This window comes from Streptomyces sp. NPDC033845, from assembly GCF_055576225.1.
In genome coordinates, this window is record NZ_JBVIRI010000003.1 from 228869 (window position 1) to 399553 (window position 170685).

General features: G+C 73.0%; 154 protein-coding genes, 2 tRNA genes, 1 pseudogene and 1 riboswitch (1 of these 158 running past the window's edge). Of the genes and pseudogenes, 67 read left to right on the forward strand and 90 right to left on the reverse strand.

Annotation, left to right across the window (positions count from 1 at the left end; translation table 11 throughout):
• The 9 genes from repSA to ACZ50K_RS08100 form a co-directional block, all read right to left on the reverse strand.
• Positions 1 to 549 carry the 5' portion of a replication initiator protein RepSA gene (repSA, locus tag ACZ50K_RS08060; protein ID WP_468898993.1) on the reverse strand. 822 nt of this gene lie to the left of the window's left edge, so only the first 549 of its 1371 coding nucleotides appear in the window; the start codon lies at positions 547 to 549; the stop codon falls past the left edge of the window.
• Positions 546 to 725, reverse strand: coding sequence for a hypothetical protein (locus ACZ50K_RS08065; RefSeq protein ID WP_468898996.1), 180 nt, complete (start codon positions 723 to 725; stop codon positions 546 to 548). The genes repSA and ACZ50K_RS08065 overlap by 4 nt, the downstream gene beginning before the upstream one ends.
• An 88-nt stretch (positions 726 to 813) precedes the next feature.
• Positions 814 to 1371 (reverse strand): GGDEF domain-containing protein, encoded by a 558-nt coding sequence (locus ACZ50K_RS08070; RefSeq protein WP_468898998.1) that lies wholly within the window; start codon positions 1369 to 1371, stop codon positions 814 to 816.
• A 100-nt stretch (positions 1372 to 1471) separates the two neighbouring features.
• Positions 1472 to 1792 carry a hypothetical protein gene (locus tag ACZ50K_RS08075; RefSeq protein WP_468899000.1) on the reverse strand — a complete coding sequence of 107 codons (321 nt, stop codon included), beginning with the start codon at positions 1790 to 1792 and terminating at the stop codon, positions 1472 to 1474.
• Positions 1793 to 1815: 23 nt separating this feature from the next.
• Positions 1816 to 1974, reverse strand: a complete 159-nt coding sequence (locus ACZ50K_RS08080; protein ID WP_107084747.1) for a hypothetical protein — start codon at positions 1972 to 1974, stop codon at positions 1816 to 1818.
• 19 nt (positions 1975 to 1993) lie between these two features.
• Positions 1994 to 2185: a mobile element transfer protein gene (locus tag ACZ50K_RS08085; RefSeq protein WP_468899003.1), complete on the reverse strand. Its 192-nt coding sequence runs from the start codon at positions 2183 to 2185 to the stop codon at positions 1994 to 1996.
• 15 nt (positions 2186 to 2200) lie between these two features.
• Positions 2201 to 2869 (reverse strand): DUF2637 domain-containing protein, encoded by a 669-nt coding sequence (locus ACZ50K_RS08090; protein ID WP_468899005.1) that lies wholly within the window; start codon positions 2867 to 2869, stop codon positions 2201 to 2203.
• Between the two features lie 85 nt (positions 2870 to 2954).
• Entirely contained in the window at positions 2955 to 4307 is a 1353-nt protein-coding gene (locus ACZ50K_RS08095; protein WP_468899008.1) for an FtsK/SpoIIIE domain-containing protein, read from the reverse strand.
• Between the two features lie 5 nt (positions 4308 to 4312).
• Positions 4313 to 4660 carry an SCO3933 family regulatory protein gene (locus ACZ50K_RS08100; RefSeq protein ID WP_468899011.1) on the reverse strand — a complete coding sequence of 116 codons (348 nt, stop codon included), beginning with the start codon at positions 4658 to 4660 and terminating at the stop codon, positions 4313 to 4315.
• Positions 4661 to 4815: 155 nt separating this feature from the next.
• Here ACZ50K_RS08100 and ACZ50K_RS08105 point away from each other — a divergent pair, with 155 nt between their 5' ends.
• Both ACZ50K_RS08105 and ACZ50K_RS08110 read left to right on the forward strand, forming a co-directional pair.
• Complete coding sequence (locus tag ACZ50K_RS08105; RefSeq protein ID WP_468899014.1) at positions 4816 to 5547, forward strand: XRE family transcriptional regulator; 732 nt, start codon at positions 4816 to 4818, stop codon at positions 5545 to 5547.
• A gap of 31 nt (positions 5548 to 5578) precedes the next feature.
• On the forward strand, positions 5579 to 6049 hold the full coding sequence (locus ACZ50K_RS08110; protein ID WP_468899016.1) for an NUDIX hydrolase: 471 nt from the start codon (positions 5579 to 5581) through the stop codon (positions 6047 to 6049).
• On the opposite strand, the gene ACZ50K_RS08115 is transcribed toward ACZ50K_RS08110, so the two are convergent.
• A complete protein-coding gene (locus ACZ50K_RS08115; protein WP_468899018.1) occupies positions 6037 to 6600 on the reverse strand; it encodes an HDIG domain-containing metalloprotein in 564 nt (187 codons plus the stop codon). The genes ACZ50K_RS08110 and ACZ50K_RS08115 overlap by 13 nt on opposite strands.
• A gap of 53 nt (positions 6601 to 6653) precedes the next feature.
• On the opposite strand from ACZ50K_RS08115, the gene ACZ50K_RS08120 reads away from it, so the two are divergent.
• Positions 6654 to 7088 carry an NUDIX hydrolase gene (locus tag ACZ50K_RS08120; RefSeq protein WP_468899021.1) on the forward strand — a complete coding sequence of 145 codons (435 nt, stop codon included), beginning with the start codon at positions 6654 to 6656 and terminating at the stop codon, positions 7086 to 7088.
• Between the two features lie 589 nt (positions 7089 to 7677).
• Here ACZ50K_RS08120 and ACZ50K_RS08125 read toward each other — a convergent pair.
• The 4 genes from ACZ50K_RS08125 to ACZ50K_RS08140 form a co-directional block, all read right to left on the reverse strand.
• Positions 7678 to 8487: a hypothetical protein gene (locus tag ACZ50K_RS08125; RefSeq protein WP_468899024.1), complete on the reverse strand. Its 810-nt coding sequence runs from the start codon at positions 8485 to 8487 to the stop codon at positions 7678 to 7680.
• Positions 8477 to 9259, reverse strand: a complete 783-nt coding sequence (locus ACZ50K_RS08130; protein ID WP_468899026.1) for a hypothetical protein — start codon at positions 9257 to 9259, stop codon at positions 8477 to 8479. Before ACZ50K_RS08130 ends, ACZ50K_RS08125 begins: the two co-directional genes overlap by 11 nt.
• An 881-nt stretch (positions 9260 to 10140) precedes the next feature.
• The gene (locus ACZ50K_RS08135) at positions 10141 to 13767 is read right to left on the reverse strand and encodes a tetratricopeptide repeat protein (protein WP_468899029.1); all 3627 of its coding nucleotides are present in this window, start codon (positions 13765 to 13767) and stop codon (positions 10141 to 10143) included.
• Positions 13768 to 13943: 176 nt separating this feature from the next.
• Positions 13944 to 14420, reverse strand: a complete 477-nt coding sequence (locus tag ACZ50K_RS08140) for a hypothetical protein (RefSeq protein ID WP_468899032.1) — start codon at positions 14418 to 14420, stop codon at positions 13944 to 13946.
• A gap of 259 nt (positions 14421 to 14679) precedes the next feature.
• On the opposite strand from ACZ50K_RS08140, the gene ACZ50K_RS08145 reads away from it, so the two are divergent.
• Positions 14680 to 15735: an XdhC family protein gene (locus tag ACZ50K_RS08145; protein WP_468899035.1), complete on the forward strand. Its 1056-nt coding sequence runs from the start codon at positions 14680 to 14682 to the stop codon at positions 15733 to 15735.
• A gap of 704 nt (positions 15736 to 16439) precedes the next feature.
• Entirely contained in the window at positions 16440 to 16805 is a 366-nt protein-coding gene (locus ACZ50K_RS08150; RefSeq protein ID WP_468899037.1) for a DUF6479 family protein, read from the forward strand.
• 176 nt (positions 16806 to 16981) lie between these two features.
• Here the strand turns inward: ACZ50K_RS08150 and ACZ50K_RS08155 are convergent, their stop codons facing one another.
• On the reverse strand, positions 16982 to 17878 hold the full coding sequence (locus ACZ50K_RS08155) for an ATP-dependent DNA ligase (protein WP_468899040.1): 897 nt from the start codon (positions 17876 to 17878) through the stop codon (positions 16982 to 16984).
• Positions 17875 to 18792 (reverse strand): non-homologous end-joining DNA ligase, encoded by a 918-nt coding sequence (gene ligD / locus ACZ50K_RS08160; protein ID WP_468899042.1) that lies wholly within the window; start codon positions 18790 to 18792, stop codon positions 17875 to 17877. Before ligD ends, ACZ50K_RS08155 begins: the two co-directional genes overlap by 4 nt.
• Positions 18793 to 18823: 31 nt before the next feature.
• Here ligD and ku point away from each other — a divergent pair, with 31 nt between their 5' ends.
• Entirely contained in the window at positions 18824 to 20032 is a 1209-nt protein-coding gene (gene ku, locus ACZ50K_RS08165; protein ID WP_468899044.1) for a non-homologous end joining protein Ku, read from the forward strand.
• Positions 20033 to 20066: 34 nt separating this feature from the next.
• On the opposite strand, the gene ACZ50K_RS08170 is transcribed toward ku, so the two are convergent.
• Positions 20067 to 20942, reverse strand: coding sequence for a nuclease-related domain-containing protein (locus ACZ50K_RS08170; protein ID WP_468899046.1), 876 nt, complete (start codon positions 20940 to 20942; stop codon positions 20067 to 20069).
• 225 nt (positions 20943 to 21167) lie between these two features.
• On the opposite strand from ACZ50K_RS08170, the gene ACZ50K_RS08175 reads away from it, so the two are divergent.
• The 3 genes from ACZ50K_RS08175 to ACZ50K_RS08185 all read left to right on the forward strand — a co-directional run bounded on the left by ACZ50K_RS08175 (position 21168) and on the right by ACZ50K_RS08185 (position 24000).
• Complete coding sequence (locus ACZ50K_RS08175; RefSeq protein WP_468899048.1) at positions 21168 to 21821, forward strand: hypothetical protein; 654 nt, start codon at positions 21168 to 21170, stop codon at positions 21819 to 21821.
• A gap of 86 nt (positions 21822 to 21907) precedes the next feature.
• A complete protein-coding gene (locus ACZ50K_RS08180; RefSeq protein ID WP_468899050.1) occupies positions 21908 to 22657 on the forward strand; it encodes a hypothetical protein in 750 nt (249 codons plus the stop codon).
• Positions 22654 to 24000, forward strand: a complete 1347-nt coding sequence (locus ACZ50K_RS08185; protein WP_468899053.1) for a histidine kinase dimerization/phospho-acceptor domain-containing protein — start codon at positions 22654 to 22656, stop codon at positions 23998 to 24000. The genes ACZ50K_RS08180 and ACZ50K_RS08185 overlap by 4 nt, the downstream gene beginning before the upstream one ends.
• Here ACZ50K_RS08185 and ACZ50K_RS08190 read toward each other — a convergent pair.
• From ACZ50K_RS08190 to ACZ50K_RS08200, 3 genes are read right to left on the reverse strand one after another with little or no spacing between them, the layout of a single operon-like run.
• A complete protein-coding gene (locus ACZ50K_RS08190) occupies positions 23997 to 24269 on the reverse strand; it encodes a hypothetical protein (RefSeq protein WP_468899056.1) in 273 nt (90 codons plus the stop codon). The genes ACZ50K_RS08185 and ACZ50K_RS08190 overlap by 4 nt on opposite strands.
• A gap of 10 nt (positions 24270 to 24279) precedes the next feature.
• The gene (locus ACZ50K_RS08195; RefSeq protein WP_468899058.1) at positions 24280 to 25047 is read right to left on the reverse strand and encodes a TetR/AcrR family transcriptional regulator; all 768 of its coding nucleotides are present in this window, start codon (positions 25045 to 25047) and stop codon (positions 24280 to 24282) included.
• Between the two features lie 40 nt (positions 25048 to 25087).
• A complete protein-coding gene (locus ACZ50K_RS08200; RefSeq protein ID WP_468899061.1) occupies positions 25088 to 26017 on the reverse strand; it encodes an AurF N-oxygenase family protein in 930 nt (309 codons plus the stop codon).
• A 181-nt stretch (positions 26018 to 26198) separates the two neighbouring features.
• Here ACZ50K_RS08200 and ACZ50K_RS08205 point away from each other — a divergent pair, with 181 nt between their 5' ends.
• Positions 26199 to 27347 carry a ferritin-like domain-containing protein gene (locus tag ACZ50K_RS08205; protein ID WP_468899064.1) on the forward strand — a complete coding sequence of 383 codons (1149 nt, stop codon included), beginning with the start codon at positions 26199 to 26201 and terminating at the stop codon, positions 27345 to 27347.
• On the opposite strand, the gene ACZ50K_RS08210 is transcribed toward ACZ50K_RS08205, so the two are convergent.
• Positions 27322 to 28779 carry a penicillin-binding transpeptidase domain-containing protein gene (locus ACZ50K_RS08210; protein ID WP_468899066.1) on the reverse strand — a complete coding sequence of 486 codons (1458 nt, stop codon included), beginning with the start codon at positions 28777 to 28779 and terminating at the stop codon, positions 27322 to 27324. The two genes, ACZ50K_RS08205 and ACZ50K_RS08210, sit on opposite strands and share 26 nt — an antisense overlap.
• Positions 28776 to 30149: an FtsW/RodA/SpoVE family cell cycle protein gene (locus ACZ50K_RS08215; protein WP_468899883.1), complete on the reverse strand. Its 1374-nt coding sequence runs from the start codon at positions 30147 to 30149 to the stop codon at positions 28776 to 28778. Before ACZ50K_RS08215 ends, ACZ50K_RS08210 begins: the two co-directional genes overlap by 4 nt.
• 699 nt (positions 30150 to 30848) lie before the next feature.
• Between ACZ50K_RS08215 and ACZ50K_RS08220 the strand changes: the two are divergent.
• Positions 30849 to 31454 (forward strand): annotated as a pseudogene (locus ACZ50K_RS08220) (C40 family peptidase); the annotation flags it as partial.
• Positions 31455 to 31579: 125 nt separating this feature from the next.
• Here ACZ50K_RS08220 and ACZ50K_RS08225 read toward each other — a convergent pair.
• Genes ACZ50K_RS08225 through ACZ50K_RS08245 form a run of 5 tightly spaced genes read right to left on the reverse strand, consistent with a single transcriptional unit; the run spans position 31580 to position 37289 of the window.
• Positions 31580 to 32911 carry a styrene monooxygenase/indole monooxygenase family protein gene (locus tag ACZ50K_RS08225; protein ID WP_468899068.1) on the reverse strand — a complete coding sequence of 444 codons (1332 nt, stop codon included), beginning with the start codon at positions 32909 to 32911 and terminating at the stop codon, positions 31580 to 31582.
• Positions 32912 to 32922: 11 nt separating this feature from the next.
• On the reverse strand, positions 32923 to 33564 hold the full coding sequence (locus tag ACZ50K_RS08230; RefSeq protein ID WP_468899070.1) for a GTP-binding protein: 642 nt from the start codon (positions 33562 to 33564) through the stop codon (positions 32923 to 32925).
• On the reverse strand, positions 33545 to 33925 hold the full coding sequence (locus tag ACZ50K_RS08235) for a DUF742 domain-containing protein (protein ID WP_468899072.1): 381 nt from the start codon (positions 33923 to 33925) through the stop codon (positions 33545 to 33547). Before ACZ50K_RS08235 ends, ACZ50K_RS08230 begins: the two co-directional genes overlap by 20 nt.
• A complete protein-coding gene (locus tag ACZ50K_RS08240; protein ID WP_468899074.1) occupies positions 33922 to 34473 on the reverse strand; it encodes a roadblock/LC7 domain-containing protein in 552 nt (183 codons plus the stop codon). The genes ACZ50K_RS08235 and ACZ50K_RS08240 overlap by 4 nt, the downstream gene beginning before the upstream one ends.
• Complete coding sequence (locus tag ACZ50K_RS08245; protein WP_468899076.1) at positions 34470 to 37289, reverse strand: sensor histidine kinase; 2820 nt, start codon at positions 37287 to 37289, stop codon at positions 34470 to 34472. The genes ACZ50K_RS08240 and ACZ50K_RS08245 overlap by 4 nt, the downstream gene beginning before the upstream one ends.
• A gap of 411 nt (positions 37290 to 37700) precedes the next feature.
• Here ACZ50K_RS08245 and ACZ50K_RS08250 point away from each other — a divergent pair, with 411 nt between their 5' ends.
• Entirely contained in the window at positions 37701 to 38486 is a 786-nt protein-coding gene (locus tag ACZ50K_RS08250; RefSeq protein WP_468899079.1) for a hypothetical protein, read from the forward strand.
• A gap of 67 nt (positions 38487 to 38553) precedes the next feature.
• Here ACZ50K_RS08250 and ACZ50K_RS08255 read toward each other — a convergent pair whose 3' ends face one another.
• The 4 genes from ACZ50K_RS08255 to ACZ50K_RS08270 all read right to left on the reverse strand — a co-directional run bounded on the left by ACZ50K_RS08255 (position 38554) and on the right by ACZ50K_RS08270 (position 43878).
• On the reverse strand, positions 38554 to 38994 hold the full coding sequence (locus ACZ50K_RS08255) for a MarR family winged helix-turn-helix transcriptional regulator (RefSeq protein ID WP_468899081.1): 441 nt from the start codon (positions 38992 to 38994) through the stop codon (positions 38554 to 38556).
• A 127-nt stretch (positions 38995 to 39121) separates the two neighbouring features.
• Positions 39122 to 41551, reverse strand: coding sequence for an endopeptidase La (lon, locus tag ACZ50K_RS08260; protein ID WP_468899084.1), 2430 nt, complete (start codon positions 41549 to 41551; stop codon positions 39122 to 39124).
• A 99-nt stretch (positions 41552 to 41650) separates the two neighbouring features.
• Positions 41651 to 42511, reverse strand: a complete 861-nt coding sequence (locus ACZ50K_RS08265; protein WP_468899087.1) for a sulfurtransferase — start codon at positions 42509 to 42511, stop codon at positions 41651 to 41653.
• The gene (locus ACZ50K_RS08270) at positions 42508 to 43878 is read right to left on the reverse strand and encodes a glycosyltransferase family 39 protein (protein ID WP_468899089.1); all 1371 of its coding nucleotides are present in this window, start codon (positions 43876 to 43878) and stop codon (positions 42508 to 42510) included. Before ACZ50K_RS08270 ends, ACZ50K_RS08265 begins: the two co-directional genes overlap by 4 nt.
• A 158-nt stretch (positions 43879 to 44036) precedes the next feature.
• Between ACZ50K_RS08270 and ACZ50K_RS08275 the strand changes: the two genes are divergently transcribed.
• Positions 44037 to 44639: a hypothetical protein gene (locus tag ACZ50K_RS08275; protein ID WP_468899091.1), complete on the forward strand. Its 603-nt coding sequence runs from the start codon at positions 44037 to 44039 to the stop codon at positions 44637 to 44639.
• Here ACZ50K_RS08275 and ACZ50K_RS08280 read toward each other — a convergent pair.
• The gene (locus tag ACZ50K_RS08280; RefSeq protein WP_468899094.1) at positions 44625 to 45308 is read right to left on the reverse strand and encodes a TetR/AcrR family transcriptional regulator; all 684 of its coding nucleotides are present in this window, start codon (positions 45306 to 45308) and stop codon (positions 44625 to 44627) included. The genes ACZ50K_RS08275 and ACZ50K_RS08280 overlap by 15 nt on opposite strands.
• 259 nt (positions 45309 to 45567) lie before the next feature.
• Between ACZ50K_RS08280 and ACZ50K_RS08285 the strand changes: the two genes are divergently transcribed.
• From ACZ50K_RS08285 to ACZ50K_RS08310, 6 genes are all read left to right on the forward strand, one after another.
• Positions 45568 to 47352 carry a glycoside hydrolase family 3 protein gene (locus ACZ50K_RS08285; protein WP_468899096.1) on the forward strand — a complete coding sequence of 595 codons (1785 nt, stop codon included), beginning with the start codon at positions 45568 to 45570 and terminating at the stop codon, positions 47350 to 47352.
• Positions 47353 to 47453: 101 nt separating this feature from the next.
• Positions 47454 to 48602 (forward strand): 5'/3'-nucleotidase SurE, encoded by a 1149-nt coding sequence (gene surE, locus ACZ50K_RS08290; protein WP_468899099.1) that lies wholly within the window; start codon positions 47454 to 47456, stop codon positions 48600 to 48602.
• Between the two features lie 99 nt (positions 48603 to 48701).
• Positions 48702 to 49385, forward strand: a complete 684-nt coding sequence (locus ACZ50K_RS08295; RefSeq protein ID WP_468899102.1) for a spermidine synthase family protein — start codon at positions 48702 to 48704, stop codon at positions 49383 to 49385.
• 145 nt (positions 49386 to 49530) lie between these two features.
• On the forward strand, positions 49531 to 50283 hold the full coding sequence (locus ACZ50K_RS08300; RefSeq protein ID WP_468899105.1) for a response regulator transcription factor: 753 nt from the start codon (positions 49531 to 49533) through the stop codon (positions 50281 to 50283).
• Positions 50280 to 51347 carry a HAMP domain-containing sensor histidine kinase gene (locus ACZ50K_RS08305; protein WP_468899108.1) on the forward strand — a complete coding sequence of 356 codons (1068 nt, stop codon included), beginning with the start codon at positions 50280 to 50282 and terminating at the stop codon, positions 51345 to 51347. Before ACZ50K_RS08300 ends, ACZ50K_RS08305 begins: the two co-directional genes overlap by 4 nt.
• Before the next feature lie 280 nt (positions 51348 to 51627).
• Entirely contained in the window at positions 51628 to 55521 is a 3894-nt protein-coding gene (locus ACZ50K_RS08310; protein ID WP_468899111.1) for a multifunctional oxoglutarate decarboxylase/oxoglutarate dehydrogenase thiamine pyrophosphate-binding subunit/dihydrolipoyllysine-residue succinyltransferase subunit, read from the forward strand.
• A gap of 79 nt (positions 55522 to 55600) precedes the next feature.
• Here ACZ50K_RS08310 and ACZ50K_RS08315 read toward each other — a convergent pair whose 3' ends face one another.
• Positions 55601 to 56881 (reverse strand): HEXXH motif domain-containing protein, encoded by a 1281-nt coding sequence (locus tag ACZ50K_RS08315; RefSeq protein WP_468899114.1) that lies wholly within the window; start codon positions 56879 to 56881, stop codon positions 55601 to 55603.
• Positions 56882 to 57101: 220 nt separating this feature from the next.
• On the opposite strand from ACZ50K_RS08315, the gene ACZ50K_RS08320 reads away from it, so the two are divergent.
• Positions 57102 to 57293 (forward strand): DUF6104 family protein, encoded by a 192-nt coding sequence (locus tag ACZ50K_RS08320; protein ID WP_468899116.1) that lies wholly within the window; start codon positions 57102 to 57104, stop codon positions 57291 to 57293.
• 90 nt (positions 57294 to 57383) lie between these two features.
• Here ACZ50K_RS08320 and ACZ50K_RS08325 read toward each other — a convergent pair whose 3' ends face one another.
• Positions 57384 to 58595, reverse strand: a complete 1212-nt coding sequence (locus tag ACZ50K_RS08325) for an NAD(P)-dependent malic enzyme (RefSeq protein ID WP_468899119.1) — start codon at positions 58593 to 58595, stop codon at positions 57384 to 57386.
• 524 nt (positions 58596 to 59119) lie between these two features.
• Here ACZ50K_RS08325 and ACZ50K_RS08330 point away from each other — a divergent pair.
• The 3 genes from ACZ50K_RS08330 to ACZ50K_RS08340 are packed head-to-tail and all read left to right on the forward strand — an operon-like array spanning position 59120 to position 61831.
• Positions 59120 to 60088 (forward strand): ABC transporter substrate-binding protein, encoded by a 969-nt coding sequence (locus ACZ50K_RS08330; RefSeq protein WP_468899122.1) that lies wholly within the window; start codon positions 59120 to 59122, stop codon positions 60086 to 60088.
• Between the two features lie 40 nt (positions 60089 to 60128).
• Entirely contained in the window at positions 60129 to 61070 is a 942-nt protein-coding gene (locus tag ACZ50K_RS08335; RefSeq protein ID WP_468899125.1) for an amino acid ABC transporter permease, read from the forward strand.
• A complete protein-coding gene (locus ACZ50K_RS08340) occupies positions 61070 to 61831 on the forward strand; it encodes an amino acid ABC transporter ATP-binding protein (RefSeq protein ID WP_468899127.1) in 762 nt (253 codons plus the stop codon). Before ACZ50K_RS08335 ends, ACZ50K_RS08340 begins: the two co-directional genes overlap by 1 nt.
• A gap of 82 nt (positions 61832 to 61913) precedes the next feature.
• Here ACZ50K_RS08340 and ACZ50K_RS08345 read toward each other — a convergent pair whose 3' ends face one another.
• The gene (locus tag ACZ50K_RS08345) at positions 61914 to 62696 is read right to left on the reverse strand and encodes a class I SAM-dependent methyltransferase (protein ID WP_468899130.1); all 783 of its coding nucleotides are present in this window, start codon (positions 62694 to 62696) and stop codon (positions 61914 to 61916) included.
• A gap of 82 nt (positions 62697 to 62778) precedes the next feature.
• Here ACZ50K_RS08345 and ACZ50K_RS08350 point away from each other — a divergent pair, with 82 nt between their 5' ends.
• The gene (locus ACZ50K_RS08350) at positions 62779 to 63408 is read left to right on the forward strand and encodes a CGNR zinc finger domain-containing protein (protein WP_468899133.1); all 630 of its coding nucleotides are present in this window, start codon (positions 62779 to 62781) and stop codon (positions 63406 to 63408) included.
• Here the strand turns inward: ACZ50K_RS08350 and sodX are convergent.
• Entirely contained in the window at positions 63312 to 63734 is a 423-nt protein-coding gene (gene sodX, locus ACZ50K_RS08355) for a nickel-type superoxide dismutase maturation protease (protein WP_468899136.1), read from the reverse strand. The genes ACZ50K_RS08350 and sodX overlap by 97 nt on opposite strands.
• Positions 63735 to 63894: 160 nt before the next feature.
• Here sodX and sodN point away from each other — a divergent pair, with 160 nt between their 5' ends.
• The 4 genes from sodN (at position 63895) to ACZ50K_RS08375 (ending at position 66224) form a co-directional block, all read left to right on the forward strand.
• Positions 63895 to 64290 (forward strand): superoxide dismutase, Ni, encoded by a 396-nt coding sequence (sodN, locus tag ACZ50K_RS08360; protein WP_468899139.1) that lies wholly within the window; start codon positions 63895 to 63897, stop codon positions 64288 to 64290.
• Positions 64291 to 64388: 98 nt separating this feature from the next.
• Positions 64389 to 65354, forward strand: coding sequence for a zinc-binding dehydrogenase (locus tag ACZ50K_RS08365; RefSeq protein ID WP_468899142.1), 966 nt, complete (start codon positions 64389 to 64391; stop codon positions 65352 to 65354).
• Between the two features lie 97 nt (positions 65355 to 65451).
• On the forward strand, positions 65452 to 65661 hold the full coding sequence (locus ACZ50K_RS08370; RefSeq protein ID WP_468899145.1) for a helix-turn-helix domain-containing protein: 210 nt from the start codon (positions 65452 to 65454) through the stop codon (positions 65659 to 65661).
• Complete coding sequence (locus tag ACZ50K_RS08375) at positions 65661 to 66224, forward strand: Clp protease N-terminal domain-containing protein (protein WP_468899148.1); 564 nt, start codon at positions 65661 to 65663, stop codon at positions 66222 to 66224. The genes ACZ50K_RS08370 and ACZ50K_RS08375 overlap by 1 nt, the downstream gene beginning before the upstream one ends.
• 102 nt (positions 66225 to 66326) lie before the next feature.
• Here ACZ50K_RS08375 and ACZ50K_RS08380 read toward each other — a convergent pair whose 3' ends face one another.
• Both ACZ50K_RS08380 and ACZ50K_RS08385 read right to left on the reverse strand, forming a co-directional pair.
• The gene (locus ACZ50K_RS08380) at positions 66327 to 67355 is read right to left on the reverse strand and encodes a PadR family transcriptional regulator (RefSeq protein WP_468899151.1); all 1029 of its coding nucleotides are present in this window, start codon (positions 67353 to 67355) and stop codon (positions 66327 to 66329) included.
• A 1-nt stretch (position 67356) separates the two neighbouring features.
• Positions 67357 to 68304, reverse strand: a complete 948-nt coding sequence (locus ACZ50K_RS08385) for a DUF4097 family beta strand repeat-containing protein (protein ID WP_468899153.1) — start codon at positions 68302 to 68304, stop codon at positions 67357 to 67359.
• Positions 68305 to 68486: 182 nt separating this feature from the next.
• Between ACZ50K_RS08385 and ACZ50K_RS08390 the strand changes: the two genes are divergently transcribed.
• The gene (locus ACZ50K_RS08390; protein WP_468899155.1) at positions 68487 to 69317 is read left to right on the forward strand and encodes a hypothetical protein; all 831 of its coding nucleotides are present in this window, start codon (positions 68487 to 68489) and stop codon (positions 69315 to 69317) included.
• 58 nt (positions 69318 to 69375) lie between these two features.
• Here the strand turns inward: ACZ50K_RS08390 and ACZ50K_RS08395 are convergent, their stop codons facing one another.
• Entirely contained in the window at positions 69376 to 70311 is a 936-nt protein-coding gene (locus ACZ50K_RS08395) for a LysR family transcriptional regulator (RefSeq protein WP_468899158.1), read from the reverse strand.
• A gap of 209 nt (positions 70312 to 70520) precedes the next feature.
• Between ACZ50K_RS08395 and snpA the strand changes: the two genes are divergently transcribed.
• A complete protein-coding gene (gene snpA, locus ACZ50K_RS08400; RefSeq protein WP_468899161.1) occupies positions 70521 to 71174 on the forward strand; it encodes a snapalysin in 654 nt (217 codons plus the stop codon).
• Positions 71175 to 71236: 62 nt separating this feature from the next.
• On the opposite strand, the gene ACZ50K_RS08405 is transcribed toward snpA, so the two are convergent.
• The 4 genes from ACZ50K_RS08405 to ACZ50K_RS08420 form a co-directional block, all read right to left on the reverse strand.
• Positions 71237 to 71818 carry a dihydrofolate reductase family protein gene (locus ACZ50K_RS08405; RefSeq protein WP_468899164.1) on the reverse strand — a complete coding sequence of 194 codons (582 nt, stop codon included), beginning with the start codon at positions 71816 to 71818 and terminating at the stop codon, positions 71237 to 71239.
• Between the two features lie 155 nt (positions 71819 to 71973).
• On the reverse strand, positions 71974 to 72567 hold the full coding sequence (locus ACZ50K_RS08410; RefSeq protein ID WP_468899166.1) for a GNAT family N-acetyltransferase: 594 nt from the start codon (positions 72565 to 72567) through the stop codon (positions 71974 to 71976).
• Positions 72568 to 72684: 117 nt separating this feature from the next.
• Entirely contained in the window at positions 72685 to 73728 is a 1044-nt protein-coding gene (locus ACZ50K_RS08415; protein ID WP_468899169.1) for a family 2 encapsulin nanocompartment cargo protein polyprenyl transferase, read from the reverse strand.
• Between the two features lie 5 nt (positions 73729 to 73733).
• Positions 73734 to 75143, reverse strand: coding sequence for a family 2B encapsulin nanocompartment shell protein (locus ACZ50K_RS08420; protein WP_468899172.1), 1410 nt, complete (start codon positions 75141 to 75143; stop codon positions 73734 to 73736).
• Positions 75144 to 75358: 215 nt separating this feature from the next.
• On the opposite strand from ACZ50K_RS08420, the gene ACZ50K_RS08425 reads away from it, so the two are divergent.
• From ACZ50K_RS08425 to ACZ50K_RS08440, 4 genes are all read left to right on the forward strand, one after another.
• On the forward strand, positions 75359 to 75808 hold the full coding sequence (locus tag ACZ50K_RS08425; RefSeq protein WP_468899175.1) for an RrF2 family transcriptional regulator: 450 nt from the start codon (positions 75359 to 75361) through the stop codon (positions 75806 to 75808).
• A 156-nt stretch (positions 75809 to 75964) separates the two neighbouring features.
• Positions 75965 to 77170, forward strand: coding sequence for a globin domain-containing protein (locus ACZ50K_RS08430; protein ID WP_468899178.1), 1206 nt, complete (start codon positions 75965 to 75967; stop codon positions 77168 to 77170).
• A 111-nt stretch (positions 77171 to 77281) separates the two neighbouring features.
• Positions 77282 to 77872, forward strand: a complete 591-nt coding sequence (locus ACZ50K_RS08435) for an N-acetylmuramoyl-L-alanine amidase (RefSeq protein ID WP_468899179.1) — start codon at positions 77282 to 77284, stop codon at positions 77870 to 77872.
• Positions 77869 to 78831, forward strand: coding sequence for a 1-aminocyclopropane-1-carboxylate deaminase/D-cysteine desulfhydrase (locus ACZ50K_RS08440; protein WP_468899182.1), 963 nt, complete (start codon positions 77869 to 77871; stop codon positions 78829 to 78831). Before ACZ50K_RS08435 ends, ACZ50K_RS08440 begins: the two co-directional genes overlap by 4 nt.
• Positions 78832 to 78915: 84 nt before the next feature.
• Here ACZ50K_RS08440 and ACZ50K_RS08445 read toward each other — a convergent pair whose 3' ends face one another.
• Positions 78916 to 80514 carry a Na+/H+ antiporter gene (locus ACZ50K_RS08445; protein ID WP_468899184.1) on the reverse strand — a complete coding sequence of 533 codons (1599 nt, stop codon included), beginning with the start codon at positions 80512 to 80514 and terminating at the stop codon, positions 78916 to 78918.
• 56 nt (positions 80515 to 80570) lie between these two features.
• On the opposite strand from ACZ50K_RS08445, the gene ACZ50K_RS08450 reads away from it, so the two are divergent.
• The 3 genes from ACZ50K_RS08450 to ACZ50K_RS08460 all read left to right on the forward strand — a co-directional run bounded on the left by ACZ50K_RS08450 (position 80571) and on the right by ACZ50K_RS08460 (position 82413).
• Entirely contained in the window at positions 80571 to 80831 is a 261-nt protein-coding gene (locus ACZ50K_RS08450; RefSeq protein WP_468899187.1) for a UBP-type zinc finger domain-containing protein, read from the forward strand.
• Positions 80832 to 81058: 227 nt separating this feature from the next.
• Positions 81059 to 81472 carry an ATP-binding protein gene (locus tag ACZ50K_RS08455; RefSeq protein ID WP_468899190.1) on the forward strand — a complete coding sequence of 138 codons (414 nt, stop codon included), beginning with the start codon at positions 81059 to 81061 and terminating at the stop codon, positions 81470 to 81472.
• On the forward strand, positions 81469 to 82413 hold the full coding sequence (locus tag ACZ50K_RS08460; RefSeq protein WP_468899193.1) for an RNA polymerase sigma factor SigF: 945 nt from the start codon (positions 81469 to 81471) through the stop codon (positions 82411 to 82413). The genes ACZ50K_RS08455 and ACZ50K_RS08460 overlap by 4 nt, the downstream gene beginning before the upstream one ends.
• Before the next feature lie 13 nt (positions 82414 to 82426).
• Here ACZ50K_RS08460 and ACZ50K_RS08465 read toward each other — a convergent pair whose 3' ends face one another.
• Entirely contained in the window at positions 82427 to 82852 is a 426-nt protein-coding gene (locus ACZ50K_RS08465) for a hypothetical protein (RefSeq protein WP_468899196.1), read from the reverse strand.
• An 86-nt stretch (positions 82853 to 82938) separates the two neighbouring features.
• Here ACZ50K_RS08465 and ACZ50K_RS08470 point away from each other — a divergent pair, with 86 nt between their 5' ends.
• Both ACZ50K_RS08470 and ACZ50K_RS08475 read left to right on the forward strand, forming a co-directional pair.
• Entirely contained in the window at positions 82939 to 83907 is a 969-nt protein-coding gene (locus tag ACZ50K_RS08470; RefSeq protein ID WP_468899198.1) for a diacylglycerol/lipid kinase family protein, read from the forward strand.
• 319 nt (positions 83908 to 84226) lie between these two features.
• Positions 84227 to 84484 carry a WhiB family transcriptional regulator gene (locus ACZ50K_RS08475; protein WP_004937597.1) on the forward strand — a complete coding sequence of 86 codons (258 nt, stop codon included), beginning with the start codon at positions 84227 to 84229 and terminating at the stop codon, positions 84482 to 84484.
• 147 nt (positions 84485 to 84631) lie between these two features.
• Here the strand turns inward: ACZ50K_RS08475 and ACZ50K_RS08480 are convergent, their stop codons facing one another.
• Both ACZ50K_RS08480 and ACZ50K_RS08485 read right to left on the reverse strand, forming a co-directional pair.
• On the reverse strand, positions 84632 to 86101 hold the full coding sequence (locus ACZ50K_RS08480; RefSeq protein WP_468899886.1) for a sensor histidine kinase: 1470 nt from the start codon (positions 86099 to 86101) through the stop codon (positions 84632 to 84634).
• Between the two features lie 372 nt (positions 86102 to 86473).
• The gene (locus ACZ50K_RS08485) at positions 86474 to 87529 is read right to left on the reverse strand and encodes an SIS domain-containing protein (RefSeq protein ID WP_468899201.1); all 1056 of its coding nucleotides are present in this window, start codon (positions 87527 to 87529) and stop codon (positions 86474 to 86476) included.
• Between the two features lie 213 nt (positions 87530 to 87742).
• Between ACZ50K_RS08485 and nagB the strand changes: the two genes are divergently transcribed.
• Complete coding sequence (gene nagB / locus ACZ50K_RS08490) at positions 87743 to 88528, forward strand: glucosamine-6-phosphate deaminase (protein ID WP_468899204.1); 786 nt, start codon at positions 87743 to 87745, stop codon at positions 88526 to 88528.
• Between the two features lie 139 nt (positions 88529 to 88667).
• On the opposite strand, the gene ACZ50K_RS08495 is transcribed toward nagB, so the two are convergent.
• The 4 genes from ACZ50K_RS08495 to ACZ50K_RS08510 all read right to left on the reverse strand — a co-directional run bounded on the left by ACZ50K_RS08495 (position 88668) and on the right by ACZ50K_RS08510 (position 93459).
• Complete coding sequence (locus tag ACZ50K_RS08495; RefSeq protein ID WP_468899207.1) at positions 88668 to 90161, reverse strand: glycoside hydrolase family 3 protein; 1494 nt, start codon at positions 90159 to 90161, stop codon at positions 88668 to 88670.
• Positions 90162 to 90166: 5 nt separating this feature from the next.
• Positions 90167 to 91021 carry a carbohydrate ABC transporter permease gene (locus tag ACZ50K_RS08500; RefSeq protein WP_468899210.1) on the reverse strand — a complete coding sequence of 285 codons (855 nt, stop codon included), beginning with the start codon at positions 91019 to 91021 and terminating at the stop codon, positions 90167 to 90169.
• The gene (locus ACZ50K_RS08505) at positions 91018 to 92043 is read right to left on the reverse strand and encodes a carbohydrate ABC transporter permease (protein WP_468899213.1); all 1026 of its coding nucleotides are present in this window, start codon (positions 92041 to 92043) and stop codon (positions 91018 to 91020) included. Before ACZ50K_RS08505 ends, ACZ50K_RS08500 begins: the two co-directional genes overlap by 4 nt.
• A gap of 126 nt (positions 92044 to 92169) precedes the next feature.
• A complete protein-coding gene (locus ACZ50K_RS08510; RefSeq protein ID WP_468899216.1) occupies positions 92170 to 93459 on the reverse strand; it encodes an extracellular solute-binding protein in 1290 nt (429 codons plus the stop codon).
• 292 nt (positions 93460 to 93751) lie between these two features.
• On the opposite strand from ACZ50K_RS08510, the gene ACZ50K_RS08515 reads away from it, so the two are divergent.
• The 6 genes from ACZ50K_RS08515 to ACZ50K_RS08540 all read left to right on the forward strand — a co-directional run bounded on the left by ACZ50K_RS08515 (position 93752) and on the right by ACZ50K_RS08540 (position 101402).
• Positions 93752 to 94516 (forward strand): GntR family transcriptional regulator, encoded by a 765-nt coding sequence (locus ACZ50K_RS08515; protein WP_468899889.1) that lies wholly within the window; start codon positions 93752 to 93754, stop codon positions 94514 to 94516.
• A gap of 156 nt (positions 94517 to 94672) precedes the next feature.
• On the forward strand, positions 94673 to 96880 hold the full coding sequence (locus ACZ50K_RS08520; protein ID WP_468899219.1) for a carbon starvation CstA family protein: 2208 nt from the start codon (positions 94673 to 94675) through the stop codon (positions 96878 to 96880).
• Positions 96877 to 97071 carry a CstA-like transporter-associated (seleno)protein gene (locus ACZ50K_RS08525; RefSeq protein ID WP_468899222.1) on the forward strand — a complete coding sequence of 65 codons (195 nt, stop codon included), beginning with the start codon at positions 96877 to 96879 and terminating at the stop codon, positions 97069 to 97071. The genes ACZ50K_RS08520 and ACZ50K_RS08525 overlap by 4 nt, the downstream gene beginning before the upstream one ends.
• Positions 97072 to 97157: 86 nt before the next feature.
• Positions 97158 to 97673 carry a GNAT family N-acetyltransferase gene (locus tag ACZ50K_RS08530; protein WP_468899225.1) on the forward strand — a complete coding sequence of 172 codons (516 nt, stop codon included), beginning with the start codon at positions 97158 to 97160 and terminating at the stop codon, positions 97671 to 97673.
• A 51-nt stretch (positions 97674 to 97724) separates the two neighbouring features.
• A riboswitch (cobalamin riboswitch) is annotated at positions 97725 to 97845 on the forward strand.
• 147 nt (positions 97846 to 97992) lie between these two features.
• Positions 97993 to 100386 carry a ribonucleoside-diphosphate reductase subunit alpha gene (locus tag ACZ50K_RS08535; protein ID WP_468899228.1) on the forward strand — a complete coding sequence of 798 codons (2394 nt, stop codon included), beginning with the start codon at positions 97993 to 97995 and terminating at the stop codon, positions 100384 to 100386.
• Entirely contained in the window at positions 100386 to 101402 is a 1017-nt protein-coding gene (locus ACZ50K_RS08540; RefSeq protein WP_468899231.1) for a ribonucleotide-diphosphate reductase subunit beta, read from the forward strand. Before ACZ50K_RS08535 ends, ACZ50K_RS08540 begins: the two co-directional genes overlap by 1 nt.
• A gap of 69 nt (positions 101403 to 101471) precedes the next feature.
• Here the strand turns inward: ACZ50K_RS08540 and def are convergent, their stop codons facing one another.
• The 8 genes from def to ACZ50K_RS08580 form a co-directional block, all read right to left on the reverse strand.
• The gene (gene def / locus ACZ50K_RS08545; protein ID WP_468899233.1) at positions 101472 to 102128 is read right to left on the reverse strand and encodes a peptide deformylase; all 657 of its coding nucleotides are present in this window, start codon (positions 102126 to 102128) and stop codon (positions 101472 to 101474) included.
• Positions 102129 to 102185: 57 nt separating this feature from the next.
• Positions 102186 to 103181 carry a tetratricopeptide repeat protein gene (locus tag ACZ50K_RS08550; RefSeq protein WP_468899235.1) on the reverse strand — a complete coding sequence of 332 codons (996 nt, stop codon included), beginning with the start codon at positions 103179 to 103181 and terminating at the stop codon, positions 102186 to 102188.
• 137 nt (positions 103182 to 103318) lie between these two features.
• The gene (locus ACZ50K_RS08555) at positions 103319 to 104590 is read right to left on the reverse strand and encodes an HD-GYP domain-containing protein (protein ID WP_468899237.1); all 1272 of its coding nucleotides are present in this window, start codon (positions 104588 to 104590) and stop codon (positions 103319 to 103321) included.
• Positions 104587 to 106140: an HD-GYP domain-containing protein gene (locus ACZ50K_RS08560; RefSeq protein ID WP_468899240.1), complete on the reverse strand. Its 1554-nt coding sequence runs from the start codon at positions 106138 to 106140 to the stop codon at positions 104587 to 104589. Before ACZ50K_RS08560 ends, ACZ50K_RS08555 begins: the two co-directional genes overlap by 4 nt.
• 179 nt (positions 106141 to 106319) lie before the next feature.
• Positions 106320 to 106640 (reverse strand): mycothiol system anti-sigma-R factor, encoded by a 321-nt coding sequence (rsrA, locus tag ACZ50K_RS08565; protein ID WP_468899243.1) that lies wholly within the window; start codon positions 106638 to 106640, stop codon positions 106320 to 106322.
• Complete coding sequence (locus ACZ50K_RS08570; protein WP_190345011.1) at positions 106637 to 107281, reverse strand: sigma-70 family RNA polymerase sigma factor; 645 nt, start codon at positions 107279 to 107281, stop codon at positions 106637 to 106639. The genes rsrA and ACZ50K_RS08570 overlap by 4 nt, the downstream gene beginning before the upstream one ends.
• A gap of 306 nt (positions 107282 to 107587) precedes the next feature.
• Entirely contained in the window at positions 107588 to 108292 is a 705-nt protein-coding gene (locus ACZ50K_RS08575) for an alpha/beta hydrolase family protein (RefSeq protein WP_468899245.1), read from the reverse strand.
• Positions 108292 to 109110 carry an SOS response-associated peptidase gene (locus ACZ50K_RS08580; protein WP_468899247.1) on the reverse strand — a complete coding sequence of 273 codons (819 nt, stop codon included), beginning with the start codon at positions 109108 to 109110 and terminating at the stop codon, positions 108292 to 108294. Before ACZ50K_RS08580 ends, ACZ50K_RS08575 begins: the two co-directional genes overlap by 1 nt.
• 65 nt (positions 109111 to 109175) lie before the next feature.
• On the opposite strand from ACZ50K_RS08580, the gene ACZ50K_RS08585 reads away from it, so the two are divergent.
• From ACZ50K_RS08585 to ACZ50K_RS08600, 4 genes are all read left to right on the forward strand, one after another.
• On the forward strand, positions 109176 to 109895 hold the full coding sequence (locus tag ACZ50K_RS08585) for a M50 family metallopeptidase (protein WP_468899892.1): 720 nt from the start codon (positions 109176 to 109178) through the stop codon (positions 109893 to 109895).
• A gap of 54 nt (positions 109896 to 109949) precedes the next feature.
• Positions 109950 to 111293 carry a 3-phosphoshikimate 1-carboxyvinyltransferase gene (gene aroA, locus ACZ50K_RS08590; RefSeq protein ID WP_468899250.1) on the forward strand — a complete coding sequence of 448 codons (1344 nt, stop codon included), beginning with the start codon at positions 109950 to 109952 and terminating at the stop codon, positions 111291 to 111293.
• A 4-nt stretch (positions 111294 to 111297) separates the two neighbouring features.
• Positions 111298 to 112308, forward strand: a complete 1011-nt coding sequence (gene rsgA / locus ACZ50K_RS08595; RefSeq protein WP_468899253.1) for a ribosome small subunit-dependent GTPase A — start codon at positions 111298 to 111300, stop codon at positions 112306 to 112308.
• Positions 112309 to 112393: 85 nt separating this feature from the next.
• The gene (locus tag ACZ50K_RS08600) at positions 112394 to 112717 is read left to right on the forward strand and encodes a DMT family transporter (RefSeq protein ID WP_468899894.1); all 324 of its coding nucleotides are present in this window, start codon (positions 112394 to 112396) and stop codon (positions 112715 to 112717) included.
• A 51-nt stretch (positions 112718 to 112768) separates the two neighbouring features.
• Here the strand turns inward: ACZ50K_RS08600 and ACZ50K_RS08605 are convergent, their stop codons facing one another.
• A complete protein-coding gene (locus ACZ50K_RS08605; protein WP_468899256.1) occupies positions 112769 to 113278 on the reverse strand; it encodes a TetR/AcrR family transcriptional regulator in 510 nt (169 codons plus the stop codon).
• A gap of 99 nt (positions 113279 to 113377) precedes the next feature.
• Here ACZ50K_RS08605 and hisN point away from each other — a divergent pair, with 99 nt between their 5' ends.
• A complete protein-coding gene (gene hisN / locus ACZ50K_RS08610; RefSeq protein ID WP_468899258.1) occupies positions 113378 to 114187 on the forward strand; it encodes a histidinol-phosphatase in 810 nt (269 codons plus the stop codon).
• Positions 114188 to 114387: 200 nt separating this feature from the next.
• On the forward strand, positions 114388 to 114786 hold the full coding sequence (locus tag ACZ50K_RS08615) for a CBS domain-containing protein (RefSeq protein ID WP_468899897.1): 399 nt from the start codon (positions 114388 to 114390) through the stop codon (positions 114784 to 114786).
• A gap of 79 nt (positions 114787 to 114865) precedes the next feature.
• Here ACZ50K_RS08615 and ACZ50K_RS08620 read toward each other — a convergent pair whose 3' ends face one another.
• Complete coding sequence (locus tag ACZ50K_RS08620) at positions 114866 to 116386, reverse strand: catalase (protein ID WP_468899261.1); 1521 nt, start codon at positions 116384 to 116386, stop codon at positions 114866 to 114868.
• 90 nt (positions 116387 to 116476) lie between these two features.
• Here ACZ50K_RS08620 and ACZ50K_RS08625 point away from each other — a divergent pair, with 90 nt between their 5' ends.
• Positions 116477 to 116893, forward strand: a complete 417-nt coding sequence (locus ACZ50K_RS08625; RefSeq protein ID WP_468899264.1) for a Fur family transcriptional regulator — start codon at positions 116477 to 116479, stop codon at positions 116891 to 116893.
• A 156-nt stretch (positions 116894 to 117049) separates the two neighbouring features.
• Here the strand turns inward: ACZ50K_RS08625 and ACZ50K_RS08630 are convergent.
• The 4 genes from ACZ50K_RS08630 to ACZ50K_RS08645 form a co-directional block, all read right to left on the reverse strand.
• Positions 117050 to 117126: transfer RNA gene (locus tag ACZ50K_RS08630), tRNA-Met, on the reverse strand.
• Between the two features lie 46 nt (positions 117127 to 117172).
• Complete coding sequence (locus tag ACZ50K_RS08635; RefSeq protein ID WP_468899267.1) at positions 117173 to 119065, reverse strand: SEL1-like repeat protein; 1893 nt, start codon at positions 119063 to 119065, stop codon at positions 117173 to 117175.
• Between the two features lie 204 nt (positions 119066 to 119269).
• Positions 119270 to 119343 (reverse strand) — tRNA-Met (locus ACZ50K_RS08640).
• A 124-nt stretch (positions 119344 to 119467) separates the two neighbouring features.
• The gene (locus ACZ50K_RS08645) at positions 119468 to 122374 is read right to left on the reverse strand and encodes a UPF0182 family membrane protein (RefSeq protein ID WP_468899900.1); all 2907 of its coding nucleotides are present in this window, start codon (positions 122372 to 122374) and stop codon (positions 119468 to 119470) included.
• Positions 122375 to 122479: 105 nt separating this feature from the next.
• Here ACZ50K_RS08645 and ACZ50K_RS08650 point away from each other — a divergent pair, with 105 nt between their 5' ends.
• A complete protein-coding gene (locus ACZ50K_RS08650; RefSeq protein ID WP_468899269.1) occupies positions 122480 to 123046 on the forward strand; it encodes a PPA1309 family protein in 567 nt (188 codons plus the stop codon).
• Between the two features lie 37 nt (positions 123047 to 123083).
• On the opposite strand, the gene ACZ50K_RS08655 is transcribed toward ACZ50K_RS08650, so the two are convergent.
• The 4 genes from ACZ50K_RS08655 to ACZ50K_RS08670 form a co-directional block, all read right to left on the reverse strand.
• Positions 123084 to 124178: a YlbL family protein gene (locus ACZ50K_RS08655; RefSeq protein WP_468899271.1), complete on the reverse strand. Its 1095-nt coding sequence runs from the start codon at positions 124176 to 124178 to the stop codon at positions 123084 to 123086.
• An 86-nt stretch (positions 124179 to 124264) separates the two neighbouring features.
• Positions 124265 to 124471 carry a hypothetical protein gene (locus ACZ50K_RS08660; protein ID WP_468899273.1) on the reverse strand — a complete coding sequence of 69 codons (207 nt, stop codon included), beginning with the start codon at positions 124469 to 124471 and terminating at the stop codon, positions 124265 to 124267.
• A gap of 110 nt (positions 124472 to 124581) precedes the next feature.
• Positions 124582 to 125043, reverse strand: a complete 462-nt coding sequence (locus ACZ50K_RS08665) for a molybdenum cofactor biosynthesis protein MoaE (RefSeq protein ID WP_468899276.1) — start codon at positions 125041 to 125043, stop codon at positions 124582 to 124584.
• Positions 125044 to 125164: 121 nt separating this feature from the next.
• A complete protein-coding gene (locus ACZ50K_RS08670) occupies positions 125165 to 126262 on the reverse strand; it encodes an NAD-dependent epimerase/dehydratase family protein (RefSeq protein WP_468899903.1) in 1098 nt (365 codons plus the stop codon).
• Between the two features lie 268 nt (positions 126263 to 126530).
• Between ACZ50K_RS08670 and ACZ50K_RS08675 the strand changes: the two genes are divergently transcribed.
• A complete protein-coding gene (locus ACZ50K_RS08675; RefSeq protein WP_468899279.1) occupies positions 126531 to 127934 on the forward strand; it encodes a zinc-dependent metalloprotease in 1404 nt (467 codons plus the stop codon).
• A complete protein-coding gene (locus ACZ50K_RS08680; RefSeq protein ID WP_468899281.1) occupies positions 127931 to 128470 on the forward strand; it encodes an NUDIX hydrolase in 540 nt (179 codons plus the stop codon). The genes ACZ50K_RS08675 and ACZ50K_RS08680 overlap by 4 nt, the downstream gene beginning before the upstream one ends.
• A gap of 131 nt (positions 128471 to 128601) precedes the next feature.
• Here ACZ50K_RS08680 and ACZ50K_RS08685 read toward each other — a convergent pair whose 3' ends face one another.
• The 4 genes from ACZ50K_RS08685 to ACZ50K_RS08700 all read right to left on the reverse strand — a co-directional run bounded on the left by ACZ50K_RS08685 (position 128602) and on the right by ACZ50K_RS08700 (position 132297).
• Positions 128602 to 129333 (reverse strand): AIM24 family protein, encoded by a 732-nt coding sequence (locus ACZ50K_RS08685; RefSeq protein ID WP_468899283.1) that lies wholly within the window; start codon positions 129331 to 129333, stop codon positions 128602 to 128604.
• Positions 129334 to 129351: 18 nt separating this feature from the next.
• Positions 129352 to 130029, reverse strand: a complete 678-nt coding sequence (locus ACZ50K_RS08690) for an AIM24 family protein (RefSeq protein WP_468899286.1) — start codon at positions 130027 to 130029, stop codon at positions 129352 to 129354.
• Between the two features lie 7 nt (positions 130030 to 130036).
• On the reverse strand, positions 130037 to 131644 hold the full coding sequence (locus ACZ50K_RS08695; protein ID WP_468899289.1) for a TerD family protein: 1608 nt from the start codon (positions 131642 to 131644) through the stop codon (positions 130037 to 130039).
• Positions 131645 to 131757: 113 nt separating this feature from the next.
• Positions 131758 to 132297 carry a M48 metallopeptidase family protein gene (locus tag ACZ50K_RS08700; RefSeq protein ID WP_468899292.1) on the reverse strand — a complete coding sequence of 180 codons (540 nt, stop codon included), beginning with the start codon at positions 132295 to 132297 and terminating at the stop codon, positions 131758 to 131760.
• 150 nt (positions 132298 to 132447) lie between these two features.
• Here ACZ50K_RS08700 and ACZ50K_RS08705 point away from each other — a divergent pair, with 150 nt between their 5' ends.
• Positions 132448 to 133575, forward strand: coding sequence for a TOMM precursor leader peptide-binding protein (locus ACZ50K_RS08705; protein ID WP_468899906.1), 1128 nt, complete (start codon positions 132448 to 132450; stop codon positions 133573 to 133575).
• 41 nt (positions 133576 to 133616) lie between these two features.
• Entirely contained in the window at positions 133617 to 134945 is a 1329-nt protein-coding gene (locus ACZ50K_RS08710; RefSeq protein WP_468899295.1) for an ABC1 kinase family protein, read from the forward strand.
• A 15-nt stretch (positions 134946 to 134960) separates the two neighbouring features.
• Here ACZ50K_RS08710 and ACZ50K_RS08715 read toward each other — a convergent pair whose 3' ends face one another.
• The 5 genes from ACZ50K_RS08715 to ACZ50K_RS08735 all read right to left on the reverse strand — a co-directional run bounded on the left by ACZ50K_RS08715 (position 134961) and on the right by ACZ50K_RS08735 (position 138898).
• Positions 134961 to 135167: a hypothetical protein gene (locus tag ACZ50K_RS08715; protein ID WP_468899297.1), complete on the reverse strand. Its 207-nt coding sequence runs from the start codon at positions 135165 to 135167 to the stop codon at positions 134961 to 134963.
• A gap of 106 nt (positions 135168 to 135273) precedes the next feature.
• A complete protein-coding gene (locus ACZ50K_RS08720) occupies positions 135274 to 135612 on the reverse strand; it encodes a hypothetical protein (protein ID WP_468899300.1) in 339 nt (112 codons plus the stop codon).
• On the reverse strand, positions 135609 to 135986 hold the full coding sequence (locus ACZ50K_RS08725) for a WhiB family transcriptional regulator (RefSeq protein ID WP_468899302.1): 378 nt from the start codon (positions 135984 to 135986) through the stop codon (positions 135609 to 135611). Before ACZ50K_RS08725 ends, ACZ50K_RS08720 begins: the two co-directional genes overlap by 4 nt.
• Positions 135987 to 136173: 187 nt before the next feature.
• Positions 136174 to 136512, reverse strand: a complete 339-nt coding sequence (locus ACZ50K_RS08730; RefSeq protein ID WP_468899304.1) for a hypothetical protein — start codon at positions 136510 to 136512, stop codon at positions 136174 to 136176.
• 169 nt (positions 136513 to 136681) lie between these two features.
• Positions 136682 to 138898 carry an ATP-dependent DNA helicase UvrD2 gene (locus ACZ50K_RS08735; protein WP_468899908.1) on the reverse strand — a complete coding sequence of 739 codons (2217 nt, stop codon included), beginning with the start codon at positions 138896 to 138898 and terminating at the stop codon, positions 136682 to 136684.
• 65 nt (positions 138899 to 138963) lie between these two features.
• Between ACZ50K_RS08735 and ACZ50K_RS08740 the strand changes: the two genes are divergently transcribed.
• Positions 138964 to 139224 (forward strand): glutaredoxin family protein, encoded by a 261-nt coding sequence (locus ACZ50K_RS08740; RefSeq protein WP_468899306.1) that lies wholly within the window; start codon positions 138964 to 138966, stop codon positions 139222 to 139224.
• Positions 139225 to 139297: 73 nt separating this feature from the next.
• Here the strand turns inward: ACZ50K_RS08740 and nudC are convergent, their stop codons facing one another.
• From nudC to ACZ50K_RS08765, 5 genes are all read right to left on the reverse strand, one after another.
• Positions 139298 to 140239 carry an NAD(+) diphosphatase gene (nudC, locus tag ACZ50K_RS08745; protein WP_468899308.1) on the reverse strand — a complete coding sequence of 314 codons (942 nt, stop codon included), beginning with the start codon at positions 140237 to 140239 and terminating at the stop codon, positions 139298 to 139300.
• 69 nt (positions 140240 to 140308) lie between these two features.
• Positions 140309 to 141715: a dipeptidase gene (locus ACZ50K_RS08750; RefSeq protein WP_468899311.1), complete on the reverse strand. Its 1407-nt coding sequence runs from the start codon at positions 141713 to 141715 to the stop codon at positions 140309 to 140311.
• A 10-nt stretch (positions 141716 to 141725) separates the two neighbouring features.
• A complete protein-coding gene (locus ACZ50K_RS08755; protein ID WP_468899314.1) occupies positions 141726 to 145178 on the reverse strand; it encodes a UvrD-helicase domain-containing protein in 3453 nt (1150 codons plus the stop codon).
• A 105-nt stretch (positions 145179 to 145283) separates the two neighbouring features.
• Positions 145284 to 148610, reverse strand: coding sequence for an ATP-dependent helicase (locus ACZ50K_RS08760; protein WP_468899317.1), 3327 nt, complete (start codon positions 148608 to 148610; stop codon positions 145284 to 145286).
• Positions 148611 to 148802: 192 nt separating this feature from the next.
• Positions 148803 to 149144 (reverse strand): MGMT family protein, encoded by a 342-nt coding sequence (locus ACZ50K_RS08765; RefSeq protein ID WP_468899320.1) that lies wholly within the window; start codon positions 149142 to 149144, stop codon positions 148803 to 148805.
• Positions 149145 to 149290: 146 nt separating this feature from the next.
• Between ACZ50K_RS08765 and ACZ50K_RS08770 the strand changes: the two genes are divergently transcribed.
• The gene (locus ACZ50K_RS08770) at positions 149291 to 152083 is read left to right on the forward strand and encodes a lysylphosphatidylglycerol synthase transmembrane domain-containing protein (RefSeq protein WP_468899322.1); all 2793 of its coding nucleotides are present in this window, start codon (positions 149291 to 149293) and stop codon (positions 152081 to 152083) included.
• A gap of 12 nt (positions 152084 to 152095) precedes the next feature.
• Here ACZ50K_RS08770 and ACZ50K_RS08775 read toward each other — a convergent pair whose 3' ends face one another.
• Positions 152096 to 152845, reverse strand: a complete 750-nt coding sequence (locus ACZ50K_RS08775; protein WP_468899324.1) for a YwiC-like family protein — start codon at positions 152843 to 152845, stop codon at positions 152096 to 152098.
• A gap of 196 nt (positions 152846 to 153041) precedes the next feature.
• Between ACZ50K_RS08775 and ACZ50K_RS08780 the strand changes: the two genes are divergently transcribed.
• Genes ACZ50K_RS08780 through hemG form a run of 6 tightly spaced genes read left to right on the forward strand, consistent with a single transcriptional unit; the run spans position 153042 to position 162256 of the window.
• A complete protein-coding gene (locus tag ACZ50K_RS08780; protein ID WP_468899327.1) occupies positions 153042 to 156686 on the forward strand; it encodes a nitrate reductase subunit alpha in 3645 nt (1214 codons plus the stop codon).
• A gap of 5 nt (positions 156687 to 156691) precedes the next feature.
• A complete protein-coding gene (gene narH / locus ACZ50K_RS08785; RefSeq protein ID WP_468899329.1) occupies positions 156692 to 158215 on the forward strand; it encodes a nitrate reductase subunit beta in 1524 nt (507 codons plus the stop codon).
• A complete protein-coding gene (gene narJ / locus ACZ50K_RS08790; RefSeq protein WP_468899331.1) occupies positions 158212 to 158901 on the forward strand; it encodes a nitrate reductase molybdenum cofactor assembly chaperone in 690 nt (229 codons plus the stop codon). Before narH ends, narJ begins: the two co-directional genes overlap by 4 nt.
• On the forward strand, positions 158901 to 159626 hold the full coding sequence (gene narI / locus ACZ50K_RS08795) for a respiratory nitrate reductase subunit gamma (protein ID WP_468899334.1): 726 nt from the start codon (positions 158901 to 158903) through the stop codon (positions 159624 to 159626). The genes narJ and narI overlap by 1 nt, the downstream gene beginning before the upstream one ends.
• Entirely contained in the window at positions 159623 to 160849 is a 1227-nt protein-coding gene (locus ACZ50K_RS08800) for a TIGR04053 family radical SAM/SPASM domain-containing protein (RefSeq protein WP_468899336.1), read from the forward strand. The genes narI and ACZ50K_RS08800 overlap by 4 nt, the downstream gene beginning before the upstream one ends.
• A gap of 27 nt (positions 160850 to 160876) precedes the next feature.
• Positions 160877 to 162256, forward strand: coding sequence for a protoporphyrinogen oxidase (hemG, locus tag ACZ50K_RS08805; protein WP_468899338.1), 1380 nt, complete (start codon positions 160877 to 160879; stop codon positions 162254 to 162256).
• A 51-nt stretch (positions 162257 to 162307) separates the two neighbouring features.
• Here hemG and ACZ50K_RS08810 read toward each other — a convergent pair whose 3' ends face one another.
• Positions 162308 to 163009 carry a helix-turn-helix domain-containing protein gene (locus tag ACZ50K_RS08810; protein ID WP_468899341.1) on the reverse strand — a complete coding sequence of 234 codons (702 nt, stop codon included), beginning with the start codon at positions 163007 to 163009 and terminating at the stop codon, positions 162308 to 162310.
• A 94-nt stretch (positions 163010 to 163103) separates the two neighbouring features.
• Between ACZ50K_RS08810 and ACZ50K_RS08815 the strand changes: the two genes are divergently transcribed.
• Positions 163104 to 164669, forward strand: coding sequence for an alpha/beta hydrolase (locus ACZ50K_RS08815; protein WP_468899344.1), 1566 nt, complete (start codon positions 163104 to 163106; stop codon positions 164667 to 164669).
• A 78-nt stretch (positions 164670 to 164747) separates the two neighbouring features.
• Here the strand turns inward: ACZ50K_RS08815 and moeZ are convergent, their stop codons facing one another.
• The 5 genes from moeZ to ACZ50K_RS08840 form a co-directional block, all read right to left on the reverse strand.
• A complete protein-coding gene (gene moeZ / locus ACZ50K_RS08820) occupies positions 164748 to 165926 on the reverse strand; it encodes an adenylyltransferase/sulfurtransferase MoeZ (protein WP_468899346.1) in 1179 nt (392 codons plus the stop codon).
• A gap of 61 nt (positions 165927 to 165987) precedes the next feature.
• Positions 165988 to 166761, reverse strand: a complete 774-nt coding sequence (locus tag ACZ50K_RS08825; RefSeq protein WP_468899349.1) for a spherulation-specific family 4 protein — start codon at positions 166759 to 166761, stop codon at positions 165988 to 165990.
• Positions 166749 to 167753, reverse strand: coding sequence for an NAD-dependent epimerase/dehydratase (locus ACZ50K_RS08830; RefSeq protein WP_468899351.1), 1005 nt, complete (start codon positions 167751 to 167753; stop codon positions 166749 to 166751). The genes ACZ50K_RS08825 and ACZ50K_RS08830 overlap by 13 nt, the downstream gene beginning before the upstream one ends.
• A complete protein-coding gene (locus ACZ50K_RS08835; RefSeq protein WP_468899353.1) occupies positions 167750 to 169003 on the reverse strand; it encodes a hypothetical protein in 1254 nt (417 codons plus the stop codon). The genes ACZ50K_RS08830 and ACZ50K_RS08835 overlap by 4 nt, the downstream gene beginning before the upstream one ends.
• Entirely contained in the window at positions 169000 to 170520 is a 1521-nt protein-coding gene (locus ACZ50K_RS08840; protein WP_468899355.1) for a glycosyltransferase, read from the reverse strand. The genes ACZ50K_RS08835 and ACZ50K_RS08840 overlap by 4 nt, the downstream gene beginning before the upstream one ends.
• Positions 170521 to 170685 lie beyond the last annotated feature (165 nt).

A 170685-nucleotide genomic window follows, 5' to 3' on the forward strand; every position in this document is an offset into this window, starting at 1 on the left:
CTTGGCGAAGCGGTCCCACAGGGCGCCGGCCATGCTGTTGAAGAGGACGGCGGCTGCGTAGTCGTATGCGCCGGGGTCGAGGGCGGTGCCGAGTTCGTCGTCCTGCTCTTGGTGGTGCTTGCCGCAGCGGCACGGTCGGCCGGCGGGGCGATTGTGGACCTGCCCGAAGGAAGGCGCGGTGAGGGTGGCGAAGACACGAGGGTGTTCGCGGACGGCGGCAGGGATGTTGCGTGCGTCGTCTCCGGCGAGGCCGGCGCGGATGAGGTGGTAGGTGTCGCCGGAGTAGGTCCAGGCGCAGGCGGGGCAGCGGGAAGCGCGGCGGTTGCCGCAGGCGATCCGCAGCCGGGCGCCGGGTTCAGCCTCGGTGGAGTAGTGGTGAAGGGTCTCGCCGGTGGTCTTGTCCTTGGTGAGGCTCCAACCGGTGATGTGGATCGGGTCGGAGCAGCCACCCGTGCGGTGGACCTGGTCTTTCCAGCGGTGGTGGTCAGGGGCCGAGGCCACCCTCAGCAGGTCGCTGAGGGTGGCCGGGTCCTGGAGCAGGTGGGTCACGCGGTCACCGTCCGGCGGGCGAGGAGCCGGACACCGGTGCCGTGGCAGGTGGGGCAGTGGGCGGTGATGGTGCGGAGGTGGCCGGTGCGGTCGCGCCCTCCGAGGGTGACGGCGACGGAGGCGTGTCCGTCGCAGTTCGGGCAGATCTGGGGCGGCCGGGGGGTGGGGCGGGTCATGATGGTGGTCCTTTCGATTGCGGTCGGGAGGTGCCGGCTGTCCGGGCGGCGGCGATGCTTGGTGGCTTGTGCGCCGCCCGGTGGCCGGTCAGTGGGTGAGGTGGCGGGGGCTTCGGCGGCCGGTGGTGCCCTTGGCCGCGTACATGGCCGCGTCGGCGGCGGTGAGAGCGTCCCGGAGGGACGGCAGGGGCAGGTTCGCCAGGCGGCAGGAGCCGACCGAGACCGAGACCGGCAGTTCCTTGCTCTCGTACGTCACTGGGGTGTTGAGCGCGGCAGTGAGGTCGTCCAGGGCGCGGGAGTAGTCGGGGTGGCGGTGGACGGCGACGAACTCATCTCCGCCGAGCCGTCCGGCGATGCCGTGGCGGCCGCACCAGGCGGTGAGGCGGGCCGCGGTGGCGGCGAGGGCGGCGTCCCCGGCGGCGTGGCCGTGGGTGTCGTTCAGGTCCTTGAAGCGGTCGAGGTCCAGGAGCAGGACGACGGTGTCGTTGCGGCGGATGAAACGTTCCGCCTGCTCCGTCCATCCGGTGCGGGTGCGCAGGCCGGTGAGCGGGTCCCGGCGGGCGGCCGACAGGCGGCGGGTGAGGAACGCGGTGTGTGCGGCCCAGGCGGCGAGCGGCAGAGATACGGCGAGCGTCTGCGGGTCCACGGTTCTCCTTCGTGCGGTCGGTGAAGGGGGTGGTGGTGCGGCTCCGGTCGGCGGCGATGCTTGGCGGCTTGTGGCGCCGGCCGGGGCGAGGAGGCTCGGTTCAGCGGCCGAGTTCCTGGCGCAGGGCGCGGACCAGGAGCAGGACAACGACGCCGCTGACGGACAGGGCGACGGCGGTGACGGCGACGGCCAGGAGCAGGGAGACGGCGACGGAGGCCAGGGCGAGGACTCCGGCGATTCCGCCGGCGGCGAGGGCCAGCGCGGTCCCGGGCGACTGGGCGGCCAGGGCGGCGAAGGCGGAGCCCTTCGAGGCCGGGACCGGCGCAGCGGTGGGCAAGGTGGTCTGTTCGGCCGGGGCCGGGGCGGGGCGGATCGTGGCGTAGGCGTAGGCGTCGGGGGTGGGGTACTGGGGCTTGAACACGGCTGTTCTCCTTCCGGGTTGGGCTACTTGTTGATCGCGGTGTCGATGGCTGGGGCGAGGAAGCTGTCCGCCAGGAGGAAGCCGCCAAGGAGGATCACGGCGACGAGCCACCAGGGCGGGCGGATGAGCTTCACACCGAGGACTCCGACGGCGAGCAGGGCGAACCAGAGCGGGACGTCCATGGCGGTTCTCCTTCGGTGGTCAGCGGGTCGGGCGGCAGCGGTGCGAGGTGGCGGCGAGTTCGGCGGCGGAACGGCTGGTGTAGTCGGCGGACCAGTCGCACCGCGGTGCCGTGCAGGCGGCGGCGTGGGCCTCGCGGCCGTGGCGGTCGAGGTAGGTGCCGACCTCGACGGGGCCGAAGCGGCGGACGTCGCGGAAGCGGTAGCGGGCCATGGGGTGGGGTTCCTTTCAGGCGAGCTGGAGGGCGATGGCGTCGGCTATCGGGGCGGGGACTCCCAGGCGGGTGCGCAGGGTGTCGGGGTCGATCGGGCCGCCCGTGCGGTTCTGGTGGTCGGCCGCGATCTTGCGGGCGTAGGCGAGGAGCGCATCCGGGATGGCTGCCTCAATCGGTGGCGCGGGGAGGGCCGGAGCGGTAGGCGGCTCGGGTACCTCGGTCTCACTGACCGGGCCGGGAGCCGACGGTTCGGGCTCGGCCTTCAGGAGCACGGGCCCGATGTCGTCCACCGGATCCGCGGGTTCGGATCGGCTCGGGCTGTGGGCGAGGAGGGTTCCGCCGAGGAAGGCCAGGGCGGGCCATCCGGCTACGAGGATCCGCAGCCAGGCCGGGACAGCGTCCAGGTCCAGGAGGCCGGCGGTGGCGACGTTGGCGCCGAGGGAGGCGGCCAGGGCGACGGCGAACCAGGTCCACGCCGAACGGGTCGGTTCTCCGGCCTCGCGCAGGCTCCGGAGGCGGTGCCAGGAGGCGACGAGGAGCAGGTCCACGCTGATCGGGTAGGCCCAGGCTTTCCAGCCGTCCTGTCCGGCTGCTGCGGCCAGGTCGTGGAGGTGGGCGAAAGACAGGGCTCCGGCGATCACGGCTTGGACGAGGACGGCGTCCGGTCGGAGCTTGGCGGGCATGGCGGGGGTTCCTCTCCGGTTTCAGGCATGGGAGGGGTAGGGACGCGGCACGAGGCGGTCGCGCCGACCGGAGGTCAGGGAGAGGTCAGACAGGCTGCTTGGCCGGGGCGGGGATGGCAGCCGGGGCCGGGCGGTGCAGACGAAAGGCATCCAGGACCGGGATGTCCGGGGTCATGCCCTCGTGCTCGGCACAGGCAGCCGCAGCTTCGTCGAGGGAGACGAACGGGGACCGGATCCGGGCCCAGCCGCCGGTCACCAGGCCGATCACAGCCGTACCGGGCCGCTCGGCGGGAATGGCCGTGGCGGCGGTGACAGCACGAAGGCTGATGTCCCCCAGCGCCATCTTGGCGGACGCTTCGTCGTTGACGCGGTGGGAGACCCGACCGTTGAGCTGCGCGCGCAGGGCGGTGGCACCGGTGCCGAGTTCAGAGCCGAAGCGCTGGCCGCAGATTTCCAGGTAGATGGCGGCGGCCCGGCCGAGCTGGCCGAGACGCACCAGCTGGGTGACCAGGTGGTCCCGCCGTTTCTCGTCCGCCTTGCTGGCGATGAGGAACAGCTCGGCGACTTCGTCCACGATCAGTACGAGCGGTACCGGCCGGATGTCCTCCGGCAGGCCCCAGACGTCCGAGGTGATCGACTCCGGAGGAGTGTCCGAGTCCAGGTGTTGGGAGGCTCGGATCAGCTCGTAGCGGCCGGTCATCTCTTCGACCAGGGCGTCGAGCAGGGCGCCGGCATCCTCCGGGGTGTAGGCGAGGGCGGAGAGCCGCCGGGCGAAGGGGGCCAGCTCCACACCCCACTTGCAGTCGATTCCGACCAGCGCGACCCGCTGCGAGGCCAGACTCTTGATGAGCCCGCGCAGATAGACGGACTTCCCCGACTCGGTCGCACCGATGACCAGCTCGTGCGGGCTGGCCCGGAAGTCCCGCAGGTGAGCGGCACCGTCCTCCCGCATGGCGACGGGCACTCGGAGAAGTTCCGCCGGCAGCTCGCGCGGCATCTGCACCCTGCGCAGAACGTCGTACGCGATCAGCCGCACTTCCAGATAGCCGGGCCCCATGGCCTTGATGTGCACCCCGTGCATCCGCCAGGAGTGCCGCAGCCGCTCGGTCGCGGCGTCGAAGTCCAGGACCTCCTGGCCGGGCAGGATCTTCAACCGCAGCACCAGGCCGGGCCGGGTGAGCCTGACACCCCGCAGCTTGGGGACCGCGCGTTCGGGTGTCCGGTTCATCGCGGCCGCCATCCAGACCCGGGACCGGGAGGGGTGCTCGGTCAGCCCGCAGGCATCCATGACCGCCCGGTACGAGACCAGCAACCGAATGAGGGTGACGATCCACCCGAAGCCGAGCCAGTACCAGACGGGCCGCTTCCACTTCAGCCACCCCAGCAGGGCGGCGACCAGCACCAAGCCGATCAGCGCGGTGAGCGCCTCCCCGGACATCCGGGTCAGCCCTTGGCCGAGGCGGGGGCGATGGAGGTGACGGCAGCCGCGCGGAAGCTGATGCCGTGGCGCCGCTGACCGTTGAACTCGTTCTCCCAGGGCCGGGCCATCAGTCCGGTCAGGGCCACCGGCGTACCCATCACCAGCTCGCCGGAGACTCCCGGCTTGGGCACCGCCACGGCCAGGACCTCGGCCTCACCGTTCGCGGCGAACAGCACCTCCACCGTAACCATGGCGGCACCGGTCTCGGGGTCGGTCGCGATCTCTCCGGTCCGCCGGTCCTTCACCTTCGGCGCCGGGGGAACAGCCACCATGACCAGCGCGGACGACGTGTCGACGGGAATCTGACGCATCTTCTTGTCTCCTAGGCTCAGGCCGAGTTGTTGTTCTCGGCGACACCCAAAGAGAACCGCGAAGAGACATGGACGCATCACTACCCCCATGGACGTTTAGGGACGTCTGAGGTACCGTCAAAACGTCCCTAGGGTCCCACCGTGGAGGCTGAGCAATGGCGAACGAGCGGTTACGAGCATCGATCTCCGCAAAGGGTGAAACCATCCAATCCGTCGCCGAGCATGTCGGGGTGGATCCCAAGACCGTCGAGCGGTGGATCACCAAGGACCGAACGCCGCATCGCGGCCACCGCTGGGCAACCACGGCCCTTCTGGGTGTGGACGAGCTCTACCTGTGGCCCACGGTCACGCAACAGGCCGAAACGGCCAGCACCTCTGAGTTGATCACCTACTACCCGCACCGTGGCGCGGTCCCGGCCCACCTCTGGTCATCGCTGATCGACAACGCAACCAGCCACGTTGAGATCCTGGTCTACGCGGGCTTGTTCCTCTTCGACGGTCACCCTGACCTTGCCGACCAGCTCGCCGAGAAGGCAACGGCCGGAGCCCAGATCCGGATACTGCTGGGAGACCCCGACTCCGAGATGGTCAGGCAGCGGGGCGACGAAGAGGGCATCGGGGGCGACCTGGCGGCCCGAGCGCGAATCACCCGGCGCTACCTTCAACCCGCGCTCGCCACCCCTGGAGTCGAGCTTCGCTTGCACGACACGATCCTCTACAACTCGATCTACCGGTTCGACGACGACATCCTCGTGAACCCCCACGTCCTGGGTGCCCCTGCGGGCCAGAACCCGGTGCTGCACTTCAGGTACATCCCCGGTGCACGGACGTTCCGGCACTACATGAAGAGCTTCGACTACGCGTGGGAGCGGGGCCTCGCCGCCTGAGGTGCGACCGGGGGCGTGCGACGCTGGAACCATGGCCCGAATCGACTACTTCAATGATCCCGATGCCCCCGCAGCCAACAGCATCGTCCCGTCCGTCACGGTCGTGGCACGCAACGCGGAGGGCGCCGTCCTGCTCATCCACAAAACGGACAACGGGCTATGGGCGCTGCCTGGCGGAGGCGTAGACGTAGGCGAGTCCGCTGGGCAAGCCGCGGTCCGCGAGACTCTGGAAGAGACCGGCTTCGAGGTACGCGTCACCGGGCTGATCGGCCTGTACACGAACCCTCACCACGTCATGGCCTACGACGACGGCGAGGTCCGGCAGCAGTTCTCCATCTGCTTCTCGGCTGAGATCACCGGGGGCGCTGCGCGGACCAGCAGCGAAAGCCGCGAAGTCGCCTTCGTCGCCCCTGATCACCTCTCCGACCTGAACATCCACCCCTCCATGCGCATGCGCATCGAGCACGGCCTGGAGCAGCCAGCGGATCCCTACTTGGGCTGATCAGCCAGCCGGTCGAGTGTCCGCTGGACCGCGCCCCCGAGGTACGGGCGGGCGTTGGAGATCGCCGTGTGAACTTCGCTGCCAGGCTCGTAGCGGACGAGGATCTCGTCAATGCGGTCATCGAACTGGAGCGGTTGGCCGGCGGGGCCTGTGGTCATGTCGGAGAAGATCAGCGCATCGAGGAGCGGCGAATCCTCCCTCTCGTAGACCGCCAGTTCCGCGGTGAGGCCGCGCTGCTCGGCTTCGTACGTGGCACCCGAGTGGTGGGCCACCAGGCAGACCAGCCGGCGGGGCGCTCCGAGGGACTCCAGATGCCGAGCACCATCCAGCGGGTGGAACCCCGTCTGCCGCAGTTCGGGGGCGTAGCCGATATCGTGCAGCCACGCTGCCGCGACCAGGAGGTCCCGCTCGGGTTCAGGAACAGCCTTGATTGCCTCCTCTGCCCTGCCGGCAACGGCTTGCGTGTGCAGCCAGCGGTTACCGAGCGGGGGAAGCAGGGATTCGGCGAGGCTCGCTGCTCCTTGAGGCGTGTCCAGCGGTGATGGCGACATGAGAATCACCGTAGCTGAGCGGGGCGTTGGCTTCGACGTCCAGGAGGATCTGCATGGCAGAGCGTCCGCTTCATTCCGTGTCCGTTGCCGGAGTGGTGGTCCGGGATGACCGCCACGTTTTGGCGATCAGGCGTGCCGACAACGGCACGTGGGAGTTGCCAGGCGGCGTGCTTGAGCTGACGGAGACCCCGGAAGAAGGCGCGAAGCGCGAGGTCCTGGAGGAGACCGGCGTTCAGGTCCAGGTCGGCCCGCTGACCGGGGTCTACAAAAACATCACCATCGGGGTCGTGGCCCTGGTGTTCCGGTGCCGGCCTTCCGGGGGTACTGAGCAGACGTCCGACGAGACCACCGCGGTCCAGTGGCTCACGCCTACAGAGGTGTCCGAGCGAATGTCCGAGGTCTACGCGATCCGGCTCCTGGACGCCCTGGACGGGGCCGGGCCGCACGTCCGGAGCCATGACGGCCGCCAGCTCCTGCCGGTGCGGTGAGAGTTTCCCTACTTCATCAAGGCACCCGCCGCGCACAGCGCGGCGAGCGCGCCCGTCGCCCGGGCCTGCGCTCCTGTCTCCGCCCCGCTCCAGCCCGCCCGCCGGCCGCGCGCCAGACGGCACGGGTTGGATGATGGGATCCCAGCGGTGTGGTCAGCGCATCCGAGCCCGCGAAGCAAGCCCCTGCCCTCCAAGCACCCGAGCCGTGTGAAACCACGACGCCGCCGAGCACCAGTAGGCGTAGCCCTGACGCAGGCCCGAGCGGAAGGCGCCGAGCCACCAAGGCCTGAGCACGGGGCCAAGGTCCTCCATCACCAGCCGCTCAAAGACATGCCTCCGGCGGGGGCGCTCAGGCTCCGGGATGACCGGGGCTTGTCGGGCGGGTGCGGGCCGGTTTGTGGTGGGGGTGGGGAGCTGTCATCCCGTCTACCGTCGACCCAGGCAAGCCATAGCAGACCAGGCTTCTGGGGCCCAGGTCGTTCGTCCAGTGGGGCGCTCCACCTGGGCCCCAGAAGCCTGCCCCGCTATCACTCCGTGTGGGTCGACGGCAGACGGGATGACAGCGAGGCTGACCGTAAAGCTCCGCAGGTCACGCGGTCTGCAGAAGCGGAACCCCCAATTGCTCAGCGACAGCCTCTGCAGCGGAGTCATCCCTGAGATCAACCGTATGGGAGTACCGTTCGATAGCCTTCAAATGCCGCTCCACAGGTTCGGTTAGACCACCCTTCCCAAGGTCGTAGAGCGTAACAAACGAAGTCTCTCTGCTTGCCGCTTTTCCGACGTGTTCGATGCGAAACAGGAGATCGTGCACCGAGCGACCCACCGTCTTGGGCGCAGCGGAGAGTGAGACTTTATCCAGCAGCATGGTCCTACTGCCTTCGTATCGATAGTCGAACCCTAGATCGTAGGATTCTCCTCGAAGTTTTACACGATAATTCACATCACGCTCAATTTTATGATCCTTCGGAACGGAAAGCCTCCGAAATAGAAGATCGTTCGCGAGTTCATCGATAGTCACCGGGCTCGCAGCGGCCGAGTCTCCCACCAGCTCGGAAAATAGGTCATCGGCGATCACTGCGAGATCTGGGTTCGATACAGGGACATCGACAGATCCACGGAAATCGATTCGATAGTTCTGGCCGGCGCGCTTAGAGAGCCGCTGCACTTGCTCGACAAACGTCCCACTGCTCAGGTGGTAATCGACGTAATCGATCCAGGCGCGCATGGTTTGCGGACTACGCACAACGCCCTTCACTCGACGCCCATCGAATCCGCCGTTGACCTGGCCAAGAAAGCGAACCACGCCTCGCCCGTTACGCTCGACCACGACACCGATGTTCTGAGGCTCATCGCGAAATGGGTCGGGTACGTATTTAACGAGGAACCAGTTAGCTTGCACCGTCCGCCTCCTCCAAATCGAGAGTCCAGTCCGATACGCTCGTGTACTTTCCTCGGGTTTGCTCAATGAAAGAGCGGACACTTCTCTGCCGATACTCAATAAAAGCCACTACCGCATCTCGCAGTTCCACCGTGAGCAGATCGGCCGAATAGGCGGTCTGCACTACGCGACGAATCTCACGCCTGGTAACGGATCCGATACGCTCAAACCACTCGCTGAAATGCGACACGTCGACAACATGACTCGTCAGGAAATGTGAGTCGACAGGAAGATCACGGCAATCAGCTAGGAATCGCACCGCATCCTCGGCAGTCTTGGCTCGATTCATTAGCGATAGATCATGGTCAAATAGGCCTACAGCAACGCCAGGCAGGTGTCCGATATTTCCATCATGCCGATCAGTGTTGTATATCCACTGATCAAATGCGAGAATTCCGCACGCTTCCCACGACCTCTCCGCGCAAAATTTAGGAGGAATAATGGGAGGGGGTTTATCCCCACGGTCGCCGAATGCAAGCGAGGCGTAATTGTATTCGCCACCATAAACGCCGATTAGAGTTCCCGGAGCAACAGGAAGCCCAGCCGCGATACCCAGCGAACTAGATATAAAATCGTTCGCCACTCCAAATGGGCGATCTGCTGTATTTTTCCGAGCGTACGCATTGAGTCGGAGATGGCCAACGCCGCCAGAAGACGTATCGATGCGTGCTCCGTGGTGGGCAACGTCAAAGTAGCCGACGCCATACTTCCGCCCCTGCGCCCCAGGCGCCATCCATCCTCCCGCGTGCCCAAGAGTCTTCCCCCGCCGCGAGCGTAGCGACACCAAGGGGCGGGGGGCGTCCGTTTTCTGATCTTTGGGGCAGGAGGTTCTTGAAGATCGGGCAGAGCGACTATGTAGCTGCAGACATGAACGGCTCAGCCTGCCACTCCACGATGCCGGCAGGCGACCGTGTCCCGATTGCGTCCCTAGCGCCGCCATGCAGTCGACCATACGGCTTGGGTCCGACAGAGGCACCTCACGGACCGCTAACGAGTAGCAGTCGTCTAGGTGTCTCCAGACGGGCGTGGGAGGGGCTTGCCAAGTCTCCAGGAAGATCCTGAGGCCGAGGCCGGTAAGTGGCAAGCCGACCAGAGGGGCCTGTCCCGGCCCACCTAGTGCGGTTGCGACCTGCGCATCGTGGCGATCGCGCTTTGACCCTGTACAACTGCGGCCTGTCCGGGCAGCATCATGGTCGCGAGCGCCCAGATCGAAGCACTGCTCCCCCTCACCGCGGCTGTCTCGCGCAGGGAAGGCGGCTCTGAGCAGGCCGTAGATCAACTGAATAGGGCTCCCGCTGGCTGCGGCCTATACGTGGACGTGGAGCCCCATTGGCCGGGTTCGCAGTCGCTTGAGCAGCAGAGACCTGGGAGAAGCACGGGGCCTCCGGAGCCGTGTGCGCAGGTTCGAATCCTGCCGGGGGCACTTCGCAAGAAGTGCCCGAAGACCCCGCCATCAGCGAGTTCGCTGAGGACGGGGTCTTGGCGTATGTGCAGCCACGAGGGCGTCGCGGCCCGCGGCGCCTCACGCGTACCCGCGGCCCACGCGCCCGGGCCCGGCCTCCTGAGGCGCCGCCAGGACGGCGGGGCGAAGCCGATGCTCCGCCGCCGCCTCGGTCAGGAGGGGTGGGGGGTTTCGGTTATTCGGGTTTGGGTGGCGCCGCCTTTGCGGGCCCATTCGGCGGCTTGTTCGGCCAGGGCGGCGTAGGGGAAGGGGCCCATGGACTGGGGGGTGCCGGTGGCGGTGGTCCAGGTGAGGGTGAAGTGGCTTCGGGGGCCGGCGGTCGTGGTCCGTCGGGTGGGGGTGCGGGTTTCGTCGCGGCGGCGGTGGGCCTTGGCGGATTTGCGGATCCTGTTGCGGAGGCGGGCGGTCTGGCGGCGGGTGGCGAGGGTGTCGGGGTGGTCGGGGCCCAGGACGCGCAGGCGGTCGGTGAGGAGTTGTTCGGCTTCGGCCAGGGCGCCGGGCAGGTCGCCGTTCTTGCCGCGCCAGTGGACCACCTGGGCGCGGGTGGCGAGGGTGTCGGGGTGGTCGGGGCCGGAGACGCGGAGGCGGTCGGCGAGGAGGTCCTCGGCTGCTGTCACGGCGCCGGTCAGGTCGCCGTTCCGGCCGCGCCAGTTGGCCGCCTGCCAGCGGGCGGAGAGGGTGTCGGGGTGGTCGGGGCCGTAGAGGCGGAGACGGTCGGCGAGGAGTTGCCGGGCGGCGGTCAGGGCGCCCGCGAGATCGCCGGACTGGCCTCGCCAGTGGGCCAGTTGGCCTCGGGAGGCGAGGGTGTCCGGGTGGTCGGGGCCGAGGAACCGGAGGCGGTCGGCGAGGAGGTGGTCGGAGGAGGTCAGGGCGCCGGTCAGGTCGCCGTTCCGGCCGCGCCAGTTGGCCGCCTGCCAGCGGGCGGAGAGGGTGTCGGGGTGGTCGGGGCCGAAGACCCGGAGGCGGTCGGCGAGGAGGCGTTCGGCTGCCGCCAGGGCGGCCGTCCGGTCGCCCGTGTGTCCCAGGCGTTCGATGGTCTGGGCTCGGGCGGCGAGGGTGTCGGGGTGGTCGGGGCCCAGGGTCCGCAGACGGTCCCGGAGCAGGTCCTCGGCCTCCGCCAGGGCGTTCGCCCGGTCGTCGAACTGCCGCTTCAGGAAGGCGGCGTTCCTGCGGGCGGCGAAGGTGTCGGGATGGTCGGGGCCGGAGACCCGGAGCCGGTCGGTGAGGAGTTCCTCGGCGACCACCAGGGCGCGGGCCCAGTCGCCGGCCTGTTCCAGCCGTCCGACGACCTGGGCGCGGGTGGCCAGGGTGCCCGCGTGGTCGGGGCCGAGGACCCGCAGCCGGTCGGCGAGGAGTTCCTCGGCCGCCACCAGGGCTCCGACGCGGTCGCCGGTCTGGGCGCGCCGTTCGGCGACCTGGCCGCGGGCGGCGAGGGTGTCGAGGTGGTCGGGGCCCAGGACCCGCAGCCGTTCGGCGAGGAGTTGTTCGGCGACGGCCAGGGCGCCCGCCAGGTCGCCGGCCAGTCCGCGTCGTTCGGCGAGCTGGCCGCGGGCGGCGAAGGTGTCGGGGTGGTCGGGGCCCAGGACCCGCAGCCGGTCGGCGAGGAGGCGCTCGGCGGCCGCCAGGGCGCCCGTACGGTCGCCGGTCCTGCCGAGGCAGTAGGTGATCTGGACGAGGGTGGCGAGGGTGTCGGGGTGGTCGGGGCCGAGGACCCGGAGGCGGTCCTCGTACAGGTCCTCGGCGGCGGTCACGGCGCCCTCCCAGTCGCCGGAGTCCCCGCGCAGGTGGGCGATCTGGGCGCGGGTGGCGAAGGTGTCGGAGTGGTCGGGGCCCAGGACCCGGATCCGGTCGGCGAGGAGTTCCCCGGCAGCCGCCGAGGCGCCCTCCCAGTCGCCGGAGTCCGCGCGCAGCTGGGCGATGTAGCCGCGGGTGGCAAGGGTGTCGGGATGGTCGGGGCCCAGGGTCCGCAGGCGGTCGCGGAACAGGTTCTCGGCCGATGCCGAGGCGCGTTCCCAGTCTCCGGCGGCGGCGAGCAGCTGGGTGATGCGGAAGCGGACGGCGAGGGTTTCCGGGTGTTCCGGGCCGAGGACCCGGAGCCGGTCCTCGTGCAGGTCCTCGGCGGCCACCACGGCGCCCGCCCGGTCGCCGGCCGCCTCCCGCATCTGGGTGATCTGGGCGCGGGAGCCGAGGGTGTCGGGGTGGTCGGGGCCGAGGACCCGGAGCCGGTCCTCGTAGAGGTCCTCGGCGGCCACCACGGCGCCCTCCCGGTCGCCCGACTGTCCGCGCAGGTCGGCCTGGATGTGGCGGGCGGCGAGGGTGTCGGGGTGGTCGGCGCCGAGGTGCTTGCGGGCGGCCTTGCCCAGCTGGTTCCAGTAGGTGAGGCAGGAGAGGAGGAGTCCGGCCTTCCGGAGGCTCTTCGCGGCCTGGAACAGGGCGGGGTGGGCCCCGGCCGTCCACAGCCGGTCCCCGGCATGGGCGTGCAGGGCGTCCGCGTTCGCCCGCAGGGTCCCGCCGCTGGCCGGCGTGTCCATCTGCGGCCAGACCTCGCAGAGGGCCTGGCCGGCCGCCCGTACGGCGCGGACGGACTCGGCGGGGTCCAGTTCGTCGCGGGTGGCCCGCTGGATCAGGCCGTGGACGCGGACGACCCGGTCGGAGGCCTCGCGGTCGACGTCGACGAGGTTCAGCCGGTGCAGGCAGTAGAGGGCGTCGTGGGCGTCCTCCTCGCTCACCGGGCCGCCGTCCGCCGGCCGTACGTGCGCGGGGTCCTCCGGTGGCCCGACCCGCTGGGAGGTCAGGTACTCCAGGGCGGGGGCGCTGGTCAGGACGGCGGCGGGGATGCCGTTGGGGTCGAGCATGCCGGCCAGCCGCAGCATGGGGCGGGACAGGCCCGCGGGTGCCAGCTGGTCGGCGAGCTCGACGGACAGCGACCAGGTGGCGGCGACGGTCTTCCGCTGGTCGTCCGGCAGGGCCCCGTCCTCGGGGAGGACCTCGGCGAGGGTGCGGCGGCGGTCGGCCCAGCGCCGGCGGTAGGCGGCGCAGTCCAGGTCGCGGTCGATCAGATAGGCGGCGGCCTGGGCCAGGGCCAGCGGCAGGAAGCCGAGGTCCCGGGCGAGTCCGGAGATCTGCTCCGGATCGTCCCGCCGGCCGTGGGCGGCGAGCGTGGAGGTGAGGTAGGCGGTGGCCTCGCCGGGGGTGAAGAGGCCGACCTGTACGAGGCGTCCCCGGCGGGTCAGGGCGGCGTCCCGGCGGCGGGTGGTGATGACGACGCGGCCCGCCGGGCAGCGGGGCGGCCACAGTCCCTTCAGGTCGTTCGGGTCGGCGAGGTCGTCCAGGACGACCAGCCACGGCCGGCCGGTGGTCTCCAGCCAGGTCATGAACTGCTGGGCGGCCTGTTCGGGGTCGCTGCCGTCGGCGTCGGCCAGCCGGCTGCCGGCCCGCGCGTACATGGAGACGATCGAGTCCCGGTTGCTCGCGGTGACCCAGACCAGGAGGTCCAGCCGGCCGGAGCCGAAGCGGCGCCGGGCGTAGTGGGCGGCCAGCTGGGTCTTGCCCACTCCCCCGGTGCCGGACAGCACCCGGGGCTGCCGCAGTACGGCGGTCCCGGCCTCGTCCACGGCCGCTTCGAGGGCGTCCGCGACCTGGCGGTGCTGGAAGGAGTTGACCTGGCCGGGGATGACGCCGATCAGCTGGGGCCAGGACGGTTCGGTGCGCGGGGCGGCCTGGTGGATCACCCGGTCGGCGTGGACGACGGCCACGGAGCCGTGTTGGGCGATGGCCACCGCGGCGCCGAGCACCTGCGGTGCGCCGTGGACATACGGGGGCTCGGGGACGTGCGATGCGCCGTGGACGTACGGGGGCTCGGGGACGTGCTGTGCGCCGTGGACGTACGGGGGCTCGGGGACGTGCGGGGCGCCGGCGGCATGCGGGGCGCGCGGGGGGTTGGTGCCGGGTGCGGTCAGCCCTGGGCCGGACCCGGCCGGTGAGGGGTTCCCAGGTGCACGCCCCCGTTGATGACTCCGGCGGCAGCCGAGCCGCCGTCGGCCCGTACGGTCAGGTTCCCGCCGACGGCGAGACCGCGGTCGCCCGCCGTCGCGCCGCCGCCGCGGCCGGTCGAGTCGACCAGTGCGCGCAGCTCGGCGACGGCCTGTTCGCGTTCCGCGGCGGGCAGCTCGTCCAGCAGGTCCTGGAAGCGGGTGCGCCAGGACGACTCCTCGCCCGTCCGCACCCGCTCGGTGTCGTCCGCGGCGGCCGATTCGAGGGCGGCCGCCGTCCGGTCGAGGCGGGTGAGGGTCACCTCGGCGGTCCGGGCGTCGCCCCGGCCGAAGAGTCTGGCCACACCGCCGCTGAAGGCGGCCCACAGTTCCGTACCGGCCGCCTGCACCACCGCGCCGCCGCCCGCGGCGGCCAACGCCGTCAAGGTCTCGTCGAGCACTCCGGCCCCCTTCACCCACCCGAACCGGGCACTGTGCCAGGCACCTTACATCTCCCCCCACAGCGGGCGGAGTTACTCCTGGCAGATTCCCCTGCGGCCGGTTTGCGGCGGATCGTACGAGTGGGGGCGGGGGTTCCCGGGGGTTTCGGGGGTTGGTCGGGCCGGTGGTGGGGTGCCTAGGATTTTCGGAAGAGGCCGCTCGCGCCGGGGACCTGGCGCCATGGGGCTCCGGATGGTCTTGGGAGAGGTGACCGGGCAGATGCGTGAGCTGGCGGGAACGGCGCGGCGGTGGCTGGCGGAGGGGCGGAGCGGGTACCTGGCGCGGGCCGTCACCGAGCAGGGCTTCGGGCCCCGGGAACCGGCCGGGGCGCTGTTGGTGGATCCGCGCGGGGAATGCGTGGGCTCCCTCTACCAGGGGGTCTTCGATGCCGAGCTGGTCGCCGAGGCCGGTGCGGTGGCGGCCGGGGCGACGGCGCGGGTGTGCGAGGTGTCGGTCGGCTCGGCGGAGGCCGCGGGGACCCGGCTGACCTGCGGCGGACGGGCCGAGGTGCTGTTGCAGCCGCTGGCCTCGGTGCCGGCCGAGTGGTGGGAGCTGCTCGGCCAGGGGGCCGGGGTGGCCCTGGTGACCCGGCTGAACGAGGCGGCGGACCGGGCGGAGAGCGCCGTCGTACGGGCGGTGGACGCGCCGGCCACGGATGCGGAGCGGCGGGCCGCGGAACTGCTGGGGACGCACCGGGCCGGTCGGGACGCGCTGTACGGGCAGTCCGGGCTGGTGCTGGTCGAGGCGTTCCCGTCGGCGCCGCACCTGGTGATCTGCGGGGGCGGCGAGCTGGCGGGGATCATCGCCCGGCAGGCCCGGCTGCTCGGGTGGGAGGCCGTGGAGGTGGCGGAGGCCGCGGCGGCGGAGAAGGAGCTGGCCGAACACCGGGACGCGGCCTGTCTGGTGGTGCTGACCCATGAGCCGGAGTTCGATGTTCCGGTGCTGCGGTTCGCACTGGCGGAGGGTGTGCCGTACGTCGGGGCGCTCGGCTCCCGCAAGACCACGGCCCGGCGGCGGGAGGGGCTGCTCGCGGCGGGGGTCGGCGAGGCGGCGCTGGCGCGGGTGCACGGCCCGATCGGGCTGGACCTGGGAGCGCGTACGCCCGCGGAGACGGCCCTGGCGATCTGTGCGGAGATCCTCGGTGTGCTGGGCGGCCGCTCTGGGGGCGGCGGGGGCGGCCGGTCCGGTGCCGACGGCCGGGGCGCGGGCGGGGGCCGGGGCGCCGGTGGCGGCGCCGGTTCCATGCGGGACACGGACGGCCCGATCAACCCCTGAGACCCTCGGGGCCGCCCGGCGGGCCTCGCGGGCTTCGGTGCCGCCCGGCGGGCCTCGCGGGCTTCGGGGCCCGGCGGCCCCTGGAGGCGATGGGGCCCGGCGGGCCCTCGGGGCTTCGAGACCCGGCGGGCCCTGCGGGCTTCGGGGGCCTGGCGGCCCCGCAGGCTATGGGGCCCGGCGGCCCCTGAGGCCTTGGGGCCGGCGGCTTCTGCGGGGTTCTGGGCCGGCGACCCCTGCAGGCTTTGGAGCCCGGCGCCCCTACGGGCTTCGAGACCCGGCGGGCCCTGGAGGCCTTGGGCCCGGCGGCCCCCCTGCTGACTTCGGGGGCCGGCGGCCCCCTGCGGGCTTTGGGGCCCGGCGGGCCCTGGGGGCCATGGGCCCGGCGGCCCCTGGAGGCCTTGGGGCCCGGCGGCCTCTGCGGGCTTCGGGGCCGGCGGCCCCTGCTGACATCGGGGCCCTGCGGGCCCTGGGTGCATGGGGGCTCGGCAGGCCCAGGGGTTTGAGGGCCCGGCGGGCCCAGGGGCTTGGGGGCCCAGCGGGCCCTGCGGGCTTCGGAGCCCAGCGGGGCCTGGAGCCCGGCGGGCCCTTCCGGCCTTGGGGCCCGGCGGGCCCAGGGGGCCTTGGGGGCCCGGCGGACCCAAGGGGTTTGGGAAGATTTGGGGTGGTTTGTGCATGCCGAGGGTACTGGCGGGTACACCGGGGTTATGGACCCGATCGTGAGCGACATCGCCTGGTTCCTCATCGCCGGAATCGCCGTGGCCGGATTCCTGGTGGCCATGTTCTGGCTGGGCCGCAAGGTCCGGGACGAGGAGCCCTCTCCCCCGACAGCCGAAAGCCAGCCGCACCTGCCCGAGGGCGGGGCCGTCTACGAGGTCCGCGAGGAGCGGGACCACGTCACATTCCCCCAGAGCGGCCTGCGGCCGCACGAGATGCAGGGATACGGGAACTTCGGTTCCACCACCTCCAGCCATCCGGACGAGGTCCGGGAGCAGCGGGAATCCGGGCATCCCGGTGGCAGCTGGCGGAAGCCGCAGCCGCCGGCGACCGGCGGGACCGTCCGCCCGGTGTAGGGCGGGCGGGGCCGGACCGTCACCGGGGTACAGGTACTCGGGCAGGGGCCGGTACGGAAGCGCATCGGGGGCGCTCCGTACCGGCCCCTTTCTGCCGTCCGCACAGCCGAGCCGTCCGCACAGCCGAGCCGTCCGCACAGCCGAGGGGGCAGGCGGCGGGGGGCAGGCGGCTGGGGTCACGGGTCGGTGCGGAGGCGGAGGATCTCGGGGGGCGGGTGGCGGGTGCTGGTGTGGCGGACCTCCGCGGAGAGGGGCGGGTCGATCAGCCGGTAGGGGACCTCGCCGAGGCCGATGGCGGTGACGGTGCCGCCGGCGGCCCTGGTGGCGGGGGCCCGGGCGGCCAGGGCGGCCGCCACCTCGGTGCTCAGGGCGGGCGGGAGCGGGCTGGAGACCAGGGGGGCCTCGTCCTCGTCGCCGGGCAGCACCAGGACCAGGGCGACCGGGCGGCGGGCCGGGCCGGTCCAGCCGATCACGGCGGCGTCCAGGGTGTCGGTGTGCCGGAGCTTCTGCCAGGCGCGCCGGCCGGCCGGGTAGGGCTGGTCGAGCCGTTTGATGACCAGGCCCTCGATCCCGCTGGCGGGCAGGGTCTCGTACCAGGTGGCGGCCAGGTCGGGGTCGGTGGTCATGGGGACCGGCTGGAGCGGCGGGCCCAGCGGGAGCAGCAGGTCGACGAGGAGGGAGCGGCGGCGTTCGTAGGGGCGGCCGGTGAGGTCCAGTCCGGCGAGCGAGAGGACGTCGAAGGCGGCGTACGAGGCGGGCAGGGTGCGGGCGAGGAGGGCGGCGCGGGCGCCGGTCGCGGCGGCGGCCCGGCGCTGTACGAGGGCGAAGTCGGTGCGGCCGGCGTGCCAGATCACCACCTCCCCGTCGAGCACGGTGTCGGCCGGGAGCTGCCGGGCGGCGGCCGCGAGGTCGGGGAAGGCGGAGGTGACGATCCGGCCGGAGCGGGCCTGGAGCACCACCTCGGCGGGGGTGCGGCTGATGACCAGCCGGTGGCCGTCGAACTTGGGCTCGTAGGCGAGTCCGGGCCCGCGGGGCAGGGTCCGTACGGCGGTGGCGAGGGCGACCCGGATCATCTCGGGGGCCTGGTTTCCCGGCGACCGGTGCCGGGCAGGGGGCGGGCCCCGGCGGGATCGGTGAGCGGGGCGAACAGGTCGCCGTGGCGGGCCAGTCTCGGCGGGATGTGCTCGGCGAGGAAGACCAGCTGCTCGGGGCGGGCGCAGGCCTCCACCTCGGCCCAGGAGACCGGGGTGGAGACGGTCGGGCGGGTGCGGGCGCGCAGGGTGTAGGGGGCGGCGGTGGTCTTGGCGGCGGCGTTCTGGCTGTGGTCCACGAAGACCTTGCCGGGGCGCAGGGCCTTGGCCATCCGGTGCACGACCAGGGCGGGGAGTTCCGCTTCCGCCTCCTGGGCGAGCAGCTTGGCGTACGCCGAAACCTGTTCGGAGGGGGTGGGTTCCAGGGCGGCGGCCAGGTGCAGTCCCTTGGAGCCGGAGGTCTTGGCGTACGCCTGGAGGCCGTCGGCGGCCAGCCGGTCGCGGAGCCAGAGCGCGGCGGCGCAGCATTCGACGACGGTGGCGGGGGCGCCGGGGTCCAGGTCGAGGACCAGCCGGTCGGCGATCCCGGGGGTGTCGGCGGGCCACTGCGGGGTGTGCAGTTCCACGACCAGGTTGGCCGCCCAGATCAGGCTGGGGAGGTCGGCGAGGACCAGCTGCTCGGCCCGCTGGGCGGTGCTCCGGGGCACCCGGGCCCTCCTCACCCATTCGGGTGTGCCGGGCGGCGGGTTCTTGGTGAAGAACAGCTGGCCCTCCGGGCCGTCGGGATAACGGAGGAAGGACACCGGGCGGTCGTGGACATGGCTGAGCAGCGGGTCCGCGACCGTGGCGTAGTAGTGCAGCACCTCGCCCTTGGTGAAGCCGGTCTCCGGATAGAGGACCTTGTCGAGATTGGTGAGGGTCAGGCGACGCCCCTCCACCGATGTGATCGGCGTCATACGATGAGACTGCCACGAATAAGGAGGAACCGTGCGATCCATCTGGAACGGTGCGATCTCCTTCGGTTTGGTCAGCATTCCGATCAAACTGGTGAACGCCACCGAGAACCATTCGATCTCCTTCCGTCAGATCCATCTGGCGGACGGCGGCCGGGTCCGCTACCGGAAGGTGTGCGAGCTCGACGGGGAGGAGGTGGCGGCGGCCGACATCGGCAAGGGGTACGAGGAGGCCGACGGCACCATCCTGCCGATCACGGACGAGGACCTGGCGCAGTTGCCGCTGCCCACCGCGAAGACGATCGAGATCGTGTCCTTCGTGCCGGCCTCCGAGATCGATCCGCTGCAGATGGACGCCGCGTACTACCTGGCGGCGAACGGGGTGCCGGCCGCCAAGCCGTACACCCTGCTGCGGGAGGCGCTGAAACGGAGCGAGAAGGTGGCCATCGCCAAGTTCGCACTGCGCGGACGGGAGCGGCTCGGCATGCTGCGGGTGGTCGGCGAGGTGATCGCCATGCACGGGCTGCTGTGGCCGGACGAGATCCGGGCACCCGAAGGGGTCGCCCCGGAAACCAAGGTGACGGTGCGGGACGCCGAGCTCGATCTGGCGGACGCGCTGATGGCGACGCTGGGCGAGGTGGAGGTCGCCTCGCTGCACGACGACTACCGCGAGGCGGTCGAGTCGATGCTGGCGGCGAAGGCGGCGGCGGGCGCCGGGATCGAACCGGAACTGCCGGCCGACGGGGCGGCCGAGCCGAGCGGCCAGGTGATCGACCTGATGGCGGCGCTGGAGCGGAGCGTACGGGCGGCGAAGGAATCGCGCGGCGAGGCCGCCGGCGCCTCCGGCGCCGCTGGCACCTCTGCCGATGGCGGCTCCGGGGCGTCGGCCGAGGTGACGCCGATCGGGCGCAAGCGGGCCGCGCGCCGGGCGGACGCCGGTCAGGAGGATACGGAGCGGTCGGCGCCGGCCACCGCGCCGAAGGGCGCGGGGCGCGGGGCGGCGAAGGCGGCCGGTGCGGGCACCGGGGCCCGGAAGAGCACCGCCGGGGGCGGTGGCGGTGGCGCGAAGCGGGCGGCGGCGGGTGCGCCCAAGGCCGTGGGCGGCAAGAAGTCGACCGCGGCGGCGGCGAAGAAGACCACCGCCTCGGCCGCGGCGAAGAAGACCACCTCGAAGACGGCCGCGGCCAAGAAGACCACGGCCGCTCCGAAGAAGACCACCCCGCGCAAACGCACCTCGGCCTGACCGACCCGGCCCGGCCCGGCCCGCCCCGGCCGGGTCAGTGGTCCGGGGTCGTCCAGGTCCGGCGGTCGCGGGCGGTGGCGTAGAGGGCTTCGATGTCGGCCGGTTTCAGGACGCCGGCCTCCCGGGAGAGTTCCGGGGTGACCCCCGGGCGCAGGATGCGGACGTCGCGCAGGGTGGGGGCCACCTCTATCCGGGAGGCGTCCACCAGGGCCAGCGCGGGGACGACCTCGACCGCCGGGCCGCGGCCCGCGCGGCTGACCGCCAGGGCCCGCCCCGCGCGGGTGGCCGCCAGGGCGCGGCCGGCCCGGGCGGCCGCCCGGCGGGTCCAGCGCGGGTCGGAGCGGGGTTCGGCCCGGCCGACGGTGACCAGCAGGTCGCCGACCCGGGCGCACTGCCGGCGGCCGGGCACCGAGCGGACGCACAGCACCCCGGCCGGCCCGATCAGCAGGTGGTCGATGCGGCCGGCGCCCGGCAGCGGCACCGCGTGCAGCACCCGCCAGCCGGCCGTCTCCAGTTCGTCCAGTTCCTCGCCCATCCGCTGCTGGGCGAGGAGGTCCTGGCGGAGCCGGTGCCGGGCCCGGGCGCCGATCGTCCCCAGTCCGTGTTCGAACTCGCCGAGCAGGGCCTCGCCGGGCCGGTTGGGGGCGAGGTCCTCGTCCGGCGGGAGGGCCAGCCGGGCCAGGTCGGCCCGGGTGGGCACCGGCGGCGGGCCGACGGTGTAGGTGCCGGTCAGATAGGGCCGGAGCGCGTCCAGGACCTCTTCGCTCTGCTCCTCCGAGAGCACGCTGACCCGGCCGGTCTCCCGGTCGTACCAGGCCACGCTGCGCCCGTCGGGTGTGTTCACGTACAGCCGTCCGCGGCCGTTGCGTCCGGCCGGGCGGACCCTGAGTCCGCGTGCAGTCCTCGCCATCGGCGTCACCCCCGGCGTCCATGGGAGCAGCCGGGGGGCGGTCGCGGCAATCCCCCGGTGGGGGCCGGTCGGGGCGCGGGGTGCCGGGTCACCCGATCCGGCGGTCGTGTAACGACTCCGGCGGCACAGTGCCGGGCGGCTGTTACAGAGTCGGCGCTCTGCCGCAACGGCGGCCCTTTACGTTGTGCTGACAGAGCAGTCACCGCCGGAGAAGAAGGAATCGCCGTGAGCACCGCCCGTCGCCGTCCCCTCGTCCGCGCCGCCGCCGTCGCCGCCGTGTGTGCCGCCGGTGCGCTGGCCCTGCCGGCGGCGACCGCCGTCGCGGACACCGTGCCGGCCGGGGCCGCCCGGACGCTGGTGCAGAGCCTGACCCTGGCGGACGGGGTCTCCACCGCCCGTGTGTACCGGGTGGGTACGGGCGGCTACCAGGCCGAGGTGACCACCGGGGGCACCCGGGTGGCCGGGCTGAGCAGCCTGGACGGCACCACCGGCTACGGCGGTACGGACGCCCTGCGGCTCTCGCTGCGGCCGGACGGGCGGCTGTCCTCCTGGCTGCCGGCCACCATCCACCGGGCCGGCGACACCGGCGGGCACGGCCGCCCCGGCGAGCAGGCGGACCAGGACGGGGCCCCGGTGCGGAAGACCGCCCGGCGGACCGCCGCCGGCAGCACCGCCGACAGCACGGCCGAGACCACCGCCGAGACCGGTACGGGCACGGCTCCGCGGGCCTTCGGGCCGACCGAGGCGCTGCGGCTGGACACCCTGTCGGAGGGCCCCGGCGAGGGGATGCTGCTGCTCGCGGCGGGCGGCGGGATGGCCGCCGTCGGCGCCGCCGGGCTGGGCTTCGCGATGCTGCGCCGGGGCCGCACCGAGGCCTGATCGGCCAAAAGTACGAGGACTTTCGTCCGTATGTCCGCATAAGGTGGGACGGCAAGCGTCCCTGGTTGTGTGGAGGTCGGAGGTCCGTGAACCCGCCGCCCTCCCCTTCCCGGAACCGCCGCGGCCGCCGGTCGCGCGCCGCCGCCGGAGCCCTCGCGGCGGCCGGTGCACTGGTGCTGCTGAGCGGCTGCGGGGAGGCCACCGGCGGGCTGGAGAGCGCCGGGCCCACCCCCACCGCGAACGGCCCGGTGCACCTGTGGCCGGGGCGTGCGGGAGCGGTGGTGCCGCCGGCCGATCCGGGCGGGGCGCCGCCCGAGTACGTCAAGGGGCTGCCCCCGGTGGTGGGCCAGAACGTGCACTCGGTGGATCCGGTGGCGCTGGTGCAGGCCGAGCTGAGGTCGCACGGCAGCCAGGACGTGGGCCCGAACGGGATGCCGGCCGGGACCGCCGAGGCGATCCGGGCGTGCAAGCCGGGACAGGCCGGGGACGAGGGCGGTGCGGCCGGCGGATGCCCGGTGCTGCGGCCGTACTACCGGGACCTCACCGGCAACCGCCAGGACGAGCTGATCGTCGGCGTCGAGTTCCCGGGTCCCGAGCACCTGATGTCGGTACGGGTCTACACCGCCGACCCGGACGGCCGGCTGAACCGGATCATGGCCACCACCGAGCCGGTGATCAGCGTGGAGCTGGCCGGCCGTGACGTGATCCTGCGGATGCCGAGCGGCAACCCGGGCTACGAGCTGTCCACCGCCTGGTCCTGGGACGACCGGCAGCGGACGATGCTGCCGACCCGGGAGCAGATCACCCGGGTGCCGGCGCCGGAGGGCGGCCGGTGAGCCGCCGGAGCTTCCGTTCGCGCGCCCCCCGGCTGCCGGCCTGGACCGCGACGCTGACCTTCAAGTCGGCCTGCTTCATCGTGATCATGTGCTGTGCGCTGGCGGCGGTGCTGGGCGCGCTGGTGCACGTGGAGGTGACCCGGCAGACGGTGGCCACGGCCCGGGACAAGGCGCTGGTGAAGCTGACCGAGGCGGCCCGGCACTACGAGGCGGGCGAGGCGCTGCCGCCCGGTTCGGGGATCGATCCCGGCCAGCTGCCGGAGACGCTGCGGGAGCTGGCGCTGTCCGGGCAGCGCGGCACCCTGGTCGCCGACACCGAGGGCCGCCCCATGATGTGGGCGGCGGCCCCGGCGGACGGCCGGGTGCTGGCCACCGCCGTGGACTACACCCAGTCCGCGCGGACCATCGGCGGCCTGGACAACGCGATCATCGGCTCCTCGGTGCTGGCCATCGGCGGCACCCTGCTGGTCGGGGCGTTCGCGGTCACCCGGGTCACCCGCCGGCTGCACCAGACGGCGACGGTGGCCCGGCGGATCAGCCGGGGCGATCTGGACGCGCGCGTCGGGGATCCGCGGGTCGGGGACCCGGACCGGCACCAGGACGAGGTGGCGACGGTCGCGGGGGCCCTGGACACCATGGCGGCCTCGCTGCAGACGAAGCTGCTCAGCGAGCAGCGGTTCACCGCGGACGTGGCGCACGAGCTGCGCACCCCGCTGACCGGTCTGCAGGCGGCGTCCGAGCTGCTGCCGGAGAGCCGGCCGACGGAGCTGGTGCGGGAGCGGGTGCGGACGATGCGGCAGCTGACCGAGGACCTGCTGGAGATCTCCCGGCTGGATTCGGGCAGCGAGCGGGTGGAGTCGGAGCCGCAGCGGCTGGGGCCGCTGGCGGAGCGGGTGGTCCGGGCCTCCGGGACGGCCACCGAGGTGGTGGTGGTGAGCGATCTGGTGGTGGAGACGGACCGGCGGCGGCTGGAGCGGGTGCTGGGCAATCTGGTGGGGAACGCGCACCGGCACGGCCGGGCGCCGGTGGTCCTGACCGTGGACGGTCCGGTGGTGACCGTCCGGGACCACGGTTCCGGCTATCCGGACTACCTGGTGGCGCACGGCCCGCAGCGGTTCCGTACGGAGCCCCGGGCGGGCGCCAAGGGCACCGGGCTGGGGCTCACCATCGCGGCCGGGCAGGCGGCGGTGCTGGGCGCGGAGCTCCGCTTCGGCAACGCGGCCGACGGCGGCGCGGTCGCGGTGCTGCGGCTGCCCGACCCGGCGCCCGGAGACGGCCACGGCCACGGCGAAGGCCATGGCGCCGCGGACGGCGGACGGCCGGACGGGCCGGACGTCCCCTAGGGCTGTCGCGGGGACCTGGTCCAGGGCCAGCGGGGCTTCGGCTTCACCCCGGTGGGGTCGTACTCGTACTTCCAGCCGCGCTGGAGGTGCAGCCGCTTGGTGTAGCCGGAGGGGACCCGCTTGTAGAGCAGTACGGTCGGGGGGCCGCCGGCCGCGTCCGGGACCGGGATCTCGTACCACTTCGGCGGGTGGCCGGTGGGGCCGAGGAGGATCGGCAGGGTCCGGCCGTCCATCGGACCGCCCTCGAAGGGGGTGGGTTCGCTTCTCACTCCCCCAGTGTCACAGCAGGTGGGCGGCCTCGGAGACCACCGGGACCACCCGCCGGGCCAGGACCCCGACCGGGCCTTCGGCCGATTCCAGGGCGAGGGCGGCCCGGGCCGCCGCGGCGGTCTGCGGGTCGGTGGCGGCGGTGGCGGTGAGCAGGGCGATGAACTGGTCGAGCAGCCAGTCGCGGAGTTCCGAGACGGGGGGCTGCTTGCCCTCGTCGATCCAGATGAGGGAGGCGGCCTCGACGGCGGTGATCCAGGTGCGGACCATCATCCGCAGCCGGGGGCCGGGGTCGGGCACGGCCAGGTGCAGCAGGATCTGCTCGGCGGCGGTGCGGCGGATCCCGTCGACGGTGGCGGTGGTGCGGGAGGTCTCCACCACGCTGCCGCCCTGGAGGAGGGCGCTGAAGCCGGTGTCGTGGCCGTCCACGAAGGCCAGGTAGCGGTCCAGGGCGTGGCTCAGCCGCCGGGTGAGCGGGCCGGTCTGGGGTTCGGCGAAGCAGAGTGCCAGCTCCTCGGCGGCGGAGCGCAGGGCGGCCTCGTAGAGCTGCTGCTTGCCGCCGGGGAAGTAGCGGTAGACGAGCGGGCGGGAGACCCCGGCGGCCTCGGCGACGTCGTCCAGCGAGACCTCCTCGGGGGCGCGGTGCGCGAAGAGGGTCAGGGCGGCGTCGAGCAGTTCGGCGCGCCGCTGCTCGACGGTGAGCCGCCGGTACGCGCGGGGCACCGCCGGGGCGGCGGTGCCCGCCGGGGCGGCCGGGGCCGTGCGCGTGGTCCGGGTCATGTCCGCAGGGTATCCCCCCTACGGACGGGCGGACGGGCCCTCAGGCCAGCAGTCCGGAGCTCTTCCAGAGGCGGCGGCCGACCCCGCTGAGCACCCCGATGTCGTCGAGGAAGTCGGTGAGCCGCTTGGCGCCGGTCTGCATCACCTCGCGGCGGTGTCCGCTGGCCTTGACCTGGGCGACGGCCTCGCGGCGGTCCAGGCCCACGTTCTCGTAGACGGCCGGGTTGACGAAGGCGACGGAGAAGACCCGGGCGGCCTCCCCGCAGCTGACCTTGGTGAGTTCCCGCTCCCAGCGCGGGGCGGTGGCCATCTGGCGGCGGAGTTCCTCGCGGGCGTACCGGACGTGCCGGGCCTCCTCGATGACGTGGATCCGGGTGACCCCGCGGACCAGCGGCTGGATCCGCTCGTCCGGGAAGGTGAGCCGCTGCATCCAGTCCAGGATCTCCTCGCCGAGGAGGGTGCAGGCGAAGGATCCGGGGGTGGTGGAGATCGTCTTGAGGATCCGGGCCAGCTGGTGGTTCAGCCGGGTGACCGGGTACTCGGGCGAGCCGCTCTTGGTGATCATGCGGGCGAACATCATCGAGTGCCGGCATTCGTCGGCGATCTCGGTGAGGGCGTAGCGGACGTGGTTGCTGGTCAGCGACTTGTCGTAGATGTGACGGACCAGCAGCTGCATCAGGATGATCTCGAACCAGATGCCGAGGGAGGCGAGGGAGGCGGCCTCGTGGCGGGAGAGTTCGATGCGCTGCTCCTCGCCCATCCGCTTCCACAGCGGGGTGTCGTAGAGGGAGAGGAGTTCGGGCGGCCAGTAGTACTTGCCCTCGATGGGGGGTGCCTCCCAGTCGAGCTCCTTGTCCGGGTCGAAGGAGTGCTTGGCCGAGGATTCGAGGAGCCGCTCGGCGACCTGCTCGCGGTCCTTGAGCAGGCCGAGTGCGTCCCGGAGGGCGGTGCGGTCGGTCACGGTGGTCATGGCGTGGGGCACCTCGCGAGTGGGTTACCAGCGGTCACCCCTTATAAGACTGCCTGTCAGCAAGGTCGTCAATCCCTCGCGCACGACTTGTTGACCCGATGTCTACCAACGTGCTGCACTGCCAACAGACCCGTCCCGCACGGTGGATGAGCAGCACGGTGGATGAGAAGAGGGGCCGTCAGTGTCGACGAACGAGCTCTACACCACAGACCCGGGTGACACCGTCTGGCCGGTCCCGGCCTCCGGCGCCGCCCGCTTCAACTGGGAGTACGACGGCGGGCGGGACCGCCTGCTGGCCCTGTACCAGAAGGGCAAGGACAAGCAGTGGGACGGCAGCAAACGGATCGACTGGCACCTGGAGGTCGATCCGCGCGACCCGCTCGGCACCCCCGACGAGGTGCTGACCCTGCACGGCACCCGGCACTGGGCCAGGATGACCGAACGGGACAAGGGGGACCTGCGGCAGCACTACACCGCCTGGCAGTTCAGCCAGTTCCTGCACGGCGAGCAGGGTGCGATGGTGTGCGCGGCCCGGATCGTGGAGTCGGTGCCCGACCTCGACGCCAAGTTCTACTCCGCCACCCAGGCCATGGACGAGGCCCGGCACGCGGAGGTCTACTCGCGCTTCCTGCACGAGAAGGTCGGCATGCTGTACCCGATCAACGACAACCTGAAGGGGCTGCTCGGCGACACCCTCCGGGACTCCCGGTGGGACATGCCGTACCTGGGCATGCAGGTGCTGATCGAAGGGCTGGCGCTGGCCGCCTTCGGGATGATCCGCGACACCACGGACAAGCCGCTGCCCAAGCAGATCCTGACCTATGTGATGCAGGACGAGGCCCGGCACGTGGCCTTCGGGCGGATGGCGCTGCGGGACTACTACCGGCAGCTGTCCGACGCCGAACTGCGCGAGCGCGAGGAGTTCGTGATCGAGGGCTGCCATCTGATGCGGGACCGGCTGCGCGGGGTGGAGGTGCTGGAGAACTTCGGCATCCCCCGGCAGGAGGCCGCCGAGCTGACCGAGCGCTCGGAGTTCCTGCGGCTGTTCCGCAAGCTGCTGTTCAGCCGGATCGTGCCCTGCGTGAAGGACATCGGACTGTGGGGCGAGCGGCTCCAGAAGGCCTATCTGGACATGGGGGTGTTCGACCTCGGCGACTCCAGCCTGGACCTGCTGATGGCCCAGGACGAGGAGCTGGCGGACCGGCTGGACGCGGAGCGGTTCGCGGCCGAGGAGGCCGCCCGGGTCGCCGAGGTCGCGGCCGCCGTCGCGGCGGGCGCGGCCGGCCCGGGGCCCGGGGCCGGCGCTACGGACGCAGCGCCGCCTGCATGACCGCCCGGGCGATCGGGGCGGCCGCGCTGTTGCCGCTGATGTCGCGCCGGTCGGCGGCCGCGTCCTCCACCACCACCGCCACCGCCACCTCGGGCACCGGCGCCCGGTCGCTCCTGGCCCAGGCGATGAACCAGGCGTACGGGGTGCCCGCGTTCCCCACCCCGTGCTGGGCGGTGCCGGTCTTGCCGCCGACGGTGGCGCCGGGGATGGCCGCGTTGCGGCCGGTGCCGTCCTCCACCACGTCCACCATCAGCCGCTGCACCCGCTGGGCCGTGCCCGGGCTCATGGCCCGGCCCAGGATGGTGCGGGCGGTGCGGCGGACCGGGTCGCCGTCCGCCTGGGTGGCGGCCTCCACCAGATAGGGGGCCGGGAGCTCCCCGCCGTTGGCCACCGCCGCCGCCACCATCGCCATCTGGAGCGGGGTGGCCTTGGTGTTGAACTGCCCGATGGACGACAGGGCCAGCTGGTCCCGGCTCATGTCCGTGTCGAAGTCGGAGCGGGACACCCAGGAGGGCACCCGCAGACCCGCGTCGTTGAAGCCGAATCGTTCCGCCGCGGCCACCATCCGGTGCAGCCCCACCTGGACGCCGATCTTCGCCATCACCGTGTTGCAGGACCGGCGCACCGCCTCCGCCATCGAGGCGTCCTCGCAGCCCGTCGAGGCGTTCGGCAGCAGGGTGCGGGTGCCGGGCAGCGGATACGGGTCGGGGGTGCGGGTCGGGGCGTCCACATCGGTGACCACCCCGGCGTCCAGGGCGGCCGCCGCCGTCACGATCTTGAAGGTGGAGCCCGGCGGATAGGTCTCCCGCAGCGCCCGGTTCAGCATCGGCCGGGTGGGGTCGGCGTTCAGCCGGGCCCAGGCGGCGGCCACCTGGCCGCCGGTGCCGGACAGCACCCCCGGCTCGTAGGAGGGGCTGCTCACCAGGGCCAGGATCCGGCCGGTGGCCGGCTCCAGCGCGGCCACCGCGCCCCGTTTCCCGGCCAGCCCCCGGTAGGCGGCCTCCTGGAGCCGGGCCTTCACCGTGGTGGCCACGTTCCCGCCGGCCGGGCGGCCCCGGGACAGGTCGTACCAGAGCGGCAGCACGGACAGTCCGGAGTCGGTGCCGGCCAGGATCCCGTCCTCGGCCCGCTCCACGAAGCTGGTGCCGTAGGTCTGCGAGGAGAAGCCGGTGACCGGAGCGTAGAGCGGCCCGTTGGTGTACGTCCGCTCGTGGCGCAGCAGCTGGCGGCTGTCCCGGGTCCCGGTGACCGGCCGGCCGTCCACCAGGATGTTCCCGCGCGGCTGGGCGTACCGGGCGATCGCGGCCCGCTTGTTCGCCGGGTTGGCCGCCAGCGATCCGGCGTCCACCAGCTGCACCCGGGCGGCGTTGACCAGCAGGGCGACCAGCAGCAGCGCGCAGAAGTAGGCGCACCAGCGGATGTACCGGATCATCCGGCCTCCTCCCGGGTGTTCTCGGCGGCGGCCGGGCGGGGGCGGCGGGCGCAGTCGCTCAGCCGGACCAGCAGGGCCACGATGATCCAGTTGGTGACCACCGAGGAGCCGCCCTGGGCCAGGAAGGGCATGGCCATGCCGGTGAGCGGGATCAGACCGGTCACTCCCCCGGCGATCACGAACACCTGGAGGGCGATGATCGAGGCCAGGCCGGTGGCGAGCAGCCGACCGAAGGGGTCGCGGACCGCGAGGCCCGCCTCGAAACCCCGGGCGACCAGCAGTCCGTAGAGCAGCAGCAGGGCGACCAGGCCGGCCAGGCCCAGCTCCTCCCCCACCGTGGCCAGGATGAAGTCGGACTTGGCGGCGAAGCCGATCAGGAAGGACTGGCCCTCGCCGAGACCGGCGCCCAGCAACCCGCCCGCGCCGAACGCGAACAGGGACTGGGCGAGCTGGCCGGGGCCCTCGCCGCGCCGGATGGAGGCGAAGGGGTCGAGCCAGTCCTCGACCCGGCCGTGCACGTGCGGTTCGAAGGTGCCCACCAGACAGGCGCCGAGACCGGCCAGCAGCAGGCCCACGGCGATCCAGCCGATCCGGCCGGTGGCGGTGAACAGCATGATGACGAACAGCCCGAAGAAGAGCAGCGAGGTGCCGAGGTCGCGTTCCAGGACCAGCACCCCGACGCTGAGCAGCCAGATCGTGAGGATCGGGCCGAGCACCCGCATCGGGAGCATCCGCAGGAACCAGATCCGGCGCCCGGTGAGGGCCAGCGCGGTGCGGTTGGCGGCCAGATAGGCGGCGAAGAACACGGCGAGCAGGATCTTGGCGAACTCGCCCGGCTGGAAGGAGAATCCGGCCACCCGGATCCAGATGTGCGCCCCGTTGACCGGCGGGAACAGGACGGGGACCAGCATCAGGGCCAGGGCCGCGACCACCGAGAGATAGGCGTACCGCTGGAGGACCCGGTGGTCGCGCAGGCCCGCCAGCACCAGGATGAACAGGCCGATGCCCAGGGCCGACCAGATCAGCTGGGTGCCGGCGGCCGGATGGGCGGGGGTGGTGAGGTCCAGCCGCTGGATGAGGACCAGTCCGAGTCCGTTGAGCAGGACGGCGATGGGCAGCAGCACCGGGTCGGCGTACGGGGCGGCGAACCGGACGGCCAGGTGCGCGAGGAGGGCGGCGGCGGCCAGGCCCGCGGCGTAGCGGGAGGCCTCGGCGGGGACGTGGCCGACGGTGGTCAGGCCGACGTGGAGGTAGCCGAGGACGGAGAGGGCGACGGCCCCGGCGAGCAGGGCCAGCTCGATGCCGCTGCGTCTGGGGTGTACTCCGGGTGGCGGAGCGGGGTCCGAGGGGTCCGCCACCTTTGCCGTCAATGCGGTCATATGGGAAACGTAGCAAGCTCGCTGAGGTTATGTCCGACTATGTCATAGTGAGCCGAAGAGTCGTCAGAAGTCACCCCGAAGGAGTTCAGCGCGGCGAGGTCCCGCCTGCTCGCCCCCTGACGGGCCGGGCCGGCCCCGCGGGAGCGCATCCGTCCCGTGCGCCGGTGGGCCGGGCGGGTGAGGGGGGTGACACGGCCGACCCGGGTGGCGGATTCGTCATACCGGTCATGGCACGATCGCCGCCTCGGAGGTGACCCCATGTCATATCGGCTGCTGCGCGCCGTCTGCACCGCCGCGGTGCTCCTCGCCGCCCTGCCCGGCGGCACCGCCCCGGCCACCGCCGCCCCGGCGCCCGCGCCCGCCCCCGCTCCGGAACCCGCGCCGGCGCCGCCCGCGGCGGCCGTGCCCGCCGATGTCGGGCAGCTGCTGGTGCGGTTGCAGGGGCTGTACCAGCGGGCCGAGGAGGCGACCGAGGCGTACAACGCCACCGAGGTCGCGCTCAAGGCCCGGCAGGAGCAGGAGCGGAGGCTCAGCGGGGACCTGGGACGGGCCCGGGAGCTGCTCGGGCGGGAGCGGGCGGAGGCCGGGCGGCTGGCCCGGTCCCAGTACCAGGAGGCCTCGGGCGGACTCTCCCCGTACGCCCGGATGATGCTGTCCGGCGATCCGCAGCGGGCCCTGGAGCAGCAGCGGATGAACCGCCGGGAGGCGCTCCACCAGGCAGCCTTGGTGTCCCGGCTGGAGGGGGCCGAGAAGCGGGCCGGCACCCTGGCCGGGCAGGCCCGCAAGGCGCTGGACGGGCAGCGGGAGCTGGCCGCCCGGCAGAAGGCGGCCCAGGAGGAGGCCGGAAACCGGCTCAAGGAGGTCGAGCGGCTGCTGGCCTCGCTGACCGCCGAGCAGCTCACCCAGCTCTCGGTCCGCGAGCGGGCCGACGACGCCAAGGCCCAGCGGGACCTGGAGGACTCGGGCCGGCTGCCGGCCCGGACCGGGACCCCCACGGCGGCCGGCGGGACCGCCCTCGGCTACGCGGCGGCACAGCTCGGCAAACCGTACCTGTGGGGTGCGGAGGGACCCGGTTCCTTCGACTGCTCCGGGCTCACCTCGCAGGCCTGGGCCCATGCCGGCCGGTCCATCCCGCGCACCAGCCAGGAGCAGTGGGCCCGGCTGCCGAGGGTCCCGCTGGACCGGCTGCGCCCCGGTGACCTGGTGGTGTACTTCCCCAAGGCCACCCATGTGGCGATCTACGCCGGGGACGGCAAGGTCATCCAGGCGCCCCGGCCGGGGGCCCGGGTCAAGGTGTCCCCGATCGCCGCGAACCCGCTGCTCGGCGCGGTCCGCCCGGACCCGGCGGGGACCCCGCTGGACCCCTCGGACTACAGCCCGCCGCGGCTGTCGGAGGCGGCCGCGGCGGGGGACGACACCGGCTACGCGGCGGAGGAGGCCCCGGAGGCCGCCGCCGGGGAATCCGCGGGCGAATCCGCCGGTGCGTCCGCCGGTGCGGACTCCTCGGACGGCGGCAGCGAGGCGGCGACCTCCGCCAGATAGTCCGCCGCGTCCTCGGGGTCGTAGAAGTACCCGTCGAAGTCGGCCGGGTTGTCGAAGCCGTTGGCGAAACGGTCCGCCACCGGCTGGAGCCGCCCGGCCTCGCCGATCAGCCGGAGCACGTGCTCCGGCGGGGCGCCCAGCATGGCGTTGGTCCACTGGGTGACCGGCTTGCCGGTGGTGAACCAGAACTTGTCGAAGGTGGCCTTCATCCAGGCCTCGTCGAACGGCCGGTCCCCGTGCATCAGGATCGAGGACAGGTAGGAGGCGGCGCACTTGGCCGCCGAGTTGGAGCCCTGCCCGGTGATCGGGTCGTTGGCCACGACCACGTCCGCCACGCCCAGCACCAGCCCGCCGCCGGGCAGCCGGCCGATCGGGTTGCGGACCACCGGCGCGTACCGGCCGGACAGGGTGCCGCCCGCGTCCGTCAGCTCCACCCCGGCCGTCCGCGCGTGCTCCCAGGGGGTGAACTTCTCCATCAACTCCAGGGTCAGCGCCAGGTGCTCGGACGGGCTGGACACCCCGTTGAACACGTCCAGCGGGCCGCCCGGCACGCCCTCCCAGAACAGGATGTCGGCCCGACCGGACAGCGTCAGGGTCGGCATCACGAAGAGCTCCCCGACCCCGGGGACCAGATTGCAGCGGACCGCCTCGGTCTCCGGGTGCTCCGGGCGCGGGCCGAGCCCGTGCACATAGGACACGGCGAGAGCGCGCTGCGGTGCGTCGTAGGGGGAACGGGCCGCGTCCCGGCCGAACATGGACACCAGCTCGCCCTTGCCGGCGGCTATCAGCACCAGGTCGTAGACGGTGGAGAAGTAGTCCAGGTCGGAGACCGAGGCGCCGTGGATGACCAGCTGCCCGCCGCGCTGTGCGAAGGCGTCCAGCCAGCCGGCCATCTTCACCCGCTGGTCCACGGACTGGGCATGCCCCTTGAGGCGGCCCAGCCAGTCGACGGCCCGGGAGGTGTCGGGGGCGGCGACGGACACGCCGAGGCCCTCGATCCGGGGCGCCTGCCGCTCCCAGAAGCCGAGCTGGAGGTCCCGCTCGTGCTGGAGCGCGGTGTCGAACATGCACTGGGTGGACATGACCCGGCCGGCGCGGATCTCGTCCGCGGTCCGGTTGGACATCAGGGTGACCTCGTACCCCTTGGCCTGGAGTCCGAGTGCGAGCTGGAGGCCGGACTGTCCGGCCCCCACCACGAGTATCCTGCGCATGGTGTCCGTCCCTATTCCGGTGTGGTGTCGAGGGCGTGGCCGACGAGGGTCAGCAGCGATTCGACGACGGTGGCCCGGCTCCGCGCGTCCATGATCACGACGGGTATGCGGGGCGGCACGGTCAGCGCCTCGCGCACGTCGTCCTCCGTGTAGGAGTCGGAGCCCTCGAAGTGGTTGACGGCGACCGCGTACGGCAGGCCGCAGCTCTCGAAGTAGTCCAGGGCGGGGAAGCAGTCGCGCAGCCGGCGGGTGTCGGCCAGCACGATCCCGCCGATGGCCCCGCGCACCAGGTCGTCCCACATGAACCAGAAGCGCTTCTGGCCCGGGGTGCCGTAGACGTAGAGGACGAGGTCGTCGTCGAGGGTGATCCGGCCGAAGTCCATGGCCACCGTGGTGGTGTTCTTGTCCGGGGTGCCGGTCAGGTCGTCGGTGGCGGCGCCGGCCTGGGTCATCACCGCCTCGGTGCGCAGCGGGGTGATCTCGGAGACGGAGGAGACGAAGGTGGTCTTCCCGACCCCGAAGCCGCCGGCGACCAGCACCTTGACGGCGATGGGGGCGCGGGAGCGGTCGTACTGCCACGGCTGGACGCCGTCGTCCTCGGCCGTGGCCGGCGGGGTTTCGGCTGCTGTTCGGTCAAAGACGGCGGAGCCCACTGAGCACCCTTTCGAGCAGTGCGCGTTCGGGCCGGCCGGAGCCGTGTCCGGTGCCGTAGACGCGGATCCTTCCCTGGTCGGCGAGATCGCTGACCAGGACGCGGACCACGCCGAGCGGCAGCTTCAGCAGGGCCGCTATCTCGGCGATGGTGCGCATCCGGCGGCAGACCTCGACGATGGCGCGCATCTCGGGCATGCGGTCGCCGCTGCGCGGGGTCGGGTCCAGGGCGGCGACGAAGGTCTCCACGCGCAGGACCTGGGTGAAGCGGGTGCGGCCCCCGGTCAGGGAGTACGGGCGGACGCGCGCGGGGCGGCGGTCCGCCCCGCGTATCGGCAGGCGCGAGGGCGGGGCGGCGCTCACGTGAGGTTCTCCTGGGACTGGCGGAGCTCGCCGCGGACTTCGGGGGTGAGGACGTGCCCGGCCCGGCCGACGAAGAGCGCCATGTGGTAGGCGACGACGCTCATGTCGCAGTCGGGGGTGGCGTGCACGCCGAGGAGGGAGCCGTCGCTGATGGCCATCACGAAGACGGAGCCGTGCTCCATCGCCACCATGGTCTGCTTGACGGCCCCGCCCTCCATGAGTTCGGCGGCACCGGTGGTGAGGCTGCCGAGTCCGGAGACGATGGTGGCGAGGTCGGCGGAGGCGCCGCGGGGGCCCCTGGCGGCCTCCGGGCCGGCCCCGGGGCCGGCTTCCGGTCCGCCCGCTCCGGTGTCCGCTCCCGCCGCCGCTTCCGGCGCGGCCGCCGGGCGGTCGGTCGGGGGCTGCGGGTCGGAGGAGAGGAGCAGCAGGCCGTCGGAGGACACCACGGCGACGGAGACGATGCCGGGTACCTCCTCGACCAGGTCGGTCAGCAGCCACTGAAGGTTGCGGGCCTGGGTGCTCAGTCCGTACGTACTGGGCGCGGTCATGTGCGTGCCTCCTGTGCGGTGTCCCCCTGATCGTGGTGTCCCTCGGCGAGTTCGGCCGCGACGACACGGCGGCCGTCCCGGGCTCCCTGGTAGAACCCGCCGAGCCGGCGCCGGAGTTCGTCGGCGTCCACCCGCTTGTGCGCGGGGGCCGGCTCGGTCCGCCGGGCGGCCACCACCCGGGGGGTCCGCTTGGGCAGCCCCTTGACGGTGACGGCGGCCTGCGGGGCCTCGTCCGGGGTGGCCGTGTGCGGCTCCGGCGCGGGCGCCGGTGCCGGGGCGGGTGCCGTTTCGTGGGCTACTGCCGGTTCCGGGGCGACTGCCGGTTCGGGGGCGACTGCCGGTTCGGGGGCGGTCCCGGTGCGTGCTCCGGGGACGCCGGTCCCCTGCCGCGGCTCGGGCGCGAGCCGCGGATCGCGGGGGGCTGCGGTGAACACCTGGTCGGCGGGCGGCAGCCCGGCCCCGGCCGGCGGCTCGGGGGTGTACGGGGGTTCGGGGGCGTACGGCGCCCCGGGCGCGTGCTCCGGCGCGGGCTCGGCGGCGTACTCCGGCGCGGGCCCCGGATCGGGCTCCGCCGCGTACTCGGGCTCCGTCGCGTACTCCGGCTCGGGGGTGTGTTCCGGGGCGGCGGCGTGCCGGGGGCGGGGCGGGAGGGTGTTCTCGTTGGCCTCGGCCACCACTCCGGGGAGGTGCAGCGAGGGCGCTCCGGGCACCCCCAGGGTGTGCACGGGGGTGGTGGGCGGGGCGGTCGGCAGCAGGGCGGCCGGGATGACCACCAGCGCCTCGGTGCCGCCGTTGCGGGAGGCCCGCAGTTCCGCCTCGACTCCGTGCCGGGCGGCGAGCCGCCCCGCCACGTAGAGGCCGAGTCCCAGGCCGTGGTCCTCCTCCGGCTCGGCCTCGTACGCCTCGGGGTCGGACAGCCGCTGGTTGAGGACGGCGAGCCGGTCCGCGGTGATGCCGATGCCCTCGTCGACCACGGACAGCACGGCGTCGCCGGAGTCCAGCAGCCAGCCCGAGACCTTCACCTTGGCTTCCGGGGGCGAGAAGGTGGTGGCGTTCTCCAGGAGTTCGGCGATCACGTGCGAGACGTCGTCGGCCGCGTGGCCGGCCACCTGCGTGTAGGAGGGGAGGGCCTGGAGGTCGACCCGCTCGTAGCGTTCGATCTCCGAGACCGCGGCCCGCATCACGTCCACCAGCGGGACCGGTCCGGACTGGCCGTGGCCGTGTTCCTGCCCGGCGAGCACCAGCAGGTTCTCGTTGTGGCGGCGCATGACCGTGGCCAGGTGGTCCAGCTTGAAGAGGGTGGCCAGCCGGTCCGGGTCCTGCTCCCGGGATTCCAGTTCCTCGATGACCGCCAGCTGCCGCTCGACCAGGCCGAGGGTGCGCAGGGACAGCGACACCGAGGTCGTGATCATGATCCGGCGGTGTTCCTCCAGACCGGCCCGCAGCTGGGAGAGCTCCTCCTCCAGCTCGGCGCGGCCCGAGGTCAGCGCCTCGTTGCGGCCGATCAGCCGGCGCCGGTCGGCGTCCAGTCCGGCGATCCGGGTGTGCAGGGAGACGGTCATCCCGCGGACGTCGTTCAGCGAGCGGACGACCTCGGCGAACTCGTCGTTGCGGCCGGTGAAGCGGACCGGCTCCACCGAGCCCTCGGCGGTGGCCAGCCGGGCGGCGCCCCGGCGCAGTACGGACAGCGGGCGGGTCAGCGAGCGGGCGACGGCGGTCGAGACGCCGATGGTGAACAGGAAGAGCACGCCGAGCAGGGCGACCAGGGCCTCCAGGGCGGTCACGTCGTCGTCGCGGAGTCCGGCCAGGGCGGTGGCCCGTTCGGCGACCAGGGTGGCCTCCACCGAACGCATCCGGTCGACCCGGGCGGTCAGCGCGGCGCCGACGGCCTCCTGGTCGAGCCGGCGGTCGGCGGTGGACAGGCCGGGGCGGTCGGTGAGCCGACGGAGGTACTCCTCGGCGGACTTGACCTCCTGGCCGGTGACGGTGGCGGCGAGGGTCTCCCGTACGTCGGGGCGGGCGGTCCGCGCGAAGTCCTCCAGCGCGCCCTGCTCCCGGACCCGGGCCCGCTGCCCGGCGGCGGCGAGTTCCTCCTCGGCGGGCGAGGCCACCGAGGAGCGGGATCCCTGCGAGGAGCCGGAGTCGGAGTCCTCGTCGGACTGTTCGCCGCGGGGCACGGCCAGCGCGGCGAGCAGCAGTCCGCGGGCGGCCGAGGCCTGGTCCACGGCGAGGCCGAGGGGGGCCAGCGGCCGGGTGGTGGCGAGGGCGGCGGTGGCCCGCGGCGGGGTCTGCTCGGCCAGCCGGGTGCCCGGGGCGAGGAGTTCGGCGATGACCGCGGAGTAGGACTGGTGGGCGGCCAGCGCACCGCCCCTGCCGGTGAGGGCGGTGCCGCGGACGGACTCGATCCGGCCCACGGCGAGGGCGAGTTCCTCGTCGGTCTCGGTCTGGCCGGCGACCTCCTCGGTCTGCCGGTCCACCCGGGCGGTGCGCTCGGCCACGGCGGCCTTGTCGGCGGCGGGCCGGCCCTCGGCGACGTAACCGGTGACGGCGTCGCGTTCGTCGGCGAGGGCGTGCGCGAGGGTGAGGGTCTGCCGGATCCGTTCGGCCTGGGTGACCAGCCGCTGGGATTCGTTCAGGTCCGCCGTGGCGGAGAGGACGGCGGGGGCGCCGGCCGCGAGGACGGCAAGGCCCGTGACGGCGACGCCGATGACCAGCCTGCGGCGCACGCGTACCCGGCGTCCCGTGGGGAGGCCTGCGGTGGCGGGTCCGTCGGCGGTGGTGGCGGTGCCGTTCTTCCGAGACCGCTTCTTCTGCACCGGTGCTCGCAATCCTGTACGTGTGCTCGTGCTCGTCTACTCGTGTGGCCGAGGTAACGGCCGGTCAACAAGTAAACGCCCCCTGCTCCCTCGTACCGCTTCAGACCATTGCAGTGTGTTTGGGACAGAGCCGCACATCGCCCACCCGGCCACACGAACGAGTGAACATCACGGATGAGTTGGCGAACAACTCGGGTGTCGGCCGGGCAGTGGGCGGGCGTGGACACCCGGTTGATAGATCGACGGGGGCTTTGGCAGGATGCCCGCCCACATCTCCACGGACCGCTCGGTTCCGGCGGACCGTCATACCGGTTGCCGCACAGGGGATTTGGTCTGGACCAGTTGGCGGCCGGGGGGATTCCTCCCCGTCCAGACCGGTCTGGTTGCGGACATCCCGGGCAGAATGTCCCCATGCGCATCGACCTCAGCACCGCCCCCGGCAGCCCCGAACGCCCCAACGAGGACTGGGTGTCCGCCGCGATTCCGGCGGTCGGCGGGGGCGGGACGCTGGTGCTGCTGGACGGGGTGACCCCGCCGGCCGGCCCGGACGGCTGCCGGCACGGGGTGCCCTGGTTCACCGCCCGTCTGGGCGGCCGATTGACCGAACTGTCCGGATCGCGCCGGGACATGCGGCTGGACCTGGTGCTGGCCGAGGCAATCCGCCACACCGCTTCGGCCCACCGCGGGGAGTGTGACCTTTCTCACGTTCGCACTCCTCAGGCAACCGTCGTGCTGGTCCGCTGGGACGAGGAGTGGGTCGAGCACCTGGTGCTGTCCGATTCGGTGCTGCTGCTGGAGGCCCTCGACGGGGAGGTGACCGAGGTGCGGGACGACCGGCTGGACCGGGTGCCGCCGGAGGTGCTCGCCTCGCACGCGGCGACGGACGCGCTGCGCAACGCGTACGGGACGGAGCTCGCCTTCTTCACGGCGGCGGCGGACCCGGCCGCCGCCGGCCGGGCGGTGACCGGGCGCACCCCTCGGGACCGGGTGCGGGCGGTGGCGGCCCTCACGGACGGGGCGGGCCGCTGGACGGAGACCTTCCGGGAGGGCGGCTGGCCGGACTGCCTGGCGGTGCTGCGCAAGGAGGGCGCCGCCGCCCTGATCGCCCGCGTCCGCGCCCTCGAATCCGCACCCGACTCCCCGCACGCCCGCTCGAAGCGCCACGACGACGCGACGGCGGTGTACGCGGAACTGTGACGCCGGGGCGGGGCGGGGCGGCCGGGTGGGGCCCCGGAACGGCGTCCGGCCGGGGGCGCCCGGTGCGCTATTCCGCCCGGTCGTTCAACTGGTGCAGCAGCCGGGCCAGTTCCGCGACCTCGCCGCGGTCCCAGCCGGCGAGCTTGCGCATGTACTGCTCCCGGCGCGCCCCCCGCACCCGCAGGAAACGCTCCCGGCCCTCCGGGGTGATTCCGACCAGGAAGGCCCGGCCGTCCGCCGGGTCCGGCTCGCGGGCCACCAGCCCCAGGTCCTCCAGGGCCCGGAGCTGCCGGCTCATGGTGGCCTTGCCGACGCCGAAGTAGCCGGCCAGCTCGGTGGCCCGCTGCCGCCCGGCGTCCTCCAGCCGCACGAGCAGCCCGTACGCGGCCGGCTCCAGCTCGGGGTGCAGTTCGCGGGCCATCTCCCCCGAGGAGGCCCGGGCCCGCCGGAGGAAGACGGACAGCTCCCGCTCCAGCGCGAGGAACTCCTGGTCTTCGCTCCCGTGCACGGAAGGCTCCCTTCGGCGGTGTGTGGGGGAACAGTATTTCCCAGGCCGTTCCCGGCACGCCGGTCCGGGACCCGCGGTGGGCGGGTCCCGGACCTCCACGACCGCCCCGACGGCCGATGCGGGCAGGTCAGGCGGCCGCGCCGACCGCCACCCGGGCCTCCTCCAGGGCCAGCTCCAGCACCTGCCGCACATCCGTCACCGGGTGCACCTCCAGCCCCTCCAGCACCTCGGCCGGGACATCGTCCAGGTCCGCTTCGTTCCGCTTGGGAATGATCACGGTGGTGATCCCGGCCCGGTGCGCGGCCAGCAGCTTCTGCTTGACCCCGCCGATCGGCAGCACCCGGCCGGTCAGCGAGACCTCACCGGTCATCGCCACGTCCGTGCGGACCTGCCGACCGGACAGCAGCGAGGCCAGCGCGGTGGTCATGGTGATGCCCGCGCTCGGGCCGTCCTTGGGGACCGCGCCCGCCGGGAAGTGGATGTGCACGCCCCGGTCCTTCAGCCCGGTCACCGGGAGCTCCAGCTCCGCGCCGTGCGAGCGCAGGAAGCTCAGGGCGATCTGCGCGGACTCCTTCATCACCTCGCCCAGCTGGCCGGTGAGGGTCAGCCCGGCCGCCCCGGTCTCCGGGTCGGCCAGCGAGGCCTCCACGAACAGCACGTCCCCGCCGGCCCCGGTCACCGCCAGCCCGGTGGCCACACCGGGGACGGCGGTCCGCCGCTCGGCCGGGTCCTGGGCGGCCTCCGGCACGTGGTGCGGACGCCCGATCAGGGCCCGCAGGTCCTCCGCGCCGATCGCGAAGGGCAGTTCGCGTTCGCCCAGTTCGTGCTGGGAGGCCACCTTGCGGAGCAGCCGGGCCACGGCCCGCTCCAGGTTCCGGACCCCGGCCTCCCGGGTGTACTCCCCGGCCAGCCGGCGCAGCGCGTCCTCGCCGAGGGTGACCTCCTCGGCGGCCAGCCCGGCCCGCTCCAGCTGGCGGGGCAGCAGGTGGTCGCGGGCGATGACCACCTTCTCGTCCTCGGTGTAGCCGTCCAGCCGGACGATGTCCATCCGGTCGGCGAGCGCCTCCGGAATGGCCTCCAGCACATTGGCGGTGGCCAGGAAGACCACGTCGCTGAGGTCGAGTTCGACCTCCAGGTAGTGGTCGCGGAAGGTGTGGTTCTGGGCCGGGTCGAGGACCTCCAGCAGCGCGGCCGCCGGGTCGCCGCGGAAGTCGGAGCCGACCTTGTCGATCTCGTCGAGCAGCACCACCGGGTTCATCGACCCGGCCTCCTTGACGGCCCGGACGATCCGGCCGGGCAGCGCGCCGACATAGGTGCGGCGGTGGCCGCGGATCTCGGCCTCGTCCCGTACGCCGCCGAGGGCGACCCGCACGAACTTCCGTCCCATGGCGTGCGCCACGCTCTCGCCGAGGCTGGTCTTGCCGACCCCGGGCGGGCCCACCAGGGCCAGCACGGCACCGCCGCGCCGGCCGCCGACCACCCCGAGGCCGCGGTCCCCGCGCCGCTTGCGGACGGCCAGGTACTCGGTGATCCGGTCCTTCACATCGGACAGCCCGGCGTGTTCGGCGTCCAGCACGGCACGGGCGCCGCGGATGTCGTACGCGTCCTCGGTCCGCTCGTTCCAGGGGAGTTCCAGGACGGTGTCCAGCCAGGTCCGGATCCAGGAGCCCTCGGGGCTCTGGTCACTGGACCGCTCCAGCTTCTCGACCTCCTTGAGCGCGGCCTCCCGCACGCCCTCCGGAAGATCGGCGGCCTCCACCCGGCTCCGGTAGTCGTCGGCCTCCTCGCCCTCCCCGTCGCCGTTCAGCTCGCGCAGCTCCTTGCGCACGGCCTCCAGCTGGCGCCGCAGCAGGAACTCGCGCTGCTGCCTGTCCACGCCCTCCTGCACGTCCTTGGCGATGGACTCGGCCACGTCCTGCTCGGCGAGGTGCTCGCCCAGCCACTGCACGGCCAGCTTCAGCCGGGCCACCGGATCGGCGGTCTCCAGCAGTTCGACCTTCTGCTCCAGGGTGAGGAACGGCGAGTAGCCGGAGTTGTCGGCCAGCGCCGAGACCCCCTCGATCTGCTGCACCCGGTCGACGACCTGCCAGGCCCCGCGCTTCTTCAGCCAGCTGGTGGCGAGCGCCTTGTACTCCTTCACCAGCTCGGCGACGGCCCCCGGCAGCGGGTCGGGGGTGTGCTCCTCGACCGTCTCGCCCTCCACCCAGAGCGCGGCCCCGGGGCCGGTGGTCCCGGCCCCGATACGCACCCGGCCGCGGCCGCGGATGAGCGCGCCGGGGTCCCCGTCCGACAGCCGGCCGACCTGCTCGACGGTGCCGAGCACCCCGGTCCCGGCGTACTTCCCGTCCACCCGCGGCACCAACAGCACCCGCGGCTTCCCACCACCGGCCCCGACCGCGCCCCCGGCGGCCGAGCCCCCGACCGCCGCCTGCGCGGCCTCGACGGCGGCCCGCACCTCGGCGTCGGACAGGTCCAGCGGCACCACCATCCCGGGCAGCACGACCTCGTCATCGAGCGGCAGCACAGGCAGGGTGAGCGTTTCGGGCATCGAAGCCATGATCTTCCCTCCGGCAGTGAAGTTGAGCTATGCCGACTCAATGCTTCGGAGCCCACCGATGTTCCCCGCCCCCTGTTCGCCTCCGGCGAACGGGGAGGATCAGGGGGTCGGGTCGGTGGTCACCGGGAGGGGGGAGGGGCGGCCCCAGTCGCTCCAGGAGCCGTCGTAGACGGACAGGGCCGAGTGGCCCGCCAGTTCGGCGGCGAGGGCCAGCACGCAGGCCGTGACCCCGGAGCCGCAGCTGAAGTAGAGCCGTTCCGGGCGGTCCGCCAGGGCCGCGAACGCGGCCCGCAGTTCCGGGGCGGGCCGCATCCGGCCCGCCCCGGTCTGGAGCTCCCCGAAGGGGAGGTTGTGCGCGCCCGGCATGTGCCCGGACCGCAGTCCCGGCCGCGGTTCGGGCGCGGTGCCCGCGAACCGCCCCCGGGTCCGCGCGTCGAAGACGGCCGCGGCCGGGTCGCCGAGCGCGGCCAGCACCTCCGCGCTGCCGACCAGCAGCCCGGGCACCGGCCGCGCCGTGAACGTGCCGCGCGGACCGCCGTACCCGGCCGGCCGGTCCTCCACCGGCAGCCCGGCCGCCACCCAGCCCGGCAGTCCGCCGTCGAGGACCGCCACCCGGTCGAAGCCCATCGCGCGCAGCATCCACCACGCCCGGGCGCTGGAGTAGATCCCGGCGGCGTCGTAGACGACCACGGTGGCGGTGTCGTCCACGCCGAGGCCGCGCATCGCCTCGGTGAACCGGTCCGGCCCCGGCATGGTGTGCGGGACGGGCGCGGAGTGGTCGGACAGTTCGCCGTCCAGGTCGAAGGGCCGCGCCCCGGGGATCCGGGGCGCCCCGCCGCGCAGCTCCCCCACCGAGGCGTCGAACACCACCGTCCCCGGCTGACCGAGCAGTTCCGCGAGCCGGTCCGGACCGACCAGCGGGGTGGGGAGGGAGGGTGCGTCGGACTGGCGGGCCGTCATGGAGATCCTCCAGGTGTGGGAGAGGGCGGGCAGGTGCCCGGGCGGGCGTAGAGGGCGATGCGGGCGCCGCGCACCTCGGTGGTGGAGCAGAGGTCGAAGTGGGCGCCGAGGGTCTGCCGTTTGACGGCCTCGCGCGGATACGGGTCCCACGGCTGGTCCGCCGGGTCCATGAGGGCCAGTACCCGGGGGGAGTCCATCAGCCCGGCCAGGATGTCCGCCGGGGGCCGTTCGGTGCCCTGGAGGCTGCGGGAGGCGACCGGGTCGCGGTCCAGGGCCAGGTCGCGCAGGCCGCCGTAGACCTCCGGGGAGGCCAGCAGCCATTCGCGCCGCCGGGCGGGCATGAACAGCACCGCGTCACCGGGCCGGGCGGTGGCCCGTACCGCCTCGGCGACCGCCAGGACGTCGTCCTTGCGGCTCTCCGGGGTCCGCAGCCACAGCGACCACGGCACGGCGGCCGCCACCAGCACCGCGCCGAGCGGCAGCAGCGTACGGGGGCGGGCCGCGCCCGCGAGGAGGGCGAGTCCGGCCAGCGAGTAGAGCACGTACCGGTCCACGTACCAGGGGTTCGCCAGCGATACGGCCATCAGCAGTCCGGCCGGCAGCAGCGCGAGCGGCAGCGCGATCCGGACCAGTTCCCGGTCCGCGCCGCGCGAGAGCAGCAGGGAGAGCCCGGCCACCACCGCGTACGCCGCCCAGTCCGCGAGCTTGGGCCGCCCCAGCCAGCCGAGTTGCTGCCCGGCCTGCCCGGCGCCCAGCACGGCGAGCGGCAGCACCAGGACCACCACCGCGGCGGCGGCCCGCCGCCAGCCCGGCGAGCGGCGGCCGGCGAAGGCGTGGGCGAGCAGGGCCAGTACGGCGAACTCGTGCAGCCAGCAGGCCAGCAGCATCAGCAGCGCGTACGGCAGCCAGCGCTCGCGGAGCAGCAGATACGTGGCCCAGACGACGGCGGCGGCCACCAGGGCGTACGAGCGGCCCTCCTGCGCGTACATCTGGACCGGCGGGAGCAGCGCGTACAGCAGGCCCGCGCACAGCCCGGCCCGGCCGCCGGACAGCCGGCGGCCGATCACCGCGACTCCGGCGGCGGCGAGGGCGGTCGCGGCCACCGAGGGGAGCCGCAGCGCCCAGAGCGCCCAGGGGAGCGCGGGATCGGCAGCCGCGCCGGTGGTGGCCGTGCCGGTGCCGTCCCAGAGGGCGAAGAGGCCGTGCATGAGGAGGTAGTACAGGCCGTGGACGGCGTCCACCTCGCCGAGCAGACTCCACAGTTCGCCGAGCGGGCGGTGCGCGACCTGCCAGGTCACCGACTCGTCTCGCCACATGCTGCCCCGCCGGTCGAGCCCCCACAGCCCGAGCGCGACCGCCACCAGCACGGGCCCGCCCCACACCGGCACGGCACGCGGCCACGCCCGGGACCGGGCTCCGGGAGCGCCGGGGCGACTGCTGCTGATGGCTTCCTCCGGGTGCTTTCCGAACGGGGGCGGGGGCTCCATACTCTCGGTCGGCGGAGTCCTTGCGGGAGTGGGGGGGTGTGCGAGCGATGCGAATGCCATGGGCGGCGCGGGCGGTCCGGGCGGCACGGGCCCTGCGCGGGCACCCCGCGCCCTGCGACCCGGCCGGAGGGGTGCTGGTCGCAGGGGTGGTGGTCTGCGTGGCGCTGCTGGTCGGCTGTGCGCCGGACTCCCCGGACGCCGCCCCGGGCCCGGGCTCGCCGACCCCGTCGGCCGGCGCCCCGACCACCGGCCCGGGCACGGGCACGGGCACGGGCACCGGCACTCCCGCCGCCCCGTTGCCCACGAGGGCCGACGAGGATCTGCTGACGGTGACCCGCAGCGGCGGGTACGCCGGGCGTCGGAGCACCCTGGTGATCCGGGGCGACGGTTCCTGGACCCGACTGGACGGGAACGCCCGCGAGACCGCCGCCGGCCGGCTGGCCCCGGCCCGACTGGCCCGGCTGCGCGCCGCCCTGGTCGCGGCCGACTTCCCGCGGCTGCCGCGGGTGTCGATGGGCGAGGAGACCGTCCACGACGGCTTCGTCTACGCCTTCGTGCACGCGGGCCACGAGGTCGCGACCGCCACCGGCGCCGTCCCCCCGCGCCTGAACCCGGTCCTGGACCACCTACCGGAGTTCTGATACCGGAGCGGACCCCGCCGGCCCCGCCGGGTCGGCGTTCCCGGCCGCCGCGAGTTCGCGCAGCAGGCGGGACAGGTAGTCGCGGAGGCGGGCCGGCATGTCCAGGGCCGTCGGGTCCAGGGCCCACTGGATCTGGAGGCCGTCCATGACGGCGATCATCTCCCGGGCGACCCGCTCGCAGTCGGTGTCCGGCCGGAGCTCCCCGCGCTCGACGCCCGCCGCCAGCAGGGCGGCGGTCAGGGCGAGCACCCTGGCGTAGCGCTCCCGGAAGTAGATGTGGGCCGGGTGGCCCGGGGTGCCTGACTCGCCGACCAGCACGTTGAACATGCGGACGATGCCGGGCCGCCGCACGTTGTCCTCGGCGAGCTCGACCACCGTGGCGAAGTGCTCGGCCACCGACACCGCCGGTGCGGCGAACAGCCGCTCGATGTCGTGCCGCTCGCTGTGCGCGAGCACCGACAGCAGCAGGTCCTCCTTGCCGCGGAAGTGGTGGAGCAGTCCGCCCTGGGTGATGCCGCAGTCCTGGGCGATCCGCGCCAGGGAGGAGGACCGGAACCCCCACTGCCCGAAGTGCTCCACGGCGGCGTCGAGGATGGCCCGCCGCCGGGCGTCGCCCACCGCGTAGCCGCCCCGGGCGCCCCCGGCCGACCTCACCTGCTGTTTCGCCATGCGGATCAGCGTAGGGCGCGGCACCCCGGCGCCACCGACCTGTGACCCAGGTCACTTTTCCAATACCTAGTGGCCACTCGGGATTCCGCTTTAACGTGTCACCACTTCGCCGCGAGCACTGCGAGCACTGCGTACCCCCGCGAGCCCCGCGTACCCCGCGAGCCCGCCCGCCGCGCACCCCGAGCCCCCATCCCCGCGCTCGTACCGCCCTGCCCGCACGCCCCCCGAGCCCCTGAGCCCCTGAGCCCCCGGAGCCCCCATGCCCCCCGCCGCCGCCCCGAACGCCCCCGACTACCGCGACCCTTCGCTCCCGGTCGACCGGCGCGTCGAGGACCTCCTCGCCCGGATGACCCTGGAGGAGAAGGCCGGGCAGCTCTTCCACTCCATGCTGACCATGAACCCGGACGGCTCCCCCGTCACCGAGACCGACGGCTCCCTCCTCCCCTTCGCCACCCCGGAGCTGGTCGAGGGCCGGCTGATCTCCCACTTCAACCTGCTGGGCGGCCACGGCGCCCGCGAGACGGCCCGGTGGCAGAACGCGGTGCAGGAGATGGCGGCCGGCACCCGGCTCGGCATTCCGGTCACCCTGTCCACCGACCCCCGGCACGCCTTCACGGAGAACATCGGCGCCTCCTTCGGGTCCGGGCCGTTCTCCGCCTGGCCGGAGGCCCTCGGGCTGGCCGCGGTCGGGGACCCGGAGCTGGTCTTCCGGTTCGCCGACACGGTTCGCCGCGAATACCTGGCGGTGGGCTTCCGGGTCGCCCTGCACCCGCAGATCGACCTGGCCACCGAACCCCGCTGGTCCCGCCAGTCCGGCACCTTCGGCTCGGACGCCGCGCTGGCCTCCGAGCTCGTACGGGCCTATGTGCGCGGCCTCCAGGGCCCCGACCCCGAACCGGGTCCCCGCTCGGTGTCCGCGATGGTGAAGCACTTCCCCGGCGGCGGCCCGCAGAAGGACGGCGAGGACCCGCACTTCGCGCACGGCAAGGAGCAGGTCTATCCGGGCGGGATGCGGGAGCACCACCTGGAGCCGTTCAAGGCCGCCATCGCGGCCGGCTGCTCGCAGATGATGCCGTACTACGGGCAGCCGGTCGGCACCGACTGGGAGGAGGTCGGCTTCGGCTTCAACCGGGGCGTCCTGACCGGTCTGCTGCGCGAGGAGCTCGGCTTCGACGGGATCGTGTGCACCGACTGGGGCCTGCTCACCGATTCCACGATCTTCGGGCAGGTCCACGAGGCCCGCGCCTGGGGCCTGGAGCACCTGGACACCGCCGAGCGGACGGCCCGCGCGCTGGACGCGGGCGCCGACCAGTTCGGCGGGGAGCAGTGCCCCGAGGTGGTCGTGGAGCTGGTCCGGGCGGGCCGGATCGCCGAGGAGCGGGTGGACGCCTCGGTGCGGCGACTGCTGCGGGAGAAGTTCCGGCTCGGGTTGTTCGAGGACCCGTACGTGGATCCGGACCTGGCCGCCGAGACCGTCGGCCGGGCGGACTTCACGGCGCTGGGCGCGGCGGCGCAGCGGCGTTCGCTGACCGTCCTGACCAACGGGCGGGGCCTGCTGCCGCTGCCGGCCGCCCCGCGGCCCCGGGTGTACGCGGAGGGAGTGGATCCGGCCGTCCTGGCGGAGTACGCGGAGCCGGTCGGGGACCCGGCGTCCGCCGATCTGGCGGTACTGCGGCTGCGCACCCCGCACGAGCCGCGCGAGAACCTCTTCGAGTCCCTCTTCCACTCCGGCTCGCTGGCCTTCCCCGAGGAGGAGCTGGCGCCGGTGCTGCGGCTGCTGGACACGGTGCCGACGGTGGTCTGCGTCAACCTGGAGCGGCCCGCCGTCATCCCCGAGATCGCCGACCGGGCGGCCGCCCTGCTCGCCGACTACGGCGCCTCGGACGCGGCCCTGCTGGACGTGCTGTTCGGGCGGGCCGTGCCGGAGGGGCGGCTGCCGTTCGAGCTGCCGCGCTCGATGGCGGCGGTGGCCGCGTCCCGCCCGGACGTGCCCGACGACACCGCCGACCCCCTCTTCCCGCGCGGCCACGGCCTCGCCCTCTGACCCCTCCCGACCCCCGCCCCCTTCGGGGCGGACCGCTCGACCACCCGCTCACCCGCTTCCCCGCTCACCCCACCCGTCACCGCCGAAGGGACCGCTCTCCCATGCGCCGCAGCAGCATCCTCGGAAACCACGGAAGATCCACCGGAACCACCGGATCCGGCAGATCCGGCAGACGCACCGCGCTCGTCCTCGCCAGCGCCGCCGCCCTCCTCGCCGGGCTCGGCACCGCCACCGCCGCGCCCGGACCGTCCGGAGCCCCTCGGGCCGCCGAGGCCTCCCACACCCCGAAGGCCCCGCTCGCCAGCCTCCGGGTCCTCCTCACCAACGACGACGGCATGCAGGCCGCCAGGCCCGAGAACTCCGACGGCCTCGGCCTCTACGAACTCCGCCGCGCCATGTGCGCGGCCGGGGCCGATGTGGTCGTGATGGCCCCCTGGGGGGTGCAGAGCGGCCGGGGCACCGCCGTCTCCAACGGCGGCACCCTCACCGCCCAGCGCCGTACCGCGCTGCCGGCCGGGTACGGGGGCGACTGCGCCGGCGCCCCCGCGAAGGGCGCGGTGTACGGGGTCTGTCTGAACTCCTCGCCCTGCACCCCGGCCAGCCCCAGCGCCACCCCCGCCGACACGGTGAAGCTCGCCCTGCGCGGCGGGCTGGCGGCCAAGGCGGGCTGGACCGAGGGGCCGGACCTGGTCCTGACCGGTATCAACTCCGGCTGGAACGTGTCCGCCTCGGTCAACGACTCGGGCACCGTCGGCGCGGCCGTGGCCGCCATCGACTCCGGGGTGCCGGCCCTCGCCTTCAGCAGTTCCTCGGACCGTTCCCTCACCTCCTTCCCGCTGGTCAACTACCGTGCGCACGCCGAGTTCGGGGCCCGGCTGGTCGCCGGCCTGCGCGGCCGGGGCCTGCTCACCCCGGCCTTCGCCCTCAAGGTGGACTACCCGGACGTCAGCGAGGGGCAGCGGGCCCGGTCCGCGGTGTGGACCCGGGTCGGCGCGGGGGCCGTCGCCTTCCACGCGTACGAGCGGCAGGGCGCCGGGGACTCCTTCGCCATCGTGCTCGGGCTGTGCGCGGAGGAGCCGGGCTCGGAGTGCGCGGAGACCCGTCCGGACGCCGATTCCGTGTGGGTGCGCAAGGGGCACGTGACCATCGCCCCGATCACCTGGGACCGCACCTTCGGCGGCCAGCCCGGCGCACAGCGCGAGCTCCGGCGCGTCGAGCAGTACGTCCGGCAGTCCGCCCCGCGCCCCTGAGCAGCCCCCTCGCCCCGCGCGACCCGTCGCCCCCGGCGACCTGACAACTCCAGGCCCCCGCTCCGGAACACCCGGAGCGGGGGCTTCGTTGTGCATCGCATGACCGCTCCCGTCACCCTCGACCGCCGCCACGGCCCTTATGGGGAAGTCGTGTTGCGCCGCCGCGGGCAGCCCCCGGTGTTCGAGATCATCGCCAACGGCTGCTTCCTGATGGACACCTCCGACGGCCGTTCGGAGCGGCTGCTCGTGGACGCCGCCCGGGGTGCCCTCGGTCCGCGCCCGCCGGAAGGGGGCCGCCCCTCGGTGCTGATCGGCGGACTCGGGGTCGGCTTCTCGCTGGCGCACGCCGCCGCCGACCCCTTCTGGGGCGGGATCTCGGTGGTGGAGCGGGAGGAGGCCGTCATCGGGTGGCACCGGTCCGGGCCGCTGGACGCCGTCTCCGCGGCCGCTCTGGAGGACCCGCGGGTAACAATCCTGCACACCGATCTCGTGGAGCACTTGCACGCGTCACCGGACCGCTACGACGCCCTCTGTCTGGACATCGACAACGGCCCCGACTGGACCGTCACCGAGGACAACCGGGCGCTCTACTCGACCGCCGGACTGGCCCTCTGCCGGGCCCGGTTGGCCCCCGGCGGAGTGCTGGCCCTCTGGTCCGCGCAGCCCTCCGCGGCCTTTGAACAAGCATTGCGGAATGCCGGATTCAGCTCGGTACGGACGGAAGAGGTGCCCGTTGCCCGAGGTGTCCCGGACGTGGTCCATCTGGCACGGAACCCCACGTAGACCCTGCATGGCCGCAGCGGGGCGGCTCCTCTACGCTGCCCCAAGCCGACCGCGGACGACGACCACCGAAGACGAGCACGGAAGACGACCGCGCACGAAGACGCACGAAGACGGACGACCGGGAACGGGCGGGGACGAGGCCGGGATGACGGAACAGGTACACACCACCCACAGCAGTGCCGCGGCGACCCCGGCGACCCCCGGTGCCCAGCGCCGCGTGCTCGTGGTCGAGGACGACCAGACCATCGCCGAGGCCATCGCGGCCCGGCTGCGCGCCGAGGGGTTCCAGGTGCAGACGGCCGGCGACGGCCCGGCCGCCGTGGCCGCCGCCGAGGGCTGGCAGCCGGAGCTGCTGGTGCTCGACGTGATGCTGCCCGGCTTCGACGGCCTGGAGGTCTGCCGCCGGGTGCAGGCGCAGCGGCCGGTCCCGGTGCTGATGCTCACCGCCCGCGACGACGAGACCGACCTGCTGGTGGGCCTCGGGGTCGGCGCGGACGACTACATGACCAAGCCGTTCTCCATGCGGGAGCTGGCCGCCCGGGTGCACGTGCTGCTCCGCCGGGTGGAGCGGGCCACCATCGCCGCCACCGCCCCCCGGGGCTCCACCCTCCGGCTCGGCGACCTGGAGATCGACCACGCCCAGCGGCGGGTCCGGGTGCAGTCCGAGGACGTGCACCTCACCCCGACCGAGTTCGACCTGCTGGTCTGCCTGGCCGGCACCCCGCGCGCGGTGCTCTCCCGGGAGCAGCTGCTCGCCGAGGTGTGGGACTGGGCCGACGCCTCCGGGACCCGTACCGTGGACAGCCACATCAAGGCCCTGCGCCGGAAGATCGGCGCCGAGCGGATCCGTACGGTCCACGGCGTCGGGTACGCCCTGGAGACCCCGGCGGGCGCGTGACCGGGCCGGGCGGGCTGCGCCCCTTCTCCCCGTTCTCCATCAAGACCAAGCTGGGCACCCTGGTCGTGGTCTCGGTGTTCATCACCACCGGGCTGCTGATGGTGGCCCTGCGCACCAAGACCGAGGTCCGGTTCATCACCGTGTTCTCGGTGATCGCCTCCATGCTGATCACCCAGTTCGTGGCGCACAGCCTGACCGCCCCGCTGGACCAGATGACCACCGTGGCCCGGGCGATCTCCCAGGGGGACTACACCCGGCGGGTGCACGGGGCCGAGCGCCGGGACGAGCTGGGCGACCTGGCCGCGACCATCAACGTGATGGCGGACGACCTGGAGGCGGTGGACCGGCACCGCAAGGAGCTGGTCGCCAACGTCTCGCACGAGCTGCGCACCCCGATCGCCGCGCTGCGGGCGGTGCTGGAGAACGTGGTGGACGGGGTCTCGGCCGCCGACCCGGAGACCATGCGGACGGCGCTGAAGCAGACCGAGCGGCTGGGCCGGCTGGTGGAGACCCTGCTGGACCTCTCCCGGGTGGACAACGGGGTGGTCCCGCTGCTGGCCCGCCGCTTCGAGGTGTGGCCGTACCTGTCGGGCGTACTGAAGGAGGCCGGGCTGGCCGCCGGGCAGCGCGGGGCGCTCACCGGCTCGGGGAACCACACCCGCAAGGACGTGCACCTGCACCTGGACGTGTTCCCGCCCGAGCTGACCGCGCACGCGGACGCCGAGCGGCTCCACCAGGTGGTGGCCAACCTGATCGACAACGCCGTCAAGCACAGCCCCCAGCACGGCCGGGTGACGGTGCGCGCCCGGGCCGGGGAGGCCCCGGGGAGCCTGCGGCTGGAGGTGGTGGACGAGGGCCCGGGCATCCCGGAGTCGGAGCGCCACCGGGTCTTCGAGCGGTTCAACCGGGGCAGTGCCCGGGGCGGCGACGGGGGCACCGGTCTGGGGCTGGCCATCGCCCGCTGGGCGGTCGCACTGCACGGTGGCCATATCGGAGTGGCCGAATCCGCTCGGGGCTGCCGGATCCTCGTCACCCTTCCGGGCAGCGTCCGAGCTGCGGGTTGACGCGGCTCGACCCGGCTTGACGTAGGGTTCGAGACGGGAAGGAGATGATCTCGGCCACATGTGCCCGGGGTCCGTCAGGGGTGCGAAGCCAGGGGGCCGCAACCGCGGTCAGCCCTACCCGAACCACGCTTGTTTCCCGCCATTCCACCCCGTGAAACCCGCCGTTCGATGTGACCTGCACGACGGATCTCCCGCCCGGTCTGCATCTCGGGGCCGGGGAGGCGTAGCCTTTATTCCCGCTGTCCAAACCTTGTGAAGCGGAAGTAGGGCGGTTGCCGCCGTGTCGCCACAGTCCCCCAGTAACTCGACCACCACGACCGAAGCAGCAGAGGGCGGGAAGAACCCTGCCTCCGGCTTCGGCGCGAATGAGTGGCTCGTCGACGAGATCTACCAGCAGTACCTCCAGGACCCGAATTCGGTCGACCGGGCCTGGTGGGACTTCTTCGCCGACTACAAGCCGGGGGGCGCCGCCGCCCCGGTGAAGACGGAGCAGTCCACGACGACGGACGGCGCCCCCGCACAGGCCGCCGGCACCGCCGTCAGCAGCGCCCCCGCAGCGACCACGACCGCGACCCCGGCACCCGCCCCGGCCGCCGCCCCCGCCGCTGCCGCCACGGCCCCTCCCGCCGCGCCGACCGCCACGCCTGTGTCAGCTCCTGCCCCTGCTCCTGCCACCCCCTCTGGTGCCCCTGCTGTGACTGTCACCTCATCGACCCCGGCCGCCGCACCGGCCCAGGTCGCCCAGGTCCCCGCTCCCACCGCCGCCGCCCCGCAGGCCGCCGCGCCCTCCACCGAGGCCCCCGGCGGCCCCGAGCTGGTGACGCTCCGCGGACCGGCCGCCGCCGTGGCGAAGAACATGAACGCCTCCCTCGACGTCCCGACGGCCACCTCCGTCCGCGCCGTCCCGGTGAAGCTGCTGTTCGACAACCGCATCGTCATCAACAACCACCTCAAGCGCGCCCGGGGCGGGAAGATCTCCTTCACGCACCTGATCGGCTACGCGATGGTGCAGGCCATCAAGGCCATGCCGACGATGAACTACTCCTTCCAGGAGAAGGACGGCAAGCCCACCCTGGTCAAGCCGGAGCACGTCAACTTCGGCCTGGCCATCGACCTGGTGAAGCCCAACGGCGACCGCCAGCTCGTCGTCGCCGGCATCAAGAAGGCCGAGACCCTCAACTTCTTCGAGTTCTGGCAGGCCTACGAGGACATCGTCCGCCGCGCCCGGATCGGCAAGCTGACGATGGACGACTTCACCGGGGTGACGGTCTCCCTCACCAACCCCGGCGGCCTCGGCACCGTCCACTCCGTGCCCCGTCTGATGCCCGGGCAGTCGGTCATCATGGGCGTCGGCTCCATGGACTACCCCGCCGAGTTCCAGGGCACCTCCCAGGACACCCTGAACAAGCTGGGCATCTCCAAGGTCATGACCCTGACCTCGACCTACGACCACCGGGTCATCCAGGGCGCGGCTTCCGGCGAGTTCCTCCGGATCGTCGCCAACATGCTGCTCGGCGAGAGCGGCTTCTACGACGACGTCTTCGAGGCGCTCCGCATCCCGTACGAGCCGGTCCGCTGGCTCCGGGACATCGACGCCTCGCACGACGACGACGTCACCAAGGCCGCCCGCGTCTTCGAGCTGATCCACTCCTACCGGGTCCGCGGCCACGTCATGGCCGACACCGACCCGCTGGAGTACAAGCAGCGCAAGCACCCCGACCTCGACATCACCGAGCACGGGCTCACCCTGTGGGACCTGGAGCGCGAGTTCGCGGTCGGCGGGTTCTCCGGCAAGTCGATGATGAAGCTCCGCGACATCCTCGGCGTGCTCCGCGACTCCTACTGCCGCACCACCGGCGTCGAGTTCATGCACATCCAGGACCCCAAGCAGCGCAAGTGGATCCAGGACCGCATCGAGCGCCCGCACTCCAAGCCGGAGCGCGAGGAGCAGCTGCGGATCCTGCGCCGCCTCAACGCGGCGGAGGCCTTCGAGACCTTCCTGCAGACCAAGTACGTCGGCCAGAAGCGGTTCTCCCTGGAGGGCGGCGAGTCCGTCATCCCGCTGCTCGACGCGGTCATCGACTCCGCCGCCGAGGCCCGCCTCGAAGAGGTCGTCATCGGCATGGCCCACCGCGGCCGGCTGAACGTCCTGGCGAACATCGTCGGCAAGTCCTACGCGCAGATCTTCCGCGAGTTCGAGGGCAACCTCGACCCGAAGTCCATGCACGGCTCCGGCGACGTCAAGTACCACCTGGGCGCCGAGGGCACCTTCACCGGCCTGGACGGCGAGCAGATCAAGGTCTCGCTGGTCGCCAACCCCTCGCACCTGGAGGCGGTGGACCCGGTCCTGGAGGGTGTGGCCCGCGCCAAGCAGGACGTCATCAACAAGGGCGGCACCGACTTCACGGTCCTGCCGCTGGCCCTCCACGGGGACGCGGCCTTCGCCGGCCAGGGCGTGGTCGCCGAGACCCTGAACATGTCGCAGCTGCGCGGCTACCGCACCGGCGGCACCGTGCACGTGGTCATCAACAACCAGGTCGGCTTCACCGCCGCCCCGGAGTCCTCGCGTTCCTCCATGTACGCGACCGACGTGGCCCGCATGATCGAGGCGCCGATCTTCCACGTGAACGGCGACGACCCGGAGGCCGTGGTCCGCGTGGCGCGGCTGGCCTTCGAGTTCCGCCAGGCGTTCAACAAGGACGTGGTCATCGACCTCATCTGCTACCGCCGCCGCGGCCACAACGAGTCCGACAACCCGGCGTTCACGCAGCCGCTGATGTACGACCTGATCGACAAGAAGCGCTCGGTGCGCAAGCTGTACACCGAGTCCCTCATCGGTCGCGGTGACATCACCCTGGAAGAGGCCGAGCAGGCCCTCCAGGACTTCCAGGGCCAGCTGGAGAAGGTGTTCGCCGAGGTCCGCGAGGCGGCCGCGCAGCCGTCCGTGGGCGCGTCGATCCCGGTCACCCCGCAGCAGTTCCCGGTGGCCGTGGACACCGCCATCTCCTTCGAGGTGGTCAAGCGGATCGCCGAGTCCCAGGTCACCATCCCCGAGGGCGTCACCGTCCACCCGCGCCTGCTGCCCCAGCTGCAGCGCCGCGCGGCGATGATCGACGACGGCACCATCGACTGGGGCATGGGCGAGACCCTCGCCTTCGGCTCGCTGCTGATGGAGGGCACCCCGGTCCGGCTGTCCGGCCAGGACTCCCGCCGCGGCACCTTCGGCCAGCGGCACGCGGTGCTCATCGACCGGGAGACCGGCGAGGACTACACCCCGCTGCTGTACCTCTCCGAGGACCAGGCCCGCTACAACGTCTACGACTCGCTGCTCTCCGAGTACGCGGCCATGGGCTTCGAGTACGGCTACTCGCTGGCCCGCCCGGACGCGCTGGTGCTGTGGGAGGCGCAGTTCGGCGACTTCGTCAACGGCGCGCAGACCGTCGTCGACGAGTTCATCTCCTCGGCCGAGCAGAAGTGGGGCCAGACCTCCGGGGTCACCCTGCTGCTCCCGCACGGCTACGAGGGCCAGGGCCCGGACCACTCGTCCGCGCGTCCCGAGCGGTTCCTCCAGATGTGCGCGCAGGACAACATGACGGTCGCCATGCCGACCCTGCCGTCGAACTACTTCCACCTGCTGCGCTGGCAGGTCCACAACCCGCACCACAAGCCGCTGATCGTCTTCACCCCGAAGTCGATGCTGCGTCTGAAGGCCGCGGCCTCGAAGGCGGAGGAGTTCACCGAGGGCAGCTTCCGCCCGGTGATCGGCGACTCCACCGTGGACCCGAACGCGGTCCGCAAGGTCGTGTTCTGCGCGGGCAAGGTCTACTACGACCTGGAGGCCGAGCGGGAGAAGCGCGGCATCACCGACACCGCGATCATCCGGATCGAGCGGCTGTACCCGCTGCCGGGCGCGGAGCTCCAGGCGGAGATCGCCAAGTTCCCGAACGCGGCGAAGTACATCTGGGCGCAGGAGGAGCCGGCGAACCAGGGTGCCTGGCCGTTCATCGCGCTCAACCTGATCGACCACCTGGACCTGGCGGTCGGCGCGGACATCCCGGCGGGCGAGCGGCTGCGGCGGATCTCCCGTCCGCACGGCTCGTCCCCGGCGGTCGGCTCGGCCAAGCGGCACCAGGCGGAGCAGCAGCAGCTGATCTCCGAGGTCTTCGAGGCGTAACCGCCCGGAGCGCACGGCGGAAGGCCCGGCCCCTCTCGGGGGGCCGGGCCTTCCGGCGTTCCGCGGCCGTGCCGGGGGTTCAGCCCGGGGCGGCGGCGGCCAGCTGCGGGTGGGCGGCGCGCCAGGAGCGGCGCTCCCGGTCCACGGCGCGGCGGGCGGTGGCGTACTGGTCGCCGGGCGGCGGCAGCCCGTCCATGGCCCGCTCGGCGGCCGCCATGGCGTCGACGAACTCGGCGCCGGCCGGGGTCAGCCGCGGCTCCGCCCGGAGCACCGGCAGGACGGCCGCGACCTGGGCGCGGCAGCGGGCGTGCCCGGCCCAGGCGGCCCGGGCCCCGTAGAGGGCGGCCCGCTGCCAGTAGCCGGCCAGTGCCAGGCGCGCGTACACCCCGTGCAGCAGTCCCTCCAGGGGGCGCGGGTCGGGGCGCCAGGGGGCCCAGTAGCGCGGGGCGCGGTCGGCGGTGTGCAGGGGCAGCACGTCGGTGAGGGCGGCGAGCTTGCCGTGCTGGAGCTCGTGGACCAGGGTGGCGGCCAGTGCGGGCGGGGCCTGTCCCCGGACCAGTACGGACCCGGAGGCGGCGGGCCGGGTGGCTCCGGCGGACCGGGAGCCCCCGGCGAGCGGCACCACGGAGCGCAGCAGGCCGGCTATCTCGCCGGCGCGGGCGGTGTCGTAGCGCTCCAGGAGGGTGTGCGCCCCGGTCCACTGGATGTCCCAGCGCCGGTGCCCCCTGGGGGTGAGGCGCCGGGCCGGGCGGACGGTGCCGTCCTCGCCCTCGGGGCCCTCCCGGCCGGTGCCGCCGGGGGCCCGGTAGGGGTCGAGGTCGTCGAGGACGGTGCGGCCGCCGGGCAGCGGGTGCAGGGGCAGCACGGCCGGGTCGGCGGGGTCCCAGGACCGTTCGCCGAGCGTGTGCGGGCCCGGGCGGGCCGGGCGGAGCAGTCCGAGGGTGGGCAGGGCGATCCTGCCGTGCACGGGCTTCAGGGTGGCCTTGAAGGGGATGCCGGCGCGCAGGGCGGCGGCCGCGGCGACCGCCCCGAGGTGTCCGAGGTCGGCGGGCGGGTTCCGTTCCGGGTCCCTCAGCCGGCGCAGGGTCTCCTCGGCCCAGACCCCGGTGGCCGGGTAGAGGAGCACGTCGCGGACCGCTCCCGGCCGCTGTCGTCCGGCCTCCTCCAGCAGCTCGCCGTGGGCGCGGGGCTCGCCCGGGGGTGCCGCGTCGAGGATTGCGCGCAGCTGGGCCAGCCGGCGGGCCCAGCGGGCGTCCCCGACCAGCCGGGTGCCCTCCGGGGAGGGTTCGGTGGAGGCCAGGGCCCGCAGGGTGCGCGTGGGCACCTCGAACGGGGCCGGTCCCCCGTCGGTGGGCCTCATCCGGCCGCCTCGTGGCCGGCCGCGGCCTGTGCCGTGGTGGGGTGCCTCATCACCTGTTCCTCCCTGCGGGACGCTCCATCCCTGCCCTGCGGGGGGCCGTGACTAACGGCGGAAAGCGGTCAACTCCCTCTGCTCGTCCGCGATATGGCCGCCGGTTCCGCGGGGGGCCGGGGGCCGGACTATTCTGGCCGGGAACCACCGATGACCCATGGAGCCTGTTGTGTACTTCACCGATCGCGGCATCGAAGAGCTGGAGAAGCGGCGCGGCGAGGAGGAGGTCACCTTCGAGTGGCTCGCCGAGCAGCTCCGCACCTTCGTGGACCTGAACCCGGACTTCGAGGTTCCGGTCGAGCGGCTGGCCACCTGGCTGGCCCGGCTCGACGACGAGTACGACGAGTCCGACGACGAGTAGTCCGGACGCCCGGACCTGGTGCCGGGTACGCGGAAGGGGCCCGGCCGGAGTGATCCGGCCGGGCCCCTTCGCGGGTGCCCTCGGTGCGCGTTACGCGAGGCGCGCGACCCCGTCGGCCTTGGCCGCGGCGGCGACCGCCTCGGCGACGGCCACGGCGACCCGCTCGTCGAACGGCGAGGGGATCACGTAGTCGGCGGCGAGCTCGTCACCCACGACACCGGCGATGGCGTCGGCGGCGGCGATCTTCATGCCCTCGGTGATCCGGGTGGCCCGGACCTTCAGGGCGCCGGCGAAGATGCCGGGGAACGCGAGCACGTTGTTGATCTGGTTCGGGAAGTCCGAACGGCCGGTGGCCACGACCGCCGCGTACTTGTGCGCGACGTCGGGGTGGACCTCCGGGTTCGGGTTGGCCATGGCGAAGACGAACGCGTCCTTCGCCATCGAGGCCACGGCCTCCTCGGGGACCGTGCCGCCGGAGACGCCGATGAACACGTCGGCGCCGGCCAGGGCGGACTCCAGGGAGCCGGTGAGGCCGGTCTTGTTGGTGAGGCCCGCGATCTCCGCCTTGACGTCCGTCAGGTCGGTGCGGTCCGCGGAGACCACGCCCTTGCGGTCGGTGACGCAGACGTCGCCGATGCCCGCGTCCACCAGGATCTTGGCGATGGCGATGCCCGCGGCGCCCGCGCCGGAGATCACCGCGCGCAGGTCGGCCAGGGTCCGGCCGGTGAGCTTCGCGGCATTGCGCAGGGCGGCCAGCGACACGATGGCGGTGCCGTGCTGGTCGTCGTGGAAGATCGGGATGTCCAGCTGCTCCTGCAGCCGGCGCTCGATCTCGAAGCAGCGGGGGGCGGAGATGTCCTCCAGGTTGACCCCGCCGAAGGAGGGGGCCAGCCGGACCACGGTCTCGATGATCTCGTCCGTGTCCTTGGTGGCGAGCGCGATCGGAACCGCGTCCACGCCGCCGAACTGCTTGAAGAGGATGGCCTTGCCCTCCATCACGGGGAGCGAGGCCTCGGGCCCGATGTCACCGAGTCCGAGCACGGCCGTACCGTCGGTGACGACGGCGACCACGTTGGACTTCCAGGTGTACTCGTTCACGAGCTCGGGCTGCTCGGCGATGGCGCTGCACACCTTCGCGACGCCGGGCGTGTACGCGAGGGACAGGTCGTCCTTGTTGCGGACCGGCACGGTGGCCTGCACGGCCATCTTGCCGCCCCGGTGCAGTGCGAACACCGCGTCCGGGTTGTTGTCCGTCACGTCGGTCGCGCTGTCGCTGCGAGGATTGACGATCTCCGCTGCCACTTCTGTTGACCCCTTAAGTCTTTGATCATTGAGGGTTGGCCACTCCTGGTTAAGGGGTGGGCGGGCACCGCGTCCGAGCTCCGCTTCGGCGGTGGTGTGCCGCCTCCGCGGGGGGAGGTTCGTACGCGCGGGCGCGCCGCACGCGCGCCCTGGGCCCCGGATGAGGGGTGTAAGGATCTGTTTTACCCGAAGAACACTCGCCCAGACGAGTCGATTCCCACTGGATCTCAAACCTCTTGTCCAGATTTCGGCGAAAAGTCCAAGAGCCTCTGCCCAACGGTCGAGACGAGCCGTAGGAATCGCGGTGGGACAAGCCTTTCACCGCACATACTCCGGCGCGGACGTCCCTGTTCCGCACTGATGTTGGGCCGACCGGGTCGCCCGTTATCCGATTTTGACCTGACGAGCTGCCTGAATGCGTCAGTCCGAATGGCAAGATGCCGTAATCACACAAGGTCGCGACACTCGATGGTGCGTGCCACGACCGTCTCGGATGCTTTTCCACCTGCCGGAGGAACCAGCTCATGACCGCTAGCACCACCCGTCGTCGCACGACCGCCGCCCGGTCCCGGATCGCCGCGGTCGGCGCGATCGCGGCGGCCGGCGCCCTGATCCTCACCGGTTGTGGCGACCAGACCGACTCGGCGACCAAGAGCACCCCGTCGGGCAGCGCCGACGCCGCCAAGGCCCCGCTGTTCTCCAAGCTTCCGAAGAAGATCCAGGACGCCGGCGTGATCAAGGTGGGCACCGACGCCACCTACGCGCCGATGGAGTTCACCGAGGGCGGCAAGATCGTCGGCGTGGACCCGGACATCGCCGCGGCCATGGCCAAGCAGCTCGGCGTCGAGTTCAAGTTCGAGTCCGGCACCTTCGACACCCTCATCGGCAGCATGCAGACCGGCCGCAGCGACGTGGTCATGTCCTCCCTGACCGACACCAAGGCCCGCCAGGAGGGCCTCGACGACAAGGGCGCCAAGACCGGTGCGGGCGTCGACTTCGTCGACTACTTCTCCGCCTCGACCGGCATCCTGGTCAAGAAGGGCAACCCGGAGGGCATCAAGACCCTCGACGACCTCTGCGGCAAGACGGTCGCCGTGCAGCGCGGCACCACGTACGAGCAGTCCGCCAAGGACCAGGCCGCCAAGTGCAAGACGGACGGCAAGGGCGCCCTGAAGGTCGAGGCCTTCCCGACCGACGCCGAGGCCCAGACCCGGGTGAAGGCCGGCGGCGCCGTGGCCGACCTGAACGACTCCCCGGTCGCCGCGTACATCGCGAAGACCGCCGGCGGCGGCAACGACTTCGAGGCCATCGCCAACCCCACCGACGCCGGCCTCTTCGGCATCGCCGTGGACAAGAAGAACACCGAGCTGCGCGACGCCCTCAAGGCCGCCCTCGACGCGGTCATCAAGGACGGCACCTACAAGGCCGCCCTGGACAAGTGGAACGCCGGTTCCGGCGCCGTGACCGAGGCCAAGGTCAACGCCGGTCAGTGACCCTCCCCAGCACCTCTTGCAGCACTGAAGGGCAGTCACTGTGACTGACAAGCTCGACAAGGCCTCCGGGCCGGCGGACACCCCGCCGGCCGGGGCCGTCCCCCCCGAGATGATCCGCGCGATCCCGGTCCGCCACTACGGCCGGTGGATCAGCGCCGTCGTCGTCCTCGCGCTGGTCGCGGCCCTCGCGTACGCCTTCTCCCAGGGCAACGTCCGCTGGGCCACCGTGCCGGAGAAGCTGTTCGACCCGACCATCCTGCGCGGTCTGCGGAACACCATCTGGATCAGCGTCGCCTCCATGGCCCTCGGCCTGGTGCTCGGCGTGGTCTTCGCCGTGATGCGGCTCTCCAAGAACCCGGTGACCAGCACCATCGCCTGGTTCTACATCTGGTTCTTCCGGGGCACCCCGGTGTACGTCCAGCTCCTCGTCTGGTTCAACCTCGCCCTGATCTTCCCGGTCCTGAACCTCGGGTTCTACAAGGACGAGATGACCCAGGTGATGACCCCGTTCCTGGCCGCCCTGCTGGGCCTCGGCCTGAACGAGGGCGCGTACATGGCGGAGATCGTCCGGTCCGGCATCCAGTCGGTGGACGAGGGCCAGACCGAGGCCTCGCACGCGCTCGGCATGACCCAGACCAAGACCATGCGCCGGATCGTGCTGCCGCAGGCCATGCGGGTGATCGTGCCGCCCACCGGCAACGAGTTCATCAACATGCTGAAGACCTCCTCCCTGGTGGTCGCGGTCCAGTACTTCGACCTGCTGCGCGCGGCCCAGGACATCGCCGCCACCTCCTTCGCGGTGATGGAGATGCTGTTCGTCGCCTCCATCTGGTACCTGGCCCTGACCAGCGTCTTCTCGGTCGGCCAGTACTACCTGGAGCGGCACTACGCCCGCGGTTCGCTGCGGACCCTGCCGGAGACCCCGCTGCAGAAGATCAAGGCGAACATCACCCGCTTCTCGAACCGCAAGGCGGTGGCCTGATGACTGCCATGGTGAAGGCCGAGGCCGTCCACAAGTCCTACGGCGCGGCGCACATCCTCAAGGGCGTCGACCTCGAAGTGGCCCCGCGTGAGGTGTTCTGCCTGATCGGGCCCTCGGGTTCCGGCAAGTCGACCTTCCTCCGGTGCATCAACCACCTGGAGAAGGTCAACGGGGGACGGCTGTACGTCGACGGGGAACTCGTCGGCTACCGCCAGAAGGGCGACAAGCTCTACGAGCTGAAGGACAGCGAGGTCGCGGCCCAGCGCCGGGACATCGGCATGGTCTTCCAGCGGTTCAACCTGTTCCCGCACATGACGGCCATAGAGAACGTCATGGAAGCCCCCGTCATGGTCAAGGGCGAGTCCAAGGCGGTGGCGCGCGAGCGCGCCGTCCGGCTGCTCGACCGGGTCGGCCTCGGGGACAAGGGCGGCAACTACCCGTCCCAGCTCTCCGGCGGCCAGCAGCAGCGGGTGGCGATCGCCCGCGCCCTGGCCATGGAGCCCAAGCTGATGCTCTTCGACGAGCCCACCTCGGCGCTCGACCCGGAGCTGGTCGGCGACGTCCTGGACGTCATGCGGGACCTGGCCGAATCGGGCATGACCATGATCGTGGTCACCCACGAGATGGGCTTCGCCCGCGAGGTCGGCGACAACCTGGTCTTCATGGACGGCGGTGTGGTCGTCGAGTCGGGCCACCCCCGCGAGGTCCTGGGCAACCCCCAGCACGACCGCACGAAGGCCTTCCTGTCGAAGGTGCTCTAGCCGGTCGCCGCACAACGCGCCGAGGGGCGGTACGGGATTCCCGTACCGCCCCTCGGCGCGTTCCGGGCCGCCCGCCGGGCGGCTACCTCAGACCGAGGACCATGGCGTCCGACGGGGAGCGCCACACCGTACGGGCCTCCGCGAAGCCGGCCGCGCGGAGGGTGGCGGCGTGCCAGGCCTCGGGCGGGGTGTCGCCGTCGGCGTGCTCCCCGTAGATCTCGAACCGGCGGGCGGTGGGGGCGGCCAGCACCGGGTCCCGGCCGGCCTCGGCCCACCATTCGGCCCAGTCCAGGGCCCCCGCCTCGCGGGCGTCGGCCATCCGGGCGTGCCGCCTGGCGCGGTCGGCGGCGTTCAGAACCGGCGTCCCGGGGTCGGGCATGTGGTCGGCGTTCATGAACACGCCGCCGGGCCGGACCAGCGGGGCGAGCTGCCCGTAGAGCACGGCGAGCCGGTCGCTGTGCAGCCAGTGCAGGGCGGTGGCGGTGAGCACCGCGTCGTAGGCGGTGTGCGGCAGGGCCGCGGTCCAGTCGGGGTCCTTGAGGTCGGCGGTGACCAGGGTGACCCGGGGGTCGCCGGCGAAGTGCCCCTCGGCGATGGCCAGCAGGGCCGGGTCGAGATCGACTCCGGTACTGGTCGCTTCCGGGAACCGCTTGAGGAGCCTGTCCGTAATACTTCCCGTACCGCACGCCAGGTCCAGCACCCGGGGGGCGGTGCCGACCACGGCCTCGACCAGGTCCAGCATCACCCGGAACCGCTCCTCGCGGTCCGGCATGTACCACTCCTGCTGGCGGTCCCAGCTGTCCTGCCAGGCCTGCCAGTCCGTTCCCGTCCCCGCTCCCGCCCCGGTTCCCGTCTCCGCCGTCATTCGGACCCCCTCCAAAAGTAATACCCTCGAAGCATCAGCGACTGTTACCCGCCACCCTAGATCGCAGCCGTAAGGACTACAAGTGGAACTGGCCTCTTACTCGGACTATGCCGTGCGCCTGGTCAACACCGAGGAACCGGCCCGCGGCAAGGACTCGCTCACCTCGGTGGACGCGGTCCGCGGCCTCTTCGGCGCGAGCGTGCAGATGGCCCGCCGGGTCACCGACGCGGACGTGACCCGGTTCCGCAACGTCCGCGGCCGGCTCCGCTCCGTCTTCGAGGCCGCCGACTCCGGCGACCACGTGCTCGCCGTGGACCTGCTGAACTCCCTGCTGCTGGAGTTCCCGGTCAGCCCGCAGATCTCCGGCCACGAGACCCTCGGCGAGGACGGCGCCCCCAACTGGCACATGCACCTCGCCGACCACCCCTCGAACGCGACCGCGGGCTATGCCGCGATCGCCTCCATGGGCCTGGCCTACCACCTCACCTCGCACGGCCCCGACCGGCTCGGCGTCTGCCAGGCCTCGCCCTGCCGCAACGCCTACCTGGACACCTCCACCAACCGGTCCCGCCGCTACTGCTCGGACCGCTGCGCCACCCGCGCCAACGTGGCCGCCTACCGGGCCCGCAAACGGCTGGAGGCCAAGGAGTCCGCGAACAGCGGTCTGACCGAGCGCACCGCCCAGGAGAGCCTGGCCAGCGGCGAGTTCTGAGCCTTGCCGCGCGGCCGCAGCCGCAGCAGCCCGGTCGCCAGCACCAGTTCCTCCGGCACCGGCCCGAAGTCCGTGCTGTCCCCCGGCGGCACGGCGTAGGGGTTGTCGCCGAGCACCCACCAGCCGCCGGGCCGGCGTTCCGCCGCCCGCTTCACCACCAGCAGGTCCTGCTGGAACGGGTGCCGCAGCACCACGACCGCCCCGGGCCGCACCCTGGCCCCGTACCGGACCACCATCCGGTCCCCGTCCTCCAGCGTCGGCGCCATCGACGGCCCGCTCACCTCCGCCACCCCGAGCCGCCCGCGCGTCCGGCCGATCCCGTGCATCCGTGTCCCTCCTCGCCCTTCCATCCGTCCGTACATTCGCTCACGCGGTCCGCCACGAGCCTGGACTTTTGTCCCAAGCCTCCGGGGGCGACCGCGAAAACCGGTTTCCCACGGAGTAATCTCCCCTCTTGAGAAGACGATCACGAGGAGGACAGACCCCATGCTTTCCCGCTTCTTCGCCCCCAAGGTGAAGGTCTCCGCGCACTGCGATCTGCCGTGCGGCGTGTACGACCCGGCCCAGGCCCGCATCGAGGCCGAGTCGGTCAAGGGCGCCCAGGAGAAGTACCAGGCCAACACGGACGCCGACTTCCGCACCCGCGCCCTGATCATCAAGGAGCAGCGCGCCGAGGTCGCCAAGCACCACATCTCGGTGCTGTGGAGCGACTACTTCAAGGCGCCCCACTTCGAGAAGTACCCGGAGCTCCACAAGCTCATCAACGACACCCTGAAGGCCCTCTCGGCCGCCAAGGCGTCCACCGACCCGGCCACCGGCCAGGCCGCCCTGGACCTCATCGCCGAGGTCGACCGGATCTTCTGGGAGACCAAGAAGGCCTAGTCGCCACGACGACGTCCCCGAAGGGGCCCGCCCGCGATCCGCGGCCGGGCCCCTTCGGTATTACCGGGGAGTAATGGGCGGTGCTAACGTCCGGTGGCATGTTCGCTGCCTATGCTGCCCGAATCGACCGTGACCAGCCGCTGAACGGCCTTGAGCTGGGCGAACGCCCGGCTCCCGGGGTGCGCCCCGGCTGGGTGACCGTGAACGTCAGGGCCGCCTCGCTCAACCACCACGATCTGTGGTCGCTGCGCGGGGTGGGTCTGGCCGAGGACAAGCTCCCGATGATCCTCGGCTGCGATGCCGCCGGGACCGACCAGGACGGGAACGAGGTGGTCCTGCACTCCGTGATCGGTGCGACCGGACACGGGGTCGGGCCCGAGGAGCCCCGGTCCATCCTGACCGAGCGCTACCAGGGCACCTTCGCCGAGCAGGTGACCGTGCCCGCCTGGAACGTGCTGCCCAAGCCGGCCGGGCTGTCCTTCGAGGAGGCCGCCTGTCTGCCGACGGCCTGGCTGACGGCCTACCGGATGCTGTTCACCAACGCGGGGGTCCGGCCCGGGGATTCGGTGCTGGTGCAGGGGGCGGGCGGCGGGGTCGCCACCGCCGCCATCGTGCTGGGCAGGGCGGCCGGGCTGCGGATGTTCGCCACCAGCCGGGACGAGGCCAAGCGGCGCCGGGCGGTGGAGCTGGGCGCGGTGGAGGCGTACGAGCCGGGGGCGCGGCTGCCTCGGCGGGTGGACGCGGTGATCGAGACGGTGGGCGCGGCGACCTGGTCGCACTCGGTGAAGTCGCTGCGGCCCGGCGGCACCCTGGTGATCTCGGGGGCCACCAGCGGGGACCGGCCGGCGCATGCCGAGCTGACCCGGATCTTCTTCCTGGAGCTGAAGGTGGTGGGTTCCACGATGGGTTCGAAGGACGAGCTGGAGGACCTGCTGGCGTTCTGCGCGGCGACCGGGGTGCGGCCGGTGATCGACGAGGTGCTGCCGCTGGACCGGGCGCGGGAGGGGTTCGAGAAGCTGGCGGCGGGCGAGCTGTTCGGGAAGGTGGTGCTCACCACCGGCTGATGTCGACGAGGGCTGATGCCGACTAGGGCCGACGCCAACGAGGGTTAACGTCAACGAGGGTTGACGTCCGGGCTTCCGTCAACCTATGTTGACAGACATGACGGAAGCAACGGACCTCGCCGCGCGGGCCGGTGACCCGGACCCGCGCGTGGGACTGCGCGCCGTGGCGGCACTGCGCCGGCTGCTGGAGCGGCTGGAGGCGGTGCAGGTGCGCGCGGCCCGGGCGCGGGGCTGGTCCTGGCAGGAGATCGCGGCCGAACTGGGCGTCAGCCGGCAGGCCGTGCACAAGAAGCACGGGAGGCTCTGATGTTCGAACGGTTCACGAGCGGGGCCAGGGACGCCGTGACGGGCGCGGTCGGCCTGGCCCGGCAGGACCGGGCCGCCGCGGTCGGCGCACAGCACCTGCTGCTCGCCCTGCTGGACCAGGGGGTGCTCGATCCGCTGGGCGCCGACCGGGCCGCGGTCCGCGCGGGACTCGCCGAGGCGGACCGCCGGGGCGGGCTGTCCCGGGCGGACGAGGCGGCCCTGGCGGGATGGGGCATCGACCTCTCGGAGATCGTGGCCCGGGTGGAGGAACACCACGGCACCGGCGCCCTGGCCCCGGCCAGCCGGGCCCCGACGGCGTCGGGCCGGCGCGGACCGCTGGGTTCCCTGCGCTCCCGCGCCATGGCGGGCCACGTCCCGTTCGGCGCGGAGGCCAAGCGGGCCCTGACCCGGTCGCTACGGGTGGCCCAGGGCCGCGGGGACGGCGAGATCGGCGCGGCCCATCTGCTGCTGGCCCTGCTCGCCGCCCCCGGCCCGGTCGCCGACACCCTCGCCGCCCAGGGCGTCACGTACACCCGGGCGGAAACCCTGCTCACCGGCCCCTGACCGCCACCCGGCCGGGGCGGGAGCCCCCAGCGGGTCCGCGACCGGCCCGCCCGGCCCGGCCCGGGCCCCGCCGGACCGGCGGGGAACACCCGCCGGGCTCGGTCAGGAGCCGCCCCGGAGGGTCCCTTCCAGGTCGGCCACCGCGGCCGCCAGTCGCCGCTTGGCCTCGGCCAGTTGGGCGGCGGAGACGCCGTGGTCACGGGCGGCGTCGCGGATGTCGTCCCGGAAGCGGTCCAGCAGCCGGTCCAGGTCGCGGGACGGCTCCCCGGTCGGACCGAGGTCCGGCGCCCAGTCCGGCACCTGATCAGGCGTGGCCGAGCCGGTCGGTCCGGAGCCGGTCGGCACCGAGTCGGCAGCCCCCGGGCCGGCGGGACCCGTACCGGTGGGCCCGGCACCAGACGGCCCGGTACCGGTGGGCCCGGGCGGCCAGGCCTTCGCCGCCGGGTCGCCCTCGCCGCCCGGGGCGGGCTGGGCGCCGGACAGCCAGGTGCCCAGTTTGTCGGTGAAGTCCGACAGGCCGCGGACGCCGGAGCGGGCGAACTGCTCCTGGACCTGCCCGGCGATCCGCTGGATCTCCTCCCGGGCCTTGTCCTGCGCCTCCTTGGCCTGCCGGCGCGCCTGCTGGGCCTCCTCGCGGGCCCGGCGGCTCTCGTCCTTGGCCCGGCGGGCCTGTTCCTTCCATTCCTGGCGGGCCCGGCGCAGTTCCTCCTTGGCCGCGGCCCAGCCGTCCTCCGGGTCGGCGGCCGCACCCGCCGAGGCGGCGGCGCGCATCTCGCGCCGGAGGTCGCCGGCCGCGCCCCGGACGTCGTCCCGGATCTCGGCGGCCAGTTCGGAGACCGACTCGCGGATCTCCAGCTCCAGGTCGGCCAGTTCCCCGCCGCGTCCGGCGAGTTCGGCCCGGCCCGCGTCGGTGATCGAGTACACCTTCCGGCCGCCCTCGGTGGCGTGCGTGACCAGTCCCTCCGCCTCCAGCTTGGCCAGCCGCGGGTAGACGGTGCCGGCCGAGGGGGCGTACAGGCCCTGGAAGCGCTCCTCCAGCAGCCGGATGACCTCGTACCCGTGGCGGGGGGCCTCGTCCAGCAGCTTCAGGAGGTACAGCCGGAGGCGGCCGTGGGCGAAGACGGGCGGCATGTCAGAGCACCTTCTTGTCGAGCGGGAGGGGGGCGGCGGGCGCGGGCTCGGCCGCCGGGTCGGCCTCGGGGCGGCGCAGCAGGGCGATGGAGCCGGTGACGGTGGTGGCCCGGAGGTTGCCGGTGCCCTCGCCGAGGGTTCCGGCGATCCGCTTGGAGCCGATCCGGCCGGACACCCGGAGGTCCTCGAAGGCGTTGGACAGCCCGCCGCTGGTGGTGCTGGCCTCCACCCGGGCGTCGGCCGGGTGCGGCAGCTGGATCGCGACCTGGCCGGAGACCGAGTTCAGGCTGATGTCCACGGGCCGCCCGGGGACCGGGGAGGGCGCCAGGTCCAGCAGCATGTCCCCGCTGACGGACTCGGCCCGTACGCTGCCGGCCGCGCCGTCCACCAGGGTGAGTCCGCCGGACACCGACCGGAACCCGAACTCCCCGTCCACGGACTGGGCTTCGACGCTGCCGGTGACCGTCCGGGCCTGGACCTTGCCGGCCAGCCGCACGAGGGTGGCGTCGCCGGACACCCCGTGCAGCTCGGTGCCGCCGCGGATCCCGGAGACCACCGAGGCGGCGCCGACCGCCGCGATCTGCACCCTGGCCTCGGCGGGCAGGGTGAGGGTGACCACGGCGCTGCGCTCCCAGACCTTGCGGCCCGGGCCGGAACCGGTGCCCGTTCCGGCCGAGCGCCAGTTCTCCCAGGGCTTGGAGTCGAACCACTCCCGCAGCCCCTGGGAACCGTTCCAGGGCAGGTCCTCGTAGGACACGGTGAGGGTGTCGCCGTCCTGGACGATCCGCAGCGGCGGGCCGTCCACCGCGGAGACCTCCAGGCGGGCCGGGCCCTCGTCGGCGGCGACCACGTTGACCGTGCCGTCCAGGACGCGGACCCGCAGCCGGGTCACCGGGTGCTCGAAGGTGAGTTTCCGCGGTTCGGCGATGGACCAGGTCTGCTGAGCCATGGTGCTGATCCTCCTCATGGTGATGCCCGCGTGGTGATGTCCACTCGGCACGTCGGCACGATGACGCAACATATCGCGTCTTCCTCTCAACACGATATATCGCGGTCTGGCCAAGTCAAGCAGATGGGGTCGACCCTTTCCGCGATCTGCCGCTTTGGCCCGGTTTGGCTTAGCGTGTGGACATGCCGCTCTCCATGACCCCGACCGGCGGACTCCTGGTCTGCCGCGCCGCTCCGCTGGCCGTACGCGCTCCCGCGCACCTGCTGCGCGAGCGGATGCTGCTCGCCCCGGCCGGCGGATGGAGCGTGCTGGTCCCCGAGGGGAAGCCCTGGCCGCACGGCGAGGAGCCGGTGGACGAGGTGCTCGCCGGCTGGGCCTCGGCGGTGGCCGTCGGCACCAACTGGCCGGTGCTGGGCCTGTGGTGGGAGAACGGCCGGACCGGTTTCACCCTCGCGGCCGGATTCCGCCGGCCGGTGGCCTACGCCTGGGAGGACGACGGAACCCCCGACGGCGAGCCCGGCTCGATGCGGAGCCTGGCCGCCCGGCTCGGGCTGGACCCGGTGCTGGACCTGGAGGAACTGGAGCGGCTCACCCGGCCGGATCCGGTGGCCGACGGCCCGGCCCGGCTGCTCGCCCTGATCGCGCTGCTGGCCCGCGCCGGACTGGCGCTGCCCGCCGGGCTGGCCCCGGGCGAGCCCGCCGACCGGCTGCGCGAGGCCGCCCGGGTGGCGCCGGGGGCCGAGGCCGTGGAGTGGTCGGGCTGGCGGGACGCGGTCCGGGCCGAGCTCGACGCCGTCGAGGACGGCCCGGTCGGGCCGTGGATCCGCGGCCCGCGGGCCCGGCTGCTCGGCGGCGCCCAACTGGCGGCCGGAATCCCGCTGCTGGCCTGGGCGGCCCGCCGCCGCAGCCCCGCCTGGGCCGCCACCGCCGCCCTGCTCCTCACCCACGGAGCCCTGGGCCTGGCCTACGACCGCACCCGCGGCCGCCGCGGCCGGCGGCTCGGACCGCGCTGACGCCGGAGCCGGCCGTCCGGCCCGGCCCGCCCCGGCACCCGCGCCCGGGCGCGACCGCTCAGGCCGCGCCGAGGAGGGGGCTGCCGGTGCGGTGCAGCCAGGCCCGGTAGGGGGCGGTGCGCAGGGCGGCCTCGCGGTAGGCCGCGCGCAGGTCCTCGTACACCTCCGCGTGCGCCCCCGGCCGGCTGGCCAGCAACAGCCGGACCGCCAGCGGGTCCCCCTGGAGCGGCCGGATCGCCATGTCCTCGCGCGGTACCGAGGTGGGCTGGCAGGGGGCCACCGCCTCGCCGGAGACGATCAGCGAGGCGGCCGTGTGGTAGTCGGTGTGCAGGACGGGCGGGTCGAGGCCAGCCCCGGCGAGGACCCGGCGCAGGCCGTCCCACTCGCCGTCCACCGAGGGGTCCACGGTCCAGCGGTCGCCCGCCAGGTCCCGTAGGTCCACCACCGGCCGGCGGGCCGCCGGATGGTGCCGGGCCATGGACACGAACTGCGGTTCCCGCTCCACCAGCACCCGGGTCTGGAGCTCCTCCGGCACCCGCAGCGGACTGCCCTCCACCTCGTGCACGAAGGCCACGTCCAGCTGCCCGGCCGCCACCATCCGCAGCAGCGCGTTCGCCGAGACGTCCACCACCAGGGTGGTGTCGGTGTCCGGCAGCCGCCGGTGGAGCCGGCGCAGCCAGCCCGGCAGGGCCCGGCTGGCGGTGGAGCCAATCCGCAGCCGGCGGCCGTCCGACTGGGCCCGGGCCTCGGCGACCAGTGCGGCCATCCCGGCGAGCAGCGGCCGGGCCCGGCCCAGTACGGTCCGTCCGAAGGGGGTGGGCCGGCAACCGGTGCGCTCCCGGAGGAACAGCTCGCCGTCCAGGGCGCGTTCGATCCGGCGCAGCTGGGTGGTCAGCGAGGGCTGGCTCACGCCGAGCTGCCGGGCGGCCTTGTGCAGGCTGCCGGCGTCGGCGATGGCGCAGAGTGCGCGCAGGTGCCTGACCTCTAGCTCCATGACCCGAGGGTAGGGCGGGCCCGGTGGACCGCACCAGCCACTGACACCCCACCTATTCCCGCCATTTTCACGGGTGTTGACCTGTCGGCAATGTGCCGATAGCCCGGTGTTATCGGGCACTGACATCATCCGCCGGCCGCCTCGGCTCCTCCAGACTCCGGTACCGGAACGACCCACCCCCCGCACCGGATGAGGAGGAGCCCCCCACCATGCGCCTTACCCACAGCGCCCGCCGCTCCGTTCTGGCCACCACCCTCGGACTCGGACTGGCCGCCGCCCTCGGCGTCGCCGCCCCGGCCGCCGGCGCCGCCGCCGCGCCCACCGGGAGCACGTCGAGCTATGCCGCGTACGAACGCTCCCAGGAGAACGCGGCCGCGAACGCCGCCTTCTTCAAGGCCGTGCAGAAGTCGGTGGCCGAGCAGCGCAAGGCGAACCCCGGCGCCCTCGCGGTCACCGTCACCTACAACACCCGCAACGCGCCCAGCTTCCGCAGCCAGATAGCGGCCTCGACCCAGATCTGGAACAGCTCGGTGTCGAACGTCCGGCTCCAGGAGGTCTCCTCCGGCGGGAACTTCGCCTACTACGAGGGCAACGACTCCCGTGGCTCCTACGCGAGCACCGACGGGCACGGCCGGGGCTACATCTTCCTGGACTACCGGCAGAACCAGCAGTACAACTCCACCCGGGTGACCTCGCACGAGACCGGGCACGTGCTGGGCCTGCCGGACCGCTACTCGGGTCCGTGCAGCGAGCTGATGTCGGGCGGCGGCCCGGGCACCTCCTGCCAGAACGCCTACCCGAACGCGAACGAGCGGTCCCGGGTCAACCAGCTGTGGGCCAACGGGCTGGTCGCCGGCCGCTAGCGGCGCCGGACGGAGGAACGGCGGGTCGGCCCGGGGTCCGGGCCGGCCCGCCGTCGTCCGGTTCAGCGCTTGCGGAGGTAGGTGGACACCACCTGGCCGCCGCCGAAGGACGTGACCCCGACGAGCTCCAGCTCGCGGGCGCCGAACCCGGCCCGGGTCATCGGCATGCCGCTGCCGGCCACCACCGGGTAGGTCTTGACGATGAACTCGTCGATCTCCTCGATCAGCTGCCCGGCGAGGTCGGCGCCCCCGCACAGGTAGATGTCGAGCCCGTCCTCCGCCTTGAGCTCCCGCACCCGGGCGACCAGGTCCCCGGAGATCAGCTCCACCGCCGGGTCGGGCGAGACGGTCAGCGAGCGGCTGGCGACCAGCTGCCGGAGATGGGCGAACGGGCTGGTCACCCCCATCTTCAGGGCGAGGTCGTAGGAGGCCCGGCCCTGGACGATGGTGTCGAAGCGGCGGGCCGGGACGCCCTCCAGCCCGAGGTGCGCCCGGACCGGGGTGGGCAGCGCCTCCGGGTATTCGGCGGCAATCCAGGCGATGAACTCCGGGTCCACCAGCCGCTCGATGAACTCGGCCCGTCCGTCGGGCTCCCCGATGAACCCGTCGATGCTGGTGGCGATGTAGTACGTCAGCTTGCGCAAGCGGTCTCCCCGTCAGAGTGCAGCACTTCGAACCGAAGCACTGCACGCAAAGTACTACACGTGAAGTGGTTCGGGAAGGGCCCACCGGGGATCTCCCGTACCGGCCGCCGACCGGGCCGCCGGACCGGGCGTCCTACCGGCCCCCGACCTGCCGGTCAGCCGCGCGGCTTCCGCCACATCGGCCACATCAGCGGACCCTCCGGCAGCCGCACCGGCGGCCCGCTGAGCTCCCAGCCCAGCCGCTCGTAGAGCCGGATGCTGCGCTCGCTGCTCGCCTCCAGATAGGCCGGCACCCCGTCCCGGTCGCAGGCGGCCAGTACCGGGGCGATCAGCTCGGTACCCAGGCCCTCGCCCTGCCGGGCCGGGTCCACCGCGATCATCAGCAGGTACTCGTGCTCCTCGGCGGTGGGGTGCACCTCGCCGGTCAGCCGGCCGACCAGCTCGCACCGCTCGTTGTCCGGGTCCGCCGCCGCCCGCATCCGCGCCGGGACCTCGTCCTCGCCCTCCGGCTCGCCCGCCGGGATCCGCAGCCACAGGGCCGCGCAGGAGCCGTCGGCCGCGTAGTCGATCCGGCCCTCCTCCAGCGCCACGTCCACGAACACCCCGAGGAACCTGCCGTGCACCGCCGCCCGGTGCTCCGGGTCGGGGAACACCCAGCTGCTCACCGGGTCGTTCCGGAAGGTCAGGTCCAGCAGCTCCGCCACCGCGTCCCGGTCCGACAGTTCCGCCCGGCGTATGTCCAGCACCACTGGTCCCACCCTTCACTCACGTGTCAACAGCCGTAAGTGATCCTAGAGTTGGCCGGAACGCGCGAAAAGGCCTGTTCCGGCACCGTGGGGTGCCGGAACAGGCCTGATCGGCGGTCCCTAACGCGTCCGCCGGGTCACGAACTCCGCGAGGGCCAGCAGGCCGCCCGCCGCCGCGAGGTCCGGAACGGCCCGGGACAGCTGGTGCACCGCCCGGCCCATCCGGTCCGCGGCATGGGCCTGCGCCCAGTCCCGTCCTCCGGCCCGCTCCACCGCCTCGGCCGCGCGGTGCACGTCGTCCCCGGTCATGGGTCCGGCGTACAGCTCGGCCAGTTCCCGGCCCGCCTCGGTGCCCGAGGTGAGGGCGGCGACCACGGGCAGGGACTTCTTGCGGGCCAGCAGATCGGCCCCGGCGGGCTTGCCGGTGTGCTCCGGATCCCCCCAGATGCCGATCAGGTCGTCGATCAGCTGGAAGGCGAGCCCGGCCTCCCGGCCGAAGGCGTCCATCGCCTCGACCTCCTCCGGACCCGCCCCCGCGTACAGCGCGCCCAGCGAGCAGGAGCAGCCGAGCAGGGCACCGGTCTTGGCGGTCGCCATGGCCAGGCACTCGTCCAGGGAGACCCCGGTGCGCTGTTCGAAGGCGCAGTCCGCCTGCTGGCCGGCGCACAGTTCGATCACACAGGCCGAGAGCCGGGCAGCGGCCGGGGAGGAGGCCGGATGCGGGTCCTCGGCCAGCTGCCGCAGGGCGAGGGACATCATGGCGTCCCCGGTGATGATCGCGTCCGGGATCCCGAACACGGTCCAGGCGGTGGCTCTGCCGCGCCGGCGGACGTCCTCGTCGATCACGTCGTCGTGCAGCAGGGTGAAGTTGTGGGCCAGCTCCACCGCGACGGCGGCCCGCACCACCGCGTCCGTGACCGGCCCGCCCATGGCCTGGGCAGCGGCCAGCACCAGGGCGGGCCGGATGGCCTTCCCCGCGTGGCCCGAGGCCGGGGTGCCGTCCGCCTGTTCCCAGCCGAAGTGGTACATCGCCACCCGGCGCATGGGGCCGGGCAGTTGCTCCACCGCGCGGCGGAGCTCCGGGGTGACCGCCTCCCTCGTCTGTTCCAGCAGGGCGGCGGCCTCCTGGCCCTCGCCGGTCGCGGTCGCCGTGGTCGTGTTCATCCGGTTCAGCGCCAGCGCCCGATCTCGACGTTCTCCAGCACCCCGAGCGCGTCCGGCACCAGCACCGCGGCCGAGAAGTAGGCGGTGACCAGGTAGGAGATGATCGCCTGCTCGCTGATGCCCATGAAGCGGACCGACAGGCTCGGCTCGATCTCGTCCGGGATGCCGGGCTGGTGGAGGCCGATCACCCCCTGTTCGTCCTGGCCGGTGCGCATGCAGAGGATGGAGGTGGTGCGGGCGTCGCTGATCGGGATCTTGTTGGACGGGAAGATCGGGACCCCGCGCCAGGACGGCACCCGGCTGCCGCCGATCTCCACCGACTCCGGGTACAGCCCGCGCTTGTTGCACTCACGGCCGAAGGCGGCGATGGCCTTGGGGTGGGCGAGGAACAGCTTGGAGCCGCGCCGCATGCTGAGCAGCTGGTCCATGTCGTCCGGGGTGGGGGCCCCGTCGTGCGGCTGGATCCGCTGGTCGTAGTCGGCGTTGTGCAGCAGCCCGAACTCGCGGTTGTTGAGCATCTCGTGCTCCTGGCGCTCGCGCAGCGCCTCCACCGTGAGCCGCAGCTGCTGCTCGGTCTGGTTCATCGGCTGGTTGTAGAGGTCGGCGACCCGGGTGTGCACCCGGAGCACGGTCTGGGCGATGCTCAGTTCGTACTCGCGCGGCCGGGCGTCGTAGTCCACGAAGGTGCCGGGCAGCACGGCCTCGCCGACATGGCCGGCCGAGAGGTCGATCTCGGCCTCGCCGTACTTGTTGGTGCGCTGCTCGGGCAGGGTGCGGACGTGGTCCACATGGGCCCGGAGGGAGTCCACCCGGTCGGCGAGCAGCTGGAAGTCCTGGCGGGTGAGGACCAGGGCGGTGCCGGAGGTGGCGGCCCGGGCGGTGTACTCCCAGATGGCCTCCTCGTCGACCAGGCTGTCCTCGCCGAAGTAGGAGCCGTCGGCGACGGTGCGCAGCACGGCGTCGGAGCCGTAGGGGCCGGGGCCGATCTGCTCGACCCGGCCGTGGGCGACCAGGAAGACCTGGTCGGCACGGCTGCCGAAGGAGGTGAGCTCCTGGCCGGACTCGAAGTCGATCTGGCGGCAGCGCTGGGCCAGTTCGCCGAGCACCTCCAGGTCCTCGTAGTCGCGCAGCAGCGGCAGTTCACCGAGTTCGGCCGGGATGACCTGGACCTGGTCGCCGGTCTTGATGAACGTGACCCGGCCGTCGCCCACCGAGTAGCTGAGCCGGCGGTTGACCCGGTAGGTGCCGCCCTGCACCGACACCCACGGGAGCATCTTCAGCAGCCACCTGGAGGTGATCTCCTGCATCTGCGGCGCGGACTTGGTCGTGGTTGCCAAGTTCCGTGCGGCCGAGGTGCCGAGACTGCGCTGCGGCGAGGTCTGCGCCTCGGGTTCGGAACCTGCCTGGACCGACATGTGTCATTCCCCTTCGATCACTCCATGGATCTGCGAGCCGCAGCCTTGCAGGACTCCATGTGGTGGGACCATTACACAAAAGAGTGGGATTACTCCGTGTGGGTGTGGGCACTCTCTTCGGTCACCAGGACCCCGTGCGGCCCATCGGTTTCGGCCATCGGGGCACCCCGGCGGTTAACTTGCACACAAGATGCGTATTTACCTACCCTGATCCCATGCGGCTCACCCGATTCACGGACCTCGCCCTGCGCGTACTGATGCGCCTGGCCGTCGAGGAGACCGGCCACCCGACCACCCGGGAGGTGGCGGAGGCCATGCGGGTGCCGTACACGCACACCGCCAAGGTGGTCGCCCGACTTCAGCACCTGGGGCTGCTCGAGGCCCGTCGGGGCCGCGGCGGCGGGCTCGCGCTCACCGAAGCGGGCCGGGCCGCGCGGGTCGGCGGGGTGGTCCGCGAACTGGAGGGCACCGGCGACGTGGTGGACTGCGAGGGCACCACCCCCTGCCCGCTGAGCTCCGCCTGCTTGCTGCGCGGCGCGCTCCGGCGGGCCCAGGAGGCCTTCTACGCCGCACTGGACCCGGTCACCGTGAACGACCTGGTGGCGGCCCCGACGGGACCCCTGCTGCTGGGGATCTCGGGACGGGCCGAAAGCCCCGGCCGCTAGGGCCGGATGGCCGGTATTGCACGGCCGCCCGACCCTCCTAGGCTCACCACCGAGACCACTCGAACTGAATTCCGCACCCCCGGACCCGGGTCACCCGTACCGGACCGCACGCTTAAATACGCATCTCACACTCCCATTAGATCGCCGAGGATCCCGATGCTTTCCGAGAAGTCGACCGCGACCGTCCGAGCCACCCTGCCCGCCGTCGGCGCGGCCATCGGGGAGATCACCGAACTCTTCTACGAGAAGCTGTTCACCGCCCATCCGGAGCTGCTCCGCGACCTCTTCAACCGCGGCAACCAGGCGGCCGGACTCCAGAAGCAGGCCCTGGCCGGCTCCATCGCCGCCTTCGCCGGCCACCTCCTCGAACACCCCGGCACCCGCCCCGACGTGATGCTGGGGCGGATCGCCCACAAGCACGCCTCGCTCGGGGTCACCCGCGAGCAGTACCCGGTGGTGCACCGGCACCTGTTCGCCGCCATCGCCGAGGTCCTCGGCGAGGCCGTCACCCCCGAGGTCGCCGAGGCCTGGGACGAGGTCTACTGGCTGATGGCCAACGCCCTGATCGCCGTCGAGGAACGCCTCTACGCCGGGGCCCGGGTGGCGGCCGGGGACGTCTGGCGGGACTGGGAGGTGGCCGGGCGGATCGAGGAGACCGCCGATTGCGCCACCTTCCTGCTGGCCCCCGCCGACGGCGCCCCGGCCCCCGCCCACCTGCCCGGCCAGTACGTCTCCGTCCAGGTCGAACTGCCCGACGGCGCCCGGCAGATCCGCCAGTACAGCCTCTCCTCCGCCCCCGGCTCCACGCTCCGCTCCATCACCGTCAAGCGGGTCCACGGGCCGGCCGCCGGCGGCCCCGACGGGGAGGTGTCCAACCATCTGCACGCCCGGGTCCACCCCGGCCACCCCCTGCGGGTCTCCGCCCCGTACGGCGACCTGGTGCTGACCGCGACGGAACGCGACATTCCGCTGCTGCTGGCCTCCGCCGGGATCGGCTGCACCCCGATGCTGTCGATGCTGGCGCACCTGGCCGACACCGGCCACCGGGCCCCGGTCACCGTGGTGCACGCCGACCGCTCCCCCGCCGACCACCCGCTGCGCGCCGACCACCTGGCGCTGACCGGGAAGCTGCCGGAGGCCTCGGCGCACTTCTGGTACGAGGCGTCCGCCCGGCCGGGCGACCGCACCGGCCTGGTCGACCTGGACCCGCTCCCCGTGGCCCCGGGCACCCGCGCCTACCTCTGCGGACCGCTGCCGTTCATGCGCGCGGTCCGGGGCCAGCTGCTGGCCAAGGGGGTGCCGGCGGCGGACATCCACTACGAGGTCTTCGGCCCGGACCTGTGGCTGGCGAGCACGGAATGACCCCTGTGGTCACTGTCCGGAACCGTTCGCTCACCGTACGAACGCGCTAGCCGCGGAACGGCCGCCTCCGCTACACCCGACGAGTACGGGATCGCAAGGAAGGAGGCGGCCATGGCCGCACCCATGTCCGCGGAACGGTTCGTCCACGCACTACGGAACGAGGGGCTGACCATCGTCGAGGTCGGCGCCTGGCGCACGCACAACCGCAACCACAAGGGGCCCTGGGGCCCGGTCCACGGGGTGATGATCCACCACACCGCCTCCCGGGGCACGGCGGACACCGTGGCCTTCTGCCGCCACGGGGACGCGGACCTGCCCGGCCCGCTCTGCCACGCGGTGATCGCCAAGGACGGCCGGGTCCATCTGATCGGCCACGGCCGCGCCAACCACGCCGGGGCGGGCGACTCCGACGTACTGGCCGCGGTGATCGCCGAGAAGGCCCTCCCACCCGACAACCAGGCCGACACCGACGGCAACCGGCACTTCTACGGCTTCGAGTGCGTGAACCTGGGCGACGGCCTCGACCCCTGGCCCGCCGTCCAGCTCGACGCCATGGCCCGCGCCTCCGCCGCCGTCTGCCGGGCGCACGGCTGGACCGCCCGGTCCGTCATCGGCCACCGGGAATGGCGCCCCGGCAAGATCGACCCGAGAGGGTTCACCATGTCCTCCTTCCGCAACCGAGTGGCCGAACGCCTGAAGTGACGGCCCCGGGGGGCGAGGAGAATGACCCCGTGAACCAGCTCGCCCCCCTCGCCCCCAGGCCCCCCTCCCCGCTGGCCGAGGCCGAAGACGACCGCTTCCGCGCGCACGGCGTACGGCTGCTGCTCAAACGGGACGACCTGGTGCACCCGGAGCTCCCCGGGAACAAGTGGCGGAAGCTGGCGCCCAATCTGCGGGCCGCCGTGGCGGGCGGCCATCCCGCCCTGCTGACCTTCGGCGGGGCCTACTCCAACCATCTGCGGGCCACCGCGGCGGCCGGCCGGCTGCTCGGGCTGCCCACCGTGGGCGTGGTCCGGGGCGAGGAGCTCGCCGGCCGCCCGCTCAACCCCTCGCTGGCCCGGTGCGCGGCGGACGGGATGCGGCTGCACTTCGTGTCCCGGTCCCGGTATCGGGAGAAGGACGACCCCGCGCTGCCCGCCGAGGCCGGGGCGGCCGGCGCGTACGTGATCCCCGAGGGCGGCAGCAACCCGCTCGCCGTGGCCGGCTGCGCCGGACTCGGCCGCGAACTCGCCGCCCAGCTCGCCGCCCGGCCGGACCGCGGCGCGGACCCGGACGGCCGCCCTGCGGACGTGGCCGCGGTGGCCTGCGGAACCGGCGGCACCCTGGCCGGACTGGCCGCCGGACTCGGCCCCGGCCGGCGGGCGCTGGGCGTGCCGGTGCTCCGGGGGGAGTTCCTGGGCGCGGAGATACGTTCCCTCCAGACGGCCGCGTACGGCGGGCCGCGCGGCGACTGGTGGCTCGCCGAGGGCTTCCACCACGGCGGCTACGCCCGCGTCCCGGCGGAACTGGAGGCCTTCGCCGCCGACTTCGAGCGGCGGCACGGGCTGCCGGTGGAGCGGATCTACGTGGCCAAGCTGCTGTGGGCGCTGCTGCGGCTGACCGAGGACGGCGCCTTCCCCCCGGGCACCACCCTGACCGCCGTGGTCACCGGGTCGCCCTGACCGGCCGGTCCGGTTCGGCGCCGGTCCGGTTCGGCGCGGGCCGGTCCAGATCGGTGCGGGCCGGTCCAGGTCGGCGCCGGCCGGTCAGGGCGCCTCCTCGCGGTAGGCGGCCGCCTCCTCCAGATCCAGCCGGCGGAGCAGGGCGCGGAGCATCTCGTCGTCGATCCGGCGGCGGTCCCTGAGTTCCACGAAGACCTCCCGCTCCGCCTCGATCATCTCCCGGGACAACCGGCGGTAGACCTCGTCCGCCGACTCCCCGGTCACCGGGTTGGTCTCCCCCAGCCGCTCCCACACCGCGTTCCGCCGGCGTTCCAGCACCGTCCGCAGCCGGTCCGTCAGCGGCTGGGGCAGCTGGTTGGCGGGGTCCTCCAGGAGTTCCGCGAGCCGGTCCTCGGCCACCCGGGAGGCCTCGCTCTGCGCCTGGGCCTCGGCCAGCGTCTCGGCCTGGACGTTCTTCGGCGGCAGCCGCAGCAGCCGGATCAGCGGCGGGAGCGTCAGACCCTGGACCACCAGGGTGCCGATCACGGTGGTGAAGGTGAGGAAGAGGATCAGGTTGCGGTAGGGGAAGGGCTCCCCGTCGTCCAGGGTCAGCGGGACGGAGAAGGCGATGGCCAGCGAGACCACCCCGCGCATCCCCGCCCAGCCCACGATCACCGGGGACTTCCAGCTGGTGTCCGCCTCCCGTTCCCGGATCCGGGCGGACAGCGCCCGGGGCAGGAAGGTGGCCGGGAACACCCAGACGAACCGGGCCACCACCACCGCCAGGAACACCGCCAGCGCGTACCAGGCCAGGTCGACGCCCCGGTACTCGCCGAGGTCGTCCAGGACCACCGGCAGCTGGAGGCCGATCAGCGCGAAGACCACCGACTCCAGGACGAAGGCGACCATCTTCCACACCGCCTCCTCCTGGAGCCGGGTGGCGAAGTCCACCTGCCAGGAGCGGTGCCCCAGGTAGAGGGCGACCACCACCACCGCCAGCACCCCGGAGGCGTGCACCCGTTCGGCCGCCGCGTAGGCCACGAAGGGGATCAGCAGCGAGAGGGTGTTCTGCAGCAGCGGCTCCCGGAGCCGGGTGCGGAGCTGGTGGAGCGGCACCATCAGCAGCAGGCCCACCCCGACCCCGCCGACCGAGGCCAGCAGGAACTCGGTGATCCCGCCGGCCCAGCCGGCCCCCTCGCCGACCACCGCTGCCAGCGCCACCTTGAAGGCGGTGATGGCGGTGGCGTCGTTGACCAGGGACTCCCCCTGGAGGATGGTCGTGGTCCGGGAGGGCAGCCCGAGCCTGCGGGCGATCGCGGTGGCGGCCACCGCGTCCGGCGGGGCGATCACCGCGCCGAGCACCAGCGCCGCCGTCAGCGGCAGCCCCGGCACCACCAGATAGGCCAGGTAGCCCACCGCCAGGGTCGCGAACAGCACGTACCCGACCGACAGCAGCGCGATCGGCCGCGCGTTGGCCCGCAGGTCCAGGTAGGAGCTGTCCACCGCCGCCGTGTACAGCAGCGGGGGCAGCAGCAGCGGCAGCACGATGTGCGGATCGAGGACGTACGACGGCACGCCCGGGAGATAGGCGGCGATCAGACCGGCCGCCACCAGCAGCAGCGGGGCCGGGACCGGGGTCCGGCGGGCCAGTCCCGCCACGGCGGCGCTGCCCGCCACCAGTGCCACCAGCGGAAGTACCTCCATGGAAGATCCGCTCTCCGTTCCTCGATCCGGGCGCCCGCCTGCGTAACCTGGCCATCATGAGCGAGTGCCCGCATCTTCTCGAACTGCCGCGCCCCGAGCCCGCCCCCCTTGCCCCGACCTGCCGGGAATGCGAGGCGGACGGCAGCCATCCGGTGCAGCTGCGGATCTGCCTGTGGTGCGGTTACGTGGGCTGCTGCGACTCCTCGCCGCACCGCCACGCCACCGCGCATTTCCGCGAAACCGGACATCCGGTGATGCGGAGCTTCGAGCCCGGCGAGACCTGGCGGTGGTGTTTCACCGATGCCTCGATCGTCTGAGGTTCGATCGTCCGCGGCGGGGTAGGTCAACCCTCCGCCGGTCCCCCCGATTTGAACCCGCAACCCCCTACCCACTGTGCGTGCCGCAGGGCTTACCATCAGTCACTGGCCTGCTGTCCCCGGACCGCGGGCCCGGGGGCGGGTGTCACCGGGGGTGCCGCGACACGATCGCCGGGATCGCGGTAGCGTCACCGGCGAACACAGCTCGTACCACCTTGGAGGTGAGGGTGTCCCAGATCGCAGGCGAGCCCGGGACCCAGGACTTCGTGGAAGTCCGGCTGCCGGCCGCGGGTGCCTATCTGTCGGTGCTGCGAACGGCCACGGCCGGTCTCGCGGCACGTTTGGACTTCACCCTCGACGAGATCGAGGACCTCCGCATCGCGGTGGACGAGGCCTGCGCGATCCTGCTCCAGCAGGCCGTGCCCGGCTCCGTCCTCAGCTGCGTGTTCCGGTTGGTCGAGGACTCGCTGGAGGTGACCGTGTCGGCCCCGACGACCGACGGGCGGGCCCCCGAGCGCGACACGTTCGCCTGGACCGTCCTGTCGGCGCTGGCCGGCAAGGTCGAGTCCACGGTGGAGGAGGACCGCACGGTCAGCATCAGTCTCTACAAACAGCGCGGCGCGGGACCAGGCGCGGCGTGAGCGGCGGGGACACCCCGGTGCGGGAGACGTCCGGCATCCCGGAGCAGCACGCCCGGCCCCATCCGGTACCGGCGCCGGACGGGCCGCCGGCGGGCAGACCTGCGGCAGACGGCTTTTTGGACTCGGCGGAGCGACGGGCGGGCCCTGTGAGCGAGAACCAGCACGAACGGCAAGAACAGCACGACCCGCGCGACCGCAGCGGGGCGCGGGCCCTGTTCCTCCAGCTGCGGGAGCTGCCGGAGGGCTCGCCGCAGCGGGCCGAGCTCCGCAACCGGCTGGTGCGGATGCACCTGCCGCTGGTGGAGCACCTCGCGCGGCGGTTCCGCAACCGCGGCGAACCGTTGGACGACCTGACACAGGTCGCCACCATCGGCCTGATCAAGTCCGTGGACCGGTTCGACCCGGACCGCGGGGTCGAGTTCTCCACCTACGCGACCCCCACGGTGGTCGGCGAGATCAAACGCCACTTCCGGGACAAGGGCTGGGCGGTCCGGGTGCCCCGGCGGCTCCAGGAGCTCCGGCTGGCGCTGACCACCGCCACCGCCGAGCTGTCGCAGCAGCACGGCCGCTCCCCCACGGTGCACGAGCTCGCCGAGCGGCTCGGGATCTCCGAGGAGGAGGTCCTGGAGGGGCTGGAGTCGGCCAACGCCTACAGCACCCTGTCGCTGGACGTCCCGGACACCGACGACGAGTCGCCGGCGGTGGCGGACACCCTGGGCTCCGAGGACGAGGCGCTGGAGGGGGTCGAGTACCGGGAGTCCCTCAAGCCGCTGCTGGAGGGGCTGCCGCCCCGGGAGAAGCGGATCCTGCTGCTGCGGTTCTTCGGGAACATGACCCAGTCGCAGATCGCCCAGGAGGTGGGCATCTCCCAGATGCACGTCTCCCGGCTGCTGGCCCGCACCCTGGCCCAGCTCCGCGAGAAGCTGCTGGTCGAGGAGTAGGAACGGGCACCCCTCAGGGGGTGTCCCGGCCCGTGATGCCCAGGGCCTCGGTGGCCGTCGGGTTCACCAGCAGTCCGATCACGGCCACGGCGGCCAGTGCGAGGGCCACGGCGGCGGCCGTCATCGCGCCGCCCGAGGTCCACAGGGTCCAGGCCACCGGCATGGCCATGATCTGGGTGATCAGTGCCGGGCCGCGGCTCCAGCGCCGGCCCAGCCGCAGGCCCCGGGCCGCGATCAGCGGCAGGGCGGCCAGCGCGAGCAGGGTGATGCCCCCGGTCTCCGCCTGCTGCGGGGAGTCGGGGTCGCCGGCCACGCCGACGAAGAGCAGGTAGACGCCGAGCCCGGCGAGCGCCAGGCCCTCCAGGGCGGTGAGCGCCGCGGCGGCGGTCAGCCGGCCGGGGAGGTCGGACACGGGCGCGGGGGTCTGCTTCGTACTCACCCGAGCAGGGTAGCCGCGCGGGGCCCGGCGGCGTCGGGGGGCGGCCGGTATGGGTGTCCCGCGAACGGGTGGGTACTCTGACGCTCATGCGTGCACTCCTCGTGGCCAACCCAGCAGCGACGACCACCAGTGCGCGTACCCGCGACGTCCTGATCCACGCGCTGGCCTCCGAGATGAAACTGGAGGCGGTGACCACCGAGTACCGGGGCCACGCCCGCGACCTGGGCCGCCGGGCGGCCGAGAGCGAGGACATCGACCTGGTCGTGGCGCTCGGCGGGGACGGCACCGTCAACGAGGTGGTCAACGGACTGCTCCACGCGGGGCCCGATCCGGACCGGCTGCCCCGGCTGGCCGTGGTGCCGGGCGGTTCCACCAATGTGTTCGCCCGGGCGCTGGGCCTGCCGAACGACGCGGTCGAGGCGACCGGCGCACTGCTGGACGCGCTGCGGGAGCGGCGCGAGCGGACGGTGGGGCTGGGGCTGGCGGCCGGCCCGGCGGGCTCGGAGGACGAATCCGTTCCGGAGCGCTGGTTCACCTTCTGCGCCGGATTCGGTTTCGACGCGGGTGTCGTGGGACGAGTGGAGCAGCAGCGGGAACGGGGCAAGCGTTCGACGCACGCCCTCTATGTTCGACAGCTGCTCCGGCAGTTCCTGGAGGAGCCGAACCGTCGGCACGGCACGGTCACCCTGGAGCGGCCCGGGGCCGACCCCGTCCACGATCTGGTGCTGTCGATAGTCTGCAACACCTCCCCGTGGACATATCTGGGCAACCGCCCCCTCTACGCCTCCCCGGAGGCCTCCTTCGACACCGCGCTTGACGTGCTGGCGCTCAACCGTTTGTCAACTCCGGCGGTGGCCCGGTACGCGACACAGCTCCTGACCTCGACTCCTGAGCGGGGTCCGCGCGGCAAGCACGCGACGTCTCTGCACGATCTGACCGACTTCACCTTGCATTCGAAGGTGCCGCTTCCGTTCCAGATGGACGGCGATCACCTCGGGCTGCGTACCAGCGTTCGGTTCACAGGCGTTCGCCGTGCACTGCGTGTGATTGTGTGAGTAGAAGAGCCTAAAGTCCTTTCAGTCGAACGTTTTGACGCTGGTCCACCCCTAAGAAGTACGGCTGTGACCTAGTCGACACCGACGAATCAAAAAAAACTTTCCGGAAGGGGTTGTATCCCCGTCCGAGGTTTGCGAATCTCTACATGGCGATCGGGACAGCCCGCAGCACCCGGCACCCACGAAGACCGCCAGAACCCCTCCACGAATCACGGACCGCCCCGGGTAACTGGGCGTTGGCCCTTCCCTCACGGGGGGATTCGTGAAAGCGTTCACATTCACAAGCAACCTGCCCGCAATACAAGGAGATGGAGCAGCCATGGACTGGCGTCACAACGCCGTTTGCCGCGAGGAAGACCCCGAGCTCTTCTTCCCCATCGGCAACACCGGTCCTGCGCTGCTGCAGATCGAGGAAGCCAAGGCCGTCTGCCGCCGTTGCCCCGTCATGGAGCAGTGCCTGCAGTGGGCGCTTGAGTCCGGCCAGGACTCCGGCGTCTGGGGCGGCCTCAGCGAGGACGAGCGCCGCGCGATGAAGCGCCGCGCCGCTCGCAATCGGGCGCGCAACGCCACCGCCTGACATCGACTTTCGAGCCTCGAGCCGCAGCGCGTAGTACCCGCATCAGCGCTCAGCAACGTGCTCTTGAGCCCCGGACCGATCACCCTTCGGTCCGGGGCTCAGTGCTGTGCCCGGCGCCGGCCGCGCGCGGCCGGTCACCGTACGTGACTACTTCTGCGGGCTGGCCGGTATGTCGAGGACGACCTTGGTGCCCCGGGGCTCGCCCCGCAGCATGTCGAAACTGCCGCCGAGTTCCCCCTCCACCAGGGTGCGGACGATCTGCAGTCCGAGGTTGCCGGCCCGCTGCGGATCGAACCCCTCGGGCAGTCCGCGGCCGTCGTCCTGCACCGTGATCAGCAGCCGGGAGTCGTCGCGGCCGGTCCCGGAGCGGAGCGCCGACACCTCCACGGTGCCCCGCTCCCCCTGGGCGAAGGCGTGTTCCAGGGCGTTCTGAAGGATCTCGGTGAGCACCATCGAGAGCGGGGTGGCCACTTCGGCGTCCAGGATCCCGAACCGTCCGGTCCGGCGGCAGTCCACCCGGCCCGGGGAGATCTCGGAGACCATCGCGATCACCCGGTCGGCGATCTCGTCGAACTCCACCCGCTCGTCGAGGTTCTGCGAGAGGGTCTCGTGCACGATCGCAATCGAACCCACCCTGCGGACCGCCTCGTTGAGGGCCTCCCGGCCCTGGTCGGAGTCCATCCGGCGGGACTGGAGCCGCAGGAGGGCGGCCACCGTCTGCAGATTGTTCTTCACCCGGTGGTGGATCTCCCGGATGGTCGCGTCCTTGGTGATCAATTCGCGTTCGCGACGCCGCAGTTCGGTGACATCGCGGCAGAGCACCAGGGAGCCGATCCGGGTGCCCTTGGGCTTCAGCGGGATGGCCCGCAACTGGATGACCCCGCCGCTGCCCTCCACCTCGGTCTCCCTGGGCGCCCAGCCGCTGGCCAGTTTGACCAGGGCCTCGTCCACCGGGCCCCGGGACGGGGCGAGTTCGGCGGTGGTGGTGCCCAGGTGATGGCCCACCAGGTCGGAGGCCAGGCCGAGCCGGTGGTAGGCGGACAGCGCGTTCGGGGAGGCGTAGGTGACCACCCCTTCGGCGTCCAGCCGCATCAGCCCGTCGCCGACCCGGGGGGAGGCGTCCATGTCCACCTGCTGCCCGGGGAACGGGAAGGAGCCGGCGGCGATCATCTGGGCCAGGTCGGAGGCCGACTGGAGGTAGGTCAGCTCCAGCCGGCTCGGTGTACGCACAGTGAGCAGGTTGGTGTTCCGGGCGATCACCCCGAGGACCCGGCCCTCCCGGCGGACCGGGATGGACTCCACCCGGACCGGGACCTCCTCGCGCCACTCCGGGTCGCCCTCCCGGACGATCCGCCCCTCGTCCAGGGCGGCGTCCAGCAGCGGACGGCGGCCGCGCGGCACCAGATGGCCGACCATGTCGTCCTGGTAGGAGGTGGGCCCGGTGTTCGGCCGCATCTGGGCCACCGAGACGTACCGGGTGCCGTCCAGGGTGGGCACCCACAGGACGAGGTCGGCGAAGGAGAGGTCGGAGAGCAGCTGCCACTCCGAGACCAGCAGGTGGAGCCACTCCAGGTCAGTCTCACTGAGAGCGGTGTGCTGGCGTACGAGGTCGTTCATGGAGGGCACGTGTGCGAGCGTACCCCGGGTTGCGGGGGTGACTTTCCGCATGGCTTTCCCTCAGGAATACCCAGGAGTACCCCGGGCCGCGTACTGTTGGAGGAATCCACGGGACGAGAACATGTCCCCTCGGTGGATGGACAGAACAGATTGGTCTAGTCCACAATTGAAGTGAAGCTTCCGTCCTCCCCGCACAGGAGGGCGGATCGAGGAAGCCGCGCGTTCTGCCCTGACCGCGCCGGCACCTCCCGCCGGCCGCCGGGACCGCACACCCGTCGGCCGAAACAACTCCGGGCTACGGTGCCGGACGGGCTGAGGGTCCCGTCCCGGCACCGTGGCCCAGAGGCGTTTTCGGGGCCCTTCGGCCCTCGCTCAGTGCGTCTCGGTGATCTTGGCGAGGGCGCGGGGGGTGTCCGGGTCCTGGCCGCGGGCGACGGCCACCTCGTACGCCAGGAGCTGGAGCGGGAGGATCTCCAGCAGGGGCTGGAGATCCTCCGGGACCCCGTCGGCGGGCAGGGCGAAACCGGTGGTGGCGGCCTCCACCCGGGCCTTGGGGCCGATCACGCAGAGGTCGGCGCCGCGGCCGCGCAGCCGGTCCAGGACCGGCTGGAGGGCCTCGCCGCCCCGGCCCTCGGTGACCACGGCGATCACCGGGAAGATGTTGTCGACCACGGCGAGCGGGCCGTGCAGCAGGTCCGCGCCGGAGTAGGCGAGCGCGGCGACGTAGGCGGTCTCCATCAGCTTCAGCGCGGCCTCCTGGGCGGTCGGGTAGCCGAAGCCGCGGGAGGTGACCACCATCCGCTGGGCGAAGCGGTAGCGGGCGGCGAGCTCCCGGACCTCGGACCGCCGGTCCAGCACCGCCTCGGCCAGCCCGGGGAGCCCCCGGGCCGCCAGGGTGCCGTCGGCCCCGCGCAGGGCCTCGGTGAACAGCCGCAGGGTGAGCAGGGAGGCCGTGTAGGTCTTGGTGGCGGGCAGCGCCCGCTCGGGCCCGGCCAGGATGTCCAGATGGTGTTCGGCCACCGCCGCCAGGCCCGAGTCGGGGTTGTTGGTGACGGCCAGGGTGATCGCGCCGGCGGTCCGGGCGGCCAGGGTGGAGGCGATCAGGTCCGGGGAGCCGCCGGACTGGCTGACCGTGACGACCAGGACGTCCTCCAGCCGGGGCCGGGCCCCGTAGGCGGTGATGGTGGACATGGAGGTCAGTCCGCAGGGCATGCCGTGGCCGACTTCGAGCAGGTACTTGGCGTAGAGCGCGGCGTGGTCGCTGCTGCCCCGGGCGGAGAGCAGGACGAACCTCGGTGCCCGGGCGGCGATGGCCCGGGCGGTCTCGGCGGCGGCCTCGGCGCCCTCGTCGAGCACCCGGCGCCAGACGGCGGGCTGCTGGGCGATCTCCGCGGCCATGATGCTGCCGGGCCGTTCCAGTCCGGGCATGTCGGGCACCTCCGGCGGGACGTGGATCCCGGGTACCAGTCTGGCTCCGCCGGGCCCGCGGGGCGACCGCGCGGCCGGGAGGCCGGGAGGCCGGGAGGGCCGATCGGGATCACCATGGGAGTGGCCGGGAGACCGCCGGGGCGGGCCCGGCTCTGCTAGATTGGTCTATACCACAACAGCGGTTCCACCCCTCTCCAGATCGGCAGGCCCAGCGTGGAAGTTGTCATCGTCCCGGACGCCAAGGCAGGCGGCGAGCTCATCGCGGAGGCCATGGCAGCCCTGGTCCGCCGCAAGCCCGACGCCCTCCTCGGCGTGGCGACCGGCTCCACCCCGCTGCCGATCTACCAGGCCCTGGCCGCCAAGGTCGGGCGCGGCGAGGTCGACGCCTCCCGGGCCCGGATCTGCCAGCTCGACGAGTACGTGGGCCTGCCGGCCGGCCACCCCGAGTCCTACCGCGCGGTGGTGCTGCGCGAGGTCGTGGAGCCCCTCGGCCTGTCCGAGGAGTCCTTCATGGGCCCGGACGGCTCCGCCGAGGACATCGTGGCCGCCTGCGAGGCCTACGACGCGGCGCTGGCCTCGGCCGGCGGGGTGGACCTCCAGCTGCTGGGCATCGGCACCGACGGACACATCGGCTTCAACGAGCCCTGCTCCTCGCTGGCCTCCCGCACCCGCATCAAGACGCTGACGGAGCAGACCCGCGTGGACAACGCGCGCTTCTTCGACAACGACATAGAGCAGGTCCCGCACCACGTCATCACCCAGGGCATCGGCACCATCCTGGACGCCCGCCACCTGGTCCTGCTGGCCACCGGCGAGGGCAAGGCCGAAGCGGTCGCGCAGACCGTCGAGGGCCCGCTCTCCGCGCTGGTCCCGGCCTCGGCCCTGCAGCTGCACCGGCACGCCACGGTGGTCGTGGACGAGGCCGCGGCCTCCAAGCTGAAGCTGGCCGAGTACTTCCGCCACACCTTCGCGAACAAGCCGGCCTGGCAGGGTCTGTAGGCACCGGCGGCGCCACCCGTGCGGAAAGGGCCGGGTCCCCCTCGGGGGGCCCGGCCCTTTCCGTGCCCCGCCCGGACGGCCCCGCGCCCCCGGACCGACCGTTCTCCGGTCCGGGGGCGCGGTGCTGGGTGGGCGGGGATCACACCCCTGCGATGATCTCCGCCGCCGCGCGGCCGCAGACGCGCGAGGCGCCGTGCGTCGCGATGTACAGGGCCCCGCGCGGCTCGGCGCGCGGCAGGCCCATCTCGACCACCACCGTGTCGGGCCGGGCCTGGACCAGCGCGTCCACGGCGGCCGACATCCACGGGTGCCGGTGCGCGTCGCGGACCACGGCCACGATGGTGCGCTCTCCGGCGGCGGCCAGCACCTCGGCCGCGGTGGAGCCCTCGGTGTAGCCGGCCGCGGCGGTGTCCGGGAGCAGGGCGGCCAGTTCGGCCGCCACCCCCCAGGGGGTCTCGTCGCCGACCGCGAAGTTCGCGACGGGGGCGAGGGTGGCCACGTAGGGGCGGGCCACCGGGCCGGGGGTGCCGGTGGCGTGGACGGCGCGGCGGGCGGCCGCGAGTCCGATCCCGGGGTTCCCCTCCTCGGCCCCGGCCGGGCGGGCCTTGCGGGTCCACTCGGCCAGCGCCCGGACCCGGGCGGCGGCGTCGGCGAGCCGCTCCTCGGGGAGGCTGCCCTCGCGGACCGCGGCGACCAGCGCGTCCCGCAGCCGGAGCACGGTGCCCTCGTCGGCCAGTCCGCCGCCCACGCAGATCGCGTCGGCGCCGGCCGCGATGGCGAGCACCGAGCCGCGCTCGATCCCGTACGTCCCGGCGATGGCCTGCATCTCCATGCCGTCGGTGACGATCAGGCCCTCGTAGCCCAGCTCGCCGCGGAGCAGTCCGGTGAGGATCTGCGGGCTGAGCGTGGCCGGCCGGGTCGGGTCCAGGGACGGGACGAGGATGTGCGCGCTCATCACGGCCTTGGTGCCGGCCGCGATGGCCGCGCGGAACGGGATGAGCTCGCGGGCCTGGAGCGTGTCGAGGTCCGCGTCGATCCGGGGCAGCGCGTGGTGGGAGTCCACGTTGGTATCGCCGTGGCCCGGGAAGTGCTTGGTGCAGGCGGCCACTCCGGCGGCCTGGAGCCCCTCCACGTAGGCGGCGGTGTGCCGGGCGGCCAGCCGGGTGTCGGCGCCGAAGGACCGTACGCCGATGACCGGGTTGTCCGGGTTGGAGTTGACGTCGGCGGAGGGCGCCCAGTTGAGGTTGACCCCGCATTCGGCGAGCCTGCGGCCCAGCTCGCGGGCCACGTCCCGGGTCAGGTCGGTGTCGTCCACGGCGCCGAGCGCCAGGTTGCCGGGGAAGGAGGAGCCCTCCCGGACCTCCAGCCGGGTGACGTCCCCGCCCTCCTCGTCGATGGCGACCAGGATGTCGTCCCGTTCGGCCCGCAGCTGCGCGGTGAGCGCGGCCAGCTGGCCGGGGTCGGCGATGTTGCGGCCGAACAGGCCGACGGAGGCGAGGCCCTCGGAGACCCTGCGGAGCACCCAGTCCGGGGCGGTGGTGCCCTCGAACCCGGGCTGGAGGACCGCGAGCGCGTCCTGGGCCAGGGCGTCGTCCGGGCCGGAGCCGGTCGTCCGGTGCGCAAGGACAGTCATGGCCGTTATCCCTTCACGGCGCCGGAGGTCATGCCGCCGACGGCCTTGCGCTGGAGGAAGAAGAAGACGAGCAGCACCGGCAGGGCGAAGAGCGTGGAGGCGGCCATGGTGGCGCCCCAGTCGTTGCCGAAGGCGGTCTGGAACTGGGTCAGCCAGAGCGGCAGGGTCTGCGCCGTCTTGTCCTTGTTGAGGATCAGGACCATGGCGAACTCGTTCCAGGCGGTGATGAAGCCGAAGAGCGAGGTGGACATCAGACCGGGGGCGAGCAGCGGGAAGATCACCTTGCGGAAGGCCTGGCCGCGGGTGCAGCCGTCGATCTGGGCGGCCTCCTCCAGGGTCACCGGGACGGCGGCGATGAAGCCGCGCAGGGTCCAGATGGTGAAGGGCAGGACCATCACGAAGTAGATGGCGGTGAGCAGCGGGAGGCTGTTCAGCACGTCCGAGTCGCGGGCGATCATGTACATCGCGATGACCATGACCTCCCAGGGGGCCATCTGCGCCATCATCACCGCGAGCACCAGGCCCTTGCGGCCCTTGAACTTCATCCGGGCGATCGCGAAGCTCGCGGCGAGCGCGACGAGCAGGGCGAGCAGCACGGCGACCACGGTGACGAGGAGGCTGTTGCGGACGTAGGTCCAGAACAGGTCGACGCCGGTGGCCGTGCCGAAGTTCTCGAAGGTGGGGGTGAAGACGAAGACCGGGTCCTTGGACAGGATCTGGCTCGACGGCTTCAGCGAGGAGGAGAACATCCAGTACACCGGGAAGACGAACACCACGGCGAGGACGAGGGCCCCGAGGTTCTTCGCGACGGTGGCGGGACGCAGCGGCTTGCGCTTGCGAAGGATCTGCTGCTGGCTCACTGCTCATCCTCCTGCTTCAGGATCAGGCGGAAGTAGAAGGACATGACGACCACCAGCATCAGGATGGTCAGGATCGAGATGGCGGCGGCCATGCCGTAGTGGGCCTGGCCCTGGCCCTCGATGAAGGCGAAGACGGGGAGGGTCTCGGAGCCGCGGTCGGGGCCGCCGGCGCGCATCGCGTAGACCTGGGTGAAGGCCTTGAAGACCCAGATCACCTCAAGGAAGGTGGTGACCATGAAGAAGGACCGCAGGTTGGGGAAGACGACCTTCCAGAAGGTCTGCCAGCCGTTGGCGCCGTCCATCCGGGCCGCCTCGTACAGCTCCGCGCCCACCGTGGTGAGGCCGGCGTACATGTTGAGGGCGACGAAGGGGATGGAGCCCCAGACCACCAGGATGGTGATGATCACCAGGGTGGAGAAGCCGGTCTCGAACCAGTTGTGCTGTTCGTAGCCGGAGAAGCCGAGGGTGCGCATCAGCCAGTTGATGATGCCGAACTGCTCGTCGAACAGCCACTGGAAGACGGTGACGGAGGCGACGATGGGCATGGCCCAGGCCATCACCAGGGCCAGTGAGAGGACCAGTCGCATCCACTTGCCGAGGCGGTTGAGCAGGATGCCGATCAGGCTGCCGAGCACCATGATCAGGGCGACGTTCGCGGCGGTGAAGCCGAAGCTGCGGACCACCACGGTCCAGAACTGCGAGTCCCCGAGCAGTTCGGTGTAGTTGTCCAGGCCGGCGAACGGGGACTTGCGCTGGATGAACTCGACCCGGTTGATGTCCTGGAAGGACAGCACCAGGTTCTTGCCCAGCGGGTAGAGCAGCAGTCCCACCAGGCTGAGCACCGCGGGCGCGATCAGCGCGTACGGCAGCCAGCCCGAGGGCAGCGATGTTCTGCCCCCGCGAGGAGACTTCTGGACAGGGCGCCCGGAGGGGGGCGGCGGAGTCGTCGGCCTGCCGGCGGACTTCTGTGGTGCGTCATCCTCTGGAGCGCTGGTCGCCGCTCCCTGGGAGTCCACGGTCATGTCTGGTTTCCTCGCGGTTGACTGTGGCGTCAATGCGCGACCGGGGGTGCGGCGAGCGCGTGGGCGCGCTCCTGCCGCACCCCCGGTGCGTTGCTGCTGCGGTACTACGGGACCCGCTGCCGGGTGTTACTTGTTGATGCGGTCCGTGATTTCCTTGTCGGCCGCCTCGCCCGCCTTCGCGGCGTCCTCACCCTTCAGGACCTTGGTCATGAAGCCCTTGATCGGGTTCGGCTCGGTCTCGACGTTCGCCCAGCCCGCGGTGATCGGGGTGATGTTGCCGGAGACCGCGGCCTGCGCCATGGCCTCGGCGAAGGTGCCGGCCGGGGCGGCGAAGTTCGCGGCGGCCTGGTTCGGCAGCAGCGCGCCCTTGACCTCGGCGGCGTACTTGGTCATCTGGTCCTTGCCGGCGGCGAGGGCCAGCCACTCCTTGGCGAGGTCCTTGTTCTTGGAGCGCTCGGCGATGGCCAGGTTGGAGCCGCCGAGGAACACGGAGCCCGGCTTGTCGGCCGTCTTGCCCGGGATCGGGAAGAAGCCGAAGTCGGCCTCCTTGCCCGCCTTCTTCAGGGCGTCGGCGGCACCGCCGGCCTCCCAGCCGAGACCGATCCAGGACGAGACGCCGCCCTTGGGGACGATGTCGGTGGACTGCTGCGGGGTGGCCTCGTCCTTGTCCTTCGGCGCGGTGGAGAAGGACTGGAGCTTCTTGTAGAACTCCATGGCGCTGGCGGCCTGGGGGGTGCCGAGGGCGCCCTTCCACTTGTCGCCGTCCTTGACGGCCAGGTCGCCGCCCTCGTCCCAGATGAAGCCGGCGAGGACGTACCAGCTCTGGCCCGGGAGGTAGATGGCCTGGGACTTGGGGTCGGCCTTCTTCAGCTTCTCCAGGCCGGCCACCCACTCGTCGCGGGTCTTGGGCGGGGTCACGCCGGCCTTGGCGTAGGCCTTCTTGTCGTAGACCACGACGCGGTTGGCGGCGTACCAGGGGGCGGAGTAGAGCTTGCCGTCGACCTCGGCCGAGGCGAGCATGCCCTTGGCCCAGGCGTCGCCGCCGAGCTTGGCCTTGTCACCGGTGAGGTCGGCGAGACCACCGGTGGCCGCGTAACCGACGGCCTGGGTGTTGCCGAGCTCCAGGACGTCCGGCGGGGAGTTCTCGGAGAGGGCGGCGGTGACCTTCTCCTGGATGCCGTTCCACTGCTGGGTCTCGACCTTGACCTTGGTGCCCGGGTGCTTGGCCTCGAACTCCTTGTTCACGGCGGCCAGCCACGCCTCGGGGGCGGAACCGTCCATCACCCAGACGGTGATCTCCTTGTTGCCACCACCCGCGTCGGCCGTCTTGCCCTTGTCGTCCCCGCTGTCTCCGCAGGCCGCCAGACCGATAACCATGCCTGCGACACCGACCGCCGCGATGAGCTTGCGCTTCACGCCACCCTCCTCAGGGATGCTGCATTGCACTTCCCTTGCCCGCCGCGAGGACATACGCCAAGTAGTGCCTGTGGGGCTGGGATCTGGTCAATGATTGGTTTAGACCAGTACCCGGAGCTTGGCCTAGACCTTTAGGGGTGTCAAGGGTCTAATGAACGGGTGCTCGGTCCGTTATCGGACCGACACCTGAGGGAGGGGCGAGGTCCGCCCTCCGGCACGTGTCACGATGTGACCGCACATATCGGAGGAGCCGGTGACGGCAACGAAACTGGAGTCGGGAAGGCGGGCGGCGATGGCCACCGAAGGGGCGCTCACGGAGCCGGACAGCGGGGCAGTCACTCGCACCGCGCGCGTGCCCAAGTACTACCGACTCAAGCGCCACTTGCTCGAAATGACCGAAACCCTGCCCCCCGGCACCCCGGTGCCGCCGGAGCGGACGCTGGCGGCGGAGTTCGACACCTCCCGGACCACCGTCCGGCAGGCGCTCCAGGAGCTCGTGGTCGAGGGCCGGCTGGAGCGGATCCAGGGCAAGGGCACCTTCGTCGCGAAGCCGAAGGTCTCCCAGGCCCTGCAACTCACCTCCTACACGGAGGACATGCGCGCCCAGGGGCTGGAGCCGACCTCGCAGCTGCTGGACATCGGCTATGTGACCGCCGACGACACCCTGGCGGGACTGCTCAAGATCACCACGGGCGGCCGGGTGCTCCGGATCGAACGGCTCCGGCTGGCCAGCGGCGAGCCGATGGCGATCGAGACCACCCACCTCTCGGCGAAGCGCTTCCCGGCACTGCGCCGTTCGCTGGTCAAGTACACCTCCCTCTACACCGCGCTGGCCGAGGTGTACGACGTGCACCTGGCCGAGGCGGAGGAGACCATCGAGACCTCCCTGGCCACCCCCCGGGAGGCCGGACTGCTCGGCACCGACGTCGGCCTGCCGATGCTGATGCTCTCCCGGCACTCCTACGACGGCGACGGCGAACCCGTGGAGTGGGTGCGGTCGGTGTACCGCGGCGACCGCTACAAGTTCGTCGCCCGCCTCAAGCGGCCGGCCGTCTAGGGCCGCCAGGGCGGTCCGGGACCGGGCCGGGCCGGCCGGCCCGGGCGCCGGAACACGACACCCTCGTACCGGATTCCGGACGGGGTCTTACATCGACCGGGGCGTCCCCCGTAGATTCCTGCGCTCACGCAGATGATCGACGAGGGGACGAGAGCCATGTCGGAACCGGGATCAACAGGGACAGTCGAGGCATCCGGGGGCGGGCGCCGCACCAGTCCCCGGTCGATCGCCGTGTGGGTGCTCTTCGCCCTCGTCGGCGCCGTCGGCTGGGGGGTGCTCGCCCTCTCCCGGGGAGAGGAGATCTCGGCCGCCTGGCTGCTCGCGGCCGCGCTCGGCTCGTACGCCATCGGCTACCGCTTCTACTCCCGCTTCATCGCCAACCGCGTGCTGAAGGTGGACCGCACCCGGGCCACCCCGGCGGAACGCCTCGACAACGGTGTCGACTTCCACCCGACCGACCGCCGGGTGCTGTTCGGACACCACTTCGCCGCCGTGGCCGGGGCCGGTCCGCTGGTCGGCCCGGTGCTCGCCGCCCAGATGGGCTATCTGCCGGGCACCATCTGGATCGTGGCCGGCGTGATCTTCGCCGGCGCCGTCCAGGACATGGTGACGCTGTTCTTCTCCACCCGGCGGGACGGCCGGTCGCTCGGCCAGATGGCCCGGGACGAGATCGGCCCGGTGGGCGGCGCGGCCGCGCTGATCGCCGTGTTCGCCATCATGATCATCCTGCTGGCGGTGCTCGCCCTGGTGATCGTGAACGCCCTCGCGCACTCCCCCTGGGGCGTCTTCTCCATCGGCATGACCATCCCCATCGCCCTCTTCATGGGCTTCTACCTGCGCGTGCTGCGGCCCGGCCGGGTCACCGAGGTCTCCGTCATCGGCGTGGCCCTGCTGCTGCTCGCCATCGTCGCGGGCGGCTGGGTCGCCGAGTCCTCGCTCGCCGACACCTTCACCCTGGAGAAGGAGACCCTGGTCATCTGGATGGTCGGGTACGGCTTCCTGGCCTCCGTGCTGCCGGTCTGGATGCTGCTCGCCCCCCGCGACTACCTCTCCACCTTCATGAAGGTGGGCACCATCGTGCTGCTCGCCGCCGGCGTGTTCATCGCGATGCCCACCCTGAAGATGCCCGCGGTCACCGACTTCGCCTCCCGCGGCGACGGCCCGGTCTTCGCGGGCTCGATGTTCCCGTTCGTCTTCATCACCATCGCCTGCGGCGCGCTCTCCGGCTTCCACTCCCTGGTCTCCTCGGGCACCACCCCGAAGATGATCCAGAAGGAGACCCAGGTCCGGATGATCGGCTACGGGGCCATGCTCACCGAGTCCTTCGTGGCCGTGATGGCGGTGATCACCGCCTGCATCCTGGAGCCCGGCCTCTACTTCGCCATCAACTCCCCCGCCGGCGTGGTCGGCACCACCGTCCAGTCCGCCTCCGAGGCGGTCACGAGCCTGGGCTTCGCGATCTCCCCGGAGGCCCTCGCCCGGGCCGCCCAGGACGTGGAGGAGGCCAGCCTGCTCTCCCGCACCGGTGGCGCTCCCACGTTCGCACTCGGCATGTCGGAGATCTTCTCCGCCGTCATCGGCGGCGCCTCCATGAAGGCGTTCTGGTACCACTTCGCCATCATGTTCGAGGCCCTGTTCATCCTGACCACGGTCGACGCGGGCACCCGGGTGGGCCGCTTCATGCTCCAGGACACCCTGGGCAACGTGCACAAGTCCTTCAAGGACGTCAGCTGGAAGCCCGGCGTCTGGCTGGCCAGCGCCGTGGTCGTCGGCGGCTGGGGCTACTTCCTGTGGGTCGGGGTCAAGGACCCGCTGGGCGGCATCAACCAGCTGTTCCCGCTGTTCGGGATCGCGAACCAGCTGCTGGCCGCGGTGGCCCTGGCCGTCTGCACCACCCTGCTGGTCAAGTCCGGCCGGCTCAAGTGGGCCTGGGTCACCGGGGTCCCGCTGGTCTGGGACGTGGCGGTCACCCTCACCGCCAGCTACCAGAAGATCTTCTCCGCCGACCCCAAGGTCGGGTTCTTCGCCCAGCGCGACAAGTACCAGACCGGGATCGACGCCGGCGAGATCATCGCTCCCGCGAAGTCCCTGGACGACATGCGGACCGTGGTCACCAACTCCACCGTGGACGGGGTGCTCTGCGCCCTCTTCGCGCTGCTGATCATCGTGGTGCTGGTCGACGCCGCGCGCACCTGTCTGAAGGCGGTCGCCGACCCCGGGTCCGTACGCCTCTCCGAGGTGCCCTGGACCGAGTCGAAGATCATCGCCCCGGCCGGGATGCTCCCCACGCCCGAGGAGCGGGCCGAACTCACCGCCGCCGGGCTGGACTCGGGCGGCGGCAAGGTCCAGGAGCCGGTGGCATGACCGTACGGCGGGTGCTGGGCCGGATCCGGTACTTCCTGCGGGAGTTCTCCGGGGAGGCCGCCTACGACCGCCACGTGGCCCATCTGCGCGCCCACGACCCGGCGGCCGAGGTGCCCACCCGGCGGGCCTTCGAGCGGGCCCGCACGGACGCCCGCGAGGCCGACCCCCGCGAGGGCTTCCACTGCTGCTGACCCCGCCGCCGCCCCCGCACTCCCGGCCGAGGGCCCCCGCCGCACCCCGCGGCGGGGGCCCTCGGGCTTCCGGCACACTCGACGGCATGGACATCGTGATCAGGGCGGCGGATCCCGCCGAGTACGCCGAGCTGGGGGAGATCACCGCGCAGGCCTACCTCGGGGACGGGCTGCTCGACTTCAACGGCGAGGACAGCGACTACGAGAAGGTGCTGCGGGACGTGGCCGGGCGGGCCGCCGACGGGGAGGTGCTGGTGGCCGTCCTCGACGGGCGGCTGCTGGGCGGTGTGACCTTCGCCGCCCCCGGGAGCCGGCTCTGCGACATCGCCGGGCCCGGCGAGGCCGAGTTCCGGATGCTCGCGGTGGCCGCCGCGGGCCGCGGCCGGGGTGCCGGCGAAGCCCTCGTACGGGCCTGCGCCGAGCGGGCCCGGGCGCTCCCGGGAGTGACCCGGCTGGTGCTCTCCACCCAGCCGAAGATGGCCTCGGCGCACCGGATCTACCAACGGCTGGGCTTCGTCCGGACCCCGGATCGGGACTGGTCCCCGCTGCCCTCCGTACCACTGTGGACCTACGCAATGGAGCTGGACGCGCCGGTACGGTAGCCGCGCCGACACTACATGTGGGGGGTCACGCATCCGCGGCCCCCCACATGTATGCTCATGCCTGCTGTCGCCGCAGGGGAATCCGGTGCGAATCCGGAACTGTCCCGCAACGGTATGAAACGCACACTTTCGCGCTTCGAGTCCGAGCACCTGCCCGCAGCGCGCCCTGGCCGCCCGGTCCGGGTGCCGATTCGTCCGGGCCTCGCGGTTGGGCCGGTGGACGCCATGCGGTGGTGAACGCGTTCCCGCCACGCCCGCATGTGCTTCCTCGCGCCCCGCTCCCGTAGGTGACCGGGCCGAGCGAGGGAGAGCTCCCCCCGTGACCATCGCGCCTGCCGCACCGCGCGCCGAGTCCGCCGACCCGTCTTCCGAGGGGCCGGGGGCCGCACTCCTGCGGACTCTCACCGAGCTGACGGCCGACCTGCCCGACACCGACCCCGGCCGGGTCGCCGCCGCCGCCCTGCGCGGCCGCAGCGCCGCCGCGGACGAGGCCGAGCTGCGCGGTCTGGCCACCGAGGCGGCCGCCGGGCTGATCTCCGAGGACCCGGCCTACTCCCGGCTCGCCGCCCGTCTGCTGACGCTGGCCGTCGCCGACGAGGCCGCCGGCCAGGGCTCCGGCTCCTTCGCCGAGTCGGTGGCCGTCGGCCACCGCGAGGGCCTGATCGCGGACCGCACCGCCGCGTTCGTCGCCACCCACGCCGCCCGGCTGGACTCCCTGGTCGAACACGCCCTCGCGGAGGGCGCGGACGACCGCTTCGGCTTCTTCGGCCTGCGCACCCTGCACAGCCGCTACCTGCTGCGCCACCCGATCACCCGCCAGGTGATCGAGACCCCGCAGTACTTCATGCTCCGGGTGGCCTGCGGCCTCGCCGCGGACGAGTCCGTCACGGCCGTGGAGGAAGTGGCCTCGCTCTACCGGCTGATGAGCCGGCTGGACTACCTGCCGTCCTCCCCCACCCTCTTCAACTCCGGTACCCGGCACCCGCAGATGTCCTCCTGCTACCTGCTGGACTCCCCGCTGGACGAGCTGGACTCCATCTACGACCGCTACCACCAGGTCGCCCGGCTCTCCAAGCACGCCGGCGGCATCGGCCTCTCGTACTCCCGGATCCGCGCCCGCGGTTCGCTGATCCGCGGCACCAACGGCCACTCCAACGGCATCGTGCCGTTCCTGAAGACCCTGGACGCCTCGGTGGCCGCGGTGAACCAGGGCGGCCGCCGCAAGGGCGCCGCCGCCGTCTACCTGGAGACCTGGCACGCGGACATCGAGGAGTTCCTGGAGCTCCGCGACAACACCGGCGAGGACCAGCGCCGCACCCACAACCTGAACCTGGCGCACTGGATCCCGGACGAGTTCATGCGCCGGGTCAACGCCGACGCCGACTGGTCGCTGTTCTCCCCGGCCGACGTGCCCGAGCTGGTCGACCTGTACGGCGCCGAGTTCGAGGAGGCCTACCGCAAGGCCGAGGATGCCGGGCTGGCCAAGAAGACCATGCCGGCCCGCGAGCTGTACGGCCGCATGATGCGCACCCTCGCGCAGACCGGCCAGGGCTGGATGACCTTCAAGGACGCCTCCAACCGGACCGCGAACCAGACCGCGCTGCCCGGCACCGTGGTCCACTCCTCCAACCTGTGCACCGAGATCATCGAGGTGACCAACGACGAGGAGACCGCGGTCTGCAACCTCGGCTCGGTCAACCTCGGCGCCTTCGTCCTCCCCGGCACGGGTGAGATGGACTGGGAGCGGCTGGACGAGACCGTCCGCACCGCCGTGACCTTCCTGGACCGGGTGGTGGACATCAACTTCTACCCGACCGAGCAGGCCGGCCGCTCCAACGCCAAGTGGCGCCCGGTGGGCCTGGGCGCCATGGGCCTCCAGGACGTGTTCTTCCAGCTCCGGCTGCCCTTCGACTCGGCCGAGGCCAAGGCCCTGTCCACGAGGATCGCCGAGCGGATCATGCTGGCCGCGTACGAGGCCTCCGCCGATCTGGCCGAGCGCCAGGGCCCGGTCCCGGCCTGGGCCGAGACCCGGACCGCGCAGGGTGTGCTGCACCCCGACCACTACGGGGTCGAGCACCACTGGCCGGAGCGCTGGGAGGCGCTGCGCGCCCGGGTCGCCACCAGCGGTCTGCGGAACTCGCTGCTGCTGGCGATCGCCCCGACCGCGACGATCGCCTCGATCGCCGGCGTGTACGAGTGCATCGAGCCGCAGGTGTCCAACCTGTTCAAGCGGGAGACCCTCAGCGGTGAGTTCCTCCAGGTCAACGCCTACCTGGTGGAGGAGCTGAAGAAGCTCGGCGTGTGGGACGCGCAGACCCGGGAGGCGCTGCGCGAGGCCTCCGGCTCGGTGCAGGGCTTCGGCTGGATCCCGGACGAGGTCCGCGAGCTGTACCGGACGGCCTGGGAGATCCCGCAGCGCGGTCTGATCGACATGGCGGCGGCCCGCACCCCGTACCTGGACCAGAGCCAGTCGCTGAACCTGTTCCTGGAGACCCCGACCATCGGCAAGCTCAGCTCGATGTACGCGTACGCCTGGAAGCAGGGGCTGAAGACCACCTACTACCTGCGGTCCCGCCCGGCGACGAAGATCGCCCGTGCCGCGTCCGGCAGCGCCGCCGTCCCCGCCGCCGCCACCCCCCTTCCGCAGGCCGTCGACGAAGAGGCGCTGGCCTGCTCCCTTGAGAACCCCGAGTCCTGCGAGGCCTGCCAGTAATGAGCTCCACCGAAAAGAAGAACCTGCTCGACCCGGGCTTCGAACTGACCCTGCGTCCGATGCGCTACCCGGACTTCTACGAGCGCTACCGGGACGCGATCAAGAACACCTGGACGGTGGAGGAGGTCGACCTGCACTCCGACGTCGCCGACCTCGCCAAGCTGACCCCGGCCGAGCAGCACATGATCGGCCGGCTGGTCGCCTTCTTCGCGACGGGCGACTCGATCGTCTCGAACAACCTGGTGCTGACGCTCTACAAGCACATCAACTCCCCCGAGGCGCGCCTGTACCTCTCGCGCCAGCTGTTCGAGGAGGCCGTGCACGTCCAGTTCTATCTGACGCTGCTGGACACCTACCTCCCGGACCCGGACGACCGGGCGGCCGCGTTCGACGCGGTCGAGGAGATCCCCTCCATCCGCGAGAAGGCCCAGTTCTGCTTCAAGTGGATGGACTCGGTCGAGAAGATCGACCGGCTGGAGACGGCCGCCGACCGGCGCCGCTTCCTGCTGAACCTGATCTGCTTCGCGGCCTGCATCGAGGGCCTGTTCTTCTACGGCGCCTTCGCGTACGTGTACTGGTTCCGGTCCCGCGGTCTGCTGCACGGTCTGGCCACCGGCACCAACTGGGTGTTCCGTGACGAGACCATGCACATGAACTTCGCGTTCGAGGTCGTGGACACGGTCCGCAAGGAGGAGCCCGAGCTCTTCGACGACAAGCTCCAGGAGCAGGTCACCGACATGCTCAGGGAGGCCGTCGAGGCGGAGCTCCAGTTCGGCCGGGACCTGTGCGGGGACGGCCTGCCGGGCATGAACACCGAGTCGATGCGCGAGTACCTGGAGTGCGTGGCCGACCAGCGGCTGGTCCGGCTGGGCTTCGCCCCGGTGTACGGCTCGCAGAACCCGTTCTCCTTCATGGAGCTGCAGGGCGTCCAGGAGCTGACGAACTTCTTCGAGCGCCGCCCCTCGGCCTACCAGGTCGCGGTGGAGGGCACGGTCGACCTGGACGAGGACTTCTAGTCCGGCCGCACCCCACGCATGCGAACGCCCCCGCCCGGAACCCCGGGCGGGGGCGTTCGCCCCGGCGGTTCAGGCGTTCGGGACGACCGGGTAGCGCGGGGTGCCCTCGGCCATCTGCCGCAGCGCGTCCTTGCGGTCCCGCTTGGAGAGCCGGTCGATGTACAGGTAGCCGTACAGGTGGTCGGTCTCGTGCTGGAGGCAGCGGGCGAAGTAGCCGGTGCCCCGGACCTTGATCGGGTTGCCCTGGGCGTCCTGGCCATGGACCTCGGCGAAGTCCGGGCGGGCCAGCGCGGCGTAGGCGGTGGGCACCGACAGGCAGCCCTCGTTGGAGTCGTCCAGCACCCGGGCGCCGGCCGGCAGCTCGACCAGCCGCGGGTTGACCACCACACCGGTGTGGCGGACGCCCTCGTCGTCCGGGCAGTCGTAGACGAAGACCTTCTGGTCCACACCGATCTGGTTGGCGGCCAGGCCGACGCCCTCGGCCGCCTTCTGGCTGGCGAACATGTCGTCGATCAGCCGGGCCAGCTCCTCGCCGAACTCGGTGACGTCCTTGCACTCCTTGTGCAGCACCGGGTTGCCGACCACCGTGATCGGGCGGGCGGTACCGCGCTCGCGGTAGGCCAGCTCGCGCGCCTCACAGTCCTCGGTGTCGACGACGTACCCGTCGTTCACGATCCCGCCGGCCTCGCCGACCCCGCCGACGACCTCGTTCTCCTGCTGCGCCATGTCCGCCGTACGCCTTCCGTAAGTCACCGATGTGCGCGTACAGACTACGGGCAGCCCTCAGCAGACTTCTTCGAGATCCCGCCACTCCCGGCTGTCCGGGCTGTCCGCCACCCAGCCGTCCAGCAGCCCGCGCACCAGCCCGGCCGGGGCGGCGATCCCGCACTCCCGCTCGGGCACCCAGAGCGGGCCGGAGCCGTTCGTCCGGTGGCCCAGGGGGCCGGGGTGGCCCGGTTCGCTGTGGTCGTGCGGGTCCAGGTGCTCCCCGTCGCCCTCGTCGCTGGGCATGGCGCTCTCCGAGCAGGTCCGGCACAGCAGCCGCACCGAGGAGGACCAGTCCTCGGCGGCGAACCCGGCGTCCGAGGCCAGCCGCTCCAGCGCGTCCCGGTCGGCCTCGGTGGCCGCCTCCAGCAGCACCACCCAGGTGGGCACCGGGGAGGGCGCCCACAGCTCGATCTCGTCGAACACCGGATAGGAGGGCCCGGCCGCGGTCACCCGCTCGCCGTGCGGGACCCCGTCGTGCAGCACGACCTCGCCCCAGCGGCGGCCCGAGGAGGGCAGCGGGATCGACAGGACCTCCATCCGGGCCGGGTCCAGCCGGCGGCCCCAGACCACCTCGGCCTCGCCCTCCGGGGAGAGCCGGACCGCGGCGCTGCCCAGCTCCATGCCCACCGGCTCCGCGGACCCGCCCGCGCCGTGCGGGTCACCGGGCACCCGCAGCCCGTACGCCTGCCAGGCCCGGCGGGCCAGCGGCCAGTCCTGGAGGGCGGTCGCGGCGATGCCCACGTTCCACCAGTCGGGGGCGCCCGCCTCCCGGTCCAGCAGGGCCACGGCCCGCAGACCGGCGGCCCGGGCCTGCTCCCAGTCGTGCCGGAACTTGTGCAGCAGCGCCAGGTTGAACCAGGACTCCGACAGCCAGGGCTCCAGATCGGCGGCTCTGGTGAGCAGCGCGCCCGCGTCCTCGTACCGCCCGTCGCCGATCAGCGTGAACGCGCGGTCGGTGGCCTGCCGCCAAGAGGCGGAGGGCCTGTGCCGTACCTTCCCGAAGATCCTCACGATTCCCGCCTGCCGGTCCAACGGTGCAGCCTCTGGGTGCAGCCTTGGGGGACACTCTCCACTTCGCATCCAACCATGCCCACTCGGACGGCCGCTCATTACCCATGGGTTACCCCGGCCGAACAGCGGTGATTCCATCATGTCGAAGGCCGTGCGCCCCGGAGCACCCGGGCCAGGCACTCGACCACCTCCGGCTGGAACTCCCGGCCGGTCCCGAGCCTGAGCTGCTCCAGGGCGGCCAGTGAGCCGCCCGGGTGACCGGCCGCGCCGACCAGGTCCTCGTAGGCGTTGGCCACCCGGACGATGCGGGCGGCGACGGGCTGCTCCCGGTACGGGTCGGCCTGCCGCTCCACGACCACCGCGACCTCCGCGGACACCCCGGTCAGCCGGGCCACCTCACCGCCCAGGGCGGCGATCTCGCGGGCCTGCGCGGCGGGCAGCGCGGCGGTCGCCCCGGCGGGCACCGGGTCCACCAGGGACAGCTGCCCGATGTCGTGCATCAGGGCCGCGTACTCCAGGACGGTCAGCTCCCGCTCCGACAGGCCCAGCTCCCGGCCCACCGCCCGGCTCAGCGCGGCGACCCGGCGGGAGTGGCCGGGCGGGGTGTAGCCGGCGATCTCGGTGGCCCGGGCCAGCGAGGTGATGGTCTGCCGGTAGGTGGTGCGGACCGCCTGGATCCGCCCGAAGGACATCTGGGTGAGCAGCAGCGGCACGCAGAACACCGGCAGCGCCCAGAGGCCGGCCACGGCCGCCCCGAGGGCCATCACCACCCCGGTGGCGCAGATCGCCGAGCCGATGCCGAGCAGGGCGTGCAGCTCGTCGCGGAGCAGCGGCCCGTACGGCCAGCCGGTGCGGGCCGAGGCGAGCGCGGCGGCGAGCACCGCGTCGCAGAGGGCGGTCAGGCCCAGCAGGCAGAGCAGGAACAGCACCAGGCGGGGGCCCTGCCCGACCCGGTCCAGGCTGCCGGAGTTGTAGAGCGGCTGGAAGCAGACGGCGGCGAAGCCGACGGTGAGCACCCGCCGGGAGACGTGGTCCAGGGCGGGACCCCGGCCCCGGGCGATGTGCGGGACGCTGCCCGCCAGGGCGGCGGCGACCACCACGGCCACGGTCTGGAGCACCCCGTGGTGGGTGGGGCTCCCGGCGTTCTGGCCGAGCAGGGCGTAGGCCAGGGCGCCCGCCGAGCCGAGCGGGGCGGGCTGCCGGTCCTCGGGGAGGGGGGCGGCGGACCGGTCCCGGGGGTCCCGGGGGTCCCTCGTGTCCCGGCGGGCCAGTTCGCCGACGGTGATCAGGACCCCGAAGGCGAGGGCGATCCCGGGGTCGGCGATGCCGTACCAGAGGGTGTGGGCGAGGGCGGCGGCGGTCAGGGCCGCGGCGGCGGCGCGCACGCCCCGGCCGGCGGTGCCCCTCACCGGTCCCCCGCCGGCCCGTCGCCGCCCGGCGGGGGCGGGCCGGCCGGGTCGGGCTCCGCGGCCGGGCCGACCGTAGAGGTGGGGGTCTGGGCGGTCTGGGCGGTCGGTGGGGCGGCGCGGACCGAGGCCGGGTGGGTGCGGTCGGCCGGCACCCCGCCCTGTGCGGGCAGACCGGGCAGGGCGGCGGCGGCCGGGGTCGCGGGTCCGGCCGGGTCGGCCGGGGCGGCGGGATCGGCGGGGTCGGCCGGGATCACCTGGAGGTCCTCGTCCGAGGTGACCACCGGGTGCCAGCCGTGCCGGCCGACGGCCCCGGTCAGCGCCCGCACCATCGCCGGGTCGAACTGCGCCCCCGCGCAGCGCTCCAGCTCGGCCAGGGCCACCGGGACCGGGCGGGCCCGGCTGTAGGAGCGGGTGGAGGTCATCGCGTCGAAGGCGTCGGCCACCGCCACCACCCGGGCCAGCTCGGGGATCTGGTCCCCGGTCAGGCCGTAGGGGTAGCCGGATCCGTCGACCCGTTCGTGGTGGTGCAGGATCGCGGCGCGGGCCTCGCCGAGGAAGCCGATCCCGCGGGTCATCTCATGGCCGTACTCGGGGTGCAGTTCGATGATCCGGCGTTCCTCGGGGGTCAGCGGCCCGTCCTTGCGGAGCAGCCGGGTGGGCACCCCCAGCTTGCCGACGTCGTGCAGGATCCCGGCGATCCGGACCACTTCCAGGCGGTCCCCGGCCATCCCGAGCTCGTGGGCGATCATCGCCGAGGCCTGGCCCACCCGCTCGCTGTGGCCGCGGGTGTAGCGGTCCTTGATGTCGACGGCCCGGACCAGGGCCCGGATGGTCGCCTGGTGGGCGGCGCTCTCCCGGTGGTACTGCGCGAAGACCCAGCAGGAGATGTAGACGGGCAGCAGCACGGCGAGGGCGGCCGGCGGCCCGTAGGGGCTGCGCCACATCACGGCCATCATCAGCCCGGCCAGCCCGTGCACCAGGTGCGGGGCCACCGAGCGGGCCGGCGGGCCGCGCCAGGCGGTGGCGGCCGGGCGGCGCTCGGCGGCGGCCAGGACCGCGCCGTCGAGGGCGGTCAGCACCAGGCAGAAGACCAGGGCCGCGGCGGCGGCCGGCAGCAGCACGTACGGGAAGTCGGCGCGACCCGGTCCGCCGAGCGCGGCCGGGCCGCCCAGCAGGGCGTACGTGCCGCCGGCGGTCCAGGCCGCCACGGCCTGCTGGGCAGCGTGCCAGACCCTGCGCACCCCGGCCGCGGGCCGTTCGGCCCGGCCGGCCAGGGCGCCGGGGACCGCGACGAGCGCGGCGGCGGCCGGCGGCAGCAGGTAGACGGCGGCGAGCAGCACCGGGAAGAAGGTTCCGATGCCCTGCGGGACCCGGCTGCCGAGGACCCGGCAGAACCGGACCAGTTCGCAGCCCAGATAGAGGCCGCCGAGCAGCAGCACGGTCCGTGCGGGGACCGCGCCGGGGTCGGTGAGGGCGGGCAGCAGACAGGCGAGGGCGGCGACGAGGGCGCAGAGGACGAGGACGCGCGCGCCCGGCGGAAGTGGCCGCATCGGCGTTCTCCTCCCCCCGTGCCCTCGCGGACGGAATCGGGTACCGCGGGAAACCGGTACCGAGGGGGGACAATAAGTGGCCCCCCGTTCCGGGTGGGCCACAATGTCGTATTGCGCTGTTCGGAGTCTCCCGGATTACCACCTTCGGGTGAACGAACAGGGGGTTCGGCCGGCGCCTTTCAGCTGCCGGCGGGTTCGGCCGCGGCGGCCGGTCCGGCGGTGATGTCCTCGTCCGGGACAACCTGGCCGGAACGGATCAGCTCGATCCGCCCCATCACCTTGGACCTCAGGTCGGACGGCACGTCGTCCGATCCGCAGCAGCGCTTCACCAGCTTCTTCACGGCCTGTTCCAGGCCGTACTTCTCCAGACAGGGATTGCATTCGCCGAAGTGCGTCTCGAACTTCGTGCAATCGCTGTCCGGCATCTCGTGGTCGAGAAATTCGTACAGGTGGTCCAGGACCTCCGCGCACTCCGTCTCGTGCGGCTCTCCGCAGCTCATGACCCCGAGCCCTTCCGGTCGTTCGACTCTCCCGCGCCGGCCGGGACCAGCCCGCGCTCACGGGCATAGTCCTCCAGCATTCCGCGGAGTTGACGGCGGCCACGGTGCAGTCGCGACATGACCGTACCGATGGGTGTACCCATGATGTCCGCGATCTCCTTGTACGCAAAGCCCTCGACGTCCGCGAGGTAGACGGCGATGCGGAACTCCTCCGGAATGGCCTGGAGAGCTTCCTTCACGTCCGAATCGGGCAGGTGGTCGAGCGCCTGCGATTCGGCGGAGCGCAGCCCGGTCGACATGTGCGACTCGGCACGCGCCAGCTGCCAGTCCTCGATCTCCTCCGCGGCGCTGCGCTGCGGTTCCCGCTGCTTCTTGCGGTAGGAGTTGATGAATGTGTTGGTCAGAATGCGGTACAGCCACGCCTTGAGGTTGGTGCCCTCGCGGAACTGGTGGAAGGAGGCGTATGCCTTCGCGTACGTCTCCTGGACCAGGTCCTCGGCATCGGCCGGGTTGCGCGTCATGCGCAGCGCGGCGGAGTACATCTGGTCGAGGTAGCCGAGGGCATCGCGTTCGAAGCGCGCGTTGCGCTCCGCGGTCGTCTCCTCCGTCTGGCCTTCGTCGGTCCCGGTAACAGGACCCACCTCCTCCGACAGCGTGGCGGACCCGAATGCGGACCCACTCGAATCGGAGAATAGTCGACCTTCCCGGCCATCCGCCGCCCGAAGGCCGGCGTGCTTGGCCGCGGGCAGGATGGACCAGTCCAGGTCAGCGGCCTGCGGGCGGTTCGGGCAGATGACCTGGGTCATGCTCGCTCCCATTCCTGTTGGCTTGCGGTGGCCGTGCGTTCCGACATCCCCCACAACGAAGGGGCCGTGCGGCACATTCCCCGGGGCCGAAGGTCCCGCCGGAAATCTCTGCGCCAGGGGCGAAATCCGGCCGCGCTTCCGTCAGGTCGGGGTGCGGGTCCCGTCGGCGCCGACCCCGCCGATCCCGGCGCCCCCGTCGACCCCGGCGAGCCAGTCCGCCACCGCCCCGGTGAGCCCGTCCAGGGCCTGCTCCTGGGTCAGCGGCCCCCGCTTCGGCACGGCCATGCCGTGGTCCCCGCCCGGCACCTCCACGAGCCCGTACGGTCCCGGCGGGAACTCCTCGGGGCGGCCGAACGGGTCCCGGTCGCCCTGGACCACCAGCACCGGCAGCCCGGATCCCGCGGCCTCGGTGAGCTCCCCGGCCCGGGAGCGCTCCGGGCGGCCCGGCGGGTGCAGCGGGAAGGCCAGGGCCAGCACCCCGGCCGCGCCGAGCCCGGCGGAGGTCCGGCAGGCCACCCGGGCGCCGGCGCTGCGGCCGCCGGCCACCACCGGGAGGCCGGGGCCCCGCAGGGCGGGCCAGAGGGCGCGCCAGCCCTCGTCCAGCACCTTGGGGGCGGCGGCCACCTTCTTGCCGGCCACCCGCCAGGGCTGCTCGACCAGGGCCACGGTGATCCCGCGGGCGGGCAGCGCGGCGGCCAGGGCCCGCAGGTCGCGGGCCTCGATGCCGCCGCCGGCGCCGTGGCCCACGGCGAGGACCAGCCGGGCCCGGGACGCCGGGTGCCAGGTGATCCGGGCCGGTCCGGCCGGGGTGTCGACCGTCTCGGCGGTCTCGGTCATGGGGGTCATCAGAACAGGGTGCCCTCTTCGGGGGCCTCCAGCTCCGCAAGCAGCTCCGGCCCGTTGTTGCGGACGTTGCTGACGGCGGTGGACACCGGGTAGGCCCGCATCAGCCCGCCCGGCGGCGGGGCGAGGAGCTCGCGCAGCGAGCCCTCGGTGTCGGTGTCCCGCGGGTCCAGCCAGGCGTCCCAGCGGTCGGGGGTGAGCATCAGCGGCATCCGGGGGTGGATCGCGGCGAGCGAGCCGGGGCCTTCGGCGGGTCCGGCGGCGAGCGGTGCGGTCTCCGCCTCGGTGGTGATCACCGAGCAGGTGACCCACCAGGCCCCCGGGTGCTCGTCGGGGAGGGTCCGGTCGCGCCAGAACTCGTAGATCCCGGCCATCGCGAGGGCGGAGCCGTCGGCGGGCAGCACGAAGTAGGGCTGCTTGCGGGGGCGCTTGCGCTTGCCCTCCACTTCCAGCTGCCGTTCCTCGCCGCCGGTCACCCACTCGTAGTAGCCGTCGGCGGGTATCAGGCAGCGGCGCTGGGCGAAGGGCCGCCGGAAGGAGGGCTTCTCGTGGAGGGTCTCGGACCGGGCGTTGATCATCCGGGCGGCGCCCTCGGGGTTCTTCGCCCAGGACGGGACCAGGCCCCATTTCAGGACCTTCAGCTGGCGAACCGGACGCGGGCTGTCCGCGTCTTTCAGGGGACGGTCGAGGACCACGTACACCTCCTTGGTGGGGGCGACGTTGTAGTCGGGTGCCAGGGTCTCCTCCGGCTCCCACTTCTCGACCCCGAAGAGTTCCACCAGGTCCTCGGGACTCCGACTGGATGCATAGCGTCCGCACATGGCTGCCACACTGCCATGGCCCCCCGACCGCCAGCGCAAGGAGCCCGAAGAACACCGTGGACACTGTGGAGACCGACATATCCAGCGCCGCCGACCTGTGGGACCGGCTGACCGGACTGCAGCCGGCCCCCGAGCAGTGGCTGGTGCTGCTGACCGCCGGGATCGCCCTGGCCTTCGTCCTCCCCCGGGCCGTGTGGCGGGTGTCCCGGAACGCGGTGACCATCGCGCACGAGGGCGGGCACGGGCTGGTCGCGGTGCTGACCGGCCGCCGGCTGAACGGGATCCGGCTGCACTCCGACACCAGCGGACTGACCGTCTCCCGGGGCCGGCCCACCGGCCCGGGCATGATCCTGACCGCGGCCGCCGGGTACACGGCCCCCTCGCTGCTGGGCCTGGGCGGGGCCTGGATGGTGTCCGCGCACCGGATCACCCTGCTGCTGTGGCTGGCGACCGCGCTGCTGCTCGCCATGCTGGTGATGATCAGGAACGCGTACGGGGTGCTGACCGTGCTGGTGTCCGGCGGGGCGTTCCTGCTGGTGTCCTGGCTGGCCCCGGCCGAGGTGCAGTCGGCGTTCGCCTACGGGGTGGTGTGGTTCCTGCTGCTGGGCGGGGTCCGGCCGGTGTTCGAGCTGCAGGCCAAGCGGCGGCACGGCGGCGCCCCGGACTCGGACGCCGACCAGCTGTCCCGGCTGACGAACGTGCCGCCGGCCCTGTGGCTGTTCCTGTTCCACGCGGTGTCGCTGTGCTCGCTGATCGGCGGCGGCCGCTGGCTGCTCGACCTCTGAGACGCCCCCCTCGCCGGGCGGAGGGGCCGGTGCCGAACAACTAAAGTGTTGGCCATGACCGAGACCCCCGTGTCCCCCGCCCTCTGGCCCGCCCCGCTCGCGGACGGCGCCGTCCGCGCCACCGTCACCGTGCCCGGGTCCAAGTCGGTGACCAACCGGGCTCTGGTGCTCGCCGCGCTCGCCTCCGAGCCGGGCTGGGTGCGCCGCCCGCTGCGCTCGCGCGACTCCCAGCTGATGTCCGACGCGCTGCGCGCGATGGGCGTGGGCATCGAGGAGACGGTCTCCTCCAGTTCGGACGCCAAGTCGGCGACCGGCGGCGAGGCCTGGCGGGTCATTCCGGCGGGTCTGCACGGTCCGGCGACCGTGGACGTCGGCAACGCCGGGACGGTCATGCGCTTCCTGCCGCCGCTGGCCACCCTGGCCGCGGGGGACATCCGCTTCGACGGGGACCCGCGTTCCTACGAGCGTCCGCTGGGCCAGGTCATCACGGCGCTGCGGACGCTGGGTGCCCGGATCGACGACGACGGCCGGGGCGCGCTGCCCATGACGGTGCACGGCGGCGGGGCGCTGGAGGGCGGCACGGTCGAGATCGACGCCAGCAACTCCTCCCAGTTCGTGTCGGCGCTGCTGCTGTCGGCCCCCCGGTTCAACCAGGGCGTGGAGGTCCGGCACGTGGGCGGGAACCTGCCCTCGCTGCCGCACATCCGGATGACGGTGGAGATGCTGCGGGCCGCGGGCGCCCAGGTGGACACCCCGGAGGCGGGCGGCGAGAAGGACGTGTGGCGGGTGGCGCCGGGGGCGCTGCTGGGCCGGGACATGGTGGTGGAGCCCGACCTGTCGAACGCGCAGCCGTTCCTGGCCGCCGCGATGATCACCGGTGGCACGGTCACCATCCCGGACTGGCCGCGCCGGACCACCCAGCCCGGTGACGCGCTGCGGGAGATCTTCACCGAGATGGGCGGTTCCTGCGAGCTGACGGATTCCGGTCTGGTCTTCACCGGCACCGGGAAGATCCACGGGATCGACGTGGACCTGGGCGAGGTCGGCGAGCTCACCCCGGGCATCGCCGCGGTGGCCGCGCTGGCCGACTCCCCGTCCACCCTGCGCGGGGTGCAGCACCTGCGGCTGCACGAGACGGACCGGCTGGCGGCCCTCACCAAGGAGATCAACGGTCTCGGCGGCGATGTCACGGAGACCGCGGACGGCCTGCACATCCGGCCGCGCCGGCTGCGCGGGGGCGTCTTCCACACCTATGACGACCACCGGATGGCCACCGCGGGCGCGGTGATCGGCCTGGCGGTGCCGGGGGTGCGGATCGAGAACGTGGCGACCACGGCGAAGACCCTCCCGGACTTCACCCGGATGTGGACCGGAATGCTCTCGGGAGCTGGGAAGTAGCGCGATGCGCCGGTACGGCAAGCACACCGACGAGGACGACATCCGGTCCCGCCCGAACCCCAAGGGCAACCGGCCCCGGACGAACATCCGGCCCAAGCACGAGGACGCCTCGGAGGGCTTCGTCCTGACCGTGGACCGGGGCCGGCTGACCTGCCTGGTGGAGGACCGCACGGTCCACGCGATGAAGTCCAGGGAGCTGGGCCGCAAGGCCGCGGTGGTCGGTGACCGGGTGTGGATCGTCGGCGACCTGTCGGGCCGGAAGGACACCCTGGCCCGGATCGTGCGGATCGAGGAGCGCCGGTCGGTGCTGCGGCGCACGGCGGACGACGACGACCCGTACGAGCGGGTGGTGGTGGCCAACGCGGACCAGCTGGCGATCGTGACGGCGCTGGCCGATCCGGAGCCCCGGCCCCGGATGATCGACCGCTGTCTGGTGGCGGCGTACGACGCCGGGCTGGAGCCGCTGCTGGTGCTGACCAAGTCGGATCTGACGGCCGCGGACAAGATCCTGGAGATCTACTCCACCTTCGGGCTGAACTACGTGGTCACCAACCGCGAGGAGCTGGCCACCGGGGACGCCGCCGACCGGGTGCGGGAGCGGCTGAACGGCCGGATCACCGCGTTCGTCGGCCATTCCGGGGTCGGCAAGACCACCCTGGTGAACTCGCTGGTCGCCGAGGACCGGAAGCGCGCCACCGGCCGGGTGAACGCGGTGACCGGCCGGGGCCGGCACACCACCACCTCGGCGCTGGCGCTGCCGCTGCCCGGCGGTGACGGCTGGGTGATCGACACCCCGGGGGTCCGGTCCTTCGGCCTGCACCACGTGGACCCCTCGCGGGTGATCCTGGCGTTCCCGGAGCTGGTGCCCGGTACGGAGGAGTGCCCGCGCGCGTGCAGCCACGACGAGCCGGACTGCGCGCTGGACGCCTGGGTGGAGGCCGGTCACGCGGATCCGGCCCGGCTGTACTCGCTGCGGCGGCTGCTGGCGACCCGGGAGCGCCGGGAGGGCGACTGACGGGCGGACGACCGGGCCGCCGACGTTTGGCGGACGCCCCGTCCGGTGTATGCATAAGCGCACCGAGTGGCGGGAGGCGTTCGAGATGGCGTGGCTGCTGGTCGTGGTCGCGGGGATCCTGGAGACCGGGTTCGCGGTCTGTCTGAAGCTGTCCCACGGATTCACCCGGCTGTGGCCGACGATCGCCTTCGCGTGCTTCGCGCTGGGCAGTTTCGGCCTGCTGACCCTGGCGCTGAAGAAACTGGACGTGGGGCCGGCGTACGCGGTGTGGACGGGCATCGGGGCGGCCGGCACGGCCGTCTACGGGATGGTGTTCCTCGGCGACCTGGTGTCCACCCTGAAGATCGTGTCGATCTCGCTGGTGATCCTCGGGGTGGTGGGGCTCCAGCTCTCCGGTTCCTCCCACTGACCTGACGGGGCCTGCGGGCGGGGACCTGAGGGCCTGACGGGGCGAGCGGGCTCACGGGGTCAGGAGTTCCCGGAGCCCGTCCCCGGGGGCCACCACGTACGACAGCGCCAGCCGGAGCACCACCTCGCAGTGCCTCGGGGAGGCCGCGCCCGGGCCCAGCAGGACGGACGCGCGGTCCCGGACGGCGGCCGTCAGCTCGCCGGGCCGGGAGTGGCGGGCGGCCGGGGCGGGCAGACCGGTCCCCCAGCCGCCGGTGAGCAGGGCCCGGGACAGCGGCCGGGCGCGGGCGGTCCGTACGGTCCATTCGGCGAGTGCCAGCAGCCGTTCGGCGGGGCCGGCGGCGGGCCCGGCCATGGCCTGTTCGACCCCGGCCAGGTACCACTCGGCCTCCCGCCGGACCAGGGCCCGGCCGAGGCCCTCCTTGCCGCCGAACTCGTTGTAGAGGCTCTGCCGGGACACCCCGGCGGCGGCCGCCACGTCGGTCATCCGGACGGCCGGCCAGGGCCGCGCGGCCAGGGCGGCCGCGGCCGCTTCGAGCAAGGACTCCCGCGCTGCCGGCACGCTGCCTCCCGCTGTCGTCCCGTCAGGGTTGACGGACCTCCGGCGGGTGTCAAGAGAGCCCGCGTGCCCGGGCCGGCGGGGTGCCGATACTGTTCGGCCATGCCCGAGTATGACGATGACCTGCGCCTTGCCCACGCCCTCGCCGACGCCGCCGACGCGGTCACCATGGACCGTTTCCAGGCCCTCGACCTGAAGGTGGAGACCAAGCCGGACATGACCCCGGTGAGCGAGGCCGACACCGCCACGGAGGCGGTGGTCCGGCGGCTGATCGAGGAGGCCCGGCCGGCCGACGCCATCCTCGGCGAGGAGTACGGGCTGGTGGGCACCGGGTCGCGCCGCTGGGTGGTGGATCCGATCGACGGCACCAAGAACTACGTCCGCGGGGTGCCGGTGTGGGCCACCCTGATCTCCCTGATGGAGGACGACGGGAGCGGCCGGTTCCGGCCGGTGGTCGGGGTGGTGTCGGCTCCGGCGCTGGGCCGCCGCTGGTGGGCCTCGGAGGGTGCGGGGGCCTTCGCCGGGGGCGCTCTGGCCGCCGAGCAGGGGACCCGGCTCGGGGTGTCGGAGGTGGCCTCGCTGTCCGACGCCTCCTTCGGGTTCTCCTCGCTGGGCGGCTGGGAGGAGCAGGGCCGGCTGCCGGGGCTGCTGGATCTGACCCGGTCGGTCTGGCGGACCCGGGGCTACGGCGATTTCTGGCCGTACATGATGGTGGCCGAGGGTTCCCTGGACCTGTGTGCGGAGCCCGAGCTGAACCTGTGGGACATGGCCGCCATCGCGGTGGTGGTCACCGAGGCCGGCGGGCGTTTCACCAGCCTGGACGGCGTGGACGGGGTGGACGGCGGCAATGCCGCGGCCTCCAACGGGCTGCTGCACGAGCAGCTGCTGGGGCGTCTGGGGCAGCGCGGCTGAGACCGCGCGGCCCCGGTGGGCGTCGAAGTCCGGCCATCGGGGCACCCGGCGCCACCGGCGCACCCGGGATTTCACCCTGTGTGCCCCCTTGATGGCATTCGGTGGTCGTGGGAATCTGAGAATCCGCCGCTTGTGCGCTTGTGAATGCTTTCTCGAAGCGCTCCGCCCGAGCGGTGGACTCACCCCAGGAGGTGGCACTCTTGCTCGTCCGCGACGCCATGAGCACCGTGATCCTCACCCTCGGCCCAGCCCACACCCTCCGGCAGGCCGCCGGACTGATGTCAGGCCGCCGGATCGGCGCGGCCGTCGTCCTCGACACCGACCACAGCGGCATCGGCATCCTGACCGAGCGCGACATCCTCAACTCGATCGGCGCGGGGCACGATCCCGACCGGGAGACGGTGGGTGCGCACACCACCAACAACGTGGTGTTCTGCACCCCCGAGGCCACCCTGCTGGAGGCCGCCGAGGCGATGGCCCACGGCGGGTTCCGGCATCTGATCGTGCTGGAGCACGGCGGACCGGTGGGCATCGTCTCGGTCCGCGACATCATCCGCTGCTGGGTGCCGGCCCGGGCCCGCGGCACCGTCGCGGCCTGACCCCCGGCAGAGGGAACGACGGCGGGCCGGAGCCCCCGTGGGGGTTCCGGCCCGCCGTCTCGCCACGACAAGCGGTCGATCAGCCGCGCAGGGCCTGGACCGCGGCTTCCAGCCGCTTGCCGAAGTCTTCGTCCGCCCGGCGGAAGTTGCCGATCGCCCGCTCGACGATGTCCTCGCGCGAGACCTTGGCGATGAACCCGGACAGGTTCTCGACCAGACGGGCCTTCTCGTCCTCCGAATACAGCCGGTAGAGGTTGCCGGCCTGCACGAAGTCGTCGTCCTCCGCGTGGCCGGGGGCGGCGTGGTTGCCCGTGCCGCCGGTCACCGGGGTGGACACCCACAGCGGGCGGTCGGTCTGCTGCGGGCCGCCGAAGCTGTTGGGCTCGTAGTTCTTGGCACCCTTGTGGCGGCCGTCGTACAGGTAGCCGTCACGGGAGTTGGTGCGCGCCTCGGTGGCGTGCGGGCGGTTCACCGGCAGGTGGTCGGCGTTGATGCCGACGCGGTAGCGGTGGGCGTCGCCGTAGCCGAAGAGCCGGCCCTGGAGCATCTTGTCCGGGGAGGGGCCGATGCCGGGGACGAAGTGCGCCGGGGAGAAGATGCTCTGCTCGACCTCGGCGAAGACGTTCTCCGGGTTGCGGTTGAGCTCCAGCTTGCCGATCTCGATCGGCGGGTAGTCCTCGTGCGGCCACACCTTGGTGAGGTCGAAGGGGTTGAAGCGGTACCCGGCCGCCTCGGCCGCCGGCATGATCTGGACCTGCACGGTCCAGGAGGGGAACTCGCCGCGCTCGATGGACTCGCGCAGGTCGCGCTGGTGCGAGTCGGGGTCCTCGCCGGCCAGGGCGTTGGCCTCGGCCTGGGTGAGGTTCTTGATCCCCTGGTCGGTCTTGAAGTGGTACTTGACCCAGAAGACCTCGCCGGCCTCGTTGTTCCACTGGAACGTGTGCGAGCCGTAGCCGTTCATGTGGCGGTAGGAGGCCGGGATGCCCCGGTCGCCGAACAGCCAGGTCACCTGGTGGGTGGACTCGGGCGACAGACCCCAGAAGTCCCAGACGTTGTCCGCCTCCTGCGAGCCGGTGTACGGGTCGCGCTTCTGGGTGTGGATGAAGTCGGGGAACTTGATGGCGTCCTTGATGAAGAACACCGGGGTGTTGTTGCCGACGAGGTCGTAGTTGCCCTCTTCGGTGTAGAACTTCAGCGCCCAGCCGCGGGGGTCGCGCACGGCGTCGGCGGAGCCGAGGTTGCCGGCCACCGTGGAGAAGCGCAGGAAGGTCTCGGTCTCCTTGCCGACCTCGGAGAGGAACTTCGCCCGGGTCCACCGGGAGACGTCACGGGTGAGCGTGAACGTGCCGTACGCGCCGGCGCCGCGGGCGTGCACCACGCGCTCCGGGATGCGCTCGCGGTTGAAGTGGGCGAGCTTCTCCAGCAGCAGCTGGTCCTGGACCAGGACCGGACCGCCGACGCCGGCCGTCTCGCTGTTCTGGTTGTCGGCGACCGGAGCCCCGGCCTCCGTGGTGAGCGGTCCCTGCGTCACGTGCGCCTCCTGCGTCTTTCCTGCGGTCCTGTCCTCGGCCTGTGCCGTGATCGATCCTACAATGGACATTGTCTAAGTCAAGCTTGTATCCAACTCCGTACGGATTCGCGATCTACACGCCTATCCAACCGGGGACCCTTCGCTGTTAGGCTGACGCCCATGAGTGACCTGCTGGAACGACTTCGCGGACGCGGCTGGCGCATGACGGCGCAGCGGCGCGTCGTGGCCGAGGTGCTCGACGGTGACCACGTTCACCTGACGGCCGACGAGGTCCACGCGCGCGCGGTGGCCAGGCTGCCGGAGATCTCCCGCGCGACCGTCTACAACACCCTGGGCGAACTGGTCTCGCTGGGCGAGGTCCTGGAGGTGTCCACGGACCGGCGCGCCAAGCGGTACGACCCCAACGCGCACCGGCCGCACCAGCATCTGGTCTGCGCCCGGTGCGGGGCGATCCGGGACGTCCACCCGGTCGGGAACCCGCTGACGGACCTCCCCGACTCCGAGCGCTTCGGTTTCACGGTGCAGGGCGTCGAGGTCACCTACCGCGGCATCTGCCCCAACTGCGCCGGCGCCTGACCGGCCGACCGCGCGACCGGTGGGGCCGGTGGGGCCGGTGGGGCCGGTGGGGCCGGTGGGGCCGGTGGGGCCGGTGGGGCCGTGAGGAGCCTCGCCCCCACCGGGTCCCGAAAACGACTCAGGGCCCGGATCCAATGGATCCGGGCCCTGAATACTTGGTAGCGGGGACAGGATTTGAACCTGCGACCTCTGGGTTATGAGCCCAGCGAGCTACCGAGCTGCTCCACCCCGCGTCGGTAAACCCGACTCTACGGGAAGCCCCCCGACCAGCGCAAATCACTAGGCGGACAGCTCTTCGGCGAGTGCCTCGCGGAGCTTGGCGGCCCGCTGGGACACCTCCTCCGGGCCCAGTTCCATGGCGCGGGTGCACCACTTCTGCCCTTCGGCGAGGTCCCCGTGCCGGGCGGCCAGGAGGCCCAGCCGGAGGGCGGCCCGGCCGTGGCCGGCCACCGCGGCACGGGTCCACCACAGGGCGGCCTCCGGCTCGGCGCCCTCCCGGGCCAGCAGCAGGCCGAGGTTGAAGGCGCCGTTGCGGGAGCCGGCCTCGGCCGCCTCCCGGTACCAGCGGGCGGCCACGGCGAGGTCGCCGCGGCCGGCGGCGAGCATGCCGACCCGGACCTGGGCCCGCCGGTGCCCCTGCTCGGCGGCCCGTTCGTACCATTCCTCGCTCTCGCCGCGGGGGGCGGCGACGGGCTCGCCCAGGGCCGGCGGCTCCGGCGGCGGGGCCAGCGACTCCAGCAGCGAGGCCAGCCGGAAGGCGGCCTCCGCGCTGCCGCCGCCGGCCGCGCACCGCAGATGGCGTTCGGCGGCCCGGTGCTCGCCGTCCCGGACCAGGGCGATGCCCACCTGGAGGGCGGCGTCGGTGTGCCCGGCCGCCGCGGCCCGCTCGTACCACTTGAGGGCGGTGCGGTCCTCGTCCCGGCTGGCGAACAGGATGCCCAGGTTGAAGGCGGCGTCCACGCTGCCCGCCTCGGCGGCCTTGGAGAACCAGGGCTCGGCACCGGCCGCGTCCCCGCCCTGGAGCAGCAGGATGGCCAGGGCGTTGGCGGCCTCCCGGTGGCCCGCGTAGGCGGCCCGCCGGTAGAACTGCTCGGCCTGCGCGGTCCGCTCCTGGGCGGCGCAGAGCAGGGCCAGGTTGTAGGCCCCGTTGTGGTCGCCGGCGTCCATGGCGGCCCGGTACCACTTCTCGGCGGTCTGGGTCTCGCCCCGGGCCGCGTGCAGGGCGCCCAGCGCGTTGGCGGCGTTGCCGTCGCCCTCCTGGGCGGCCCGGTGCCACCAGGCGGCGGCGTTGTCCTCGTCGCCGGCGTCGCGCAGCAGGAAGCCCAGGGCGCAGGCGGCCCGCGCCTCGCCCTGCTTGGCGGAGGTCAGGTACCAGCGGCCGGCCTCCTTGAGCTCGCCGCGGGCCTCCAGCAGGGTGCCCAGGTGGAGGGCGGCCCGGCGGTGGCCGCGGGCGGCGGACTGCCGGTACCAGGCCTCGGCCTCGGCGGGCTCGCGGCGGCGCAGGATCCGGGCGAGGCGGTAGGCGGCCTCCCGGTGGCCCTGTTCGGCGGCGGCCCGGAGCCAGCGCTCGGCGCCCTTGTCCCCGCGGTGTTCCAGCAGGTCGGCCAGTCCGTAGGCGCCCAGGGCATGGCCGGATTCCGCCGCCTGGCGCAGCCAGTACTCGGCGGCGGGCTCGTCCCCGCGCTCGCGGTAGTGGCGGCCGAGGGCGTGGGCGGCGGGGGCGGATCCGGCGACGGCGGCGACCCGCCACCAGCCGGCCGCCTCCTCGGCGTAGCCGCGCTGGTGGAGCAGGACCCCGAGGTTGTTGGCGGCGGCGCGGTCACCGGCTCCGGTGGCTCCGCGCAGATAGGGTTCGGCGCCGTCCAGGTCCCCGCGGCGCAGCAGCAGGGCACCGAGCACGCTCATGGCGCCCGGGTCGCCCCTGTCCGCCGGTCCGCGGTGCCGGGCTTCCAGCTCGGCGTCCCCCGCCGGTTCGGTGTCGGCGTCGGCGAACACCTCGGCCGCGGTCACCGCGCCGGTCTGCGCGATGCCCGTCTTCCCGTCCCCGCTCCCGGGGCCGACCGCTGTCTCCACCCGTCCCGCCGCCCCGGTGGCTTCCGTGCCCTCTTCGGTCTCCGCCCGCACAAACCGCCCTGTCTCCAGCAGAGTTGACCTGTCCCCCATATATCCCATCGTCGCATCACCTGATACCCGCGTACACCTGGTATGTCGCAGCCAGTGAGGTCACTTCAGCGTTTTGTCGACATGCCCACAGAGTGACAAGTCAAACACGCGTCACCGACAACTCACCCGCACGGACACGCGGGTCTTCCCCGGGTTAACGACACAGGACACGACGAAGGCCCGGATCCCAAGGATCCGGGCCTTCGTCTGCAGTAGCGGGGACAGGATTTGAACCTGCGACCTCTGGGTTATGAGCCCAGCGAGCTACCGAGCTGCTCCACCCCGCGTCGGTGAAACCACAGTAGCACGGTGGGGAACGGAGCCTGAAATCCGTACTGCGGAAGCCCGCAGCCCGAGGGGCCGGAAGGCCGGGGAGGGCCGCCGGGAGACCGGCGGCCCTCCCCCGCCCGGCTAGCCGCCGGCCGCCGGGGGCGCCTTCAGCTTGGCCTCCGCTTCGATGGCCCGCCTCAGGGCCGCCTCCAGCTCGTCCTGAGCCTTGCCGTAGGCGGTCCAGTCACCGGCCTTCATGGCCTTGTCGGCGTCCTCCACGGCCTTCTGCGCATCCGCCAGGGCCGCCTTGACGGTCGGGTCCTGGCTGGGCGGCGGCTTGGTGGTGCCGTCGCCGGGCGGCTGCTCCGGGTTGGTGGGCACCGTCGGCGCCTCGGCCCCGAAGACCACGTTCAGCGCCTTGTCCAGGGTGTCCTCGAAGGCGGTCTGGCCGCCGTAGGTCACCAGCACCTTGCGCAGCAGCGGGTACTTGAGGGTGGCGCTGCGGACGTAGACCGGCTCCACGTAGAGCATCCCGCCGTCCAGCGGCACCGAGAGCAGGTTTCCGTACTCGACCTCGGAGTCGCCGCCGCGGAGCAGCCGGATCGACTCGGCGATCTTGGGTTCGGAGTTGAACTTGCTCTGCACCTGCTTGGGGCCGTCGACCGGCCGACTGGTGGGCAGCTTCAGCAGTCTGATCTTGCCGTACTCCGCGTTGCCCGGGTCCGCGTTGACCGCCATGAAGGCGCTCAGGTTGTCCCGGCCGTTCGGGGTGAACGTCGTGGTCAGCGAGAAGATCTGGTTCTTGTCGGTCTGACCCGGCATCTTCATCGACAGGTAGTACGGCGGAACCGCCGTGCCCGCCTTGGTGGTCGGGTCGTCCGGCACCTGCCACGCCTCGCTGCCGCTGAGGAAGGTCTGCGGGTCGGTGACGTGGTAGCGGGTCAGCAGCTCGCGCTGGACCTTGAACAGGTCCTGCGGGTAGCGCAGGTGGTCCATGAGCGGCTTGGAGATGTCGCTCTTGGGCTTGACCGTGCCGGGGAACGCCTTCATCCAGGTCTTGAGGACCGGGTCCTGGGTGTCCCACTGGTAGAGGTCCACCGTGCCGTCGTAGGCGTCGACGGTGGCCTTCACCGAGTTGCGGATGTAGTTGACCTGGTTCTCCTGGGCCACCACGGCGCGCTGGCTGTTGGTGAGGGAGTCGGCGGTGCTGTCGCCCAGCGTGGTGCGCGAGGCGTACGGGTAGCCGTTGCTGGTCGTGTACGCGTCGACGATCCACTTGATCCGGCCGTCCACGACCGCCGGGTAGGGCGCGCCGTCGATGGTCAGCCAGGGGGCGACGGCCTCGACCCGCTCCTTGGGGGTGCGGTTGTAGAGGATCCGCGAGCCCTCGCCGATGGCCCCGGAGTAGAGGATCTGCGGCTCGCTGAAGGCGAGCGCGTAGGCCGCCCGGTTGAACGGGTTGTCGAGGTTGACCCCGCTCTTGCCCTGGTAGGTCGTCTCCTTCTCGCCCTTGTCGTCCGAGTAGTCGAGCTCCTTCTGCGGTCCGCCGACGATCGAGTACTGCTTCGTCTGCTCGCCGTAGTAGATGCGCTGCTCGAAGTCGGTGCCGAACTGGCCCTTGGAGGGCAGGTCGGACTGGGTGAAGTCGGGGGCGCCGTCGGGTGCCGCCGTGGTGCCCTTGGCGGCGACCACGCCGAAACCGTGGGTGTAGCGGAAGTGGTCGTTGATCCAGTTGTTCTTCGGGATGCCCGCGATGTTGAGCTCGCGGAGGCCGATCACCGTGTCCTGGCCGCTGTACCGGTCCACCGCGAGGGTGGACGGGAAGGCGTAGTAGCCCTTGACCTGCTGGAGCTGCTGGAAGGCCGGGGAGACGATGTTCGGGTCGAGCAGCCGGACGCTGGCGTTGGTGTCGGCCTCCTGGCGGAGCTCCGTCTTGTTCGCCTTGGGGTCCGGCACTCCCGCGTAGTCCTGGACGTCGGCCGAGGCGATGCCGTAGGCGTCACGGGTGGCCTTGATGTTCTTCTGGACGTACGGCGACTCCTTGGCCTGCTCGTTCGGCTGGACCTGGAACTTCTGCACGATCGCCGGGTAGAGCCCGCCGATCAGGATGGCGGAGAGCACCATCAGGCCGAAGCCGATCACGGGCAGCTGCCAGGTGCGGCGCCACAGCGTCGCGAAGAACAGCGCGGCGCAGATCGCGGCGATGCAGAAGAGGATGGTCTTGGCCGGCAGGTAGGCGTTGGCGTCGACGTACCTCAGGCCGGTCCAGTTGTCCGAGGCCTTGAAGTCGCTGGATTTCACGGCCAGGCCGTACCGGTCCAGCCAGTAGGCGACGGCCTTGAGCGAGACGAAGAGGCCGAGCAGCACCGACAGGTGCCCGGTGGCCGCGGCGGTGGCCCGGGCGCCCGGGCTGGTCACCCGCAGCCCGCCGTAGAGGTAGTGCACCACTGCGGCGGCCAGCAGCGACAGCACGGTCGCGGCGAAGCCGAAGCCGAGCAGGAAGCGGTACCAGGGCAGGTCGAAGGCGTAGAACGACACGTCCAGGCCGAACTGGGGGTCCTTCTGCCCGAAGGGCACCCCGTTGACCCACATCAGCCAGGTCTTCCACTGGCCGGCGGCCGAAGCGCCCGCGATCAGGCCGACCAGCACGGAGATGCCGAGCAGCAGCCACCTCTTGTACGGGGCGATGCCCATCCGGTACCGGTCGAGGCTCTGCTGCTCCATCGACATGGCGGCCAGCGGCGGCCGCAGCCGGTGCGCCAGCCAGATGTTGAAGCCGACGGCCGCGGTCATCAGCAGCCCGAAGACGGCGAACAGGCCGATCTTGGTCCACAGGGTGGTGGTGAACACCGTGGAGTACTTGACCGAGCGGTACCAGAGCCAGTCGGTCCAGAAACCCGCGAACATGATGAAGAGCATGGCCAGGACGGCCAGCACTCCCAGGGTCATCAGGAGGGTCCGGGCACGCCGGGAGGGGCGGCCGACTCTCATCCGTGGCCCGGAGGGGCCTCCGCCTCGGTCCGGCATCTGGAAAGCCAAGGTGCGCACCTCGAAGTCGCTGTGTGTCTGGTCGGGGCCCCCGATCGTAGAGCCCACTCATGCAACTTACTGAGGCTTTGGTCAGTTCCCGGTATCAGGCCGGAACCAGGCAGGATGTTGCCCATGTCCAACCTTTCCTCCTCCGGTACCCCGATGGCGGCAGGCCCGCTGACCCGCGCCTGCCTCGAAATCGACGAGTACGCCTCCGGGCTCGGCTGGGACCAGCCCGCCCGACTGTTCGCCCTGGTCGACACCGCGAAGCTGCGCAGGCAGGAGCCCCGGCTGGCCGGGCAGCTCGGCCTGGACCAGGACGACGCCGGCAAGGCCCAGTACACCCCGATCGAGCAGGACAAGCTGCCCGCCGGGATGGCGCTGGACAAGTTCCTGGGCACGATCGCCTGGCCCGACGCGGTGGTGGGCTGCGCCCTCACGGTGGAGCGGATGATGCTCCCGCCCTCGGCGGAGGCCACCGTTCCGACGGGGCTGACCGACAAGCAGCTGTCGAAGTGGGTGGCCGGCCACCCGGAGCGGCAGGAGGTGCGGATCACCGTGGCGGTGCTGCGGGACGGCTCCCGGGAGTCGGCCGTACGGCTGCGGGAGAAGGACTCGGCGACCGAGGTGCTGACCGGGGCCTCGCTGGTGCCGGGCCTGGCGGAGGCCCTGTCGGCCACCTTCTCCTGAGGCGTACCCGGCCTGCCCCGCGCGGCTGCCCCGGGCGCTATCCCCTGGTGCAGCGGGGCAGGCCGGCCGTGTCGCCCTTGCTGATCTTCTTCAGCGAGGCGGTGGCGTCCGCGATGGTCTCCACCTTCACCAGGGTCAGCCCGTCCGGGACGTTCTTGGCGGCGGAGGCGCAGTTGTCGGCCGGGGTGAGGAAGTAGCGGGCACCGGCCTCCCGGGCGCCGATGGTCTTCATCTGGATGCCGCCGATCGGTCCGACCTCGCCGGTGTCGTCGATGGTCCCGGTGCCGGCCACGAACTTGCCGCCGGTCAGGTCCTCCGGGGTCAGCTTGTCGACGATGCCCAGGGCGAACATCAGACCGGCGCTGGGGCCGCCCACGTCGGCGAGCTTGATGTCGATGTGGAACGGGAAGGTGTGGTCGGTCTCGGCCCGGATGCCGACGATGGCGTGCCCGTCGCCCTCGGCCTTGGCGGTGGTCACGGTCACCTTCTCCTCGGCCTCGGTGCCGGGGGTCCGGCCGGCCTTCTCGGCGGCGGCGGCCTCCTTGGCCGGGATGATCGTGAACACGACCTTCTCGCCGGCCTTGTGCCGGGTGACCAGCTTGGCGACGTCCTCCGGGGCCTTCACCGGGGTCCCGTCCACCGCCTTGATCACATCACCGGCGTGCAGCTTCCCCTCCGCCGGGCTGTCCTTGATCACCGTGAACACCGCGACCCGCGCGGTGACCGGGATCCCCAGTTCCTTCAGGGCGGCGACCTTGGCGCTCTCCTGCGACTGGCTGAACTCCTCGGCGTTCTCCTGGGTGGACTGCTCCTCGGTCTTGCCGTTCGGGTAGAGGTTCTCGTGCGGGACCACGATGTTGTCCCCGGCCAGCCAGCCGTAGACCGCTTCCAGCAGGTTCATGTCGTAGTCGGCGCCGGTGACCCGCACGGTCGTCATGTTGAGGTGACCGGTCGTCGGGTACGTCTTGCGCCCGGAGATCTGCAGCACCGCCTCGCCGCCGGCCTCGCCGAGCGTGTTCACCGTCGGGCCCGGGCTCATCTCCGAGTACGGGACCTTGATGAACACCCCTGCGCAGAGCAGCGCGAACAGCATCAGGGTGGAGGCGAGCATCGTCGCGGTGCGGCGTGGCATGGAACGACAGTACGGGAAGCTCCTGGGGGTCGGCCTTCGGGGCCGGTCCGTCCGGGGAGCACTCCCGCGGTCCTCGGGCGGCGGTGTCAGACGCCGTCGGAAGAGGAACGGGAAGCAGCGGCCTGGGCGGCCTGCGCGTCACGGCCGGGACGGTCCATGGCCTCGCGGAAGCGGGCGTAGCCGGCCAGCTCGGATATGTCTCCCGAGGTGCGGTCGCGGGCGGCCCAGGTGCCCCATACTGCGGCGCCTATCGCGGCGAAAAACGGAATCAGCAACCAGGCCAGTGACGCCATTCCCGTGCCTCCCTACCCCGAGTGCGAGCTGTCGGTGCTCTCAACGCTCGTGCCCGGGGCCCGGTTACGCAAATCGAGGGCGTGTTGCGCGTCCGGACGGGGGTGTCCGGTCAGCAGGCGCCGACCCACTCCTCGGTGCCGTCGGAGAAGGTCTGGTGCTTCCAGATCGGGACCTCGTGCTTGAGGTCGTCGATCAGCATCCGGCAGGCCTCGAACGCCTCGCCGCGGTGCGGGCAGGAGACCGCCACGATCACCGCGATGTCACCCACCGCGAGGTCGCCGACGCGGTGCACCGCGACCAGGGCGCGGACCGGGTACTTGGCCGCCACCCGCTCCGCGACGCGGCGCATCTCCGCCTCCGCCGTCGGGTGGCAGGAGTAGCCGAGCGAGTCCACGTCGGCGCCGCCGTCGTGGTTGCGCACCGTGCCGACGAAGAGCGTCGTGCCGCCCGTGGAGTCGTCGCCGACGGCCCGGTGGACCTCGTCGAGCGAGAGCGGGGTGTCGCGGATCGCCAGGAGCCTGATGGGGTCCGTGGCGGCTTGTTCGCCGGGGTGGTCGTAGTGCGGTGCCATGCCCTCATCGTGCACCACCCCGCCGACCGCGCGAAATACCCGGATCACCCGTCCCGGCGGGTCCCCGTTGGGAGCCTCCTACAGCCCCCGCCGGCCCCGCCGCCGCCCGGCCGGGGCCGGGTCACAGGCCGCGGCGGCGGCGGGCCGCCCGGACCACCGCGGCCGCGCCCAGCAGCGCCACGGTCGCACCGGCCGCACCCGCGGCGGTCGCGTCCTTGCGGCCCAGCCGGCGGCCGGCCACGGTGTGCCGGCCCGCCGCCTCCTGGAGCAGCTCGGCGAGGACCTCCTCGTTCGTCCAGCGCGGCCGCCAGCCCGCCGCGTGCAGCCGGCTCACGCTGACCACCCACGGGTGCATGGTGTAGGCCAGGTCGCCGGCCGGGGACGGGGTCAGACCGATCCGGTGCAGCCGGGCCGCGGCGCCGAGCGCCACCGCGGAGGGCAGCTCCATCCGGCGGATCCCGCTGAGCTCCTCGACCTCCTCCTGCTCCAGCCAGCCCTCGCAGCCGACCGCGAGCTCCCCCTCGACCTTCTCCAGGGCCGCGTACTCCAGGGCGCTGACCAGGTCCTCCACATGGCAGAACTGCCAGGTGGGCCGGGATCCGGCGACCACCAGCAGGCGCGGGGACTCGAAGTAGCGGGTGAGCGCGGTGTCGGTGCCGCCGACCAGCACGGCCGGCCGGACCACGGTCACGTTGAGGCCGGGGTGGGCGCGGGGCGCCCGGCGGCCGAGCCGTTCGATCTCCAGCAGGTCGCCGACCCCGGTGGCCTCCGCGGTGGCCCGCAGCTCGGAGTCCTCGGACAGCGGGATGTCGTTGTCGGGCAGCGCCCCGTAGACCATCGCGGAGGTGCAGAGCACCACCCGCCGGACGCCGGCCGCGGCGGCGGCCGTCAGCACGGTCTGGGTGCCGCGCACGTTGTACGCGGTGCGGGCCGCGGAGTCGGTCTCCAGGTCCAGGTCGAGGGCCAGGTGGACGACCACGTCGGCGCCCCGCAGCTTCTCGGCGATGGCCGGGTCCCGGACGTCCAGGACGTGCCACTGGGCGGCGGCGCTCTCGCCCCGCCGCTCGTCGATGGCGACGACCTGCTTGACCTCCTCGGAGGCCGCCAGCCGGGCCACCAGGGCGGCGCCGACCCCGCCGGCGGCCCCGGTCACGGCCACGACCGGACCGCGGGCGGCCGGATTACGCGGGCGGCGAACGCCGGCGGACACGTCGGCCACGGCGTCGGCTTCGGCCCGTTCGGGCCGGCTTTCGCCGTCGAACGGCGCTCGAACCTGCGGATCTGGGGAACTCACCGGGCGTCTCCAGCGGTTGTCTTCAGTAGGGGCCGCGTCCTGACGCGTACCTACCAGGTGACGTCCATCCTGCCGCAGGCCTGGAGCCGGCGGAGCACCGAGCCCGGAAGCGGGTGTGGTGTCTACGCTGGGTGGTGTTGTCGGACCATTGCCCGCCGGCCCGAGCCGGCGGCCCTACGAGCCGAGGAAACCCGTGAGTGACACCCCATTCGGATTCGGCCTTCCGCCCGAGGAGCCGGAGAACGGCGACGAGGGCAAGAAGAAGGGCGACCAGGGCGGCCCGGCCGGCGGCCAGGGCGGTCCGGCGAATCCGTTCGGGTTCTCCGGCCTGCCCGGCGGTGCGGACAACCCGTTCGCCGCGATGTTCGGCTCCATGAACATGAACCCGAACGACCTGGGCGCCGCCTTCCAGCAGCTCGGCCAGATGCTGAGCTACGAGGGCGGTCCCGTGAACTGGGACATGGCCAAGGACATCGCCCGCCAGACGGTGGCCCAGGGCACCGCGGACGGGGTGAAGGACGCCAGCGTCGGCGTGGCCGAGAAGGCCGCCGTCGAGGAGGCCGTCCGGCTGGCCGACCTGTGGCTGGACAGCGTCACCTCGCTGCCCTCCGGTGCCGGGACGGCGGTGGCCTGGAGCCGCGCCGAGTGGGTGGAGGCCACCCTTCCGGTGTGGAAGGAGCTCGTCGACCCGGTCGCCGAGCGGGTCGGCGCGGCCATGGGCCAGGTGCTGCCCGAGGAGATGCAGGCGATGGCGGGCCCGCTGCTCGGCATGATGCGCTCCATGGGCGGGGCCATGTTCGGCCAGCAGATCGGCCAGGCGGTGGGCGCGCTCGCGGGCGAGGTCGTCGGCTCCACCGACGTGGGTCTGCCGCTGGGTCCGGCCGGGAAGGCGGCCCTGCTGCCGCTGAACATCGAGGCCTTCGGCAAGGACCTGGGCGTCCCCTCGGACGAGGTCCGGCTGTACCTGGCGCTGCGCGAGGCGGCGCACGCCCGGCTGTTCGCGCACGTCCCGTGGCTGCGCTCGCACCTGTTCGGCGCGGTCGAGGGCTACGCCCGGGGGATCAAGGTCGACACCTCCAAGCTGGAGGACGTGGTCGGCCAGCTCGACCCGTCGAACCCGGAGCAGCTGCAGGAGGCCCTCCAGGGCGGAATGTTCCAGCCGCAGGACACCCCGGAGCAGAAGGCGGCGCTGGCCCGGCTGGAGACCGCGCTCGCGCTGGTCGAGGGCTGGGTGGACGCGGTGGTCCACGAGGCCGCCAAGCCCCGGCTGACCTCGGCCGACGCCCTGCGCGAGACCCTGCGCCGGCGGCGCGCCTCGGGCGGTCCGGCGGAGCAGACCTTCGCCACCCTGATCGGGCTGGAGCTGCGGCCGCGCCGGCTGCGGGACGCCTCGCGGCTGTGGGCCTCGCTCACCGACGCGCGCGGGGTGGACGGCCGGGACGGCCTCTGGGAGCACCCGGACATGCTGCCGACCGCCTCCGACCTGGACGACCCGGACGGGTTCGTGCACCGGGAGCAGCTGGACTTCTCGGAGATCGACAAGATGCTCGGCGAGGCCGCCGAGCAGCGCGAGGACAAGGGCGAAGACGAGAAGTGAGTCTGTTCGAGGACGCGGTCCTGGTGCTCAAGGAGTACCAGGGCGGCGGTGAAGCGGGCCAGCTCGCACTGCGGGACGTCTATCTGGAGCATCTGGCGGCCCATCCGGACGGGGTCTACAAGCCCTGTGGGGCGGGGCACGTCACGGGCAGCGCGCTGGTGATCGACCCGTCGGCGGGCCGGGTGCTGCTGACCCTGCACAAGAAGCTGGGCATGTGGCTGCAGATGGGCGGCCACTGCGAGCCGGGTGACCCCACCCTGGCGGCGGTGGCGCTGCGCGAGGCCGTCGAGGAGTCGGGGATCGGCTCGGGGCTGACCCTGCTGGCGGGCGGTCCGGTCCGGCTGGACCGGCATCCGATCCCGGCCCCCTGCAACTGGCACCTGGACGTGCAGTACGCGGCGCTGGCCCCGGCCGGGGCGGTGTCGGCGATCAGCGAGGAGTCGCTGGACCTGCGCTGGTTCGGGTACGAGGAGGTGGCCGGGGTGGCCGACGAGTCGGTGGTGCGGCTGCTGGAGGCGACGCTGGCGCGGCTCTGAGAGCCGCGGTGGACGGAAGGGGCGGCCCCCGGGAATCCGGTGGCCGCCCCTTCGCCGTGTCACGGGCGCGGTGCCGCGGGCGCGGTGCCGCGGTGCCTCCGCCCGTCTCCGGGCGGGTGGGCGCGCGGGGGTCAGGCGCGGCTGCCGCCGAGCGAGTTGCCGCGCATGCCCAGGCCGAGGACCCCGCCCCGCAGATGGGTGGGCGGAAGCAGCTCGCTGGGCTGCACCAGGACGTATCCCTCGCCCTGGAAGTGCATCTCCCAGCCCTCCCCGGTGGATCCCCGGCGGCGCCACACCCCGGAGCTGGAGGTGGGGGCCTGGAGCTGGGTGCGCAGGGTGGTGGACCAGGCGATGACGGCGTCGGCGTCCACGCAGATGTTCTTGTTCGGTCCGGCCTGCAGGGCCAGCGGCTCGCCGGAGGTGAGCAGGGCGACCTGCCCGGTGCCGGTGAGCTCCAGGTTGTACGCCCCGGCCGAGGCGATCTCGACGGCGCTGTCGATGGCGACGATGCCGACCCCGAGGGTGGAGTCGAAGGCGAGGACGGACTTGCTGTCCACGGTGATGCCCCGGCCCACCTCCATCACATGGATGTGCTGGGCGAAGTTGGCCAGGTAGACATTGCCCTGGCCCTTGCACTTCATGAGCTCCAGGCCCTCGCCGGTCATCTGGCGGACGTTGCGCCAGCTGTTGTTCCGGTACTGGCTCTGGAAGTCGATCTGTCCCTCGAAGGCGACCATCGCGCCCTGCCGGGCGAGGACGGAGCCGCTGCCGGGGCCGACCTCGGCCTTGAGCAGCTGGGAGTTCTGCAGGGTGTAGCGGCCGGTGGACTGGACCGGGACGTGCGCGAAGAGTGTGCTGTGCATGGTGACTCGGTGCTCCTCTCAGCCCCGGATCTTGAATCGGTCGCCGGTGTCCTCGCTGGGCTGGACGATCACGAAGCCCTGGCCCTTGAAGCCGATCTGGAGGGCTTCGCCGCTGCCCCGGCCGATCAGCGCGCTCGCCTTGATGGTCCGCTTGGGCTTCAGTTCGAGCCCGGTGGTCCAGCCGATGAGGGCGTCCGGGTCGACGTACGTCTCGCGTTCGGCGCAGTCGAGGACGGTGGGCAGGCCGCGGCTGACCAGGGCGACCCAGCCGGTGCCGCGGATCACCAGGTTGGTGAGTCCGGAGCCGGAGAGCTTCGCCAGTCCCTTGACCGGCTCGATGGCCAGCTGGAGGGTGGCGTCGCAGGCCAGCAGGGTGGCGCCGTTGACCGAGAGGGCCTCGTTGTCGAGGTGGACGACCAGGACGTCGGCGCCGTAGTCGGCGAGGAAGAGGTCCCCGTCGCCCTGGCAGAGCATCAGCTTGCCGCCCTCGCCGGTGACCATCTCCTCGGCGGAGCGGCGCAGGCTCGCGGGGGCCGCGTGGAACTGGACGTACCCCTCGTAGGCGATCATCGAGCCGGCCTTGGCGATCAGGTCCTGGCCGGTGATCATCGTGACTTTGAGGGTCTTGGAGTTGTGGACGGCCATCCGCAGGCCGGTGGTGGCGACCCGGTGGGCGTCGAGTGTCTGCGTGTCCATGACTGCCTTACACCTCGAAGGGCTGTACGACGACGAAGTTCCCGGGCGCTCCGCGGAACTGGAGGTTCACGGCCTCCCCGGTCCGGCTGGCGTACCCGGAGCGGCGCAGCCGCAGCGCGGTGGTGGTGACCGCCTGGGCACCGGCCGACCAGGCGATCACGGCGTTGCCGTCGACATAGGTGGCGGGACCGACGGGGAGCACCACCGGGGTGCCGCGGGTCTTGACGACCACGGCTCCGGTGCCGGAGAAGAGCATCGAGAACAGGCCACCGCCGGGCAGGCCGGCCCCTTCGATCCGGCGGACCTCGGTCTCCAGGGACTCGTCGAAGGCGAGGACCCCCTGGGCGCTGGTGTACAGCTGGTCGGCGCCTTCGAGGCGGATCACGAAGAGCCGGCTGGCCTCGTCGGCGAGGAACACCTCGCCGTCACCGGAGCAGCGCATCAGGGACATGCCCTGGCCGGTGAGCTGGCCGGTGAGCTTGCCGAGCAGACCGGAGCCCTTGTGGGCGAAGTCGATGTCGCCCTGGTAGGCCACCATGGTGCCCTGTTTGGCCAGGATGCCCTGGTTCTTGGTGAGGGTGACCCGGACCTGCTGGGGGTTCTGCTCGGTCCAGCGGTCGCCGACGGCCGCCTCGGCGTACTTGGTGAGGACCGCGCGGAGTCCGGCTTCCGGGGGCACCGGGGCCAGCGACTGGGCGGCGCCGAACGGCGGGGCCATCGGGGCGCCGGGCGGCGGGACGGCACCGAAGGGCGGGGCCGTCGGGACGCCGGGGGGACCCTGCGGGGCCGGGGCGGGGACGGCACCGAACGGCGGCGGGGAGCCGAAGGAGGCGGTCTGCGGGGCGGGACTGCCGAAGGCCGGGGCGGGCGCGGGGGCCTGCACCGGGACCGGGGCGGGCGCGGGGGCCGGCGGGGCCGGGGCCTGGAAGGGGGCCGGCGCGGGCGGGGCCGGCGCGGGCGGGGCCGGCGCGGGCGGGGCCTGGAAGGCGGCGGGGGCCGGGGCCGACGGCGGGGCCTGGAAGGCGGGCGGGGCGAAGGCGGGGGCGGCGGCCGGGGGCTCGGCCGGGGCCGGGGCCGGCGGCTGCTCCTCGGCGACCTCGCCGCCGAAGTTCCGCAGCAGGGCGTCCAGACCGCCGTCGAACCCCTGGCCGACGGCGGCGAACCGCCAGACGTCCTTGAGGTAGAAGTCGCCGAGCATCACCGCGCGCTCGGTGCTGAACTCCGCACCGGAGAAGGCGTACCGGACGACCTCCTCGCCGCCCGCGACGATCCGGATGTATCCGGGGCCGACCTGGGACATGGTCCCGTCGCCGTCCACGGTCGCGGTGAACGACAGCTTGTGCACGGAGGGCGGGATCCGGTCGAGGGTCACCCGGAAGGACTCGGTGTCACCGGACTGCGGCCCGAGCTGCTGGATCGACTCCTCGGGCGATTTGGGCTGGTTGAAGAAGATGAAGTACCGGTCGTCGGAGAGCTGCTCGTCGGCGTCGAGCCCGAAGCAGCTGATGTCGAACGACAGACCCGGGGCGGCGATCTGCACGCCCACGTACAGATCCGTCCCCGCCGTCAGATCGCTGATCTTGGCCTTGTGGCCGCGCTGGAATTCCCTGGCCATACGCTCCGACCGTCCCCCATCCGAAAGTGAATGCGTGCCGTCAGGCTATCCGGAGCGGCTCACATTCGGCCAAGCAGGTGTCCGGGCGGACCCCGCCGCCGGCTGACCGGCTGTCAGTCCCCTGGTTCGGCGGGCGGCTTCGGCAGCCGCTCCGCGGCCACCACGCCCTCCAGGTAGCCGCGCGCCCGCTCGGTCCGCGGATACCCCTCCAGGAGTTCCCAGAAGAGCGGTCCGTGGCCGGGCACCAGCAGGTGCGCCAGCTCGTGCAGCAGCACGTAGTCGACCACGTACTCCGGCATTCCCTGGAGGCGGTGGGACAGCCGGATGCTGCCCTCGGCCGGGGTGCAGGACCCCCACCGGGTGTTCTGGTTGGTGACCCAGCGCACCGAGCGGGGACGGGCCCGCCCGTCGAAGTACTGCTCGGACAGACGCTCGGCGCGCTCCGTCAGTTCCGCGTCGCCCAGGGTCCGGCGGCTCTCCTGGGCGGCCAGTTTGTCCAGCATCACGCCCACCCAGCGGCGCTCCTCGGCCTCGGACATCCGGGCAGGGATGAGCACGACCGTACGGTCACCCTCCCGGTAGGCGGATACGGTCCTGCGGCGGCGCGCGCTCCGGCGGACCTCGACGGGGCGGTGCGGTGGATCGGCGGACACGGCACGACGGTACCCGCTGCTCCCGACCGACGTCCCGTCATCTCGTGTGACGAATGGAGGGGGCTGTGGACAACGGAATCCATGGCCGGGGGCGGGGCGGGCATTCTCGTCGCATGGCGGTGGACGGTCCGTGTCGGAGGGGGAATGGCGATGTATCCGAAGGTGAAGCCGGTGCTGGCGAGGGCCTGGCGGGATCTGCAGACCGTGCAGTTCGGGGTGACCCCGGCGCACGCGGTGGTGCTGGGTCCGGTGGACACGGCGACCGGGTCGCTGATCGACCGGATCGACGGGACCCGGGGCATGGACCTGCTGCGGGCGGACGCCCGGGCGCTGGGCCTGCCGGAGGGGCGGGCGGACGAGCTGGTCCGGAGGCTGGTGGGGGCCGGTCTGATCGAGGACGCGACGGCGGGCGATCCGGCCGCCCGGGAGCAGTGCCGGGAGGCGCCGGAGCGGCTGGGTCCCGATCTGGGCTCGCTGGCGGTGGTGCGGCCGGCCCCGGCCGGCGCCCAGGAGGGGCTGGCGGCCCGCCGGGCGGTCCGGGTCCAGGTGCGCGGGGCGGGCCGGGTCGGGGCGGCGGTCGCGGCGGTGCTGGCGGCGGCCGGGGTGGGCCGGGTGGAGGTGCTGGACGGCGGGCGGGTGGAGCCGGGGGACCTGGCCCCGGGCGGACTGGACCCGCAGAGCGTGGGACTGATGCGGGCGGAGGCGGCGGCCTCGCTGGTCCGGGGCGCCTCCGTGGGGCGGCCCCCGAGAGCGGCGGGCCGGTCGGCCGGGGTGTCGGCACCGGCCCTGGTGGTGGTCGCTCCGAGGGACGGACTCCAGTCCTGGGCCCCGGATCCGGACCTCGCGGCGGGATGGGTCTCGGCGGGGATCCCGCATCTGTACGCGGGGGTGCTGGAGGGCACCGGGATGGTGGGGCCGCTGGTGCTGCCCGGGGGGACGGCCTGCGCGGGCTGTATGGAGCGGGAGCGGATCGGCCGGGATCCGGCCTGGCCCCGGCTGCTGGTGCAGTGGCGGTCGGCGCACCGCCGCCGGGCGGTGCCGGCCTGTGAGCTGGGTCTGGCCACGGCGGTGGCCGGTCTGGCGGCGGCCCACGCGCTGTCCTTCCTGGACGGTGAGCTGCCCGCGTCCACCGGGGGCCGGTGGGAGGCGGCGCTCCCCGGACTCCACTGGGAGCACACCGAGCTGGCCCCTCATCCGGAGTGCCCCTGCGGGGCCGCCGGTTCTGGCCGGGGGGACTCGTCCGCGGCCCCGTGGTCACAGGACACAATGGCCGGGTAACGGCCGCTTGCGGCGCGGGCGTCAGGGCACTGGAGGGGCATATGTCCGATCTTCCCCGGAAGGCGGTCACCCGGACCGCGAAGCTTGCCGCGCTGCCGCTGGGCATAGCGGGCCGGGCCACCTGGGGGCTGGGCAAGCGGATCGGCGGGAAGTCCGCCGAGATCGTGGCGCGGGAGCTCCAGCAGCGCACCGCGGAGCAGCTGTTCCGGGTGCTCGGGGAGCTCAAGGGGGGTGCCATGAAGTTCGGGCAGGCCCTGTCGGTGTTCGAGTCGGCACTGCCGGAGGAGGTGGCCGGGCCGTACCGGGCCGCGCTGACCAAGTTGCAGGAGGCGGCGCCGCCGCTGCCGACGGCCACGGTGCACCGGGTGCTGGCGGAGCGGCTGGGTGCGGACTGGCGGGAGCGGTTCGTCTCCTTCGAGGACAAGCCGGCGGCGGCCGCCTCGATCGGGCAGGTGCACCGGGCGGTGTGGCACGACGGCCGGGAGGTCGCGGTCAAGGTGCAGTATCCGGGGGCCGGGGAGGCGCTGCTGTCGGATCTGAAGCAGCTGGGCCGGTTCGCCGGGCTGCTGGGCCCGCTGATCCCGGGCATGGACATCAAGCCGCTGATCCGGGAGCTGCGGGACCGGGTCGCCGAGGAGTTGGACTACGAGCTGGAGGCGGAGGCCCAGCGGATCCACGCGGAGGCCTTCGAGGGGGATCCGGACGTGCTGGTGCCGGATGTGGTGCACCAGGGCGATCAGGTGCTGGTCACCGAATGGATCGAGGGCGTTCCGCTGTCCGAGGTGATCACCGGCGGCACGGAGGCGGAGCGGGACCGGGCCGGGCAGCTGCTGGCGCGGTTCCTGTTCTCCGGCCCGGCCCGGACGGGGCTGTTGCACGCGGATCCGCACCCGGGGAACTTCCGGCTGGTGACGGGGGCGGACGGTGCGGTGCGGCTGGGCGTGCTGGACTTCGGGACGGTGGACCGGCTGCCGGGCGGGCTGCCCGCGTCCATCGGGGCCTCGCTGCGGCTGACCCTGCGGGGGGACGCCGAGGCGGTCTACGGGCAGTTGTGCGCCGAGGGGTTCGTGAAGGAGTCCATCGAGCTCGACCCGGACGCGGTGCTCGACTATCTGCGGCCGATCATCGAGCCGGCGGTGGTCGAGGAGTTCACCTTCACCCGGGGGTGGATGCGCGGTCAGGCGGCGCGGATCGCGGACCCGCGCTCCCCCGCGCACCAGCTGGGCAAGCAGCTCAACCTGCCGCCCTCGTACCTGCTGATCCACCGGGTCACGCTGAGCACCATCGGGGTGCTGTGCCAGCTGGGGGCGCGGGTCCGGCTGCGGGACGAACTGGAGGCCTGGCTGCCGGGGTTCCTCGCCGAGGACTGAGCCGCGGCGGGCGGGTCACCACCAGGAGGAGTCGAGTCTGCCCTCGATGGACCGGATATGGGTCCGGGCGCAGTCCTGGCAGAAGTACTGCCGGACTCCGTTCTCGACGGAGCAGGTCCAGGTGAGCGGGGCCCCTTCGGGAGAGCGGGCGCCGCACAGGGCGCACACCGCGGTCCGTGCCTCGGGGTCCGCGGGTGCGGGGTGGGGAGTCGGCTGGTCCACCTCCGGACGGTACCTCCGCGCGGGGTCTCCGGGGAGGCAACGCACCGGGGGGACCGGTCCGTTCGGACCGGTCCCCCCGGATGGCATCAGGTGATGGCGTCCGCCATCAGTTCATGACGGCCATGGCGAGCGCGCGCCGGGCGCGCAGCGAGGCGCGCTCGGCCCGGCGCTGCATGCGGCGCGCGGTGACCAGGCGGATGGCCCGCTGGTCCTCCTGGGCCTCACGCAGCCGGTCGGCCATATGGGCACGAGCCAGGGCTTCTGGGATGAGTTGCATTTCGCGGGTCCTGTTCTGACGCGAGGTGATCGCGCCGGTGGTGATGAAGTCTGCGGTGGCGGAGGCCGCTTCGGTGGCGGTCTGCTCGCTGGTGGCGTGGGGGGTCATGAGGGCCTGCTTCAGGGGGTCGTGCGTCAGGGGGCGGTCGATGGTTCCGGTGGCTTTCATGCCGTGACCGGGTTCTTGCGCGGGCGGCCACGCGGCCGCTTGCGGGCGACGACCACACCCTGGACGAAGAGCTCGCCACCCCAGACGCCCCAGGGCTCGCGGCGCTCCTGCGCTCCGGCGAGGCAGGCCTCGACGAGCGGGCAGGTGCGGCAGAGGGACTTGGCGTACTCGACGTCGGCCGGGGACTCGGCGAAGAAGACCTCGGGGTCGAAGGAGCGGCAGGGGACGGGGGCACCGAGGTTCTCGATGGCGTCATCGAGCGCGGTGAGCGCGGTGAGCGGAGCGGGCGGGGTCAAGGTGGAGTCCTCCGGGACTGCGAGCGGGGAGATCGTTCGGTTCTGCGGTACGGACGGGGCGTGCGCTTCGAGTTGCACGGTGTTTTCTTCCTCGTCTTGGGTGACTAGTCGGTCCGGCCTGGTTGGCCGGGGGTCGGCTGCTGGTACCTGGTCTTGCCAGTCCCGAGGCCCCTTCGCTCCGTCGTCCCCGTTCGGGGACAAACAGAAGGGCCGCGGATCCCGGGTGGGGTTCCGCGGCCCTGAAGGCGCCGGCCTGATCATGCGATCAGGCTGGATCACTCCAGGGTTCGAGCCCGCGGAAGGCCCACATCAGGTGGTGCTGCGTCGTCGTCTGCTTGCCGGATCCGGCACCGGTCGCGGCAAAGGCATAGGCGCCATGGGCTGCCTGGTCCTTCACTACTGCCACCGGTGCCTGGGTCGGTCGCTCATTGCGCTCACGGACCGGCAGACCGGACAGGAGGGCGGCGCTGTTCGCGGGAATCGCGGACAGACCGGTGCCCTGACCCAGGAAAGCGGGCGCGGCGAGAAGCGTGGAGGAGCCGAGCAGGCAGGAAGCGACGACCGGACGATCGGTCATTTTGGTTTCGGTCTTGAAGCTGATCACTGGTCTCGCCTCCTCTCGGCGTCTCTGGTGGGACTGGCTGGTGGGCCGGTCCCGCACGTATTCGGATAAGTACAGCACAAGGACAGGGCTTCGGAGAAGCCGTTGTTCTCGTGGTTAAGAACCTATGGGGCTTGCCCGGGCATGTGCAAACTATTTTTCCGACGAGTTTTCACGCGTCGTCCCCGAGGCCCTCGCCGGGCTCCTGACCTGCGCAGATGGCCAGGACATCGGCTCCGTAGCGGTCGAGCTTGCGGCCGCCGACGCCCGAGATCATCGAGAGCTCGCCGGCCTCGGCGGGCGCGGCCTCGGCGATCGCCATCAGGGTCTTGTCGGTGAAGACGCAGTACGCGGGCAGTCCTTGGAGCCTCGCCTGATCCGCCCGCCAGTCCCGGAGGCGTTCGTAGAGTCCTTCGTCCATGTCGGACGGACAGTCTTCGCAGCGCATCAGTTTCAGCTCGCCGGCCTCGGTGAGCGTCTTGCCGCAGACCCGGCACAGCACCGGGCCCCGGCGGCCCCGCTTGCGCGTGAGGACCTCGGCGGCGATCCGGCCGGCCGGGGCCGCGGAGCCGGGCCGCAGGCCGTTCAGGAAGCGGCTGGGCTTGCGGGCGGCCCGGCCGCCGGGGGCCCGGGACAGGGACCAGGACAGGGTCAGGTGCACCCGGGCCCGGGTGACCCCGACATAGAGCAGCCGGCGCTCCTCCTCGATCTGCTCGTCGGTCTTGGCGTAGGTGATCGGCATCATGCCGTCGGTCAGCCCGGCCACGAACACGGCGTCCCACTCCAGGCCCTTGGCCGCGTGCAGGGAGGCGAGGGTGACCCCCTGGATGGTCGGGGCGTGCTGGGCGGCCCGGCGCTCCTCCAGTTCGACGGTGAGGTCGGACAGGGTGGCGTCCGGGCGGGCCCGGGCGAAGTCCTCGGCGACCCGGACCAGGGCGGCCAGGGACTCCCACTGGTCCCGGACGGCTCCCGAGCCGGCCGGCGGCTCGGGGGTCCAGCCGCTCGCGCTGAGCACCGCGCGGACCTGGGAGGGCAGCTCGACCACATCCGCCAGCAGGGGGTCGTTGGCCCGGGAGTGGGCGGCCCCGCGGAGGGTGATCAGGGCCTTCTGGACCTCGGGGCGCTCGAAGAAGCGCTCGGCGCCGCGCAGCTGGTACGGGACTCCGGCGTCGGCCAGGGCCTGTTCGTAGACCTCGGACTGGGCGTTGATCCGGTAGAGGACGGCGATCTCGCCGGCCGGCACCCCGGCGGCGATCAGGTCGCGGATCCGGCGGGCGACCCCCTCGGCCTCGGCGGGTTCGTCCGGATACTCGGCGTAGCAGGGGTCGGGGCCGGGCTCGCGCTGGGAGACCAGTTCCAGCCGGTGTTCGGCGGCGCGGCCGCGGGCCTGGGCGAGGACCCCGTTGGCCAGGTGGACCACCTGGGGGGTGGAGCGGTAGTCGCGGACCAGCTTGACCACGGTGGCCTGCGGGTACCGGGAGCGGAAGGTCAGCAGGTGGTCGGGGGTGGCGCCGGTGAAGGAGTAGATGGTCTGGCTGGCGTCGCCGACCACGCACAGGCTGTCCCGGTCGCCGAGCCAGAGCTCCAGCAACCGCTGCTGGAGCGGGCTGACGTCCTGGTACTCGTCGACCACGAAGTGCTGGTACTGGGTCCGGATGGTCTGGGCGATGTCCTGGCGGTCCTGGAGGATGCCGACGGTGAGCAGCAGCACGTCCTCGAAGTCGATCATTCCGCGGTCGCGTTTGAGCTGTTCGTAGGTGCCGTAGATCTGCGCGATTTCGGCCATGTCCCGGGGGGCCTCGCGGCCGGCCTTGAGGGCGGCCGCCGGATAGTCGGCGGGCACCGTCTGGGTGACCTTGGCCCATTCGATCTCGCCGGTGACGTCGCGGAGCTCGTTGCGGTCGAGGCGGACCCGGCAGCGGGCTCCGGCCTCGGCGACCAGCTGGATCTTGCGCTCGACCAGCCGGGGCAGCTCGCCGCCGACGGCTTTCGGCCAGAAGTACTGGAGCTGGCGGAGGGCCGCGGAGTGGAAGGTCCGGGCCTGGACCCCGCCCGCGCCGAGGGCGCGGAGCCGGCCGCGCATCTCCCCGGCGGCCCGGTTGGTGAAGGTGACGGCGAGCACGCTGGCGGGCATCAGCTGGCCGGAACGGACCCCGTAGGCGATGCGGTGGGTGATGGCCCGGGTCTTGCCGGTGCCGGCGCCCGCGAGCACGCACACCGGCCCGCGCAGGGCCGTGGCGACCTCGCGCTGCTCCGGGTCCAGGCCCAGGAGCACCGCGTCGGCGGACTCGGCGACGGCCGGGAAGGATGAGGAGTGCGTTGCTGCTGTCACCCGACCATGCTGCCAGGTCGGGTGCGCCGACCGGGAAAGTTGTCCACAGGCGGGAATGAGCCGGGGGTCCCGCGCGTTCGACTACCTGGATCCGACCCCGCCCCCCGAAGGAGAGCGCCGCCATGCAGGACAAGGGCTCCGTGACGATGTACAGCACCACCTGGTGCGGCTACTGCCGCCGGCTGAAGAGCCAGATGGACCGCGAGGGCATCGCCTACACCGAGATCAACATCGAGCAGGACCCCGCGTCCGCGGCCTTCGTCGAGAAGGCGAACGGTGGCAACCAGACCGTTCCGACCGTCCTCATCGTCTCCCCGGCGGGCACCGAGTCGGTCATGACCAACCCGAGCCTGGCCCAGGTCCAGCAGGCGCTCGCCGTCTGACCCGCGCCGCGGCGGACATGCGCAGGGCCCCCGCTCCGGCGGGGGCCCTGCGCGCGTCCGGGGGCTCGGGGGCTCAGACCGTGGGCCTGGGCAGCGGCTTGCCGTACCAGAGCTCGACCAGGCGGGCGGCGATGGAGATCCCCGAGGGGGGCAGCACCTCGCCGTTCTCGATGGCGGTGCGCAGGTCGTCCCGGGAGAACCAGCGGGCCTCCTGGATCTCCTCCCCGTCCACGTTGATCTCGGAGGTGACCGCGCGGGCGGTGAACCCGAGCATCAGGCTGTACGGGAAGGGCCAGGGCTGGCTGGCGACGTACTCGACGGTGCCGACCTTCACCCCCGCCTCCTCCCAGACCTCGCGGATCACCGACTGCTCGATGGACTCCCCGGGCTCCACGAAGCCGGCCAGCGTGGAGAAGCGGCCCTCCGGCCAGTGCACCTGGCGGCCGAGCAGGGCGCGGTCGTGCTCGTCCGTGACCAGCATGATCACGGCCGGGTCGGTGCGCGGGTAGTGCTCGGCGCCGCAGCCGGGGCAGCGGCGGATGTGGCCGGCCGCCGCGACCACCGTGCGCTCTCCGCAGCGGGAGCAGAACCGGTGCATCCGCTGCCAGTTCTCCAGGGCCACCGCGTGCACCATCAGGGCGGCGTCCCTCGGGGGCAGCAGCAGGCCCGCCTCGCGGAGTCCGGCCGGCCGGGCCTGCTGGTCCATCCGGCCCGGCAGCGAGTCCTTCTGGAGGGCGAAGTAGCTGACCCCGTCCTCGTCGGTGCCCAGGAAGTAGCGGTGGGTCTCGGTGAGCGGGGCGTCGAAGGCCGGGGTCATCACGATCCCGGTGCCGCCGTCCGGGTCGTCGTCGATCAGCACCTGGCCGCCGGAGACCACGAACACCCGGGTCGTGGGGTGGCTCCAGGCCGCCGCGAGCCAGGCCTCGTCGAGGCGGTGGTGGGCGGCGCGGTCGATGCCGCTGGGCGCGGTCAGGGTGACGGGCCGCTCGGTCGAGATGCTCACAGGTACTTCCAACTCCCCCGGTGGTGGGACAGGCAGCAGGCGCGCTGGTTCGGATGCGGTGCGGTGTGTGGGTGCGGTGGTTCAGCGGGGTTCGGCGGTCCAGTTCTCCGCCAGGTCCCCCCACAGGTGGGCGGCGGTCTCCACGCCCTTGAGGAGGAGGTCGAGCTCGACCTTCTCGTTCGGGGAGTGCCAGCCGTCGGACGGTACGGAGATGCCGAGGAACAGGACGGGTGCGCCGAGCACGTCCTGGAGGTCGGCGGCCGGCCCGGAGCCGCCCTCACGGGTGAACCGGACCTTCTCCCCGAAGGCCCGCTCCATGGCCCGGACCACGGACCGCAGGGCCGGGTGGTCCAGCGGGGTCAGACAGGGCCGGGTGGGGGCGCCCCAGGTGACGGAGTGCCGGATGCCGTCCGGGATCCGGGCGGCGATCCACTCCGAGACGGCCGTCTCGATCGTGTGGGGGTCCTGTCCGGAGACCAGCCGGAACGACAGCTTCAGCTGGGCGGAGGAGGGCACGATGGTCTTCCCGCCGGGCCCCTGGTAGCCGCCCCCGATGCCGTTGACCTCGGCGGTCGGCCGGGCCCAGACCCGTTCCAGGGTGGAGTAGCCGGCCTCGCCGAGGGTGCCGTACGACTTGGCCGTGCGCAGCCACTCGGACTCGTCGAAGGGGAGCTCGGCGATCAGCTCGCGCTCGGCCACGGTCAGCTCGGCGATGTTGTCGTAGAAGCCGGGGACGGTGACCCGCTCGTCGGCGTCGTGCAGGGCGGCGACCAGCCGGGCGGCGACGGTGGCCGGGTTGGGCACGGCCCCGCCGAAGGCCCCGGAGTGGATGTCCTGGTCGGGCCCGTGCAGCTCGATCTCGCAGTCGGCGATGCCGCGCATCCCGGTGCAGACGGTGGGGGTGGTCTCGTTCCACATGCCGGTGTCGGAGACGATCACCACGTCGGCGGCCAGTTCCGCGGCCCGCGCCTCGACCAGGGCGCGGAAGTGGGTGGAGCCGGACTCCTCCTCGCCCTCGATCAGCAGCTTGAGGTGCACGGCGGGGGCGGTACGGCCGGTGGCCGCGAGGTGGGCGCGGACCCCGAGGGTGTGGAAGAACACCTGTCCCTTGTCGTCCGCGGCCCCCCGCCCGTACATCCGGCCGTCCCGGACCACCGGCTCGAACGGCTCGGTGTGCCAGCCGTCGGCGAGGGCGGCGGGCTGGACGTCGTGGTGGCCGTAGACCAGCACGGTGGGCGCCTCGGGGTCCTCGCTCGGCCAGTGCGCGAAGACGGCCGGGGCACCCGGGGTCTCCCAGACCTCGGCGGTCGGGAAGCCGGTGGCGGCGAGCCTGGCGGCCAGCCAGTCGGCGCTGCGCCGCACGTCCCCGGCGTGTTCCGGCTGGGCCGACACGGAGGGGATGCGGAGCCAGTCCGCGAGGTCGTCGAGGAAGGCGGTGCGGTGCTCTTCGATGTACGCGCGGACGGCGCTGTCCGTGGTGGGGCTCATGAAGACGAGCCTAGCCGTCCGGTCCGGGGTCGCCTTCCGGGTCCGTTTTGCCTAGGAGGATCCTCTCAAGGCGCTCCCGGCCGGGCAGGTTCCGGGGCCTGACCACCTTCCCGCTGCGGACGTGCAGGAAGGCGGCGGTCACCCGGTCGAGGGGGGTGCCGGTGGTCTCGGCCCAGGCCAGGCGGTACACGGCGAGCTGGAGGGGGTCGGCCTCGGCGGTCCGGCCGGTCTTCCAGTCGACGATCTCGAAGCCGCCGTCCTCGGTGCGGTAAACGGCGTCGATCCGGCCCCGGATCACCCGGCCGGCCAGGGTCAGCTGGACGGCCACCTCCATCCGGTACGGGGTCCGGTCGGCGTACGGGCCGCGCTCGAAGGCCTCCTTCAGACCGGCCAGGTCCTGGGCGTCGGCGATCTCCTGGTCGGAGCCGGGGAGGCCGGTGGCCGGGTCCAGTACGTCGAGCAGCGGCAGCGGGAGGTCCTCGAACCGGGACTCCACCCAGGCGTGGAACCGGGTGCCCTGACGGGCCGCGGGCTGCGGCGGGCGGGGCATGGGGCGGGCGAGTTCCCGTACGAAGCCCTGCTCGTCGGCGGCCAGGCGGAGCAGGTCGCTGGCGGAGAGGGAGGGCGGCAGCGGGACGTCCCGGACGGCCGCGCGGGCGCGCCGGAGCTCGCCCTCCAGCGCGTCGAGGTCACGGTCCCAGGAGGCGATGGTTCTGGCGTCCTCGTGTGTCAGGTCCCCGTGTGTCAGGGCCTCGGCTTCGGCGGGCTCGGGGTCGGGGTCGGGGCCGGGGCCGGGGCCGGGGTCGCCGTCCTGGTCCGGGTCGTCGTCCGGTTCCTCGTAGTCCGGCTCCTCGAAGTCCGGTTCCTCGCAGTCCGGGGGCCAGAGGTAGTCGTCCTCGGCGGCGGGGTCGGGGGCGGGGGCCGGGGGCGGCGGGGCGGAGAGGTGGGATTCGACCAGGGCGGCGGCCGCGCGGCGCAGCCGGAGGGAGTCGGGGTCCAGGGGCAGCGGCCAGGAGTGGTCCGGGGAGGCGGACTCGGCGGCCAGGGTCGGGTTCTCCGCCTCCGGGTCCGGTTCCCCGGCCCAGGCCTCGATCTCGCCGAACCCGGCCGCGCAGTGCTCGTACAGGGCGTCCAGGAACGCGGAGGGGCCGCGGCGGCGCTTCTGGCTGGGGCCCCACCAGTGGCCGGAGGCGAGCAGCAGGGAGCGCGGCCGGGTGAAGGTGACGTAGCCGAGGCGGAGCTCCTCCACCGCCTTGTGCCGCTTCAGTTCGGCCTTGAAGGCCTTCAGGCCGGCCGAGGTCCAGGCCGGCTCCGCGGGCAGGGTGGGGGCGTCGCCGCGCAGCGCGTACGGCAGCACCCGGGGGTGGGCGGTCCAGGCCTCCGGGGGCTTCTCCTTCGGGAAGGCCCCCGCGAACAGCCCGGGGACGGCGACCACGTCCCATTCCAGGCCCTTGGACTTGTGGGCGGTGAGCACCTTGACGGTGTTCTCGCCGCCGGGCAGGGCGTTGTCCAGGCCCTTCTCGTAGCGGGCGGCGGTCCGCAGGAAGGACAGGAAGGCGAGCAGCGAGGCCTCGCCGTCGAGGGCGGCGAAGCCGGCGGCCACGTCCAGGAAGTTGGACAGGGTCTCCCGGCGGCGGGCGGCCAGCGCGTGCGGGGAGGCGGCGAGCTCCACGTCCAGCCCGGTGGTGGACAGCACCCGGTGCAGGACGTCCATCAGCGGGTCGGCGAGGGAGCGGCGCAGGTCGCGGAGCTCCCGGGCCAGGTGGGCGAACCGGATCCGGGCGTCGGCGGAGAACGGCAGGCCGTCGTCGGCGCCGTCCCCGCCTTCCGGTGCGGTGCCGAGGAAGGTCTCCAGGGCGTCGGACAGCGAGACGATCTCCGCCGGGTCCACGCCCTCGACGGCGGCGGCCAGCCGCAGGTCCGGGTCGGCTTCCGGGCCGTTCCCGCGGTGCACCAGCAGCCGGGCCCGGCGGCCCAGCAGGGCCAGGTCCCGGGCGCCGATCCGCCAGCGCGGGCCGACCAGCAGCCGGACCAGCGCGGCGTTCGCCCCGGGGTCCTGGAGGACCTCGCAGACGGCCACCAGGTCGGCGACCTCGGGGAGGTGCAGCAGCCCGGCCAGGCCGACCACCTCCACCGGGACCTCGCGGGCCACCAGCGCGGCCTGGATGGCGGCGAAGTCCCCGCCGGAGCGGCAGAGGACGGCGATGTCCCTGGGCTGGGTGCCGGTGCGGACCCGGTGGGCGATCGAGTCGGCCAGCCAGTCCAGTTCCTCGGCGTGGGTGTCGAGGAGGGCGCAGCGGACGAACCCCTTGTGCTCGTCGCCCTCGGCGGGGCGCAGGGCCTCCACTCCCTCGTGCATGGTCCGCAGGGGGGCGGCCAGGGTGTTGGCGAGGTCGAGGAGGCGGCCGCCGCTGCGCCGGTTCTCGCTCAGGGACTGCCGGGCGGCGGGGCGGCCGTCGGCGTGCGGGAAGTGCTCGGGGAAGTCGTCGAGGTTGGCCACGGAGGCGCCGCGCCAGCCGTAGATGGCCTGGCAGGGGTCGCCGACGGCGGTGACGGCATGGCCGGTGCCGCCGCCGAAGAGCCCGGAGAGCAGCAGCCGCTGGGCGACGGAGGTGTCCTGGTACTCGTCCAGGAGGACGATCCGGAACTCCTCGCGGAGCAGTGCCCCCACCTCGGGGCGGGTGGTGGCGAGCTCCGCGCAGAGCGCTATCTGGTCACTGAAGTCGAGGAGGTCGCGGGAGCGTTTGGCGGCCCGGTAGCGGCCGACGAGTTCCAGCAGCTCCAGTCGGGCACGGGCGGTCTCGGGGACCTTGCGGAGGTCCTCGTTGGTGAGCCTGGTGCCGGCCAGGGTATCGAGGAGGGCGGTGTCGTGCGCGCGGAGCGCGTCCGGCCGGACCAGGTGCTCGGAGAGCTCGGCGTCCAGCGCGAGGAGGTCGCCGACCAGGTCGGGCAGCGAGCGGGTGAGCGAGGGGTACGGGCCGGGGGCCTCCCGGAGCACCTTCGCGGCGAGCTGGAAGCGGGTGGCGTCGGCGAGCAGGCGGGCGCTGGGCTCCAGGCCGATGCGCAGTCCGTGGTCCTTGAGGAGCTGTCCGGCGAAGGCGTGGTAGGTGGAGATCCGCGGTTCCCCGGCGGCCTCCGGATCGGCGGCGGACTCGGCCGGGGAGGGGTCGGGGTCGGTGATGCCGGCCTGCCCGAGGGCCTTGCGGACGCGCTCGGCGAGCTCCCCGGCCGCCTTGTTGGTGAAGGTCAGGCCGAGCACCTGGGCGGGGGCCACCTGGCCGGTGCCGACCAGCCAGACGACCCGGGCGGCCATCACGGTGGTCTTGCCGGACCCGGCTCCGGCCACGATCACCTGGGGGGCGGGCGGGGCGGTGATGCAGGCGGTCTGTTCGGGCGTGAAGGGGATGCCGAGGAGCTCCTTGAGCTGCTCGGGATCGGTGAGGCGGGGGGCGCGTACAGACACCCGTCAAGGCTAGCCCCGGTCACCGACAGCCCCCGCCGCCCCGGCGCGCGGGCCCCGGTCTGCGGGCCGTAGCGACCGGGGCCGGCCGGGCCCCGGCCGTACGGGCTATTCCACGGTCTGGCGGCCCTCCGGGCGGGCGCTGCACGCGCTGCGGAAGGAGCAGTGGTCGCAGTGGCTGCCGGTGGCGGGGGCGAAGCGCTCGTCCAGGACCCGGCCGGCGGCCGTGGCGAGGAGCTCGCCGACCCACTCCCCCGAGGGGTCCCGGTGCAGCGCCTGCTGCGCCTGCACCTTCGGTTCCTCCTTGCCCTGCCGCAGATGGACCAGCTCGGCGCCGCCGGGTTCCGGGCGGGCGCCGTCGAAGTGCTGGTCGACGGCGCCCTCCCGGACGGCCAGCTGGTAGACGGCGAGCTGCGGGTGGCGGGCCACCTGGTCCCTGGTGGGGGCTGCCTTGCCGGTCTTGAAGTCCACGACGTACGCGCGGCCCTGCGGGTCGGCCTCGACCCGGTCCATGGAGCCGCGGATCCGGACGGTGTGGCCGCCGGCCTCCAGGGTGACGTCGAAGTCCTGCTCGGTGGCCACCGGGGTGCGGCCGGCCCGGTCGGAGTGGTGCCAGCGCAGGAAGCGCTCCAGGGCGGTCCGGGCGTTCTCCTTCTCCTGCCGGGACTTCCAGGGTGCGTCGAAGGCGAGCGCGTCCCAGACCGAGTCCAGGCGCTCCATCAGCACGCCCAGGTCGGCGGGGGTGCGGCCGGAGGCGACCTCGTCGGCGAGCACGTGCACCACGTTGCCGAAGCCCTGGGCGGCGGTCGCCGGGGCGTCCGCCTTGACCTCGCGGCCCAGGAACCACTGGAGGGAGCAGGTGTTGGCGAGCTGGTCGAGGGCGCTGCCGGACAGGGCCACGGGCCGGTCCCGGTCGCGCAGCGGGACCGCGCTGCGGGTGGGCTCGTACAGGCCCCACCAGCGCTGCGGGTGCGCGGCGGGGACCAGCGGGCGGCCCTCCTCGTCGGTGAGCGCGGCCAGCCGGGCGAGCCGGCGGGCGGCCGCGTCCCGCAGCTCGGGGCCGGCCGCCGGGTCGACGGTGGTGGCGCGGAGTTCGGCGAGCAGCGCCGGTACGGCGAGCGGGCGGCGGGGGCGGGCGGTGACGTCCTGCGGGGCGACCCCGAGCTCGGTGAGGAACCGGGAGGGCTGGTCGCCGTCGTCGGCGGCGGCCTTGACCGCGGTGACCACCAGCCGGTCGCGGGCCCGGGTGCAGGCCACGTAGAACAGCCGGCGCTCCTCGGCGAGGAGGGCGCCGGGGGTGAGGGGTTCGGCGAGGCCGTCGGGGCCGATCCGGTCGGCTTCGAGGAGGGAGCCGCGGCGGCGCAGGTCCGGCCAGAGGCCGTCCTGCACCCCGGCGACCACCACCAGGCTCCACTCCAGGCCCTTGGAGCGGTGGGCGGTCATCAGCCGGACCGCGTCGGGGCGGACGGCGGCGCGGCCGCTGAGGGTGTCGGCGACGATGTCCTCGGCTTCGAGCTGTTCGAGGAAGTTGAGTGCGCCGCGGCCCCCGGTGCGTTCCTCCGCGCGGGCGGCGGTGTCGAAGAGCGCGCAGACCGCGTCGAGGTCGCGGTCGGCGTTGCGGCCGGCGGCGCCGCCCCGGCGGGCGTTGCGCTCCAGGCGCTGCGGCCAGGGGGTGCCGTCCCAGAGGGTCCAGAGGGCCTCCTCGGCGGTGCCGCCGCCGGCCAGCAGCTCGGTGGCCTTGCGGAGCAGGGTGCCGAGCCGGTGCGCGGCGCGGGCGTGCTGCCCCTCGTGGGCGACCAGGCGTTCCGGTTCGGCGAGGGCGCGGGCCAGCAGGACGTCGGAGGGCGCGGGCACCAGCTCGCCGGCGGCCCGCTCCTCCTCGCGCAGGGCGCGCCCGAGGCGGCGCAGGTCGGCGGCGTCCAGCCCGCCGAGCGGGGAGCCGAGCAGTTCCACGGCCACCTCGGCGGCCCACGGGCCGGCGGGGGCCCCGGGGGCGTCGGGCCCTGTGTCCTCCGCCGGCTCCGGCCCGGCGGGGTCGGCCGGGGTGGCCTCCGCGGTCCGGGGGGCCGGGATCAGGGACGGGGAGCCCGGCGCCGTCGTGGACTCGGCGCACAGCCGGAGGGCGGTGAGCAGGGGGGTGACGGCGGGTTCGTGGCGGAGCGGGATGTCCGCGCCGTCGGTCTCCACCGGGACGCCCGCCGAGATCAGCGCGCGGCGCATCGAGGGCAGGGTGCGGCCGCCGGCCCGGACCAGGACGGCCATCGAGGACCAGGGCAGGCCGTCCTCCAGATGGGCCCGGCGCAGGATGTCCGCGATGTTGTCCAGCTCGGCGCCGGCCGTCGGATAGGTGAGCACCTCGACCCGGCCGCCGGGCCGGGTGGGCCGCAGGTCCCGGTGGGCCCGGACGGCGGCCGACGGGAGCCGGGGCACCGGCATCCGGGTGGTCAGCAGCCGGGTCGCGGCCAGCAGGGCGGCGCCGGAGCGGCGGGAGACGGTGAGGGGGGTGACGGCGGCGCCGGGGAAGGCCGCCTCGAAGTCGAGGATGCCGTTGATGTCCGCGCCGCGGAAGGCGTAGATCGACTGGTCGGGGTCGCCGAAGGCGACCAGTGCGGCGCCGGTGGAGGTCAGGGCCTGGAGCAGCCGGAGCTGGGAGGCGTCGGTGTCCTGGTACTCGTCCACGTAGATCACGTCGTACAGCCCGGCCACCGACGGGGTGCGGTCGGCCAGCAGCACCGCCCGGTGCAGCAGCTCCGGGTAGTCCAGGGTGCCCTGGAGGTCGAGGACGTCCAGGTACTCGGAGAGGAACGCGGAGGCGGCCGCCCAGTCGGGCCGGCCGATGCGGCGGGCGAAGTCCGCGAGGGCGGCCGGGCCCAGGCCCAGTTCCCGGCTGCGTGCCAGGACCGCGCGGACCTCGTCGGCGAAGCCGCGGGTGGTCAGCGCGGCGCGCAGGTCGTCCGGCCAGGCGATGGACCGCAGCTCGCGCTGCCCGTCGAGCAGAGCGCGGACGGTGACGTCCTGTTCCGGGCCGGACAGCAGGCGCAGCGGCTCGGTGTACAGGTCGGCGTCCTGGTGGGCGCGGAGCAGGGCGTAGCAGAAGGAGTGGAAGGTGGTGGCCTGCGGGGCGCGGGCGCCGCCCAGCCGGACGGCGGCCCGGTCGCGGAGTTCCACGGCGGCCTTGCGGCTGAAGGTGAGGATCAGGATCCGGGCGGGGTCGGTACCGGCCTCCACACGGGCGGCGGCCGCCTCGATCAGGGTGGTGGTCTTGCCGGTGCCGGGTCCGGCGAGGACCAGCAGGGGTCCGGCTCCGGGCCGGTGCTCAACCACGGCGCGCTGCGCTGCGTCCAGGACAGGAGGAGTCACCGGTTCCGGCTCGCCGCGCACGAGCCGGTACGCGTCGGACGTGCGCGTACGGCTGTGGGAAGGCGAGGTGTTCACGTGAGGTGCCGGTCCGGTCCTGAGGGGTGCGTGGGGCGAAGGGGCAACGCTACGGCACCGGGCCCGGCGGGCGAAGCCGCGCAGGTGACGGCGTCCACCGCCGGCCGCCACCCGGACGCGGGGCCCGCCCGTCGGACCGGCGCGGGGCGGTCCGGGGGGTGTGCGTCAGTCGTGGAGGGTGTGGCGTCAGTCCTACGGGCGGTTCGTGCTGCCGTTCCAGCGGGCGCGGGGCATGTCGAGGCGGGGGCCGGAGGGGCTGTCCCGGAGGGGGGTGCCCTCGACCCGGTAGTGCTCCAGGGCGCGGTGTTCGTGGCCGGGCAGCGGGAGGCCGTCGGCGCGGACCACCCGCCACCACGGGACGGCTCCGCCGTAGAGGGCCATCACCCGCCCCACCTGGCGCGGGCCTCCTTCTTCCAGCCATTCGGCGATGTCCCCGTAGGTCATCACCCGGCCGGACGGAATCCTTTCGGCCGCCTCCAGCACCCGCTCCGCGTAGTCGGGGAGTGCGGCCGGGGCGGTGTGCTCCTCGCTCATTCGGGACATGGTGCCGTACCGCTCCGGGGAGCGCTCGGATGGTTTTCTTCCGCCGGGGCGCGCACCCTGGTGCCCCGCCCCGCCGCCGGTCCGTGCCACCATCGTCCGGGCGGTGACCGGTGATACGTGATCAAGAAGAGACGGCAGTGACGGGGAACGAACGGGGTGCGAGCCCTCCTGACGACGCGGACGCGGAGCGCGACGCGCGACGCGGCGCGCCCGCGCGGGACACGCGTGACGCGCGGGAGGCGACGACAGGGGACGGCCCGGCCGCGCCCGGGGCCGAGACCGCGGCCGGGTCCGTCGGCGGCGGTGACGGGCTGCCGTACGGGCACACCGCCGCCGACACCGTCGAGGTCGACGAACCGCTGCTCGCCGCCCGTGTGCACCGGCCCTCGGACCTGGTCCGGCTGCTGATCGGCCTGCTCGGCATCGCCCTGGTGCTCGGCATCGCCGCCTTCGCGCACGGCACCGCCGCCGGCCTGGAGGCGGACATCAGCGCCGGTACCGACCAGGCCCCGCCGATGCTGATCAAGGTGGCCGGGCTGGTCGGCAGCATCGCGGTGCTGCTGGTCCCGGTCGCCTTCGCCATCGAGCGCCTGATCAAACGCGACGGTCTGCGGATCGCCGACGGGGTGCTCGCCGCCGTCCTCGCCCACGGGGTCACCCTCGCCACCGACCTGTGGGTGTCCCGGGCCGCCCCCGACACCATCCAGGAGGCGCTGACCCGGGCCACCGGGGCCGGCGCGGCCCTCACCGATCCGGTGCACGGCTATCTCGCGCCCGTGATCGCGTACATGACCGCCGTGGGGATGACCCGGCGGCCCCGCTGGCGGGTGGCCCTGTGGCTGGTGCTGCTGCTGGACGCGTTCGCCATGCTGGTCACCGGCTACACCACCCCGTTCTCGATCATCCTGACCGTGCTGATCGGCTGGAGCGTCGCCTACGGCACCCTCTACGCGGTCGGCTCCCCCAATGTCCGGCCCACCGGACAGAACCTGCTCGCCGGTCTGCGCCGGGTCGGCTTCCAGCCGGTCAGCGCCATGCGCGCGGAGTCCGCGGACGGCACCGAGGGATCCGAGCAGGGCGACCGGGGCCGCCGCTACCACGTGACCCTGGAGGACGGCCCGCCACTGGACGTCACCGTCGTGGACCGGGAGCAGCAGGCCCAGGGCTTCTTCTACCGGGTGTGGCGCCGGGTCACGCTGCGCGGGATCACCACCCGCCGCAGTCTCCAGTCGCTGCGGCAGGCCCTGGAGCAGGAGGCCCTGCTGGCGTACGCGGCGATCGCCGCCGGGGCCAACGCGCCCAAGCTGATCGCCACCTCCGAGCTGGGCCCGGACGCCGTGATGCTGGTGTACGAGCACCTGGGCGGCCGGAGCATGGACTCGCTGGCCGACGAGGACATCACCGACGAGCTGGCCCGGAACGCCTGGGAGCAGGTCCGGGCCCTCCAGTCGCGGCGGATCGCGCACCGGCGGCTCACCGGGGACGCCTTGGTGGTGGATCGTTCCGGCACGGTGATCCTGACGGATCTGCGCGGCGGCGAGATCGCGGCCGGCGACCTGGTGCTGCGGATGGACATCGCCCAGCTGCTCACCACCCTGGGTCTGCGGGTGGGCGCGGAGCGGGCGGTGGCCTCGGCGGTGTCGGTGCTGGGCCCGGACGCGGTCGCGGACTGTCTGCCGCTGCTCCAGCCGATCGCGCTCAGCCGGTCCACCCGGGCCACGCTGCGCCGGCTGGCCCGGGAGCGGTCGCAGCGGGAGCGGGACGCGGTCCTGGAGTCCTCGCGGCTGGCGAAGGCCGAGCGGGAGGCGGCCCGGGCGGCCGAGTCGGCGGCCCGGGAGTCGCCGAAGTCCGCGAAGGCCGAGTCCAAGGCGGAGAAGAGGGCCGAGAAGAAGGCCCTGGACGTGGCGGAGGACGAGGCCCGGGAGGAGGACCTGCTCAGTCAGATCCGCCGCCAGGTGCTGCTGATCCGTCCGCAGGCCCCGGTGGAGCCGGCCCGGCTGGAGCGGATCCGGCCGCGCACCCTGGTGTCGTTCATCGCGGGCGCGTTCGCCGCGTACTTCCTGCTGTCGCAGCTGACCCATGTGGAGTTCGGGACGATCGTCGCCGAGGCCCAGTGGGGGTGGGTGGGCGCGGCGCTCGCGTTCTCCGCGCTGAGCTACTTCGCGGCGGCGATGAGCCTGCTGGGGTTCGTGCCGGAGCGGGTGCCGTTCCTGCGGACCGTGTGCGCGCAGGTGGCCGGCTCCTTCGTGAAGCTGGTGGCGCCCGCCGCGATCGGCGGGGTGGCGCTGAACACCCGGTTCCTCCAGCGGGCCGGGGTCCGGCCGGGGCTGGCGGTGGCCAGTGTGGGGGCCTCGCAGCTGTTCGGGCTGGCCAGCCACATCGTGCTGCTGCTGTCCTTCGGCTATCTGACCGGGACCGAGAACACCCAGGAGATGACCCCGTCCCGGACCGTCATCGCGGGCCTGCTGACGGTCGCGGTGCTGGTGCTGGTGGTGACGGCGATCCCGTTCATGCGGAAGTTCGTGGCCACCCGGGTGCGGGCGCTGTTCGCCGGGGTGGTGCCGCGCATGCTGGACATCCTCCAGCGGCCGCAGAAGCTGCTGACCGGCATCGGCGGGATGCTGCTGCTCACCGGCTGCTTCGTGATGTGCCTGGACGCCTCGATCCGGGCGTTCGGCGGCGGCGAGATGGTGTCGCTGGCGAGCATCGCGGTGGTGTTCCTCGCGGGCAACGCACTGGGCTCGGCGGCGCCGACCCCCGGTGGTGTGGGCGCGGTGGAGACCACCTTGACGCTGGGTCTGATCGCGGCAGGGCTGGAGAAGGAGATCGCTCTCTCCGCGGTCCTGCTGTTCCGGCTGATGACCTTCTGGCTGCCGGTCCTGCCGGGCTGGCTGTCGTTCAACTACCTGACCCGCAAGGAAGCGATCTGAGCCGGGGCGGTCTCAGCCGACGGCCAGCAGGGTGCCCAGGAGGAGTGCCGATCCGGCCACCTCGACGGCGCCGACCACCGGCACCTTCAGGCCACGCCCGGGGAGGGCGGCGGCCCGGGCGAGGTAGAGGGCGAAGGGGATCGCCAGCCAGGGCGACAGCCAGCCGGCGACCGCCAGCGCGGCGGCGTGGCAGGCCACCGAGGCCCGGTAGTGGGCGCGGGAGTTCCGCTCGCGGATCATGGTCTTGACGTACGGGACGGTGCCGCCGAAGTAGAGCAGGCAGGCCAGCGCGGGGGCGAGGCCGGCGCGGATCCCGCCGCCGCCCAGGTGCAGGGCGACCAGCAGCATCCCGCAGGCCGGGACCACCGCCGCCAGCCCGTTGGCCAGGGCCCGCTCCCGGTTGATCCGGGCGTGGTACGTGTTCACCGCCAGGAACGGCACTGCGGCGGCCGCCGCGAGCAGCAGCCAGGGGTGGAGCAGGGCGAGCGGGACGCCGAGGGCGGCGAAGGCCGCCCCGAAGACCAGGGCGGGCCGGACGTGCCGGGCGGCGGCCTTCGGGTTGCGGGAGAGCCGGCGCAGCCGCAGCCACTGCTGTCCGTGGAAGACGGCGATGTAGCCGAGCAGCCAGGCGGCGAACAGCGGCAGATGGGCCCAGCGGGGGGTGCCGAGGAAGGTGCCGGTCAGGAAGGGCACCGCGAGCATCGCCCAGGCCCCGTGCTGGTCCGGCAGCCAGCGGGACGGCCCGCCGCGCTTCTTCGCCATGGCCGCCGCCTCCGCGCTCTCCGCGCTCTCCGCGCTCTCCGCGTGATCCGCCTCCCGTCAGCGGGGAGTTGACCTTCCCAGGATCGCACCCGATCGGCCCGGGAAACTCCGGCTGTTGGTCACCCCTGGTGGGGACCTTTGTCATCGGTTGCGGACATTTGCCAGGCATACGGTCATACAGGGATTTCTCTTTCCGATGGCCTGGAGGGTCGCGTTGCAGGAGCATCTGATCAAGGCGGGGAGCTACTTCACCCGCGCCGAGGTCTCCGAGGACCTGCGGAGCGCGCACCACACGGGCGGGCGGGCCGGCGAGGCCTTCTACCGGGACCGCTGGAGCCACGACAAGGTCGTCTACTCCACCCACGGGGTGAACTGCACCGGCTCCTGCCGGTGGAAGGTGTACGTCAAGGACGGCATCATCACCTGGGAGACCCAGGCCACCGACTACCCCTCGGTGGGCCCGGACCGGCCCGAGTACGAGCCGCGCGGCTGCCCCCGCGGCGCCTCCTTCTCCTGGTACTCCTACTCCCCCACCCGGGTCCGCTACCCGCTGGTGCGCGGGGCGCTGCTGGAGATGTACCGGGAGGCGAAGGAACGGCTGGGCGACCCGGTGCTGGCCTGGGCGGACATCCAGGCCGACCCGGAGCGGCGGCGCCGCTACCAGCGGGCCCGCGGCAAGGGCGGGCTGGTGCGGGCGGACTGGCGGGAGGCGACCGAGATCGTCGCCGCCGCGCACGTGCACACCATCAAGGAGCACGGGCCGGACCGGGTGGCGGGGTTCTCCCCGATCCCGGCGATGTCGATGGCCTCGCACGCGGCCGGGGCCCGCTTCCACTCGCTGATCGGCGCGCCGATGCTGTCGTTCTACGACTGGTACGCCGACCTCCCGGTGGCCTCCCCGCAGGTGTTCGGCGACCAGACCGACGTCCCGGAGTCGGGCGACTGGTGGGACGCGGCCTATCTGATGATGTGGGGCTCCAACGTCCCCGTGACCCGGACCCCGGACGCCCACTGGATGGCCGAGGCCCGCTACCGCGGCCAGAAGGTGGTCACGGTCTCCCCCGACTTCGCGGACAACACCAAGTTCGCCGACGAGTGGATGCACCCGCACCCGGGCACCGACGGGGCGCTGGCCCTGGCCATGGGGCACGTGATCCTGAAGGAGTTCTTCGTCGAGCGGCAGACCCCGTTCTTCACCGACTACGTGCGCAGGTACACCGACCTGCCGTTCCTGGTCTCCCTGAAGGAGACCGGGCACGGGCTGGTGCCGGGCAAGTTCGTCACCGCCGCCGACCTGGGGCAGGACACCGAGAACGCGCGCTGGAAGACCGTCCTGATCGACGACGCGAGCGGCGAGCCGGTGGTCCCGAACGGCACCCTCGGACACCGCTGGGGCAGCAACGAGACCCCCGAGTGGAACCTGGACCTCGGGGACACCGTGCCCCGGCTCACCCTCCTCTCCGAGGGGGAGACCGCCGAGATCGTGCTGCCCCGGTTCGAGGACGACGAGCGCGGCACGGTGGTCCGCGGGGTCCCGGTCCGCCGGCTCGGCGACCGGCTGGTCACCACCGTGTTCGACCTGATGCTCGCCCAGTACGGGGTGGGCCGCGAGGGCCTGCCCGGCGAGTGGCCGGCCGGCTACGAGGACGCCTCCCAGCCCGGCACCCCCGGCTGGCAGGAGTCCCTGACCTCGGTGCCGGCCGCGCAGGCGGCCCGGGTGGCGCGGGAGTTCGCGGAGACCGCGGAGAAGTCCGGCGGCCGCTGCATGATCCTGATGGGGGCCGGCACCAACCACTGGTTCCACTCCGAGACCATCTACCGGGCCTTCCTCGCCCTGCTGACGCTGACCGGCTGCCAGGGCCGCAACGGCGGCGGCTGGGGCCACTACGTGGGCCAGGAGAAGTGCCGCCCGGTCACCGGCTGGGCCACCCTGGCCGCCGCCTCCGACTGGTCCCGGCCGCCCCGCCAGATGATCGGCGCCGCCTGGTTCTACCTGCACACCGACCAGTGGCGGTACGACACCCTGCCCGCCGAGGCCCTCGCCTCCCCGCTGGCCACCGGCGCCTTCGAGGGGATGACCGGCGCCGACTGCCTGGCCGCCGCCACCCGGATGGGCTGGATGCCCTCCTATCCGACCTTCGACCGGAACCCGCTCGACCTCGGCTCCTCCGCCGACCCGGTGGCCGACGCGGTCGCCGAACTCAAGGCCGGCACCCTCGGGTTCGCCGGAGAGGACCCGGACGCACCCGGCAACTGGCCGCGGGTGCTGAACGTCTGGCGGGCCAACCTGCTGGGCTCCAGCTCCAAGGGCAACGAGTACTTCCTCAAGCACCTGCTGGGCACCCACTCCAACCTGCCCGAGGACGGCCCCCGCTGCACCCCCCGGGACGTGGCGTACCGGGAGGAGGACGTGGCGGGCAAGCTCGACCTGCTGATGTCCATGGACTTCCGGATGACCTCCACCACCCTGCTGTCCGACGTGGTGTTCCCGGCGGCCACCTGGTACGAGAAGCACGACCTGTCCTCCACCGACATGCACCCCTTCCTGCACGCCTTCACCCCGGCGGTGGACCCGCCCTGGCAGGCCCGGTCCGACTACGACGCCTTCCTCGGGCTGGCCCGCCGGTTCGGCGAGCTCGCCGGGGAGCACCTGGGCGTACGCAGGGACCTGGTGGCCACCGCGCTCCAGCACGACACCCCGGGCGGGGAGATGGCCCAGCCGGGCGGGGTCGCGCTGGACTGGTCGAAGGGCGAGTGCGAGCCCGTACCCGGCCGGACCATGTACAACCTGGCCGTGGTGGAGCGGGACTACGGGGCGGTCGGCGAGAAGTTCGCGGCGCTCGGCCCGCTGGTGGACTCGCTGGGCGTCACCACCAAGGCGATCACCTTCGAGGTCGGCGAGGAGGTGGCCTACCTCGGGGCGAAGAACGGCACGGTCCGCGGCGGGGTCGCCGACGGCCGGCCCCGGCTGGACACCGCGCAGCGGGCCTGCGAGGCGATCCTGTCGCTGTCCGGGACCAGCAACGGCCGGCTGGCCACCCAGGGGTTCGAGACCCTGGAGAAGAAGGTCGGCACCGAGATGGCGCACCTGGCGGCCGAGGCCGAGGGCAAGCGGATCAGCTTCGCCGACACCCAGGCCCGCCCGGTCCCAGTGATCACCTCCCCGGAGTGGTCGGGCAGCGAGTCCGGCGGCCGCCGGTACACGGCGTTCACGGTGAACACCGAGCACCTCAAGCCCTGGCACACCCTCACCGGCCGGCAGCACTTCTTCCTGGACCACGACTGGCTGCACGAGGTCGGCGAGTCCCTCCCCGTCTACAAGCCGCCGCTGGACATGCACCGGCTGTACGGGGAGCCCAGGCTCGGGCAGGTGGAGGAGGGCCGGACGGTGGCCGTCCGCTACCTCACCCCGCACAACAAGTGGGCGATCCACAGCCAGTACCAGGACAACCTCTACATGATGACCCTGGGCCGCGGCGGTCAGACCGTCTGGATCTCCCCGCAGGACGCCGCGTCCATCGGGGTCGCGGACAACGACTGGATCGAGGCCGTCAACCGCAACGGGGTGGTCACCGCCCGGGCGATCGTCTCGCACAAGATGCCGCCCGGCACGGTCTACATGAACCACGCCCAGGAGCGGACCGTCGGCGTCCCCCGCACCGAGAAGACCGGTCGCCGCGGCGGCATCCACAACTCGCTGACCCGGGTGATGCTCAAACCGACCCATCTGGTGGGCGGTTACGCCCAGCTGACCTGGGCCTTCAACTACCTCGGCCCGACCGGGAACCAGCGCGACGAGGTGACGGTCATCCGGCGCCGCGACCAGAAGGTGGAGTACTGATCCGCATGCGCGTGATGGCACAGATCGCGATGGTCATGAACCTCGACAAGTGCATCGGCTGCCACACCTGCTCGGTCACCTGCAAGCAGGCGTGGACCAACCGGCAGGGCACCGAGTACGTCTGGTTCAACAACGTCGAGACCCTCCCCGGCCAGGGCTACCCGCGCCGCTGGGAGGACCAGGAGAAGTGGAAGGGCGGCTGGGAGCGCACCCGCTCCGGCCGGCTCCGGCTGAAGGCCGGCGGCCGGCTGAAGAAGCTGGGGACCCTCTTCGCCAACCCGGACCTCCCGGAGCTGGACGACTACTACCAGCCGTGGACCTACGAGTACAAGAACCTCACCGAGGCCCCGGCCGGCGACGACCTCCCCACCGCCCGGCCCGTCTCCCAGATCACCGGCGAACCCATCGACAAGGTCGAGTGGGGCCCGAACTGGGACGACAACCTCGGCGGCGCCCCCGAGCACGGGCCCCGGGACCCGATGGTGGAGAAGGTCCGCGAGCAGGTCGGCGAGAAGATCCGCTTCGAGTTCGAGCAGAGCTTCATGTTCTACCTGCCGCGGGTCTGCGAGCACTGCCTGAACCCGGCCTGCGTCTCCTCCTGCCCCTCCGGCGCCATGTACAAGCGCGAGGAGGACGGGATCGTCCTGGTCGACCAGGACACCTGCCGCGGCTGGCGGATGTGCGTCACCGGATGCCCGTACAAGAAGGTCTACTTCAACCACCACACCGGCAAGGCCGAGAAGTGCACCTTCTGCTTCCCGCGCATCGAGGTCGGCATGCCCACCGTCTGCTCCGAGACCTGCGTGGGCCGGATGCGCTACCTGGGCGTGATGCTCTACGACGCCGACAAGGTCGCCGAGGCCGCCTCGGTGGAGGACGAACAGGACCTCTACCCGGCCCAGCTGGAGGCCTTCCTCGACCCGCACGACCCGGCGGTGGCCGCCGCCGCCCGGCGCGACGGCATCACCGAGGAGTGGCTGGAGGCGGCCCGCCGCTCCCCGGTCCACGACCTGATCGCCACCTACCAGGTGGCCCTCCCGCTGCACCCGGAGTACCGGACCATGCCGATGGTCTGGTACGTCCCGCCGCTCTCCCCGGTGGTCGAGGCGGTCGCCGCCACCGGCAGCGACGGCGAGGACGCCGGGAACCTGTTCGGGGCCATCGACGCCCTGCGCATCCCGGTCGAGTACCTGGCCGCGATCCTCACCGCCGGCGACACCCATGCGGTGGAGGCGGTGCTGCGCCGGATGGCGGCCATGCGGTCCTACATGCGGCGGATCAACCTCGGCGAGGAACGGGACGAGTCCGTCGCCCGCGCCGTCGGACTGACCGGGGCTGAGATGGAGGACATGTTCCGGCTGCTGGCCGTCGCCAAGCAGGAGGACCGGTTCGTGATCCCGACGGCGGCCCGTGCCGACGCCGAGTCCCTGGCCGACACCCACCCGCTGGACTCCGAATGCCCCGTCGGGGCGGTCGCCGAACCCCGGGTGATGCTCAACCTGAGTCCCACCAGAAGGAGGAGCGCGTGAACCCCGATGGCTTGGTCCGCCTGGTCGCCGGCTGCGTCCTGCAGTACCCGGGCGACCACTTCCACGACGAGCTCCCCCGGCTCCGGGCGGCCCTCGACGGGGCGCCCGCCGAACCGGCCGCACTGCTCGGCGGGTTCCTCGACCACGCCGAGTCCCTCGGCCCGATCGAGTTGTGCGCCGAGTACACCGGCACCTTCGACACCCGCAACCGGCGCTGCCTGTACCTGACCTGGTGGGTGGACGGGGACACCCGCCGGCGCGGGCTCTCCCTGGTCCGCCTCAAGCGGATCTACCGGGACTTCGGCCTGGAGTTCGCGGGCGAGGAACTCCCCGACTTCCTCCCGGTGGCCCTGGAGTTCGCCGCCCTGCGGGAGGAGGCCGGCACCGAGCTGCTCCAGGAGCACCGGGCCGGACTGGAACTGCTGCGGCTCGCGCTCACCGAGTCCGGCAGCCCCTACGCCCGGGTGCTGGAGGCGGTCTGCACCACGCTGCCCGGCACCTCCCCCGCGACCAGGGCGGAGGCCAAGGCCCTCGCCCGGCTCGGCCCGCCGCAGGAACTGGTCGGCGCCGGCTCGGCCCTGGAGCCCTTCGGCCCGGGCCTGGACATGCCGGCCGACCTCCCGTGGCCCACCGCACCCCGCACCGCACCCGCAGCACCCGCAGCACCGGAAAGGCAGACGGCCTGATGGACCTCCTCCTGTGGGGCGTGCTCCCGTACGTCTCCGTCGCCCTGCTGGTCGCGGGCACCGTCTGGCGGGCCCGGTTCGACCGGTTCGGCTGGACCACCCACTCCTCCCAGCTGCACGAGTCCCGGCTGCTGCGGATCGGCTCCCCGCTGTTCCACTTCGGGATGCTGTTCGTGGTCCTCGGCCATGTGGTCGGCCTGCTGGTGCCGATGAGCTGGACCGACGCGGTCGGGCTCGACGACCACGCCTACCACCTGATGGCCGTGTCCACCGGCGCGGTCGCGGGCCTCGCCGCCGCCGCCGGCATCGCACTCCTGGTGTACCGCCGGTTCAGGGTGCCGGCGGTGCGCCGGGCCACCCTGCGCTCGGACCACCTGATGTACACCTTCCTGCTGGGCGCCCTGGTCCTCGGCCTGACGGCGACGGTCCTCAACTCCACCGGGCAGACCGGCGGCTACAACTACCGGGAGGGCATCTCCCCCTGGTTCCGCAGCCTGTTCACCCTCCAGCCCGACTACCACCTGATGGCCGGCGCCCCGCTCGCCTTCAAGCTGCACATCCTGTTCGGGTTCACCCTGTTCGCCCTGATCCCCTACTCCCGGCTGGTCCACATGTTCTCGGCCCCGGTGGCGTACCTGTTCCGCCCGTACGTGGTCTACCGCGCCCGGAACCCGAAGCAGCTCGCCAACCGCCCCGACAAGCGCGGCTGGGAGCGGGTCTCGTGAAGCCCACCGGCGTGGTCCGGCGGCCCCGGCACCCGGTGGCCGACCGGCCCTTCATCGTCATCTGGGAGGCCACCCGGGCCTGCCCGCTGGCCTGTCTGCACTGCCGGGCGGAGGCCGTGACCACCCGGCACCCGCACGAGCTGGACGGGGCGGACGCCCGCCGGGTGATGGACCGGATCGCCGAGTTCGGCCGCCCCTCCCCGCTGTTCGTGATCACCGGCGGGGACCCCTTCCAACGGCCCGACCTGACCGAGCTGATCGCCTACGGGACCTCCCTCGGCCTGCGGGTCGCGGTCTCCCCCTCCGGCACCCCCACCCTGACCCGGGAGAACCTCCTCGCCGTCCGCGAGGCCGGGGCGGTGGCCCTGTCGCTGTCCCTGGACGGCTCCACCGCCACCCGCCACGACGCCTTCCGCGGAGTGGACGGGGTGTTCGACTGGACCCTGGACGGCTGGCGGGCGGCCCGCGCACTCGGTCTGAAGGTGCAGATCAACACCACCGTCTCGCGCGGCAGCCTGGAGGACCTCGCGGACATCGCCGCCCTGGTCCGCCGGGAGGGCGCGATGCTCTGGTCCGGGTTCCTGCTGGTGCCCACCGGGCGCGGCGAGCAGCTGGGCGCGCTGAGCTGCGAGGAGACCGAGGACGTCCTGCACTTCCTCTACGACTGCGGGGCGGTGTTCGCCACCAAGACCACCGAGGGCCACCACTTCCGGCGGGTGGCGCTCCAGCGGACCGTGCTGGAGGCCCGCGGGGAGACCCCCGAGCTGGGCCCGCTGTACCGGCGGCTGACCGCCCGCGCGGCGGAGCTCGGCCTGTTCGAGGGAGAGCGGCGGGCCGTGCGGCGGCCGCCGATGGACGTGTCCTCGGGCCGCGGGTTCGTGTTCGTCTCGCACACCGGGGAGGTCCATCCGAGCGGGTTCCTGCCGCTGTCGGCGGGGAACGTGAAGGACCGCCCGCTGACCGCGATCTACCGGGACTCGCCGCTGTTCGAGGACCTGCGGGACCCCTCACTGCTGCGCGGGAAGTGCGGGGAGTGCGAGTTCCGCACGGTGTGCGGGGGCTCCCGGTCCCGGGCGTACGGGGCCACCGGGGACTACCTCGCCGCCGATCCGTACTGCGGTTACCGGCCCGGCAGCTTCCCGTACCAGGAAGAGGTGGCGGCGCTGACGGCTCCGGCCGAAAGGACGATGCGGCCGTCCACCACCCCCCGATATGTTCCGTAAGGGGACATATCTGTTCAGGAGTGCAGCATGCGTTCAGTGATCGTGGTGGGCGGCGGAATCAGCGGACTCGCGGCCGCCTGGCAGCTGCGCGGACGGGCCGACGTCACCGTCCTGGAAAGCCACCACCGGGTCGGCGGCAAACTCCGCACCGGCACCATCGCGGGCATCGCGGTGGACGAGGGCGCGGAATCCCTGATGGCCCTGCGCCCGGAGGCGGTGGAACTGGCCGCCGCCGTCGGCCTCGGCGACGCCCTCCGCGATCCCGCCCGCTCCCCCACCACCGTCTGGACCAACGGGGCGCTGCGCCCACTGCCGGCCGGACACGTGATGGGCGTGCCCACCGACCCGGCGGCCCTCGAAGGCACCGGACTGCTCTCCCCCGAGGGCATCGCCCGGGTCGCCGCCGAGGAACACCTCCCGGCCACCGCCCTCACCGGCGACTGCTCCGTCACCGCCTACCTCGCCGCCCGCTTCGGGCAGGAGGCCGTCGACCGGCTCGTCGAACCGCTCCTCGGCGGGGTCTACGCCGGCCGCGCCGACCGGCTCTCGCTGCGCGCCGCCCTCCCCCGGATCGCCGCCCTCGCCGAGCAGGGCACCCCGCTGCTGCCGGCCCTGCGCCGGATCCGGGCGGCCGGCGCCCCGCGCTCGGCGGCGGTCGCCGTCCAGGGGGTGGCGGGCGGCACCGAACGCTTCCCGCAGGCCGTGGCCCGGGCCTGCGGGGCCCGGATCCTCACCGGCACCACGGCCCGCGGTCTGCACCGCACCCCCTCCGGCCGCTGGCGGGTGCAGGCGATGACCGCCGACGGGCCGCTGACCATGGAGGCGGACGGCGTGGTCCTCGCCCTGCCCGCCTTCGCGGCCGCCGAACTGCTGCGGCCGCACTCGCCGGCTGCCGAGTACGAGCTGTCCACCATCGCGCACGCCTCCACCGCCGTGATCACCATGGCCTTCTCCCGGGCCCAGGCCCACTTCCTCCCGGAGGGCAACGGCTTCCTGGTGCCCCCGGTGGACGGGCACACCCTCAAGGCCGCGTCCTTCCTCTCCAACAAGTGGTCCTGGCTGGGCGAGGCGGCCCCCGAGACCTTCGTGCTGCGCGCCTCGATCGGCCGGATCGGCGAGGAGGCCCTCCTGGACCGCCCGGACCGCCGGCTGGTCCGCAGCGCGATCGCCGAACTGCACCACGCGGTCGGCCCGATGGGGGAACCGGTCGCCACCCGGGTCACCCGCTGGGACCGCGGCCTGCCGCAGTACGGGGTGGGCCACCGCGAGCGGGTGGCCCGGATCCGGGAGGCGGCCGACAAGCTGCCGGGTCTGGCCCTGTGCGGGGCGGCGTACGAGGGCGTGGGCGTGGCGGCCTGTGTGGCCACCGGCCGGGCGGCCGCCCGGCAGCTGCTGGACCGTGGCTGAGCCTGGCCGGTGCGGCGCGCCGGCCCCGGCTCCCGGCTCCCGGCCCCCGGTTCAGCCCTGCCGCTGGAGCAGCAGCCCGCCCAACAGCTCCGCGACCCGGGCCTGGGCCGGCGACACCTCGCCGGACCCGGCCCCGGCTCCCTGGCCCTCCCGGCCGTCCGTTTCCGGCGGTTCCCCGGCGGCCGGGGCGGCCGGGGCGTCCGCCGCGCACCCGCCGCTGAAATCGGGCTCCGGGAAGCAGGCCGCCAGCTCCGCCGCCTCCAGACAGCGCAGGTGCACGAACCAGTCGTGGGCCAGCCGTTCCACCCGGGGATCGGCGGCCGCCGCCTCCGCCAGCTCCGCCAGTTCCGCCGCCAGCCGTTCCCGCTCCGCCCGCAGCCGGGGGTGCAGGGCCAGCAGGTGCCTCCCGGCGGCCTCCCGGCGCGCCACCTCCGGACCCAGCGGATGCCCCGGATCCGGCTCCGGCCGGCCGCCCCGCACCAGCGCGGCCAGCCGGCCGAGCGGATCCGCCGCCGCTCCCCCGGCCGGGGCCAGGACCGCCCGCACCTCCGCCGGCGGCAGCCCCAGCGCGGTCAGCCGCAGCGCCCACAGGATCCCGGTGAGGTCCCGGTAGCCGTACCGGCGGACCCCGTCCGGCCCGTGACAGGGCTCCGGCAGCAGACCGTCCACATGGAGGCCGCGCAGCACCGCCGGGGTGATCCCGGTCAGTGCCGCCGCCTCCGCCATGCCGAGCGCGTTCCCGTTCCCGTTCATACCCTCCAGGTCACCACGGACCGGCCCGGCCCGCCCCGACCCGAACGGCTCACGGCAGGGGCGGCCCCGGGGATTCACCCACAGGATGGGAGGCATGCCGAGAAACGCCCTGCGGGCCACCGCTGCCGCCGCCCTCGCCGCCGCCCTGCTCAGCACGGCCGGCTGCTCCGACAGCAAGGACCGGCCGAACACCGGCAACGCGACCGGGACCTCCAGCGGGCAGGCCCTGCCGGCCCAGAAACTGGCATGGGACGCCTGCCCGCCGCCCTCCCCCGCCGAGGGCGGCGGCCAGGCCCCGTCCCAGGACTGGGAGTGCGCCACCCTGAAGGTCCCGCTGGACTACGCCGAACCGGAGGGCGAGCAGATCGAGCTCGCCGTGATCCGGGCCCGGGCCAAGGACCAGGCCAAGCGGATCGGCTCCCTGGTCTTCAACTTCGGCGGCCCCGGCGGCTCCGGCATCACCACCCTGCCGGGCGCGGCCTCCGAGTACGCCGCCCTGCGCGACCGGTACGACCTGGTCAGCTTCGACCCGCGCGGGGTGGGCCGCAGCGCCCCGGTCCTCTGCGAGGGCGACAAGGAGCTGGACGCCTACTACGCCCAGGACAACACCCCGGCCACCCCGGCCGAGGAGGCGAAGTACGTCGAGGGCATCCGCCGCTACCAGCAGGCCTGCGAGAAGCGTTCCGGGACCGTGCTGCCGTACGTGGGCACCGAGAACGCCGCCCGCGACCTGGACGCCCTGCGCCGGGCCCTGGGCGACGAGAAGCTGAACTACTTCGGGATCAGCTACGGCACCGAGCTGGGCGGGGTGTACGCCCATCTGTTCCCGGGCAACGTGGGCCGGGCGGTGTTCGACGCCGTGGTGGACCCCACCCAGACAGCCGAACAGGGCGCCCTCGGCCAGGCCAAGGGGTTCCAGCTGGCCCTCGGGAACTTCGCCCAGGACTGTGTGGACCGGGGTGACGCCTGCCGGATCCAGGGCAGCACCGCCGAGGAGATCGAGCAGAACATCATCGAGCTGCAGAAGCGGCTGGAGGCCAAGCCCATCCCCGGGATCGGGGACCGGATGCTGACCCGCTCCGCCGCCACCAACGGCATCGCCCAGGCCCTGTACTCCAAGGAGCTGTGGCCGCTGCTGGAGCAGGGGCTGGACGAGGCGGAGGGCGGCCAGGGCCAGCTGCTGATGGCCCTCTCCGACTCCCTCAACGGCCGCAACCAGGACGGCAGTTACAGCAACATCGGGGCGGCGAACACGGCCATCAACTGCGCCGACTCCAAGGAGCGGTACACCTTGGAGCAGACCAAGGCAAAGCTCCCGCAGTTCCGGGCCGCCTCGCCCGTCTTCGGGGACTTCCTCGGCTGGGCCATGATGGGCTGCACCGACTGGCCGGTGGCCGGCGCCTGGAACACCCCGGACGTCAGCGCCCCCGGCTCGGCCCCGATCCTGGTGATCGGCAACACCGGCGACCCGGCCACCCCGTACGAGGGCGCCCGCAGGATGGTGGAGCGCCTCGGCCCCGGCGTCGGGGTGGAGCTCACCTACAAGGGCGAGGGCCACGGCGCGTACAACAGCGGCGACCCCTGCGTCCAGAAGGCCGTGAACTCCTATCTGCTGGACGGCAAGGTGCCCTCCCCGGAGACCGTCTGCACGGCCGTCTGACCCCGCGCACGCCCGACCCCGCGCACGCCGGAGGGGCCGTACCGCGTCCCGCGCGGTACGGCCCCTCCGGGCGGTGTCCTAGTAGATCGGCTTGTCCGGCTCGATCTGGTTGACCCAGCCGATGACCCCGCCGCCGACGTGGACCGCGTCGGCGAAGCCGGCGGACTTCAGCACCGCGAGGACCTCCGCGCTGCGGACGCCCGTCTTGCAGTGCAGGACGATCCGCTTGTCCTGGGGCAGGTCCTGGAGGGCGGTGCCCATCAGGAACTCGCCCTTGGGGATCAGCTTCGCGCCGGGGATCGAGACGATCTCGTACTCGTTGACCTCGCGGACGTCGATGATCTCGATCGGCTCCTCGTTGTCGATCCACTCCTTGAGCTGCTTGGGAGTGATCGTCGAACCGAGGGCGGCCTCCTGGGCCTCCTCCGACACGACGCCGCAGAAGGCCTCGTAGTCGATGAGTTCGGTGACGGTCGGGTTCTCGCCGCAGACCGCGCAGTCGGGGTCCTTGCGGACCTTCACCTGGCGGTACTGCATCTCCAGGGCGTCGTAGATCATCAGACGGCCGACCAGCGGTTCGCCGATGCCGGCGAGCAGCTTGATGGCCTCGTTGACCTGGATGGAGCCGATGGAGGCGCAGAGCACGCCCAGCACGCCGCCCTCGGCGCAGGAGGGGACCATGCCCGGCGGCGGGGGCTCCGGGTAGAGGCAGCGGTAGCAGGGGCCGTGCTCGGACCAGAACACCGAGGCCTGGCCGTCGAAGCGGTAGATCGAGCCCCACACGTACGGCTTGTTCAGCAGCACGCAGGCGTCGTTCACCAGGTAGCGGGTGGCGAAGTTGTCGGTGCCGTCGACGATCAGGTCGTACTGGCTGAAGATCTCCATCACGTTCTCGGCTTCGAGCCGCTCTTCGTGGAGGATCACGTTCACGTACGGGTTGATGCCCTTGACCGAGTCACGGGCGGACTCCGCCTTGGAGCGGCCGATGTCCGCCTGGCTGTGGATGATCTGGCGCTGCAGGTTCGACTCGTCGACCTCGTCGAACTCCACGATGCCCAGCGTGCCCACGCCGGCCGCGGCCAGGTACATCAGTGCGGGCGAGCCGAGGCCGCCCGCGCCCACGGCCAGCACCTTGGCGTTCTTCAGGCGCTTCTGGCCGTCCATCCCGACATCCGGGATGATCAGGTGACGGGAGTACCGACGGACCTCGTCAACGGTGAGCTCAGCAGCTGGCTCGACCAGGGGTGGCAGCGACACGGGGACTCCGGAGAGGTTGAGTCGAACGGTGGTTCTTCCCGTAACACTGCCACGCCCTTCTTCATTCCGAGACACCCGGTCCGATCCGCGAGACGATTTCGTCCCAGTACCCGGGCATACCGGCCCAGGGGTCGGCCGCCGTGGGGCGGCCCGGGCGGTCGGCGCGGTCCGTGCGGTCGGTGAACCAGACGGTTCCGGCGCCCTGCCAGCGGGCCACCCGCAGGGCCTCCTCCAGATGGGTCCGGGGCACCCCGTGGACGAAGTGGCAGAACCGCTCGGGCGGATGGTCGGCCGTCCATTCCGCCACCTGGGACCACCGGTAGTCCGCCCATCGGCCGGAGAAGGTGACCAGTTGGTCGCCGATCTCCGTGTAGTCCTCGCAGGGGTGGATGCCGTGGCCGAGGACGATCCGCAGGCCCTCCCCCAGGGTCCGCAGGGTGTCCGTCAGCCGGCGGACACCGTCCAGGGCGGCCCGGTCGGAGGGGGCCCCGGCCAGATAGAACCCGCCCACCCGGTACCAGTCCCGGTAGCGGTGGGCATCCGAGAGCAGCTCGCCCAGTGAGCGTTCACCGTCTCGCATCGCGAGATGACCGAGGAGGGTGCCGCCCGCCTCGCGGAGCCGGACGGCCGCCGTGCCGCAGTGCGGGTCGGGCCGCTGCCCGGGGCCGTCGGTGACGTTGAGGACGGCCCAGTGCAGGGGGGTGCCGGGCCGGGCCAGCTCCCCCCATTCGGCCGGGGCGAGCAGCGGATGGGCGTAGCCGGGGACCCCCAGGCCCAGCCGGCCGGCCTCGGTGGCGGCCGGGGCGGCTCCCGGCGGGGTGGTCAGATGCGGCACGCCGCCTCCATCCAGATGTCCGCCAGGGACTCCTCCAGGTTGATCCGGGGCCGCCAGCCGAGCCGGTCCCGGGCGGTGCGGACATCGGCCTGCTGCCAGGCACCGCAGCCGTCGGGATACGGGTAGGGGGGTGCCGCCGAGGCGGCCGCGGCGAGCTGTTCGGCGGTGGACTCGGAGCGGGGGGCGCCGATGCCGATGTGCCGGCCGGGCGGCAGCCCGTGGCCGTGCGGCCGGTCGGGGACGTCGAGTTCGTGCAGGGCGCCGCCGTATCCGGCGACCCGGGCCAGGACGGAGGCCGCGTCGCGGAGCCGGACGGCCCGCCCGGTGCCGATGTTGACCACGCCCTGGGCGGCGGACAGGCTGGCCGCGTGCACGGCCCGCGCCACGTCCCGTACGTCGACGAAGTCGCGCTGCACTCCGAGACCGCTGAGCTTGAGCTCGCTGTCCCCGGACTGCATGGCCCGGCGCATGGCCTCGGCCAGCCGGCCGAGCGGTGAGCCGGCCGGGGTGCCGGGGCCCACGGGCGAGAACACCCGCAGCACGACGGCGTCCAGTCCGGAGCCGAGGACCAGTTCGGTGGCGGCCAGCTTGCTGACGCCGTAGGGGCCGCCCGGTCTCGGGACGGCGTCCTCGGCCGTGCTGGACCCGGGCTGGCTGGGCCCGTACTCGGCGGCGCAGCCGAGCTGGACCAGCCGGGCCCCGCAGCCGCTGCGGCGCAGCGACTCGCAGATGGTGGCGACGGCCACGGTGTTGTGACGGGTCAGTTCGCGGGCTCCGCCGCGGGTGGCCCCGGCGCAGTTGACGACCACTCCGGGGTGGACGGCGTCCAGGAAGCGGGTGAGGGCGCCGGGGCTGCCGGTCGCCAGGTCGAACCGGACGTCGGCGTCGTCCCCCCGGCCGAGGGCGGTGAGCTGGACCGCCGGGTCGGCGAGCAGCCGGTCGGCGACGTAGCGGCCGAGGTATCCGTTGGCTCCGATCAGCAGCACCCTCATCGCGCGGCCCCTTGGTTGGTTGGCTGGCCGGTCATGTCCTTCTCCTTGTCATTGGTGGCACGGGTGTCGCGGGCACGGGTGTGTGCGGATGCGCGGGACAGGGCGACGGTGGTGTGTACGAGGAGCCCGGCGGCGGCCACCGCGGCGGCCCCGGGCACCGGCAGCAGACCGGCCGCGAGGGCGGCGGCGGCCGGGCCCGCGGATCCGTGCCGGAGCGACAGCCGGGCCAGGAACAGCAGCAGGACCAGCGGGATCACGGCGCCCGGGCCCGCCCCGACCGCCAGGGCGAGCGGCACCGCGGCCGCGGCGGGCACGGCGGCGGCCAGGACCGGCAGCGGGCGGACGGCCGCGGTGAACTCGGCCAGGGTGCGGGCCCCGGCCAGCCGGCGGCGGGCCCGGGCGGCGTAGCCGGCGGCCGTCCAGTGGGCGGGGGCGACGGCCAGCGCCAGGGCGGCTCCGAGGGCCGGGCCGTGCCGGTGGACGGCGTAGCCGAGACCGGCGGCGGCGACCAGATGGGCGACGGCCGACGCTCCGGTCCGGCCGCGCGGGCGCCCGGGCCACACCAGGGCGGCGGCCAGCAGCAGCCCGGCGAGCAGGGCGGCGGCGGGGGCCGGGAGCGGTGCCTGGCCGAGCGCGAGGACCAGGGCTCCGGGGGCCAGCGCGTAGCCGGTGCCGCGCGGCAGCCGAAGGGTCCGGCGGGTGGCCCGGGCCGGGGGTTCCCCGGTCCGGGTGTGGCTCCGGGGCACCCGGGCGTAGACCTCCTCGGCGAGCGAGAACACGTCCCGGTGGCGGAACCGGGCGGCGGTGCGGTCGGTGACCCCGAGGGCTTCGAGTCCGGCGGCGATCTCCAGCGGGTCCACGGCCCGCTCGCACAGTTCCCGGTTGCGCCGCACCAGCCCCTTGACCGGATCCCCGCCCCCGCGCGGCCGCACCTGCGCCCCGGCGGCCGGGGCCGGGGTGGCGGCGGGCTCGGGGTCGGGTTCGGGAGCCGCCGCGTCGGCGGAGACCGGCGGTGCCGTCGATGCGGACGGTGCGGGTGGTGCAGACGATGCGGGCGGTTCCGGGGCGAAGCCCTGGGCGATCCCGCCGCGCCAGTTGACGGGCAGGCCTCCGCCGCCCGGCCCGGGCGCCTCCGGCGCGCCCGGCAGCACCGAGACCGGGGCCGGGTCGGAGCTGCGCGGCGCGACCTGGGCGCCGCCCGGGGTGCCGGGTCGGGGCGGGGTGGGGCCGACGAGGTGCAGGGAGGTCATACCGCCGCCCAGGTCGGGGTGGTCCAGTGGCCGGGGACCCGCGCCTCGGCGGGCATGGCGAACGGCACGTCGTCCTCCGTGGGCGCGGCCTGGGCGGCCCCGCCGGCGATCAGGTCCAGGTAGATCCCCCGGAAGGCGGCCACGTTCTGTTCGACGGTGAACAGTTCGAGCGCCCTGGCCCGGGCGGCGGCGCCCAGCCGGGCGGCCCGTTCCGGGTCGCGGAGCAGGGAGACGCAGGCTTCCGCGAGGGCCCGGGGGTTCCGTGGCGGCACCACGAGCCCGGTGCCGCCGATGACTTCGAAGACCGCGCCGACGTCCGTGGACACGGTGGCCCGGCCGCAGAACATGGCCTCGGCCAGGGTGATCGGGAAGCCCTCGACCACGGAGGAGGAGATGACCACCCGGCCGGATCCGTAGGCCTCCGCGAGCGAGGGGACGTCCGGTCCGCCGACCCGTTCGAAGGAGACCGGGTTCTCGCCCGCCGAGAGGGTGTCGGCGGCCTCGTCGGGGAACAGCTGGGCGGCCAGGGCCCGGCAGTCGGCGAGATAAGCGGCGGCCTCGGGGGTGGCCGGTGCCCCGGTGGCCAGGATCCGCAGCCGGGCGGCCGGCTCGGAGCGGCGGACCTCGGCGAAGGCGTGCAGCAGTCCGATGAGGTCCTTGGCCGGTTCGATCCGGCCGACCCAGACGACGGTGCCGGGGTCCCCCTGGTCCACGGCTTCGCCAACGGTGGCGAATCGGTCCGCCTCCATGCCGGGGTAGACGGTCCGCAGCCGGTTGCGGGGGGCGCCGCAGCGCTGCTGCCAGCGCCGGGCGTGGGCGTTCCCGGGGGTGAGCAGATCGGCCCGGGCGTAGGTCTCGGTGGCCAGCCTGAAGTGGAAGGAGCCCAGCAGCGCCCGGACGGCGGCCGGCCGGCCGGGGTGGCCCAGATAGTGGGCGCGGAGCTGGACGGCGTGCTCGGTGAGCAGCAGCGGGATTCCGCAGAAGCGTTTGGCCAGGAGCCCGGGGAGGGCGGCCGGGCCGCCGGCGGAGGCGTGCACCACGTCCGCGGTGGCGAGCCGCCCGTACCAGTCCTCGGAGAGCGGCCGCAGGGCCCGCTCCAGTTCCACCGCGACGGTCAGCAGGTCCGGGACCCGGGCGGTCTGCAGGGTGCGCCCGGCGCCGGGGGCCCGGCAGCCGGCCTCCAGGGCCCGCAGGGCGTCCTCGGAGCGCAGTGCGGCCGTCAGCGGCCCCTGTTCGCGGGCGAGCCGGGCGAGGCTGTAGAGGCCGGCGGCGAAGGCTCCTGAGTCGGCGGCGCAGATCCCGGTCACCAGTTCCCGGTAGGCCGGCAGGAAGGCCCGCCGGTCCCGGCGCCGGTAGCCCCGGTGCCGTCCGGGTCCGGCGGCGCCGGGGGTCCCGGCTGCCGGGCCCCCGCCCGCGGCGGGCTGTCCGTAGAGCACGAACTCGTGTTGCGGGAGGCCGCGGACGAGCCGCTCGCACCACAGCCTCGAACCACCGTCGGTCAGCAATCCGATCCGCACGTGTGGCACCCCCGTTCTCCCGTTTGCGGCGACCCGCCGCGGGAGAAACTCAATCGGATGTGCCGGTGGGGGGGGGGGGGGGGGGGGGGGGGGGGGGGGGCGGGGGGGGGGGGGGGGGGGGTGTTGGGGGGGGGGGGTGGGGGGCGGCGGGGCGGGCCGCCGGGG

Excerpts from the sequence above, each read along its gene's own strand:
- ACZ50K_RS08065 (WP_468898996.1), bottom strand. The coding sequence starts at position 725 with ATGACCCGCCCCACCCCCCGGCCGCCCCAGATCTGCCCGAACTGCGAC.
- ACZ50K_RS08080 (WP_107084747.1), bottom strand. The coding sequence starts at position 1,974 with ATGGACGTCCCGCTCTGGTTCGCCCTGCTCGCCGTCGGAGTCCTCGGT.
- ACZ50K_RS08085 (WP_468899003.1), bottom strand. The coding sequence starts at position 2,185 with ATGGCCCGCTACCGCTTCCGCGACGTCCGCCGCTTCGGCCCCGTCGAG.
- ACZ50K_RS08090 (WP_468899005.1), bottom strand. The coding sequence starts at position 2,869 with ATGCCCGCCAAGCTCCGACCGGACGCCGTCCTCGTCCAAGCCGTGATC.
- ACZ50K_RS08095 (WP_468899008.1), bottom strand. The coding sequence starts at position 4,307 with ATGTCCGGGGAGGCGCTCACCGCGCTGATCGGCTTGGTGCTGGTCGCC.
- ACZ50K_RS08100 (WP_468899011.1), bottom strand. The coding sequence starts at position 4,660 with ATGCGTCAGATTCCCGTCGACACGTCGTCCGCGCTGGTCATGGTGGCT.
- ACZ50K_RS08105 (WP_468899014.1), top strand. The coding sequence starts at position 4,816 with ATGGCGAACGAGCGGTTACGAGCATCGATCTCCGCAAAGGGTGAAACC.
- ACZ50K_RS08110 (WP_468899016.1), top strand. The coding sequence starts at position 5,579 with ATGGCCCGAATCGACTACTTCAATGATCCCGATGCCCCCGCAGCCAAC.
- ACZ50K_RS08115 (WP_468899018.1), bottom strand. The coding sequence starts at position 6,600 with ATGTCGCCATCACCGCTGGACACGCCTCAAGGAGCAGCGAGCCTCGCC.
- ACZ50K_RS08120 (WP_468899021.1), top strand. The coding sequence starts at position 6,654 with ATGGCAGAGCGTCCGCTTCATTCCGTGTCCGTTGCCGGAGTGGTGGTC.
- ACZ50K_RS08130 (WP_468899026.1), bottom strand. The coding sequence starts at position 9,259 with ATGGCGCCTGGGGCGCAGGGGCGGAAGTATGGCGTCGGCTACTTTGAC.
- ACZ50K_RS08145 (WP_468899035.1), top strand. The coding sequence starts at position 14,680 with ATGCGTGAGCTGGCGGGAACGGCGCGGCGGTGGCTGGCGGAGGGGCGG.
- ACZ50K_RS08150 (WP_468899037.1), top strand. The coding sequence starts at position 16,440 with ATGGACCCGATCGTGAGCGACATCGCCTGGTTCCTCATCGCCGGAATC.
- ACZ50K_RS08155 (WP_468899040.1), bottom strand. The coding sequence starts at position 17,878 with ATGATCCGGGTCGCCCTCGCCACCGCCGTACGGACCCTGCCCCGCGGG.
- ligD (WP_468899042.1), bottom strand. The coding sequence starts at position 18,792 with ATGACGCCGATCACATCGGTGGAGGGGCGTCGCCTGACCCTCACCAAT.
- ACZ50K_RS08170 (WP_468899046.1), bottom strand. The coding sequence starts at position 20,942 with ATGGCGAGGACTGCACGCGGACTCAGGGTCCGCCCGGCCGGACGCAAC.
- ACZ50K_RS08195 (WP_468899058.1), bottom strand. The coding sequence starts at position 25,047 with ATGACCCGGACCACGCGCACGGCCCCGGCCGCCCCGGCGGGCACCGCC.
- ACZ50K_RS08200 (WP_468899061.1), bottom strand. The coding sequence starts at position 26,017 with ATGACCACCGTGACCGACCGCACCGCCCTCCGGGACGCACTCGGCCTG.
- ACZ50K_RS08210 (WP_468899066.1), bottom strand. The coding sequence starts at position 28,779 with ATGATCCGGTACATCCGCTGGTGCGCCTACTTCTGCGCGCTGCTGCTG.
- ACZ50K_RS08225 (WP_468899068.1), bottom strand. The coding sequence starts at position 32,911 with ATGCGCAGGATACTCGTGGTGGGGGCCGGACAGTCCGGCCTCCAGCTC.
- ACZ50K_RS08240 (WP_468899074.1), bottom strand. The coding sequence starts at position 34,473 with ATGACCGCGCCCAGTACGTACGGACTGAGCACCCAGGCCCGCAACCTT.
- ACZ50K_RS08250 (WP_468899079.1), top strand. The coding sequence starts at position 37,701 with ATGCGCATCGACCTCAGCACCGCCCCCGGCAGCCCCGAACGCCCCAAC.
- lon (WP_468899084.1), bottom strand. The coding sequence starts at position 41,551 with ATGGCTTCGATGCCCGAAACGCTCACCCTGCCTGTGCTGCCGCTCGAT.
- ACZ50K_RS08265 (WP_468899087.1), bottom strand. The coding sequence starts at position 42,511 with ATGACGGCCCGCCAGTCCGACGCACCCTCCCTCCCCACCCCGCTGGTC.
- ACZ50K_RS08280 (WP_468899094.1), bottom strand. The coding sequence starts at position 45,308 with ATGGCGAAACAGCAGGTGAGGTCGGCCGGGGGCGCCCGGGGCGGCTAC.
- ACZ50K_RS08285 (WP_468899096.1), top strand. The coding sequence starts at position 45,568 with ATGCCCCCCGCCGCCGCCCCGAACGCCCCCGACTACCGCGACCCTTCG.
- surE (WP_468899099.1), top strand. The coding sequence starts at position 47,454 with ATGCGCCGCAGCAGCATCCTCGGAAACCACGGAAGATCCACCGGAACC.
- ACZ50K_RS08295 (WP_468899102.1), top strand. The coding sequence starts at position 48,702 with ATGACCGCTCCCGTCACCCTCGACCGCCGCCACGGCCCTTATGGGGAA.
- ACZ50K_RS08300 (WP_468899105.1), top strand. The coding sequence starts at position 49,531 with ATGACGGAACAGGTACACACCACCCACAGCAGTGCCGCGGCGACCCCG.
- ACZ50K_RS08315 (WP_468899114.1), bottom strand. The coding sequence starts at position 56,881 with ATGAGGCCCACCGACGGGGGACCGGCCCCGTTCGAGGTGCCCACGCGC.
- ACZ50K_RS08330 (WP_468899122.1), top strand. The coding sequence starts at position 59,120 with ATGACCGCTAGCACCACCCGTCGTCGCACGACCGCCGCCCGGTCCCGG.
- ACZ50K_RS08340 (WP_468899127.1), top strand. The coding sequence starts at position 61,070 with ATGACTGCCATGGTGAAGGCCGAGGCCGTCCACAAGTCCTACGGCGCG.
- ACZ50K_RS08345 (WP_468899130.1), bottom strand. The coding sequence starts at position 62,696 with ATGACGGCGGAGACGGGAACCGGGGCGGGAGCGGGGACGGGAACGGAC.
- sodX (WP_468899136.1), bottom strand. The coding sequence starts at position 63,734 with ATGCACGGGATCGGCCGGACGCGCGGGCGGCTCGGGGTGGCGGAGGTG.
- sodN (WP_468899139.1), top strand. The coding sequence starts at position 63,895 with ATGCTTTCCCGCTTCTTCGCCCCCAAGGTGAAGGTCTCCGCGCACTGC.
- ACZ50K_RS08365 (WP_468899142.1), top strand. The coding sequence starts at position 64,389 with ATGTTCGCTGCCTATGCTGCCCGAATCGACCGTGACCAGCCGCTGAAC.
- ACZ50K_RS08370 (WP_468899145.1), top strand. The coding sequence starts at position 65,452 with ATGACGGAAGCAACGGACCTCGCCGCGCGGGCCGGTGACCCGGACCCG.
- ACZ50K_RS08375 (WP_468899148.1), top strand. The coding sequence starts at position 65,661 with ATGTTCGAACGGTTCACGAGCGGGGCCAGGGACGCCGTGACGGGCGCG.
- ACZ50K_RS08380 (WP_468899151.1), bottom strand. The coding sequence starts at position 67,355 with ATGCCGCCCGTCTTCGCCCACGGCCGCCTCCGGCTGTACCTCCTGAAG.
- ACZ50K_RS08385 (WP_468899153.1), bottom strand. The coding sequence starts at position 68,304 with ATGGCTCAGCAGACCTGGTCCATCGCCGAACCGCGGAAACTCACCTTC.
- ACZ50K_RS08390 (WP_468899155.1), top strand. The coding sequence starts at position 68,487 with ATGCCGCTCTCCATGACCCCGACCGGCGGACTCCTGGTCTGCCGCGCC.
- ACZ50K_RS08395 (WP_468899158.1), bottom strand. The coding sequence starts at position 70,311 with ATGGAGCTAGAGGTCAGGCACCTGCGCGCACTCTGCGCCATCGCCGAC.
- snpA (WP_468899161.1), top strand. The coding sequence starts at position 70,521 with ATGCGCCTTACCCACAGCGCCCGCCGCTCCGTTCTGGCCACCACCCTC.
- ACZ50K_RS08415 (WP_468899169.1), bottom strand. The coding sequence starts at position 73,728 with ATGAACACGACCACGGCGACCGCGACCGGCGAGGGCCAGGAGGCCGCC.
- ACZ50K_RS08420 (WP_468899172.1), bottom strand. The coding sequence starts at position 75,143 with ATGTCGGTCCAGGCAGGTTCCGAACCCGAGGCGCAGACCTCGCCGCAG.
- ACZ50K_RS08425 (WP_468899175.1), top strand. The coding sequence starts at position 75,359 with ATGCGGCTCACCCGATTCACGGACCTCGCCCTGCGCGTACTGATGCGC.
- ACZ50K_RS08430 (WP_468899178.1), top strand. The coding sequence starts at position 75,965 with ATGCTTTCCGAGAAGTCGACCGCGACCGTCCGAGCCACCCTGCCCGCC.
- ACZ50K_RS08435 (WP_468899179.1), top strand. The coding sequence starts at position 77,282 with ATGGCCGCACCCATGTCCGCGGAACGGTTCGTCCACGCACTACGGAAC.
- ACZ50K_RS08445 (WP_468899184.1), bottom strand. The coding sequence starts at position 80,514 with ATGGAGGTACTTCCGCTGGTGGCACTGGTGGCGGGCAGCGCCGCCGTG.
- ACZ50K_RS08450 (WP_468899187.1), top strand. The coding sequence starts at position 80,571 with ATGAGCGAGTGCCCGCATCTTCTCGAACTGCCGCGCCCCGAGCCCGCC.
- ACZ50K_RS08470 (WP_468899198.1), top strand. The coding sequence starts at position 82,939 with ATGCGTGCACTCCTCGTGGCCAACCCAGCAGCGACGACCACCAGTGCG.
- ACZ50K_RS08475 (WP_004937597.1), top strand. The coding sequence starts at position 84,227 with ATGGACTGGCGTCACAACGCCGTTTGCCGCGAGGAAGACCCCGAGCTC.
- ACZ50K_RS08480 (WP_468899886.1), bottom strand. The coding sequence starts at position 86,101 with ATGAACGACCTCGTACGCCAGCACACCGCTCTCAGTGAGACTGACCTG.
- ACZ50K_RS08485 (WP_468899201.1), bottom strand. The coding sequence starts at position 87,529 with ATGCCCGGACTGGAACGGCCCGGCAGCATCATGGCCGCGGAGATCGCC.
- ACZ50K_RS08495 (WP_468899207.1), bottom strand. The coding sequence starts at position 90,161 with ATGACTGTCCTTGCGCACCGGACGACCGGCTCCGGCCCGGACGACGCC.
- ACZ50K_RS08505 (WP_468899213.1), bottom strand. The coding sequence starts at position 92,043 with ATGACCGTGGACTCCCAGGGAGCGGCGACCAGCGCTCCAGAGGATGAC.
- ACZ50K_RS08515 (WP_468899889.1), top strand. The coding sequence starts at position 93,752 with ATGGCCACCGAAGGGGCGCTCACGGAGCCGGACAGCGGGGCAGTCACT.
- ACZ50K_RS08520 (WP_468899219.1), top strand. The coding sequence starts at position 94,673 with ATGTCGGAACCGGGATCAACAGGGACAGTCGAGGCATCCGGGGGCGGG.
- ACZ50K_RS08525 (WP_468899222.1), top strand. The coding sequence starts at position 96,877 with ATGACCGTACGGCGGGTGCTGGGCCGGATCCGGTACTTCCTGCGGGAG.
- ACZ50K_RS08530 (WP_468899225.1), top strand. The coding sequence starts at position 97,158 with ATGGACATCGTGATCAGGGCGGCGGATCCCGCCGAGTACGCCGAGCTG.
- ACZ50K_RS08540 (WP_468899231.1), top strand. The coding sequence starts at position 100,386 with ATGAGCTCCACCGAAAAGAAGAACCTGCTCGACCCGGGCTTCGAACTG.
- def (WP_468899233.1), bottom strand. The coding sequence starts at position 102,128 with ATGGCGCAGCAGGAGAACGAGGTCGTCGGCGGGGTCGGCGAGGCCGGC.
- ACZ50K_RS08560 (WP_468899240.1), bottom strand. The coding sequence starts at position 106,140 with ATGCGGCCACTTCCGCCGGGCGCGCGCGTCCTCGTCCTCTGCGCCCTC.
- rsrA (WP_468899243.1), bottom strand. The coding sequence starts at position 106,640 with ATGAGCTGCGGAGAGCCGCACGAGACGGAGTGCGCGGAGGTCCTGGAC.
- ACZ50K_RS08575 (WP_468899245.1), bottom strand. The coding sequence starts at position 108,292 with ATGACCCCCATGACCGAGACCGCCGAGACGGTCGACACCCCGGCCGGA.
- ACZ50K_RS08580 (WP_468899247.1), bottom strand. The coding sequence starts at position 109,110 with ATGTGCGGACGCTATGCATCCAGTCGGAGTCCCGAGGACCTGGTGGAA.
- aroA (WP_468899250.1), top strand. The coding sequence starts at position 109,950 with ATGACCGAGACCCCCGTGTCCCCCGCCCTCTGGCCCGCCCCGCTCGCG.
- rsgA (WP_468899253.1), top strand. The coding sequence starts at position 111,298 with ATGCGCCGGTACGGCAAGCACACCGACGAGGACGACATCCGGTCCCGC.
- ACZ50K_RS08600 (WP_468899894.1), top strand. The coding sequence starts at position 112,394 with ATGGCGTGGCTGCTGGTCGTGGTCGCGGGGATCCTGGAGACCGGGTTC.
- hisN (WP_468899258.1), top strand. The coding sequence starts at position 113,378 with ATGCCCGAGTATGACGATGACCTGCGCCTTGCCCACGCCCTCGCCGAC.
- ACZ50K_RS08620 (WP_468899261.1), bottom strand. The coding sequence starts at position 116,386 with ATGTCCATTGTAGGATCGATCACGGCACAGGCCGAGGACAGGACCGCA.
- ACZ50K_RS08625 (WP_468899264.1), top strand. The coding sequence starts at position 116,477 with ATGAGTGACCTGCTGGAACGACTTCGCGGACGCGGCTGGCGCATGACG.
- ACZ50K_RS08635 (WP_468899267.1), bottom strand. The coding sequence starts at position 119,065 with ATGGGATATATGGGGGACAGGTCAACTCTGCTGGAGACAGGGCGGTTT.
- ACZ50K_RS08650 (WP_468899269.1), top strand. The coding sequence starts at position 122,480 with ATGTTGCCCATGTCCAACCTTTCCTCCTCCGGTACCCCGATGGCGGCA.
- ACZ50K_RS08655 (WP_468899271.1), bottom strand. The coding sequence starts at position 124,178 with ATGCCACGCCGCACCGCGACGATGCTCGCCTCCACCCTGATGCTGTTC.
- ACZ50K_RS08660 (WP_468899273.1), bottom strand. The coding sequence starts at position 124,471 with ATGGCGTCACTGGCCTGGTTGCTGATTCCGTTTTTCGCCGCGATAGGC.
- ACZ50K_RS08665 (WP_468899276.1), bottom strand. The coding sequence starts at position 125,043 with ATGGCACCGCACTACGACCACCCCGGCGAACAAGCCGCCACGGACCCC.
- ACZ50K_RS08685 (WP_468899283.1), bottom strand. The coding sequence starts at position 129,333 with ATGCACAGCACACTCTTCGCGCACGTCCCGGTCCAGTCCACCGGCCGC.
- ACZ50K_RS08690 (WP_468899286.1), bottom strand. The coding sequence starts at position 130,029 with ATGGACACGCAGACACTCGACGCCCACCGGGTCGCCACCACCGGCCTG.
- ACZ50K_RS08695 (WP_468899289.1), bottom strand. The coding sequence starts at position 131,644 with ATGGCCAGGGAATTCCAGCGCGGCCACAAGGCCAAGATCAGCGATCTG.
- ACZ50K_RS08705 (WP_468899906.1), top strand. The coding sequence starts at position 132,448 with ATGTATCCGAAGGTGAAGCCGGTGCTGGCGAGGGCCTGGCGGGATCTG.
- ACZ50K_RS08710 (WP_468899295.1), top strand. The coding sequence starts at position 133,617 with ATGTCCGATCTTCCCCGGAAGGCGGTCACCCGGACCGCGAAGCTTGCC.
- ACZ50K_RS08720 (WP_468899300.1), bottom strand. The coding sequence starts at position 135,612 with ATGAAAGCCACCGGAACCATCGACCGCCCCCTGACGCACGACCCCCTG.
- ACZ50K_RS08740 (WP_468899306.1), top strand. The coding sequence starts at position 138,964 with ATGCAGGACAAGGGCTCCGTGACGATGTACAGCACCACCTGGTGCGGC.
- ACZ50K_RS08750 (WP_468899311.1), bottom strand. The coding sequence starts at position 141,715 with ATGAGCCCCACCACGGACAGCGCCGTCCGCGCGTACATCGAAGAGCAC.
- ACZ50K_RS08765 (WP_468899320.1), bottom strand. The coding sequence starts at position 149,144 with ATGAGCGAGGAGCACACCGCCCCGGCCGCACTCCCCGACTACGCGGAG.
- ACZ50K_RS08775 (WP_468899324.1), bottom strand. The coding sequence starts at position 152,845 with ATGGCGAAGAAGCGCGGCGGGCCGTCCCGCTGGCTGCCGGACCAGCAC.
- ACZ50K_RS08780 (WP_468899327.1), top strand. The coding sequence starts at position 153,042 with ATGGCCTGGAGGGTCGCGTTGCAGGAGCATCTGATCAAGGCGGGGAGC.
- narH (WP_468899329.1), top strand. The coding sequence starts at position 156,692 with ATGCGCGTGATGGCACAGATCGCGATGGTCATGAACCTCGACAAGTGC.
- narI (WP_468899334.1), top strand. The coding sequence starts at position 158,901 with ATGGACCTCCTCCTGTGGGGCGTGCTCCCGTACGTCTCCGTCGCCCTG.
- hemG (WP_468899338.1), top strand. The coding sequence starts at position 160,877 with ATGCGTTCAGTGATCGTGGTGGGCGGCGGAATCAGCGGACTCGCGGCC.
- ACZ50K_RS08810 (WP_468899341.1), bottom strand. The coding sequence starts at position 163,009 with ATGAACGGGAACGGGAACGCGCTCGGCATGGCGGAGGCGGCGGCACTG.
- ACZ50K_RS08815 (WP_468899344.1), top strand. The coding sequence starts at position 163,104 with ATGCCGAGAAACGCCCTGCGGGCCACCGCTGCCGCCGCCCTCGCCGCC.
- ACZ50K_RS08830 (WP_468899351.1), bottom strand. The coding sequence starts at position 167,753 with ATGAGGGTGCTGCTGATCGGAGCCAACGGATACCTCGGCCGCTACGTC.
- ACZ50K_RS08835 (WP_468899353.1), bottom strand. The coding sequence starts at position 169,003 with ATGACCTCCCTGCACCTCGTCGGCCCCACCCCGCCCCGACCCGGCACC.